At 42.4% G+C, this 217,955-nt stretch carries 188 protein-coding genes, 1 tRNA gene, 1 rRNA gene, 1 pseudogene and 1 riboswitch; of the genes and pseudogenes, 94 read left to right on the forward strand and 97 right to left on the reverse strand.

Going from position 1 to position 217,955, the window contains the following annotated elements; translation table 11 throughout:
• From AS141_RS18520 to AS141_RS18535, 4 genes and pseudogenes are all read right to left on the reverse strand, one after another.
• Positions 1 to 836: pseudogene (locus AS141_RS18520) on the reverse strand (hypothetical protein); the annotation flags it as partial.
• Positions 837 to 976: 140 nt separating this feature from the next.
• Complete coding sequence (locus AS141_RS18525; protein WP_057939195.1) at positions 977 to 2,560, reverse strand: T9SS type B sorting domain-containing protein; 1,584 nt, start codon at positions 2,558 to 2,560, stop codon at positions 977 to 979.
• Positions 2,557 to 4,671, reverse strand: coding sequence for an OmpA family protein (locus tag AS141_RS18530; RefSeq protein ID WP_057939196.1), 2,115 nt, complete (start codon positions 4,669 to 4,671; stop codon positions 2,557 to 2,559). The genes AS141_RS18525 and AS141_RS18530 overlap by 4 nt, the downstream gene beginning before the upstream one ends.
• Position 4,672: 1 nt before the next feature.
• Positions 4,673 to 5,647: a PorP/SprF family type IX secretion system membrane protein gene (locus AS141_RS18535; RefSeq protein ID WP_057939197.1), complete on the reverse strand. Its 975-nt coding sequence runs from the start codon at positions 5,645 to 5,647 to the stop codon at positions 4,673 to 4,675.
• Between the two features lie 1,576 nt (positions 5,648 to 7,223).
• Between AS141_RS18535 and AS141_RS18540 the strand changes: the two genes are divergently transcribed.
• Complete coding sequence (locus AS141_RS18540) at positions 7,224 to 7,850, forward strand: LuxR C-terminal-related transcriptional regulator (RefSeq protein ID WP_057939198.1); 627 nt, start codon at positions 7,224 to 7,226, stop codon at positions 7,848 to 7,850.
• 440 nt (positions 7,851 to 8,290) lie between these two features.
• A complete protein-coding gene (locus tag AS141_RS18545; RefSeq protein ID WP_157243530.1) occupies positions 8,291 to 8,446 on the forward strand; it encodes a hypothetical protein in 156 nt (51 codons plus the stop codon).
• Here AS141_RS18545 and AS141_RS18550 read toward each other — a convergent pair.
• Entirely contained in the window at positions 8,443 to 9,597 is a 1,155-nt protein-coding gene (locus AS141_RS18550) for a Fic family protein (protein WP_198293582.1), read from the reverse strand. The genes AS141_RS18545 and AS141_RS18550 overlap by 4 nt on opposite strands.
• A 388-nt stretch (positions 9,598 to 9,985) precedes the next feature.
• Between AS141_RS18550 and AS141_RS27440 the strand changes: the two genes are divergently transcribed.
• Positions 9,986 to 10,264: a DUF6922 domain-containing protein gene (locus AS141_RS27440; RefSeq protein WP_394331081.1), complete on the forward strand. Its 279-nt coding sequence runs from the start codon at positions 9,986 to 9,988 to the stop codon at positions 10,262 to 10,264.
• A gap of 167 nt (positions 10,265 to 10,431) precedes the next feature.
• On the opposite strand, the gene AS141_RS18560 is transcribed toward AS141_RS27440, so the two are convergent.
• The 3 genes from AS141_RS18560 to AS141_RS18570 form a co-directional block, all read right to left on the reverse strand.
• Positions 10,432 to 11,586 carry an aminotransferase class V-fold PLP-dependent enzyme gene (locus AS141_RS18560; protein ID WP_057939201.1) on the reverse strand — a complete coding sequence of 385 codons (1,155 nt, stop codon included), beginning with the start codon at positions 11,584 to 11,586 and terminating at the stop codon, positions 10,432 to 10,434.
• A 53-nt stretch (positions 11,587 to 11,639) separates the two neighbouring features.
• A complete protein-coding gene (locus AS141_RS18565; protein WP_057939202.1) occupies positions 11,640 to 12,356 on the reverse strand; it encodes an EcsC family protein in 717 nt (238 codons plus the stop codon).
• Between the two features lie 170 nt (positions 12,357 to 12,526).
• Complete coding sequence (locus tag AS141_RS18570) at positions 12,527 to 15,223, reverse strand: M14 family metallopeptidase (protein WP_057939369.1); 2,697 nt, start codon at positions 15,221 to 15,223, stop codon at positions 12,527 to 12,529.
• A 373-nt stretch (positions 15,224 to 15,596) separates the two neighbouring features.
• Between AS141_RS18570 and AS141_RS18580 the strand changes: the two genes are divergently transcribed.
• From AS141_RS18580 to AS141_RS18595, 4 genes are all read left to right on the forward strand, one after another.
• A complete protein-coding gene (locus AS141_RS18580) occupies positions 15,597 to 16,523 on the forward strand; it encodes a ribose-phosphate pyrophosphokinase (protein WP_057939204.1) in 927 nt (308 codons plus the stop codon).
• Positions 16,524 to 16,550: 27 nt separating this feature from the next.
• Positions 16,551 to 17,132 (forward strand): 50S ribosomal protein L25/general stress protein Ctc, encoded by a 582-nt coding sequence (locus tag AS141_RS18585; protein WP_057939205.1) that lies wholly within the window; start codon positions 16,551 to 16,553, stop codon positions 17,130 to 17,132.
• Between the two features lie 271 nt (positions 17,133 to 17,403).
• Complete coding sequence (gene pth, locus AS141_RS18590) at positions 17,404 to 17,964, forward strand: aminoacyl-tRNA hydrolase (RefSeq protein ID WP_057939206.1); 561 nt, start codon at positions 17,404 to 17,406, stop codon at positions 17,962 to 17,964.
• A 149-nt stretch (positions 17,965 to 18,113) separates the two neighbouring features.
• A riboswitch (SAM riboswitch) is annotated at positions 18,114 to 18,216 on the forward strand.
• Positions 18,217 to 18,319: 103 nt separating this feature from the next.
• Positions 18,320 to 19,492, forward strand: a complete 1,173-nt coding sequence (locus tag AS141_RS18595) for a trans-sulfuration enzyme family protein (protein WP_057939207.1) — start codon at positions 18,320 to 18,322, stop codon at positions 19,490 to 19,492.
• Between the two features lie 61 nt (positions 19,493 to 19,553).
• On the opposite strand, the gene AS141_RS18600 is transcribed toward AS141_RS18595, so the two are convergent.
• From AS141_RS18600 to AS141_RS18615, 4 genes are all read right to left on the reverse strand, one after another.
• On the reverse strand, positions 19,554 to 20,015 hold the full coding sequence (locus AS141_RS18600) for a CBS domain-containing protein (protein WP_057939208.1): 462 nt from the start codon (positions 20,013 to 20,015) through the stop codon (positions 19,554 to 19,556).
• A gap of 119 nt (positions 20,016 to 20,134) precedes the next feature.
• Positions 20,135 to 21,571, reverse strand: coding sequence for an FG-GAP repeat domain-containing protein (locus AS141_RS18605; protein ID WP_157243531.1), 1,437 nt, complete (start codon positions 21,569 to 21,571; stop codon positions 20,135 to 20,137).
• A 104-nt stretch (positions 21,572 to 21,675) separates the two neighbouring features.
• Positions 21,676 to 22,419, reverse strand: coding sequence for a copper homeostasis protein CutC (locus tag AS141_RS18610; RefSeq protein ID WP_057939210.1), 744 nt, complete (start codon positions 22,417 to 22,419; stop codon positions 21,676 to 21,678).
• Positions 22,416 to 23,399, reverse strand: coding sequence for an isoaspartyl peptidase/L-asparaginase family protein (locus tag AS141_RS18615; protein WP_057939211.1), 984 nt, complete (start codon positions 23,397 to 23,399; stop codon positions 22,416 to 22,418). The genes AS141_RS18610 and AS141_RS18615 overlap by 4 nt, the downstream gene beginning before the upstream one ends.
• A 265-nt stretch (positions 23,400 to 23,664) precedes the next feature.
• Here AS141_RS18615 and AS141_RS18620 point away from each other — a divergent pair, with 265 nt between their 5' ends.
• Positions 23,665 to 24,426, forward strand: coding sequence for a creatininase family protein (locus AS141_RS18620; RefSeq protein ID WP_057939212.1), 762 nt, complete (start codon positions 23,665 to 23,667; stop codon positions 24,424 to 24,426).
• A 156-nt stretch (positions 24,427 to 24,582) separates the two neighbouring features.
• Here AS141_RS18620 and AS141_RS18625 read toward each other — a convergent pair whose 3' ends face one another.
• From AS141_RS18625 to AS141_RS18640, 4 genes are all read right to left on the reverse strand, one after another.
• Entirely contained in the window at positions 24,583 to 28,107 is a 3,525-nt protein-coding gene (locus tag AS141_RS18625) for a VCBS repeat-containing protein (protein WP_057939213.1), read from the reverse strand.
• A gap of 146 nt (positions 28,108 to 28,253) precedes the next feature.
• Positions 28,254 to 29,981, reverse strand: coding sequence for a RagB/SusD family nutrient uptake outer membrane protein (locus AS141_RS18630; protein ID WP_057939214.1), 1,728 nt, complete (start codon positions 29,979 to 29,981; stop codon positions 28,254 to 28,256).
• 55 nt (positions 29,982 to 30,036) lie between these two features.
• Complete coding sequence (locus AS141_RS18635; protein ID WP_198293583.1) at positions 30,037 to 33,318, reverse strand: SusC/RagA family TonB-linked outer membrane protein; 3,282 nt, start codon at positions 33,316 to 33,318, stop codon at positions 30,037 to 30,039.
• Positions 33,319 to 33,806: 488 nt separating this feature from the next.
• Positions 33,807 to 35,609: a tetratricopeptide repeat protein gene (locus AS141_RS18640; protein ID WP_082632362.1), complete on the reverse strand. Its 1,803-nt coding sequence runs from the start codon at positions 35,607 to 35,609 to the stop codon at positions 33,807 to 33,809.
• Positions 35,610 to 35,670: 61 nt separating this feature from the next.
• Here AS141_RS18640 and AS141_RS18645 point away from each other — a divergent pair, with 61 nt between their 5' ends.
• A complete protein-coding gene (locus AS141_RS18645) occupies positions 35,671 to 35,889 on the forward strand; it encodes a PspC domain-containing protein (RefSeq protein WP_057939216.1) in 219 nt (72 codons plus the stop codon).
• On the opposite strand, the gene AS141_RS18650 is transcribed toward AS141_RS18645, so the two are convergent.
• The 3 genes from AS141_RS18650 to hisS form a co-directional block, all read right to left on the reverse strand.
• On the reverse strand, positions 35,886 to 36,893 hold the full coding sequence (locus AS141_RS18650) for a glycosyltransferase family 2 protein (protein WP_057939217.1): 1,008 nt from the start codon (positions 36,891 to 36,893) through the stop codon (positions 35,886 to 35,888). The genes AS141_RS18645 and AS141_RS18650 overlap by 4 nt on opposite strands.
• Positions 36,894 to 37,005: 112 nt before the next feature.
• Entirely contained in the window at positions 37,006 to 37,341 is a 336-nt protein-coding gene (locus AS141_RS18655; RefSeq protein WP_057939218.1) for a YbaB/EbfC family nucleoid-associated protein, read from the reverse strand.
• A gap of 42 nt (positions 37,342 to 37,383) precedes the next feature.
• On the reverse strand, positions 37,384 to 38,745 hold the full coding sequence (gene hisS / locus AS141_RS18660) for a histidine--tRNA ligase (protein WP_057939219.1): 1,362 nt from the start codon (positions 38,743 to 38,745) through the stop codon (positions 37,384 to 37,386).
• 166 nt (positions 38,746 to 38,911) lie between these two features.
• On the opposite strand from hisS, the gene AS141_RS26910 reads away from it, so the two are divergent.
• On the forward strand, positions 38,912 to 39,055 hold the full coding sequence (locus tag AS141_RS26910) for a hypothetical protein (protein WP_170857096.1): 144 nt from the start codon (positions 38,912 to 38,914) through the stop codon (positions 39,053 to 39,055).
• A gap of 262 nt (positions 39,056 to 39,317) precedes the next feature.
• Here AS141_RS26910 and AS141_RS18665 read toward each other — a convergent pair whose 3' ends face one another.
• Positions 39,318 to 39,827, reverse strand: a complete 510-nt coding sequence (locus AS141_RS18665; protein WP_057939220.1) for a metallophosphoesterase family protein — start codon at positions 39,825 to 39,827, stop codon at positions 39,318 to 39,320.
• Positions 39,828 to 39,896: 69 nt separating this feature from the next.
• Between AS141_RS18665 and AS141_RS18670 the strand changes: the two genes are divergently transcribed.
• The 3 genes from AS141_RS18670 (at position 39,897) to AS141_RS18680 (ending at position 42,726) form a co-directional block, all read left to right on the forward strand.
• Positions 39,897 to 40,301, forward strand: coding sequence for a rhodanese-like domain-containing protein (locus AS141_RS18670; protein ID WP_157243532.1), 405 nt, complete (start codon positions 39,897 to 39,899; stop codon positions 40,299 to 40,301).
• Positions 40,292 to 41,662, forward strand: a complete 1,371-nt coding sequence (locus tag AS141_RS18675) for an NAD-dependent succinate-semialdehyde dehydrogenase (protein ID WP_198293584.1) — start codon at positions 40,292 to 40,294, stop codon at positions 41,660 to 41,662. The genes AS141_RS18670 and AS141_RS18675 overlap by 10 nt, the downstream gene beginning before the upstream one ends.
• 83 nt (positions 41,663 to 41,745) lie before the next feature.
• The gene (locus tag AS141_RS18680) at positions 41,746 to 42,726 is read left to right on the forward strand and encodes a pyruvate dehydrogenase complex E1 component subunit beta (protein ID WP_057939222.1); all 981 of its coding nucleotides are present in this window, start codon (positions 41,746 to 41,748) and stop codon (positions 42,724 to 42,726) included.
• Between the two features lie 362 nt (positions 42,727 to 43,088).
• Here the strand turns inward: AS141_RS18680 and AS141_RS18685 are convergent, their stop codons facing one another.
• On the reverse strand, positions 43,089 to 45,605 hold the full coding sequence (locus AS141_RS18685) for a TonB-dependent receptor domain-containing protein (RefSeq protein ID WP_057939223.1): 2,517 nt from the start codon (positions 45,603 to 45,605) through the stop codon (positions 43,089 to 43,091).
• Between the two features lie 334 nt (positions 45,606 to 45,939).
• Here AS141_RS18685 and AS141_RS18690 point away from each other — a divergent pair, with 334 nt between their 5' ends.
• Positions 45,940 to 47,013, forward strand: a complete 1,074-nt coding sequence (locus AS141_RS18690) for a sensor histidine kinase (protein ID WP_057939224.1) — start codon at positions 45,940 to 45,942, stop codon at positions 47,011 to 47,013.
• A complete protein-coding gene (locus AS141_RS18695) occupies positions 47,010 to 47,753 on the forward strand; it encodes a LytR/AlgR family response regulator transcription factor (protein WP_057939225.1) in 744 nt (247 codons plus the stop codon). Before AS141_RS18690 ends, AS141_RS18695 begins: the two co-directional genes overlap by 4 nt.
• Positions 47,754 to 47,757: 4 nt before the next feature.
• On the opposite strand, the gene AS141_RS18700 is transcribed toward AS141_RS18695, so the two are convergent.
• The 4 genes from AS141_RS18700 to ffh all read right to left on the reverse strand — a co-directional run bounded on the left by AS141_RS18700 (position 47,758) and on the right by ffh (position 50,732).
• Positions 47,758 to 48,171: a type II toxin-antitoxin system VapC family toxin gene (locus AS141_RS18700; protein WP_057939226.1), complete on the reverse strand. Its 414-nt coding sequence runs from the start codon at positions 48,169 to 48,171 to the stop codon at positions 47,758 to 47,760.
• Positions 48,168 to 48,416, reverse strand: coding sequence for a DUF6364 family protein (locus AS141_RS18705; RefSeq protein ID WP_057939227.1), 249 nt, complete (start codon positions 48,414 to 48,416; stop codon positions 48,168 to 48,170). Before AS141_RS18705 ends, AS141_RS18700 begins: the two co-directional genes overlap by 4 nt.
• Positions 48,417 to 48,676: 260 nt before the next feature.
• Positions 48,677 to 49,156, reverse strand: coding sequence for a hypothetical protein (locus AS141_RS18710; protein WP_057939228.1), 480 nt, complete (start codon positions 49,154 to 49,156; stop codon positions 48,677 to 48,679).
• Between the two features lie 235 nt (positions 49,157 to 49,391).
• The gene (ffh, locus tag AS141_RS18715) at positions 49,392 to 50,732 is read right to left on the reverse strand and encodes a signal recognition particle protein (RefSeq protein ID WP_057939229.1); all 1,341 of its coding nucleotides are present in this window, start codon (positions 50,730 to 50,732) and stop codon (positions 49,392 to 49,394) included.
• A 249-nt stretch (positions 50,733 to 50,981) separates the two neighbouring features.
• Between ffh and AS141_RS18720 the strand changes: the two genes are divergently transcribed.
• The 4 genes from AS141_RS18720 (at position 50,982) to AS141_RS18735 (ending at position 55,209) form a co-directional block, all read left to right on the forward strand.
• Entirely contained in the window at positions 50,982 to 53,393 is a 2,412-nt protein-coding gene (locus AS141_RS18720; protein WP_057939230.1) for a YfhO family protein, read from the forward strand.
• Positions 53,380 to 54,099 carry a class I SAM-dependent methyltransferase gene (locus AS141_RS18725; protein ID WP_057939231.1) on the forward strand — a complete coding sequence of 240 codons (720 nt, stop codon included), beginning with the start codon at positions 53,380 to 53,382 and terminating at the stop codon, positions 54,097 to 54,099. Before AS141_RS18720 ends, AS141_RS18725 begins: the two co-directional genes overlap by 14 nt.
• Before the next feature lie 79 nt (positions 54,100 to 54,178).
• Complete coding sequence (locus AS141_RS18730) at positions 54,179 to 54,709, forward strand: FKBP-type peptidyl-prolyl cis-trans isomerase (protein WP_057939232.1); 531 nt, start codon at positions 54,179 to 54,181, stop codon at positions 54,707 to 54,709.
• Between the two features lie 89 nt (positions 54,710 to 54,798).
• Entirely contained in the window at positions 54,799 to 55,209 is a 411-nt protein-coding gene (locus AS141_RS18735; RefSeq protein ID WP_232424962.1) for a c-type cytochrome, read from the forward strand.
• On the opposite strand, the gene AS141_RS18740 is transcribed toward AS141_RS18735, so the two are convergent.
• The 3 genes from AS141_RS18740 to AS141_RS18750 are packed head-to-tail and all read right to left on the reverse strand — an operon-like array spanning position 55,206 to position 57,633.
• On the reverse strand, positions 55,206 to 56,330 hold the full coding sequence (locus AS141_RS18740; RefSeq protein ID WP_232424963.1) for an App1 family protein: 1,125 nt from the start codon (positions 56,328 to 56,330) through the stop codon (positions 55,206 to 55,208). The genes AS141_RS18735 and AS141_RS18740 overlap by 4 nt on opposite strands.
• Positions 56,331 to 56,332: 2 nt before the next feature.
• Positions 56,333 to 57,286 (reverse strand): ABC transporter ATP-binding protein, encoded by a 954-nt coding sequence (locus tag AS141_RS18745; protein WP_057939234.1) that lies wholly within the window; start codon positions 57,284 to 57,286, stop codon positions 56,333 to 56,335.
• Positions 57,283 to 57,633: an MmcQ/YjbR family DNA-binding protein gene (locus tag AS141_RS18750; RefSeq protein ID WP_057939235.1), complete on the reverse strand. Its 351-nt coding sequence runs from the start codon at positions 57,631 to 57,633 to the stop codon at positions 57,283 to 57,285. The genes AS141_RS18745 and AS141_RS18750 overlap by 4 nt, the downstream gene beginning before the upstream one ends.
• Before the next feature lie 115 nt (positions 57,634 to 57,748).
• On the opposite strand from AS141_RS18750, the gene AS141_RS18755 reads away from it, so the two are divergent.
• From AS141_RS18755 to AS141_RS18780, 6 genes are all read left to right on the forward strand, one after another.
• Positions 57,749 to 58,597, forward strand: coding sequence for a peptidylprolyl isomerase (locus tag AS141_RS18755; protein ID WP_057939236.1), 849 nt, complete (start codon positions 57,749 to 57,751; stop codon positions 58,595 to 58,597).
• A 156-nt stretch (positions 58,598 to 58,753) separates the two neighbouring features.
• On the forward strand, positions 58,754 to 58,969 hold the full coding sequence (locus AS141_RS18760) for a dodecin family protein (protein ID WP_057939237.1): 216 nt from the start codon (positions 58,754 to 58,756) through the stop codon (positions 58,967 to 58,969).
• A gap of 135 nt (positions 58,970 to 59,104) precedes the next feature.
• The gene (locus AS141_RS18765; RefSeq protein WP_057939238.1) at positions 59,105 to 59,503 is read left to right on the forward strand and encodes a hypothetical protein; all 399 of its coding nucleotides are present in this window, start codon (positions 59,105 to 59,107) and stop codon (positions 59,501 to 59,503) included.
• A gap of 2 nt (positions 59,504 to 59,505) precedes the next feature.
• On the forward strand, positions 59,506 to 59,928 hold the full coding sequence (locus tag AS141_RS18770) for a putative quinol monooxygenase (RefSeq protein ID WP_198293585.1): 423 nt from the start codon (positions 59,506 to 59,508) through the stop codon (positions 59,926 to 59,928).
• Positions 59,929 to 59,992: 64 nt separating this feature from the next.
• Entirely contained in the window at positions 59,993 to 60,883 is an 891-nt protein-coding gene (locus AS141_RS18775) for a sterol desaturase family protein (RefSeq protein ID WP_057939239.1), read from the forward strand.
• Positions 60,884 to 61,006: 123 nt separating this feature from the next.
• Positions 61,007 to 61,621: a MarC family protein gene (locus AS141_RS18780; protein ID WP_057939240.1), complete on the forward strand. Its 615-nt coding sequence runs from the start codon at positions 61,007 to 61,009 to the stop codon at positions 61,619 to 61,621.
• 25 nt (positions 61,622 to 61,646) lie between these two features.
• Here AS141_RS18780 and AS141_RS18785 read toward each other — a convergent pair whose 3' ends face one another.
• Positions 61,647 to 62,423 carry a class I SAM-dependent methyltransferase gene (locus AS141_RS18785; protein ID WP_057939241.1) on the reverse strand — a complete coding sequence of 259 codons (777 nt, stop codon included), beginning with the start codon at positions 62,421 to 62,423 and terminating at the stop codon, positions 61,647 to 61,649.
• A gap of 61 nt (positions 62,424 to 62,484) precedes the next feature.
• Between AS141_RS18785 and AS141_RS18790 the strand changes: the two genes are divergently transcribed.
• Complete coding sequence (locus tag AS141_RS18790) at positions 62,485 to 63,720, forward strand: GWxTD domain-containing protein (RefSeq protein ID WP_057939242.1); 1,236 nt, start codon at positions 62,485 to 62,487, stop codon at positions 63,718 to 63,720.
• Positions 63,693 to 64,466, forward strand: a complete 774-nt coding sequence (rlmB, locus tag AS141_RS18795) for a 23S rRNA (guanosine(2251)-2'-O)-methyltransferase RlmB (protein WP_057939243.1) — start codon at positions 63,693 to 63,695, stop codon at positions 64,464 to 64,466. The genes AS141_RS18790 and rlmB overlap by 28 nt, the downstream gene beginning before the upstream one ends.
• A gap of 61 nt (positions 64,467 to 64,527) precedes the next feature.
• Here rlmB and AS141_RS18800 read toward each other — a convergent pair whose 3' ends face one another.
• Positions 64,528 to 67,074: a TonB-dependent receptor gene (locus tag AS141_RS18800; RefSeq protein ID WP_057939244.1), complete on the reverse strand. Its 2,547-nt coding sequence runs from the start codon at positions 67,072 to 67,074 to the stop codon at positions 64,528 to 64,530.
• A gap of 207 nt (positions 67,075 to 67,281) precedes the next feature.
• Here AS141_RS18800 and AS141_RS18805 point away from each other — a divergent pair, with 207 nt between their 5' ends.
• Positions 67,282 to 67,695, forward strand: a complete 414-nt coding sequence (locus tag AS141_RS18805; protein ID WP_057939245.1) for an RrF2 family transcriptional regulator — start codon at positions 67,282 to 67,284, stop codon at positions 67,693 to 67,695.
• Positions 67,696 to 67,703: 8 nt separating this feature from the next.
• Here the strand turns inward: AS141_RS18805 and AS141_RS18810 are convergent, their stop codons facing one another.
• Complete coding sequence (locus AS141_RS18810) at positions 67,704 to 68,774, reverse strand: mannose-1-phosphate guanylyltransferase (RefSeq protein ID WP_057939246.1); 1,071 nt, start codon at positions 68,772 to 68,774, stop codon at positions 67,704 to 67,706.
• Positions 68,775 to 68,782: 8 nt separating this feature from the next.
• Positions 68,783 to 69,751 (reverse strand): KpsF/GutQ family sugar-phosphate isomerase, encoded by a 969-nt coding sequence (locus AS141_RS18815; RefSeq protein ID WP_057939247.1) that lies wholly within the window; start codon positions 69,749 to 69,751, stop codon positions 68,783 to 68,785.
• Between the two features lie 96 nt (positions 69,752 to 69,847).
• Between AS141_RS18815 and recQ the strand changes: the two genes are divergently transcribed.
• The 4 genes from recQ to AS141_RS18835 all read left to right on the forward strand — a co-directional run bounded on the left by recQ (position 69,848) and on the right by AS141_RS18835 (position 75,322).
• Complete coding sequence (gene recQ / locus AS141_RS18820) at positions 69,848 to 72,025, forward strand: DNA helicase RecQ (protein ID WP_057939248.1); 2,178 nt, start codon at positions 69,848 to 69,850, stop codon at positions 72,023 to 72,025.
• A gap of 14 nt (positions 72,026 to 72,039) precedes the next feature.
• On the forward strand, positions 72,040 to 73,326 hold the full coding sequence (gene purD, locus AS141_RS18825) for a phosphoribosylamine--glycine ligase (protein WP_057939249.1): 1,287 nt from the start codon (positions 72,040 to 72,042) through the stop codon (positions 73,324 to 73,326).
• Positions 73,327 to 73,458: 132 nt separating this feature from the next.
• Positions 73,459 to 74,874 (forward strand): PSP1 domain-containing protein, encoded by a 1,416-nt coding sequence (locus AS141_RS18830; RefSeq protein WP_082632363.1) that lies wholly within the window; start codon positions 73,459 to 73,461, stop codon positions 74,872 to 74,874.
• Positions 74,867 to 75,322, forward strand: coding sequence for a gliding motility lipoprotein GldH (locus AS141_RS18835; RefSeq protein ID WP_057939251.1), 456 nt, complete (start codon positions 74,867 to 74,869; stop codon positions 75,320 to 75,322). The genes AS141_RS18830 and AS141_RS18835 overlap by 8 nt, the downstream gene beginning before the upstream one ends.
• A 168-nt stretch (positions 75,323 to 75,490) precedes the next feature.
• Here the strand turns inward: AS141_RS18835 and AS141_RS18840 are convergent, their stop codons facing one another.
• From AS141_RS18840 to AS141_RS18850, 3 genes are all read right to left on the reverse strand, one after another.
• The gene (locus AS141_RS18840; protein WP_057939252.1) at positions 75,491 to 75,943 is read right to left on the reverse strand and encodes a GNAT family N-acetyltransferase; all 453 of its coding nucleotides are present in this window, start codon (positions 75,941 to 75,943) and stop codon (positions 75,491 to 75,493) included.
• Between the two features lie 113 nt (positions 75,944 to 76,056).
• Positions 76,057 to 76,908 (reverse strand): sugar phosphate isomerase/epimerase family protein, encoded by an 852-nt coding sequence (locus AS141_RS18845; protein ID WP_057939253.1) that lies wholly within the window; start codon positions 76,906 to 76,908, stop codon positions 76,057 to 76,059.
• Between the two features lie 85 nt (positions 76,909 to 76,993).
• Entirely contained in the window at positions 76,994 to 78,016 is a 1,023-nt protein-coding gene (locus tag AS141_RS18850) for a ThuA domain-containing protein (protein ID WP_057939254.1), read from the reverse strand.
• Positions 78,017 to 78,207: 191 nt separating this feature from the next.
• Here AS141_RS18850 and AS141_RS18855 point away from each other — a divergent pair, with 191 nt between their 5' ends.
• The gene (locus AS141_RS18855; protein WP_057939255.1) at positions 78,208 to 79,629 is read left to right on the forward strand and encodes a Gfo/Idh/MocA family oxidoreductase; all 1,422 of its coding nucleotides are present in this window, start codon (positions 78,208 to 78,210) and stop codon (positions 79,627 to 79,629) included.
• 215 nt (positions 79,630 to 79,844) lie between these two features.
• Here AS141_RS18855 and AS141_RS18860 read toward each other — a convergent pair whose 3' ends face one another.
• Entirely contained in the window at positions 79,845 to 80,891 is a 1,047-nt protein-coding gene (locus AS141_RS18860) for a PorP/SprF family type IX secretion system membrane protein (RefSeq protein WP_057939256.1), read from the reverse strand.
• Positions 80,892 to 80,973: 82 nt separating this feature from the next.
• Between AS141_RS18860 and AS141_RS18865 the strand changes: the two genes are divergently transcribed.
• From AS141_RS18865 to AS141_RS18885, 5 genes are all read left to right on the forward strand, one after another.
• Entirely contained in the window at positions 80,974 to 86,538 is a 5,565-nt protein-coding gene (locus tag AS141_RS18865; RefSeq protein WP_057939257.1) for a T9SS type B sorting domain-containing protein, read from the forward strand.
• Between the two features lies 1 nt (position 86,539).
• Complete coding sequence (gene yaaA / locus AS141_RS18870; protein WP_057939258.1) at positions 86,540 to 87,292, forward strand: peroxide stress protein YaaA; 753 nt, start codon at positions 86,540 to 86,542, stop codon at positions 87,290 to 87,292.
• 104 nt (positions 87,293 to 87,396) lie between these two features.
• Entirely contained in the window at positions 87,397 to 90,891 is a 3,495-nt protein-coding gene (locus AS141_RS18875) for a gliding motility-associated C-terminal domain-containing protein (protein WP_057939259.1), read from the forward strand.
• A gap of 179 nt (positions 90,892 to 91,070) precedes the next feature.
• Positions 91,071 to 93,761 carry a hypothetical protein gene (locus tag AS141_RS18880; protein ID WP_198293586.1) on the forward strand — a complete coding sequence of 897 codons (2,691 nt, stop codon included), beginning with the start codon at positions 91,071 to 91,073 and terminating at the stop codon, positions 93,759 to 93,761.
• Positions 93,762 to 93,876: 115 nt separating this feature from the next.
• On the forward strand, positions 93,877 to 95,121 hold the full coding sequence (locus tag AS141_RS18885) for an MFS transporter (protein ID WP_057939374.1): 1,245 nt from the start codon (positions 93,877 to 93,879) through the stop codon (positions 95,119 to 95,121).
• Positions 95,122 to 95,157: 36 nt separating this feature from the next.
• Here AS141_RS18885 and AS141_RS18890 read toward each other — a convergent pair whose 3' ends face one another.
• Positions 95,158 to 95,736 (reverse strand): class I SAM-dependent methyltransferase, encoded by a 579-nt coding sequence (locus tag AS141_RS18890; protein ID WP_057939261.1) that lies wholly within the window; start codon positions 95,734 to 95,736, stop codon positions 95,158 to 95,160.
• 38 nt (positions 95,737 to 95,774) lie between these two features.
• Positions 95,775 to 96,881: an SGNH/GDSL hydrolase family protein gene (locus AS141_RS18895; RefSeq protein ID WP_057939262.1), complete on the reverse strand. Its 1,107-nt coding sequence runs from the start codon at positions 96,879 to 96,881 to the stop codon at positions 95,775 to 95,777.
• 203 nt (positions 96,882 to 97,084) lie between these two features.
• Between AS141_RS18895 and AS141_RS18900 the strand changes: the two genes are divergently transcribed.
• Together AS141_RS18900 and bla are read left to right on the forward strand one after the other, a co-directional pair.
• Positions 97,085 to 100,093: a PVC-type heme-binding CxxCH protein gene (locus tag AS141_RS18900; RefSeq protein ID WP_232424964.1), complete on the forward strand. Its 3,009-nt coding sequence runs from the start codon at positions 97,085 to 97,087 to the stop codon at positions 100,091 to 100,093.
• Positions 100,094 to 100,204: 111 nt separating this feature from the next.
• A complete protein-coding gene (gene bla / locus AS141_RS18905) occupies positions 100,205 to 100,951 on the forward strand; it encodes a subclass B1 metallo-beta-lactamase (RefSeq protein WP_057939263.1) in 747 nt (248 codons plus the stop codon).
• A gap of 113 nt (positions 100,952 to 101,064) precedes the next feature.
• Here the strand turns inward: bla and AS141_RS18910 are convergent, their stop codons facing one another.
• The 5 genes from AS141_RS18910 to AS141_RS18930 form a co-directional block, all read right to left on the reverse strand.
• A complete protein-coding gene (locus AS141_RS18910; protein ID WP_057939376.1) occupies positions 101,065 to 102,645 on the reverse strand; it encodes a calcineurin-like phosphoesterase C-terminal domain-containing protein in 1,581 nt (526 codons plus the stop codon).
• A complete protein-coding gene (locus tag AS141_RS18915; protein ID WP_082632364.1) occupies positions 102,642 to 104,078 on the reverse strand; it encodes a SusD/RagB family nutrient-binding outer membrane lipoprotein in 1,437 nt (478 codons plus the stop codon). The genes AS141_RS18910 and AS141_RS18915 overlap by 4 nt, the downstream gene beginning before the upstream one ends.
• A gap of 12 nt (positions 104,079 to 104,090) precedes the next feature.
• Positions 104,091 to 107,576 carry a SusC/RagA family TonB-linked outer membrane protein gene (locus AS141_RS18920; RefSeq protein WP_057939265.1) on the reverse strand — a complete coding sequence of 1,162 codons (3,486 nt, stop codon included), beginning with the start codon at positions 107,574 to 107,576 and terminating at the stop codon, positions 104,091 to 104,093.
• A gap of 136 nt (positions 107,577 to 107,712) precedes the next feature.
• Positions 107,713 to 108,684 carry a FecR family protein gene (locus AS141_RS18925; protein ID WP_057939266.1) on the reverse strand — a complete coding sequence of 324 codons (972 nt, stop codon included), beginning with the start codon at positions 108,682 to 108,684 and terminating at the stop codon, positions 107,713 to 107,715.
• Positions 108,685 to 108,802: 118 nt separating this feature from the next.
• Positions 108,803 to 109,330, reverse strand: coding sequence for a sigma-70 family RNA polymerase sigma factor (locus AS141_RS18930; protein WP_057939267.1), 528 nt, complete (start codon positions 109,328 to 109,330; stop codon positions 108,803 to 108,805).
• A 213-nt stretch (positions 109,331 to 109,543) separates the two neighbouring features.
• Here AS141_RS18930 and AS141_RS18935 point away from each other — a divergent pair, with 213 nt between their 5' ends.
• From AS141_RS18935 to AS141_RS18950, 4 genes are all read left to right on the forward strand, one after another.
• A complete protein-coding gene (locus AS141_RS18935; protein ID WP_057939268.1) occupies positions 109,544 to 110,266 on the forward strand; it encodes a 3-ketoacyl-ACP reductase in 723 nt (240 codons plus the stop codon).
• 91 nt (positions 110,267 to 110,357) lie between these two features.
• Entirely contained in the window at positions 110,358 to 111,263 is a 906-nt protein-coding gene (locus AS141_RS18940) for an NAD(P)/FAD-dependent oxidoreductase (protein WP_057939377.1), read from the forward strand.
• A gap of 283 nt (positions 111,264 to 111,546) precedes the next feature.
• The gene (locus AS141_RS18945; protein ID WP_057939269.1) at positions 111,547 to 112,839 is read left to right on the forward strand and encodes a parallel beta-helix domain-containing protein; all 1,293 of its coding nucleotides are present in this window, start codon (positions 111,547 to 111,549) and stop codon (positions 112,837 to 112,839) included.
• A complete protein-coding gene (locus AS141_RS18950) occupies positions 112,839 to 113,933 on the forward strand; it encodes an SO2930 family diheme c-type cytochrome (RefSeq protein ID WP_057939270.1) in 1,095 nt (364 codons plus the stop codon). Before AS141_RS18945 ends, AS141_RS18950 begins: the two co-directional genes overlap by 1 nt.
• A 264-nt stretch (positions 113,934 to 114,197) precedes the next feature.
• Here AS141_RS18950 and AS141_RS18955 read toward each other — a convergent pair whose 3' ends face one another.
• From AS141_RS18955 to AS141_RS18985, 7 genes are all read right to left on the reverse strand, one after another.
• Complete coding sequence (locus AS141_RS18955; RefSeq protein WP_057939271.1) at positions 114,198 to 114,791, reverse strand: porin family protein; 594 nt, start codon at positions 114,789 to 114,791, stop codon at positions 114,198 to 114,200.
• A 55-nt stretch (positions 114,792 to 114,846) separates the two neighbouring features.
• A complete protein-coding gene (locus AS141_RS18960; protein WP_057939272.1) occupies positions 114,847 to 115,929 on the reverse strand; it encodes an alanine racemase in 1,083 nt (360 codons plus the stop codon).
• A 1-nt stretch (position 115,930) separates the two neighbouring features.
• Positions 115,931 to 116,371, reverse strand: a complete 441-nt coding sequence (locus tag AS141_RS18965) for a GNAT family N-acetyltransferase (protein WP_057939273.1) — start codon at positions 116,369 to 116,371, stop codon at positions 115,931 to 115,933.
• Positions 116,368 to 117,804 (reverse strand): sodium:solute symporter family protein, encoded by a 1,437-nt coding sequence (locus AS141_RS18970; protein WP_057939274.1) that lies wholly within the window; start codon positions 117,802 to 117,804, stop codon positions 116,368 to 116,370. The genes AS141_RS18965 and AS141_RS18970 overlap by 4 nt, the downstream gene beginning before the upstream one ends.
• A 419-nt stretch (positions 117,805 to 118,223) precedes the next feature.
• The gene (locus tag AS141_RS18975) at positions 118,224 to 118,973 is read right to left on the reverse strand and encodes a succinate dehydrogenase/fumarate reductase iron-sulfur subunit (RefSeq protein ID WP_057939275.1); all 750 of its coding nucleotides are present in this window, start codon (positions 118,971 to 118,973) and stop codon (positions 118,224 to 118,226) included.
• Between the two features lie 26 nt (positions 118,974 to 118,999).
• Positions 119,000 to 120,934 (reverse strand): fumarate reductase/succinate dehydrogenase flavoprotein subunit, encoded by a 1,935-nt coding sequence (locus AS141_RS18980; RefSeq protein WP_057939276.1) that lies wholly within the window; start codon positions 120,932 to 120,934, stop codon positions 119,000 to 119,002.
• A gap of 10 nt (positions 120,935 to 120,944) precedes the next feature.
• On the reverse strand, positions 120,945 to 121,625 hold the full coding sequence (locus tag AS141_RS18985; RefSeq protein WP_057939277.1) for a succinate dehydrogenase cytochrome b subunit: 681 nt from the start codon (positions 121,623 to 121,625) through the stop codon (positions 120,945 to 120,947).
• A 297-nt stretch (positions 121,626 to 121,922) separates the two neighbouring features.
• Here AS141_RS18985 and AS141_RS18990 point away from each other — a divergent pair, with 297 nt between their 5' ends.
• The 3 genes from AS141_RS18990 to fabD all read left to right on the forward strand — a co-directional run bounded on the left by AS141_RS18990 (position 121,923) and on the right by fabD (position 126,085).
• Positions 121,923 to 124,703, forward strand: a complete 2,781-nt coding sequence (locus tag AS141_RS18990) for a T9SS type B sorting domain-containing protein (RefSeq protein WP_057939378.1) — start codon at positions 121,923 to 121,925, stop codon at positions 124,701 to 124,703.
• Positions 124,700 to 125,143, forward strand: coding sequence for a thiol-disulfide oxidoreductase DCC family protein (locus AS141_RS18995; protein WP_057939278.1), 444 nt, complete (start codon positions 124,700 to 124,702; stop codon positions 125,141 to 125,143). Before AS141_RS18990 ends, AS141_RS18995 begins: the two co-directional genes overlap by 4 nt.
• Positions 125,144 to 125,209: 66 nt before the next feature.
• On the forward strand, positions 125,210 to 126,085 hold the full coding sequence (fabD, locus tag AS141_RS19000) for an ACP S-malonyltransferase (protein WP_057939279.1): 876 nt from the start codon (positions 125,210 to 125,212) through the stop codon (positions 126,083 to 126,085).
• A gap of 75 nt (positions 126,086 to 126,160) precedes the next feature.
• On the opposite strand, the gene folK is transcribed toward fabD, so the two are convergent.
• Positions 126,161 to 126,646, reverse strand: a complete 486-nt coding sequence (gene folK, locus AS141_RS19005) for a 2-amino-4-hydroxy-6-hydroxymethyldihydropteridine diphosphokinase (protein WP_057939280.1) — start codon at positions 126,644 to 126,646, stop codon at positions 126,161 to 126,163.
• Positions 126,647 to 126,717: 71 nt separating this feature from the next.
• Between folK and sppA the strand changes: the two genes are divergently transcribed.
• Positions 126,718 to 128,484, forward strand: coding sequence for a signal peptide peptidase SppA (gene sppA, locus AS141_RS19010; protein WP_057939281.1), 1,767 nt, complete (start codon positions 126,718 to 126,720; stop codon positions 128,482 to 128,484).
• 24 nt (positions 128,485 to 128,508) lie between these two features.
• Here the strand turns inward: sppA and AS141_RS19015 are convergent, their stop codons facing one another.
• Positions 128,509 to 129,402: a flavin reductase family protein gene (locus AS141_RS19015; protein WP_057939282.1), complete on the reverse strand. Its 894-nt coding sequence runs from the start codon at positions 129,400 to 129,402 to the stop codon at positions 128,509 to 128,511.
• Positions 129,403 to 129,465: 63 nt separating this feature from the next.
• Here AS141_RS19015 and AS141_RS19020 point away from each other — a divergent pair, with 63 nt between their 5' ends.
• A complete protein-coding gene (locus AS141_RS19020; protein WP_057939283.1) occupies positions 129,466 to 130,323 on the forward strand; it encodes an endonuclease/exonuclease/phosphatase family protein in 858 nt (285 codons plus the stop codon).
• A 188-nt stretch (positions 130,324 to 130,511) separates the two neighbouring features.
• Here the strand turns inward: AS141_RS19020 and AS141_RS19025 are convergent, their stop codons facing one another.
• Entirely contained in the window at positions 130,512 to 131,051 is a 540-nt protein-coding gene (locus AS141_RS19025; protein WP_157243534.1) for a hypothetical protein, read from the reverse strand.
• Between the two features lie 5 nt (positions 131,052 to 131,056).
• Complete coding sequence (locus AS141_RS19030; RefSeq protein ID WP_057939285.1) at positions 131,057 to 132,280, reverse strand: hypothetical protein; 1,224 nt, start codon at positions 132,278 to 132,280, stop codon at positions 131,057 to 131,059.
• 239 nt (positions 132,281 to 132,519) lie between these two features.
• Between AS141_RS19030 and AS141_RS19035 the strand changes: the two genes are divergently transcribed.
• The 4 genes from AS141_RS19035 (at position 132,520) to AS141_RS19050 (ending at position 136,693) form a co-directional block, all read left to right on the forward strand.
• Entirely contained in the window at positions 132,520 to 133,791 is a 1,272-nt protein-coding gene (locus AS141_RS19035) for a DUF4270 family protein (protein ID WP_157243535.1), read from the forward strand.
• A 4-nt stretch (positions 133,792 to 133,795) separates the two neighbouring features.
• Positions 133,796 to 134,785 carry a Kelch repeat-containing protein gene (locus AS141_RS19040; protein WP_057939287.1) on the forward strand — a complete coding sequence of 330 codons (990 nt, stop codon included), beginning with the start codon at positions 133,796 to 133,798 and terminating at the stop codon, positions 134,783 to 134,785.
• 94 nt (positions 134,786 to 134,879) lie between these two features.
• Complete coding sequence (locus AS141_RS19045; RefSeq protein ID WP_057939288.1) at positions 134,880 to 135,959, forward strand: sensor histidine kinase; 1,080 nt, start codon at positions 134,880 to 134,882, stop codon at positions 135,957 to 135,959.
• On the forward strand, positions 135,956 to 136,693 hold the full coding sequence (locus AS141_RS19050) for a LytR/AlgR family response regulator transcription factor (RefSeq protein ID WP_057939289.1): 738 nt from the start codon (positions 135,956 to 135,958) through the stop codon (positions 136,691 to 136,693). Before AS141_RS19045 ends, AS141_RS19050 begins: the two co-directional genes overlap by 4 nt.
• A gap of 81 nt (positions 136,694 to 136,774) precedes the next feature.
• On the opposite strand, the gene AS141_RS19055 is transcribed toward AS141_RS19050, so the two are convergent.
• The 11 genes from AS141_RS19055 to AS141_RS19105 form a co-directional block, all read right to left on the reverse strand.
• Complete coding sequence (locus AS141_RS19055) at positions 136,775 to 137,974, reverse strand: phosphoglycerate kinase (protein ID WP_057939290.1); 1,200 nt, start codon at positions 137,972 to 137,974, stop codon at positions 136,775 to 136,777.
• A 123-nt stretch (positions 137,975 to 138,097) separates the two neighbouring features.
• Entirely contained in the window at positions 138,098 to 139,063 is a 966-nt protein-coding gene (locus AS141_RS19060) for an L-threonylcarbamoyladenylate synthase (RefSeq protein ID WP_057939291.1), read from the reverse strand.
• Positions 139,064 to 139,735 carry a tetratricopeptide repeat protein gene (locus AS141_RS19065; protein WP_057939379.1) on the reverse strand — a complete coding sequence of 224 codons (672 nt, stop codon included), beginning with the start codon at positions 139,733 to 139,735 and terminating at the stop codon, positions 139,064 to 139,066.
• 83 nt (positions 139,736 to 139,818) lie between these two features.
• Positions 139,819 to 140,256, reverse strand: a complete 438-nt coding sequence (locus AS141_RS19070; RefSeq protein ID WP_057939292.1) for an acyl-CoA thioesterase — start codon at positions 140,254 to 140,256, stop codon at positions 139,819 to 139,821.
• Positions 140,256 to 140,807 (reverse strand): NUDIX hydrolase, encoded by a 552-nt coding sequence (locus tag AS141_RS19075; protein WP_057939293.1) that lies wholly within the window; start codon positions 140,805 to 140,807, stop codon positions 140,256 to 140,258. Before AS141_RS19075 ends, AS141_RS19070 begins: the two co-directional genes overlap by 1 nt.
• Positions 140,794 to 141,402 carry a hypothetical protein gene (locus AS141_RS19080; protein WP_057939294.1) on the reverse strand — a complete coding sequence of 203 codons (609 nt, stop codon included), beginning with the start codon at positions 141,400 to 141,402 and terminating at the stop codon, positions 140,794 to 140,796. The genes AS141_RS19075 and AS141_RS19080 overlap by 14 nt, the downstream gene beginning before the upstream one ends.
• Entirely contained in the window at positions 141,395 to 143,317 is a 1,923-nt protein-coding gene (locus tag AS141_RS19085) for a RecQ family ATP-dependent DNA helicase (protein WP_057939295.1), read from the reverse strand. Before AS141_RS19085 ends, AS141_RS19080 begins: the two co-directional genes overlap by 8 nt.
• On the reverse strand, positions 143,318 to 144,091 hold the full coding sequence (locus AS141_RS19090) for an enoyl-CoA hydratase/isomerase family protein (protein WP_057939296.1): 774 nt from the start codon (positions 144,089 to 144,091) through the stop codon (positions 143,318 to 143,320).
• Positions 144,092 to 144,578: 487 nt separating this feature from the next.
• Positions 144,579 to 145,154 (reverse strand): DUF3575 domain-containing protein, encoded by a 576-nt coding sequence (locus tag AS141_RS19095; protein WP_057939297.1) that lies wholly within the window; start codon positions 145,152 to 145,154, stop codon positions 144,579 to 144,581.
• 35 nt (positions 145,155 to 145,189) lie between these two features.
• The gene (locus AS141_RS19100; protein WP_057939298.1) at positions 145,190 to 145,624 is read right to left on the reverse strand and encodes a GNAT family N-acetyltransferase; all 435 of its coding nucleotides are present in this window, start codon (positions 145,622 to 145,624) and stop codon (positions 145,190 to 145,192) included.
• Positions 145,593 to 146,582, reverse strand: coding sequence for a PhoH family protein (locus AS141_RS19105; RefSeq protein WP_057939299.1), 990 nt, complete (start codon positions 146,580 to 146,582; stop codon positions 145,593 to 145,595). Before AS141_RS19105 ends, AS141_RS19100 begins: the two co-directional genes overlap by 32 nt.
• Before the next feature lie 107 nt (positions 146,583 to 146,689).
• On the opposite strand from AS141_RS19105, the gene AS141_RS19110 reads away from it, so the two are divergent.
• The 3 genes from AS141_RS19110 (at position 146,690) to AS141_RS19120 (ending at position 147,929) form a co-directional block, all read left to right on the forward strand.
• A complete protein-coding gene (locus AS141_RS19110) occupies positions 146,690 to 147,460 on the forward strand; it encodes an SAM hydrolase/SAM-dependent halogenase family protein (protein ID WP_057939300.1) in 771 nt (256 codons plus the stop codon).
• The gene (locus tag AS141_RS19115; protein WP_057939301.1) at positions 147,460 to 147,759 is read left to right on the forward strand and encodes a putative quinol monooxygenase; all 300 of its coding nucleotides are present in this window, start codon (positions 147,460 to 147,462) and stop codon (positions 147,757 to 147,759) included. The genes AS141_RS19110 and AS141_RS19115 overlap by 1 nt, the downstream gene beginning before the upstream one ends.
• A gap of 88 nt (positions 147,760 to 147,847) precedes the next feature.
• Positions 147,848 to 147,929 (forward strand) — tRNA-Leu (locus AS141_RS19120).
• A 69-nt stretch (positions 147,930 to 147,998) separates the two neighbouring features.
• On the opposite strand, the gene AS141_RS19125 is transcribed toward AS141_RS19120, so the two are convergent.
• Complete coding sequence (locus AS141_RS19125; RefSeq protein ID WP_157243536.1) at positions 147,999 to 148,271, reverse strand: hypothetical protein; 273 nt, start codon at positions 148,269 to 148,271, stop codon at positions 147,999 to 148,001.
• Between the two features lie 16 nt (positions 148,272 to 148,287).
• Positions 148,288 to 148,743, reverse strand: coding sequence for a hypothetical protein (locus AS141_RS19130; RefSeq protein ID WP_057939303.1), 456 nt, complete (start codon positions 148,741 to 148,743; stop codon positions 148,288 to 148,290).
• Between the two features lie 192 nt (positions 148,744 to 148,935).
• Between AS141_RS19130 and AS141_RS19135 the strand changes: the two genes are divergently transcribed.
• Positions 148,936 to 150,126: an ATP-binding protein gene (locus AS141_RS19135; RefSeq protein WP_057939304.1), complete on the forward strand. Its 1,191-nt coding sequence runs from the start codon at positions 148,936 to 148,938 to the stop codon at positions 150,124 to 150,126.
• A gap of 710 nt (positions 150,127 to 150,836) precedes the next feature.
• Positions 150,837 to 153,296 carry an ABC transporter permease gene (locus AS141_RS19150; RefSeq protein ID WP_082632366.1) on the forward strand — a complete coding sequence of 820 codons (2,460 nt, stop codon included), beginning with the start codon at positions 150,837 to 150,839 and terminating at the stop codon, positions 153,294 to 153,296.
• Positions 153,297 to 153,538: 242 nt separating this feature from the next.
• Here the strand turns inward: AS141_RS19150 and AS141_RS19155 are convergent, their stop codons facing one another.
• Both AS141_RS19155 and AS141_RS19160 read right to left on the reverse strand, forming a co-directional pair.
• Positions 153,539 to 156,061, reverse strand: coding sequence for an ABC transporter permease (locus tag AS141_RS19155; RefSeq protein ID WP_057939380.1), 2,523 nt, complete (start codon positions 156,059 to 156,061; stop codon positions 153,539 to 153,541).
• Positions 156,054 to 156,731 (reverse strand): ABC transporter ATP-binding protein, encoded by a 678-nt coding sequence (locus AS141_RS19160; protein ID WP_057939308.1) that lies wholly within the window; start codon positions 156,729 to 156,731, stop codon positions 156,054 to 156,056. Before AS141_RS19160 ends, AS141_RS19155 begins: the two co-directional genes overlap by 8 nt.
• A gap of 368 nt (positions 156,732 to 157,099) precedes the next feature.
• On the opposite strand from AS141_RS19160, the gene AS141_RS19165 reads away from it, so the two are divergent.
• From AS141_RS19165 to AS141_RS19195, 6 genes are all read left to right on the forward strand, one after another.
• Entirely contained in the window at positions 157,100 to 159,544 is a 2,445-nt protein-coding gene (locus AS141_RS19165; protein WP_057939309.1) for a TonB-dependent receptor, read from the forward strand.
• A 9-nt stretch (positions 159,545 to 159,553) separates the two neighbouring features.
• Complete coding sequence (locus tag AS141_RS19170; RefSeq protein WP_057939310.1) at positions 159,554 to 160,879, forward strand: PepSY-associated TM helix domain-containing protein; 1,326 nt, start codon at positions 159,554 to 159,556, stop codon at positions 160,877 to 160,879.
• A gap of 330 nt (positions 160,880 to 161,209) precedes the next feature.
• Positions 161,210 to 161,902 carry an arylesterase gene (locus tag AS141_RS19180; protein ID WP_057939312.1) on the forward strand — a complete coding sequence of 231 codons (693 nt, stop codon included), beginning with the start codon at positions 161,210 to 161,212 and terminating at the stop codon, positions 161,900 to 161,902.
• 97 nt (positions 161,903 to 161,999) lie between these two features.
• The gene (locus AS141_RS19185; protein ID WP_232424965.1) at positions 162,000 to 163,184 is read left to right on the forward strand and encodes a hypothetical protein; all 1,185 of its coding nucleotides are present in this window, start codon (positions 162,000 to 162,002) and stop codon (positions 163,182 to 163,184) included.
• Positions 163,181 to 164,326 (forward strand): hypothetical protein, encoded by a 1,146-nt coding sequence (locus AS141_RS19190; protein ID WP_057939314.1) that lies wholly within the window; start codon positions 163,181 to 163,183, stop codon positions 164,324 to 164,326. The genes AS141_RS19185 and AS141_RS19190 overlap by 4 nt, the downstream gene beginning before the upstream one ends.
• Positions 164,323 to 165,498, forward strand: a complete 1,176-nt coding sequence (locus AS141_RS19195; protein ID WP_057939315.1) for a hypothetical protein — start codon at positions 164,323 to 164,325, stop codon at positions 165,496 to 165,498. The genes AS141_RS19190 and AS141_RS19195 overlap by 4 nt, the downstream gene beginning before the upstream one ends.
• A 63-nt stretch (positions 165,499 to 165,561) precedes the next feature.
• On the opposite strand, the gene AS141_RS19200 is transcribed toward AS141_RS19195, so the two are convergent.
• The 10 genes from AS141_RS19200 to AS141_RS19245 all read right to left on the reverse strand — a co-directional run bounded on the left by AS141_RS19200 (position 165,562) and on the right by AS141_RS19245 (position 174,476).
• On the reverse strand, positions 165,562 to 166,152 hold the full coding sequence (locus tag AS141_RS19200; protein WP_057939316.1) for a porin family protein: 591 nt from the start codon (positions 166,150 to 166,152) through the stop codon (positions 165,562 to 165,564).
• Positions 166,153 to 166,307: 155 nt separating this feature from the next.
• Positions 166,308 to 167,693, reverse strand: a complete 1,386-nt coding sequence (locus AS141_RS19205; RefSeq protein ID WP_057939317.1) for a sodium-dependent transporter — start codon at positions 167,691 to 167,693, stop codon at positions 166,308 to 166,310.
• Between the two features lie 40 nt (positions 167,694 to 167,733).
• The gene (locus AS141_RS19210) at positions 167,734 to 168,651 is read right to left on the reverse strand and encodes an SDR family oxidoreductase (protein ID WP_057939318.1); all 918 of its coding nucleotides are present in this window, start codon (positions 168,649 to 168,651) and stop codon (positions 167,734 to 167,736) included.
• Positions 168,641 to 169,483 carry a peptidylprolyl isomerase gene (locus AS141_RS19215; RefSeq protein WP_057939319.1) on the reverse strand — a complete coding sequence of 281 codons (843 nt, stop codon included), beginning with the start codon at positions 169,481 to 169,483 and terminating at the stop codon, positions 168,641 to 168,643. The genes AS141_RS19210 and AS141_RS19215 overlap by 11 nt, the downstream gene beginning before the upstream one ends.
• Positions 169,480 to 170,409, reverse strand: a complete 930-nt coding sequence (gene hemC, locus AS141_RS19220; protein WP_057939320.1) for a hydroxymethylbilane synthase — start codon at positions 170,407 to 170,409, stop codon at positions 169,480 to 169,482. Before hemC ends, AS141_RS19215 begins: the two co-directional genes overlap by 4 nt.
• Complete coding sequence (gene rimK, locus AS141_RS19225; RefSeq protein ID WP_057939321.1) at positions 170,406 to 171,311, reverse strand: 30S ribosomal protein S6--L-glutamate ligase; 906 nt, start codon at positions 171,309 to 171,311, stop codon at positions 170,406 to 170,408. The genes hemC and rimK overlap by 4 nt, the downstream gene beginning before the upstream one ends.
• A gap of 63 nt (positions 171,312 to 171,374) precedes the next feature.
• A complete protein-coding gene (locus tag AS141_RS19230) occupies positions 171,375 to 171,812 on the reverse strand; it encodes an ATP-dependent zinc protease family protein (RefSeq protein ID WP_057939322.1) in 438 nt (145 codons plus the stop codon).
• A gap of 1 nt (position 171,813) precedes the next feature.
• A complete protein-coding gene (locus AS141_RS19235; RefSeq protein WP_057939323.1) occupies positions 171,814 to 172,950 on the reverse strand; it encodes a DNA polymerase III subunit in 1,137 nt (378 codons plus the stop codon).
• Between the two features lie 11 nt (positions 172,951 to 172,961).
• Positions 172,962 to 174,158 carry a GlmU family protein gene (locus AS141_RS19240; protein WP_057939324.1) on the reverse strand — a complete coding sequence of 399 codons (1,197 nt, stop codon included), beginning with the start codon at positions 174,156 to 174,158 and terminating at the stop codon, positions 172,962 to 172,964.
• 69 nt (positions 174,159 to 174,227) lie between these two features.
• A complete protein-coding gene (locus tag AS141_RS19245) occupies positions 174,228 to 174,476 on the reverse strand; it encodes a type B 50S ribosomal protein L31 (RefSeq protein WP_057939325.1) in 249 nt (82 codons plus the stop codon).
• Between the two features lie 285 nt (positions 174,477 to 174,761).
• Here AS141_RS19245 and AS141_RS19250 point away from each other — a divergent pair, with 285 nt between their 5' ends.
• The 7 genes from AS141_RS19250 to AS141_RS19280 all read left to right on the forward strand — a co-directional run bounded on the left by AS141_RS19250 (position 174,762) and on the right by AS141_RS19280 (position 184,007).
• Complete coding sequence (locus tag AS141_RS19250) at positions 174,762 to 176,462, forward strand: hypothetical protein (RefSeq protein WP_057939326.1); 1,701 nt, start codon at positions 174,762 to 174,764, stop codon at positions 176,460 to 176,462.
• Between the two features lie 60 nt (positions 176,463 to 176,522).
• Complete coding sequence (locus tag AS141_RS19255; protein ID WP_057939327.1) at positions 176,523 to 178,355, forward strand: ABC transporter ATP-binding protein; 1,833 nt, start codon at positions 176,523 to 176,525, stop codon at positions 178,353 to 178,355.
• Positions 178,356 to 178,384: 29 nt separating this feature from the next.
• The gene (locus AS141_RS19260; RefSeq protein WP_057939328.1) at positions 178,385 to 178,750 is read left to right on the forward strand and encodes a hypothetical protein; all 366 of its coding nucleotides are present in this window, start codon (positions 178,385 to 178,387) and stop codon (positions 178,748 to 178,750) included.
• A gap of 266 nt (positions 178,751 to 179,016) precedes the next feature.
• A complete protein-coding gene (locus tag AS141_RS19265; protein WP_232424966.1) occupies positions 179,017 to 180,717 on the forward strand; it encodes an arylsulfatase in 1,701 nt (566 codons plus the stop codon).
• Positions 180,718 to 180,833: 116 nt separating this feature from the next.
• Positions 180,834 to 182,372: a YifB family Mg chelatase-like AAA ATPase gene (locus AS141_RS19270; RefSeq protein WP_057939329.1), complete on the forward strand. Its 1,539-nt coding sequence runs from the start codon at positions 180,834 to 180,836 to the stop codon at positions 182,370 to 182,372.
• 270 nt (positions 182,373 to 182,642) lie between these two features.
• On the forward strand, positions 182,643 to 183,089 hold the full coding sequence (locus AS141_RS19275) for a DUF2214 family protein (protein ID WP_057939330.1): 447 nt from the start codon (positions 182,643 to 182,645) through the stop codon (positions 183,087 to 183,089).
• Positions 183,090 to 183,272: 183 nt separating this feature from the next.
• On the forward strand, positions 183,273 to 184,007 hold the full coding sequence (locus tag AS141_RS19280) for an MBL fold metallo-hydrolase (RefSeq protein ID WP_057939331.1): 735 nt from the start codon (positions 183,273 to 183,275) through the stop codon (positions 184,005 to 184,007).
• A gap of 24 nt (positions 184,008 to 184,031) precedes the next feature.
• On the opposite strand, the gene AS141_RS19285 is transcribed toward AS141_RS19280, so the two are convergent.
• Both AS141_RS19285 and AS141_RS19290 read right to left on the reverse strand, forming a co-directional pair.
• On the reverse strand, positions 184,032 to 184,352 hold the full coding sequence (locus AS141_RS19285) for a hypothetical protein (protein ID WP_157243537.1): 321 nt from the start codon (positions 184,350 to 184,352) through the stop codon (positions 184,032 to 184,034).
• A 22-nt stretch (positions 184,353 to 184,374) separates the two neighbouring features.
• Complete coding sequence (locus tag AS141_RS19290) at positions 184,375 to 185,475, reverse strand: trans-sulfuration enzyme family protein (protein WP_057939333.1); 1,101 nt, start codon at positions 185,473 to 185,475, stop codon at positions 184,375 to 184,377.
• A 170-nt stretch (positions 185,476 to 185,645) separates the two neighbouring features.
• Here AS141_RS19290 and AS141_RS19295 point away from each other — a divergent pair, with 170 nt between their 5' ends.
• The 5 genes from AS141_RS19295 to AS141_RS19315 all read left to right on the forward strand — a co-directional run bounded on the left by AS141_RS19295 (position 185,646) and on the right by AS141_RS19315 (position 190,400).
• Entirely contained in the window at positions 185,646 to 186,617 is a 972-nt protein-coding gene (locus AS141_RS19295; RefSeq protein ID WP_057939334.1) for a hypothetical protein, read from the forward strand.
• Positions 186,618 to 186,653: 36 nt separating this feature from the next.
• Complete coding sequence (locus tag AS141_RS19300) at positions 186,654 to 187,184, forward strand: RNA polymerase sigma factor (RefSeq protein ID WP_057939335.1); 531 nt, start codon at positions 186,654 to 186,656, stop codon at positions 187,182 to 187,184.
• The gene (locus AS141_RS19305; RefSeq protein WP_057939336.1) at positions 187,181 to 187,855 is read left to right on the forward strand and encodes a hypothetical protein; all 675 of its coding nucleotides are present in this window, start codon (positions 187,181 to 187,183) and stop codon (positions 187,853 to 187,855) included. Before AS141_RS19300 ends, AS141_RS19305 begins: the two co-directional genes overlap by 4 nt.
• Positions 187,856 to 187,878: 23 nt before the next feature.
• Complete coding sequence (locus tag AS141_RS19310; RefSeq protein ID WP_057939337.1) at positions 187,879 to 188,637, forward strand: hypothetical protein; 759 nt, start codon at positions 187,879 to 187,881, stop codon at positions 188,635 to 188,637.
• 107 nt (positions 188,638 to 188,744) lie between these two features.
• Positions 188,745 to 190,400 (forward strand): alpha/beta hydrolase-fold protein, encoded by a 1,656-nt coding sequence (locus AS141_RS19315; protein WP_057939338.1) that lies wholly within the window; start codon positions 188,745 to 188,747, stop codon positions 190,398 to 190,400.
• Positions 190,401 to 190,458: 58 nt separating this feature from the next.
• On the opposite strand, the gene AS141_RS19320 is transcribed toward AS141_RS19315, so the two are convergent.
• Complete coding sequence (locus AS141_RS19320; RefSeq protein ID WP_057939339.1) at positions 190,459 to 190,935, reverse strand: DUF4293 domain-containing protein; 477 nt, start codon at positions 190,933 to 190,935, stop codon at positions 190,459 to 190,461.
• 102 nt (positions 190,936 to 191,037) lie between these two features.
• Here AS141_RS19320 and truA point away from each other — a divergent pair, with 102 nt between their 5' ends.
• The 6 genes from truA to hemE all read left to right on the forward strand — a co-directional run bounded on the left by truA (position 191,038) and on the right by hemE (position 196,455).
• Positions 191,038 to 191,796, forward strand: coding sequence for a tRNA pseudouridine(38-40) synthase TruA (truA, locus tag AS141_RS19325; protein WP_057939340.1), 759 nt, complete (start codon positions 191,038 to 191,040; stop codon positions 191,794 to 191,796).
• A gap of 6 nt (positions 191,797 to 191,802) precedes the next feature.
• Positions 191,803 to 193,575 carry an ABC transporter ATP-binding protein gene (locus AS141_RS19330; RefSeq protein ID WP_057939341.1) on the forward strand — a complete coding sequence of 591 codons (1,773 nt, stop codon included), beginning with the start codon at positions 191,803 to 191,805 and terminating at the stop codon, positions 193,573 to 193,575.
• A gap of 38 nt (positions 193,576 to 193,613) precedes the next feature.
• Complete coding sequence (locus AS141_RS19335; protein WP_057939342.1) at positions 193,614 to 194,195, forward strand: hypothetical protein; 582 nt, start codon at positions 193,614 to 193,616, stop codon at positions 194,193 to 194,195.
• A 2-nt stretch (positions 194,196 to 194,197) separates the two neighbouring features.
• The gene (locus AS141_RS19340) at positions 194,198 to 194,713 is read left to right on the forward strand and encodes a hypothetical protein (protein WP_057939343.1); all 516 of its coding nucleotides are present in this window, start codon (positions 194,198 to 194,200) and stop codon (positions 194,711 to 194,713) included.
• 78 nt (positions 194,714 to 194,791) lie between these two features.
• Entirely contained in the window at positions 194,792 to 195,322 is a 531-nt protein-coding gene (locus AS141_RS19345) for a hypothetical protein (RefSeq protein WP_057939344.1), read from the forward strand.
• Positions 195,323 to 195,432: 110 nt separating this feature from the next.
• On the forward strand, positions 195,433 to 196,455 hold the full coding sequence (gene hemE / locus AS141_RS19350) for a uroporphyrinogen decarboxylase (RefSeq protein ID WP_057939345.1): 1,023 nt from the start codon (positions 195,433 to 195,435) through the stop codon (positions 196,453 to 196,455).
• A 26-nt stretch (positions 196,456 to 196,481) separates the two neighbouring features.
• Here hemE and AS141_RS19355 read toward each other — a convergent pair whose 3' ends face one another.
• Positions 196,482 to 197,294 carry an MOSC domain-containing protein gene (locus AS141_RS19355; RefSeq protein ID WP_232424967.1) on the reverse strand — a complete coding sequence of 271 codons (813 nt, stop codon included), beginning with the start codon at positions 197,292 to 197,294 and terminating at the stop codon, positions 196,482 to 196,484.
• Positions 197,295 to 197,331: 37 nt separating this feature from the next.
• The gene (locus tag AS141_RS26665) at positions 197,332 to 197,472 is read right to left on the reverse strand and encodes a hypothetical protein (RefSeq protein ID WP_157243538.1); all 141 of its coding nucleotides are present in this window, start codon (positions 197,470 to 197,472) and stop codon (positions 197,332 to 197,334) included.
• A gap of 262 nt (positions 197,473 to 197,734) precedes the next feature.
• Here AS141_RS26665 and dnaK point away from each other — a divergent pair, with 262 nt between their 5' ends.
• Both dnaK and AS141_RS19370 read left to right on the forward strand, forming a co-directional pair.
• Complete coding sequence (gene dnaK, locus AS141_RS19365) at positions 197,735 to 199,660, forward strand: molecular chaperone DnaK (RefSeq protein ID WP_057939347.1); 1,926 nt, start codon at positions 197,735 to 197,737, stop codon at positions 199,658 to 199,660.
• 132 nt (positions 199,661 to 199,792) lie between these two features.
• Positions 199,793 to 200,167 (forward strand): co-chaperone GroES, encoded by a 375-nt coding sequence (locus AS141_RS19370; protein WP_057939383.1) that lies wholly within the window; start codon positions 199,793 to 199,795, stop codon positions 200,165 to 200,167.
• Positions 200,168 to 200,238: 71 nt separating this feature from the next.
• Here AS141_RS19370 and AS141_RS19375 read toward each other — a convergent pair whose 3' ends face one another.
• The 6 genes from AS141_RS19375 to rocD form a co-directional block, all read right to left on the reverse strand.
• Positions 200,239 to 200,523, reverse strand: a complete 285-nt coding sequence (locus AS141_RS19375) for a hypothetical protein (protein ID WP_157243539.1) — start codon at positions 200,521 to 200,523, stop codon at positions 200,239 to 200,241.
• Between the two features lie 289 nt (positions 200,524 to 200,812).
• Positions 200,813 to 201,997, reverse strand: a complete 1,185-nt coding sequence (locus AS141_RS19380) for a porin (RefSeq protein WP_057939349.1) — start codon at positions 201,995 to 201,997, stop codon at positions 200,813 to 200,815.
• Between the two features lie 90 nt (positions 201,998 to 202,087).
• Positions 202,088 to 203,386, reverse strand: a complete 1,299-nt coding sequence (locus AS141_RS19385; RefSeq protein ID WP_057939350.1) for an ammonium transporter — start codon at positions 203,384 to 203,386, stop codon at positions 202,088 to 202,090.
• A gap of 517 nt (positions 203,387 to 203,903) precedes the next feature.
• Positions 203,904 to 204,872, reverse strand: coding sequence for a porphobilinogen synthase (gene hemB, locus AS141_RS19390; protein WP_057939351.1), 969 nt, complete (start codon positions 204,870 to 204,872; stop codon positions 203,904 to 203,906).
• Positions 204,873 to 204,875: 3 nt separating this feature from the next.
• Entirely contained in the window at positions 204,876 to 205,529 is a 654-nt protein-coding gene (locus AS141_RS19395; protein WP_057939352.1) for an HAD family hydrolase, read from the reverse strand.
• A gap of 138 nt (positions 205,530 to 205,667) precedes the next feature.
• Entirely contained in the window at positions 205,668 to 206,903 is a 1,236-nt protein-coding gene (rocD, locus tag AS141_RS19400) for an ornithine--oxo-acid transaminase (protein WP_057939353.1), read from the reverse strand.
• Between the two features lie 75 nt (positions 206,904 to 206,978).
• Here rocD and AS141_RS26915 point away from each other — a divergent pair, with 75 nt between their 5' ends.
• The 9 genes from AS141_RS26915 to AS141_RS19435 all read left to right on the forward strand — a co-directional run bounded on the left by AS141_RS26915 (position 206,979) and on the right by AS141_RS19435 (position 210,985).
• A complete protein-coding gene (locus AS141_RS26915; protein WP_198293587.1) occupies positions 206,979 to 207,137 on the forward strand; it encodes a DUF5522 domain-containing protein in 159 nt (52 codons plus the stop codon).
• Between the two features lie 102 nt (positions 207,138 to 207,239).
• The gene (rpmB, locus tag AS141_RS19405) at positions 207,240 to 207,482 is read left to right on the forward strand and encodes a 50S ribosomal protein L28 (protein WP_057939354.1); all 243 of its coding nucleotides are present in this window, start codon (positions 207,240 to 207,242) and stop codon (positions 207,480 to 207,482) included.
• Between the two features lie 31 nt (positions 207,483 to 207,513).
• Positions 207,514 to 207,696: a 50S ribosomal protein L33 gene (gene rpmG / locus AS141_RS19410; protein ID WP_057939355.1), complete on the forward strand. Its 183-nt coding sequence runs from the start codon at positions 207,514 to 207,516 to the stop codon at positions 207,694 to 207,696.
• 37 nt (positions 207,697 to 207,733) lie between these two features.
• Positions 207,734 to 207,886, forward strand: coding sequence for a DUF4295 domain-containing protein (locus AS141_RS26090; RefSeq protein ID WP_082632367.1), 153 nt, complete (start codon positions 207,734 to 207,736; stop codon positions 207,884 to 207,886).
• A 91-nt stretch (positions 207,887 to 207,977) separates the two neighbouring features.
• Positions 207,978 to 208,934 carry a signal recognition particle-docking protein FtsY gene (gene ftsY / locus AS141_RS19415; RefSeq protein WP_057939356.1) on the forward strand — a complete coding sequence of 319 codons (957 nt, stop codon included), beginning with the start codon at positions 207,978 to 207,980 and terminating at the stop codon, positions 208,932 to 208,934.
• A 117-nt stretch (positions 208,935 to 209,051) separates the two neighbouring features.
• Positions 209,052 to 209,903, forward strand: a complete 852-nt coding sequence (locus tag AS141_RS19420) for an SPFH domain-containing protein (RefSeq protein WP_057939357.1) — start codon at positions 209,052 to 209,054, stop codon at positions 209,901 to 209,903.
• 2 nt (positions 209,904 to 209,905) lie between these two features.
• Positions 209,906 to 210,394: a hypothetical protein gene (locus AS141_RS19425; RefSeq protein WP_057939358.1), complete on the forward strand. Its 489-nt coding sequence runs from the start codon at positions 209,906 to 209,908 to the stop codon at positions 210,392 to 210,394.
• A gap of 3 nt (positions 210,395 to 210,397) precedes the next feature.
• Entirely contained in the window at positions 210,398 to 210,577 is a 180-nt protein-coding gene (locus AS141_RS19430; protein WP_057939359.1) for an Arc family DNA-binding protein, read from the forward strand.
• A gap of 60 nt (positions 210,578 to 210,637) precedes the next feature.
• Positions 210,638 to 210,985 carry a coiled-coil domain-containing protein gene (locus tag AS141_RS19435; protein ID WP_057939360.1) on the forward strand — a complete coding sequence of 116 codons (348 nt, stop codon included), beginning with the start codon at positions 210,638 to 210,640 and terminating at the stop codon, positions 210,983 to 210,985.
• 11 nt (positions 210,986 to 210,996) lie between these two features.
• On the opposite strand, the gene AS141_RS19440 is transcribed toward AS141_RS19435, so the two are convergent.
• Positions 210,997 to 212,490, reverse strand: a complete 1,494-nt coding sequence (locus AS141_RS19440; protein ID WP_057939361.1) for a TolC family protein — start codon at positions 212,488 to 212,490, stop codon at positions 210,997 to 210,999.
• A 182-nt stretch (positions 212,491 to 212,672) separates the two neighbouring features.
• Between AS141_RS19440 and AS141_RS19445 the strand changes: the two genes are divergently transcribed.
• A complete protein-coding gene (locus AS141_RS19445; protein ID WP_057939362.1) occupies positions 212,673 to 213,437 on the forward strand; it encodes a class I SAM-dependent methyltransferase in 765 nt (254 codons plus the stop codon).
• On the opposite strand, the gene AS141_RS19450 is transcribed toward AS141_RS19445, so the two are convergent.
• The 6 genes from AS141_RS19450 to rrf form a co-directional block, all read right to left on the reverse strand.
• Complete coding sequence (locus tag AS141_RS19450) at positions 213,434 to 214,396, reverse strand: glycosyltransferase (protein WP_057939363.1); 963 nt, start codon at positions 214,394 to 214,396, stop codon at positions 213,434 to 213,436. The genes AS141_RS19445 and AS141_RS19450 overlap by 4 nt on opposite strands.
• A complete protein-coding gene (locus tag AS141_RS19455) occupies positions 214,396 to 215,358 on the reverse strand; it encodes a glycosyltransferase family 2 protein (RefSeq protein ID WP_057939364.1) in 963 nt (320 codons plus the stop codon). The genes AS141_RS19450 and AS141_RS19455 overlap by 1 nt, the downstream gene beginning before the upstream one ends.
• Before the next feature lie 3 nt (positions 215,359 to 215,361).
• Complete coding sequence (locus AS141_RS19460) at positions 215,362 to 215,910, reverse strand: DUF4199 domain-containing protein (protein WP_057939365.1); 549 nt, start codon at positions 215,908 to 215,910, stop codon at positions 215,362 to 215,364.
• Positions 215,911 to 215,917: 7 nt separating this feature from the next.
• Positions 215,918 to 216,430 carry a DUF4199 domain-containing protein gene (locus AS141_RS19465; RefSeq protein ID WP_057939366.1) on the reverse strand — a complete coding sequence of 171 codons (513 nt, stop codon included), beginning with the start codon at positions 216,428 to 216,430 and terminating at the stop codon, positions 215,918 to 215,920.
• Entirely contained in the window at positions 216,423 to 217,667 is a 1,245-nt protein-coding gene (locus tag AS141_RS19470; protein ID WP_057939367.1) for a dihydroorotase, read from the reverse strand. The genes AS141_RS19465 and AS141_RS19470 overlap by 8 nt, the downstream gene beginning before the upstream one ends.
• A 121-nt stretch (positions 217,668 to 217,788) precedes the next feature.
• A 5S ribosomal RNA gene (rrf, locus tag AS141_RS19475) occupies positions 217,789 to 217,900 on the reverse strand.
• Positions 217,901 to 217,955 lie beyond the last annotated feature (55 nt).

Genomic DNA, 217,955 nt, shown 5'->3' on the forward strand with positions numbered 1-217,955 from the left:
AAAAACTCCTGTTCTGTTCCGGTGTTACCTTCGTTAAGCCATACTTCGTATGCAGAAAGACCGTTCGCTCCATCAGCCCCGTCTGCTCCCGCCAAGCCGTCCAAAAAGTCTTTTTCGCTACCTACATTACCTTCAGCTAACCATATCTCGTAAGCGGATAAGCCATCAGTACCTGCTGGACCCACAGGACCAACCAAGCTATCCAAAAAGTCCTGCATAGTTCCCGTATTCCCTTCTGCAAGCCAGAGCTGATAGGCAGATAAACCATCTACCCCTAGAGCCTCAATCAAGTCACTGATCTGCTGGTACAACACTCCTCCATCAGCAATATTGTCGGAAACACTCTTTGGCACATCAATCACCCTCACATTACCTTCCTCGTCTGTATAAGTATATGTTCCGTCTCCATTGTCTACCAGGGTTGAAATAGTCTCATTCAAGATATCCCCTAAATCAACAAGAATCAGATCCCCATCTTCATTTGTGTAAAAGAACTGGTTGGTGGATGGGTCATAAACCACGGTATGGTTAGATGCGGAGCCTCCCCCTCCCCAAGCCAATCTTCTCCAGCGGTCTCTAAACCAATAAAAGTACCCTGGTGTGATCAGATCGTTATCCGTAGTGTTAAACACCAAGAGACTTTCCTCATTACCTGAGGTAATAGTTGTCTGGTCGATTACACTTTCCAATGCGACTCGAGGAATTAAAATACCTCTGTCACTGGAAACTATCTCCAATTGAGATGAGGGTGAAGGATCCTGTGTTCCTATCCCTACTTGCGCCATTGCCCCACCGGCACTTACGACAAATAAAATTAAAAGTAATAATTTCTTCATTGTATTGATTTTTATATAAAAACCTAGTTGATATAATGCGTCAGAATTTTCACCACAAAGGCATACTTCTGAATCCAAGCCTTTCCTAGGGTTGTCAGGAGGCTTTAATTGAGAGTCAGGAGCTTCGATAGCTCCTGTATTTAATCTTTCATCACCTGTATCCATCCTTTGAATTCTTTTTCCTGTCCATTATGATCTGTAACTTTTAGAATGTAGAAGTAAGTACCTGCAATCAGCCCTTCAGCATCCCAATCATTTTGGTAATCCTCCTTCTCAAAAACATGATCACCCCACCTGTTGAAAATCACAATACTGTTTTTGGAGAACCTGTTTAATCCCCGTATTTCAAACACATCATTATCACCATCACTATTGGGTGTAATCACATTTGGAATAAAGAATGACTTTACCTCATTTTCGTCTGTGGCAGAGTTGTCCGCAGGATCTTCTTCTTCCTCGAAAGCAGCTACTTCAGCATAATTGATGATCTTGCCCGGAGAACCTGCTTTCACTTTAAGCTTGATGATCATTTCGTCACCGGCTATGAAGAGAGGGATCCTCCATGTCAGCACCTGCCCCATAATCTCAGCATCCCACTCCATCAGACCAAAGGCAGATTCCACTTCCATGCTTTCGTAAACCAGCCCTGCCGGTAGGTTATCCACTACAACCACATCTGTGGCGTCCGTCTGGCTGTTGTTTTGAACCCTTATTTCATATTCAAAAACATCCCCCTCATAAACAGACACATCAAAGGAAGTCTTCTCAATAGCCATATTAGTGGCATTGCTGGTCAATACGGCAAGAGTAAAAACACCATAGTCTTCCAGCACAAGAGGTGTGGTAACAGTCTGCGCATCAGGATCCAAATCCCCTCCAAGGTTTGCCCATTGAGACTCCTGCTCATCCCATCCGGTGATTACAATCCTGTGTGCCTCCCCAAGGATAAATGCAGGAGTAGTCACATCTCTCCACGAAAGCGTCAAGTGTACATCCCCTTCCCCACCTGCTTTGGTCAACTCCCAATATTCTGCGTCATCGATCAGATTTATCCCGCCCTCCTTCTGGTCTCTGGGATACTGGCCGTCCGGATCTTCTAAAAAATACTTGGCCTTAAAATCAGCATCTGAGCTTGCCGGAGAAGAAATACCTGCAAAGCGGAAGTACCCCCCATCACCGATGGGATAGCTGAAAGCCCGGTTTCCAGCTTTTGAAACATACCCATCGACATGGCTTTGGTCTGAAGTGCTCTCATGGTTCCCCTCATCCTCAAAAATCATTAATCCACCGTTTCCATCGGCCAAGATAATCCCTTCCACAAATCTGGAAGTGCCTGAGACACTGAGGTCTCCAAACAGATGAAAAGCATTCTGATCCTGCGTATTGTTAAACAACACATGGTTGAGCCTGCTCAATTGACTGCCCATAATGTGCTGCACACCATATTTCCCTACAAAACGTGTATTTCCCTCTTCCCCTTCAGTAAAAGTCACTTCACCGTCATTGTTGTAATGGGCATATAGGTACAGATCCCCATCATTGAGCAATCGTCCGGACGCTTTGTTGTCAAGATCGAAATGCGTGGACATCACCGTCCCCGGCTTAATACTCATTTGCCCCATATTAACGGTCTGGGCAAAGAGGCAGGAATTCTGAACTATTGCAAAAAACCCCACCCAACAGAAAGTCCCAATCCCTACCAGCAGCTTTTTATGTCTCATCATTTCTCCTTAATTTGAGTTATTCCTTTATCTTGAGTAGCAGCTATTCCTGCCCAATCCATCAGAGGGTTACGCTTACCCAAATAGACTGTGGATTCATATACTTCCTCCAGTATCTTACTGATTACCTCTGTTTCACTGCACCAATTTTCGTCTAAGAATTCCTCAGGAATCACTGTCCCTTCCTTCAACTCTACAGAGAGCAATAACTCACTCCTCCTATTCAGCTGATGCATTTCCTCAGGACAATACACTCCATCCGGACAATCTGTAGCCAGACGCTCTTCCCCATACCATTCCAATGCTATTCTTTCTCCTGAGACACCTCTGCTTTGTAAATCAGAAAGCACTTCCTCAGCCCGACGGTGGCTTAGGGCCTTATTGTATTTGTCTGAAGCCCTAGAATCAGTATGTGCCGAGACCTTCAGCCCCAAAAATTCATATTTTTCCAACAATCCTAACACAGTGGAAAGTATCTCGTCAGCATCGGTCCTGATTCCACTTTTATCCAGATCGTAGTAAATAGTGTAGGTAAAAACGGTTAGATCCATGGGTATTTTCACCAGCTTATATTGACGCTCCTGCACGCCCGAGGGTGTTTCTTTGGTGGTAATCCCCTTATCCTCTACCATAAAAAATCCATCTTTGGTCAAGGATAAGTTGTAATCTGTATCCGCTGTCAAGTCTCCCAGAAATACGCCCGGTTCGGTTTGTATCATTTCCACATCATCCCCCACAGCATTAACCAGATTCAAGTCTGAACCTGTCACCAAATCGCCCCTACAATCAATTACCCTAACTAATAATTGTCTGAATTCCTGTTCCAGTCTATAGATATTATCCAGCCCTGAATCCCCCAATCTATTGGAACTCACATAAATTTCATTGACAGAAAATTGTCTGTATGCAAAGTCATCTTTGGCCGAGTTAACGGGGGAATCTAGATGAAGAAGATTTCCAAATCTCCCGTCATTCTCGGTTTCTGCACTAAAAATATCGAACCCTCCATATCCCTCAATTCCATCTGAAGCAAAGTACAATTTATCATCATGGAGAAAAGGATCTCTTTCATTTCCGAGGCTATTGACTTCATCTCCTACATTTACAGGAGATGAAAAATCAAGTTCTTGCGTGAATGATGAATAGTAGATGTCATATCCGCCAAATCCATCTTTCATGTCGGAAGCAAAGTATAACCGACCTGATGGTAGGTCTGCAAAAGGCGTGATTACACTATGCGAAAAAACATCATTATAAGGGAAAGAATTTATTTCGGTTACTGTCCCATCGTTTAATGTACCGTAGAATATTTCAGGATGAACAGTGAAACTCTTTTTCCCTTTGACCTTATCTATATCCCTGGTAGCCGAAAAGAATATAACATCCTTTTCTCCTATTTTGATTATAGAAGGGTCACTGATATGTAAAAAATCCTTCCTATCAAATTCAATTTCCTCTATAGTTCCCGTTTTATTCTTTCTGTAAATCTTGAGATATTCCCTCCCAGTCCAATTGTAATGCTTTTTGTCAAACAGTTTGTTCTTTACATCAAATCGAATTCCCGGAATGGGGCCTCCTTCAATGTTCGATCCTCTATCAGAAACAAAATAGAGATTTTCTTCTGCATCTTTCATCCCCATAAAATCTGTGGCAGACGCTGAATTAATATCATTGACGAACTCCATTTCCTGAGAGGTGGTCATGGAATGTGAAGCCAAAACCGTTTTCATATCAGAGTTGGCTAAATCTTCTATTTTAAACCCAAGTTTCTCAAGCACAGCCCGTGATTCATTTGGTCTGCCTACAGCATAAGAAGTCTTAAGGTAATCTTCAGCATCGTTTACTGTAAGTTCCTCAAATTCAGCAGCCTTTTCCCACCACTTCATTGCTTGGGAATAATCATTGAGCTTATCATAGCACTGCGCAGCTCCTTTCGCAGCACGGTAAGTTTCCTTTTTTCCGAAGGCTTTACCATAGACCTCAGCCGCATGGAGAATGTTACCCAACTCCAGCTGTTGGTCCGCATACCTAAGAATTGAATTCTGGGCCTTCCCTAAGTTGGGATAACCTGATATTAAAAAAAGAGCAAGTATAAGGGGTAAATAATTTTTCATATCAGAACCATCTTTGGTTTTTCATTTTTGCATTTCTGGGAGATAAATAATACCCCAATGAGAACTCATGTGAATTATTTCTCAAATCCGCCAAAACGTTCAGATTATGATCGTATGCATACCCTAGCCTCAAATTGTCCGTTGCAAAAATCTCCACGATCATAGCCACCGCATTTCTGTTGGTCAACTGCGGTTCTAGGTTATCCTTACCCCACTTCACATTAGATCTAAAAGATCCTCCAAACCATAACCTATCATACAATAGAAACATGGCATTCAGGTCATAATTGGTAGGAGCCCCTTTGACTTCCTTAACTAAAATAGAGGGCTTGACCTGAACATTATCAAACAAGGGCAATAAGACCCCGGCTGTCAAATAGTAGTGGAAATCATGGTAGGCAAGAGCTACATCTTCCTGTTTAAGCTTCCGCTTTCCTATCATGTTGAATGTGCTGAATCCTGCATAAAAGTTTGGGGTGTTGAAAAAGACTCCCGCATTCATATTAGGGGTATACAAGTTCACAATGCCTCCCATGAGTACCTCATCTTCCCATTCATTTGGATTGAGTTTTGAGCGGTCAATTGCGTATTCTGAGGCTCCTGCACTGATTCCAAGCCCCAAAAACGATTCTCTCCCAGTCTGTATCCTGTATGAATAGGTCAACAAGCCACCGGTTGTCCTGGCAGGTCCCAATTCATCATTCATAAAGGCCAGTCCAAACCCCATAGTGCCTTCATTGGCACTGAAGTCTGCCGTTACCGAGAGTGTCTTGGGGGCACCTGGAAATCCGGTCCATTGGGATCTATAAGTAGATTGTATATACCCTTCTTGCTTGTATCCTGCATACCCGGGATTGATATGCAATCCATTGAACATGTATTGACTAAATTGCGGAAGCTGTTGACCAGAGACGTTCCCTGTCACCAAGAGAACAGCCATAAAAATCAATACCACTAGCTTATTACTTACATTCATAATCAGGCTATATTATCCCTAGTTATTTGTAACTATCAATGAATACCTAAATTCTATTGATTTAACAATTATATTGTAATCCAAATTTCCAATAACTCAATTGATGGAATTTATCTTTCCAAGCAACACACTTATTCTCTATTTAAACACATGGCATATCAAAATTAAAACAGCCAAAAACAATCATTAGCATCATCACTTTAAAATTCGACTATACGCTTAATTCCCACTTAGTTAAAAATCAAATATTAACTACAACAATCAAAATAGAGAATGAAAACAAATCATCTTTTACTGCTTTATTCAGTAGCATTCCTCTATATGCTTGCTAAGATAAAATGAAAAAAATAAATTATTATATAATGAAATTGAGAATTATAACATTTAACAAATTGATGCTACAAATATTAATTAAATAACAAAAAGATGCTATTGTATTGAATCTGATACGCAAAAAACAACTACAAATTAGGCCATTATATTTACTTGATCAGCAAACACAAACTCAAAAATACAGGCAACTAATAACCAAATAGTTAAGGTTAAAACACATAAATATTAATAACAAAAAAACCACTTCGAACAATATTTAATGCATTTAAAAACATCGTCTTCACATATTACTGAATCAATGCAAGTCAGAAACACCAAAACACAATTCAATATTACTAATATGTATTTCATATAAAATATTTCGAATTATATAACTAATAAACTACTATACCAATCAAAACTTGATCATGCCAAATAAATACTATTTAAGCTTATTTGTTCAAATATGATCTCGTAAAATAGGGCAGGAAAGCATTGATTATGCTTTACCTGGACAGACGAAATTGCTAAAGCCCCACCTAATAAGCCCCCATTAGACTAGGAAAATCAAATCATGTCCAATCGAAAAAACTGATTTGAAAAATAATTAAGGGATACAGGTTTTTTTTCCGATTTTGGGCCACCTCTGATTCAACTATGCATAATACTTTTTCAATCTGAAATGTGAACCAGTCTATTCATAAGGAATTCTCTGAAACAAAAAGAAAAAAAATGACTCTGCTTTCCCATACCAGTCTTCTCCGCTACAGTCGCTAAGTTCTGCTAAAACCCGATCGGACTCATCCTACCCCTTTTCTACACTACCCTTAATTAGGCCCATGAAAATTTTTCTCCCACGAGTTTCGGAAGAGCAAAGAAACCTATCAATTAAAGTAAGGTTGTGAGATTTAAAAATAATTATGATGGACAGGTATATTCCTCCTGAACCATATTAGAAGTTTTTTAGGAGTGCCCAAATTGAGGAACTTAATTTCAATTCTGAAACAGATCCATAACTAATCCAAAAGTATCAATGGCGTCACCGATTAAATTTTAAATCATCAAGTTAATCTAAAAAAACCCAAGGATCCAAGTGCACTATTCGATCATCAACTTTTTTACATAGAAAGCCTATGGCAATTTTTTGCTAAAAACCCATAACACTATTACAATTTCATGCTATATATACACATTTCAAACATTTAAACATACCGCAAATCACTTAAACATCCTTAATATTAGGTATTAGGTATAACGTTAAACAATGAAACAACAAAAAGCGATCATATTTGATGATCACAGATTATTTAGCGATTCATTTTCATCAATACTAGAAAAAGCAGAAATATTTACCTCCGTTCATTCGTTTTTCGATGAAAAACTTTTAATCCGCTTCCTGATGTTAGAAAGCCCAAATCCAACTGTTCTGTTTTTGGATTTCTTACTCGTTGAACGGAATTCATTGCATCTGATAAATGAGACACGTAGACTGAATAGAAACCTGAAAATCATTATTGTTTCAGGTGTCACCTCGCCGGCACTTGTAAAATCAATACTAAACTATCGTCCACAGGGGTTTATTAGTAAATTCTCTGGGTTTGACATGGTGGTTGAATGCTTGAATAAGAATGCTGATGGTAGACAGTTCATCTGCCCTGAAATAAAAAAAATCTTAAGTACCGTAGACAGAGCAACACAAATACACTTTACCTCAAGAGAGCTTCAGTTATTGCAATATTTCGACCAAGGCAATTCTATCATGAAAACCGCAGAACTTGTTCACCTCAGCAAGCATACGGTTGTATCTCATCGCAGGACAATGATGAAAAAAGCAAATTGTAACTCTATTACTGAACTTCTGGCTTTTGCCAGGCAACATGGATTGATTTAACCAATTCGAAAACTTAGTGCAACTCCGATCCTTATCGGCTTCCGTGATCCGACTTTTAGGCAGCAGCTAATCTTGCTTAGAAAGTATCAGATTTCCAGAAGGTGTGTTGTACTAAAGGTATTTCGATGGCAGCTCGACTAGACTGCAGCAGCAAAAACTAGTTTTACTTCAATTACACTCCTAGTGGTAAATTATAAACTGATGATCAGGTATCCCAGGTCCCAATAACCATAAATCTTTTGTCAATTGGTTAAAAAGCTAAAGAAGAGCCTAGCATAATTCACAAAAAAGATATTATAGAGGAATCATGGAGTACTATAGAGCGGAATATCCAGTTCGAGAAGTAGTTTTAAAATACACAGTTTTTCAGGGGATATTGAACCAATTAGCCGCTGTTTTGAATGGTAATCTCCGCTTTTATACAGCTAACTTACCGAGCTTTGAGAATTGTTTTAGGGCCAACGTTTTTTGGGGGAAGGGCCGGGAAGAAATATTTGATCGGTATATTTGCAGTTATAGCTATTTTTGCAAATATAGGGTTTTATATTTGTGAGAGGAAGGAAAAAGGAAAGCTCCACTTAAATAGTGAAGCCTAAGAGTTAAAAAGCCTAATATATTCTCCAAAAGCATAGATACGGTTACGCTTGTATCCTGTAAGTTCTTCCAAAATCCCCATAGCCATCAGGTCCTTTATTAAGCGGTTTGCGGTAGAGGCGTGAACATGCAATATTTCTGCGACTTTGGCTCCATCAATGATCGGATTTTTGTAAAGCTCTCTCATTAGTATTTTCGCATCCTGCTGCCGCTTGCCTAACCGGATCAGCTGTGCGAGTTCGACCCGGTCACGTAACTTAACGATATTTTGGAAAGTTTCAATACTGGATTCCGTCGTTTCGATAACACCTACAAGGAAGTATTCGATCCAGATTTTCAGGTCATTTTTTTCCCTAACCCGCATCAGGTTGTCGTAATAGTCCCTTCGGTTCCTCTCAAAGAAATCGGACAGATAGAGAGTCGGTTTTCTTAATAGGCCCTTATCCAGAAGGTACAATGTGATCAATAACCTTCCTATTCGGCCGTTCCCGTCCAGAAAAGGATGGATAGTTTCAAACTGGTAGTGGATCAGAGCAATTTTGATAAGGTGTGGGACAAATATTGGTATGTCTGCGTTGTCGGCATGAATAAACTGTTCCAGGTCACTCATTAGTTCTGGTATTTCCTGATGAGTTGGTGGAACAAAGATGGCATGTTTGAGACTTGGACCTATCCAGTTTTGGCTTGTTCTGAATTCTCCAGGTAACTTTTCTTTTCCACGAACACCTTGAAGAAGGGTAGCGTGGGTTTGTTTGATTAATCGGGTAGAAATCGGTAATCTTTCCATCTCCCGAATGGCTTGATTCATAGCCTCAATATAGCAGTGTACTTCTTTCCAATCATCCCTTTTTTCTGGATCCAAATCTTTCTCTTTGATAAGTGCTTCCTGAAAAGAGGTCTGTGTTCCTTCTATTTTACTGGATACTGTCGCTTCCTTAGTGATATGCATCATGATGAAGAAGTCAATATCTGGTATCAAATCTGAAAAAGCATCCAGCTTGCCAAGGCTACGGTCAGCTTGGCTTAATAAAGTGGATAATTTAGGGTCTGTTGTTATCCACTGACGATTGATCAGTTCAGGACTGAAGCTTCTATATTCCATTCGCTTGATCCAGGTTCCGGACTGGAAGTTATTGACATCTCTTATTTCCATATGGAATGCGCAACTATGCTATTTTATATTTGCAAATATACCTATTACTGCAAATACAACAAACTACATCTGCATTTTATAATCTTAATGAAAATATAAAATTTTTATTTGCAGGAATTGACACTGAGGTGCCCTAACCGGGTTCTTACGTTTCAAAATCAATCAATACCACCTTTTCAGATTAATTTTTATATCTCTTTCATGAAAATCTCCTATCAGTTTGTGATCTGTTCCCAATGTTTCAAATTCTGAACATTTTTTTGAAGTTTGATCCTCTATTCAACTAATGTTCGCTATTCTTTCTATAATAATATTCGTTAATTACGTATCGAGTGCTTAAGTCAGAATAAATAAGAAATCTATAAAAACAAATAAAACACACCTAAATCTGCCTCAAAGATTATTCTGGGATTTTGATTTCGCTAAACTGGATTGGGATAGAAGCTATCGTACTGTCATTGAAAGGGTAATTGAGCGGGGGACAAAAATGGAATGGTTTGAAATGACGAGATATTATGGGAAAAACTTAATTAAGGCTACTTTGAAAAACGAGATCAATTATCTTCCTGAATACGCTATTGATTTGGTGGAAGAAAATTTAGGTCTAAACAGAACCCAACTTAAATGCTACAAAAAGATACAGTCTCAGCATCAACATTGGCTTTGATTAAGCTTTTAATGAAAGACGAGAAAATGTGCGCGGGGTAAACAAAACGGTCCAAAGTTGTTTTTCTCAACTTTAGACCGTTTTTCACTTTCTAATCAGCCTATTAATCTGATAGACAGCCCCCCGTAGGATTCATTCACTCGAGCCTTCCGATGTTGTTTTTACTATCATTTCAACCTACTGGATTCCAATACCTGAATCAGCTTTTCAATATCCTTCTCTGTATTAAACACATTCACCGATACCCTCAACTGCTCACCCCGGTTGGAAACAGAAATCCTATTGGCTTCCAAGTTCTTTTTCAAATGATCTGCATCAATGTCCCCAGGAAGTTTTAAGGCAAAAAGATGATGGGACAAATACTTTTCCTCTTCTACTTCCACCTCCCGCTTTCTAAGATACTCATATAGCGGAGCAGTCAGCTGCTGACAGTAGTTCTCTATGCCATGCACCGTCCATTCATTAATCTGCTTCAGCGCTTCGTTCAACATAGGCAGCAGGATGAAATTACTCATCTCCCCAACATTATACCGTCCAGAGTCTTCGGTGTATTCATGATCGTATTTGGTCAAGTTCCCAAAGTCCTGCGAATTGGTGCGGTTCAACCAAGATTCCTCCAGAGGCTCCCCACCATCAAACGCATGTCCGAAATAGGAAATCCCCAATCCATACGGGCCAAAAAGCCATTTGTAACCGGCACAGACCAAGGCATCAATCTTAAATCGCTTGACATCCATCTCCGCAGCGCCGGTAGATTGTGTTCCATCCACGATGAAAATAGCTCCAACGGTTTTACATTTTTGCCCTATACTCTCCAGATCGAATTTCAATCCATTCATCCAATGCACAGAAGACATCAGCACCACCGCTGTTTCTGAAGTAATGCTATCCAATATGTTCTTATTCCAACTTTCACCTTGAGTTGCCCCTCCTTTATCAGGGCCTACGATTTTTAATGCGGCGTGATTTTTATCACACCAGGTTTTCAACGAAAAATACCCGCTGGGAAATTCATCTTCCAACACGATGGCATGCTGCCCCGGATCACAGGAAATGTTACCTAAAGCAGTGGCAAAGCCATAAGAACTTGAGGGAATCAAAGCCACTTGCATGGGGTCACAATTTACGAGCTCAGCAAAACGTACTTTCACTTCCCTTGCCCCGGAAAAAAAATCCTCAGGAACTATACTCGCAGGATTTCTTTCCCGCACCAGTGCCCTGATAGCAGCCTGCTCAGCCGATTTCAATAGTGGCCCCTTATATCCGCAATTGAGGTAATGAATATCCGGATCAAGACTGAAGAGGTGTTTCTGATTATCCATCTACTTTGATTTTGTTCTATTTACTAATGTGTTATACAAGGCTGAACAGCATTTTATTCTAGCACCCGTAGTCTATAGGCGTTCATTGCATACTTACCCAGATGTTCTGTCAGGCGATAATTGGCAATTGCCCCCACTCCTGCCCCTACAATTGGAATCAGCTGCGCCAGTTTTGCCAAGTCAATATAGTCTCTGTAGTCTAGTTGGAAAGTCTTCCAATCAAACTCTTTGAGATCTTTGGGCAACGTCCCACGATATTCTTCCCAGTTTTCTATCAGCCCGATTAAATCGTTCCTTCTCTGCTGTGAAGAAAAACTAAGCTGGAACACGTACAATAGAAAAAGACGCTCATGGAAATCCTTGGTATCAAAACCATAGAGTGCTGCGATATCAAAAAGCATTTTCATCTTGATGGTAAGAAAGGCGGGAAAATCTGCAAACCCCATAAGAATTCCTCCTGCCCCGGTTACCGCCCCCTCCACGGAAGCTGTATTCCGATACCACTTAATCCTACTTCTCACTTTGAACTCACGTTGCTTAAATGAAAGGCTTTCATGTGGTCTTGGGACAATCCAACTCGATCCGGTAATCACGACCTTCACCATATTCTCTATAGCCATGGTAATTGCCTTATGTACCTTATCAGGAATCCAGCTATTGATTTTATTCTGGACTCCATGGGTCAACCGCCCACCAAGACCTGGCTTTTTTTTCATTCTATGCTGCCAAAGTGCAAGCTCTGCATGGGCATAGTGTAAATAGGTGTCCATTATTACAAGTTTAGGTCGGTGACTGCCAATTGAAATTATACTGGTTAATGCTTACGAAAATAAATGCTGAATGATTAACTTCTCTTTCACTTTATAATTTATACCAACGACAACAACGAAAAAACCGTCCCTTTCGAGACGGTTTTCCTAAGCTTGTCAGAGCAGAAGTTCTAGTTGTAAAGCCCATTAAAAAGCATTTTGAATGTGCCATGTGCCTGGGCTCTGAAGGTAATCTCCGGACCAAAAGCGTAGAATTTTCCTTCACCAATCCGAGCTTCGAAGGCAGTGACTCCATTTTTCAGGTATGCCTGCCCCCATGCCCATCCGCTTCTCAGGGGCTCCTCTTCCCCAAACCATGCGATAGGCCTTACCCCCATGTTCCCTGCACCCGGATTAAGCTTGAAAACCGGACTTCTATTAAACATGATATTGGCACTTTCACCCATCCCAAAGTTAATAGGCACTGAATTATCCACGTGCATTTCCAGCACCGACCCCGGCACATAGTATTTTTCGCCACTAAGGGCCTTGGCTTTTCCATCCGCCCCAACCTCTACCAGGGCATCTTCCACAGGCAGCCCAAAATGATATGCCAGCTCGGTGGCGGAACCTACTGAGATGATTTTCCCTCCATTTTCTACGAACTTCTTTAGCTGAGCAGCTGATTCATCTACCGAGAAACTTCCCAACATATGATGGTACTTTTCATCGATTTCTTCAGGCTTCGGTTGGGATCTAGCATAGCCCCGCGAATCAACTCCTGGGATTCCAGAACTAATAAACAGCATCACATCGAATTTCTCATTCAGATTTCCTTCATCAATTTCTTTCGGAAATACCAATTGGTATTCAAAATGGAATTGCTCGAGTATCCAGCGAACCCAGCCGGAAGGCATAGATCCTCCATAGTAATCATATAGCCCAATACGGGCGGGCTCTATTTGCGTGGCACCTTTAGGCATAGCTGCCGGCAGTGGATATACACCATATTCTTTCGACGCCAGTTCCAATTCTTTTTTGCCTCCGCTCACATAGAAAGAGCCGGCTGGTAATCCATCCACAGGAGCGCTGGTTCTGTAAACTTTCACTTTGGATTTAAGCAGATCATTTACCGCCATGAAACTGTTATTGTTTCTTACATCAAGTAAATAGCCTGAACCATTTGCCAGTGATTTAGCTGGTGGGCTTTGTATTTCTCCGTATGGAATCCGCTCAAATGGCCCTTCAAAGCCTTCGTATAAGCGATCAACTTCCACTCCCATTTGCAGGGCCAAGGTCCAGCCTGCTGCATCATATGGTCTGATCGGAGGCCCTCCTGGATAGAGGAAATCATTCGGGTGATCCTGCGGCTCAAACATATCGATCACGTGTGGACGAAATGCCTGTGCTGTCTTCACAATAAATGAGTTTGCAGGGTAAGTCTTACCGTTTACCATAAAGTCATCAGTCGCTTTTTCCACCAAAACCCCCGACTTGATCAGCGCATTCATGAACTTCACTGCCGTAGGGAAATCAGGCTGGTCCGCCGACAGGATATAACCGCGGGGATCTCTGTTCACAGGGGCTGTATAGACAGAGTCATAGAACTGCTTAGGGATTCCCGATCTCGAAGAAATTTCACTTTCCTTACTCTTTTGCGATCTCACATACCCATCCTGCACAGCCTGTGCATATTTTGGGTACATCGTCCAGTTGTCCCGGCTGCCCTTGTCTATGGACTTTCTGCCCATCAGGTAAATATTCAACAGCAACTCATCCCCATGCCGAACCGCATGGTTAAAGATTGCATAATTCAATGAAACCGAATAGTCAATAGATTGTCTGAAGTGCCACTCCTGAGGAGTTACAGGATAAGGGGTTCCATTATTTGGAATCAGCCGCTCGGGCACCAAGGGGACTTTGGCCGGCGTAGGGTTACCGATTATCTCTGTCAATATCCCAATGATATTATGATAGTAGGGGGTAGTTCTCAACCCACCATTCCACCAAGTAGAAAACACAGAGCCATCCAATCTCGTGTAGCCAGGCTTATCTTCCTGATGCATTCTATTGATCATTGCAGCTCCTACAGCATCCAAGCTTGTAATAATCAAGGGATCAAACACATGGTTAAACGGATCCCGATAAGGTGGCCCGGCCACCACTGTCCCCGCAGGTCCGGACTGATGATGATTGTAAATAATCTGAGGGATCCACTCTACGTATTGCTGGAGAGACATATTTGTCGCCTCGCTCATGTTATTCATGTAGAAGTCACGGTTGTTATCATGACCTACATATTTCTGATAGAGGATAGGGATATTCTGGTCTCTGTCTTCAGGGGTTTCCTTCCTCATGTACCAATCAGACATGATTTCCATCCCGTCAGGATTCGCATGCACAAGTAAAATAATGACTTTATCCAGAATTTTAAGCGTTTCCGCATCCTTCCTTGAAGCTAATTGATATAAGGTTTCTATCAACTGATGTGGGCCAACGACTTCATTGGCATGCAGCCCTCCGTCTATCCAAACCACAGGTTTTCCTTCCACAGAGAGTTTCTCAGCCTCTTCGCGGGTGATTTCAGCATGAGCAAGTTTCTGCGAAATCTCCTTGTACTCATCTAGCTTTTCAAAATTGGCAGGTGCAGTCACGATCATCATAGGCTGTGCCCTACCGTACTCGGTTTTACCAATTTCCACCATTCTCACCCGGTCACTCGCATCAGCAACTTTCTTGAAATAAGCTTCAGTTTCTGAGAAATTGGCAAGTTTGTAATCCTCGCCTATATCAAACCCAAAATGCTCGCTGGGACTTGGGACATCTTGGGCAAAAACCCGTAAAGAGCAGGATATTAACAGAATAATAAGTGTAGATCTTAATCTCATAAGCATGTGGGTTGGTCTATTTACTTTCTAAATTAGTATGAAAAAAAAGTCTACAGCTTTTATTAAGCTTCTTTTATAGAATTTTTACAGGACTGGAAGATTAAAGCAATAAGGGAGTGGAATAACGAACCCAGTCAATGCGAAGCACAGCAAATTATAGCCAAACAGGTCCTTATTCCTGACCGTCACTTTATGTTTGCTATTTAATCCAGCATAAAACAGTTTAGATTTTAACCAGACTGGCGCATACTTCCCATAACATATTTCGAAATTATCTACTGAATGAACCATGAACACTCTAGCCATCCATTCAAAAATCATTACTTTTGCCCATAAATCCATTCCCAATCTTTCCCGAAAAAAACAACTAACCATGTCCGAGGTTAAAATCTTTTCAGGCACCAACAGCCAGTCTCTAGCAGAAAAAATAGCGAAAAACTACGGTAAAAAACTTGGCGACCTCACCCTATCAAAGTTCAGTGACGGTGAATTATCCCCAAGTTTCAATGAATCTATAAGAGGTTGTACTGTCTTTTTAGTACAAAGTACTACTCCGCCCAGTGACAATCTTCTGGAACTTTGTCTGATGATAGATGCCGCCAAGAGAGCCAGTGCTTATAAAGTATGCGCCGTTATTCCCTACTTCGGATATGCCAGACAAGACAGGAAAGATCGGCCTAGAGTATCCATAGCAGCGAAGGCCATCGCCAATATGATCACCTCAGCAGGTGCGGACCGTATCATGACCTGTGACCTACATGCCGGACAAATTCAAGGTTTTTTTGATATACCTTTGGATCATTTGAATGGATCAGCTATTTTTGTGCCCTATTTGAATTCGCTGAGACTTCCTGATATGATTTTCGCATCTCCGGATGTGGGAGGAGTAGCAAGAGCCAGGGCTTATGCCAAGCATTTCGAAGTAGAGATGGTCGTCTGTGATAAGCATAGAAAAAGAGCCAATGAGATTGCTTCCATGCAAGTAATCGGGGATGTGGAAGGAAAAGATGTGATTTTGGTCGATGATTTGGTGGATACTGCAGGTACGCTCTGCAAAGCCGCCGAAATGGTCATGGAAAAAGGAGCCAATTCTGTAAGGGCTATTGCTACACATGGTGTACTTTCAGGAAAAGCCTACGAAAACATAGAAAACTCAGCTTTGGAAGAACTGGTAATTACTGATACCATTTTCCCAAAACAGCAATCCCCAAAAATCAAAGTATTGACAGTCGCTGACCTGTTCGCCAAGGCTATCCATGCCGTGACAGGAAACACCTCTATCAGTTCTTTGTTTATTTAAAGAACCAATTTTAATACAAATACAAATATGAAAACACTAGAGGTTATAGGGTTTAAAAGAGCAAATCTCGACAGTGCCAGTCTTTCTGAATTGAGAGAATCAGGTAATGTTCCCTGCGTGGTTTACGGACCTGGTATTAAAGAGCAGATTCATTTCTACTCTCCAATCATCCTTTTCAGAGACTTGATTTATACTCCTGAAGTTCATCTGGTAGACTTGAACATCGAAGGAACTATCATCAAAGCCGTTTTGAAGGACGCACAATTCCACCCGGTAAGCGAATTGCTTCTGCATGCTGACTTTGTGGCTTATGCAGATGACAAGCCTATCAAATTTGAGATCCCGGTGAAAGTAGTAGGAAACTCTCCAGGCATAGCAAAAGGCGGTAAACTGGAACTAAAGACAAGGGTATTGAAAGTTAAAGGCCTTGCAAAAGACTTCCCTGATTTCATTACTGTGGATATTTCTGATCTTGATTTAGGTAAATCATTCAAAGTAGAAGACGTAAAAGTCGAAGGCTTCGAAATCCTGACAAGCCCTAATGTATCTATCGTGACTATTGGTATCCCAAGAGCACTTAGAGGCAAAAAAGGCGGAGACGACGAATAGGTTCAGTCTCATATTCATTCAAATCCTGCCCAAAACCGGGCAGGATTTTTTATTTTTATGCCCTTTATAGCCCCTGACATGAAATCAAACATGACGAAGAACGAAACCGAGAGGGATGATTATACGCCTCGCCAGATTCCATGTGACCTTTAAAAGACAAATTATAAACACATGAAATCGACACGATTAAAATCATCATTAAAACACACAGGGCAATGATTATTTTGATCGTCAAAGATTCCATCTGACCATTTAAAACAATTATAAACAGATGAAATACCTGATCATAGGCCTTGGGAATATTGGTCCCGAATACGAACTCACAAGACACAATATCGGATTTTTGACAGTGGACAGACTTGCTGACGCCATGGGCTGTGTCTGGAAAAGTGATCGGCTTGCCTTCAAAACTGAGTTTAAACACAAAGGCAGGACTATCCATCTGATCAAGCCTACTACCTATATGAACCTAAGCGGTAAGGCGATGAACTACTGGATGAAAGAGCTTCAAGTATCCAAAGAAAATACCTTAGTGATCGTGGATGATGTGGCTATCCCTTTTGGCAAACTTCGCATGAAGCCGAAGGGAAGCGCTGCCGGACATAACGGACTGAGAAATATCGAGGAACTCACGGGAGGCCAAAACTACCCAAGACTAAGAATGGGAATAGGGGATGATTTTCCAAAAGGAAGACAAATTGACTATGTTTTAGGGAAATTCACACAGTCAGAATTTGCTGAATTACCTACAATAATGGACAAAGCAATAGAAATGAGTCTCAATTTTTGCACTATTGGAATAGACCGCACCATGAATCAATTTAACGATTGATCAATTCGAGCTTAACTCAAGCGTCAGACATTTTTATGGATATAATCCATGCGGGATTCCTTGTGTCCCTTTAAAAAAAACACAATCCCCTGAAATAAGATTTGGAAATTCCCGAAACCCGCTCTTTCTTTGTATCACTTCAGGCAACTGATTTATAAAGAAGAGGCGAGAGATTAGGCTCTAAGACCCTCTGGCAACCATCCCGAAACGGAGAACGGTGCCAAATCCTACCCGATGCGGGAACTATAGATTGGCTTACTTCACAAATAATCCCTTTTAGTTCGTTTACCGCCTCTTGGTTTGATTTTCTCAAATCTGCTTGATTAGTCGTGTCAAAATTTAAACTGATCAATACATGAGTAAGCACTTCGAAACGGATTCTGTACGGATTTCACCTTCAAAGTCCAGCCAAAGAGAGCACTCTGCTCCTATCTACCTTACATCCAGTTTTACTTTTGATTCAGCAGAAGAAGCAAGAGCTACTTTTGCTGATGAGATAGAAGGAAATATCTACTCCCGATATGCCAATCCCAATTCCAGTGACCTGATCGAAAAGGTCTGCGCTGCGGAGGGAACCGAAGATGGATTTGCGACAGCATCCGGGATGGCCGCCATGTTTGGCAGCATTGCCGCTTTGCTTCAGCAAGGAGATCATGTTCTTGCAGCCCGATCACTTTTCGGGTCAACTCATCAGTTGTTGACCCGAGTATTTCCCAAATGGGGAATAACCTCTACCTATGGTGATATTTCCGATTATTTGAATTGGGAAAAACTTGTACAGCCGAACACCAAAATGCTTTTTATCGAAACTCCATCCAATCCTGGCCTGGAAATCATCGATCTGGAATGGGCAGGTAAATTTGCAGCAGCCCATAATTTGATTTTGGTTGTAGACAACTGCTTTGCTTCCCCTTATCTTCAGCAGCCTGCCAAATGGGGCGCCCATATTGTGACGCACAGTGCGACCAAATACATTGATGGACAGGGAAGAGTTCTAGGAGGTTTGATTTTAGGTAAAGCTGACCTGATGCAAGAAGTGCAATTTTTCGTGAGACATACTGGCCCTGCCATATCACCCTTTAACGCATGGATTCTGGCGAAAAGCATGGAAACACTTGGCGTAAGAATGGATCGCCACTGTAGCAATGCGCTTAAGATAGCGGAGTATTTCGAAGGAAATCCCGAATTGCTGGCAGTAAAATACCCCTTCCTGAAATCTCACCCGCAATACGAAATCGCCAAAAAACAAATGAGTCAGGGCGGGGGGGTAATTACTTTGGACCTAAAAGGTGGAGTTCAACGTGCACAGCGGTTCATCGATCAGCTTCAGATGATTTCCATCACAGCCAATCTCGGAGATAGCCGCAGTATAGTTACCCATCCTGCATCCACTACACATAGTAAATTATCTGTGGAGGAAAGGGCCCAGGTAGGCATCTCAGATGGATTAGTAAGGTTGTCTGTGGGACTGGAACATTATGAAGATATTCTCCAAGATGTGGAAAGAGCGATTGACTTATCAAAATAAAAAATGCCTCCATCAAAGGTTTTCCTTTCTGGAGGCATTTACTTTTTCTGTTGTTTATAGTTCACCAAGTGGTCTGTCTTAAGGTAGGAAAAGCCCGGATTATATCACTTAAACTGATCTGACCTACCAATCTTCCATCTTTCATCACAGGGAATCTTCGGATCTTATGTATTAAAAATTCTGACGCAGCATCGAATATTGATAAATCAGGAGATAGTGTAAGTACATCTGTGGACATATGCTCACTTACTTTAGCGGGGAATTTAGGGGTATTGGTATATTTTCCTTTGATAATCTCTTTGAGGCAATCTACCTCGGAAATAATACCAACTAATGCTCCGGAAGCGTCAATCACAGGAGCACCGGAAATCTTCCGCTTCGTCAGCACCTCCATCACTTGATCAATGGTATCATCTGGCTTGAAGGAGATTAAACTGGTGCTCATGTACTCTTTGACAAGAATTTGCGGAATCGGGGCTTTTTTGGGTTCTGCCATTCTAACCCCTTGAAAACTTTTTACCATAGGTTAAAAATTAAGGATGAAAGAATAAATTACCGATATTACACCACAATTAAAAATTATAATTTAAATACAGCGACTAATCAATACTATATTTTTAAATATCACTTCTATTCAGAATTTCAGTTCAACCTGTTCTCCAAATAAATAAAAGGCTTCCAGGGTTTACTTGCTCCCCTGTATAAATCATTGAATTCGAATGCACCTACTATTACATCAATATCCCCATCCATATCAACATCTCCCGAGGTCATTGTGAGCCAATTTCCCTCCAATTGCTCCTGCATCACAAAAGGCTCAAATTCCCCTTTTTCATTTTGTCTGAAATAAACCAAATTCTGTTTTGGTGACTGGTATTCATCAGGAAAGAAGGAAAGCACAAAGAAATCCTGATCACCATCACCATCAAAATCCGCAATTTCAATCCCACTTGCCCCGTACATAGGATAGAACCAGGATTCTTCAAATTCATTTTTTCCATTATTAGTAAAGACACGGATCCCGTGATAGTTTTTGAGTACTGGTGACAAATCTGCATTGTCCCCATTCACTATAATGATATCCTGGCGCCCATCGTTATTCACATCCTCAAAACGAAAGTCACTGGCCCCAAAGGCAGGCTGAAAACGGAGTAAAGCCTGCTCTTTGTACTGACTTCCTCCTTCATTCAACCAAACGTACACTCCTTCTTTTGCCTGTGCCATCAGTCCAAGCACGTCTAAGTCTCCGTCTTTGTCAAAATCCACAGCAAGTACCCTTCTTGCCCCAGGTTCAGAGCTTAATATGACTTCTTCGGGCGTCTCTTGCCCTGAAAGGTAAATACTCATCTTGCCAACGTGATTCCCGAATTGTGAAACAACCCGATCAGGTTTGCCATCACCGTTCCAATCCTCAACTGCCAAATTTACTGGCCGGATCAATTCAGTCAATAGTTCTTTACTTTTCCAAGCTCCAGCTTCACTCCAAAATCGTGAAACCTTTCCTAAGGTGTCATTTGACGGATCCATCCGCCCCATCGTAACCAATTCAAATGTATCATCATCATTCCAACTGATATCCACAGGAGCAACATCTGTGGGAATAGAATCCTTGATCTGAAAACCACTTTCAGAATCTAATACATACATCATTTTTAAGCGATCACCAAGCCACAAGTCCCCGCTTTTCGGATGAATCCTTAGCATGGTGGACAGGTTCCCCTTTGTTCTTTTGAATTCAGGCTGTACAACCTGAAAACCAGGGATTCCTTTGGTAGGCACTGCTTTTTTGCCTTGGGGCACAAGAGAATCCGGAGCATTCTCCATATAATAGGCAAGGATTTTCTCCCAATCTTCCCTTTTGACCAGTTGGACTCTGGAATAAACCCCTAGGGGAACACCCAGATCTTCGGGTAGGGTCTGTCCCAAATCCTCCGGCAAAATAAGCCCCATACGCTTCCGCATATCCGGCAACACGTTTTCCCTCCACGTTTTCTTATCCAAAATCTCAGGGTCGGGCTTCAGATGGCAGCTCGCGCAATAGGCATTTGCGAGCTGCTCACCGTTCAGTTTCAAATCCATAGAAGCCAATTGCTCTAAAGACGGCGGCGGTTGCTTCCGCTCCGAAATGGGGCTGCAAGAATAATAGAGTACAGCCAGAAGTATTGCAATTAGTCTCCCCGGCCTCATCCGCCTGTTACCTCTAAAAACTGGCTAACTATGTTTTGATCTATTCTGAGGTGATGTGTAAAGGACTTTGGGTCATCCGAAAACGATACATCTGGATTCAAATAGTGATTTGAAGAGGGCTTCCACATCTTACAGGAAGCGTGGATTTCCTTTAAGAAACCTGTTGTTCCCAGTTCCAAAACATGCCTTGGCTTAGTCCCTCCACCAGGCATAACACTAATTCGATCTCCGGCTTTTTGCAATAATTCTTTTAAGGTTTCCAGACCTTCGGAAACTGAATTTTTGCCACCAGAAGTCAAAATACGATCAAAACCGCAAGAAATGATTTTCTCCAAAGAATCGAAATAATCCGCAGAAACATCAAAAGCCCGGTGAAATGTACAGGGTTTTCCAGATGCAGCCCGTAGCAGTGATTTACAGGAATCCGTATCCACAAAACCCTGCTTGTCTAAAACACCAAATACAAAACCATCTGCACCTTGCTCTCCCAGCAATTCTATATCGCGCTTCATCACCATAAGTTCCTTTTGAGAATAGGCAAAATCACCGCCCCTGGGACGAATCATGACAAAGACAGGGATATCAATTTCTGTTTTCAGAAACTTGAGCATTCCTGCACTTGGAGTCTCTCCTCCTTCAGGAAAATTAGCGCAGAGCTCCAACCTGTCAACGCCAAATTCCGCTGCGTCCATAGCTGCTTCTACATTGAAAACAGGGGACTCTAAGCATATTTTTTTCATGGGTTGAAATGTGATCTGGAGTCTATCAAATCATTACTCGTGAGTGTAGCTTTAGCATAGTTAAATCCTGGATGCACTGCATAAGCCCCGACTTCTCCCTCTTTATTTATGGCAAGGAACCCAGCTTGGATATCGCTGATATTCTTATTTTTTGAAATCAGGCGCTTTACTGCCTCTTCACATGCTTCCTGTGGGGTACGGCCCTGACGCATTAATTCCACAATCAAGAAACTTCCGCAAATCCGGATAATCGATTCCCCAAGACCGGTAGCTGTTGCCGCACCTACCTCATTGTCCACAAATAGTCCGGCCCCGATAATCGGGCTATCCCCTACCCTTCCATGCATTTTATACGCCAAACCACTTGTGGTACAGCTTCCGGCAAGATTGCCATTGGCATCCATTCCGATCATTCCAATTGTATCGTGGTTTTCTATATTAATGATAGGCTTGTATTTACTCGTCACCTTCCATTTCTCATACGCTTCCTTAGCTTTTGGGCTTAGTTCCTCTTTTTCCATCGGCATTCCCTGAGCTATCGCAAATTGACGGGCTCCCTCCCCGGCAAGCATCACGTGGGGAGTATTTTCCATTACCATTCGGGCAAGTGTGATGGGGTGCTTCACCTGCCTAACAAAAGCCACTGACCCACAAGAACCATCACCGGACATAATAGAGGCATCCAGCGTAGTAATCCCTTCACGGTCCGGCAATCCCTGCAGGCCTACGGACAAGTTGTTCATATCCAATTCTGTATCCCGCACACCTGTCTCAACGGCATCCACTATATTTCCTCCCGCTTTCAGTTTTTTCACTGCTGCAGCATTCGCGGGCAACCCATGGTTCCAGGTTGACAATATAAGTGGTTTCTCCCCTTTGAAAAGACCAGGTGTTTTTGCCTCAGCAATGGCGGTTATTCCTGGTATAAACAATGCAGAGCCCATGAGGGATTGCTTGATAAACTTTCTTCTTTGCGACATTAGACTTATTTTAGAATCAGCGCTCAAATTATTAAAATTGGAGCTAATTAGGCTAACCTTCCCTCATTTCCTTTTTGATCCATACTGAAATGGCGGAATTGAAAAACACCAGCAGGGGTTAAAAATCAGACTTGTCAATTCCAGAGTACCTTTAAGAAAACAAAAACAACTACATGAAATCGAGCATCACGCAGGCCACACACACCTGGATGATTATAATGCATGCGAGATTTCATCTGACCTATAAAAATCAAAACATAAACACATGAAACCCTACTTACTTGCAGAATCCAACTGGAAAACTCTTGAGAACCACCGTTTTGACCTTGCTGTGTTGCCATGGGGGGCCACTGAAGCCCATAATTACCATATGCCCTATGGTACAGATGTATATGAGGCAGATGCCGTGGCAGGTGAGGCAGGAAGAAAAGCTTGGGGACATGGAGCAAATGTCACAATTCTGCCAACGATCCCTTTTGGGGTAAATACAGGGCAGTCAGATATTTATCTAGACATCAATCTGAATCCAAGTACGCAGCTGATGATTCTTCAGGATATCATCACTGTACTGGATCGCCAGGGCACAAAGAAGTTGCTGATAGTTAATAGCCATGGTGGAAATGACTTCAAGACAATGCTCCGTGAGCTAGGCCTTAAGTTTCCCGAAATGATGCTCTTCACCTGTAACTGGTTTCAGGCATTGGATAAAACCAAGTATTTTGAGGAAGCAGGCGATCATGCAGACGAAATGGAAACTTCCATCATCATGCACCTACATCCTGAATTGGTTTTGCCTCTGGAACATGCCGGTGAGGGAACTGAAAGAAAATCTACGATCAAAGGAGTGCAAGAAAAATGGGCCTGGGCAGAGCGAAAATGGTCTGAAGTAACTGCGGACACCGGAATAGGCAATCCAAAAAAATCCTCCCCTGAAAAAGGGAGGAAATATTTTGAAGATGTGACTGATAAAGTAGCCCAACTGATGGTGGATATCTGCGAGGTAAAGGCGGGGGAACTCTACAGGTAGAATGGGAATAAAGCTGAAGATGAAATCTGATATCCGTATGAATGCAAGCACTAAAATTAGATGATTTTAGCCAGCTCCCTTATTGCCTGTTGGAAAGGGCGAATTGCCAAATTTGAAGTTGAAAGATAAATTGTTCCCCTGAACAATTCTACGTAATCAGTCCAAAGACCCCATATCAACATCCTTGATGTTCCCTTTATAATCCTGCAATTGTATTCCTTTCACTCCTTGTGGAAGGAATATTTCTCTTCCTGATTGTGACAAGAACCCGGATCCAAGACCGGTTTCAATCCGCTGCTTCTGACCGTTTTCCAATTCCAAAATCACCGCCATTACTTCCTGACCTGGCGTGACTGAACGGCCGGACTGCGCACTTTGGCGTTGGAACATCAGCAGCTTTCCCCGATTTTGGGAAGCTATGAAAAGCGGATCACCCTGAGCAGAGGAGATTTTAACCAGGGCCTTTCCATCTCCAGGCACCACAAACCCGCTTTCCTGAGGACTCATTGGCGTAAATCCCCCTTTCCCGTCTCCTAATAATACCAATCCTAAATGCGCATCTAATCTTCCAACAAAAATCTCATTTCCATAATCATTACCAATCATTACTACATCTGGGAATCCATCGCCATTCACATCCTCAGTCGCAAGTCCGTTCACAGGTGCGATCTGCGCTAAAGTAGGCAGTCTATGTACTTCAAACTTTCCTCCTCCAAGGTTCTCGATATAGACAGATTTATCATAATTTCCCGTGAGGATAAGCGCATTCTGTTTTTCCTGCTCAGTAAAAAGGGACTGTTCGGTACTTAGCGCATATAATTTATAGCGTTCAAATTTTCTCCTGAACATGGGGCTTTGCCCATATAGATCCCCCCAGAAATGACTTGGGAAAGAATTATAATTCCCCTCACGGTCTTTATAGTAGGCAAATGTGATGGGATCCACACTCCCGTTGTTATCAAAGTCCTTTGCGTAAATCTTAACCGGTCTTTCCACTGTGGGATGATGTGAGTTATTTTCCCCCAGGTTCCCCACTATAAAATCCGTGTCCCCATCTTGGTCAAAGTCACCGGAAGTAATAGAATTCCACCAGCCCAAGTAATTTTCCAAGCCGGTATTTTCAAGTTTTATAAGCCGGTCTCCCAAATTTTTGAAAACAGTAATTTCCATCAACTCCCCTACTACAACCAGGTCTACCAATTTATCAGCATCCACATCCGACCACACAGCATCGGTAACCATCCCCACATTGCGAAGGTCTGGAGCGATTTCATCTGTTACATCCTGAAGTTGGCCATTGATATTTTGAAGAAGATAGCTTTTATCTGGAAAAGGGTATTGAGCCACTGGTGTTCTGCCTCCCACAAATAAATCCATAAACCCATCTCCATCGAAATCCGCACCCCGCACGGTGGATCCGCTTGCTTTCACAGAGGAAAAATCCTTGTCAAGTGTAAAATTCCCGCCACCATCATTCAAAAACAACCGATCAGAATATTCTGTCGCATTGCTTGAAAACTCATTGCTCCCCCCCACCAGATACATATCCAAATCGGAATCATTATCAATATCGAAAAGTAAAATCCCCATTTCTTCAAAGAAGTTTCCTTCTTCGGGAATCAATTCTTTTTCAGTAAACTTCCCATCCACTTCCTGAATAAATAGCCGTGGGGCAAAGCCGGAAGCCGAGCCCACCACCAAATCCTCGATTCTGTCACTATTCACATCACCTACGGCTAAGCTCGGGCCATATTGACTCAGTTTATGCGGGATCACACGCTGGATATTGAAATCAATTTTATCCTCTTCTTCATGTGTATAGTCCAGCCCTTTTGTCAGAGAAACTTCTGAAAAAAGGGCATCGGGTGATTCTGAATCAATAATAGCCAGTTGATTTTTCCCTTGCTTTGCCTCTGAATAGTCAACTTCAATAAGTTGGTTAGGCTTTACATTGTCCAGAGAGTTTTCTTTACCATCAGGCCAGATCACTTGAATCGATGTGATTTCAGAAGCATCTCCCAAACCGAAATGAAGCACTTCATCGATTGAAGACATGTAGCCTCTTACTACTTGCTGCTCCTGATAAAGGTGACTCCCATCTGGAAGGGAAATCACAACTTTAGCTCCCAGACCTTGGGGGTTCAACTTCGTTCCCAGCAAGTTCAGTCTGATGAAATTATTTTTCTTTTCAGAATTTGTAAGGGTGTTCTCAAAGACAAATGCAGGATCATTGATGTTATTTACAACATAATCCAAATCCCCGTCACCATCTAAATCAACAAATGCGGCTCCATTGGAAAAAGAAGGTTTGTTTAGCCCCCAGGCACTACCCTGATCTGTAAACGTCAAATTGCCATTATTTCTGAATGCATAATTGGGGATTTTTACGATAGGAATCGAATCAAGCAGCTGACGTTTGGAAGCTATGTTCCCCACATCAGCGCGGTAATTCGCAAAATCCTTGTCTGTAATATCTCTGGGGAAACCATTTGTAACCAGCAGATCACGATAGCCATCATTGTCCACATCTCCAAACAATGGTGCCCAGCTCCAATCCGTCTGGTATATACCCGCCATCATCCCTACTTCACTAAAGGGCACATCTGCTCCATTATTCATATGCAGCATATTCCGGACATACTGGTATTCATAGTCCCATTGTTCGTTGCTTATGTATACCTGATAAGAGTTATTTCCAATCGTGGTTTTCTTACGATAATTGTCTTCGCCCAGCATGTCAAGGGTGATAATATCAGGTTTGGCATCATTGTTAAAATCTGAAATATCAGCCCCCATTGAAAACTGGCTCTGATGTCTCAAAATATCTTTTGATTGATTGGAAAAAGTACCATCCTGATTGTTGATATATAGAATATCATTGGTCACATAGTCATTACTGACATGTATATCTGGCCAGCCGTCGTTGTTCAGATCAGAAACCAACACTCCCAGACCATATCCCTCGATAGTTATCCCTGCTTCAAGGGTCACGTCTGTAAATGTCCCATCCCCATTATTTCTATAAAAAGCATCATTGTTGATTGCCGATCCGTCAGTTATTTTCAGACGGTAGTTACTTGGTACACTTCGGCTTTGCTCATTATTCAGAACGTACAAGTCCAGATCGCCATCCAGATCATAATCAATGAACGCAGACCACATAGCATTACCGGAATCAGCTATACCATATTCAGAAGCCATTTCCTTGAAGGATATGTTTCCATCGGCATCTTTCCCCTGATTCACAAAAAGCAAATTGTTCCGCTCACCGGGGCCAAGTTTCATAGCAGAAGCCACATACATATCCATCCAGCCGTCTCCATTGATATCAACTACTGCCACACCTGTGCACCATTGATCAGAAGCAGCTACCCCTGCCGATTCTGTCGCATCTTCAAAGTTGAAATCACCGAAATTCAGATACAGCTTGTTAGAAACCTGATTTCCGGTAAAATACAGATCGGGTAAGCCGTTATTATCAAAATCAGCTACTGCAATCCCACCTCCATTGAATATGTATTCATCCGTAAGAATATTGAAAGAGTCGGACTCTACAATTGTATTGTTAAAATCTATACCGGTCTTGCTGGCGGGAATAAGTTCAAATAACGTTGGATCTTTCTTGCAAGAAGAAAAGGTTAAAAGGAATAAAACCAAAAGGGCAGAGTAAGAAAACTTCATAGTAAATAGGTTGGGTACTTGGGTTGAGCTGAATTTAGCATTTTTGAATTATAAGCGAAATATCCTCCACGTTTTTTAGGACGATGCAATGGTACAAAAAAGAGGGAGGCAATTGCCTCCCTCATATAATTGTTTAAATCAACTTATTAAAACCCTGGATTTTGAACCAGAATATCTGGTCCTATCAAGTCAATTTGTCCTTGAGGGATTGGAAGCAATTTATGCTTGTCAGTGAAGCTTGCTCCACCCATTTGTGATTGAAGCAAGGTACCCTCAAGAGCAAAATACGCGTCCATTTCGGCTTGAACTGTATTCCAGCGTACAAGGTCATAAAATCTATGTCCTTCCATACCTAACTCAAGCTTGCGCTCGAACCGGACTGCTTTTCTAGCCATATCAGCACTAGCCCAAGGCGAAGTATAAAGACCAATTGTATATTTAGCAGCTGCAGAGCCATTTCCTCTCATCAACTTAGAATCGATTGCTCTTTGTCTCACTCTATTAACGTAGGTTCGTGCCTGCTCTAAGTTGCCTAGTTCAATTTCTGCCTCAGCAGCCATCAATAATACATCGGCAAAACGGATGATCATGATATTGATACCTGTATAGCCTGGCGTCCAAGAACTGTTATCTAAGAATCCTGATTTTTCTTCTTGAGTGTAAACATACTTCTTAGGAGAATAGGGTCCTGCCCAGTCTTGTTTTCTAATCCATGCTTTTCCTTTGTGATCACTCCAGTCAAGATACGGAATACCTCTCCGTCCCACAGTATGATCCAAACGTGGGTCTAAATTCCCAGTATCCGGAGTAAAAGCAGCAGCTGATTCAAGATTCATATCATTCTTTACCCGATTTGCAGCATCATTATAACTACCATCCAACAACGGGAGTCCATTTGCATCTGTTCTGAAAGAATTCACAAAGGTAAAGCTCGGTGCAAAGAACCCGCAACATCCACCCGGTACCCCATCAGAGGCATAAGGAAAGTTCAGATCAAATTCAGGGTTAGCATTGTTTACAGACCCGGTTCCTGCGGCAGATTGATATGCCCAGATAGACTCTTCATGGTTGTCATTAGCTCCTCTAAACGCATCGTCGTAATAAGGCACCAAGTCATACTTTTTGCCATTGCTTGTTTTGCCATTGGCAATTACGTCATCAAACAACGTCTTAGCTTCTGTCCACTTTTCTTGATATAAGTAAACTTTTGCCAGGTAAGACTTCGCTGCCCAAACATTTATCCTACCAACTTCAGTCTGTGTATCAGGAAGATTTGATATAGCAAACTCCAGGTCAGCCTCTATTAGGGGCCAGAGATCACGATCATTCTTCACCAACTCTATACCTGCATCATAATCCACGGTTTCATCCACATAGGGAGTATCTCCGAAGTTACGTTTTAGCTGGAAGTAAAAGTGGCCTCTCAAGAATCTGGCTTGTGCAGCTATTCTGGCCACATCTGCATCTGTCACATCTGGTCCTTTTTCAGCTAAAAGGGCCATCACGTTGTTTGCCCGTGCAATCCCCTCGTACAAACCTCTCCAATTTTCCGCAGGATTGACATTGGTGGCATCAGTTTCAAAACGTTGGATAGGATTTAATGTGTTAAAATCCCCCGGATCAGTCCCTTTATTAGCATCACCACCTCTTATGCTGCCCCAAACCCAGTTTGAAGGCGAAGCCATTCTTAGGTTTCGCCCATTGACCTGGGAATATACCGCGATTAAGGATGCATCTATTCCCGCCAAAGAAACGAGGTTAGGTTTAGCTAACTGCCCTGTGGGCGGCACATCTAAGTAATCGTCACAACTGACCGCAAACATCATAATGCATGAAGCCGCTATCACACCTATTTTTAATTTTATGCTTTTCATAATGTTATCTCTATTATAGTTCTATAATTAGAATACCTTTTTCAGGATTCTTTGATTAGAAGCTTAGGTTCAAACCGAAAGTATATCCTCTTGTAGTAGGGTAGTTACCCACGTCTACACCGAAAGTCAAATCAGCATTACCCCCTACTGCCGGATCCAATCCTGAATAGCCTGTAACGGTTAATAAGTTATTCGCAGAAGCAAATACTCTCAACCTCTCAAGTTTCCATCTTTCTAACAGAGATGCTGGCAGTGTATAGCCTAACGTCACATTTTGTAATCTCAAATAGGAACCGTTCTCTACATAAAATGAACTACCTACATTTGAAGTAGAAAAGTTGGCAGCTTTTTCCACAATTGGGATAGTTGCATTTAAGTTCTGAGGAGTCCACGCATCCTTCAAACGTTCTGAGATAGCAGCGCCTTCAAAGGTTGAATAGAAATCTGTAAACCATCTGGACTGATTCCATACCTCATTTCCAAGAGAGGTGTACCAGTACATAGAGAAGTCAAAATCCTTATACCCTAAGGTGAAGTTCACACCACCTGTGAAGTCCGGAACGGGAGACCCTAAATAGGTCCTATCTGCCGGGGTGATCGCTCCATCTCCATCTATATCCCTATATTTGAAACGGCCCGGGGCGGCTCCTTCTTGCGTTGCATGAGTGGACACATCTTCTGCAGAGCTAAATAATCCTTCCACTTGATAACCGAAGAAAGAAGAAAGAGATCTGTTCAGTTGGTTTCTTATCGGCTGGATCCCTCTGTAGCTTGGAGTAGCATCTCCTGAAGTAATGTACTCTACACCATCTGCCAAATACGTAATTTCATTCTTCAAGAATCCACCGGTCACATTTACTTCATACGTAAAAGCGCTAGACAGATTACCCCTGGTTACTACTTGAAAATCAATACCTTGATTAAGCATCTTACCAATATTCACAGATGGTGCCTGTCCATTATAACCTGCAGTCTCTGTAACCGGTAATTGGAACAATAAGTCTTTGGTATCCTTTTTCCAAATATCCAATATCACATCCAGACGCCCATTGAAGAAGGTACCGTCAAAACCAATGTTTTGGGTCACAGCAGTTTCCCACTGTGCATCTGCATTTCCGAGGCGTGATCTTCTGAAACCAACAATTGCTCCGCTGTTTGATCCCGTAATATCATAGGAAGACTCTCCTACACCACCTGCATATAAGAAATATTGATTATTTGGATCAACGTTATTGGAATTACCCATCTGTCCCCAACCACCACGGATTTTCAAATCATCAATCCAGGTAGCACTGGACATAAAACCTTCTGAAGAAATTCTCCAAGCCGCAGAAAACGCAGGGAAAGTACCGTATCGACTATTTGCTCCAAATCTTGAAGATCCATCACGTCGTACTACAGCACTCAATAAATACTTATCATTGTAAGCATAGTTCACTCTCGCGAAAAGAGACAAGAAGTTCACCCCTTTGTATAGGTTAGAATTCACCACCCTAGTTGCAACGGGAAGGTTAGAAATATTCACGTAGTTGATATCCGTAGTGAATGGATTCTGACCACTTGCACTAATGTTTCTTCCCTGACCAGTATTTAATGCCTCCTGACCTAATAATACATCAAATGAATGCTTATCAAAAGTCTTTTTCCAGTTCACTGTATTAGTGAAAGTATAGCCGAAGTTAAATCCGGAACCTTCGCTATAACCAAAGGCAGAATTGTTTTCAGAATTTTCATATTGCAATCTTGTATAGCTCCAGTTGTAATAGTTGCTATAATTTATACCAATAGACGATCTAAAGGTCAAATTTTCGATGGGCTCATACTCAATGTATATGTTACCAAAAGCACTGGTACCAAAACCTCTATTATCTGCTAGCCCTTCGCGCTCAGCTACCGGGTTACGTGGGTTATTAAATCCTCCGGAAGCTGTTCCGGCATACCCACCAAATTCATCATAAATAGGAATAATAGAAGGCATACGGAAAGCCGATAAGATCGCATTCTCATCCTGGGAGACACCCTGTCCGCCGCTTCCTCCTCCTTGACCTAATACCTGGCGATAGGTCCCCTGGAAGTTTTCACCTACCCGGATCTTTGGAGTAACGTCGAATTCGGAATTTGCACGGAAGGTGTAACGCTTAAAGCTATTGTTAAGCAATATACCGTCCTGATCCTGATAGCTAAACCCTACAAAGAATCTGCTAGTCTCCGATCCACCGTTAAAGCCTAATGAATGTCTCTGAATAGGCGCTACCCGTGTAATTGCATCATACCAGTCAGTACCTTCTCCTGTAGCGGCTCTAGTCAACTGAAGAACAGCCCCTTTGGTACGGTCAACATTGTACCACTCACGCTGCTGTTCTAATTCAGCTGCAGAAAGTGGGCCTGGCTGTCCAGTGCTATTTGATAAAGCACCATCACTTGCCTGGGAAATTTTGCTCAGATAATATGGCAATACAGGTGACGATCCTGTTCCAAATTGTGGGTGAGAATAGTCTGGGGTTTCACCATCCACCGCGGCTTGATTTGTCTCTGCTAACCAGGTATAAGTTGCGAAATCCTGAGGATTCATCATATCTAAACCTTTGCCTGGGTCAGTAGCTCCAAACATTCCATTATAATCTACTCTTAATTTCTTGTTCCCTCTTTTGCCACGCTTTGTAGTATAGATGATAACTCCGTTTGCTGCTCTTGCTCCATAAATTGAAGCTGCCGCCGCATCTTTCAACACCGTGGTTGATTCGATATCATCCGGATTAAGGAAATCAGTATTGTCCACAGGAACACCATCCACAATGTAAAGGGGTTGATTACCACCAAAGGCACCGAAACCACGTATACGAACGATAGATGAAGTACCAGGCTGTCCATTGGTAACTACAGTCACCCCTGAGACACGACCCTGAAGTGTCTGCTCAATGTTACCTGTAGGTATCACAGAAAGATCTTTTGGATCGACAGTGGCTATAGCCCCAGTCGTTTCTCTCCTGCTGTCAATGGTGTATCCGGTTACTACCATTTCAGTCAAAGTCTGCTCATCGGGAGCAAGTTTAACATCCACGATGCTTCTGTTTCCTACAGCTTGCTCCACTTTGCTGTAGCCGATAAATGAGAAAACCAGAATGGCATCATCATTTGGTACATTGAGGGAGAATTTCCCGTCAATATCAGTTGCCGTACCAGTAGTAGTCCCCTTCACCAGGACTGAAACCCCAGGAAGTCCAACATCATACTCATCCAGCACAGTTCCTGTCACGGTTTTTTGCGCAAAGGCAGCCGCACCAGTGAGAACTAAGAGCACAAAAAGCGCACTTAGATTTTTGTAAATATTTTTCATAAAGATAGATAGATTGGGTAACAAGATTAATTTCAAAAACTTGTCATTTTTATTGGTTGCCGCAATCGATTGCGGCCTCGCTCAAAATAATAGCAAAAGATAATCTCCCGATCTACGGGAAGCTTTTGCGACTATACCGTGGTTTTTATTTTAAACCAGCTTATAAGAAACCTTTAGGCTTGAGAGCATCTGTAGCTGATGCTATAGGGGTGAGCAAACTACTTCTAAGTAGAATAATAGGTCATAGGCAAATATTTTGGGTTACGTAAATTGTACTAAAGCATCAATGTTAAAAATTCCTAAACAAATTTCAAATCCAAAGGCAAAAATAAAATTTGGATTTTTATTAGGTCTACCGCACTAATCTACTTTTTTAACATTAAATACTACATAAATTTAACGTATTTAATGAGCTTACCAAAAATCAAAATAATACAATTTGGAATTTCCCACTTATGCCACTAGGTGATGTATTAAGTAATTGTTACTTATTTTTCATTATTACTAACAGAAGGCCTGAAAATTTGAAAAAATTCATCTGATGACCTGATTTCTTCAAAAATCGGATCTACCAATGCTTTCTGATAAATTAATTCACTTGCGTGAATTGCCTTATCCAATTGCAAGAGTGCTACCTCTTTTTGCCCGCTTTTTGCAGCTACCATAGCCAATCCATAAAAACCATATCCATAATTCCTTCCTGCCATCACTGATTCCTCAAAGGACAAGCTGGCATTGGCATAATCCCCAGCAAGAAAATAGGCTAAACCCTTATTGAAAAAATCCTTCGGTTCAGAATACGGGTACTCAAAGCGCAATGTAGCCAACTTATAATCCCCTCTCATAATGTCCAGCGCCCCTCTCAAGCTCTCGTTGAATTTGAGGAAATCCTGATTTCGGGTCAACACTGATGCATCAGAGAGTATTTTATATGCCTCCCATGTTTTTCCCTGCAACACTAATATTTGACCCTGGTTATGCAATACGTAAGGGTTTCTTTCAATTTTGGCTGCCTGGTAAAGCAGCTCATTTGCTTCCTTCCACAACCTGATTTTTGTCACCTGGTCCAATGTTCGCTGGGCTAAGCGCATCTTTACTACAGCCAGATTATTATATGGAATTACCGAACTGAACAACTCGGTCATCTTACTGTAAATTTTGGCCTTATCATCCAGCCTTGGCGCAGTCTCTCCGGCAATAGTCCAATCTGCCAGATCAAGCTCCGAATTGACAGAAGTTTCTTCCAGCGCTTTTTGAAGTAAGGCATTTTGCGATTGATTAAGCCCAGGGAGTGGCTTCGCCACAACTTCAACTTTGACCGCTCTCAGTCTGGGAAATAAGTCACTGGCAACCTGGTTGAACCCTGGAATCTTTTTTAACGCCTGTGATTGGCTCTGATAATCGGCCCCATTCAGCAAAACAGCATAATACTGATCCTTCCTGCGGGTAGAAAGATCCTCATATTCCCGAAGAAGCAATCTAAAATCAAACCAGTCATTCCATCGCGACTTTATTTCTACGATACTGTCCCTAAGGGCTATATTAGACGCTTCCAACATCCGCTTTACTGCTTCCGCTCTGTCCATCCCTAACTTGCTGCTCTTCCCCTCTGAACTTTCGGGTGATTGGGTTCCTGTAATCCTAAAGGATACTACTGATGAATTTTCGGTCAAAAACTCCTTCAGGTCGGTTATCGCCTGCTTATTGGCTGTATTCATCTTTAAAGAAGAAGAACCAGCCTCAAACTTGATAAGAAATTCCTTTGATCGGGAAAGATCGGTATCCATCACGCCAGTGGAAATGAAAAGCCCTACCTGAGGAATTGGTTCATCGGGGTTCACTTTCCCTATTTTTGCCAATAACGGCGTAGTAATCACCCCTCGGGCCAGTATTTTTTTCTGTTGAGCTTGTGTCTGGTTTTTTCTGCCCTGGAAAAACTGTATCTCTAAGAAAGCTCCTTCCATCCAAGGCTCATAAGCAAGGACAAAGGATTTCTTATACGAGTATGCAGCCACATTTTTGGTTAATTCAAATTCTTCGAAAAGCATAGAGTTCTCTGAAGATTTCAATAACAACTTGACCGTAGGGTTTCTTGGACTGAGAGCAGATTCTATAGGAATGCTGCCTGACACTTCAAATCGGACTGAATCCCTCTCAAACTCCAGCTTACCTGGAGTTACCTTGGAATCTTTCAAAAAATCGGTTTCGGGCATTATTATTGAACTGGCCACAAAAGGCATTAATACGATCAACAACAAAACATAAATCTTCTTAAACAATCGGTCTATCATTCTTATTTATTAATTCACAGGACTTTTGCCTAAATTTACCGTAACGAAATCCTTTATTATTATGGAAAAACTGAAAATTTTCTTCGAAGAAAGAGCATTTGGAGTTTGCTCCCGCTTGGGTGAAAAGCTCAACTTCCCTATTGACAGCATTCGTTTATTCTTTATTTATGCCTCCTTTGTTACCATGGGCTCACCCGTGATCCTTTACGTGAGTATGGCCATGACCATGAAAATCAGAAAGTTCTTCAGAAAAAAGAACAATCCTTTACTTTTTGATTAAAGCTGATCAAAGCTCTTTCTACCTAATATCTTCCAGTTCCAAAAGATCAGGTTAACATTCCCCCTTCTTTTTATCTCTTTTCTTTCGTCTAATCTGGGGCAAAATTTCTCAATGGAATTCTTTTTACGTTTAAAATCCCTGTAAGCATCTACTATAGCTTTCGAAAACTCCTTTTTTCCCTGAATCACAAAACTGATAGCTGCGAGATGCTCTAACAAAGATTTGACCAGAAAAACCCAGAAAAATTTCCAAGCACGCTCATTTTTATAAACCATGCTCAGACTATTCCGGATATTCAGGTACATTTTCCTTGGACTAGCCCTATCCAATGTGGCTCCTCCAAGATGATATACAGTCACAGTTCCATTATATCCTATCTTCCAGCCTGACTGGCGCATCCTCCAGCAAAGATCAATTTCTTCCATATGGGCAAAAAAATCTGAGTCAAAGCCGGACATTTCATGGAAAACTGATGCATCCACCACCATGCATGCACCTGAAGACCAATCTACATCAATGGTATCATTGTAAATCCCTCTGTCCTTTTCGATAGTATCCCAAATTCTCCCCCTGCAATACGGATACCCGTAAGCATCCAAAAAACCACCCCCAGCTCCTGCATAATCAAATGTATCCCGCTCTTTCCAAGAAAGGATCTTAGGCTGAAGTGCAGCGTATTCAGGATGGACTTCCATCCAACAGATAAGATTTACGTCCCAGGCTGCAGTAACCTCCACATCGGAATTCAACAGGATATAATAATCGTATTGGCCTCTTATGCGGGTAAGTCCCTGGTTGTATCCACCAGTATAGCCGAAATTTTCAGAAAGTTTGATTTGCTGAATCTGTGGATAATGCTCTGTCAAAAAATCAAGTGAAGCATCTGTACTTGAATTATCTACCACCCAAACGTCAAAAGTACTATGCATACAAACGGAAGGAAGAAATGTTTTCAGCATTTCTTCCCCGTTGTAATTCAGTATGACGATGGCGCAGGATTTCAACTGGTTGTTCTTGTTTTTGCAACGATTAGGCAGCCTGTCCTGAACTGGTTTCGGGAGAACCTCTCAATCCGGATAATCATCCTTCTGTGTGTTGCTTGCAACATGACCGATTTCATCCAAACATCCCGCCCAGATCCATTCCGGGGATATTTGGAATCATACCTTCAGTAGCTGCTTTCATTTCTGCCTTGATTTTGACTTCGATGGCTGTCATTGCAATATTAGTGGCAGCGACGATCAGGTCACTCAGCATTTCCTTGTCCTTGGGAGAAAGCAGAGAATCATCGAATTCTATGCTTACTACCTTCCTATCTCCATTCACAGTTACTTTCACCATTCCAGCTCCGGATTCCCCGGTTGCCGTTAGATGCACAAGCTTAGCCTGCGTTTCTTTGATTTTTGCCTGGGCTTCTTTCACTTTGCCCATCATACCCATGATATCAAACATATATTCGTCTTAAGCTATTGTCCTATGATTGTAAGTTCAAATTTACTTTAATCGCGCTATTACTTCTTCCAAACTTAATGATTCTTGCTCTCCTGTTTCCAGATTTTTCAAGGCAATTTTATTTGCTACGATTTCAGCATCCCCGCATATTCCTACAAATGGAATTACTTTCTTCGAAGCAAAATCAAGTTGCTTTTTCATTTTGGACAGCTCTGGATAAAGCTCTGCCTTGATTCCGGCTGCCCTGAATTCCTTTAATAAGCCCAGTGCATACACAAAAGCCTTTTGATCAAAGTGCGCTAAGAGAACTTTCGTGCTCTGCACACTATCTTGAGGAAACAAATTGAGTTCTTCCAACACATCATACAATCGGTCTACTCCAAACGAGAACCCAACTCCAGACATTCCCGAAAGCCCGAATACTCCGGTAAGATTATCGTATCGACCACCTCCACTGACGGATCCGATTGAGACATGGTTTACTTTTACTTCGAATATCGCTCCTGTATAATAAGAAAGTCCACGCGCCAACATGATATCCAACTCTACAAAATCCAGATTTTCCCCCATATCAGCCAAGATCCGAAACACCTCTTCCAATTCGTTTACTCCCTGAAGCCCAATTTCACTGTGAGCCAAAAAATCTTTAAGGAATGCCAACTTGCCGACTTGATCAGCTTCCAATTTCACTAGCGGAGCCAATTTCTCTATAGAACCAGCAGCGAAACCGCGCTCAACTAATTCTTCCTTGACCTTTTCCCAACCAATCTTATCCAGCTTATCTATCGCCACGCAAAGCGGACCTTCTTTGCCAGCTTCACCTATTGCCTCAGAAATCCCTGTCAGCACTTTCCGGTTGTTCAGTTTGATGCAGTAATCGTTTAGTTTCAACTGCTTGAAAACAGATCTAATCATCAGGATTATCTCTGCCTCGCAAAGCAAACTATCTGTCCCTACCACGTCTGCGTCACACTGATAAAATTCCCTATACCTTCCTTTCTGTGGCCTATCTGCACGCCACACAGGCTGTATCTGAAAGCGTTTGAATGGAAAAGTCAGCTCATTTCTATTCATCACTACAAAACGAGCAAAAGGAACTGTCAGATCATAACGTAAGCCTTTCTCGGAAACCTTCGTCAGTGTTTGTTTGTAGCCATGCTGTAAATCATTTTCAGTGACATTTTTTAAATAGTCTCCACTATTTAAAATCTTAAACAGCAGCTGATCTCCTTCATCACCGTATTTCCCGGTTAAAGTGCTGAGGTTCTCCATAGCCGGAGTCTCGATCTGATTATAGCCAAAAAGTTGAAAAGTTCCTTTTATTGTATTTAGGATATAATTTCTTCTGGCCATCTGGATAGTCCCAAAATCCCGGGTTCCTTTTGGCAGACTTGGCTTTTGCATAGCTTGTTTTTTGGTGATTAGCTGCCAAATTTATTCAAAAAAAAGGAAATGCTCCCTGATATCGGGAAAGTCCAGCAATTAAATCCCAAAATAATTTAGGCTTAAAAGAAATGTTTATTTACTTTTGCGACTCGTTTCGAAACAATACTATTAAAAATATACGACCATGGCAGTTACTACACTGAAGAGAAAACTTAAAAGAAAAAGACAATCTCAGACCACACGTGTGATTAAGATCAAGCAATTGTCTGCTCAGCCTGTAATCAGAAACGTGGACGTTGAAGAGCTGAAGAAGTCTTTCGCGAAATAATTTTTATTTCTGCAAAAACATTGAAGGCGGTCATATTGATCGCCTTTTTTCGTTTCAAGTCTCCTATGCACAGAGTTCGATAGGGTAATACAGCTTAAGACTTTCCCTATACTTTGATTTTCAATGAAATAGACAAAAAAAAAAAAAAAAAAAACACGGCAGAGGAGTCCGATACGAAGACTGCAGTTAAGGCTGCATCTATTAAACTTACTACTGAGGCCGCTAACTGAGACTACTTCTCACCTTTCCCCACTCACAATTTTCACAAAACCTTGCCTCTTTTCCCCAACTCCACCACGCTGAGATTTCTTAGTTGTCCGGCTTCCAATTCGAAAAGCAGCATAGTCCGTATCACATGAAACCCACTTTGTCCTATAGCTCCAGGATTCATGTAGAGACAATTCGCAGTCTTATCAAATTCCACTTTGCAAATATGGGAATGACCACAGATAAAAAGGTCAGGGGCTGACTCCTTGATTTTGGATTTGATCCCTTTGGCATAGCGGGGAGGTTTGCCCCCGATGTGTGTCATCAGTACCTTCACTCCTTCGAGCGTAAACTCCTGCCACTCCGGATAAGCCTGCTGCATCTGCATATCATCAATATTCCCATAAACTGCCCGGATGGGTTTGCCAATAGGCAAATCTTCCATTACCGCAAAACTCCCGATATCACCTGCATGCCAAATCTCATCAACTTCTTCCAAATAGGCGAGTGTTTTGTGATCTATATAACTATGGGAATCCGAAATGAGGGCGATCTTGGTAGGCATTTAAACTTAATCTTGCTAAATTTTCATTTCAATATGAACCATGTACCGTTCAGATCAAACTTCAAAACCATGAAACTTCAAAAAATTATATTTCTGATCATTGCTCTCTTTCTGGTTAAGATTGACTTTATCCAGGCCCAAACTTCTGAAGCAAAAACAATTAGTGTGACAGAATTTGAAGAATTAGCAAAAAACAAAGGTGCCGTTAGGATACTGGATGTCCGAACTCCAGAGGAAATGTCAGAGGGGTATGTGCCTAATGCCAAAAACATAGACTTCAAAAACGATAATTTCGAAAAGGAAATCTCTAAACTAGATAAAAACAGGACCTATCTTCTTTATTGCAAAACCGGAATTAGGGCCGCAAATGCAGCCGCAAAAATGAAAGCTGCCGGATTCATGTACATTTATTCCTTAGATGGCGGAATTGACGCTTGGAAAGAAGCTGGAAAACCCATAGAAAAATGGCAGTAATCAAATCAATCAATCCTTATTCGGGAGAATTACTTAAAGAATTCAACTCACTTTCTGAAGAAGATATTGAGAAAAAACTAAGCGTTGGCACAGTCGCATTTTCCAGTTGGAAAGAAATTGATTTTGCCAAAAGGGCAGAACTGATGAACAATGCTGCGACAGTATTGAAAGAAAACAGGGAAAAATACGCCAGGATCATTTCCCTTGAAATGGGAAAAATACGCAGAGAATCCCTAGCGGAGGTGGACAAGTGCGCTTTGGTGTGCCGGTATTATGCGGAAAAATCTGAAAAACTCCTCAAAGATGAGCCCGTCGACTTGCCGAATGGTAAAAAAGCCAAAGTTATCCATCAGCCACTTGGAATCATTTTGGCTGTTATGCCCTGGAATTTTCCCTTTTGGCAGGTATTTCGTTTTGCCGCTCCGACGTTGATGGCCGGAAATGTAGGCGTTTTAAAACACGCATCCAATGTGCCGCAATGTTCATTGGCCATTGAAGAGGTATTTATTGAAGCGGGATTTCCCGAAGGCATTTTTCAAAGTCTCCTGATTGATTCGGAAACCACAACCAAACTGATAGAAGATCAACGTATCAAAGCTGTCACTCTTACCGGAAGTGAAAAAGCCGGCTCATCTGTAGCTTCGGCAGCAGGAAAACATATCAAAAAATCACTGCTGGAACTGGGCGGAAGTGATCCATTCATCGTGTTGAAGGATGCAGATATTAAGAAAGCCGCGGAAACAGCCGTGAAAGCCAGAATGATAAATTTTGGTCAAAGCTGCATTGCTGCCAAGCGATTTATTGTCGTAGAAGAGATTTACGAGAAGTTCTTAACACTTTTTGCAGAGAATTTCAAAAGCCTAAAGCAAGGAGATCCTATGGAGGAAGGCTCTGATTTTGCCTGCATGGCAAGACCTGACTTGGCAGAGGATCTCTACAATCAGGTGAGCAAATCTCTAAAATCGGGAGCGACGCTTATCTGCGGGGGAGAGAAGCCCGAAAAGGATTCTGCTCTCTTTTCTCCTACTATTCTTGCAGACGTTCCGACTACCGCTCCAGCCTATTACGAAGAGCTATTTGGTCCTGTAGCTACTATCTTCAAGGTAAAAAATGAAGAAGATGCCATTGCACTCGCCAATGATTCGGAATTTGGACTAGGCGCCTCCATTTGGTGTGAGGACATAGAAAAAGCATCCGGACTTGCAGGTAAAATCGAAAGCGGCGCGGTATTTATCAATGCAATGGTAGCGTCCGATCCGCACCTGCCTTTTGGAGGGATAAAAAAATCCGGTTACGGGAGAGAATTGGGCAGATACGGGATTTTAGAGTTTGTTAATTCAAAAACAGTGTATTTGGGTTAATCAATTAGGCATTAAGCATTCTTAATTTTTGGTTTTGGTCAATTCCTTTCTATTTTTACGAGCCAAAATTTTGTCATAAACTAATGAGAGAAATACAGTTTCGAGAAGCCCTAAGAGAGGCAATGTCTGAAGAAATGAGACGTGATAAAGACGTTTTTCTGATGGGCGAGGAAGTTGCTGAATATAACGGAGCATACAAAGTATCCCAAGGAATGCTGGATGAATTCGGTCCAGAGCGGATTTATGACACACCGATTTCCGAGCTTGGATTTTCAGGATTAGCTGTAGGTGCGGCGATGAACGGCTTAAAGCCGATTATCGAGTTCATGACTTTCAACTTCTCACTGGTAGCAATAGATCAGATTATCAACTCCGCTGCAAAAATGCTAGCCATGTCCGGCGGGGCCTACAGCGTGCCGGCAGTATTCAGAGGACCTACAGGCAATGCAGGCCAATTGGGTGCTACCCACTCATCGAATTTCGAAAACTGGTTTGCAAATACCCCAGGCTTGAAAGTGATCGTCCCTTCGAATCCTTACGATGCAAAAGGTCTATTAAAAGCCGCCATCCGGGATCCCGATCCGGTGATCTTTATGGAATCTGAAGTAATGTATTCTGACAAGGGCGAAGTACCTGAGGGAGAATATCTTCTTCCTATAGGTGTAGCTGAAGTCAAGAGAAAAGGAAAAGATGTTACTGTCATTTCCTTTGGAAAAGTGATGAAAGTTGCATTGGAAGCTGCTGAAGAAATGGCAAAGGAAGGCATAGAAGCTGAAGTAATTGATCTTCGGACAGTGCGACCGATCGATTACGCTACCTGTCTGGATTCGATAAAGAAGACCAATCGTGTAGTGATCGTTGAGGAAGCCAACCCAATCGCAGGTATATCATCAGAATTGACTTATCACTTCCAGAGATATGCTTTTGACTACCTGGACTCTCCTGTGATACGGGTGAATTCCATGGATATTCCTTTGAGCTACTCTCCAACTTACATTGAGGCTACTTTGCCTAATGTGAAGCGAACCGTAGAAGCGATCAAAAAAGTGTGCTACAAAGAGTAGACGTACTGAAATCCTAAAAAAGCCCGACTTCATCAGAAAATGGAAGCCGGGCTTTTTTTTGTAGTAAGTATTTAGACACAGGATAGTATTGACTTCAAGACCTGAAAAAGAGCGAGATTCATGACATTAGGATCAAGAGCCAAATTTCAGGTTCACAAGTCACTAGGCTTGAGTCAAAATTGATATATTTTCTAAATTCAGACCGACTCCCTATGCACAGGCGTTATCAATGAATCAAAAGAAATACCTGCGTTCTCCTACCGAAAACGTTAGCGTCCCCTGCGGTAAAAACAAAAAAAGCCCGCCTTCATCTGAAAGCGGGTTTTTTCTCTTGTAACCCAATCTACTATTTACTTTCTTAATTACTTGTTCTGCTGCATTTCGACTCCACCACCTTCACTTCCGCCTTCTTTCAGGTCATCGTTATTTATTGATTTCTTCCTTCTAGGCTTCTGATCCATGCTTAGCTTGCCTATTCTGTAGCTGAAGTTGATTTTGAAGTTCATGTTTCTCATGATGTTCGTGCTATTCTGAACAATTGTAGGAGTGACGATCTCATTTTTCATCTTAAATTCCTTGGTCAGGAAGTTATCCGCTCCAAAACCAATGGTTCCTCTTTTCTCATCAAACTGTTTATTGATTCCCATCCCATACATGTAGAACCCTCCAGAAGTACCCTGTAACTGAACCTGACGTCCCCTGGCAAATGTAAATGCCTGTATCTGCCAATCTCTAGGGAGTGTGTAGTTACCGAAAAGTCGTCCGCTGACCACAAAACCTTCATTAGATGCTGCGAAAGCCGGGTCGGAAAGCCCATTATCAAGCAAAGCATAATAGGCATCCACACTAGCATTCAAAGAGAATTTATTGTTGATACTTATATTGGTAAAGATGTTTGTACCAAAAGCTCTTTCATGACCTATATTGTCGTATCCAGTGTAGATCACGCCATCATCTTCTACCGTTCTTACCGCCTGGATAGATCCTGTGGTGTTTCTAAAGAAACCGCTGAAACTAACCATAGTACTTTTGAAGAAGGTGCTGTAACCCAACTCATAGTTGTCAGTGAGTTCAGGATCCAGTTCTGGATTACCCTGAGAAATCTGAAGCGGGTTAGAAGCATCAATGTTTGGATTCAGGAATCGAAGTGAAGGACGTGAGATTCTTCTGTTATATGAACCTTTGATCATATTGCCGTTGGCAAGCTTTCTACTCAGATTCAAACTTGGGACAATAGTACCATAAGAGGGGATATCTACAGCAGAAGATTCAGTTCTAAAATCAGCATTGATCGTGGTGTATTCGTATCGGATACCTGGCTTGATCGTGTAATTTTTGAACAAAGTTGTGGTATAAGACACATACCCAGCTGTTACATTCTGATCGTAGTTAAAATCATTGCTCAAATCCGGATTTGGGTCTTCTACATATTCTCCATCAGCCCCCTCTGCTTGGAAATAGGCAAAATCAGAATACGCCTTTCTCAAAATATTTTTAGCACCATATTCTAGTATAGATTTCCCCTCTTTTCCTAGTGGCTCCACCAGGTCCAACTGAATGGTAAACTCTTCATTTCTACTTGGATTGTCATTTTTCAGCCTGGAATCAATGGTAGACAGATCCTCTTCGAAAAGTGTATTCACAAAGGAGTTCTCCCCATTGTTACGGCTATACAACGTCAGCAGAGAAATTTCTTTGCCTTTCTTCTCAAACGTTTTGGTATAGTTCAGGCTGATATCTACAGAATTAGAATTGTCCTTAGTATCCGTTTCTCGTAGAGCCACACGGGTCAAATCTCCATCGAGGTAATTTTCGGTTAAGAAATTCTCTTGGAAGTTATTCCTATTTCTGATCCCGAAATTCACAGCTGCATTCAAGAAATTGTACTCATCTATTTCATAGTCTACTCCAAAATTATATCTCCCAAAAAGATGTGTGCTTTTGGTATCTGCCATCTGAAGAACAGTAGAAGTAGTCCCATCCAGATTGGTAGTCACCTGCTTATTTTCGAAGCTCCCGTTGATATTATAACCAGCTCTACCAAATCCTCCCAAGGTAAACCCAAACTTGCCCTTTCTGGCACTCGCGTTCAATCCAAAATCCGATCCTCTAAGGCCTGCACCTGTACGGATATTCGCAGACATACCTTGCAGGTTATTCTTTTTGGTCACGATATTGATCACGCCTGAAGTACCTTCAGCATCGTATTTTGCAGAGGGAGAAGTAATTACTTCCACAGATTTAATTTCATCTGCAGGAATCTGCTTCAACGCATCGGTAATGCTGCTGGCAGCAATAGCGGAAGGTCTGTTATCAATCAACACCGTGATATTGCTGCTTCCTCTCATAGAGACGTTTCCGTCTAGGTCCACAGATAGCATCGGTACTCTTCTAAGCACATCCGTACCGTCACCGCCAGCCGTGGTCTTATCATTTTCCGCTTTGTAGATCGTACGGTCTACCCGTTCCTCGATCAAATCACGCTGTCCCTGAACCGTTACTTCTTCCAGCGCCAGACCTTCGTCAGTCATCTCTATTTCTCCAATATTCACATCCCCGGTCTTGGATGCTACTTGGATACCAGTGATTGTTTTGGTTTCAAAACCCAAAAAACTTAGCTTCAAATCATAGGTTCCAGGGTCCATACCCGTGATAAAAAACATACCATCTCCATCAGCAACTGCCCCTGCCACATTTGTCTCGCTTCCGGATACATACAAAGCTGCGGTAGCGTAGGCGACAGGCTCCCCGGTTTTAAGATCCTTTGCTATACCGACAATTTTAGCTGGAGTGGACTCCTTTCCAGAAGACTGCTGGGCTACCACGCCATTGGTAGTAAGTAGGAGAATAACTGCTAGGATGTTGAATAATTTTTTCATTTGTTGTAGATAGTTACTTTTTTGGGTCGGTGATTCGGTAGTGCCTTTTAGTTATTTAAGTCATTGCCAGTACACCCGGGAAGCCTGTCATGCAGGACTTGTGCTATTTGATACCCCAAAGCAACAGGGTTTGTTTCGCAGTTTTTCCGTAAATAGACGGTTGGGGCAGTTTCATCGACAAACACCCTATTTTATCGGATCAAAACCTCCATTTAAACTCTGAGTCATTTTATCAGCCAGTTTGTACTTTTGGTAGTCACAATCAACGGATTCGCAGATTTAATTTTATATAAAGGAGTGCTTTGCGTTAGTTTGGATACTGAAAATCAGATTTATGATCAATCTAAGTCCCAAAAGGAGAGTTTCTATTCTTGTACATATTCTGGGCTGGACTATGCTCAGCACAGTGCTTTTACTACTTTCACCTCTTTCCTGGCGGGTTGACATTCCTGTAGAATTCTGGGTGCGTCAAGTATTCATGGCCATACTTCTGCTCTGCATATTCTATATCAACATGCTATGGTTTGTGCCTAAGGTTTTGCTGGAAGGAAAGCATGCTATATACCTTTTGACCATAATTCTTGGGGGAGTGCTTTTTGTGGGCGTTCTTATTTATGCAGAAAGTTTCCTGAATTTGCCGGAACTGATGCATAGGGCTTTTAATCCAGACGAACCCTATGTTCCTAAGCCCCGAAGGTCTTCAGGTGATATATTCAATATTATGCTGTACCTATTGACCATAGGGATCAGTACATCTGTGGCGTCAGTGCAAAAATGGCAAAAAGATGAATCGCTCAGAAGAGAACTGGATCAGCAACGGATTAATACTGAGCTTTCTTACCTAAAGGCCCAAATCAATCCCCACTTCTTTTTTAATACGCTAAATAATATCTATGCCCTGACTAATCTAGATGTGAAAAAAGCCCAGGAAGCTCTTTTGAAACTCTCCCGAATGATGCGCTATGTATTGTATGAAAATCAGAAAAATGAAACTTTACTCAGCCGGGAAGTTAGTTTTATCAACGATTACATAGAACTGATGAAAATGAGGCTGACCGAAAAAGTCACGCTAAATATCTCCATCGACGAACCAAAAGATGATCTGGTGATTGCCCCCATGCTTTTGCTCCCATTTATGGAGAATACGTTCAAACATGGAGTAAGCAGCCAGCAGCAAAGCGAAATTATGATTAAATTGGAAATCATGGGCACAACACTCTTTTTCGAAACTCGTAACCATATTTTTCCGGTACATTCTGAAAGTCCAGAAGCAAAGGAAAATGGCATTGGACTAGTAAATACCCAGAGAAGACTGAGCCTTCTCTATCCAAACAAACACCGCCTGAAACTTGGCAAAGACGAATCCAAAGAAGAGTATTGGGTGAACCTTACGATAAATCTCGAATGAAACTCAACTGCGTAGCCATAGACGATGAACCTCTTGCACTGGAATTACTCAGTAAATTCATCGAGCAAACTTCTTTTTTGAATCTGATCGGCAAGTTTTCCAATGCAATTGAAGCTTTGGGATTCATCAATCAAAACGAAGTACAACTTGCTTTTATGGATATTCAGATGCCTGATTTGTCAGGGATGGAGCTGGCCCGGGTACTGGATGGGAAGAAAAACTCTGACAAAACAAGGATTATTTTTGCGACTGCCTACCATCAATTTGCCATTGAAGGATATAAGGTGGAAGCACTAGACTATCTCCTTAAACCGTACAGCTACGAGGAATTCTTGAATGCCGCTACGAAAGCATTTTCCTATTTCGAGAAACAACCCCAAGCTAAATATGAATCTTCAACTGTTGATTCCTCCACACCCGAGTACATTTTTCTCAAAGTGGAATACCAGCTCGTCAAAGTAATGCTGAAGGACGTTGCTTATGTAGAAGCTTACAAGGACTATGTAAAAGTTCATTTGTTATCGAAACCCAACCCATTGCTTTCTCTCACAAGTTTGAAAAGCATGGAGGAACTGCTCCCATCCGACAAGTTTATGCGGGTTCATCGCTCATATATTGTGGCTTTGGACCACATCGACTCGGTATCCAAAAATGTGATCCAACTAGGCAAAAACCATATTACAGTAAGCGATAACTACAAGGATGTATTCTTGGAGTTTATGAGCAGATGGATGAACTAAGTGATCAATAAACGCTGCTTAAATATTCTTCAGCTGTCATCACTGACAAAATCGATTTCTTATAATCTTTTCCATTTCGAGTAATAATGATGGAGCAATTCGCTTGCAAGGCTGTATAATATTGAACAGCATCTTCAAAATTCTTAAATCCAGAATTCAATCCTTTTTCAATTATCTCTTCATCCACAGCACATACCTCACATAGAATTTTAAACATTCTAAGTTTCTTTAAAACTGAATCTGAGGTTTCATACTTGCTTAAAACGTAATCTATTGTGGTAAATGAAAGCGGGGAAACAATTATTTTAATTCTCTTCTGATCTGCTAACGTCACAACCTTAGCAACTGCATCATAAAAAGGGACTCTTTCCCCCAGCAAATCCAAAATGACATTGGTATCCAAAAAAATTCTACTCATCTGTATTTCTGATCCAAATAGTCAGCACGATCCTTTTTATAGTCGTAATCAGCAGGAATTTTTACCCCTGAAGAAAGACTTTTTACAAAGGGAGATATTTCGAGTTCCTCAGCTGGTTGGGTTGAAGTCAATGAATTAAGGTAATTCTCAATCAGTCGAGACAAGCTCATCTTCTTCATAGATGCATAGCGTTTAGCTTTTTCAATTACCTCCTGATCAAGCTTTAAGGTGAGTTTAGTGTCCATACCATTTTATTTATACGTGCAAATATAATTGTTTTGTACGTAAACACCTTAAGCCAGGTTTCCAGTCTTTTTACAACGTCTTCTACTTATTATTGACCCCACATGATCCAGGTCAGCAAAACCAGGTCAGCGTCAGTGACCACAATAAGGAATCTATTCTTGGAATTTATGAGTAGATGGATGTATTAATCTGAACATCACAAAAGCAAAAGGCTGTTTCCCGGATTCGAAAACAACCTTTTCCCCTAATTACGATCTGATCAATCAACCCTCACATAAGGTAAGCTAACCATGCATGCCGCATTAAATGGACAAATGTAAATAAGCTCGGAATAATCTTCTGCAATGGCATATTCATTACTTAAACCAGTTCCCTGGCTAAGAGTCAACTCTTCTTTTGGCATATAGTTAATGTCAGCAATTCCCATATGAAACGACTCATTATAGGAGATAGTGACTTTCCCATCTGCAACAGAATAAGTACCGGAAAAATATTCCCTAAAACCTAAAATCTCTTCCGATCCAATTTCGGTGGTATAACTTTCACCACGCACAGTACCGTCAGATTTGAACTCCAATAGATCCACAAAATTAAACATGGCCTCGCCCCACCCCATATTTCCTTCAGAGGTACGCTCATAAGTTCCTTCTATCCTCAGATTCGGAGAGGGATCTGCCACGTCTTTGCAACTAAAAATCGTAATAGCTAATACGATAAATGGGAATAGTTTTTTTTTCATAGTTAAGGGACTGAAAGTGAACTTACCGTATGATTAGTTTTATAAAAACAGATTCTTAACCCTTACGTCTTGCTGCTATAAAACGCTACAAGCGAGGTTATTTCTCTAAAAAAACATGGAATCGACTCTGCTTAACCTAACCACAAAACCGGCATAGCTTTTATTTCCTCTGTATTAACTTCCGTGGCCACTGTGGTACAAAGAAAAACCCGATCACTCGACCGGGTTTTTCTTTTTATCTTCTTCCTTTTCCCTGTGGAAGCATCTTACTCATGGCTGCTTTAGCTCCGCCCATTTTGTTCATTTGCTTCATCATCTTACGCATATCAGCAAACTGCTTCATCAGATTATTTACCTCCACGATCGTTCTACCAGATCCGGCAGCAAGTCTCTTTCTTCTACTTCCATCGATCAGGTCTGGATGCTCCCGCTCTGCCGGAGTCATAGAACGGATGATAGCCTCGATCGGCTTGAAGGAATCATCATCTATATCCAAGCCTTTCATTGCCTTGCCCATCCCGGGGATCATTCCCAGCAAATCTTTGATATTGCCCATCTTCTTCACCTGCTCCAGCTGAGAGAGGAAATCATCAAAATTGAAATTATTGGAGCGGATTTTAGAATTTATACGCTTGGCTTCATCCTCATCAAAGGACTGCTGAGCTCTCTCCACCAAGGAAATCACATCACCCATTCCAAGGATCCGCTGTGCCATACGATCCGGGTGGAACACATCCAGATCCTCCATTTTCTCTCCGGTAGAAATAAACTTAATCGGTTTATTTACCACGTGTCGAATGGAAATCGCAGCACCACCCCGCGTGTCCCCGTCGAGTTTGGTCAGCACCACTCCGTCAAAATTCAATCGCTCATCAAAGGTCTTGGCCGTATTCACTGCATCCTGACCAGTCATGGAATCGACTACAAAAAGCGTCTCTGAAGGATTTAAGGCTTTTTTCAACGCCTCGATCTCATTCATCATCACATCATCAACAGCCAGACGGCCAGCTGTATCGACTATTACTGTTTTCTTGCCCGTTTTTTTCGCATAAGCAATCGCATTGCCGGCGATCTCTAAGGCATTTTTATTCTCAGGCTCAGCATATACTTCTACACCGATCTGCTCACCCAATACTTTCAGCTGATCAATCGCCGCAGGTCGATAAATATCACAGGCCACCAGCAATACTTGGCGTCCCTGCTTTTTCAGATGCGCCCCCAGCTTTCCTGTGAAAGTGGTTTTACCGGACCCCTGAAGGCCGGAGATCAAGACTATCGAAGGATCGCCTGAAATTTTGATATCCTCCTTTTTACCCCCCATAAGCTTGGTCAGCTCTTCTTGGGTGATTTTGATCAATAGCTGACCAGGCGAAACAGCAATCAGTACATCCCGGCCTAAGGCCTCAGTTTTGATCGTATCGGTGACTTCTTTGGCTACTTTATAGTTTACATCCGCATCGATCAACGCTCTTCTGATCTCTTTGACGGTCGTTGCGACGTTTATTTCGGTGATTGTTCCGGTTCCTTTCAGCGTTTTGAAAGCCCGGTCTAATTTTAAACTTAAATTATCAAACATTCCTTGTATGGCTATTTGCTGCAAAAGTAATGATTTTCATCAGTGATAGAAAGTAGTCTGTCAAGTGTTTATAATTGTTTTTCAGTGGTCACATGAAATCTTGCAAGGTAAATCATTCCACTGTGCGCCGTTCTTCGTCATGCTTGATTTGATCTAGTACAGCGACTCTCGTCCTATTTTTGTAGATGGGGTTTCCCCATAAATCCCTAATTTGCACCAGCATAAATTTTCCAAAGAAAACTTATTTTCATGCAGCTGAATTTCCAAAAAGACGTACTTCCCCATCTGGTGGGAATCGCAATTTTCTATGCTATTGTAGTGGTGTACTTCGCACCTGTGGTACTACAGGATCAGGTGATCATGCAAGGCGATATTCTAAAATGGGAAGGCTCCGCCAAAGAAGCAATAGATTATCGCGCAGCTACGGGCGAGGAAGCTTTATGGACCAACAGTGTTTTTGGAGGAATGCCTGCCTACTTTGTCAGTTTGGAGTTTGCCGGTGACATTACCACATTTTTATTGTCTCTCATCACATTAGGCCTTCCACATCCTGTGAACAGTCTTTTTCTCGGAATGGTCGCTATGTATGCCTTGATGCTGACCTTTGGAGTCAGGCCGGTATTTGCGATCATTTCCAGCATTGCATTTTCGATGAGCTCGTATAATCTTTTAAGTCTGGCAGCTGGACACAATGCCAAAATTTGGGCCGTTAGTCTGATACCGATGATTTTTCTCGGAATCCACTTGGCATTCCAAAAGAAAAAATTACTCGGTGCGGGAATACTTGCGCTTGGTCTTCTCCTACAATTGAAGTTTAACCACGTTCAGATCACCTATTATACCCTGATTATTTCGGTGATCTATGTCATAGTTCGGCTTGTTTTTGACTGGAAAAAAGAAGGATTCTCCGAACTGGCAAAAACGATTGCTTTCCTAGCCTTAGGGGCCACCCTAGCTGTGGGGGGAAATATAGGAAGAATAGCAACAGCCATGGAATACGCCCCTTATTCTACCCGTGGCAAAGCAACATTGGAATCTGCATCTGCAGGATTGGACAGGGATTATGCATTTTCCTGGTCCAATGGCAAACTGGAAACCCTGACATTTTTGGTTCCCAACTTCTACGGCGGCGGAAGTAGCACTCCACTCGGTGAAAACACCGAATCAGAAAAAGCACTCCGAAGCAATGGCCTGGACCCTGCTCAGATCAATGGATTCCTCCAGGGAGCTCCTACCTATTGGGGAGATCAGCCCTTCACCGGAGGCCCGATTTATGGAGGAGTAATTTTGGTTTTCCTTGCATTCATCGGAATCTGGGCTGCTCCAAAGGAAAGTCTTTATACGTTTGGGGTGATCATAATTCTTTCGTTAATGCTGTCGTGGGGAAAAAACCTGAGCTGGTTTAACTACCTTCTTTTCGATATTCTTCCAGGGTATAATAAATTCCGGGCAGTTTCCATGGCTTTGGGAATGACTCTCTTTGCGGTTCCTGCTTTGGCAGGTATTTCTTTAGAGAGGCTTTACAGGAGTAAAGATTTCAAACCACTCTACATCTCCGCTGCTTCAGTTGGGGGTATTTTGCTTTTATTAGCTATAGGGGCTGGAATATTCAGATTTGAAGGAGCAGCTGATTCGGGTTTGCCTGATTGGTTGGTAAATGCCCTTCGTCAAGACCGTGAATCCATGCTCTCGGCAAGTGCATGGAGAAGCCTGGCTCTTGTAGCGGCAGCTTTTGCATTAATATACTTTGCACTGAAAAACAAAATCTCGGACATGGTCTTGGGACTTGGCATTTTTGCTTTGGTCACAATAGATCTATGGACTGTAAATAAGCACTACCTCAATGACAGCTCCTTCCAAGGGAACCCGAGCAGAACCTATTTCGCTGAAACTCCTGCATATCAGGAAATCGCCAAAGACAGTGGTTATTTTAGGGTGTTGGATCTTACAGAAGGTCTTACATCTACCGGAAAGTCGCCCTACAGATTCCACAGCTTAGGTGGTTATCATGGCGCCAAAATGCGCAGATATCAGGATTTGTTGGACAATCGGTTAAGTTTTGAACTGAATGACTTTGTCACCAAAGCGAAGGAAGGAAATTTTGACTTTGCAGGTATACCGACGATTAACATGATGAATACCAAATACATCATCGCCGGAACTGCTGCAAACGCGGTGTTTGAAAATCCGGAGGCAAACGGACCTGCTTGGGTTCCTTCGCAGCTAGTGCCTGTAGGAACAAATCAAGAAGAAATGGATGAGCTGGGAAGAATTGACACCAAAAACCAAGCGACTTTAAACACAGCTGAATTCGGTGAGATAAGCGCCGGAAGCGGCCAGATCACCCATACTTCATACGCCCCAAATGAATTGAAATATCAAGCTCAGATGAACCAGGAAGGACTTGTTGTTTTTTCGGAAATCTATTATCCTCAGGGATGGACAGCAACAATCGACGGTAAGGAAACTGAAATATTAAGAACGAATTACCTACTTCGCGGCTTGATTGTTCCCGCAGGAACTCACGAGATTGTTTTCAAGTTTGAACCAAAAAGTTACACTGCCACCAAAACACCGATGATCATATTCCAATACCTAATTGTATTGTCTTTGATCGGCGGAATAGTTTTTACGATCAAGGACAAGAATGAAAGAGGATAAGGACAAAGTCGTCAGTTTTTACGACCAGTTTGCCGAGAAGCAGGAAAGGACCGGAATAAACTCCCTGCACTTAAATATCCTGGACAAGGTGAAGGGTGCGGGTTTGAATGCAAATAACAGCATTTTGGAAATAGGTTGCGGGATTGGGACAGTTAGCCATTTGCTCGCCAATCAAGTGAAACAAGGAGATGTTCTTGCTGTTGACATTTCTACTGAGAGTATAGAAAAAGCAAAAGTACTTTGGAAGGATCAGACCAATCTTAAATTCGAAGTTTCGGATATGTCTGACTTTGAAAAGCCCGGAAAAACCTTTGACTTCTTTGTGTTTCCTGATGTATTGGAGCACATTCCGGTGGATCAGCATCATCTTCTTTTCCGGAATATCTACAAGCATTCACATCAGGATTCAGTGATTTTCATCCACATCCCAGCTCCCAGATATTTGCAGTGGATGATAGAAAATGAGCCACAGAAACTACAGGTAATCGACCAGCCGTTAGACTCAGGAGATCTCATTAAAAGCATTACCTCTAATGGTTTTTATCTGGAAAAAATGGAAACCTACCCGGTCTTCTTCGAAGAAAAAGATTATCAATACTTCGTGTTCAGAGCTTCCAAACCCCTGTTCAAATCCACACAAAGAAGCAAATGGGAGGTTTTGAAGGAGCGAATTAGCATCCGATTAAGACACGGAATCATCTCATAAGCACATGGAATCAAACTGCCTAAAGAAAGCAGACAGGCATGAGATTCGTTATGGCTTCTGAAAGACAAATTATAAACATATGAAAATTGCAGAAAACACAGTCGTCGGACTCACATACGAACTAAAGGTAAGCAAAGAGGCAGATGAAATAGAATCAGCTCCATTCAGTGTGGAAATCCGTGACTCAGAAGATCCGTTTTATTTCCTTTTCGGAGCAAGTGACCTCCCGGAGAAATTCGAAGAATTACTACTCGGCAAAGAGCAAGGAGAGGAGTTCTCCTTTGTGATTCCAGTGGCGCAAGCATATGGAGAAATCGATGAAGATTTAATTGTGAATCTTCCAAAATCACAGTTTTCCGATGAAAATGGCTTCAATCCAGAAATGCTGCAAGAGGGGAATTTTCTCCCGCTTATGGACGAAGATGGTTATCCTATGCAGGCAAAAATACTAAAGGATCTAGGGGAAGAAATCCTGCTGGATTTTAACCATCCACTGGTAGGCTTTGACCTCCATTTTGATGGAAATATCCAAGAAGTACGGGAAGCTTCTGCCGATGAGTTGGCACATGGGCATGTTCATGGCGCACACGGAGCGCATGACGAGGAATAACAAGCTGTAACTAGCAGTAAGAGGTAAGAAGCCGTACTTCTTACCTCTTACCGGCTATAACCGAAATCTCCCCTTTTAATACTTCAGAATTGAGAAGGACGCTTATCTTCATTTTAAGCACTTTTGTAGCTTGCACACATAAAACTTCGGAGCAGCGTGTTGACTCTTCTCTGGAAAAGGAACAAGCCTACATACGGGCTATTGAAGGGGAGGATGAACACCTGGATAGTGAAACCATCAAAAGAGGTGAGGTTTTGATCTCTTACTCAGACTGTGCAGAATGCCACAAATCTGATAAAAAAGCAAAAGGACCGGCATTTCAAGACATCGCAAAAAGGTATCCCATCAAGCAAGTATACATAGATCTACTTGCTCAAAAGGTAAAATCCGGAAGCAGGGGATCTTGGGGAAGCCCGATCATGCCACCGCATCCCCGGATTACCGATGAAGATGCCAAGGCAATGGTGAGTTATATACTTTCTTTGGAAATTCAGCCTTAGGCCTGTTCATCTTCCACTTTTTCATGTGCAATATCCGCCAAATCCTCTTCCATTATCCATCCTTTGCCAATTGCATAGCGAGAAGCTTCCAGCGTAGTCTCCACCAAAAGCATTTTTACCCCCAGTTCATTTAATTCCTCACTTATCTGCTTCACTGACGCATGTCGCGAAGCATGTACATCACGTATAAAAACAATCAATATCCTTCCGGGAAACTCCTTCACAACCTGTAGATAAATTGCGGGATCTTCCTGTCCGCTATCTCCTATCAGTATAAAGGGAAGAAGGGAATAAGTGGAAAGAATCTGGCGGATTTGCGCCAGCTTATGCTCAGAATGACTCCCTGAGATCAACTCTGTCCGCGACAGACCAATATCCCGGAGCATCAATGGTCCTTTGGGAATATGGTGGATCTGAAGGAGTTCATTGAGAAAATCGTACAAATTCCAGGGACTGCTGGAAACGTAAAAAAAAGGGTTGCTTTCTACGCCATCCGTGCCTTTTTGCAATGCCTTATAGAAAGCTGCAACACCAGGAAATGGCACTCTTGTATGTGCATTTTTGGCAAAAGTGGTTTTCAGCATCTCGGTCATACGCATTGCTCCTGTAGGGATTATTGTGTCATCTATATCTGAGATGATACCATAATCTAAATTCCCTACGGGAAGAAAAACATATCCAATAGCGGTGACTTCCCCTTGGTTTCTGATCACCTGATCGATTAATGCCAACTTGATCTGTTGCCAGCGTGCCAGAATTTGGATGTCCTTCTTCGGGTGAATTTTAAATTCAAAATAACCTTCCTCGTCAGTTTTCACGACATATTCCTTGTCCAGGAATTGTGCCTTCACCTGAACGCCTGGAATCACCACACTCATAAATCTCCTACGCATTCTGCCTATATTTCTCCAGATGCTATCTTCAGGAGTTGATTCGCCAATCCTATTGTCCCGGATCACTCTTCCTACCAGTAGAATTTCCTTCTCATTACCAAATCCTTCAAATGGAACTATTAAAAGAGATTTTACCAAGCCCAATTTGATCCAGAGCCATAACGTCAACTTGTTAACAGCCAGTTTGAGCTCGTAGAGAATTGTTAGTGGTATATTTCTTTTTTCCACACTCAAAAGTCCATCACTTTGGAATCATCCCAACTCACATAAACCCGGTCTCCCACGTCGTATTTTCGCTGGGGATCGTCTATTTCCCAGATTATTCCGCTCTCCTTGAGCTGTACTTGAAGAGAATTGAAGTGTACCAAAAAACGCGAATCGGTGACGTGTGCCAGTAATCCGCCTTTGGTTCTCAGTTTTACATCAGCGGGCCGAATGTAGCCGTTCCTAGCATTTGGAAGTTTATTTATTGGACTAAAAAGCCTTGCTACATATTTGGTTTTTGGCTTCTCACAAAGCTGCCTGGAGCTACCTTTTTGTACGACCCTCCCTTTTTGTAAAATGATCAGGTTATCAGTCAATCTCAGTGCATCGTCTAAATCATGCGTCACAAAAACCACTGTCGTCCCCGTGGCACGAAATGTCTCTTTCAATTCAGAAATCAAATGGTGGGTCTGAATGGTATCCAGTGAAGAAAAGGGCTCATCGAGTAAAAGGATATCAGGCTCCACAGCCATTGCTTTGCCTATTGCCACTTTTTGCTTTTGCCCTCCGGAAAGCTGACGTGGATACCGCTCTCGGAAAGCACTCAAGCCAAGAAGCTGGAGCAAATATTCTACTCTGTTTTTGGAGTAGGTTTTCTCGTAGTGGAGCAATTGTCTGGAGATATTCTCTTCCACATTGGAATTGGGATACAGATGGAAGTTTTGATGAATCAGCCTGATTTCATCATAGCCTGAAACAATTTTCTGATTCGGATTTAAAATAGGCTCCCCTTCCAAGAAAACTTCTCCGGTATCCTGAGCCTCCAATCCAGCCATTATTTTGAGCAATGTGCTCTTCCCCGATCCGCTTTCACCTACAATGGCCAGAAAGGCGCCCTTCTCCAGCTCCAGGGAAAAAGGATACAGGGCAGGTTGCTCATCATAAGATTTGGATACATTGGTAATAGAGAAATAACTCATGGGCGGATTTCGGCTTGCAGTTTTTTGGTCAAGCTGCCAAAGATAAGTTCGTAAGAATGATCTGCCAATTCCAAGATCAAGCGATCAGGCACATTCCCCGTCGTGCTCACAGTATTCCAGTGCTTCTTATTCATGTGAAAACCCGGGACTATCCCGGGGTGCTCCTCGCGTAATTCCGCTGCTCGCTCGGGGTCACATTTGAGGTTAACGGATTGAAACATCTCAATAGAAGTAAGGGAAAAAATCTTTCCTCCTACCCGAAAGACCAAGGTATCTTCCCCAAATGGGGTATCTTCAGTAACACCCGGCATGGCTAGGCAGTAATCGCGGTAATATTCTAGGGTCATTAGGAAAACATAAAGTGGACGATCTAAAATCCAAGCTGGAATTTACCTAGAAAAAATGAAGTGACCTTTTACCCGAATCCATAATTCAGTAATTTCCACCAAACTCCACCTCCACATGAAGACAACTATATCACTGATTTCCCTGCTTCTCTTGCTGGGCAGCTGCGGCTCGCTTAATAAATCCAAACTGGCCAAAAGGGACCTGAAGAAAGACATAGAGTTTGTCACAAGCGAAGGTTCTATAGTAATAAGACTCTATGATGACACCCCCTTAAGTCGCAATAATTTCCTCACATTGAGCAAAGAAGGAATGTATGACAGCATCCTTTTTCATCGGGTGATAGATAAATTTATGATTCAGGCCGGCGAAGCATTTGATGAAGAAGCATTTATAAAAAAGAAGAATTCGCTGAATCAATCAGAGATGGTTGCACCTGAGATTTCCGGCACACATTTTCATAAAAGAGGTGCGATTGGCGCAGCGCGGGAGGGGGATGATGTGAATCCCGAACGAAAAGGCAGTTTCATTCAATTTTACATCGTGCAGGGAAGAACTTACACCGATAGTACGCTCAATATTGCAGAAAAGCTAATCAATAAAATGCTTGCTTACAACCATGTCATTAATGATCCTGCCAATACACCCACATTTGTCCGCTATCAGAAACTTCTGAAAACCAGCACCCCAAAAGACAAAGATGTTATCGGGAAGCTCAAAAGTGAATTGGATTCCTTAGCTGCTATTGAGCAGCAAAACATGGCTCCATTCAGTTACCCACAGGCACATCGGGAAACCTATAAAACTATAGGGGGAGCGGCACACTTAGATCAAAACTATACTGTATTTGGAGAGGTTGTTTCGGGTATGGAAATCGTAGATAAAATTGCCGCCTCCAAGACTAATGAACATGACAGACCATTGGAAGACGTCCTGATTTTATCAACACGTTTGATCAAAAGATAAAGCGAACCGTTGGACTTACGTTAAAGAGCTACAGAAATCAACAAATGCCCTGACCCCAAGATGGGCATTACTTCAATACACTTGATTATCTTCCTGTTAGCACGGTGATTGTACCGGATCAGCCGTACATCTAATTTTCACAAAACCAAAACAACCATGGGAATAGTAAAAGTATTGGAGGTAATTGCCTCATCAGAAAAAAGCATAGAAGACGCAATCCAAAATGCAGTGGATGAAATTTCCAAAACCGTCCACAACATCGATTCTGTCTATGTTAAAGATATTAAAGCCCACGTGAAAGAAGGAAAAGTCACTTCCTTCGGTTGCGTGTGTAAGGTTTCCTTCCGTGTCGATCACACTAAAAATGCTTAATAATTTAAAAGGGTGCGGCTCCTGCCGCATTCTTATTTTTTCGAGGATTCGCTGTTTTCTGAATTAACCCAGATGATCTTAGTGCAGGATTCAAATCTTTTTTAATTTCAGAGATAATTCACCAATTCTACATTAATGAATACCAAGTTAATAATGACTGTAAGTGCACTACTCATGTACTTATCCGGAATTGTACTCACGTTTGCACCAGACATGGTTCTGGGCTATTTTAATCTTGATTTTAATCCCATAACCCAATTCCTAATACAAATCTTAGGCGCATTATATTTTGGGTTTGGTATGCTTAATTGGATGAGCAAAGGCAGAGCGATAGGTGGTATTTACAACCGCCCGGTCTGTATCGCAAATCTTAGCCATTTCCTTATCGCAGGGCTTGCTTTGCTAAAAGGGCTTACTTCCAATCCTGAGTTGCCCAAAGCTATTTGGGTGATAGTGGCCATTTACACCACATTCGGAATAGCTTTCGGCGTTATTCTCTTCCGCGATCCAATCCCTGACAAGCCAAACTACTAGAAATGAAACAACTAAAACAGGATTACACAAAGCTCATTTTCAAAGGTGCTTTTATACTGGTTTTTTCACTCAGTATAATGATAATCTCACAGGAAAAGACTTTCGCCCAAGCACAAAGTCAGGTAATAAGAATGGCCAAATTAAAAATCGATCCCACTCAATTGGAAAGCTATAAGACCTTTTTGAAAGAAGAAATTGAAACGTCCATCCGTCTGGAACCTGGAGTTATTGCGTTAAATGCTGTATCTGATAGATCAGATCCAACGAAAATAACGATTTTAGAAGTCTACGCAAGTCAAGCGGCTTACTTATCCCATTTGGAAACACCCCACTTCTTAACCTATAAAAATGAAACAGCAGCAATGGTTGAATCCCTGGAACTAGCTGAGGTAGATGCTATAATCCTGGGTTCCAAAAAAGAGTAAAAGACAATTAATCCTATTCCCTTGTCCGCTCTGCGAAAACACAAAATTTCGCCATCTTTGCTTCATGGAAAAATACTTCAAAGCGATTTCAGACGGCTATTACGGCTATTGGAATTACTTTATTGGAGAAATCCTACACCCTAGCTGGCATAATTACTTCTATTGGCTAGTGGGTGCATCTTTGGTGGTTTATGGACTGGAAATTCTTTTTCCATGGAGAAAAAACCAACCAATTCTTCGTGAACATTTCTGGCTGGACATCTTCTATCTTTTTTGGAATTATTTCCTTTTTGCTTTAGTCGCCTATAACGCCCTTTCCATGGTGGCAGTGGAAGCTTTCAACGACTTTCTTGGCTTATTCGGCATCACAAACACAGTTGCAATTAAAGTAGATCAGCTCCCAGGGTGGGTTCAGCTGGTAATTATTTTCATAGTCAGGGACTTTATGCAGTGGGCGATCCATCGCATGTATCATCATGTGGACTGGATGTGGGAATTCCATAAAGTCCATCACAGCACCCGAGAAATGGGATTTGCTGCATTGCTTCGTTACCACTGGATGGAAAATATTCTCTATAGAACCCTGGAATATATTCCTTTGGCAATGATTGGTTTCGGAATCACAGACTTCTTTATCGTTCATATCTTCACCCTTGTGCTAGGTCAGCTAGGCCATGCCAATCTTAAAATCCCTCTTGGCCCTTTCAAATACATCGTCAACGGACCACAAATGCACCTTTGGCATCATGCCAGAGAGCTACCAGAAAGCCATCCGCATGGTTTCAATTACGGAATTTCGCTGAGCCTATGGGATTTCCTGTTTCAGACACATTACTGGCCTTCGGATGATGAAAATCTACCTGTTGGATTGCCTGATGAAGAAAAATTCCCTGAGGATTTTATAGGACAGACTACAGAACCTTTCAAGCGAATATTTAGAAGAAAGAGACAATAAACAGGATTCGGCTCTCCATACGGCAAACAGCATAGCATTTACAGGGCATTGTTGGCCCCTCCCTTTCATTCAGGAAGAAGATTTTGATACCTTCGCAGAACCCATAAGACGCAGCCAAATTCCATGGACAACATCCTTGCTTTCACCTTATCCGTCTTCACAGGTTTTTTTGCGATCATGAACCCGATAGCAAACGTACCTATTTTTGCCTCGCTTACGGATGATCTGGATAAGGCGACAAAGCGAAACATCAGTAAACGCGCTACGTTGACTGCCTTTGTAATTGTAGTGGTCTTTGTTGTATTGGGGAAATTCATTTTTGAAATTTTCGGTATTACTATTCCAGCCTTCAAAATCACCGGCGGCATTCTGATTTTCTTTGTGGGTTTTGAAATGCTTCAATCCAAAAAATCCAGTGTCAAACACATCAAGGAACCTGAGACTGACGAAAACATTGCGATCTCCCCCTTGGCAATTCCTATTCTTGCAGGCCCGGGTACAATTGTTACCGCAATGAACTTTGCCTCACAGGGCAGTTATATTAATATCCTCATAGTAATCGCCGTATTTGCCGTGCTATGCTTAATGACACACATTGCATTTGAATTAGGCGATCAGATTGTAAAGCGGTTAGGTAAAAATCTTATCGTCGTAATCGGAAAGATTATGGGACTGATCATTGCCATCATCGGCACCAATATGATTATCTCAGGGATTAAAACTGCTTTTTTTGAGTAGGGTAAGCCAAATGCCCTCCTTGCCACTACTTTTTACCCAACACATAAAACAAATCCAAGCCAACAGCCGGATCTTCCACAATCAGGTAGTCCTCATGCGTAATATCCACCACGCTTTCTCCCTGCTGTTGATGAAGCTTATTTCTGTTCATTCGATTGAGAATTTCATAGGGCATCCTTAGGATAGCCGCCGGCAGCTTGTACTGCAAATCAAAAATATCGAAACGCATAATTTTCTGTACGGACTTGCGATTGGCATCATGGTAAGCCCAGACCTTTTCATTTCCTCCCACGCCTTTTGCTTCCACCGAATCAAAAATAGAAGCACACAAACCAATCAATTGCTCAGGGGTATATTCACGCTCATGCCAGGGATTGCGCGAAAGCGTATGATTGATATTCGGTGTGGAAATCACAGCTCTTCCACCTGGCTTCAATACACGATAGATTTCCTCCAAAAACAAGCGGTCATTGGGAATATGCTCAATCACCTGAAAACTTACCACCGTATCAAATGAATTATCCGCTATCCCCTTAAATGGCGGAAATACAGCTTGCTGAAACCCAACTTTTGGAAACCTGATTTTCAGACCATCTATTACTTCCTGAATTTTGTCCAACCCCAAATAACTTTCTGCCAAAGGCAAGAGCGTCTCCACTCCACGTCCTTCCCCACAGCCTAGTTCCAGCAATTTGCCAGAAATCCATGGTTGAGCAGCAATGTATGCTTTCAATAAGCGTTGATGAATAGGATTGTCACTGACCAACTTGTCAGAAGCGATTTCCGTTGTATAGGTAGCCATACAAAAATTTACTATTTTGGCAAAAGTAAGGTTAATTTCCCAAACCCGAGACCAACACCCGATGAACTGTAAAACAAGCCGACTCCTGATTTTTTTGATCCTCTTGGCAGGTACTAGTTTACCAACCTTAGCACAGAAAACCTTAAGCAGTTTAAATCAGACACTTCGTTATTCCAGATACTCCAGGCTTTCCCTAAAGATCATCCCGATCAAGGAATCTGAGACGAGTTATAAACTTCAGCTTTTAGTAGAAAAAATAGAAGATAATCCGCAATTCAATGCATTTAGTTTTACCTATTCTATTTTGAATAGCTACGATGAAGAGATTTTATCAGACAATACTAACCTATTGACTTCAGACGATTTGAAGTATGATACAGATCGGCATTGGGTATTTGAAAAATCCATAGAAATCCCAGCTGGAACTGAGACTGCCATCGCACTATTTACAGCTTTAGATACGCGGCAAGCCGACGAGTATTACTATTCCACTGACATCAAAAGCAGTTTTGTATTTGATATTCCTGATTTCGGTGCCTATTACGCCAATAATGTTGGGTTCGACCAAAACTACCTGAATGCCGGGGAATCATTGCTTTTCAAATCCAACAACGACCCTACCCTGCACGGTTTTTACTACCCTATCAGCTTGGAAGTACCTTATCCACCTATGGAGACGAAGCCTGCAGCGGTTCCCAGAGAGCTACAAGTGATCGATGAAGGGGATTTCTTGGAAAATGTTCCCAAGGCCTTCGATCAAATCGGCTACTATTTCATCCAAAGTGATACCTCTGCCAGTGCCGGACTTGTATTGAAAACAACGCATGAAGCATTCCCAAAGGTGAAAGATTGGGATGAAATGGTCGATATGGTCACTTATATTTCCACGCGCAAGGAGCATGAAGCCCTACTGGCTGCAGAAGACAAAAAGAAAGCTTTGGACGCTTATTGGATAGGATTGACCAGAAATCCTGATACAGCGAAAGAGCTTATCCGAGAATATTTTCGCCAGATAGAATTTGCCAATATATTATTCACAGACTTCAAAGAAGGCTGGAAAACGGATAAAGGAATGGTCTATATCGTAATGGGTCCACCACAGGAAGTCAACTTTTATTTGGACAGGGAAGTGTGGAGTTATGGGGGAACTAATGAGAGTTCAAGAATTCGCTTTACCTTTGCGCGGGTTAAAAACATACTTAGCCCACACTATTATACCTTGAATCGCTCTCGTGCTTATCAGCCGGTTTGGTTCAAAAATATATCCATATGGAGAAGCGGAAAGATGGCTTTTTGATTGAAAAAGGCGAACATGAAAAAGATTTTATTTTTGGCACCAGAGCAGTCATGGAATCTATCCATGCCGGCAAGGACATTGACAAGGTGTTGGTACAAAAGGAAATCAACAATGACCTAATCAAGGAATTGCTAAAGCTTTGCAAAGCTGAAAAAATCCCGGTCGTCCGTGTCCCTGATGCGAAGCTCAACAGAATCACGCGTAAAAATCATCAGGGTGTAGTCGCCCAGATGTCGTCTATAGAATATGCGTCTTTGGATCATGTGATCGAAAGTTGCTTTAATGTAGGCAAAGCTCCTTTGATAGTGATTCTAGATAGAATTACTGACGTAAGGAATTTTGGAGCCATCGCCAGAACCGCAGAATGCGCAGGGGTGGATGCCATTGTGATTCCTGAAAAAGGCAGCGCGCAGATTAACTCTGACGCGATCAAGACCTCAGTAGGCGCATTGAATTTTCTTCCAGTGGTGCGATCCAGAAACCTTTTTTATACCTGCAGGGATCTTCAGAAATCGGGTTTGGTATTGGTGGCTATCACTGAGAAAACAGACAAAACTATGTACGAAACGGATTTCTCCGTCCCTGTAGCCTTGGTGATGGGCTCCGAAGAAGACGGCATCTCCACTGAACTGATGGGGATCGTGGATGAAAAAGTGAAAATCCCAATGGCAGGAAGAATAGAAAGTTTGAATGTCTCCGTATCGGCAGGAGTAGCTATTTACGAAGCTATCAGGCAACGGAAATAACTAAGCTTAAAGATAAAAAAAACAGCTCAAGGGCTGTTTTTTTATCTATTTTTCGGAAAGGTCAAAATCCGAGCTGCATGGTCAATCCATAGGTTACCGGATCTCCCAAAACCCCAGCATATTGTCCCGCACTTCCTGAAGCTAGTAATAGCTGCTCGAAATAATCCTGATTTAGGATATTTCTTGCCCATAACATCACAGAAAATCCCTCTTTTGCCCTCACTCCTATTCTTGCATTTACCAAAGCATAGCCGTCAACCACAAGGTATTTTGATGGAGTGGGACTGGAAGAAAAGGAAGATCTGAAGAATAGATCACCTGCAATAAAAAAATCAGACTCCTTGCCTACAAAGCTTCCTGGCCGGGTCAGCTCAGAGCCCAGGCTTCCAGACCACTTAGATACTCCAGGCAAAGTCTGCCCGGAAATATCCTTGAAGGTACGCTCTCCCCCGGTCTCTTCAATGGGAACCGGAGCATTCGGAAATGAAACATAAATCCCATCTGTATAAGAAACAGATGAATTCAGACTCCAGAACGGAGTAAATGGAATACTTCCTTCCAGCTCCACTCCCTGAACTCTGACCTTCTCTGCGTTTGCCAAATATCCTCGATTAGTACCCAGCTGAGTGTTTTGCACCAACGTTTGGTAATCTTTAATTTCTGTTAGATAAAGTGTCAAATTCAATGTAGCCCCTTTTATCGGTTGCGATTTGATACCAGTTTCGAGGTGTCTGACATACTCGGGTTTGATCTCTGCAAGAGATAAAATCGGCACTCCATTCTCTGTAGGTAAGCCTCCCAGATTTATTCCCACAGGTTTATAACTGTTGGAAAAAGTCAAAAAGCCCATTAAGTTTTCCAGTGGAAAAAATGAAAGGGTAGCCTGCCCCGATAAATTCTGATTACCTACGTTCACATCAAATTTCTGGGCAGTGTATACGGAGGCTTTTAATGCCAAAAGCTCAGTATCCTCAGTTTCCAATCCTCCGTAAGTCTGACGATCGAAGCTTACATCCTTATTGTCATAGTTATACCTCAGCCCGGTAAGCAAGTGCCATTTTTTAGTGATTTCCCAATCCAGCTGACCAAACACTGCCGTGCTCTGAGATTCCAAAGAAGATGTAGTCCTGATTCCATAGCCATCAAAAAGCCCCGGCGTTGCCCAGAGCCCACTCTGTGTTCGCTGAGAAAATCTCCATTGCGCATCCCCCGACTCCTCGGTATGATATGGATCAGTATCCAAAGTCTGCCCCAGAAAATATAGCCCGATAACTCCCGATAATTTCTTGGAGAGCTCTCCCGCATAACGGAATTCCTGTGACCATTGTCTATGTATTGAAGGGGCCTGAGAGAGGCTCAACACGGAAAGGCCTGTAAAATCCCTATCATTGGAGGGCCCCCATTTCCAATATCGCCAGGCAGAAGTAGCCGTTAAGGTACCAGAAGCCAATTGGTAATCAATGTCTAGAGAAACCCCTCCCAGATCATTTTTGGATCTCCAAGGGGTATCATGATCGATTTTCCGCTCAAATGCATCTTCAGAGGGAAGGCGGTAGTTCAAATCGGCGATGATGGAAGAGAACTTTCTAAAGTCAGGATATTGAGTATCCGCTACACCTGCTATCACCTGTGCATATCCGTCTGGCCTCTGGAAACTGGCATCTGCTGACAAAACTATCTCCCACTTACTCGTCGGAACAAACAACAATTTCCCCCGGAAGCCCAAATTGTTCATATCATTAATAAATTTTCCGGTACTAACGTTCTCCAGCGTCCCATTTCTCTGTGTACCTATCAATGAAACTCTTCCTGCTATTTTATCACTTAAAGGACCTGTCAACGTTGTTTTTGCCTGTATATAGCCCAGATTCCCGAATCCGACTTCCACTTTACCGGAAGGCGTAAATTCCGGCAATCCTGTGGTAATATTAAAAGCTCCAGAGGTGGTGTTCTTTCCAAAAAGAGTTCCTTGAGGACCTCTAAGCACCTCTATTCGCTCCAGATCAATGAAATTCAAAGTAGTCGCTGCAGGCCTGGCATAGTATACCCCATCCACGTAAAAGCCTACTCCAGGGTCGATGCCATCATTTGTTAAGCCAAAAGTGGATCCAAACCCTCGAATATTCAATGTGGTATTTCGTGGATTGGAAGAATAAAGCTGGACACTTGGAATGAGTTCTTTGATACGCTCCACATTGAATGCGCCGGCCTGCTCTGCTTTTATCCCACCAATCACCGTAAAAGGAATTGGAACTTTCTGAATTTCCTCAGACCTCCGGCGAGCTGTGATCAAAACCTCGGCGAGTTGTCCATCTTCTTCCAGCGTGATAGTTAAAGGCTGATCTGGAGGAGTCGTCAATGTGATCAATAACGACTTAAAGGTGACATAACTAACCGTCAGTTCAACCGGGAAATCAGAAGGAACCTCCAGCGTAAAGTTTCCTGTGGCATCGGCGATCGCAAAAAGCCCTGATTTGGACAACACTATACTGGCTCCGGGGAGAGGCTGGTTCATACGATCATTTACTGTGCCCTGGATTTTAATCTGTGCGAAAGCCGTCTGAGCACCCCAAACCATTAGAAGAAGAAAGATAAAAGCCTGTCTCATTGTTAGAAATCATTAAACATATTATTCATACCTGTTTGATATGATATATCAACAAAGGTATTTTTATTTTTTGATTTTCAACCCATAAAAGATAGTTCTATCAAATTTATTTTTCGCTAAATCGTCTTCCCCTGCTTTCATCAAGAATAGATATCCTCTCTGGGGCAGAATATTTTAGTAATTTGCGCCAAAGATTAAAAGTCTAGCATGCTATCCAAAAGAGCCAAATACGCCATTAAAACAATTCTTTTTTTGAAGGACCGACCGGAAGGAAAACCAATCTCTGCAAAGGTGATTTCGGAAAATGAAAATATTCCGTACAAATTTTTGGAAAACATTCTACGAGAGCTAAGAACCCACCGACTCATAAAAAGCATCAGAGGGTCAGAGGGAGGTTATGTTCTGGCCAAAGACCCGAGTGAAATTTCTATTGCTCAAATCATGCGGATCGTAGATGGTCCAATTGCCTTAATACCATGTATTTCAGAGAAATTCTATGAAGCCTGCGCGGAATGTGAAGACGAACAAACATGTAGGATACGAAAAATGTTTGCTGAAGTAAGAGCCGAAATGGTTCCTATATTGGAGCGGCCTATTACTGCAATGGACAAGGAAGCCTAAAAGCACGTTTAAATAAAGCCTTCGCCCTTCTTTTTTGCATTTGAAACAAACTCACGGAATTTCTTCTCGGCGTCTAACTTGCAGATTAAAAGCACATTGTCAGTCTCATTGACAAGATAGTTTTCGAGTCCCTGTACGACCACCAGTTTATCCCCATCTACTTTTATATAACTGTTTTTAGTGTCGTATAAAATCGCGTTTGCCTCCACCACATTGTTATTTTCCTCTTTGTCTCTTAGATCATATAGACTATGCCAAGACCCGAGATCTGACCAACCGAAATCACCTAGGATCACGTACACCTGGTTCGATTTTTCCATGACTCCATAATCAATCGATATATTTTTCACCTGAGTATAAGCGCTGGAAACAAATGCTGCTTCTCCATCCGTCCCATAGATGTTTTTCCCTTCCTCAAACACTTCTGCCATATCTGGCATGTGTTCTTCAAAAGCTTCAATAAGACTTTCCGATTTCCAGACAAACATGCCCGAATTCCAGACAAAATCCCCGCTTTCCAAAAATGTCTTTGCAAGTTTTGAATTCGGCTTTTCGATAAAAGTCTTAACACGAAAAGCGTGAGTTTCAGGTTTTTCGATGTATTGTATATAGCCATATCCTGTTTCTGGCCGATTTGGTTTAATGCCCAGCGTAACCAATTTACCCTCACCCGCAGCTTCCACAGCCTTCTTAAGTGTGCGCGTGAACTTTTTCTCCTGCAGGATCAGATGGTCTGCGGGAGTGACGATGATAGTTGCATCTGGGTTTATGGAATGAATCCTATATGTAGCATAAGCTATACATGGCGCGGTGTTTTTGCGCATCGGCTCAGAAAGGATCTGATGATCCTTCAACTCCGGCAATTGCTCTTTGACTAGTGCCAGGTATTTTCTATAGGTGATGACAACAAACTGATCAGGATCGGCAATTTCAGTAAACCGGTCAAAAGTCATCTGCAAGAGTGAGCGCCCAGTGCCCAGAATATCCAAAAATTGCTTCGGGCGCTTTCTACGACTATATGGCCAAAATCTGGAACCAATTCCGCCAGCCATTATTAAAATATAGGGTTTACTGTGCATGCTAATAGTTAAACAATTCCTTCCTTCATCAATTCATGAATATGCACAAAACCAGCGATTTTTTCTCCATTCATAGCCACAAGTTGAGTGATATTATGATTTTTCATCATATTCAGCGCACGAATGGCATATTCTTGTGTTGAAATGGATTTGGGGTTGACTGTCATGATATCTGAAGCCTTAAGCTTCTGAATATCAAGCGATTTTTGAAGCATTCTTCGCAAATCCCCATCTGTTATTATTCCTTTTAAATTTCCTTTGCTATCCACTACGGATGTAGCACCTAATCTTTTCCCTGATATTTCAAGAATAACCTCAGCCAATCCAGCATCTTCCGAAACAATCGGAATTTCATTTCCGCCCAAAACATCCCCTACTCTAAGGTATAACTGCTTGCCTAACGATCCTCCTGGGTGATATTTGGCAAAATCCTCAGAAGTAAAGCCTCTTGCTTCAAGCAAACAAACCGCCAATGCGTCGCCCAAAGCCAAATGCGCCGTGGTACTTGTAGTTGGTGCCAGATTGTTGGGACATGCTTCCTCTCCGATAGTTGCGTTTAAAACATAATCCGAATGCTCGGCCAGAAAGCTCTTGGTGTTGCTAACTAAGGCAACAAGCTTGGAGCCAAGCCTTTTGAGCAAGGGCACCAGCACTTTAATCTCCGGAGTATTGCCACTTTTGGAAATACATATGACAAGGTCATCCTCCAAAATCATCCCCAGATCGCCGTGGATGGCATCTGCGGCATGCATAAAAAGCGCTGGGGTTCCCGTGGAATTCAACGTTGCAACTATCTTAGTAGCGATGATTGCACTCTTTCCTACTCCAGTGACAACCACCCTGCCTTTTGAACCCAAAATGTGCGCTACACAGGCTTCAAAATCACCATCCAAAAAATCAACAAGATTTAACACAGCCTGAGCCTCGTTTTGCAATACTCTAGTGGCTGTTTTTCTAATATTTTTAGCTAAATTCAATTTTACCTGTGTTTATAACTAATTTTGAACCTGGGTATAAATGTAATAAATCATTCCTGTTTACAGGCTTTAGTCACCCTTTAAGCCCCTTAACAAGTGGAAGAAAAAGTAAAAGCAGATCTTAAAAAAATCTTTGGATTCAGCCAATTTCGCGGAAACCAGGAATTGATCGTTGACAATTTGCTAAATAAGCGAAATACATTCGTCATAATGCCTACGGGCGCTGGCAAATCCCTGTGCTATCAATTGCCGGCTGTTATAAAAGAGGGTACTGCGATAGTCATCTCCCCTTTGATAGCTTTGATGAAAAATCAGGTGGATCAATTACAGGCTTTGGGGATCAATGCCCACTTTCTGAACTCGACCTTGAATAAATCAGAAGCTACCCGGGTAAAAGGTGAAGTGCTCAAGAAGAAAACAAAACTTCTATACGTTGCACCGGAATCTTTGACCAAAGAAGAAAATGTCGCATTTCTTAAATCCGCTGAGCTTAGCTTTGTGGCAATTGATGAAGCGCACTGCATCTCCGAGTGGGGACATGATTTCCGGCCTGAATACCGAAGGATCAAATCAATAATTGCCCAGATTGCGCCTAACTTGCCGATTATCGCGCTTACTGCCACTGCTACACCAAAAGTGCAGCAGGATATTCAGCGCAATCTTCAGATGGAGGAAGCCGATTTATTCAAGTCTTCTTTTAACCGAACAAACCTTTTCTATGAGGTCCGTCCCAAAGTTAAGAACGATTCGAAGAAAGATCTGATCAAATTTATCAAAGGGCACAAGGGAAAATCCGGAATCATCTACTGTCTCAGCCGCAAAAAAGTTGAGGAAATCGCCCAACTACTCAAAGTAAATCAGGTTAATGCCGCTCCTTATCATGCAGGATTGGATTCTTCGGTGAGAATTAAAACCCAGGATGATTTCCTCAATGAAGAGCTGGATGTGATAGTAGCCACTATTGCATTCGGAATGGGGATAGATAAGCCTGATGTGCGCTATGTGATCCACTACGATGTCCCAAAATCTCTCGAAGGATATTATCAGGAAACAGGCAGAGCTGGCCGTGATGGTCTGGAGGGGCATTGCCTCATGTTTTACAGATACGAAGACATCATAAAACTCGACAAATTCAACAAGGACAAACCTGTCACAGAACGGGAAAACGCTAAAATCCTCCTGCAGGAAATGGCTGCTTATTCGGAGACCGGCGTATGCAGAAGGAAATTTATCCTCAATTACTTCGGGGAGACAATGGATGATGATTGTGGCTTTTGCGACAACTGTAAGCGAAACCGCCCGACTTTCGAGGGGATGGATATGGTAATTACCGTGCTGGAAGCAGCGCAGCAAACCAATGAACGTTTTGGTCTGGATCACTTGGTAAAGGTAATCGTGGGTGAATCTACTGATTATGTCCTTAGCTATTCCCATGACAAACTTCCGGTTTTTGGAAAAGGAAAAGAAACTTCTCAGAAAACCTGGATCGGAGTGATACGTCAGGTGATGATCCTGAATATGCTTGAAAAGGATATAGATAATTATGGCGTACTCAAATTAACACCTAAAGGCAGGGACTTTCTTGAAGCCCCTTTTGCACTTGAGCTGCATTATGATCACGACTTCGCCGCAGAAGTGGAAACCGGACAAGCGGAAATAGACATCAGTACCGGGATTTCCTATGACGAGAAGCTATTTGAGCTCCTGAAAGCAGAGCGGAAAAAAGTCGCCCGCTCTAAAGGACTCCCCCCGTATGTCATCTTTCAGGACCCTTCATTGGAAGAAATGGCAACCGTATATCCTACCACACGCGAAGAGCTCGCTCAAATCATTGGCGTTGGTATGGGAAAAGTCGTTAAATTCGGGTCTTCATTCTTGAAATTAATTGCTAACTACGTAGAAGAGAATGAGATTGAGACCGCTTCAGATGTAGTAGTCAAATCATCTGGAACTAGATCCAAAGTAAAAATTTCAATAATCCAGCAAATCGACCGCAAGGTAGGCTTGGATGAGGTAGCAGAAAACCTCAACATGAGTATGAGTGACCTGCTTCATGAAATAGAGCAGATCATTTATAGCGGAACTAAACTAAATATAGATTACTATATAGAAGCCATTATGGACGAAGATCGGGAGGATATGCTCCACGATTACTTCATGAATGCTTCTAGTGATCAGATCAAAGCAGCTTTAGATGAGCTTGAGGAGGAAGACTTTGCAGAAGATGAATTGCGGGTCTATCGGATCAAATTCATCTCTGAGCATGCGAATTAACTTGAATTGAGTCAATGAATATACTCTTATTAGGGAGCGGAGGCAGAGAACATGCTTTCGCCTGGAAGATCGTACAAAGCTCCGGCTGTACCCAATTATATGTAGCTCCCGGTAACGCCGGCACAGAAAGTATAGCTACCAATGTCGAAATCAGCATTACTGATTTTGATGCAATCAGGGATTTTATCACCTCAAAAAGTATCGACCTTGTAGTCATCGGACCTGAAGAGCCCTTGGTAAAGGGAATCGTAGATTACCTTCAAAACCAATCTGAAACTGCAGCTATCCCAGTCGTGGGGCCATCTCAACTTGGCGCTACGCTGGAAGGGAGTAAGGACTTTTCCAAACGTTTCATGCAGCGGAACAACGTTCCTACTGCAGCTTATGAGACCTTCACCGCAGATCAATTGGAAGCCGGTCTGGCTTATTTGGACACCCAAAAGCTACCTATTGTACTAAAAGCAGATGGACTTGCAGCTGGCAAAGGAGTGCTTATTTGCCTGACACTTGAAGAGGCAAAAGCTTCTTTGAAGGAGATGCTTTTGGATCAGAAATTTGGCGAAGCCTCCTCAAAAGTGGTCATTGAAGAGTTCCTGACCGGAATAGAACTTTCCGTTTTTGTAGCCACGGATGGAAAAAACTATAAAATTTTACCGGAGGCGAAAGATTATAAACGCATAGGCGAAGGAGATACAGGGCTCAATACCGGAGGTATGGGAGCTGTGAGTCCGGTTATTTTCGCAGACGAAGCTTTTATGAACAAAGTGGAAGAGCTTGTTGTCAAGCCCACAGTTGAAGGACTCGCAAAGGAAAACATTCCCTACAAGGGATTCTTATTTATAGGTCTCATGAACAAGGATGGGGAACCACATGTGATTGAATACAATGTACGCATGGGTGATCCTGAAACTGAGGCGGTTCTACCAAGAATTGAGAGTGATTTCCTGGCATTGCTTCATGGCATTGGCACGGGAACACTGGGTTCTTATGAACTGAAAATCTCTCCTGATTATGCTACTACAGTGGTCATGGTCAGTGGCGGATATCCCGGTTCCTACGAAAAAGGAAAAATCATCTCTCTCCCTGATTCCGTGGAAGGCGCGGAGATTTTCCATGCTGGAACAGGCAGAAATGAACACGGGGAATTGACCAATCAGGGTGGTCGGGTAATTGCGGTAACCGGCAAAGGTGAGTCATTGCAGGAAGCGCTGAGCAATGCATTTACAACGGTCAAGGGGATCAGTTGGGATCAGGCCTACTACCGCAAGGATATCGGAATGGATATTCTGAACTTAATGTAATTAAACCCAAAACTAACCAGGGCTTTGCCCTGTCTATATATTATGTCTGGATGTAGCACATGCTCAACTTCCTCAGGAGGAACCGGAGGCTGCCAAAGTAACGGCACTTGCGGTACGAGCGACTGTAATAAAATGAATGTATTCGATTGGCTATCTCACATGGGGATACCCGAGGTGGACAACTTTGATATCGTAGAAGTGAAATTCAAGGGGGGAAGAAAGGAATACTATCGTAATGTAGATTTTCTATCCTTAACTACTGGTGATCCAGTCGTCGTGGATGTCCCAAGTGGACATCATATTGGCTACGTATCGCTTCAAGGGGAGCTTGTCCGTCTTCAAATGCAAAAAAGAAAAATCAGGAATGATGATGAAATCCTGAGAATATACCGTGTTGCCAATCAAAAGGACATGGAGAAATGGGGAGAAGCTCAAAACAGGGAAATTCCTACGCTGTATAGATGCCGGCAAATCGTAGAAGAATTGGGGTTGAAGATGAAAATGTCTGACATTGAATATCAGGCCGATAATTCTAAGGCTACCTTCTACTACTCTGCAGATGACCGTGTCGATTTCCGAGAATTGATTAAAGTTCTCGCAGGGGAATTCAGAATCCGTGTGGAAATGCGTCAGATCAGCCTTCGTCAGGAAGCAGGAAGACTTGGTGGAATCGGAGTGTGTGGCAGAGAGCTTTGTTGTTCTACCTGGTTGGTTGATTTCAAAAATGTAAGCACCTCTGCAGCCAGGTATCAGAATCTCTCCCTGAATCCCGGGAAACTGAGCGGACAATGCGGCAGGCTGAAATGCTGCCTCAATTATGAGCTGGACACCTATATGGACGCAATCAAGGATATCCCCTCTATTGACCGTCCGTTGCAAACAGAATCCGGCCCTGCCAAACTTCAGAAAACGGATATCTTCCGTAAGCTCATGTGGTTTAGTTACAATAACGACAACGACTGGCATAGCATCACATGCGAGCGGGTGAAAGAAATCCAGGCAATTAACGAAAAAGGCAAAAAGGTCTTTACACTTCAGTACAATGAAGCTTCTGAAATAGAAGATTTAGCTGCCAAATCAACTCGTGAACTCGAGCTTTTAGATAAGAAATTTGCCAGCTCAAGTCCTAAACGCAAGAAAAAACCACGTCCCCAAAACAGAAATTCTGGAGGAAACAGAAACCAACAAGCTTCTAACAAACCCGATTCGAAACCAAACAAACCTGAAAGGCAACAGAATACTCCCCAGAGCGCTAACCAGGGGCCAAGACCAGTGGGAGATCAACCAAAAAAACGCAGAAATAACAAAAACAGAAACAAGCCTAAAAATCCCGAAGCGAATTCGGGACAGACAGCTTCTCCCCAATCTCAGCAGCCTAAAGCACAGAATGCCTCCCCAAAAAGACAAAATGTGCAAAAGCCAAAAGGTAATGATGGAAATGCAGCAAATATAAATTCAGGAGGTGCTAAGCCTAAACCACAAGGAAAAAAGAAATTTCCACCTAGAAAAAACCAGGGTCCAAATCCAACTAAACCAGAGAATGAATAAGGTAAAGCGCTACCTGTTTCTATTACTGTTTCCCGTGGCCGGTGCTTGCACAGACGGGCGGATCTACGAGGATTTCCAAAGTCTCCCTAATCAAAACTGGGGCATCAAAGATAGCCTTGTTTTCGAGTTGGGAGATACGAAACTGATTAATTCGCCTAATTTACTAGCGGTGAAATTTAACGAAGAATATGCCTTTTCGAACTGCTACCTGAGGATAATCAGTAAGGATTCATCAGACGTTATTTTGGACAATAAACTGGTTAACATCATGCTGTTTGATCAGAAATCCGGTGAGCCTTTGGGAGAAGGGTTTGGTAATTCTTACACGCGTTATGACACACTCCCCTTCTTCTTTGATCAGCATACTAAAAGCGTTACAATTTTGCAGTATATGCGTCAGGAACAATTGCCCGGAATAGAAGCGATCGGCATAAAGATATTGAAGTAGAGTCCAGATTGATTCAGAAATTCATATTCCCCACAGATTTGTGCAGATCATTTCAAGAAATCCATGAATCTAATTTGATAGGAAAAATCAAAATCTCTGGAAATCTCCGGGCTTTTTCTGTGTTTATCCGCAGGAAAAGAACCACTGTAATCAGTAAGATTTAAAGTCCTATTTCAGCTCTTTCTTAAAACATATACTATTCTCAATTCCTTTGTATTGTGCATAATTCGGGATGAGGGAGTAGCCTCTCTTTTTATAGAATGCTACCGCTTCCACTTGTCTCTTTCCCGTTTCGAGGACGCAACTTTTATACCCCAGTTGGGCAGTCCAATCCTCCAATTCTGCCAAAACCCTGGAAGCCAAGCCCTTATTCCTGACCTGAGGTAAAGTAAACATACGTTTCACTTCCATAGCTTCTGAATCAAATTCTTTGATAGCCCCACAAGCCACCGGAATCCCATCCTCAAAGCCAACGACTACATTCTTCAGCATGGCTATAGTATTGAATTGATTGTAAAAATCGTGCTCCCTGCCATCCTTTTCTGCAAGATATGCGTCCAGTAGCTTTACCAACGCTACAAAATCCGGATTGGAAGAGTCCGTGCGAGTGAGTGTGATCATAGGATGAAGATAATTGAAAATGGTCTTCCTGTGATAAAGACCATTTTTATAGTGAGTCTGATGGTTCTTTCTATGCTCTCCTTGTTTCCTGAACCTTTATTCCTTGTTCTAGTTCACAGCCCATACTTCTCTCCCATCCCTTTGATCAACTCATATCCTTTTTCGGCCATTTCCCAAGGTTCGGAGAAATTCCTCCACACCCCGATCGAATTGGCGAAAGCGGGATCGTTCCGGGTAAACCCCTCGATCGTTAACCATCCCTTATATTGGATGTCCGCTAGTGCTTCAAATGTCTCATCAAAGTTCACATGTCCAGAACCCGGGGTGCCGCGATCATTCTCGGAGATATGGAAATGCCCGAGTTGCGGGGCGATGAACTTAATCGCACCGCTCAAGCTCTTCTCCTCGATATTGGCATGGTGCGTATCAAACATCGCCAGTACATTCGGGTGATCCACTTTCTTGAGTAAATAAGAGAGCTGCTCCATGGTGTTGCAGAGGTAGCATTCAAAACGGTTCAGCGCCTCAGGAGTCAATAACACGCCGGATTTCTGAGCGTAATCCCCCATCGCATGCAGGTATTCCGCCGACCAATTGTATTCCTGTTCTAGCGGTTCGCGCGATGCAAACACGGTAAATCCCGAATGAAATGGTCCGCAAAGCACCGTGGCATTGAGGTCATTTGCCCGGTCAATTACCCATTTGAGTTGTTCTGAGGCAGCAGTCCTGATTTTGGCATCAGCGGAAATCGGGTTGTGGTCAGCCCCCATCACCGTCACTGCGGTAACTTCCAGTCCTATATCAGCGCAATGCCGTCCTACCAGTTTAAATGATTCTTCTGGTGAACCGCCGATAAAAAACTCGGCACCGTCGTATCCGATTTCTTTCAGTCGATCCAGAACCGGCAATAAATTCTCAGACATCTCCGCTGACCAGGCCAGCACATTAAATCCTATTTTGTTCATAGTTAATAGTTGTCAACAGACCACAGACCAGGGTTCACAGCCGCGTATCACTGGACTGTTGACCGTTGCCTGTAGACCGAAAATTTCATTTAAAATCTACTACTCTCATCCCTTTTCTGAAGCTATCAAAGCCAAACATTGTCGGCTCATAATCACCGACAATATCCACAGAAAGCTCCGGCGTAATCACTTCAGGCATCTCTAGGAGCCAAAAAGCAGAATTCAGAATCAGGCGGCGCATATCCTCTACTTTGAAGTCAAGCGAAGAGCCCAACGTACTGCCCATTACCTTTCCGGTTTTCCCGCCTTCCAGCGAATATCCTTTTGTCCAGGCAACCGGCATAATTGATTTATCCCACATCAGTGGCGCTTCAGGTGTCATCCCGGCGGTGGATTGACCGTATAAAAGCACATTGGCCGAGGACGGCAAATTCTTAACCGAATAAACGTCCGTCGGTGCCCAGATATCATCTACCCCCCTCAGAATGGGATGGTCTGCATCCCGATCCACTCCGTCTACCAAAACTCTTGTCCCTTCGGATTTATGGATTCCGTGGTGATTGATCCAAGTCTCACCAATTACCTGCTGACCAAAACCACCTTCCCAACCGGCAACTTTGCTATTCCAGTTCCATTTGGCATAAGGGGAGTCCTGGTCTTTGATGGCAAAAGGATGGGTGGACGTGCGAAGCGCAATAAACGGCTTGCCGGACTTGAAATAATCCTCCAGATGCTTCATCTGATCCAGAGGCAAATCCCTAAAACGGATCAGCATGATGACCAAATCGGCATTTTCCAAATGCTCCAGTCCCGGGATATTGTTCTGATAGCTGGGTACAATGTCGCCGGTTTCAGGTTCGATCGGGAACAACACCGTTGTATTGAATCCATAATGTGTGGAAAGGATTTTTGCCATCATCGGCATGGACTCCTCCGAGCGGTACTCATCATCTCCGGAGATGAGCACGACATTCCTGCCTTTGCCTGGTCCATCTTTCCCTTCAAACTGCAAGAAGGTTTTGCCATTTTGGGCTGAAGCACAGGAAATTGAGATCGCTGCAACCAAGATCAGTAAAATTGCAGGCTTATTAAAAGATTGATTAATCATGGTTATTTAGAGAATGAATTTCGGAAAATAGTAAAAGTTTTAAGGGTTTTCGTCCTGTATTCAAATTTCTCTTTCGGTATCGATTCCGTTAATTCTTTAGCCTTTCAACAGAAAAATGAAGATACTAGCAATAAAAAATCCCTACTTTCTCATCATAAATACAATTCGCATTCCCAAAAGACCCTTACAATATGAAAAAGGACAGAAGAAACTTTCTAAAAACCGGCTCTCTGGCCGCATTCGGATTAAGTGGAATTACATTGATTCCCTCCTCCGTACTAGGTAAGCAAACAGGGCATATAGCCCCAAGTGACAAAGTAAATCTCGCCTGCTGTGGAATAGGAAACAGGGGGGCACAGATCATCAATGATCTTTACAAGACAGGCCTATGCAATATAGTAGCACTATGTGATGTGGATCTGGGAGCTCCGCATACCACCGAGATATTAAATAAGTTTCCCAATGCGAAGAGATTCCAGGACTTTAGAAAAATGTTTGATGAGTTTGGAAATGGTTTCGACGCGATTACCGTAGGTACCCCCGACTTTTCCCATTTTCCCATCACCATGCTGGCGATGTCGGAAGGGAAGCACGTCTACACTGAAAAACCTATGGCCAGGACTTTCAATGAAATCACCCTAATGATGGACTGCGCCAAAAGGCATAATGTAGTCACACAAATGGGTAATCAGGGTCACTCTGAAGGTAACTATTTCCAGTTTAAGGCATGGAAAGAAGCAGGCATCATCAAGGATGTGACTGCAGTGACAGCCCATATGAATAGCCCAAGAAGGTGGCATGGATGGGATGTGAATATGCAAAGCTTCCCAAAAGCTGAAGCTGTTCCTTCCACCCTTGACTGGAATACCTGGCTGATGGCCAGATCCTCTCATGATTACAATAAGGACTTTATCAACGGCCAATGGAGATGCTGGTATGACTTTGGAATGGGGGCATTAGGGGATTGGGGAGCTCATACGATGGATACTGTACATGAGTTTCTTGACCTTGGGTTACCATATGAAGTTGACCCAGTGATGCTTAAAGGCCACAACCCGTTTTTCTTCCCCATGTCATCTACCCTGGCGTTCAAGTTCCCAGAGCGCGGAGATATGCCGGCTTTGACGATGACTTGGTATGATGGTGTGGACAACATCCCCCCTGTACCGCAGGATTACGGTGTATCAGAACTGAATGCGGATATCCCGGCAGCCAGTACAGGGAAGATCCAGCCTGCCAAACTAAACCCCGGTAAAATCATTTATGGCAAAGACCTTACGTTCAAAGGAGGATCTCATGGAAGCACGCTTTCGATTGTAGGTGAGGAAAAAGCCAAAGCGATGGCCGATAAACTTCCTGAAGTTCCTGAAAGCCCTTCAAATCACTTTGCTAATTTCCTTAAGGCCTGTAAAGGTGAAGAAGAGACTCGTTCCCGCTTTGAGGTTGCCGGTCCGCTAAGTCAGGTCTTCTGCTTAGGAGTATTGGCCCAACAATTAAATACTACCTTGAAATTTGATAGAGAGACCCAGCGAATCACGAATAACCCACTGGCAAATCAGCTTCTCGGTGGTGAAGTGCCCAGAAAAGGATGGGAGGAGTTTTACACCCTGTAAACACAAAGAAGCAGTTAAAACAAAAGCTGAAATGAGAAATCGTTTCAGCTTTTTTATGACCGTAGCGATTCAGGGATTCCGTCTAAGGCATGTAATCTTTATTTCTCCTAAAGCTGCTCCACTTAAACCCTACCTTTTCCACTCATTTTATAGAGCAGGTTTGGAACAGATCACATATGATTTTTCACCTCGTCGGTTAACTTCAAATTCGCGAATTAGAATTTAGGGCAAGGCAGAATTGTATCCCGCCTTCTTGGTTCTCCCTGGCTATTGTTGGGCAAAGTCCATGACAAACTCAGCTCATGGGCCCCACCAGACTGAATACCTAATTGTGAAACAGTATAATCAAAGCTGTAACCTACATTTAAACCAGATAGCAGATTAAGTCCTACCATCATCACAATCGCATCTCTGTTGCTTTGCTCTTCCACAGGCTTATAGGGAAGTCCACGGTACCAAACTCCGAAAACAATCGGTTCCACATAAAAATACGCACCAACATCTAACTGTTCAAATGGCCCTTGCCTTTTGTAATTAACTGTAGGAGTCAAATACCGCTGCCTTCTCATATGCGTAAAATCCCCTCTCATGGAGCCTTCACCCAAAGGAATTCTGTATCCTGCATGGGCAGAAAACTTAACAGGTAAGGGACTGTCTCCATCTATGAACGATTGGTTCGGCTGATTTACATGATGCGCTGATCCACCAACCCAAAAGTTATTTGTGAAAAACAGCCCGCCAAATGAAAGTGAAAGCATGCTGACAGGATCGCCTAAACCCGGTATATCTGTCCCTGGGAAAATCGGACCAAATGGGTCGTTGGGATTGATTTGGTTGGCAAAAATCAGATTTTCATAAAAGCCAATTTCCCTGCGGATGTAACTCGCCTGAAATCCGGGACGGAAATAGGCATTAGCCCCTAATTTTAACTCGTAGGAATATAATGCTGAAATGGTCGTAGAGCGAAGTTTGGAAGCTCCTTCAGTGTCCTGCATCACCATAATCCCGATTCCCGAGTTGTAATCATTCAGGTAGGTGTCATAATAGGCAGAAAAAGTCGTGAACTGCGCGTCTATACTGGGCCATTGATTTCTGTAATTGACCCCCACTCTTCCTGTCAACTCAGATCCTGCAAAAGCAGGATTTAGATAAAGAGGAGCCGCATAATATTGGCTATATTGCGGATCCTGTGCATAGGCATTGGATCCAATAAATAGCCCAACCACACAGAGAAAAACAACGTAAACCAGAGACCGTAACAAGTATTTGTTCGTTAATTTGAATATTCAGTTGGCTTCTTCAACGATACAGATCGTATGTTGTTTTAGAAGCATTTCGAAAATTATGAAAAGCAGCCCTAATTCCATAAGGTTAATCTACATTTTTACAATTACTCTCCTATATACAACTTTTGTATTTAATACTTCCGTCTATTCGCAGGGATTTAATGATAACGAATGGATTTTCGGCTATTGCGGGGCTGGGACTGAAAACAAATATTTATCATTTGGAAAGGGAAATACTGCCACGGTCCAGTCGATCCCAGGATCTATTGTTTTTACAAAGCACAATTCAGCCCTTGCAATTGACCCGATTACCGGGCAACCTCTTTTTCTTACTAATGGAGAGCTGGTCTATGATTTCAGTCAGAATCCTATCCAGGGTGTAGGTTCAGGATTGAATGGAAATATAGACGGAATTCAGGAAGTTGCTACTGGATTTTTAGAATATGATCCTGATGGCAATAAGCTCTTCTATATCTTTTATCTGTCCTTGGGCGGGGACTTGCAATATGCAGTGGTGGACATGAATGCCCCGGGGCAAGCTTCCGGTAATGAGAGACCGCTAGGTGAAATAACCTCCAAAGACAATTCCATTGGAAGTGGAACTGGCGCACTCCTAGTGGTAAAAAGCCCAGCATCCCCCTCCTACTTGATTAGTTTCGATTCAGGTGATTTAATCTCAAGAAGTCTGGACGCAGGTGAAGGCAATTTTACCACCACCGACAATCAGGCAATTTCCTCTACGCCAAAAAAGATTATCTTCAATGAAGAAACCAGCCAATTAATCATACTTCCTGAGTCGGGCAGTGCCCCGATTTTGGTCTTGGACTTTGATACAAGCACAGGTACATTCGGATCGCCAGCTTCTATTGCCCAATCTTCCGGTGCAGGAAACTACGGAGGAGCAGAATTCTCGCCAGATGGGAATTTCATCTATTATTCACGGGAAAATCAGCTATACCGGATTCCTTCAACCGATCTGTCTGCCACTCCGGAGGCAATGCCTCTAGCCGGTTCTAGCACTCCGCCAGTTGATCTGTATGCTGTCCATGATATCAAAGCAGGACCAGATGGAAGTATCTATTACCTCTATGAAGAAGTAGATGGCGGACCACAGATGATGGGAAAAGTCTCCAACCCAAATGAGGTTGATTTGACGTTGGTTGAAGTAGCCGGAGACCCCTTTTCAGGCACTGACTTCTGTGGAACGGTATTCCCGACGTTCGCCCCAAATGCAGACATAACACCCACAGTAGATTTTACTTGGTCCCCCGAGATGCCATGCGCAAATAACCCGGTCCAACTTACTTCTGAGCTGACACCGGAAAATTATAGACCTATTAGCTTTGCCTGGGAATTTGACCCTCCGCTTCTTGATTCTGCAGGAAATGAGCTTCCCGCCGATTACTCCCAGGAGCACTTTTTAATTCCTGCTGACGCGGCACAGGGAACCAGCGTAAACGTTACGCTGACAGTTACTTTTGCGGACAGCACAACCCAGGTAGTCAATCACACCATTCCGCTCACTGAAAACAACCTGGAAGCAAATTTTTCTCCCGGAGACACCACTTTATGTGAAACTTGTTTGGACATAGCCCCCTTACTCACTGCCCAAAATCAAGGTGGCGACGGTGAAGGCGGAGCTCCGGGAGGAGGAGGTGGTGGAGCCGGAGGCGGACAGGGAGGAGAAGATAATTACGAATATTTCTGGTCAAATAAGCGGGATGAAGGCTGGGGCCCTAAAGGTACAAACCAGGTCTGCAGCCCGGGGCTATACTGGGCTTTGGTCCGTGAACCAGGCTCATCTTGCTATGCATACGCTGAGATCCGCGTGAAAATGTGGGACGTAGAGGATCAGACCAATAACATCTGGTACTTTGGAGAAGGAGCGGGACTGGATTTTAATCCAGACCCTGACGACCCCGATGCTCCTACCCCAAGGCCTATAGCTTCCCCGCATCCGCAGAATATTCCGGCTGGGACCACTACTATTTCCGATCAGGCAGGGCAGGTGCTTTTCTATACAGATGGCCAATCTGTATGGGATCTCAATGGGGATTTAATGGAAAACGGTGATAATATCGGGGGAGACAATTCGAGCAGCCAAAGTGTGATTGCCGTACCGGTGCCGGGAGAAGAGACACTCTTTTACCTGTTTACTTCCCAGCTATCCGCTAATGGAAACAATGAAGCAAAATACTCTCTGGTGGACATTAAATCTGAAAATCCAACGGGGGTAGGAAATGTAGTCACCAAGGACAATTTCCTTTTCAGTCCATCTACTGAGCATACCGCTGCACTTGATGCTGGGGATACGACCTGGGTCATGTACCACGAACTTGGAAATAATACTTTCCGGGCATATCCGGTTTCAGCTCAGGGAATTGGGCAGCCGGTACTCAGTTCAGTAGGAAGCAATCATGGGTTTAATTCCGGGGTTGGGGCTATGAAATTCAATTCAGATGGCGATAAAGTGGCAGTAACTATCACGGAAGGGGGATGTAATAAAGTAGAGATTTTTGACTTTGACAGTGACACTGGTGAAATGAGTGAATACGCCCGTCTTGACCTTGGCTGCGATGGAGAGGTGTACGGTTTGGAATTTTCAGAAGACGGGGAGCGGGTGCTGGTATCTTATAGAAATGGGGGCCCGGGAATAGAAGAATTCACCATCAAAGCCGCTGAAAATGATGATCCTGATGCAGCTGTCTGCCCTGCCTGTTTTGAGGGAGCGAGTACCAGGTCAGAAATAGAGGCATGTATCTTGAGTACCAAAAACCAAATCAGTGAAACTGCCGGAAAAAACCTGGGAGCTCTCCAAATAGGACCCAACGGTCAGATCTATGTGGCAGTAGTGGGAGATAATAGAATAGGTCAAATCAATGTAGGATCTGGCTGCAATTCCCAAAGTACTTTCACCCAAGATGGCGTGGAAGCCATGCCTGGCCCGGCCAATTTAGGCCTTCCTTCTTTTGTGCAGAACTCAGGAAGTTCTATACCGGAGCCCAGTTTGGCGGCACCTGCGAGACTTTGTCTGGATCCTGAAGAAGGTGCTGGAGCGCTTTTGGAAGGCGGAGGGGAGCCTGATATTGATAGTTATTTCTGGACTATTACCAACCAAGATGATGGTACAATCTTAAGAGACAATTATGGAGGCCCAGGGGATCAGTTCCAGAACCTGGATCAGATTTTCACCAATCCCGGCACCTACACAATAGATCTTCGGGTAGATCGATGTGGTGATCCTGAGTATTTCCGGGCAAGTACTGAGCTATTGGTAGAGGCACCGCCCGAGTTGACTTTAGCAGATGATGCCACGCTTTGTGCCGGCAATCCAGTCACCCTAACAGCCATTGACGGGTACGATCCTGCTGAAGGCCTTTATGACTTCGAATGGACAAATGCTGCCGGGCAGGTTTTTGGAGATGAGAACTCCAATGAAATCACTGTGGATGAAGAAAGCATTTACACTGTAAATGTAAGCTACAGATTACCTGAAGGACTTTCAGACGATGAAGCATTACTTTATGAAACCTGCCCAGCCACGGCAGAAATCTTTGTGGGCCCGGCCTTTGAATTTGAGATGGACCAGGATGCCCAGGAAGTATGCTATGAAGAGGTAGCTGTGAACTTTGCACCGAACACCCCAGTTGCCGGAGAATGGTTTTACGAACTCAATGAAGACGGCAACCGTGTTGCTCTGGGTGAATTTTTCGAATTGGAACTCTGGGTCAACACACTTCCGGGGCCGGGAGATTATGAGATAATTTTTGTCACGCAAGATCCGATTTTGGAAGGCTGTGTAGTTGAGAAAAAACTGGATTTGTCAGTCAATGAATTACCGCTGTTCACAGCCGTGCAGACAACTCCGGCTACAGACTGCGCTACAGCAGATGGAGCATTTGAAATCACTGTGCAGGCTGATGCAGAAACGATAACCATACCTGAAATTGACAATATTTTCACTAATGTAAGTGCTGGAGACCTTCTGATTGTTCAAGGGGTACTTCCCGGTGTTTACAACATAGAGGCAATTAACAGTACAGGATGCACATACATCAGTACGGTGACAATAGAAAACAGCAACCCTCCTGCAGGATTTGGATATACAGTCACCCCTACAGATGAAACCTGTGGTCTCTCGGGGGTTGAAAACGGGATGCTGACGATCAGCTTCACTGATTCTCCCCAATCAGGTATCTATACTGCAACCAGACAGGGAGACGGACAAGTTTTCCAAGATTCTTTCCCAAGTACATCCCAGTTTGACATTGTGGTACCACATGGAGATTACGCTATTGAAATCCAGGATCCAAGTGGCTGTGCTGTTCCTGATCCAACCATTTATACCATAGCCCAGAAAATGGAAGTAGTCTTCTCAGTTCCTTCTGAATTGACTTCCTGTGGAAGCTTCACCTTCACCCCCACTTCCCCGGATGAGCTGGATTACACGTTAACCAATTCTGCCGGGACGGTCATATTCCCTGATACAGCCGGGGAATTTACTATCACACAAGCTGACACCTACACGGTAAGAGGAGAAGATCCAGCTGGCGTAGCCTGCCCCCGGGAAGAGACAATTGTGGCAGACATCACTACAGGTATTGATTTCGAGGTTTCAGCTCCTATAGTAGATTGCCAGGTAGGCGTTCAATATGAAGCTATTTTAACTAATGTTGACCCTGCCGATGTACTTTTCCTCTGGAAAAATGATCAGGGAATAATCGTAGGCAGAAGGCAGACCTTCGTCCCTAGCAGAGCCGGAGATTATACGTTGGAAGTTCAGCCTTTGACCGGCGGATTATGTCCGACGGACAAGAGATCATTCACAGCTGAAGGTATTTTCCAAAGAGTAGAAGTAAACTTAGACATAGTTCCTTATTGCATAGAGCAGACCAGCACAACCATTACCGTGGATGCTGACTTAACCAATGTAGCGGATATAGAATGGTATTCGGTGTCAAACGGCACCCGAACTAGAATTGCAGCATTTGATGGATTACCTATTATCGAATTGACGCAAGAGGGGACTTACGAAGTGTTATTGAGAAGTAGTGTTGGCTGTGAGCTTGGTCGTGCCAATGGTGTGGTAGCCAAATCCACTATCGTGCCTCCTATAGTGCCTGCAGGATTTACGATCTGTGCAATAGAAGGGATCACGCAATCAATTGCTCCTGGCTCCTATGACAATTACTCTTGGAAATTAAACGGTGTGGAAGTTTCCCAGGACTCGGTGTTCACCCCAACTGAAGGAGGAGTTTATGAACTTACCGTTTCGGATAATTTAGGCTGTAAATACATTACCAGCATTGATGTAGTAGAGGATTGCTCGTTAAAAATAGTCTTCCCTAACGGAGTGGTTTTGAATGATCCGAATAGGAATTTCATACTCTATGCAAACGAATACATAGACGATGTGGAAGTCTATATCTATAACCGTTGGGGTGAATTGATCTTCTATTGTACGCATGAAAATATTGAGCCAAACCAACCTTTCTGCCCTTGGGATGGGCAGGTACGAGGAGAATTGGTGCCAAATGGAACATTTGCCGTAGTCGTGAAGTTTACCAGTGAAAATCAAAATAAAACAGAAAAATTAACCAAAGCCATTACAGTAATTCAATAGTATGCTTATCCTTATTTCCCCAGCCAAAACACTGGACTACAGCACCTCCGTTTTCAAAGATTCAACACAACCTGATTTCCAAACTGATACCCACTCGCTGGTACGAATCATGAAAAAGAAGTCCGCCAAAGAAATAAGCGAGCTCATGCATATATCTGATAATTTGGGGGAATTAAATGATGAGCGATTTAAGAGATTTCAAAAGGAATTTACAGCGGAAAATTCTAAGCAAGCCATCTTAGCTTTTAAAGGAGACGTGTACACAAAAATCGATGTAGATGAATATTCAAAAGCTGATTTTGATTTTGCCCAAAAACATCTCAGAATTCTTTCCGGATTATATGGTTTACTGAAACCTTTGGATTTGATTCAGCCTTATCGCTTAGAAATGGGGATAAAACTGGAAAACAGAAAAGGAAAAAACCTCTATGAATTCTGGGGCAAGAAAATAGCTAAGGCCATAAACGAAGTTGCAAATGGGCAAACTGTTGTAAACCTTGCTTCTCAGGAATACTTCAAAGCCGTTCACCGGAAAACGTTAAAAAGTCCTCTAATAACTATTGAATTCAAGGAATTCAAAGATGGTGACTATAAAATCATCGGATTTTTTGCGAAGCAAGCCAGAGGAATGATGAGCAACTTTGCCATCAAAAACAGGATCACTGACGCTGAACAATTAAAGATTTTCAATGAAGGCGGATATGAGTTTTCTGAGCAAATGAGTAGCCAAACTAACTGGGTTTTTACAAGATAATAACATATATCGTTAGTTAACTGACACTTAGAGCAAACAACTCTTTTTTCACCTATATAAAATTGTAACTTAGGGTCAATAAATAAAAGTTTATCCCCCCTAGTTTGGCCCAGGTATCTCTAAAAGCTGTAGCAGTAGCCATATGCTCATTAATGGTGATTTTTGTTGCTGATGCATCGTTGGAGCATATTCACCAAGACAACTTTAAAACAGTTAGCCTGCAGTCATCGTTGGATGACGCCGAGTTGATAGGTCCAGATAGGTTATGTAATATTTTCGGAAGTGTCATTGGTAATTTTTCCGGAGGAGGGGATGCTGCTACCGATGTATATAGATGGACAATAGTAGCACCTGACGGAGAAGTGTTATTTACCAGACCCCCGGGGGCTTTTCAAACCATTGAATATACATTCGAATTATTGGGCTCTCACAAAGTGAAACTCGAGGTAAGCCGTGGCGGAAAGCTGATTGCCAACCTCGAAAAGATGGTAGAGGTCATAAAAGGGCCACTTTTATCACTCGCGGCTAATTATAAAATCTGCGCGGGCCAACCGATAGACCTACAAGCTATCTCACCATCAAGTGCTAATTTCTCAAGCTACCTATTTGAATGGACTAATGAAATGGGGGAAATAGTGGGAACCTCAAACACGTTAAGCGTAACTATTCCCGGTGATTACGCAGTGACTTTTTATACCCCAGATGAAAATTCAAATCCTATCTGCCAAAATAAATTAAATACGACTGTGGAAGTTCTTGACTCCATAGAGATACTACAGAGCGCCAACTCAGTTTGCAGAGATGGGACCATTACTTTTCAAACTGATCCTAATACTATGGGCCAATGGTATCTTACCTCTCCCGGCGAGACGGAGGCCAAATTGGTAAGCATTTCAAATGAACTGACCTTAACTCCTATTGAGGAATTAGTAGCCTTTGGAGAATATAAGCTTGAGGTTATAATCGAAAATATTGAAAACCCGTTATGCAGTCCCAAAGCCACCACTAGCTTCACATACAACCAAGAACCTCTTATTTCACTTGTATCAACCTTGGCTGCAAGTGGATGCTTTAATACAGATGGAGGGTTGGAACTAAAAGCCGAAACCAATCTAGATCAGCTAATCGTAAGTGGAGTAGACACTTCTTATGGTCCTTTTCTAGCTGGGGAAACCATATCAATCACTAATCTAGAATCAGGAGGATACACCTTGTTTTCATATCTGGATGGCTGCCAAAATAGGTTTGGCGCCGTAGTGCCACTAGATATCGCTCCGACGATTCTGGATTTTGCGATCGAAAATATTACCTCAGAAACCTGTACCAGCAACGGCAAAATCAATGGCTCGTTCGATGTCAATTTACAAAATGGTCCAACAGATGGCTCTTTTAGGGTGTTGACTGAAAAAGGGGATGTGGTAGTAAAAGAAGCTTTACCTACAGTGAATCCTTTTAAGATAGAACTGGGTGGGGGGAAATATTTTTTCGAAATATTAGACCCGGACAGCTGTAAACTTCCAACTAGGGAATTTATTGAAATCCCCGCCAAACCCCAAACACTCTTTAGCATACCAAAAGAACTAACTATTTGTGAGTCTTACGACCTGATTCCTGAGACAACTGAAAACCTCCTGCTCACTTTAACAGATCCTTCAGGCAATAACATCACCAAAAATTCCGGGGAACCTTTCACCATAACCCAAGAAGGGGAATATAGTTTACTCGGTATAATACCCAATCAAAGTGAAGTTTGTCCGTCAGAACTTAAGCTGATCGTACACACCACGGATCCAATTCCATTTGATCCAATTCTTACGAGTGAAGACTGCGTGATTGGCAATCGGGTATTTAAGGCTGAGATCTATGGGTTTGATCCTAACTTAGCGGATTTTTATTGGAGGAATGCAGCTGGAGATACAATAGGAACTGGACAAAGTCTTTTCCTCTCTCCTACTTCAATAGGTACTTTTTCTTTGGAAGTACAGCCAAAAGACAGTGAAAGCTGCCCTATTTCCCCAAAGGAATTTACAGTTGAGAAGCCTGTATTATTTGTAGATGCTTCCATAACTTCCACTAAACTGTGTGAGTTTGGCCCTGAAGCTATTGTAGAGCTAACCACCACTTCCCCTGAAGCGGTGACAGACATCAGATGGAGAAGATTCGATGAAGAAGGGACAATTGAGGAACTTGCAGAATTCAACAATCAACTTACGATCAGGACTCGAATCGGTGGGACATACGAAGCTTCCGCCTACAGCATTATCCCGGCAATAGATAAAAATTGTGAACTTGGAAGGATCACTTTTCAGCTGGACTTGACACCTGACAAAGTAGCATTTGAAATCCCAGAAGAACTGACCATCTGTGATTTCCATGAACTTATCCCTGAGACTAGCCAAGCTCTGGAATTCTTCCTTACAACTCCGTCTGGCGAAGTCATTGAAAAACCTTCTGGTCAACCTTTCACATTAGACGAGGAAGGCGTTTATACATTCTTGGCCTTTGACAGCAATAATCCTACTCCCTTTTGTCCAGAGCAGAAGGAAATCAGAGTCAACTTAGCCGATGCAGTCGATTTTCAACCAGTTTTGTTTGAGGAATTTTGTGATGGAACTAAAGTTTACCAGGCAGTCCTTATCAATTACACAATTGAGCAGGTGAACATAATTTGGAGGGATAAAGACGGTAATGAAGTAGGGAACGGTGAATTCTTAACAATAAACAGCCCCGGGGTTTATACCTTAGAGGTACAGCCTTCGGGTGTTATCCCCTGCCATATTCTCCCCATATCCTTTGAAGTTTTACCACCGGTACTAGCTATCGATGTGATTCTAAAGGCAGATCCCTTATGTCCCGAGTCGCCGTCAGCTTCCATACGGGCGGAAGCTGACTTTAGCTCAGTCACCTCAATAGAGTGGTGGTACACATCTCCGGGAGGTGAGCAAGCTGAGCTGACCGGAGAACGCAACAAAGAAGAAATCTTAGCAATCAATGAAGGGATATATGAAGTCAGGGTTTTCAATCAAGTACCTTGTCTATTAGGATTTGACAAAGCCTTAATCCTAAGGAGTACGGATACCGTCCGGCCTGAAGTGGAAGAAAGTTACCAGATTTGCCCAAAGTATGAAATAGCCCCAACAATCAACCCGGGAAGCTTCGCCAACTATGAGTGGTACTTTGCAGGAGAATTAGTTTCCACAAGTGCTATTTACAAACCTCTTTTTGTAGGTGAGTATAACCTCATTGTCTATAGCCAAGAAGGTTGCGCCTATCAAACAGGTTTCACTACAGAAGAAGAATGTGAACTAAAAGTCATATACCCTAATGCAGTGCAACCTGGAAATCCAGATAAAGAATTTCTGCTGTACACAAATTATCTTATTGATGAGCTGGACTTGGTTATAGTAAACAAATGGGGACAAGTGATCTTCCAATGCGCACAAACTAATCTTATCTCAGAAGAACATACCTGTACATGGGATGGCACTTTTAATGGGAAAGTTATTCCGAACGGAACTTATGCTGTGCGGATCAATTATAAAAACTATGAAAAGAACATCTCCAAATCTGAATTTGGCTCCATTGTAATTATAGAATGACAAGTGTTGTGAAAAAACTATAACGGATTGGAACATTTTTTGATTCATGGGGGTAATCCTAACATATTGCTGACAAGTATTTCTATCTTTGCATACACCCTAATCTGATTCCATTGAAGCCCAAAGACCAATTTTCTATACGGAAGATTGGGATGATTTTGGTTTGGCTTTTACTAATTTTGCCTCCGCTAATTTTGCTGGGAAAAGAAGTAAAAAAGCCAAATAAGCCCGAAATCCCCTATTTGACAAATGTAGCCCTGGGTATAACTGGCCCTACTGAGCTATGCCTCGTGTTAGGGGTAGCCACAGGAGATTACAGCATCGCAGATGCTTCTTCCGGTGAATATACATGGCGTTTAGAAGATCCTGATGGGAATACTTCCACTATTGCCAAAGGCGGAGCCAGCAGCGTGGGTACTGTTCAGATCAGATATACGGTCACCGGCACTTATCAACTGATTTTAGAGGAGCGTTCCACTCCGAGTGCCAGTCCCAATACTACCAGCATTACCATAGAGGTAAATCCAGGCCCGGCTATAGTGCTCAGGCCCGATTACCTTCTATGTGGGGAAGATATTCCAACTCTTCAGGTTATGGACCCTTCGGATCCAGATCTTGGCAAGTATGAAATTACCTGGGCCAGAGACGAGGAATTTTTAACCATTGTGCATCAAGGTGTGGGTGCGGCAGGAAATGAGCTTACCCCGACTGAAGAAGGATATTATTTTGTCAAACTCAGCCCAACGGTCTCAAGTTCAGCCTGTGTGTCCACCTCTGCCACCTATGTTGGTCCTCCGGTAGATTTTCAATTTGTGCAGGACAAGGATGAAGTCTGTGAAGGGGAATCGGTGAAAATAGGACTGGATACGCCCATCAACGGAGAATGGTGGTATAGAAAGCAGGGAGATTCCGACAAAATCAGCCTGGGCAGCAGCTATGCGATTACTTTAGGCAGCAGCCAGTTTACAGAGCCAGGGATGTTTGAAATAGGTTTTATAGCCAATGATCAAAATTCTTCCTGCCCTTCAGAAAGAATCACCACTGTAAGACAAAAAGAAGGGCCTAAACTAGAAACAGTTGATCTTGTGCAGCCTTCAGTCTGTGGAGCAAATGATGGTTCCTTTAAAATTACTGTAGTAAAAGACCTGATATCGTTAAGAGTTGCAGAATTAAATCTGGACCTAGGCCCTCAATCCGCAGGTGCACAAATAACCATCCCTGACCTTGAGGCAGGAGTATATACAATTGAGGCGGCAAACATTGAATGCGGCGGGAATTTTTTCCATGCGCTCAATCTATCGGCCGCTCCTGACGAAACCGAAATTGAGGCGTTCAAAGAAGAATGCGTTCTGAACGGTATCAATTTGGGAAGAGTAGAAATCACTTTTCCCAACGGCAATGTGACCGGAGACTACCGTATTCTGTCTGGCAACAGCGGAATTTCTACGTATGGCACCTTGACAAATGGGAATTTCATAACAGAAGATCTTCCTGGGGGAATTTACTTTTTTGACTTTGAGTACGAAAACGATGAGTGCCATCCTCTTATAGAGACGTTTAGGATAGACAGGAGAAGGGATGTTCCTTTCTCTTTACCTGAAGTAATCGAAATATGTGACACTTATGAACTTTCCTTGCAAACTGGTCTAAGTCTGAATTTTGAATTGACACAGCCCGACGGGACAAAGGTCACGGCCAGCACAGGAGAATCATTTTTATTGGAAGAAGAAGGCCAATATAGCTTATATATTGCACCTGTAGATCCTGATGGGGACTACTGTCCCGTAATTCGGGAATTCACCGTGGACAAGCTAGATTATGAAGTCGCGTTTGACTATGAAATCATAGCAGAGAACTGCTTAGGAGATCAAATATGGGGAGCGGTAATGCAAAACCTTGCTGTTGAAGATGCGATATTCCGATGGTATAACGGTTCTGGGGAAATCGTTGGACGGTCCCAGGAATTTCGCCCAACGGCGTTTGGGGAAGTTTATCAGCTCACTGTGCAGCCTAAAGCAACAGCATCCTGCCTCATCGCGCCCTTAGAAATCCCTTATAATCTACCGGTTCTAAGCGTTCCTGCTGAGCTCAGTTACGAAGAGGAGTGTGAGTTATTTATCATAAATCTAGAGGTTTCGCAAAATGCGGATCAAGTAACCTGGGTCGAGTGGATCCTCTTTATGGAAGATGGTAGTGCAGTAGAACTGGGGGAAGGAGCAGATCTATATGAAATTTCGGATGAACGGATAGGGATTTACGAAGCTATACTCTATCGCGACAAACAGTCTGGTGACCGCTGTGAAATCGCACGGGTCAATCGTCAAATTGAAGAGCGTACACTTACCCCCAGGCCAGATCTTGACGATTCCTATCCGTTTTGTTCAAAGGGGGACGGACTACCATCCATTGATCCAGGCGAATACGAGACGTATACCTGGCGTTATCTTACCGGAGATGTAGTGGTAGGTACCGACTCCACCTTTCGCCCCACCCAGACTGGCAACTATGAATTAACAGTTCTCACCGTAGAAGGCTGTATATATGAAGAAGAGTTCCGAGTCTATGACGTTTGCGATATAGATTATGTATTCCCTAATGCTATGATATTAGGTGACCCAGAGCGGGATTTTAGGATAACAGTCAGTGAAGGCATCTCAGAAGCCGAATTGTATATAATCAACTCCAATGGAGAATTAATTCACCAAGATGTGGAAACTGAAATAAGCTTCCATACCCCGATACTTAACTGGGACGGGACCGTTGATGGAAAACGAGTCCCACAGGGAACCTATGCCATAGTTCTGATTTTAAAGAATCCTGCCTACGGCCTAGAAGAAAAGGTCACAGGATCCTTCTTGGTATTGGAATAAACGGATATTTGGGAAGAACATTTTTTACTAGCGGGAAAGTGGAATGCGATATTTTTCCTATTTTTCCACCTTTACAATCATTCATTCACAACCCAAAATTCAAAAACCTATCCATATGACTCAAACCATCAACAAATCGGCACTCTTCAACGCAAGTTGTTTTGCCCTCATTACCACTGCATTTTCCTTTAGTATAAGTGCCGGAACCTTAAAACAACTCGGCGATGACCTAGGCTACACCGCTGAAAAACTAGGATATCTAAATTCCCTATGGTTCTTTGGCTTCCCGATCGCCATGATAATTGGGGGACTAATCTATCATTCGATTGGACCTAAGAAAATCATGCAAATAGCATTCTTGGCTCACTTTCTAGGTGCCGCAATGACCTTATTTGCAATTTACTTTGTATCTGATTCAAGTTATATTATTCTTCTTGCCTCCAATCTACTTATGGGCATTGGATGCGGATGTACTGAGGCGGCTTGCAACCCAATGATCGCTGACATGTATACTGGAGAGAAAATGAATAAGATGCTCAACAGATTCCACATGTGGTTTCCCGGTGGGATTTTTGTCGGAGCCCTTCTTTCAGAATTAATGTCAAGTCTTGGTTTTTCTTGGCAGAGCCAATTTTGGCTGATTCCAATTCCTGCCCTAGTTTATGTTTATTTGTTTAAAGGAAAAACTTTCCCTAAAGCTAGTGTAGAACAAGCAAGCTCCCTATCTGCTAACTTTAAAGCAATGTTTTCTTTATTATTCTTCTTTATTTTTTGTTGTATGGCCCTTACCGCCATCACAGAATTTGGCCCTCAGAAATGGACCGGATTGGTCTTGGAAAGCTCAGGGGCTAAACCTATGTTAATCCTTGCGCTCACTACGGGATTAATGGCTTTCTTGAGGTTTTTTGGTGGCCCAGTCACCAAAGCACTCGGTCAAACAGGGGTTCTGCTTGCAGGTGCTATAATTTCAGCCATAGGCATATATTTATTCAGTACCCAGACCGGGGCAATGGTTTATGTTGCGGCCATCTTCTTTGCCATGGGAGTGGCTTATTTCTGGCCAACTATGCTTGGTTTTGTGGCAGCTAAAATACCAAAAAGTGGCGCATTAGGCATGTCAATTATTGGTGGTGTAGGAATGTTTTCAACGTCAATTTTCCAACCTTTTATTGGGAGCTGGATCGATAGCGATATTGCAGAACAAAAAGCCCTCGGTCTTACCGGTGCGGAGTTAGATTTGGCCGCTGGCCAAGCCACACTATCCACAATGATGACTTTCCCTATTATTCTGATTGTTGCATTTCTTGTCCTTTTCTTCTGGCAAAGAGGTAAAGCTCCTGCGGCAGTCGCAGCTCACTAAAATTTAAAAGCAGCCTTCGGGCTGCTTTTTTTTGCTTTAATCCTTTTTCTCCCAAAACTTCAGCTTTCCCTTATTGCTGGATTTTACCAACAGGTAATTTTCTGGAATCTCCGCAGCATCACCGCAATAAGTCACTATTCTGGTGCCAGACTTGACCCCCGTCAATTTCTCCCGAAGAAGCTTGATATAGGTATGATATTGTTCGAAATCGATGCTATTATCTTTGTCCAACTTATCCCTGAGGTCAATATTCTCCTCAAAAGCATTAAAAAAATAAAAGGCATCAAAGGCAGTGAAATCAAGGTTTTTCAGATCCCCATGAATAAAGTCCACTTGATGAAGTTGGTATTTAACTGCCAACTTTCTGGAGACTTGGACTAGGTTCTCCCGTTGCTCCACACCTGTGATTATGGCTTTAGAATTTACCGCGGCCACCAGACAGAATTTTCCTGCTCCAGACCCTAGATCTAATACTGCACTTCCCCCTTCCCGGTCTAAAAACGCTATCGCTTTCTTTGCAATATCCACGGGGGTCCAATGAGTGCCGGACAGCATCCTGATTTTCATGGGATAAAGTGCATCAAACTCCTCATCCTTCATGTTCTCCAATGTCATGGAACAAAATCTCATGGTAAACTAGAAAATCAATCGTTTTATCGTCTTGGGTTTTCTAAAACTTCCTTCAGCTTGTTCGCATAGGCGTCAGCATATTTTTCCATACCCAAATCACTAGGATGGGTACCGTCTACAAAATCATCTGTACCCAACCCGATTTCATCCTTGGTCAATGTATAAACCCCATTAACGCCATCCTCTTTTAGCTTAGCAAAACTCTCTTGGAGCCAAGCATTCAAATCCTGATAAATTTCTGCTCTGGGTTCATATACCAATCCGTCGGAATACCCTGCATGCTCGGTCAACAAAATCGGAGTATCAGGATACTTGTTACGAATAGTTTTCACGGCAAAAATAAGCTTATCCTTTATCTGATCAGCGCTAAATCCAGCCCCAGGCCCTAGATTTGGAAGGCAATCCAACACAAAAACCGCCGGATCAATCTGAGAAATCAAGTCAATCATTTCCGGCTCCATTCTCCCATTTCCGGAAAAACCCAGATTAATCATTGGCATGTTCATTTCTCTTGCCAGAATATTCGTCCATGCCATACCCGCACGCGATGCACAGGCACCTTGTGCGATCGAAGTTCCATAAACCAAGATCGGTTTTTCAGGCCTTTTTGCTGTAAATGCAAAGCTCTTGTTTTCAGGCACTCCAATTTCAAGACTGTCTACCCCATTATAAAGTGGTAAAAACAGATAGAACTCTTTTTGCTCAGCAGAGGTATTATCCAACTGAAATTTATAGCTCACTTTCTCCCCAAACTTATAACTCCCTCTAATCCAAAGCCAATTTCCTACACTGTCCCTGGTATACAAATCAACACCAGAAACCCCTGTAGCTGGCATATGAGGCATCTCCAGGTTTCCAGTAGGAGAATACGATACGTGAACTTCCGGACTGTCTGAAGCAAATCTTAGCATCAATCCCGCTGTTCGTCGTGATAAATTCCAGACTGGTGTTCTTACTACAGCTTCAGCAGCTGGAGGTAGACGATTAAATCCTATATCATCCCATCCCCTTCCTTCCAGAGCTTGCATCATTTCCGGACTTTCTTTATACCATCTGATTTCCTGCCCCCATGAAAAACCGGCATAAAGGAAGAAAAATAAGGTAACTATGCTTTTTTGTGAATTAGTCATCCGATAAAAATAAGATTCTAGGAAGAAAGAATACGTATGGTCTTAGAAAAAATATATGCCAGGACTCTTAGAAACCTTATATTCTAATTTTAGGCCCCACAACTAATCCCTCAAAATATAATCAGACCTTAATTCCTCTCACAATTCGTTACTTTTCCTTAATTTGAATTCCAAATTTTCAAACCCTATTAACCTTTCCTCCTATGATTAAGAAATTTACAATTCTCAGCCTTCTGGGATTTTTATTTTTTTCCTGTGAAAAAAAACCTGTTCAACTTTCAGACGAAGAATATTCCAAACTCAGCGATGAGCAGAAAAGAAGCCCTGAGCATGCTGTGAACGGCATCATTGTGGCCGATGACCGATTAGAACTTACGCTGTTTGCCTCGGAACCCATGATGTCAAACCCAACAAATATGGACATCGATGATCGGGGCCGTGTGTGGATCGCTGAGGCATATAATTATAGAACCGCGCTAAACCCACGCAATTCGACCAGGGCAGAAGGTGACAGAATCCTGATTTTGGAAGATACTGATGGAGATGGTGTAGCCGATGAATCCAAGGTCTTTTATCAGGGAACTGACATTAATGCAGCATTGGGTATTGCGGTTTTTGGAGACAAAGTGTATGTGTCTGTCAGCCCTTACGTGTATGTTTTCACCGATGCGGATGGGGATGATATTCCTGAAAAAAAGGAGATCCTATTTGAAGGAGTAGGCGGCGAGCAGCATGACCATGGGATGCACGCCTTTACTTTTGGCCCCGACGGGAAGCTTTATTTCAACTATGGAAATGAAGGAAAAGGAATTCATCATGCTGATGGTTCTCCGATTTTAGACCCCCTAGGCAGACCTGTTAACAACCAAACTCCTCCTTATCGGGAAGGAATGGTATTCCGAATGAATCCTGACGGATCGGATGTGGAAGTTCTTGGCTGGAACTTTAGAAACAATTATGAATTAGCGACTGACAGCTATGGTAGAATGTGGCAATCTGACAATGACGACGACGGCAATCGAAGCACCAGAATCAACTACGTGATGGATTACGGTAACTATGGCTTCAAGGACGAATTCACAGGCGCAGACTGGCGGGCAAGAAGAATCAATATGGAAGATTCTGTTTATCATCAACACTGGCATTTGAATGATCCGGGAGTAGTACCGAATCTCCTTCAAACTTATGCTGGCTCTCCTACCGGGATTTTGGTTTATGAAGGCAAATTACTTCCTGAGGAATATCATAATCAGCTGATTCACGCCGATGCTGGGCCCAATATCGTCAGAGCATATCCAACAACGCCAAAGGGGGCTGGTTTTGAAGCTAAAATCATCAATATTCTGGACGGAAATCCACGGGACAATTGGTTTAGGCCATCCGATGTAACAGTAGCTCCTGATGGATCACTGTTCGTATCTGATTGGTACGATCCAGGGGTTGGCGGGCATGCGATGGGAGATCTGGAAAAAGGAAGAATTTATCGTGTTGCACCAACCGGAGTCGATTATAATGTCACAAAACCAGATTACAGTTCCATTTCTTCATTGATCACTCTGCTTCAAAACCCAAACAGGGCAACGCACTTTAAGGCTTTCATGGCTTTGGTAGAAAAAGGCGGGGAGGCTAAAGATGCTTTGGAAAAACTCTTTACTGAAGGAGAAAGCAGAATGCGGGCACGGGCTTTTTGGGTGCTCTCCAAATTGCCAAACGGAAATGACTACATAAAAACTGCAGCGACAGATTCGGATGAAAACATCCGTGTGGCTGCAATCCGTGCTTATAGAAGCAACAAAATGAGCGATGTATCATTCCTGTTGGAAATGGCAGGGGATGAATCGGTTCAGGTAAGAAGGGAAGTGGCACTGGCGATCAGATATACTTCTAATCCAGAGGTGTGGCTGAAACTGGTAGAAGGATATCAGAGTGGTGACCGTTGGTATTTAGAGGCATTGGGCATTGCTGCGGAAGGGTTCTGGGATGATTATTTACCAAAATACCTAGAGGCTAGTGGGTCAGGATGGCTGGAAAACCAGGAAGCCAAAGATATAGTCTGGAGATCCCGCGCCTCCAATTCTGCGGAATTGCTTGGCAAAATCATCCTCACACAACCAGGCAGAGATAACCAGGCCTATTACCGGGCATTGGACTTCCAATCTCCCGAAGCCAAAAATGCAACATTAAAATCGCTTTTGGCCAACGCTCCTGAAGAAGACCAACTCATTATTTTGAGACAGATAAACTTTGAGCAGGCATCCCCAGACCGTGAGATTCTTGCGCTTGCAAAAGAGACTGCAGGAAGCATTGCAGATGATAGAGACTTTATGGACATCGTCAGCAAATATAAATTGACAGATCAAAAAGCCAGATTGGAAAAATTGGTTTACCAATCAGAAAGCGGACAGCATTCGCAGATGGCGGCCAATATTTATGCGTCCCTTTATGGCATGTCAGACATAAAAAATTCTTTTGCTGACTCTGATCAGGGTAGTGCAATCAACTCTATTGAGAAATTTGGCACCATTGACAATGAAGAAATGGCTAAAGCACTTTCAGAAATTTATTTGGATGAAACGAAGCCCTCGGAGCTAAGAACTGCGGCAGCGGAAGCAGCAAAGGGATACAATTCAGAGCCTTATCTTTGGGAACTAGCCAAAGCAGATAAAATTCCTGCTGATGTACTGCCAATTGTGCAGAAAATTCTTCTTTCTTCCTGGAATGGAAATATCCGTGCACAGGCAAATGAAAAATTCGGCAGCGATGCTTCTAATTCGGAAATAGACCTTCCAAAACTTCTCGCTCAGAAGGGCGATGTGGAAAAAGGGATTCTTATAGCCGATAACTATTGTCTGGCCTGCCATAGAATAGAAGACAAAGGCATTGATTTTGGCCCTGCGCTTACTGAAATCGGAGACAAACTCTCCAAAGAAGGGCTGTTCAATTCCATCATTAATCCATCCGAAGGAATGGGTTTTGGATATGAAACCCAGTTGGTCAAATTAAAAGATGGCTCCGAATTCACCTGCATTGTAAACTCTAAAACTGAAAATGACCTGGTAGTGAAGCAGGTGGGCAGCAGTGAACAGAAAATATATAAGTTGGTGGACGTAGAAAGTGTCACACAATTGGAAGAATCACTTATGCCTAGATTCCCACTCTCGGAAACGGAGTTGGTGGATCTGGTGAGTTATTTGGAAACACTAAGGAAGTAAATCACAAAAGCTTCCTAAGTTAGTTTATAAATCCCCGTTTTATGAAAATAGGCGGGGATTTTGTGTAAGAAAAATCCTGATTCATCACCACAAACCCCACAATAATTTTCTATGAAAGCCATCGCATACTTCGCATTCCTACTTGCTTTATTTCAGGTCAATATCGTTTTAGGTCAGCAAAAGGAATTTATTTATCAGTCCGAAACTCTTCAAATCAAGCAAATAAGTCCCAATACACTTCTTCATATCAGCTACATTAATACCAATGACTTCGGGAAAGTGGCATGCAATGGAATGATCGTTATCAATGAAGGAGAAGCATTGGTCTTTGACACACCTACAAATGATGAAGCAAGCCTAGAATTAATCAATTGGCTAGAAAATGTTCAAAAAGCCAAGGTCAAAGGAGTCGTTGCCACACACTTTCACCTGGATTGTCTGGGCGGATTAAATGAATTTCATGCCAAGGGAATACCATCGTATGCATCCTCCAAAACCAATGAGTTGGCAAAAGCCGCTGGTTTTCCAGTTCCTGAAAATGGATTTAAAAAGAAATTGACCCTTAAAGCTGGTGATCTTAAAGTCACCAACCAATTCTTCGGTGAAGGGCATACTGATGACAATTTTGTGGCCTATGTCCCTTCCGACAAAGTCATCTTTGGTGGATGTATGATCAAGGCGCTGGGCGCTGGTAATGGAAACCTCGAAGATGCCAATGTAGCTGAATGGTCTACTTCAGTCTTAAAAGTAAAATCAGCATTCTCCGAAGCGCAAATCGTGATCCCTGGTCATGGTAATATTGGAGGGACAGAACTGCTGGATTATACTGTAGAGCTGTTTGACAAGAAGGGTAAATGAATTAAAAATTCCGGCTTCTGGATAAGTAGCAACCATTCAGGAATATTTAGAGCAAGCCTCATAAAAAAAGCCCTTGCAGATATCCGCAAGGGCTTTCCAATTTCAAACCATAATTAATTTACTTTTTCAACTATTCTTAAGGTAGTTTTACCTGAATGTATTTGCCCAAATCTATCTGTTGCCTGGATGTGTATCACATGTTCACCAGCTGCTAAACCCGCAGGGATACCTCCACGCCAGAGATGCTTACTTGCTGCAGGATTGGATGGCCTACGGCCGTCAATTAATTCCTCTGTTACATCCCACTGATACAAATCAACCAAATATGCAGGATCGTAATCCTCCACCTTGCTTGCTTTTTTCCACTCACCCTCATCAACTTTGATCAGTACCTCATCGCCTTCGCTTCCCATAAAGAAGTTCACAAAAATCCCAGCAGTAGTCCGCTTATCTTTTTCTAGAACTTTCGGGGCAAAAATCTCCATCTGATAGTCACTTGACTTACCGGCTACCTGATACCGGATTTTATACTGATTTCCTTCGAAATGAATCAGTGCATAGCCTTTTGGTGTGCCATCCCGCATGGTGGACACAGGAATTCCTTTTTCATCCAAGGTACCTTTATACCAGTCACCGGAGGTCGTTCCCACATTGTAGTGATGGTGCGGTTTATCCTGTCTCCAACCATCTTTTTTGTAAAACAAATCCTGCTTCTGCAAATGGGTGTGGGCAGATAGAGAAAGTGTAAAAGGAAAATCAGCTAATAAATCGAATATCTCCTGCCGGTCTTCGTCGCGGAAAGAATCTCCCTGCTCAGACAGTGGTATGTGCATAGAAAGCACTACCAGATGATCTTTCGGGACGAACTTCAGGTCATTTCTCAAGAAGTCCAATTGATCCGGACGCAAACCACCCCAGTAGCCTTTCTTATCCCTAGGGTCTGGCCATAAAATATCATCAAGGACAATAAAGTGAACCTTGCCCACATTGTACGCATAGGCACTCGGTCCAAAATGAGCTTCGAAGGCTTCGTCTGCATACTCATCATTTTCCACATCATAATTCTGATCGTGGTTACCCATGACGTTATACCATGGAAGGCCGACTTTTGCCACAGCTTTGGCATAAGGGGTAAATAAATCCAGGTCATCCCCTACCAGATCGCCAAGAGAAAGGCCGAAAGCTACGTTCTGAATTCCTTCCACCTCACTCACAATTCCCCGGTCGAAGAAGTCAACTTCTTCCAATGAATAGGGCTGTGGATCTCCGAAAATCAATGCAGTAAAATCATCTGGTTCTTCCACCGCAGTCATTGCAAAGTTGATTTCCTTTGGAAGCATTCCTGTAGGAGATGAACCTGCATACTTTAACTCTGGAGAACCAGTAGGTTTATGGATATAGTAAAACTGTGGCTTGTTCAATGAATCCAGGGCGACTGTATAACCTGTGGGTTTGATTACAAAAAGCAATTGCCCATCTTTCAAACCAATCTCGTAATAGCCTTTTTGGTCTGTCTGGACTACTTCCTGACCGTTCGAAATACTAACTCCAAAAAGCCCTGCTTCCTTACGTTGCTTTTTACCGTTTCCGTTAACATCGTGATAGACATACCCTTTTGCCAGTTCTTGCGAATAAGCTGTTAGGCTTGTTAATCCCAAGGCTAGGATTAAGCCTGTTTGCATTAATTTTTTCATTTTTCCCACCATACTTTTGTATTGATATCATCGGCCCCCATTCTGGCTACGGCCGCACTATAATTGTCTGGATTATTAATCTGTACACTCACAGGATAACGGAACCGAACAGGAGCCTGCTGATTGTTAAGCATTCCTTCGTTTTTTGGAAGTGAAGGAAAACCCGTCCTGCGGTATTCAAACCACTGCTGGTAATCATTGAAATACAAACCTAAATATTTCTGGAGCATTATTCTTTCCAGTGAGCCATCATAAGCCGCTTCAGGATTTTCAAAATACCCTTCAGTGATCTCAATTCCCCACTGCTCCATAGCTGCTTTTACCCCGTTTTCATAATGAGCTGCCGCCTCTGTATCTATCACACCTCGTTGAGCCAATTCTGCCTTGATGAATTCCACTTCGGCATACGTAAGAAGCAAAGAGATCATCGGTGCTTCCACCAAGGCTCTGTTGTGGTTACTCGGAAGAAACTGGAATTGATTGTCATTCCCATCGTATCCACTTGGTATTCCTTTATAACCGATGTAAGTGGTACCATCTACATCCCGCGCTTGGGTCATAAATTTGGTTCGGCGGGGATCTTCCAGGGCATTCAACTGATCGGCAAAAAACTCAGAAATTGAACGGAAAGTGGTAAAATCAATCGCTCTACCCCAAGGTGAAAGATTTGGTGTCACCCCTGTAACCTGAAGAATTGCAGATTCGGCGGTATTCTCAAACACCGGATATTGTTCGGCATTGGTGACCATTGCCGCAAGCTTTGCAAATGAATTCATCTCAGCCCTACCCGAAACTCTTAGCAATAATCTCAAATGCAGGGAATTGGTGAACTTTCTCCACTTCGTGACATCATTGTGAAAAAGAATATCATCTCCGTAGATCATGGCTTTCGAGTCATCATAAAGGGAATTTGCACGTTCTAAATCCTGAAAAATCTGTGCGTAAACAGCCTCTTGGGTGTCGAATTGTGGTTGGAAAATCCCATCTTCTGCCCGGCTCGCTTCCACCATCGGGATATCACCAAAGCTATCAGTCAATTGACTAAGGGTGTATGCTCTCAGCGTAAGTGCTATGGCTTCATAATTCACATCAGAATTAGTTATCGCGGAGGTCTCCATTTCCTTGATATTTATGAGCCATTTGTAATAGGTATTCCAGGTGGAATTTCCTGCGCCTTCTGAGATGTCATAGCGATGAATACCTCCATTCGCACTGGGAAACGGTAATGCCACCTGCATCACCTGAAAGGTGAAGGCATCCGCCCTATCCGTACCAAAGCTGGATAATCCATAAATAATAGGATTGAGCAAGGTACCTGGACTGATCTGATCGATCCTGTTAGGATCTGAGTTGATTTCTTCAAAATCACCCGTACAGGAAGTCGACGCCCAGACCAATGATCCTACTAATAGTGTTGCAATATATTTTTTCATACTAGTCATTAATTAAAACTTAAGGGTAAGGTTAACTCCCATATTCCTTGTACTTGGCAACTGCCCCATTTCCACACCCGGAAGCAATGTTCCACCATTCAGGGCGGCAGTTTCCGGGTCAAACATCGGGAACTTGGTCCACATTGCCAGATCCCGTCCATAGAGTGCAATGGAAGCCTGACGAATGCTCGTCTTCTGCAGGAATTTGACAGGAACTCCATATTCCAATCTCATTTCCCGAAGTTTGATAAATGAAGCATCAAAGGAATTGGATTCAACATTGGCACGGCGATAAGCTTCTTTGTAATAATCCGCGATATTGACTTCTGTAGTATTCGGGGAGAAAGTCCCATCTCCGTTATCCACCACTCCATCACCCACGATCATCCCTGTCTCTCTGCCTTCCAAGGTGTGGGCAAGTTTGCCCTGCTCAGTCATTTTGTGGTGGGTCTGAGAATAAACAATCCCTCCATATTGACCATCAAACAAAACGCTCATCCGTAGATTTTTATAGACAAACTCATTTCTGAACCCACCCTTCCAATCTGCATATGCATTTCCTTGGTATTCGATCTCGGCAGGCCTGGCGGGAAGTCCGTTGCTTCCATATACTATTTCCCCTTCAGGAGATCTCACAAAACCAAACCCGTAAATATCACCTGTAGTACCTCCAACTTTGGCTATGATTGTCGCATTCCCGCCATATCCAATTACCTGACTCCCATCCACTTCATCTGGAAGAGAGAGCACTTCATTTTCATTTTTCGCCCAGGTTATAAATGAGTTCCATTGGAAATTATTCGTTTTGATAGGACTGCCATTTAGTACCAGTTCAATCCCACGGTTCTGTACTTTTCCGGCATTAAGAATGGCACTAGAATATCCTGTGGTGATATCGACAGGAACCTGAAGAATCTGGTTCTTAGTCTCAGAGATGTAATAATTAATATCAAAACCCAGTCTTCTGTTGAAGAAAATCATTTCCAATCCTGTCTCGAAACTGGTTGTGATCTCTGGTTTGAAATCTGTATTATAAAGTGTAGAAGGCACAGAGGCAGAACCGGGGAATTCACTTTGACCGTAGTATTTTGACGTACGATAAGGATCTGTGTCATTTCCCACCTGAGCACCGGATACCCTGAGTTTTGCAAAAGAAATCTGACTTGGTAACGCAAAAATATCCGATAACACAAAACTTGTACTCACTGAGGGATAGAAGAAGCTATTATTTTGGGCAGGGAGCGTACTGGACCAATCATTTCTTCCGGTGATGTCCACAAAGATTTTTTCATCAAAATCAACGCTCATCAATCCATAAAGTGAATTGATCACGCGGTTGTTATTGTTAGTAGAAAGCACCGGATTATTGATGCCATTGGCAAGTTTGTAAACACCCGGAATCACTAATCCGTCCACATAAGCAGACATCATTCGGTATTTTCTAGCCATGTGATTTGCTCCCACGCTTGCTCTCAAGGAGATTTTCTCAGCCAGATTCCCCTTGTAAGTAAATAGGAAATCGGAGTTCTGCTCATAGTTGGTGATGTTTTGCTCTTTAAAGTAGCCTCTTTGGAAATTGGCCGTACTATAAGGTCTCTGCTGGGCTCGTTCCTCCTGGCTCATGGCCAAACTTGTGCGCATCATCAATTCAAAATGATCATTGAAAGTGTAATTGGCAGAAAGATTTCCAAATACTGAATTGTTATTCACCGAGTTAGTCATCTCGTACGCGATCAAATAAGGATTGTCTATGAAAGAGCTAAAAGGGTGAACCTGCTCCACATTTTCCTGACCTTCTTTCCATATTGGTCTGTACCATTCCAGATCAATGCTTGGATTCTGGAAGATCATGAAGTATGCGATAGATTGGTTATTATAGCCAGTGGCGGGAAGATTGTCCGAACTCTTATTCGTGTAATTCACTTTTGCGTTCAGCTTCAACCGCTTACTGATCTGCTGAGAAGCGGATAGTGCCGCTACCAAACGATCAAATCCCGTATTCGGCATGATCCACTCATTCTTAGTCTGCGTGATAGATGCTCTCAAAGCACCGCCTTCGTTTGCTCCCTCCAGTGATATACTGTTGACCATATTGAAGCCAGTTTTCCAGAATCCCGATACGTTATCCTCATAGGGTCTCCAAAGCTGGCGCTCAGCGGATTGTCCCTCCAATGTAGGATCATACTGGAAATAATATTGTCCGTTAAACTTCGGCCCAAAGGCACTACTTGTGCCGCCCGTACTGGAACCATCTTCAGATGCACCATAAGAATAGTAAGGTTCTCCATCTTCATTGAAAGACTTGCCAGTTCCCTGACCGTATTCGTATTGTCTATCTGGCCACTTCAGAACATTTTGAAAGCTGAAATTGGAATTGATTGTAACACCAAGTCCTTTACTCTTTTTAGAACCACTTTTAGTGGTCACTATCAATGCACCATTTGCAGCACGGCTACCATAAAGTGCAGTAGCGCTTGCCCCTTTCAGTACGTTGATCGTCTCAATATCATCCGGATTCAAATCTGCAATCCCGTTACCAAAATCTACTGGAACATCATTTCCGGACCCCGCTCCATAGGCATTGCTTACCCCGGAAGAAGTCAGCCCCGAATTCATCGGAACCCCATCTACTACAATCAGCGCAAAGTTCCCATTTGGATTAAGGGAATTGTCACCTCTAAGACTGATCTGAGATGAATTCATTGGCCCAGAGCCCGCGGAAAGCACATTCAACCCTGCTACTTTTCCTCGCAGTGCATCAGACCAATTGTTTGATCTGGCATCCAAAAGCTGTTCAGAATCTACTTTTTGCGTAGCATACCCCAGTGCTTTTTCTTCCCTTTTGATCCCCAACGCTGTCACCACAACTTCTCCAAGTACATCGCTGTCCAATCTCAGACGTATAGTGAGATCTGTCTGATTGTGCGCCTGAACTTCCTGTTTGTCATAGCCCACATAGGAGAAAACCAAAACTTCTCCTTCATCAACAGTGATTGTAAACCTACCATCAAGATCTGTGGTGGTTCCTTTTGTAGTTCCTTTGATGATGATATTGACACCAGGCAGTGTTTCACTTGTCTCTTCATCCACTACAATTCCTGAAAGTCTGACTTTCTCTACCGTAACTGGCGGCAGGGTTGATTTCTTTTTGTTGCTTACCGCTATGGTATTGTTGATCTGTTTGAATTTCAGATTGGATTGGCCAGATATTTCCTCTAGGATAGTCTGCAGGTCTGTTCTGGTTTTTGAATACGTCACTTTGGTCTTTAGTACCAATCCAGTTTCATAAGAAAATTTAAATCCTGTCTGTCTTTCTATCTGGGAAAATGATTCAGACAGAGCCAATTCGCTGGAACTGAACGAGACAAAAGTCTCCTCTAATTTCTGTGCATGAAGGCCGCCGGCAAACACCATCGTGTGCATCCAGCAACTCAGTAAGCAAGCCGTAAATAATCTCATAACCAAGGTTTTTAAGGCAGGTGGTAATTTTTTTTTCATGTGTTTATAATTTGTCTTTGAAAGGCCATATGGAATCTTTGACGATTTCATATTTTTAACGTGTTCATGTGATTAATTGTCTCAAGCACTTATTTACTGGAATAGAATGGATCCGTTGGCCTGATCCATTCCTCTTTTAAGGGCAATCTTTGAAGGTTAGGGATACATTTTTAGCATCTATTTTGTAGGTCAGCGGTATGGAATATTGGATCAGTTGGAGCAGGTTTTCCAAACTTTGATTCTTATAGGTACCAGAAATCTGACAAGAATTCGTTGCGTTGATATCTGATGTGATTTTCACACCATACCAATCTTCCAGCGTCTTGATCATGTCCGCCATAGACGTATTATCGAATACCAGTACATCTTCAGTCCAGGAGAAAACGGGGTCATTTTCGGCGATAGTAGACACAGATCCAGTTTGTTCAGCATAGTCAAGCCGCAGATTTGGAGTCAGCATAAAAACAGAATCGATTTGGTCAAAGACTTTCACAAGACCAGTTTTCACTGCCACTACTTCTTCCTGATCCGGTTGATTTCTGATTAAGAATGAAGTTCCGAGCACTTCGGTGGTCAGGTGGGCGGACTCCACCCTGAACGCATGAAGTGTATCTCTTTTTACTTCGAAAAATGCTTCCCCGGAGAGCCTCACAAATCTATTTTCCGAGAAGTTTTCAGCCACTTGGATGCGGGTATTATGAAATAAACTCACTGTGGAACCGTCTGGCAGGCGGACTTTTTTGATCATGCCTTTCAAATTTTCAAAAGTCAGAAACTTTGCAACTATAGGTTCCGAGGGAGTAGAATACTGAGTCTTCACTGCCAAAACTCCAATTCCGACTACTAAGAGAATACTTGCAGCTACCTTCCAGCTAATAAAACTATACTTCGTTTTTGATTTAGGTATTTGGGTTCGGGTTGCCTTATGAATATTGAGTAGAATTTCAGATTCCACCTGCGCCTTGTCCCGCTTCTTATAATCCTGAATGTGCCACTCAGAGCCAATCCCTTTGTCATACCAGGAATTGAATTGTTGTAATTCTTCCTTAGAAGCTTTTCCCCGTAGGATTCTGGAAACGATGCCCGAAAGGACAGATGGTAATCTCATGAGTAGTTATCTTTCACTTATTAAGTGTCAAATCAACCATCTGACTACCGTCCGATTTGATTATGTAATCATGAAATATGATAGGAGAAAAATTAATCTCTGCGTAACAAAGGGAAGTTTAGGCAAGGATATAAACGGCGATTGCAGGAGCCAGATGCTTCAGTTCACCGCGCATGATTTTGAGAGATTTGCTCAGCTGATTGTGAACAGTCTGAGGAGAAACCTTGAGTTTATCTGCGATTTCATCTGCAGAATAACCTTCCAGTCTACTCATCCGGAAGACCAGCTGAGCTCGGGGTGGAAGCATCTCCACTGCGATTTCTATCTCATTGTAGAGCTCTTCGAATCCAAAAATATTCTCTTCGTAAAAGGATTCAGGCAAGGTATTACTGCTGTTTGCCCTTACTTTGGCCAGCTCATCAAAGTGCTTCATCACCTGATATTTCACAGCTGTAAGCAGGTAAGCTTTTATTCCTGATTTAATCTCCAGCGAATCTCTCCTCTGCCAGATATCTATAAAAATCTCCTGTAAAATATCCTCCACGATGGACTGATCACCAATTTTGCTGTAGGCACTTTGGTACATCAATTCCCAGTTATCCTTGAAAACCTGTTCGAAATGTGCTGAATTTTGAAAAGTGGACATAATCCAGAGTTGGGGTATGTCTCAAAATTAACCGGGATCAGCGTCAAAGTGGAATCGAAGAGATTAAGATATTATTAATAGAATTTCTTACCCGGATGCAATCTGTCTGTCTTAAAAAGAAAAAACTACAGATCTACTAAAAGTTGCCTATATCAGAAATGAACTCTGAACTCTTATTTTGAATTAGATCTATAGCTTTTAAAAGATCAATTTATGCAATCACTACAAGGAAAAACCGCGCTGATCACCGGTGCAGGAAAAGGATTGGGCAAGGCAATAGCCGTGACATTGGCCAAAGAAGGAGTTCATCTGGCACTTCTATCGAGGACAGAGTCCGACCTGCTTGCCGTCAAAGATACCATCGCAGGAATCGACTCTACGCTAAAAGTCGCGATAGCAGTGGCAGATCAGTCTGATTTCCCGAGCATCAAAACCGCTATCGCTTCATTGACCACTGAGGTTGGAGTCCCTGATATTTTGGTCAACAACGCAGGAATCGGCAAATTTGGCAAATTTCTGGATCTGGAAGTAAGTGAATGGGAGAACATCATCAAAGTCAACTTACTAGGCGTGTACTATGTAATCCACGAGGTACTTCCAGGTATGCTCGCCCGCAAGTCCGGAGATATAATAAATGTATCCTCCACTGCCGGCCAAAAAGGAAATGCAGTGACCAGTGCCTACAGTGCTTCTAAGTTTGGACTGAATGGCCTGACCGAATCTCTGATGCAGGAAGTCCGGAAATCGGATATCCGTGTCTTCAGTATGACTCCGAGCACTATTGCTACTGACTTGGCTATAGGAAACAACCTGACAGATGGCAACCCTGACAAAGTGTTACAGCCTGAAGATTTTGCAGAGTTGCTGGTCTCTCACCTAAAACTCCCGAAAAGAGCTTTGGTGAAAAATGTGGAGTTCTGGTCAACGAATCCGTAAGAATTTCGGTCAATTTCAAAGCAATCATTAATGCAACAGTATTGCATTAATGATTGCTTTTTTTACCTTTGCATTCAAACCTACTTTAATTATGAAAGCAAGCAAATTTGACGTGATCATACTAGGCGGAAGCTACGCAGGACTATCAGCGGCTATGGCACTGGGAAGATCTTTGAGGAAAGTTCTGGTGATAGATGCAGGAAAACCCTGCAACCGACAAACTCCCCACTCTCATAATTTTTTGACACAAGACGGAAAAACCCCTGCGGAAATCTCTTCGATAGCCAGAAAACAAGTGGAACAGTACGACACCGTCACTTTCCTTTCCGGGTTTGCTATGGGGGCAAAAAAGACCAATTCAGGCTTCGAAATCAAATCCGAAGATGACGAAACCTTTGAAGGGAAGAAGTTGATTCTCGCCACAGGAGTCAAAGATATCATGCCAGAGATTCCTGGCTTTTCCGAATGCTGGGGAATTTCGGTGATCCATTGTCCTTATTGCCACGGATATGAGGTTCGTAATGAAAAAACAGGGATTTTAGCCAACGGTGATTTTGGATATGAATTTTCAAAGATGATAACCAACTGGACTAAAGACCTGACACTTTTCACCAATGGCAAATCAACACTGACAGTCGAACAGTCGGAAAAACTGACATCTAAAGGCGTCAACATCCTTGAAACTGAGATTGAAAGTATTGAGCACAAAGCGGGCGAGCTTGAATATTTGAACCTCAAGGGCGGCGATATTTTCCCACTAAAAGCCATGTATGCGAAGGTGACCTTTGTGCAAAGTTCGCAAATCCCGTCTCAGCTTGGCTTGGAGCTGACTGAGCAAGGGCTAATTCAAGTAGATCAATTCCAAAAAAGTACCCTTCCAGGTGTTTACGCATGCGGGGATTCTACTACCATGTTTCGGTCAGTGTCACAGGCAGTGGCTTTAGGGACAATGGCAGGGGCCGTATGCAATAAGGAATTGATAGATGAGGGATTTTAAAAAAATCCGTCTTGCTCTGGAAGTGAGCCACTAAAGTGAAACCGATCGACATCGTCTGGATACATGTAGCAATTACGCTCTTTAGAATTTCAAGTGTTTTCCCTCTTAGGCTTCGCAGAAATTCCTTTGGGATTTTTGACATCGTTGTGTATTCAAACCCGGGCGGTTAAAGCTATCATGCAATACAGCTCAACAGGACCGCAAGTGATTTATTGACAAAAGTCAAGGACATCTTTTTCTTATATTAGGTAGATTTGAGAAACCCAAAATATTCTCCTGCCTTATGAAAAATTTACACTTCTTCCTATTCACTGTATTTTCTATTGGCATATTTGGATGCAGTACCTCTTCCAATGAGAGAACCTTTGACAGCTCCCAGTTACCTAGGATGAGTCAGGAACAAACCGAGAAAATTGTCGAAGACTTCATTATGGCCGAAGATGGATCGATCATCGAAATCCCTGCTGGATTCTATGAACTGAATACCCAGCTTATCCTGGACAATAAGTCAAATATTACCATCAAAGGCTCGGGACTTAGGGAAACAGTGCTCTCCTTCAAGAACCTCAAGTCAGGGGGAGAAGGAATCAAACTAGTAGGAAATAACATCACTATAGAGGATCTTACGGTAGAAGATGCACCCGGAGATGGAGTGAAGGCCCAACATACAGACGGAATTACTTTTCGTAGGATCAATGTAACCTGGACAAATGGCGACAAGTCTAAAAATGGAACTTATGCGATTTATCCTGTTCAATGCAAAAATGTAATGATAGACGAGGTGATCGCTTCCCATTCCCGTGACGCTGGAATCTATGTTGGTCAATCTGAAAATATCATTGTCAAAAATTCCCTGGCCTTTGGAAATGTGGCAGGAATCGAAATCGAAAATTGTGACAATGCAGAAGTTTTCGGAAATGTAGCCCGTGACAATGCAGGTGGGATTTTAGTTTTCAATCTACCTGGCTTGCCAAAAGCAGATGGAAAAGGCACTAAAATCTATGACAACGATATTATTGAAAACAATCACGAGAACTTTGCCACAGCAATCGGGGAAGGGCCGAATGGCAATACGGTAACCATGATCCCTCCAGGTTCAGGCGTGATTTTACTTGCCGCAAAAGAAGTGGAAATCTACAATAACCGTATCCTGCGTAATAAAACCACAGGAGTAGCCATCGCCAGTTATCAGATTACAGGATTCCCGAGTGAAGCACCGAACTGGTCTCCATTCACTACAGCTATTTATGTGCATGATAATGAGTATGACCGCACGAAAGGTTTCCCGGACCTGAGCAGGGAGCTGGGACAATTGATCAGCATTTACAATGCTCATGGCAAAGCCAAAACACAGGATATCATTTATGATGGAATCTGGGATGAAGCGATCAGCAAGGACATTACCACAAATCCAATGCGTATTTGTTTGTCAGAAAAAGGTTTGGAAGATCTATTTTTCACGCGGTTCGATTTTACGGAAGGCGAGGACAATATCAAAGCTTTTGCTGATGCCACCCCATTCCAAAACTGCACCATAAGCGTAAATACAAACGTCAGCGCAATTGCCGAAATGTAATGGGAACGGGTAGAATTTTCCTTGGTTTCAATCTATTGCTTCTACTGGTGATTTTCATCTTTGCCTGCAAAAATAGTCCTGAAAATAGTGTGATCGCAGAAGATGAGTTAACAGAAGAGCTTGCCGATGGGGATTTCCCCTACAAAAGACTTTCTACGTATGGGTTCTTTTCAGGGAAATTAAATGAGTTAATCCCGGTAGAAGCAGTAATTCCATACACGCCAGCGTCATCTCTTTTCACTGATTACGCACGGAAAAGCAGATTTATTTTCTTTCCGGAAGGAGAAAAAGCAGTATTGGCTTCCAATGAACTAAGCTTTCCCACTGGGACGGTATTGATCAAGAATTTCTACTATCCCGCTGATTTAAGACGGCCAGAAAGCGCTAAGAGAATCATCGAAACAAGGCTCTTAATCAAGAACGAAAAAGGATGGGAAGCTTTTCCGTACATCTGGAATGACGGTCAGACTGAAGCAATCTTAAAAGTAGTAGGCGGAGAAATAGAAGTGTCATTTACCGACTATGACGGGAAAGAGCAAGTGATCAACTACCTAGTTCCTAATAAAAACCAGTGCAAAACCTGTCATAACCAGAATGAAACTCTAGTACCTATAGGGGTGAAAGTGCAGCATCTCAATAACGAGCAGGAATTCAAATCCGGAAAGGCCAATCAACTGGCTCACTGGACAGAATTGGGAAAACTGGAAGGATTTGAAGGCGAAAAGGCCCATCCTGCGATGATTAATTATGAAGACATAAAACTTCCATTGGATGAAAGGGCTATGGCCTACCTAGACATCAATTGCTCGCATTGCCACAGCGAAGAGGGCCCTGCAAGTACTTCTGGGCTTTTTTTAACGTATGATCAAGTGGACCCAAGGAAGCTCGGAGTGAATAAAATCCCTGTGGCAGCGGGAAATGGAGCCGGAAATTTCGATTTTGATATCGTTCCGGGGAAAGCTGATGAATCTATCCTCACACATCGAATGAATTCCACAGAAATTGGAATTGCCATGCCGGAACTCGGAAGAACCACAGTTCACAAAGAAGGTGTGCAGTTGATTAAGGATTGGATTAATAGTATGGAGAAGTAAACTACCCACCCACCGCAGAGCCGATGGGTTGGATTTTGGTAGCCCAGGATTATCGCTTTTTATCCAGTATTTTAATTGAATTAAAATAACTGAGTTCTTTGTGAAATCTTGATTGGCTTAGTGGATTCTCCTGACATGCGCCAAAGCTGAATCCCTTACGAAATCTTAGCGGCAAAGAAAACATGCGCATTCGTTTAACTCTCGATGGTTAAAAAAAACGCCTCCGAATTTCAACGGAGGCGTTTTAGCTTAGTTTCTCTTCACTTAGAATGTATAGCCGGCAGACAGTTTAAACCCTCTGTTGAATACATCCGCGTCACTGTCTTTGAATATCGGGGTGAATCCATAATCATAAGAGGCCTGCACGTTGAAACCTTTCGGAAGATTGTATCCCACGCCAAGCACTAGTCCAAAGTCTGTTTCTTTAATAGCATCTGAATCATACGAAATTGTGTTGCCGAAGAAATCCCCTTCGAATTTGGAACTGGCAAGGAATGAAATCTGTGGTCCTGCGAAGACATTAATCCCATCTGTCGGGTACATTCTCAAAAGCACCGGAACATCTACATACCCCAAAATCGCTCTACTATTAGCAAAATCATCATTTTGAGTTCCTTTGACAGCATAATAAACCCCAGGCTCCAAGGCTAGTCTATCGGTCATAAACAACATGGTGTACCCACCTACATGGAAACCTACCCGGTTTGTATAATTATTTTCTGAGACATCATCGCCGCCAAAGTTGAAAAGACTGGCTCCGCCCCGGACACCAAATCCTCCCGGTTTATCAGACGATTGCGCTTGAGACAACAGGACTGCTCCGAGTCCGAGAGCAAGAATTAACACTACTTTTTTCATAGTCTACTACTAGTTGGTTTTGCAACTATACTCCCACGACCATGCCAAAAACTAATCAATCTAAACTCTCAATTACTTTTTTATCGATGTAGCCCGAATTCAGTAGACTCAAAGCCCCCATGTATTTCATATCAAAATTCAATGTATCACCCACCTTATAGTTGTTGGGATTTTCGCCCAGATTAATAATCAACATATCAGAACTGGCTCCAAGGATTTCATATTTATCATCGCTTGGAATCAGGTACTTCGGATCCACATCCAGCAACCCTATGTCAATAATGGCTCTGAAGGAACTTTGCCCATAAAGTGATTCGTCTATTTCGGCAGTTTCTCCCTGTGGATTAGCAGCCAGATTCCCAACAGGCAAAAGAGGTTTTTCCTGCATTTCTATGATCTCCGCATGGAGCTCAAATACATCTCCATTCATACCCTGTATCACTTTTTCCTCAAATAAGTCAAGCCCAAAATATAGGGTTTCCCCCACTCGGAAATGGTTGATCCCTTTAGGAAGCTGATGGGTCAGCATCAATGGAATGGTTACCGAAGTCCCTGCAGATACCCACGGAATTTTCTTGTTGAATTTCAGTTCGATGATTTGCTTGTAAAGAGAGAGCTGAATGAGTTTGTCCGTAGAGGGCATTACACCATTGAGACAATTGAGATTGGTACCTAGACCAATTACCTCAATGTTTGGAAGCTGGAAGATTTGGGAATAAAATTCCACCAATTGCTCTCCCATCACTCCTTCCCGAAGATCTCCGGTCTCAACCATAATAATAATCTTATGCTTTTTGCCTTGCTCCACCGCCTCCTGGCTTATCCATCGGATCGTTTCCAGTTCACTATTCAAACTGACATCAGCAAACTGCACCATTTTCCCTACGTTCCTTTTCGAAACCGGCTTGATGTAAACAGTCTGAATATCTGATTGAAGAGACTTCACCATAGCAAGATTGCTTATTCTGCTATCATGTATTTCATCCACTCCCAGATTGATGAGCTCTTGAAGAAAGAGTTTATTGCCACAGAGTAATTTTGACACTACTCCCCAAGAAACTTCATTTGCTTTAAAAGTCTTCTTGAGAAACTCGAAATTCTCCTTAAGCTTAGCTTTATTTAATGTCAGGAAAGCCATTTTACTTGGTCAACCTCATTTCGAGGTATTTGTTTGTAAAGCCGATTCGTTCATAAAGCTTCTTGGCAGGATTGTCCGGCTCCACATGCAGAGCAATAGAACCATTGGCCATCTTAATAGCCATATCCATGAGTTTTCCGCCGATACCTTTGCCTCTTTGCTCGGCATCTACAGCTATATATACCAGGATATTTTCTGGTATATAGCCAGACATTCCTGTTTTGTTCATAACAAGTACGCCGAGAAGCTTGCCGTTTTCCCGCGCCATCACGACAAAGCCTCCGGCATGTAAACTTTGATCCAAGGCATAATCCAGGCATTTCATAATGTCTTCCTTTGGATCACCGTATTGTCCCAGATGAACAAAAAGGAAATCTGCGATCTCATTTTTCTGTAAATAAGTTGCAGAATCAATAGTGGTTAGAGTTTCTAGTTTGATCATATAGATTTTAACTTTGAACTGTGATTTTTTTCATAATAGATCACTGACAAAAATGTCAGCAAAGAGAGCGTGAGCCCGAATAAGTTGGCATCCAAACCAAATGGTAGTGAGACTTCAGAAATAATCAACCCTGCGGTCAGACTTCCCCCGCTAATCATGGATGAAGTAGCTGCTTTGGCATTGTTCTGCCCAAAGAACAACCCCGCCACCACAGGGACCAACAGCCCAGAAACCATAAATGCATAGGAATATAGCATCAAACTTAAAACTTCTGTCATTTGCCAGGCAATTATAATTGCCACTATCCCTATTCCCAGGGTCAATAGCTGCGATATCCTCATCTCTTCTTTAAGAGATTTTTTAGTGAAGAATTTTCCAAGAATATCGGTAGTCAGATTTCCTGAAGCTGCCATCAGGCAAGAGTCTGCAGTAGAGAGCACCGCCGAGAAATAGGCGGACATCATCAGCCCTAAGATACCAGCAGGCAAGATCTGACTTAGCAAAACCGGAAGTCCCATCTCCGGATCCATTGCGGTGGTAAATCCCTCAAGCGCACCCTGCTCCACGGCCACTCTGGAAAGTAAACCCAAAGAAACCCCTAAAAGTGCCATAATCGGCCATTCAAATAGCCCGGCAATAAACCATGCCTTCTTTGCCGACTTCACATCTCTGGCCGCAAAAATTCGCTGATAGAGCGTCATGCCAACAAACCAGATCGGAATGATTGTAATCCCCCAGTTGGCAAGATCCTGCCAGGTAAGATTGGAAAAAGAAAAGAATTCTCGGGGCAATACACTTTGAATACCTTCCCAACCTCCAACATAAGTATAGGAAATTGGTATGCCGATAAACATTAAGCCTGCCATTAAGATAATCCATTGTATGGTGTCGGTATAGATTACAGCTTTCAAACCGCCCATCACGGTATATATCACTGCCACAGCTCCCATTATTAACAGGGCATACGAAAGGTCAAGTTCTGCGAAAGTCCCAGAGGCGAGTTTGGCCCCAGCCAAAAGTTGCGACGAAGTAAAACCCAGATATCCGAGGAAACAGATTACGGCAGCAACTTTGGCAGTGGTAGAATTATAAAGATGGCCGATGATCTGAGGAAAGGTAAAAAACTTGGCAAAAGCAGGATCAGATTTCACACGGGGAATCAATACTACCGCAGCGAGCCAAGCACCCAAAAGCCCTGTAAAAAGCATCCATGAGCCGGATAATCCCATCACAAAACCCAGGCCACCCAAGCCTATTGAAAATCCTCCTCCTACGTCAGTGGCTACTACCGAAAGACCAATATGCCAATGGCCTATATTCCGACCTCCTACATAGTAATCCTCCTGACCTGAGTTCTTGTTCATGTAAAAAAATCCCACACCCAGCATCGCCAGCATGTAGGCCACAAAGATCCCCAGATCTATATAACTCATATCTATTCTCTATTTGTAACAAAATCTTCTTGAAATATAATTTTTCAAAGTTAATCAATAAGCCTCGCATTCAAAATTTTAATTGGTATTATGGCTGATTTTGGTCATTCAGTGCAATTTAGCATTGGAATAATTCTAAAAATAGAATAGACAGGAAGTCCGAGGACAACCGACATAGCAGAGAAATACGTTAGCAAGGGACAAAGTCTAGCTATTAAGAAGGAAGGACAGATAAGGGTAAATTATCTGGATAAAAAAACAAGCTGACTTATGAATGAAGTGATTTTTATTAAGCTAATTATATGTAGTTTTTGTTAGCCTTTATCACTAAATAAGTCAATATACTCTTTGAAAAAGTAGACCCCAAAACCAAAAAAAGCCGACTCTCGCCGGCTTTTCCTATAAAATCTAGGTTTCAATTAAACATTCTCGCTCTTCACTGAAGCTGAGAAATATTCTCTGTTCATACGGGCAATATTGGTCAGGCTGATGCCTTTTGGACACTCAGCTTCGCAGGCACCAGTATTGGTGCAAGCGCCGAAACCTTCTGCATCCATCTGAGCAACCATCTTCTCTGCTCTGGTCATTCTTTCGACTTGCCCCTGTGGGAGCATGGCCAGCTGGGAGATTTTCGCAGAAGTAAATAACATGGCAGAGGCATTTTTACAAGCTGCCACACAAGCTCCACAGCCTATGCATGTAGCCGAATCAAAGGCTTCATCAGCGATTCTCTTTGGAATAGGGATCTCATTCGCATCCGGCACGCCACCTGTATTCACCGAAACGTAGCCACCAGCCTGGATAATTCTATCGAAGGAAGCACGGTCAACCACCAAATCCTTCACCACTGGGAATGCCGCAGCTCTCCAAGGTTCAATCGTAATGGTGTCTCCATCAGAAAATGAACGCATGTGAAGTTGGCAGGTGGTAGTCTGCTTAGGACCATGCGGATGGCCATTGATATAAAGAGAGCACATGCCACAGATACCTTCGCGGCAATCGTGGTCAAAATGCACAGGATCTTCATCCTTTGCTGAAAGTTCCTCATTCAAGACATCCATCATCTCAAGGAATGACATGTCAGTGGAAATTCCATCTATCGGATAGGTTACAAATCCGCCTTTATCGCTGGCGTTCTTTTGTCTCCATATTTTTAATGTCAGTTTCATACTAGTTATGAATTAATGTCTTGAATTTATTTGTAAGATCTCTGGGTCAGCTTCACGTTTTCGAAGACCAGCGGCTCTTTGTGCAAAGTTTCCGGAGCATTTTCAGCCATAAACTCCCAAGCTGCCACATACGCAAAGTTCTCGTCATCTCTCAATGCTTCACCTTCTGGAGTTTGGGATTCCAACCTAAAGTGTCCCCCACAGGACTCACTTCTGTTCAGCGCATCGTCCACCATCAGCTCACCAAGCTCTAAGAAATCAGCCACTCGGCTGGCTTTTTCCAAGGTCTGGTTCAATTCTTCATTCGCTCCCAGCACTTTCACATCTTTCCAGAATTCCGCTCTCAGCTCCTGAATCATGCCTTTTGCTTTGGTCAAGCCCTCTGCATTTCTGGCCATACCACAGTATTCCCACATGATATGTCCTAGCTTCTTATGGAAGTAATCCACTGTTTTGCTGCCCTTGATACTCAATAATTGCTGGATGGCATCCTTCACTCCTTTTTCAGCTTTCGCAAATTCCGGATGATTGGCATCTACCGGGCTTGGTCCGATTTGCGCCAAATAATCACCGATAGTGTAAGGAATCACAAAGTATCCATCTGCCAGACCTTGCATCAAAGCAGAAGCTCCCAAACGGTTTGCTCCGTGATCTGAGAAGTTTGCTTCCCCAAGTGAATACAGCCCAGGAACTGTGGTCGACAAGTTGTAATCCACCCAAAGGCCACCCATCGTATAGTGAACTGCAGGATAGATTTTCATCGGAGTCTGGTAAGGATTCTCCCCGGTAATCTGCTGGTACATGTCAAACAAGTTGCCGTATCTCGCGCGGATCGCCTCTTCGCTGTCACGATTGATGGCATCGCGGAAATCCAGGAATACTGCCTGCCCGGTTTCATTTACCCCGCGACCTTCGTCACAGACGTCTTTGGCATTTCTGGAAGCCACATCACGGGGCACAAGGTTACCGAAGGAAGGATATTTTCTTTCCAAATAGTAATCTCTGTCCTCATCCTTGATATCTCTAGGCTTGATTTCTCCTTTACGAAGCTTTTGCGCCAACTCAACCGTCTTTGGCACCCAAACTCTACCGTCATTTCTCAGGGATTCAGACATCAATGTCAGCTTAGACTGATGATCTCCAGAAACCGGGATGCAAGTAGGGTGGATTTGTGTGTAGCAAGGATTGGCGAAGTATGCACCTTTCTTATGTGCTCTCCAGGCTGCGGTCACATTCGACCCCATGGCATTTGTAGATAGGAAAAACACGTTTCCGTAACCACCGGTACAAAGCAAAACTGCGTGGGCAGCGTGAGTTTCAATGGCCCCGGTAATCAAATTTCTGGTCACAATACCTCTTGCATGGCCATCGATAGTCACGACATCCATCATTTCCGTACGGGGATAAAGCTTCACCTTACCGTTGGCAACCTGACGGCTCAAAGCCGAATAAGCCCCTAAAAGCAATTGTTGTCCGGTTTGTCCCCTGGCGTAGAAAGTCCTGGAAACCTGTGCGCCACCGAAAGAACGGTTCGCAAGCAATCCACCATATTCTCTGGCAAAGGGAACACCTTGCGCCACACACTGGTCAATGATATTTACAGAAACTTCTGCGAGGCGGTACACATTGGATTCACGGGAACGATAATCCCCACCTTTGATGGTATCATAGAAAAGCCTGAAAACCGAATCGCCGTCATTCTGGTAATTTTTGGCAGCATTGATTCCGCCCTGGGCAGCAATAGAGTGTGCCCGCCGTGGGCTATCCTGAAAGCAAAATGCCTTCACTTTATAACCCAATTCTGCCAATGAAGCGGCAGCAGAAGCTCCGGCAAGCCCGGTACCGACTACAATAACCTCGTATTTTCTCTTATTTGCCGGGTTTACCAGCTTACTGTTAAACTTATGTTTAGTCCACTTTTCGGCTAATGGGCCTATTGGGGATTTTGAATCTAGTATCATGAGGGACTGATTAGCTCTGTGTGAAATAGATATAAACTGGCATGCTGGCAAAAAGAACCGGGACTAGTATGCTGAAGAGTATACCAATTGTATGGATTGCCGGAGAATATTTTCTATGGTTCAAACCTAAGGTTTGAAATGCGCTGGAAAAACCGTGGGAAAGATGGAATGCGAGGAATGCCATCGCGATTACATACCCTATTACCATAAATTCATTCTGAAATGCGAACAGCACTACCGTGTACAGATCTTTGAATTCTCCTCCTGCGTAATTTACAAATGGAATTCCTCCCCAGTGCATCTCGTACCAAAAGGTCTTCATATGCACCACCAAGAAAATAAGAACTATAGTACCTAGTATCCCCATATTGCGGGAAGCCACTGAGGTAGATGGAGGAGTAGACTGCCCATATCCAATCGGACGGGCTGCCTTGTTGGTTTTTGTAAGCCATATAGACCAAATCACATGGCCGATGATTGAAATATAGGTCAAATAGGAAAGAATCTTCACTGCAGGATTGGTAGTCATAAAATGCGCATAAATATTAAATGCCTCACCTCCATCATCTTTGAACAATAACATGTTCCCTGACACATGGCCTATTAGGAAGAGGATCAGGAAAAGCCCGGTCAGTGACATGATCAGTTTCCTGCCTATTGTGCTACTCAAGGTTTTTGTAACCCAGCTCATACAATTTTTGCGATTAGATTAAAACGAAATCTTTGATTATTAGTGCCAAATTTACATGCGGAACAACTAGCAAACAATCCATTCAAAAACACTTGTCTTATTTTAATCGGTTCTAAATAAAACCCCGCACCGGATACTTCTACTGTCTATTTATCAAGACCGGTAGATTTAATGTTTGATTTTGCGGAGATTTTCTACTTACTTCTATTTATTTCGTATAGAAAGAGATTGTAGGCTAAAACCTTAAAATAAGATAAATTCGTACATTCTACTTCTTCTCAAATGAACTTGACCAATATGAAGCTGAAAATTACCCTTGGACTTTTTCTAATATTTCTGCTTGCCGGGTTTTCTGAAGCTTGGGCTACACACATCAGAGCCGGTGAAATTGTTGCTGAGCGGGTTTCTGTTCAAAACTTAACGTATAGAATCACGGTAGTGGGCTACACTGACACACGCTCCAGTGTGATTTTTGGGCCGGGAACCATCAACTTTGGAGATGGCCGGGAAGTAGCTGATTTGAATACAGAGAAGCTATTTAGTCTGGTTGAAGATCTGGGAAACCAAATAGAAAAAAACACTTTCGTAATTGAACACACTTTTCAGGGGCCCGGCACATACACGATCCGCTTCCAGGAATTCAATAGAAATGACAGAACATTGAATATGGATAACTCAGTGGATACTCCTTTCTATGTGGAGACTACCATTACCATTGATCCTTTTATTGGAGTAAACAACTCACCGGTCCTGACCATCCCCCCCGTTGATAATGGCGCTATAAACGTAAGATACATCCATAATCCTGGTGCATATGATCCAGATGGCGATAGTTTGGCATATGAAATGGACGTGCCTAAGCAGCAGTTTCAGCGCCCTGTTAATAACTACAGAAGTCCTGCTTCTGCTGAATTCAGTTTCAGCCAAGAGGATGGCACCACTCCTGCCTTTCTGACTTTAGACCCACTCACAGGAGATCTGGTATGGGATGCCCCAGGCACAGCGGGGCAATTTAATGTGGCATTTCGCATCAATGAATATCGAAAACTGAATGGGAAGTGGGAACTTATCGGCAGTGTGGTCCGGGATATGCAGATTATTATCGAAAACTCCAATAACAGAAGACCGGAGTTGATATTGCCACCTGATCTCTGCGTAGAAGCGGGGACCAAAATAGAAGAAATCATCCAGGGAGAAGACCCCGATGGTGACCCAATCAAAATCGAAGTCTTCGGCGAACCGATCGAGATCACGACTTCTCCAGCTACTTATTCCCCGGAGAATGATTTTCAATCAAGCCCCGGAATAGTAAATTTCGACTGGCAAACCGTATGTAATCATGTGCGGGCCAGGGAATATGAAGTTCGGGTAAGAATCACTGATGATCCTAGCTCAGGACCAGCTCTGGTGGACATTAAGACCTGGAGAATTAAAATCGTAGGCCCTTCGCCTGTCTTTGATGAAATAGAACAGATGTCCGGAAGATCTGTAGAACTGAACTGGGATCCTTATGTGTGCGCCAATTCCGCAAGTGAAATGCAAATCTGGAGAAGAATCAATTCTGATCCATACGAACCGGACAGCTGTGAGACTGGAATCCGGGCTGGCTATGAATTGATAGGAACTACCAACATGCAAACACTGGATTTCCTCGATACAAATGGGGGAGATGGCTTAGCTCCTGGAAACACCTATTGCTACAGGTTGGTCGCTGCATACCCTGAACCGCGACTTGGTGAAAGTATAGTTTCCGATGAAATCTGTGTCACTATAGATGTGGATGTGCCAATTATCACCAACGTAAGCGTAGAAGAAACTGACCCAACAGCCGGGGAGATTTTCGTAAAATGGACTCCTCCTTATGATATTGACAAAGTGCAGTACCCTGGCCCCTACAGCTATGAATTACTTAGAAGCACCGGCTTTACGGGTAATTCAGAGCGTGTTTCTCTTGGAATCACTTCAGATACGCTTTTCACCGATACTGGTCTGAACACCCAAAACGTCGTATACAACTATGAAGTAGTCTTGCTGGACAGGAACACTAAAATTGACACTTCCTCCAAAGCTTCCTCAGTCTGGACAGATCCTACTATTATCAATGAAGCCATTGAGTTGAATTGGCAATTTACCGTTCCATGGAATAATTCTGTCAGCCAATACAAGCATGAAGTCTACAGAAACAGAACTGATGCCGAAGCTGCTGACGAAGACAGTTTTGTGAAAATAGCGGAAGTCGATGTGACTACTGAGGGCTTTAAGTACCTCGACGATGGAAGCTTCAATGGAGTGCCACTGAAGAAAGAGATAGAGTACTGCTACTATGTGATCACCAAAGGCTCCTACAATGTAGCAGGATTGGTGTATCCACTGGAAAACAAGTCCCAAATTATATGTGCCAAGCCTGATGATAATCGATTACCATGCCCACCGGTGTTGACTTTCGAAGGCCCGGAATGTGCTGCTTATCTTGCTGAAGTCCCGTGTAACAATACTGTTTATGAGCATGAGTTAAGTTGGGTTCCTGATGTATCCGGAGAATGCGACGATGAGCTTGCAGGATATAGATTATACTATACCGCTGATGGTGAAGAAAGCCAGTTTGAAATGATTGCAGAACTATCTTCTCTTGAAATCTCTACTACTATAAACGATCTCACCACCTATCGCGGCTGCTATTACATTACTGCTGTGGACAGATCGGGCAACGAATCCGAACCAAGTAATATAGTATGTGTAGAGAACTGCCCTAGCTACAATTTGCCCAATGCATTTACTCCAAATGGTGATGGGGTGAATGAAACCTTCATGGCTTTTGACAATCCATTTGCGCAGTGTCCGCGATTTGTACTGGGAGTCGAGATCTTTATTGTCAATCGCTGGGGCGTAGAAGTCTTCTCTTACAATAGCCTCGAATCTTCTGAAAATGACATCTTTATCAGATGGAATGGAACAGATAAAAACGGCAATGAACTCCCTGCAGGAACTTACTATTACTCCGGAACCGCTGTATTTGATGTACTTGATCCTGCGCTTAAAGAACAAAGTTTGAAAGGCACAATTCAACTGCTTAGATGACCCAACCCAAATCCATCATTTTCTTTGATGGGGTTTGTAACCTTTGCAATGCTTCCATTGATTTTGTGATCCAAAGAGATAAAAAAGATCGCTTTTTGGTGGGAGCATTACAGGAAGGCTTCAGTAGAAAAATCCTCTCCCGATTTGATGTAAGGGAAGATTACCTAGACTCCCTTGTCCTTTTGGAAGAAGGAAAGATCTACTACAAAAGCACTGCTGCACTGAAAATAGCCAAGAACTTAGCTGGACTTTGGCCAGCTTTGTATCCGCTTATTCTTTTGCCAAAATACCTTAGAGACTCTATTTACAATTGGATTGGAACCAACCGATACAGATGGTTTGGAAAGAAAAGCTCTTGCAGACTTCCCTCCCCTGAGGAGAAAGCTAAGTTTCTTTCAGAGGACAACGTCTCTCAAACTGGAATCCAGCCACACGCTTGAATTCTCCGGTGCAGTCTGGCTTTAGGAAAAGAGGTATATTTGCGCCGAACAAAAAAACACTAGTTAATGAAGGCATTTGTTTTTCCGGGTCAAGGCGCCCAATTCCCAGGAATGGGAAAAGCCCTTTATGAAGGTAATCCCAAAGCAAAAGAATTATTTGAGCAGGCAAATGAGATCTTAGGTTTCCGTATTACGGACATCATGTTTGAGGGAACTGCAGAAGAACTACAGCAAACCAATGTGACCCAACCGGCGGTATTTCTTCATTCCGTAATTTTGGCTAAAACAACTCCTGATTTCGCTCCGGACATGGTAGCAGGTCACTCACTGGGTGAGCTCTCAGCGTTGGTTGCTAACGGTACTCTGGCATTCGAAGATGGTCTTAAGCTAGTTTATCAGCGGGCGCTTGCCATGCAAGAAGCATGCGAAATCAATCCATCCACCATGGCTGCAATCTTAGGATTGGCAGATGAAAAAGTCGAGGAAATCTGTGCCAGCATCACCGATGAAGTGGTGGTACCCGCAAATTATAACTGCCCTGGTCAGCTGGTGATCTCCGGGTCTAACAAAGGCATCGAAATCGCCTGCATAAAAATGAAAGAAGCCGGAGCCAAGCGTGCATTACCCCTTCCAGTGGGAGGAGCATTTCATTCTCCGCTGATGGAACCTGCCCGTGAGAAATTGCAGAAAGCCATAGAAGCAACTGAATTCCATGCTCCCAGCTGCCCGATCTACCAGAATGTAAGTACCACTGCTGTAACAGAAGTGTCAGAAATCAAGGCAAACCTCATTGCCCAGCTGACTGCTCCTGTGAAGTGGACACAATCCGTTCAGAATATGGTTGCTGACGGAGCTTCCGCATTCGTAGAATGTGGCCCGGGAAAAGTCCTACAAGGCCTAGTCAAAAAAATCCATCCTGAAGCTGAGGTTTCAGGTCTATAAAACACAAAACCCGCCTTTTGAGCGGGTTTCGTGTTTTATGATTTTCACCTACTCCACGCTATAATTTCTAAACCTTCAGCTGCCCAACTTTTTTACCTCGCTCCTATCCTCACAGTCCTTAAGCATTTCCAAACTGCTTTTTCCTAAAACTGGATGAATGAACTCCGGAAGAATCTCAGCTAAAGGAGCGAGTACAAATTTCCGCTCTGCCAAAAAAGGGTGCGGGATCCTGAGCGTCGGCGTATCAATTATTCTATCTCCAAAATAAATAATATCAATATCCATCGTGCGGTCGCCCCAGTGCTCTTCTCTGGTCCTACCCAAATCCATTTCAATTCCCTGAGTAAACGCTAAAAGTTCGGCAGCAGAATAAGCTGTTTTGATCTGGACCACCTGATTCAAAAAAGCCCCTTTCGCCACCCCTCCCCATGCCTCAGTCTCATATATTTTCGATGCAAGTGTCAGTTCCCCTAATTTTGAAACTGCTTCCACTGCTGACCGGAGCAGTACTTCCCTAAGCCCTTTATTACCTCCTAAAATCAAAACTGCTTTTTCAAACATTTTCGGCTTATAATTGCTTTTGTAAACGTGCCTCAAATTAAGTTATTTTGGAACTTCAAATAATGTAACTTATGAAATTCTTAGGAAATGTACTGGCTGTGATCGTCGGTCTTTTTGTTTTCAGCATATTGAGTGTGCTTCTTATGTTTGGCTTGATCGGCATAGTAGCTGCAAGTGGGGACAAGGAAGTAACTGTAAGCGAAAACACAGTTCTGCATCTGGACCTCAACGGCAGAACCCTCGTCGAGCGCACTTCTGAGGAAGATCTGGATCTTTCCATGTTTGGAAACCCATTTGGCCAGGAATTCAATGCGGGGCTTATTAATCTTAAAAAAGCCATCGCAGAAGCAAAAACCAACGATAACATCAAAGGAATTTACCTTAATACCGGTTTAGTATTTGCCGGACAAGCAAGCTTGCTTGAACTACGGGAAGCTTTAATTGACTTCAAAACTTCCGGGAAATTCATCATAGCGTACGACGAAGCCTATACCGAAGGAGGATATTTCATTGCTTCGGTGGCAGATGAAATTTATCTAAACCCATTGGGTGGGATTGATTTTAATGGCTTCTCATCTGAAGGGATTTTCTTTAAAGGACTTTTCGAAAAAATCGGAGTGAAACCAGAAATCTTCCGTGTCGGAGAGTTCAAATCGGCAGTTGAGCCTTTCATTTTAGAAAAAAGCAGCCCTGAGGCAAGATTGCAGACGCAGTCATTTTTGGACGACATGAATCAATTTGCGCTCCATAGTGTATCAGAATCAAGAGGAATAGCTTACGATACCCTGAAGAAAACCAATGACCTGATGCTGGTTCGCAAGCCTCAGGATGCTGTCACCTATGGATTGGCTACAGATCTTCTATATCTGGACCAAGTGCTTTCCAAACTAAAAGACAAACTCGGAATAGATGAGGATGATGACATCAAGACCATCAATGTGACGGATCTAAATAAAGCAGTCAAATCCAAAAACATCACATCCAAGAATAGAATCGCTGTGATCATCGCAGAAGGCGAGATTGTCGGAGGAAAGGCTGACGGTGTGATCAGTTCAGAAAAATTCGCTAAAGAAATCCGAAAAGCCCGTAAAGACGACAACATTAAAGCAATTGTACTACGGGTAAACTCCCCAGGAGGATCTGTTGTAGCTTCTGAGGTGATCTGGAGGGAAATGTCGGAAGCTAAAAAGGCTAAACCTGTGTACGTGTCCATGGGTGAAGTTGCCGCTTCAGGTGGATACTACATTTCTGCTCCAGCGGATACTATCGTAGCGCAGCCAAACACCATCACTGGATCCATCGGTATATTCGGCATGATGTTCAATGCTCAGGAACTGTTGAATGACAAGCTTGGAATCACCACCGATGTGGTGAAAACCGGTGAATTATCTGACTTCATGAACCCTACCAGACCAATGACTGATGTGGAGCGGTCCATCATTCAAAACATTATTGAAGAGGGTTATGAAACATTTGTATCAAGGGTCTCGGAAGGCAGAGGAATGTCGCCGGAAGCTGTGAAGGAAGTAGCATCGGGAAGAGTCTGGACAGGAAATCAAGCAAAAGAAAGAGGATTGGTAGATGTTTTGGGAGGATTGAACACCACAATTGAACTCGCCGCTGCCAGGATTGGCGCGGGCGATGATTATCGTGTAGTTTATTATCCTGCTAAAAAACCTTGGTTTGAAACTATCATGGAAGATTTAAGCGAGAACGTCCAGATAAAAATCCTCCAAAGTAAATTAGGATCAAACTATTCGCTCTATCAGCAGGTGGAAAAACTAAAATCTTACGAAGGCATACAAGTGAGAATGCCTCAGGATATCATCATAAAGTAGGGAAAGCGGCCAAGGCCGCTTTTTTCATGTTCTTTGTAGTAATATCAGCCAAGCCCTATCTACATCATCCTCATCCAAAGCTTCTTTGGCCAGCAAATGCAAATGGTCAATCAGTGAATCCGGATCATTCTGAAAGCGTATTCTCATTTCCTGAATCTCTGCACTTCGCCCGAATTCAGCAATCTGTGCATCAGTTGGAAATGCAGCTACATTTCCCAATCGGCCTAGGTTATTTCCGTTTAAAATAATACTGTTTCTGACATCCTCTGGCAGCTGATCTATTCCAATCCCCAGGTTACGTAAAGGTTTTGGGATCTGAAACAAAGAAGCTCCACTTGCCCTACAGTACCAATCCCCTCCCAGCCTAGCGACTGCATCCAGTTTTCTTGGATCAATCTTCCCGCTTTCGTCAAAGACTTCCTCATTCACATGAGCCACCAGCACCTCACAGATCACCAGATTCCCTGCTCCACCATTTTCTCCCAGAGGTTTCACCTCATTTACCCGGCACTCGAAAGCCACCTGGGCTTCCTTGATTCTTGGTGGTCTCACCTGCTCTGACTTTATTTGGGTAAACCCCGCCTTGTCAAATTCATTCACCCCCTTTTCATACTCTGTACTCGCCAGAGACATCTGCTCCACCATCCCGAAATGAACAATATGAATAACTACTTCAGGGACTTCCAACACATTCTCCAGTGTATGCTTTGTAGTATTGTCACGCATGCGCCGCAATGGTGAAAAAATCAAAACCGGGGGCTGGGAACTGAATAAATTGAAAAAACTAAAGGGACTTAGGTTAACATTACCATCTGAATCAACAGAACTTACAAAAGCTATTGGTCTGGGAGCTACTGCCCCTTGCAGTAATCCATAAAATTCCAGTGTTGAGAGGTCTTTGGGATAAAAGGTTTTCATTTGATGAAATTATGATTCAATTTTAAAAACTTAAACCATTTTTCAAGAATAAGTTCTGAAATCATGACTGGAATAGTTAGAAGTATCTTTAAAGCAAGTGTCCTCCTTGTTGCCATCAACTTAGGGATAAACATCCTTTCTCTGGCGCAAACGCACAATTTCTCCACATTTAATATTCGATATGCAAATCAAAATGATATCGGAAACCTATGGGAAGACCGCCTACCACATGTGGCTAGCCTCATTCAGTTTCACCAAATTGAATTAGTAGGAGTACAGGAAGCCTTACACAATCAACTCATTGACTTAAGTACCGAACTTGGATATAAATACATAGGCGTGGGACGTGACGAAGGAACCGAAAAAGGGGAATATGCTGCGATTCTTTACGACCCGAAGAAATTTGACATCCTTGACGAAGGGACTTTCTGGCTTTCTCCTACACCGGAAAAACCCAGTAAAGGCTGGGATGCTGCACTGAACAGGATCTGCACCTGGGGAAAATTCAAGGATGGAAAAGGAATAATATTCTATGTATTCAACATCCATTACGACCATAAAGGCCAACAAGCACGTGAAGAAAGCAGTAAGTTGGTAATGGCTCAAGTGTCAAAAATCAACAAAGAAAATGCACCTGCTCTTCTTATGGGGGACTTTAATGTCACTCCTGACAATGTGGCTTACAGTACGATTACTTCTAATCCTGACTGGCAGGATGCACGATTGATCTCAACAGTCCCTTCCTACGGACCGCGGGGATCTTTCACAGGTTTTGACTGGGAAAAAATGCCTGACGGCATCATAGATCATGTCTTTGTAAAAGGAGACCTAAAAGTGATCCGACATGGGATTCTCACGGACAACTACGGTAAAAAATATCCTTCCGATCATTTTCCTGTGTTGGTAGAAGTTTCTTTTTAACTTCTCTTCCACTTCGGGATTCAATATTTGCAGTCCCTCATTCTTCATTTTCCCCTAAGGTTTCACTAAATACAAATAGGATTCTTTTGGAAATGAAAACGCTGTGATGGTGATTCAGGATTGCAATTCCTTAATCATGCAAAACCAACAAAGTCTAAAAAAAAGCAGGTTTCATGCCTTTGTTGGTTTTATAAGAACCCGCGAGGTGGTCCGCTCATAAGCATAGGCATTTTGGGCTTATTTTTCCTATGTTGTTTTGCGAGATAGGATTCCCATCTTGAAAACTGCCTTTCATTCAAAAATCCTGCAAGCCAATCGCCTAGCTGCTCTTCTATAGACTGAATAGGCAGGCTATACAGCTTCACTTCCTCTGTATAGTTTTTTACTACCCCCATCACTTCATCAAAGTCGTTTATATCCTTAATTGTGGCTACATTTTTATGATACGCATATTCTATATGCTCTAATTCTTCTCGGTTGATCTCAAATACGCTATCCGTTTTTTCTTTATACCATGAGATCATCCGGTTTAGCTTCCTGTATTCCGAAGACTGGCTTTTGAGATGAATCCGTTTTGCGAGCACTTCGAGATCGAAAGCTATAATTCCCAATACATTTTCCACAGGCAAGTCAAAGAAGCTGGACTCTTTCCGCTCGTTTACCTTAGGTTTTTGGGCATAAGAGAGACTCGCTGCTAGCAGAAACAGTATTACTAAGTTTATTTTCATAATTATCATTCAAATTTTCTGCGGAAAAACCAGGTATCACCCAAGGAGAAATTGAGCGTAATTGTATTGAGGGATTCTTTGGAAATAATATTGATATCCCCCATGGTTCTGTATTTATAGCCTATGGCCAATCTGCTGGATCCATTGAGGGGAATGCCTACAGCAGAACTCACTTCGTAGGCAGAAACTTTAGCTCCTTCAATCCGAATGGAGCCCGTGTCGTAATTGGCTCCAAGAGAGAGACTCATCCGTTTGATGAATTCTGAGCCGAAATAATTGGGGATAAATTCAGCTCCCACACTATAGATCTGGTTAGTTATGCTATAAGCCTGGTCAGCTGTAGGAAATCCATAGAGGACGTCTGCTCCAATCGTCCACGACTTATTCTGGAAAGAAAGTCCAGCGCGAACAGTACTGCCAAGCTGGTAATCCAATTCAACCTCTTCAGCATCATAAAGTACTTCCTGACCTAGGTAACTTTCCACGCGGGAAGTTCCGCTTCCTTTAAGCTTATAATACCACTGACCGGAAGTCCCGAAGGTGAGCATGTGCTTTTCATTCTGTAGTAAATTGATCTGAATGCCTGCTTCCGTCCCTAACCCGGTATATGATTTATTCCTAGCATATAAAAACCCAGCTTCATATTGATCTAGATAAGTGGTTTCTTTTTGGAAGTTTCCAAAAAGAAACGAAGGCCTAATACCCACCGAAATCCGCGAGCTGAGACTAGTTGCAAAGTTGAGATAGGCTTTATTGATATTTCCCCAGCCCTTAAATATTCGTATGTATCTGTCGGCCATTCCTTCAAAATAATAGGTATCAGAATAGCTGTAGTCTTGTATAGTAACCGGACTTAACCCCAATGAAACTGTGATCTTCGGAGAAAACCGAAACCACATACTGAAATAATTTAGGTTAGAAAAGTTGTTTGTGATAGTCTCATTTCCTGTAGTGATTCTTTGCTGGTTGTAGGACACATCAACGTCTAGGATAAAGGTATGAGATAGTCCAATACTCGTTTGCGAGGCAGGATTGATGGTATTTAAGAAATAAGGAGACCTCACTCCTGCCCCGACACCGCCCAACCTCTTGGCCAAACTATAACTGTCGTATGTCGGCAATCCTAATCCAATAGTTGAATACAATGAACCATGGCCTCGCTGGGCCATACCTGAGATCGAGGACATAAGCCAAAAACAAAACACCAAGCCCGGAAGGTATTTAATCATCTCTGCTTTTTTGTATGCAAGCTATGTACAACAAATGGGGTCAGATATGAATCTAGAGGAACAGCCAATTTTTGTAGGTCAAGAAGAAAATTCTCCTGACGAACAAGCTTACTGTACCAAAGCCAGCCCCCCTTTCATTTGATAGACAGGATATAGTCTTTCCTCTAGACATTATGCCCGTTGTTCTACTTTCTCAATATGTGAACAGCAGGGGCGATAGCTTTGGAACAAAAAGTAAAATGAAGTCCAGAATTGCCCTCAGCTTATTGGTTTTAATCCTAAGCTCCTGTTATGAAAATAGCTTTCTGGAGGAAATACCGGAAGTAGATATCGAAGAAGATTTCTCCATCCGCAAAATTGAATTTGCTGACATATCCTATTCCAGTTATTTTCAAGATAGTATGGTCACCAGTGCACAGGAGACTTTTTTGTTGGGAAACAATACTGATCCTTTCAGAGGTACGGTAAAAGCAAGTCCATACTTCGAGTTTGAATTGAGCAGCACAGCCCCCGGATTTGATGATGACGCGATGTTGGATTCTATTGTATTTGTTTTAAAAATAGATGCCTCACACTTCGACACCATACCTGAGTTTGACCTTAACATCTACCAGCTCTCGCAACGATTGGAATATCAAAACGAGGATGATGTATTTTATGATTTTGAGACCTTCGCCACAATTAGCACCCCACTGGTCTCGACCAAAGTCCAATATCTTCCTTCTCGCGATTCAATCAGAATTACATTGCCCATGGAATTTGGATTGGAGCTATTCGAAAAAGCAAAAGGCTCTGATAAAATCTTTAATAACAACGAGGATTTTCTCGATTATTTCCCGGGATTCATGCTGGAAGTCACAGGCCAAAGTCCTCTTATGCTAGTATCTAAGGAATCTTACATTTCACTCTACCACAAAGTTCCTTTACAACTTCGTGAAGACAATGAAGAGTACAAAATACCCGTTGGCGTATATGCTCTAGGTTATAGCCATTTGCAGGTAGATCGATCAAAAACCCCCTTTTCTCTAGCGCAAAATTATACCCTACTTCCTTCGGAAGATAGTCAAGATCTTGTCCTTGCAGATGAGCTAGGATCTGGCGGAATACGGATTGACTTGGGTGATCTTACCTATATAGGAGATGTACCTTATGACTATTACATCTCAGAAGCTTATCTCTACCTGCCAGTTAAGAAAGGCACCTATGATGGTAAACTCAATCAGCCTTTGCAGGAATTAGAAGTTTATGTGATGGATAAAAACAATACCATCCAATCCTACCTTACTCAAGCTACCTTGACATCCATTGATGAAATTTTCCAGGAAGCCACCTACTTCAAAATCCCCATCAAAGACTTTGTGGACAGTCAAATCTCAGGCAGTCGGCAGACTGACGGACTCTGGCTCAATGTTCCTTCCTCCGCTTCATTCAATATGGGCTATTTAGTGGTAGGTGAAAACAATACCCAATACAAATCAAAAATAGAAATTACAATTATCCCTTTAAACTAAGATTATGAAACAAGTAAACCGGCTTTTATCAACTCTGGCGACATTGATTATGCTAGTACCACTCTTTTCCTGTCAGGATTCAGAAGATACTACCACAGAAGGAAACTGGGAGCGAAGATCCTATTTCGAAGGCAGTAGTCGATCTAATTCCTCATCATTTACTGTTGAAGGCCGGTATTTTATAGTTGGCGGCTATTCCGGCGATGAATATACACGTGACCTCTGGGAGTATGATGCCACACTGGACGCATGGTCTAGGAGAGCGGATTTTCCAGGTGTTCCCCGATCAAATGCGGTAGCATTCGCCATAGGATCCAAGGGATACTTTGGGACTGGCTATGATGGAAGAAATCGACTTGAAGACTTCTGGTCATACGATCCGAGTACAGACACCTGGACTCAGGTGAGTTCTTTCCCCGGTACACCTAGATACGGTGCAGTGGGATTTGAATTGGCAGGAAAAGGTTACATAGGTACTGGATTTGACGGAAGCGAACAGAAGGATTTTTGGCAGTACGTACCGGAGACAGATACCTGGAGTTCATTTATCAGTATGGGCGGAGCAAAACGATCTGGAGCATTTGTCTTTGTGATAAATGATGTAGCCTACATCGGCGGTGGTGTCAATAATGGGCTGTATGAATATGATTTCTGGGCCTTGGATGGATCGTCTGAAACATGGACACAAAAGCAAGACTTAGATGAAGATGATGATTACACCATAAGCAGAAGCGAAGGGGTTGGATTCAGCATAGGGTCACTAGGCTACGTAGCAACCGGAACCCAAGGGTCTTTGCTTTCGGAAACTTGGGAATACGATCCTATAATGGATGACTGGGTAGACAAAACGGCCTTTGAAGGAACAGCCAGAACCGGGGCTTCTGTCCTTTCTGACGGCAACAGAGCTTTCGTCTTGCTTGGAAGTAGTTCCTCTTTACGATTTGATGACATCTGGGAATTCCTACCGTTTGAAGCATCAGACGAGGAGGATTGAGCCCGGCCTTTAATATATCTTAAAACAATTCGTCATGTTGTTATGGAAATAACTGACTCAGTTTCATTTGTAACTTAATTCAACTCCAAGACGAATGAAGCAAAGGAAACTATTGATAGGGATCGTGCACCTGCTGATCATCGGGGTGCTATTATCCCAATCAATCCCTTCTTTCACCAGACCAAATCCCGGAGGAAATGTAATAAATATCAGTCTGACCAACATCAACCTGGTACTTTTTTACATTCTTAACATTGCTATATTAATACCCAGATTTGTTGAAAAACGTTCCTATAGCAAGTACTTTGTAAGTGTTCTAATTCTATTGCTAGCCTCGCTTAGTATTCACCACTTGATCGATTATTACCTTTGGGATCCTGATCAGATGATCCCAATAAAGCATAGGTTCGATGAAAAAGGGGGCTTCCCAAAGCCGCAGGGCTTCCAATTTCCGCTCAACCCTTTTTTCTTCCGGACCATATCATTCACGTTCCGGTACTTTCTGCTAATGGGATTGGGCACAGCATTCGAAGTACTTCTGCTTTTCGACAAGGAGCGCACAAGAAATGACGAAATGGAGAAGGAAAAGGCTATTGGTGAGCTCAATTTCCTAAAAACGCAGCTAAACCCACATTTTCTCCTGAATGCTTTGAACAACATTTATGCGCTGGCACGAAAAAAATCTGAAGACACCACCAATGCTATTTTACTCCTTTCGGATATTCTGAGGCATGTACTCTATGAAGCGGGAAAAAACAAAATCTCTATCAAACAGGAAGTAGACTTCATCCGCAATTACATTAAAATGGAGAAGTTAAAATTCAATGAAGAAAATGCCCCGAATATAAACTTTAATGTCAGCGTGCGTAACGGGGACTTGCTTATCGAGCCGCTTATCCTGATGACTTTGGTTGAGAATGCATTCAAGCATGGAGTTAGTTACCTAACTCCTTCTTTCATCCTTATTTCACTGGAGGAAAATGAGCTTGAATTAAAATTCTCAGTAATCAATAGCACGTCGAAGAAATTTGAAAACCAAGAGAAAAAAGAACATGTTGGACTGGGAATCAAAAATCTGGAAAACCAGATGGAACTAATCTATCCGGGTAAATACTCCTTCAGGCAAAAACGAGAAAACAATCTGTTCAAAAGCTTTCTCACCATCAAAAAATGAATTATAAATGTATAGTGATCGATGATGAAACACTCGCCATCGATGTAGTAGAAGATTACATTACCAAATTCCCTAATTTGGAGTTGGTAGGTACATTCGACTCTCCATTAAAAGCGATGAATACAATTTTGACGCAGGCGGTGGATTTGATATTCTTGGACATCAACATGCCAGATATCAATGGAATCTCATTTTATGAAAATTTACCTGTCAAACCGAAGGTGATTTTCACCACTGCCTATAGTGATTTTGCTGTGAAGGGATTTGAAATCAACGCTGTTGACTACTTAGTGAAGCCGTTCAGTTTTGAAAGGTTTTTCATGGCTGTAAATAAGCTTATGGCAGCAGGAGTAAATATGCCTATGCCCCTGGCTTCTTCGTCAAATTTCACATTAAATGATTCTCAGGACTACATTTTTGTGAAATCTGAATATTCCTCAATCAAAATCAACCTAAAAGATATTGTAGTCTTGGAAAGCTACAAAGATTACGTCAAAATCCACTTACTGAACGAGCCGAAGCCGATTTTAACCTTAAGCAGTATTAAGCATTACGAAACTTCCCTCTTCTCAAAAGGCTTTGTAAGAGTACATAAGCGTCACATTATCTCTATTGACAAAATCGAAAACATCAGTAGAAACCGGGTTAAGATGAAGACCAAGGAAGAGTTTATTCTAATCGGCGCCAGCTATAAGGAGTTTTTCTACGAACTGGTTGTGAATAAAAACCTGTAAGGTTACCGAATAACCTTCAATCAAAAAAGGGTGGCAAATACAATATCCGCCACCCTTTTTTCCAGCACTATTTCCTAATCATTAAGGTTCCAACGCAGCCACACCCGGAAGTACTTTGCCTTCCATATGCTCAAGCAATGCTCCTCCGCCTGTGGACACGAAGGACACATCATCGGCAAAGCCAAACTTATTGACAGCTGCAGCAGAGTCACCACCACCGATAAGAGAGAATGCTCCAGCTTTTGTCGCAGCAACTACGGCCTCGGCAATCGCTTTTGTCCCTTTGTCGAAAGAGGACATTTCAAAAACACCCATTGGGCCATTCCATAGAATTGTCTTTGATTTCATAATTTCTGCTGCGAAAAGCTCACAGGTTTTTGGCCCGATATCCAAGCCCATCCAGCCGTCAGGAATTTCACCCTTATTAGCCATGCCCTGCTCTGCATCGTTTGCAAAAGCTTTGGAGATGACTGTATCCACAGGAAGAATTAGGTTAACGCCTTTTGCTTTGGCCGTTTCCATCAGCTCAAGTACAAAATCCATTTTATCTTCTTCTAGCAATGAATCTCCTATAGTTCCTCCCTGCGCTTTGGCAAAAGTATAAGACATACCGCCACCGATGATCAGTGTATCTACTTTGTTTAGCAATTGCTCGATTATCAAAATCTTATCTGCAATTTTAGCGCCTCCCATGATAGCTGTATAAGGACGTTCTGCATTGCCCAGAACTTTATCAGCATTTTTTAGTTCTGAAAGCATCAAATAACCGCAGACTTTATCATTGAAAAACTGTGCTATCACAGCTGTAGAGGCATGAGCCCTGTGTGCTGTACCGAAAGCATCATTGACATAGACATCACCAAGCCTGGAAAGCTTTTCAGCAAAATCCTTATCTCCTTTTTCTTCTTCTTTATGGAAGCGAAGGTTTTCAAGCAATAATACTTCTCCTGGCTTCAAACCTTCTGCGATCATTTCCGGTTCACGTCCGATGCAGTCTGGCGCAAATTTCACTGGTCTCTCCAGTGCTTTTTCCAGTGCTACTACGATGTTTTTTAGAGAAAACTTATCCTCCGGACCAGATTTAGGTCTACCCAAGTGAGACATCAAAATTACAGATCCGCCGTCATTCAATATCTTATTGATGGTCGGCAATGCAGCCTGTATTCTCGTATCGTCAGTGACATTCAATTGATCATCCAATGGAACATTGAAATCAACTCGGACCAGTGCCTTTTTTCCCTCAAAACTGAGGTTATCTACATTTTTGATTCTAGGATTCATAAGAAAGGTTAATAGCTATTGATAAAATTGATTGGTAAAAATCTGGGTGAATTTATCAAAGATTACGGCAAAAATCGACTTTCAGGCTGGATCAATTTGCTAAAAATGTAATTGAAATTTGTTTTACCTCTTGGTTGCAGCCCGCCTCAAGCGGTCATTTATAGCTTTACCCAGCCCTTTATCAGGCATAAGCTCCGCCAAAATCACTGTGGCATTGGACTCATCCAAACTTCTCATAGCGGAAAAAAGATGCGTCGCCGCTTCCTTCAAATCGGCACGGGGGCTTAGTAAAAGTTGATTATTCATTGGGATTTCCGGAAACGTTTGTGCCAAAGAAAGTACAGCAAAGTCAATTCCCTGTCTCTGATGTTCGGCTATCAATGTTTCCAGATCACCTAACAAAAAAGTTTTGGATGGAGCATAATGGCTTTCCAGCAGACCCGGAGCTTGAGGATTGGATGAGCTATGGCTTTGTAGTTTTACTTGTCCTACAATACGCTCGACTTCGGAAATTTCCAAACCTCCAAGCCGATAAACTACAATTTCATCACCTTCCATTCCCACAATTGTACTTTCTAAGCCCACTTTGCATTTTCCGCCATCCAGAATGTAAGAGATCTTCTCCCCAAGCTGTGCATCAACGTGCTGAGGAGATGTCGGACTGATGTAGCCAAATGGGTTTGCACTGGGCGCTGCCAAAGGGAAGTCTACTTGAGCGAGCAATTCCAATGTCAAGGGATGATCAGGAACACGTACTGCCACACGATCCAAGCCAGAAGTCACGATATCCGGAATGTTATTTTTTCTCGGAAGCAGTAAGGTAAGTGGACCAGGCCAAAACTGTTCGGCAAGTCTGCTGAGTGCTGTGGGAATATCAACAACATAGTTTTCGACTTCCAAAAAAGAGGCAACGTGAATGATCAGCGGATCAAAACTAGGGCGGTTTTTTGTCTCAAAGATTGACGCTACTGCCACAGGATTCAGGGCATTCCCCGCCAAACCATATACTGTTTCGGTAGGAATAGCAACTAACTTCCCTGCATCAAGGACTTTTTTTGCCCGCCATATGTCCTTTCCTATTGCTGCCATTTACTTGCAAAAGTCGTCTATCCAAGTTTTGGCTTCGGTATAACCAAGCTGTAGCGCCATCTTCAGATCAGCGCATCCTTCTTCTTTCTCAGCTTCTCCCAACGCAGACATTCTTGTCACCCCTAGCAAGTAATACGCAGCCCCGTTATTCCCATCTAAATTAATTGCATCGTTCAACGCTTTCATTGCATTCCCCGGATCATTATTTCCCAAAAGTGCTTTTCCGCGGTTGAAATGAACGAGTGCCTGGTTTGGTTCTACTTGCAGTGCCTTGTCAAAATCCAACAATGCATCTTCGTATTCTTCCATACCTAGCAATGCCAAGCCACGATTGTAATAAATATCAGTTTGAGATGGATCCAGCGTTGTGGCCATGTTGTAATCAGAGACCGCATTTTTGAAATTTTCCAGTTTCAGATTGGCATTTCCACGGTTGAACCAAGCTTTGTAGCTGGAAGAGTCAGCGTCAATAGCAGCAGTAAAGACAGGAACAGCCTCTTCAAACTTCTCCTCCTGAAAAAGCGCAGCACCTTTAGCATTCAGTGCTTGCCCATTTTCCGGGTTGATCTCAAGTACCCGATCAAAAAGCACTATTGCCTCCTTCCAGTTCTGAGCATCCATTTTCTGAATTCCCGCCTGAACCAATTCCTCTTCGCTAGGGCTACAACCCATCATTCCTGCCATCAGCAGGGTAATTATCCAAAGTCTTTTCACAGCTTAAATTTTGCGCAAAGATAAGGAATACGTCCTTGTTTTTAGGATTTAGGATGAAGTTTTACCCTGTAGTTTTCCGGAAGTGCCACAGGCTTCATTGTTTTTATATCGACAGCTACAAGTATGCATTTGCTTTTTGCAAAAGTGTAAGGCTTTCCTTCTTTTGTTTCCCCCACCAAATATTGTTCAAGGTCAAAGGAAGTAGTCCCTATTCTAGTACATTCCACCAAAGCATTGACAATATCGTCAATATGGATTGGCCTGAAATAATCCATTTCTAACCTACCGACCACTACTCCTATTTCCATCACATTCCAATTGCATACTTGCTGAATGAATACCGCCCGTGCATGTTCAAAATAATTAAAATACACGCCATTATTGACATGCAGGTAGGCGTCAATATCTGAAAATCGAATCTGGATAGCTAAGGAAAAATCAATCTCTCGCACCAATTGCGAGGGGTCAGGGATGATCATCAAAGGAGAATTTCTGATTTACTGGTCTTCTCAAGCATACGCAGAATAGAGGGATTGTAGCCAATAACATCCTGCACAGAATCAAAAGCCACCCAAGCCAATGAAATACTTTCATCGCTTTTGGTCAAGGGCTCGTAAAGATCTGCTTCCAAAATGTAGCGCACATCGTAATGAAAATGCTCTGGCACATGCGGCCGCTCCGGAATAATGTGTTTATCCAGGTCAAAAATAGTTTTATCCACAAATGCCAAACTCTTCAACCCACTCTCTTCATTCGCTTCCATCATAGCTACCTCCAGTAGATCCTCATTCCCATCGGCATGACCGCCTAGCTGTAACCATCTGCCTAGTTTGCGATGAAGTGTAAGCAAGGTGTGCGTACGCTTACGGTTTACAACCCAAGCAGAAGCTGTAAAATGCCCTTCCAGCCGCTCTCTGCCATAGGCCAGAGGATCCTCGGTCAAATCCAAAAAGTCCTGAATAAAGCCAGCCTCCTCTTCGTATGGTGTCCGATATCTTCCTAACTGACCTCTTAAGTTAATTCTGTCCATTATGGGTTGCTTCAAATAAATAATCAAGAAATTGATCGAAAGGTTCTGGATCCCGGTACAGCCTATCTGAATAAAATGAAGCTAATACCTTGAGGTAGTTGGGCTGGTTATTTACGCTGATTTTCTCAATAGAAATATTGCCATATAACTGAGAAATCAATTCATCATTTGCAAGTTTCTTTAGCGGAGGCTTGAAGTAAAACTTATCAGTGACCTTCACCTGCTCGTTTACTTCTTCCATTTTTCTATCCAAACTCACCTGTCTATACCCCAAAGCTAAAACTCGCTGCGCAAAAGCCAAGAAAAGAAGAGAAAATGTTTCATCATCTAAAGGATCGTCATAAGTGATCGCAAAACCTCTGGCATACTTCGAATCCAATATATGAATCTGAGGACGTTCCTCAATCTGTATACTTTTGAAATAGTATGACTTGGAAACCTTAGAAATCAGCTCTTTGCCTTCTGCTGAATTCATCCATTGTTTTGCCTTGGCAATTTCCTGATTCTTCAACTCAATATTCTCTTTATGAATCATCGGACTTTTCTCCGATGACTTGAAAACCTTGTTAAATAAATCGTCAAGAAAATTACTCATGAGTTACAATTGCATAGCTGCCGGAAGTGAGAAGTGTAATATATCCCTGATCTTGCAAAATGCGTAATACCCTGAGGTTTTTTTCAGCTAAAGGCAGACGAATCCTTTCGAATAGCTGCTTCTCTGTCAACTCACCGTTACTTTTTAATGCGTCAAGAATCTTGTCCCTAAGCTCATTTTCTGCCTTTTCAGTATTTGTTGACTTTCTATTTACAATGCAAACATCACACACCCCACATTCCTGCTCTGTATTTTCACCGAAATATTCTTGGATAAACTGTGTGCGACAAAGATCATTTTGCTGCCCATACGCGACCATGCTCTTAGCCTTTTCCAAAGTCAAGGCCCGTCGAAGCTCTATTCTTCTAAAATTAAGAGGCAATTTCCCGGCATCATACCGCGGCGTCAAAAAGGTAATCTGGGGCTTATCCTTACGCTGATCATATACCATCACTTCGAGTTGCTCAAGTAGTTTGAGTGATTTGACCAGCTCATTTTCATTGATATTCAGTGATTTGGCAAGCTTTACTTCTTGAATTTTTATGTATTCTGAGAAAACATTTCCTCCGTAGGTTCTCATAATAATTTTTACCACAGGATCCAACTTTGCATAAGCGATCTGAATCTCATACAACTTTGATGGATCCACTGTAAAATGAATCTTGGAAGGGGAATAATAGCTCTCGCTCAACGCGATAAAACCTTCTTCTTCCAATAATTTCAACGCATAAAAAGTCTCTAAAACCTCCAATTCATAGGTGTTTGCAAATTCATTCCACTCAAAGTCAAAACTGCTCAGCATATTGCTGCCAACTGCGATTCGATAATAATTGGCCAGGCATTGATAAACACGCTTTACAAAGACTATAGGTGGATAAACTAATTCTGCACGCTTTAAAACTGTTTCAAAATCCTGCTGATTTGCAAGCAGAACTCCATAAGCTTTCTCTCCATCACGCCCTGCCCTTCCTGCTTCCTGATAGTAGTTTTCTACATTTTCAGGCAAATCACTGTGAATCACTACCCGCACGTCCGGCTTATCTATCCCCATTCCAAAGGCATTTGTACTCACCATCACGCGTACTTCATTCCTCATCCAGGCATCTTGGCGTTTGGCCCTTTCTTGCATGGACAACCCTGCGTGGTACGCTGAAGCAGAAATCCCCAACTGCCCTAAAGCCTTAGCAATCTGATGGGTACTCTGTCGATTTCTCACATACCAGATCGCTGTGCCATCGATCCGACTGAGTATTTCCAATCCTTTCTCAAGTTTATTTTCTATAATCCTCACACTGTAGCTGAGGTTTTTTCTGGCAAAGCTCTGATGGAATTCGGAGGGCTTTTTCATCTCAAGCTTATCCACGATATCCGCGCATACCTGCGGAGTGGCTGAAGCTGTCAATGCCAATACTGGAACTTTTGGATGATATGGACGAATCAGAGCTATTTCCAGATACGGCGGACGGAAATCATATCCCCATTGGGAAATACAATGAGCTTCATCCACAGCGATCAGATTGATTTTCATCTGGCGAAACCGCTCTACAAAAAGCTCCGCCCTCAGGCGTTCAGGAGAGACGTACAAAAATTTGTAGCTCCCATAAATACAATTATCCAGCGTCCGGTCAATCTCACGATAGCTCATGCCAGAGTAAATCGCAGCGGCTTTTATCCCCTTTGCCTTTAGCGCATCAACCTGATCTTTCATCAACGCAATTAGCGGGCTCACCACCAGGCAAATCCCTTCATGGGTCAGGGCTGGTATCTGATAGCAAAGTGACTTTCCCCCGCCTGTTGGCAAAAGCGCAAGTGTATCCTTCCCAGCCAATACTGACTCGATGATTTCTCTCTGGACAGGCCGAAAATCTGCATGTCCAAATACTTGATGAAGGATTTCAGTAGCTCGGCTTAGCATTTACCAATCTGGCGTAGTTTTATTTAGAAAAGCAGCAATTCCCTTTTTGCAATCCTCATGAGACCTCGCAGCAGCATTCATCTGCGCTGCAAGCTCAAGCGATTTATTTCTATTTTCCTGATTTAGCTCTCGCAAAAGCATCTTAGTTTTCCCCATAGAAAATGTGGAATTTTGAGTGGTAAGTTTGGCGGCAAATTCATGCACGGATTTTTGCAAAAACTCTTCAGGTTCCACTCCAGTGATCAATCCTAATTCGGCGGCTTTGGTAGCAGAAATAAACTCCCCGGAAAGTAACAATTCCTGGGTCTTTGCTGCTCCGATCTGCTCTTGCAAAAAAACAGAAACCAAAGCTGGAACAAATCCTATTCTCACTTCTGTATAGCCAAAAAGTGCATCTGGCACCGAAAAAGCGAAATCACAGACTGTTGCCAATCCACACCCTCCCGCCAAAGCATGTCCCTGAATCTGAGCAATCACTACCTTTGGAAGACAATAAATCAAATTGAACAGCGCCATTAACCTGTGGCTATCCTCAAGATTCTCCTCATAAGAAAAGTCCTGAAGCTGCTGTAAATAAGCCAAATCCGCACCTGCACAGAACGCTTTTCCTGTTGATCGAAGCACGATGACTTTTACTCCTTCATGAGCATTCATCCTCTCAAAAGCCTGATGAAGTCCCGCTATCACCTCCGGACTAAGCGCATTGCGCTTTTCTGGCCTATTCAGTGTGATGAATCCTATTCTTTCATTAATCTCTGTGAGTACTGCGCTCATTTTCTTAGCGGGTTGGGTTAGGGATCAAGTTAGTTTCAATAGCAGGCTTTGCAAAATCAAAGTCAGAAAACTATTCCATCAGCTAATGAATCAACAGCCAAAGAACCAGAAATAGGCACATCAAACCAGTTTCCTCCAAACCAAAATTGTATTGATTTGGGAGAAACTAGCAATTTTAGAATTTTGTCTTTCGAAAAAACTTAAGATCGGGACCGATAAACCCTTCAAATCAGATAAAAAAAGAGCCCAATCAGGCTCTTTAATAACTTTCATCTGTTTATTATTGTTTTAAATGGTCAGATGGAATCTTTGACGATTAAAATAATCATTGCCCTGTGTGTTTTAGTGATGATTTTAATCGTGTCGATTTCATAAGACTATATTTTGTCTTTTATAGGTCACATGGAATCTCGCATGGTTGATAATTGTATAATCATCCCGGTGTGTGTCGTTTTCGACATGCTCGATTTCATAGGTGATGATTCGCTTAGAATCGATAGCCTAGGCTAAAACCACCGTTTAATTCTACATCACTAAATCTATCCGAAACTTCTGAACTAAAGTTTCTAGCAATACTAAGATAGGGGCCAAAGGCGAAATTATCAGAGATTTCCCACTTATACCCTACACCGGCACCAAATATAAAGGCTGTCATATCTGTAGTATCAATGCCTGTAGATGTAAGGTTGTCAGATGGTTCTTCAAAGTCTCCAAACCTTATTTTAGCAAAAGGGTAAATATAGATTCTTCCGTTTTCACCGTTACCAAAGTAAAAGTTCATTGCTGTCTGGATAGAATTGGTTTTATATTTTTTACCATTTTTCTGGTTGTTGAACCCAAACCTGTCATTGATCATTAACTGGAAATCCAAGGAGTGATCCTGGCTCAGGTATCGTTCATATCCTATTTCTACAGAACCTAACCAGATCAAGTTTAGAAAATTCAGCTTCACTTCATTAGTGAAGTCACCTGTTCTTTGACTACTAGATGAGACCACTTCTTGAGCCATGCTAGCAGAGATCAATCCGCAAAGCATTGCAAGAGTAAAAATTGTTTTTTTCATATTTGTATAATTAGTTGAGGAATATCTCGCAATTCTTAAGCCAATTGCATTTTATAATGCCAGATATTACACTCTTCAAATGACTCTCCTATTTTTTCAAAACCAAATTTTGAATAGAGCGGGACAGCTGTAAGCTGCGCATGCAGGTATTTTATCTTCCCCTTAGTATCTGGATTTCCTCCTATATCCTCCAACACAGCCGCTACCAGTGCTTGCCCCACCCCTTTTCCACGAGCCTCTTTCAATACGGCAAATCGCTCCAGCTTTATTCCATTTGAAGTAACTCTCCATCTTGCTGTGCCGACCGGCTTATCATCAAGGCAAGCGAGAAAGTGCTTGGAAATGCTTTCAAACTCATCGTACTCCTCTTTTGGATCTACTTCTTGCTCTAGTACGAACACCTGTTCTCTGATCCAAAAAGCAGACTTTAGCTGATTGTCACGGGTTATTTTTTCTACTTGCAGACTCATTTTTTTCTTGTTCTCTTTGATAATGGTCTTTCTCATAAGCTTCAATTATGGATTTTACCAGTCTGTGTCTGATCACATCTTTTCCACTGAGATTTACAATACCGATTCCTTTTACGTCTTTTAGGATTTTTAGTGCCTCGGATAAACCGCTTTTTTGTCTCACAGGCAAATCGACCTGCGTCTGATCGCCAGTGATCATCACCTTTGAATTTGGCCCCATCCGGGTCAGGAACATTTTAATCTGCTCACTGGTAGTATTCTGTGCTTCATCCAGCAAAACAAACGCATCATGGAGTGTTCGACCACGCATGTATGCCAATGGAGCAATTTCTATGACACGGGTTTCCTGATAATACTTAAGTTTTTCAGGCGGCACCATATCCTGAAGTGCATCATAAATTGGGCGTAAATAGGGATCCAGTTTTTCCTGGAGATCACCCGGCAAAAAGCCAAGATTTTCTCCGGCTTCTACCGCAGGTCTGGTGATAATAATGCGTTTGACTTCTCTGTTTTTCAAAGCTCTGACTGCCAAAGCAACTGCTATGTAAGTTTTGCCGGTTCCCGCAGGCCCCAAGGCAAACACCAGATCATTTTTCATCGAAGATTCCACAAGCTTCCTTTGATTGGCTGACTTAGGCTTGATGACTAATCCCTTATTACCAAAGACAATTACCTGATCACGATGGGCTTCCTCGAAAGGAACTCCCTCTACATCCAGGTAATCTTTTACATTCTCCGGAGTGATGTGACCAAATCGATCTATATGTTCAAGTAAAAGATTGAGAACATCGTTAATCCTCAGGATTTCAGGTGCTCCACCTTGGATTCTGATCTCATTACCTCTGGAAATAATCTTACTTTGAGGAAAGGCAGCGGCAATTTGCCGGATATTCTCATTGGCTTCCCCTAAAAATTCTGTCAAGGGGACATTTTCTAATGTGATTACTTTTTCGACCAAACTATTTCTATTGATTAGATTTTCATTGAAGGTAGAAGAATAAAATCTTTATTTTTGTTCCCATCCCTCCTAAACAAAAGTACATAAATTTTAATTGACTTGCTTCTATGGCATTGGTGACATTCCTCTCAGATTTTGGGGACAAAGATTACTACGTACCGGCGGTAAAAGCTAAAATGCTTGCCGTAAATCCACAATTGAACATCATTGATATTTCTCATAATATCGATGCATTTGATATTGCCCACGCTGCATTTGTGCTACGCTCTACTTTTAGGGATTTCCCGAAAGGAACAGTACATTTAGTTTCTTTAAACACAACAGGGAGCATTACGCATGGATACATCGGTGTGAAACTGGAAGAACATATTTTTATCGGCCCAAACAATGGAATCCTAAGCTTGCTGGCCGATCATGAACCCGGCATTATGGTCCAGTTTGCAGATATTCACCTGAAGGATTCAACCTTTCCTACCAAAGACATTCTAGCGCCTATAGCTGCGAAAGTAGCCAGTGGGGCTGCTATCCATGATTTCGGAGGGCCGCTGAAAAATTTTCGAAAGCTCATGTCCCGCCATCCAAAGGCCACCCGGGAAAATATTATCGGCCACGTACTTCGCGTGGATCGTTATGGTAATCTGATCACAAATGTCAACAAAGCCATTTTCGACAAGTTGAACCCAGGCAAATTTTCGATTGAGTTCGGAAGAGAATCTGTATCCAGACTACACAAGGGCTACGATCAGGTGGAGCCTGGGGATTGTTTCGCATTCTTCAATAGCCTGGACTTATTGGAAATCGGAATCAACCATGGTCATGGAGCAAATCTACTTGGTTTGAAATACGATAGTGTGGTGTATATAAACTTTGAAGCCTGATGCTGATCAGGGTGGTACGGATGACTTTCAGGCCGGAGGGAGTCGAAGGCTTTCTTGAAAATTTCCATGCAAACAAGAAATCCATCAGAAATTTTCCGGGATGCCATCACTTGGAACTATGGCAGGATGAAAATGATAAAAATATTTTCATGACCCATAGTCATTGGAAAAGTGAGGAGGTACTAAATCAATACCGTGATTCTAAGCTTTTTAAATCCATTTGGAGTTTTACTAAAGCCCTTTTCTCAGAGAAGCCACAGGCCTTCAGCTCAAAAAAACTGGAAGAAGTAGAAAAATGAGTTTGTAGAAAAAATTTCTTTCCCCATCTTTGCATCCCGTTATGCAAGTGACGGAGCCAAGTCAGGTGTAAGGCCAGACTTACCGAAAGCCCAGATGGCGGAATCGGTAGACGCGTTGGTCTCAAACACCAATGCCGCAAGGCGTGCCGGTTCGACTCCGGCTCTGGGTACAAAAAACCTCTTCAGATGTAAATTTGAAGAGGTTTTTGCATTTTTTCAGCAAACTATTGGCAAACATTTCAAAAAATTAGGTTTCTGTGATCAGGTGAAATCAAGTTGCCATCAGGAATATTTTTGCAAAATCCTTGCTTATATAAATTAATTGCAGATTCGTTTTTGTCAATTAAAATTGCAGAATAAATCAATACAGCTTTTCCTCCTTTGCTTAATGTTCCTTCTAAATATTTAAGCTTATTCTCAAGGCCATGCTTCCCTGAAATTTTTATCAGTGGATAGATCATCCTTAAGAAGTCATCATACTGACCATCAGAATTAAATTTACTCGTTTGCAAATGGTGAATTAGTGAATCAACAAAGTTGTCTTCTTAATTCAAATTCTAAAAGTGATTTTTTTCCATTTGCATCACCTCTAACAGCTTTTCTTACATTTAGCCAATAGGAATCGAAAGCCTGAGACCCAGTTTTACCATTCCATGAATATTTGACATTCGATCTAAACTCATTCCAAGTATTAAAATAGTCTGTGAATTCTTTCAGTGCATCATCACGGTCAAGCCTCTTTCTCTGCTCATCCAATTGCCTCTGTTGACCTAAAAAAGTCAGATAAACGTAAATAAACCCAACCAGAGCTGCCAACGGTCCTGCGAGACCACCAACATAAATAGCATAATCGATTGATGCAAAACAATATTGGTTTGGTAAAAATATTGGGGTAAGAAAAATCACCAGAATTAAACCTAACAAAAACCAAGAAGCTGATTTTAACAAACTTTCCTGACTAGTTAATTGGTTTTCTTTTTCCACAGTTCAAATTAGTCATTCCATATTAAGTATATATAAGTTGTAGATAGTATAATTTCTGCCGTATCCTTTCTTATCTAGTTCTTCCCATATGCATTTAAAACAAGTGAAATCATGCAATTTGAAATTTAAATTTTCAAATTGCATGATTTTTATTAAGTATTTATGTAATTTGAAAGTTAAATATAGAAGGACATGATTCCAAGAACACTTGAAGGTAAACTCATCGAAAGCCTAAGAAATATGCCGGTCGTGGTTATTCTTGGCTCTAGACAAGTAGGCAAAACTACTCTGGCGTTAGATCTGGCAAAGACGGCGTTGGACAAACCTATCCATTATTTGGATTTGGAGCTAAATTCTGATTTGGCAAAACTCGATGATGCCGAAAGCTATTTAAGACGCTTTGAAAATCAGCTTTTGGTAATCGACGAGGTGCAAAGAAAGCCAGAGCTTTTCCCTGTGATTAGGGCTTTGGTGGATTTACGAAAACGTAATGGGGAGCGTGCCGGGCATTTTTTGCTGTTAGGCTCTGCCTCCAGAGATCTTTTGCAGCAATCTTCTGAATCTCTAGCAGGAAGAATCCGGTACTTGGAGCTGAACCCATTTTCCGTCAATGAACTTACCCTTAATGATCCTCTAGGCTTTAACTTGGATAAACTATGGTTTCGAGGCGGTTTTCCGGACAGCTATCTAGCAGAATCAGAAGCCCAGAGCCAAAACTGGCGTCGGGACTTTATCTCTACTTATGTGGAAAAGGATATCCCGCTCTTTGGCCCCAAAGTTCCAGCTACAAGAATGAAGCGTTTCTGGTCCATGTTGGCTCATTATCACGGGCAGCAGACTGTGCTGACGGAGATAGCAAAAAGTCTGGAAGTAAGCCATACTACTGCCCGAAATTACCTTGATATTCTTCAGGATTTCTTCATGGTAAGGCAAGTACAACCTTGGTCCGGCAACACCAAAAAAAGACTTATCAAAACGCCAAAAGTATATGTCCGGGATACAGGCTTATTGCATAGCTTGTTAAACATCTCCTCTTTCGATCAGTTATTGGGACATCCTGCAGTTGGAGCAAGCTGGGAAGGATTTGTAATGGAAAACATCCTGAACCAATTACCTGCTGACTGGAAAGCAAGCTACTATCGCTCCAGTATCCAGGCAGAGATTGATTTAGTGCTTGAGTTTGGATCTACCGAAATCTGGGGAATAGAAATCAAAAAATCCAGTGCACCGACAATCAACTCAGGATTTCACAGAGCTTGTGAAGATATCGGCGCGACTAAAAAATATGTGGTTTATTCTGGCGCTGACAGATTTCCGATGAGAGGAGGTATTGAGGCTGTGGGGCTGACCGAGTTTTTAGGATTGATAGCTCAGACGGAATAATACTATCTCCAATTAGAGAATGTGATAAGTAAAACATTATTCGATTTTTTCTTAAAATTTGCTCTTGCATACTTGGGCTATCAATTACAACTAAACTCAACTATGCTTCAAACAAGGGCAATATTCTCCTAGATGACAACCGTCTGGACTTCTGTACAAAAATCCTGGAAATAGACACCATGTTGAAAGAAAAATGCAGGCTCATCTATCTAGCCTACCAAACGCGCGTACCTTCTACTTATCGGCAGATCACCTAGAAATACCGCCTCTAAATTCCAGGATTTCATTATGTTATGAAATGCTTTTATAAGAATAACTAGCTGAGTAGCGTTGAGCTTTTCCGCAGGAGGAAAATCTATAGACTTCAACCCACAATGATTGGAAAACGCAAACTCGTTCCCTCCTTGGATATAATGATCAATTTCTTTGAAATGAGGTTCCAAATCTTCTTCAGATTAAATCTTTGATTTTTCAACATAATTATCAGACTGATGTGCTGAATAAAGATCCTGTAGGAGGTCAGTGACGTAAGCATGCATATGATCAAAATCTAGTCTTAATTCTATTTGTCTTTCGTCCGTAAACGAGCATTTTTGTTCGAAAAGCCATTCGATTAAAGAAAAATATTTGTTTACCAACCCTTCCACCCTTCTTTTTTCTGGCATGATAACAGCGATTACATTGGCACTTTCAACCAAGCTCCAAATAAAATGTGGAAAAACCACCTACGCATAGCTTATCGAAATATCTTAAAGCATAAGATCTTTAGCGCCATTAACTTATTAGGTCTTGCTTTGGGAATGACTGCCTGTCTTATCATTCTCCAGTACGTTCGGTTTGAATTCAGCTACGATCGTTTTCACAAAAAGTCAGATCGAATTTATCGCGTCCAACATGACAGATATATCGATGGGGAACTCCAATACCAAAAAGCCCAGGCATTTATACCCACAGGTGAAGCAATGATGAATGAATATCCTGAGGTGGAAGATTACACCACCATGTTCAGAATCAGTGCGGAATCAGATATAGTCATGACCCATTTGGCAGATGATGGTGAAATGCTAAGGTTCCCCGAAAAGGAAGTATATCATGTAAAAGGCAATTTCTTTGAGGTGTTTTCCTTTCCTATCATAGAAGGAAATTCAGAAATCAAACATTTGGAGCCAAAGACGGCCTTGATTTCCCGATCTACTGCATCTAAATATTTTGGAAACGAATCGGCTATCGGAAAGATCATCAGTCACAACTACGCTGAAAATTATAAGGTGGTAGGGGTTTTTGAGGATGTTCCCGAGAATGCCCATATGAAATTTGACTTCCTCTTTGCTTGGCAGGAAGTATCAAGTCAAGGAGATGGAGGTGACAATGAAAACTGGAGATGGGACGGGTTTTACACATATCTTTTATTAACTCCTGATGCTGATATTCCAGTATTGGAGGCGAAATTTCCATCATTTGTTGAAAAGCACATATCCGGCAACACAAATAATCATCTCATTTCAGCCTTCTCCCTTCAGCCGCTGACATCTATTCATCTAAATTCCAACTTGCTTGCTGAGGCTGAAGCCAATAATGAATCAACAATCGTTTACGCCCTATTGGCTATAGCTGTTTTTGTGATGATAATTGCCTGGATCAACTTTATCAACCTGTCAATCTCCAGATCACTGGAAAGATCGAAGGAAGTCGGGGTCCGAAAAGTCATTGGATCCAGCAGATTGCAGCTTATAAAGCAGTTCCTAACTGAATCGCTTGTAATGAACCTGCTGGCAATTTTCCTTTCATGCCTTTTCTTGTATTTGCTTGACCCATACATTTCATCTTTCATCGGCGGAGGATCAGCTCTTTCACTTTTTTCCAGTGCTGATTTTCTAATCGGAGTCATACTACTTATAATCATAGGCAGTGCGTTGGCTGGAATGTACCCTGCATTTATCACCTCTTCCTTTAAGCCTGTACTTGCGCTGAAAGGTGGCTACACAAATCATCACAAGGGATCACTTTTCAGTCTGAAACATAGTCTGATTGTATTTCAGTTTGTGATTTCCATTGGGTTGATTGCCGCTTCCACTGTTGCCTATCGACAACTCAGCTTAATGAAAAACAGCAGCTTGGGCATCGACATCGAAAGCACGATAGTCGTCAATACCCAAAAGACTTTTGGCCCTCCAGGATCAGATTCTGTCTTTACCAGAAGACTGGCCACTTTTAGAGATAAACTGAATGCAAATGAGCAGGTGAAAGGAATAACGGCTTCATACGATATTCCAGGAAAAGAACACTTGAGCATGATGCCAAATTTTAGACATTTTAAAAATACGGATGAACTTGTAACTCTTTACTTCACCCGTATGGACTATGATTTTATCCCAACATTTGATGTCGATTTAATTGCCGGAAGGAATTTTATTGAGGGTGTAGACAATCGGTCCTCGATAATATTAAACAAGGAAGCTGTTCAGGTTTTAGGCTTTGAAAATCCTGAAGAAGCCATAGGCCATGGAGTCAATTGGGGAAATGAAAACCTGTCGAAAGCTGAAATTGTAGGAGTCGTAGATTTCAGGGCTGTTTCCTATAAAGAATCTAACTATCCAGTGGCTTACACCTCTACTTTCTTTCCTTACAAATACGTCTCTGTCAAATTTGATGAGATCAATGGAGCAAACGCAGCAGAGCATGTAGCGATGATCCAGAATACCTGGAATTCGGTATTTCCTGATCAGCCATTCGAGTTTTTCTTTCTGGATGATTTTTTCAACAGTCAATATCAAGCCGATCAGAAATTTGGGCAGCTGCTTAGTGCCTTTACTTTTCTGGCACTTACAGTGGCTGGCTTGGGTCTTTACGGAATTACCCTCCTTACTGTATCTCAGCGGATTAAAGAAGTGGGGTTAAGAAAAATCATGGGTGCCTCCGTTCCTCAGATAGTCTCTTTACTTTCAAAGCAATTCATGGTATTAGTTCTAGTGGCAGGGGTGCTTTCCGTTCCGATCATTAAGTTTACGATGGAAAAGTGGCTGGCAAACTATCCCTATCGTATTGAAATTACCTGGTGGATTTACCTGCTTCCCATTGCCATGATTTTAGCCATTACCTGCTTCACCATAGGCTTCCAGATTATTAAAGCCTCCATGATTAATCCCGCCAAATTGCTTAGGTATGAATAGCCCAAAAAATCCTGAGCTACTAACAAGCGAATTATCAGGTTAGCAGTCCCGAAGAATTGGCAGAGCACATTGACTGGTGTGCAGGGTCAAAAGCGGAGGACTGGAAACCGCTCAGTGCAGTGCTCATTATTAATGAAAAAAACTCACGTTCCTGCGAGCCTTTTCAGATTAAAATAATCATTGCCCTGTGTGTTTTAAAGATGATTTTAATCCTGTCGATTTCATATATCTAACTTCATCCTTCAATTCCCCCTTAATATTTCCATCGGCGGCTGGTTGATGATTTTTCTACCATTGAGCCAACCCAATACGATCGTCAAACCGGTGATTGCCAGATAAAGTACCAAAGCTCCCATCCAGGCGCCACGGAAAGGGATATTGAACACAAACTCACTCAACAACCACGTCGCTCCAAAAGATAAAATAATCCCAGAAAGTGAAGCAAGACTCCCCAAGAAGAAGTATTCCAGTGTGTTGATCTTGCTCACGATTGATGAGCTTGCCCCTAGCGTTCGAAGAAGAATACTTTCCCGCATCCGTTGATACTTACTGATGATCAAAGAGCTGATCAGTACCAATATACCTGTAGCAATACTGAAAAACGCCATAAACTGTATCACAAAGCTGATTTTCCCCAGAATCTCTTCCAGCGTCTCCACTATAGTACCCAGATTGATAATCGAGATATTCGGAAATTCCCTCACGATCTCTGCTTGCACATCTGCTGCTTCCCGGTCATTTTTGGTTTTGGTGATCAGCACATGGAATTTCGGTGCCTGATCCAACACACCATCTGGGAACAGCACCAGGAAATTGGTGGAGACTTGGGTGAATTTTACATCTCTGAGGCTTCCAATGTAGGTTTTGATCGGACGGCCCTGCACATTGAATTCTACTTCATCTCCTATTTTCATCCCATTGCCTTCTGCAAAACCTTTTTCAAAAGAGATAAAAATACTATCTCCTCTGGCCCCCAAAGGGATCAAGCCCCCAGAAGCTAACGTTTCTGAAGAAATCAGCGTGTCCCGGTAGGTCACCCGAAACTCCCTATTGTACAACCATCGGGAATAGTTTTCTTCATCCGGCAGCTCCTCATTTTCCTTTTTATCTACCCCGTTGATCTCATTGAGCTGCATAGTTACTATCGGGACTTCCTGCATAATCGGGAGATCCCGGGATTCTATTTTGGCTTTTACATCTTGTAGTTGGGCAGTTTGAATATCAAAAAGCAACATATTCGGCTGATCTTCTTTGTCCGCAAACCTAGCTTCTTCCAGCAACTGATTTTGCAGAAAAAAGAGTGTAGAAATCATCGCTGTTCCCAAACCGATTGTTGCAATCAGCGAAACGGTCTGGTTGTTTGGTCTATACAAATTTGCCAGGGATTGGCGCAATGTATATTCGAAAGAAATAGGCAAATATCTCCTGACTGCCCAAATAATCAATTGGGCTACTCCCCATAGAAGCCCGAATGCAAATACCACAAATCCGGTAAATCCAAAAGCAAAATCAACACGGTCTAACAAGTAAAAACTAAAGCCCCAGATAAATGCAAGAATTCCCACAATCACCAACCAGCGCAATGGGTCTTTCAGCAAAGTAGAATCGCCGGTTTCTGGTCTCAGCGTAGCCATTGGTGACACATTCCGCACTTTAAGCAAAGGCAATAACGCAAAAAGCACAGAAACAAATAAGCCCGTAATAACCCCAAAACCTATTGAAAGCCAGGAAATCCCAAAAGAAACTTCCACTGGAAGAAAATCTGCAAAAACAGCAGGCAAAATAAACTGAAGTAACGTCCCGAGAAAAGCCCCGAGTATCGCTCCGACTAACCCCATAATCATGATCTCAGTCAGATAAATCAACAACACATCTCTCGAAGAAACCCCCAAGCAACGTAATACGGCCACGGAAGACAACTTTTCTTTCACAAAGACATTCACTGCACTGGCCACACCCACACAGCCAAGCAATAAAGCGATGAAAGCTACCAAGCTTAGAAAATTGGAAAGGTTGGCGAATGAACGGCCCGTGGAACGCTTTCTGTCTTCTACTGTATCTGCATCCACCCGTTCCTCTTCCCACTGGTCTTCGTAGGGCTTGATCAACGCTTCCACGTCTGTCCCTGATGTAAACTGGTAATAGTTGCTATACTCCACCCGGCTACCATACTGCACTAAGCCCGTTTCTTCTAAATACGCTTTCGGAATATAGACCGCAGGAGCCACAGATGCCGTGATTCCTGTTTGACCTGGTACTTTTTGCAATTCTCCGACTACTTCGAAAAGTACCTCACCCACTTTGATCTGGTCTCCAACTTCCGCATTGAACTGAGCCATTAAAGTCTTTTCCACCAACGCCTTTTTCCCTCCGGAACGAAAATCCGCATCTCCTGAAGCTGGGATTGTCTCCAAAAAACCGTAAAACGGAAAAGCGCCTTCAAGCGCACGAACCTGAGTGAGGCGACTTGCGCCAGTCTCTGGAAAAGCCACCATACTCGCAAAATTGACCTCGGAGGCCATCTGGGTAGCAGCACTATCAATCGGTTGATCTCCAACCGGTTTATTATTTTCCAAAACCAAATCTGCGCCCAGTAGCTCTTTGGCCTGATTGTCTATGTCAGCTGTGAGATTTTCTCCAAAAGAACTGATCGCTACCAACGCAGCTATACCCACCACAATGGAGGAAACGAAGAGCAAAAGTCTAGAGATATTTTTCCGGAAATCCCGAAAAGCCATCTTCATAATCCATCCGAAATCAGGCATCTGCATCCTCCTGTATTTTCCCTCCCTTAATATGAATGATACGCTGGGTTTTAGCCGCCAATTCCAAATCGTGTGTAACCAAAACCAACGTAGTCCCTTCTTCCTTATTCAGGTCAAATATCAATTTCTCGATCATCTCCCCTGTTTCAGTATCCAGATTTCCAGTTGGCTCATCTGCGAAAAGAATTTTAGGCTCATTGGCAAAAGCACGTGCTATAGAAACGCGCTGTTGCTCCCCGCCGGAAAGCTGCGTCGGGTAATGTGTTCCCCTGTCACCCAGACCAACTTTATTGAGAAGTTCCTGAGCTTTTTGACGTGCGTCTTTTCTCTTTTTCAGCTCAAGCGGCACCATCACATTTTCTAGAGCTGTCAGCGTAGGCAATAATTGGAAATTCTGGAAAATAAAGCCTACACTTTGGTTTCTCACTGCTGCACGCTGATCTTCCGAAAGCTTCTCCAATGACTTGCCATCCAAGACTACACTTCCTGTGGAGCCTGAATCCAGGCCTGCGCAAAGACCAAGCAAAGTGGTCTTCCCACTACCTGAAGGGCCTACAATTGAAATGATTTCTCCGGATTTGATAGTAAAGGTTACCTCATCTAAGACAGTCAGTTTTCTGCTGCCGCTTATGTAAACCTTACTCAGGTTTGCTACTGATAAAATATTCATGTGTTGTGATGGGGGTCGATAAAAGGGTATGAAAGGGCTTAACGAAAAACAGACGCTATGGTTGATTTGAAGATAGCATTCCCTCCACAAACCAGCAAATCACAGTACATCGAATCTAAATACAACTGAATTCGAAGCAATTAGACATGCATTTCTTCAATAGCCGTTGATCTAAATACGTCGTTGTTAAATTTATTTAAAATAAATCTAGATAAAGCGATCCATTTTCAAATTCCTGATATACTTTTGCGCTATCGATAATCAATCTAAATAAAAACGTGGAGTCGAGCATGCGCAGTACATCACACCAGAATGATTATTTGCAGTGCGAGATTCTATATAGCCTCCTAAAAACAAACCCTAAACATATGAAAGTATTTTTTTTCCTTTTTACCCTATACTTCGTCAGCCTTACATGTGCCTATAGCCAATCAAACTACGAGCTGAAGGGATCTATAAAAGCCATTGGCGGTGAGCCCTTAATTGGCGCAAGCATTCAGGTTGCAGGCACTTCCTTTGGCACAGTGACAGATCTTGAGGGGAATTATTCCCTTGTTTTTGACAAGGCAGGAGAATACCAATTGAAGCTTTCATTTATTGGATACATTTCGATCAATGAAAAAATCACCATTAGCAAGTCGAGTTTTACAAGAAATTTCCAGTTAGAAGAGGAGACTTCCAGCTTGCAGGAAGTAGAGATTGTAGGCAGGAAAGAAGAAGGCTATAAAAACACCGCAACTTTTCTTGGAAGCAAAACCCAGACAACTATTAAAGATCTTCCACAGTCGGTTTCTTACGTGACCAAAGAATTGATTTTGGATCAGGGTCTGATGAGAGTGGGAGAAACTGTCAAAAACTTCTCCGGAGTAAGTCAGTTCACTTTCTACGATGACATCACTATCCGAGGCTTCCGTATCAACGGTGGAAGCAATACCCAACTGGTAAACGGAATGCGCTCAACTTCGGGTTTCTGGAAGCAGCCATTGATCAATTATCTGGAAAGAGTGGAAGTTTTGAAAGGCCCTTCTTCGGCACTTTTCGGGAATGCTAGTCCAGGCGGCGTAGTAAACCGTGTGACTAAAAAACCATTGGACATCAATAGAAATAGTCTGAGTTTCTCTGTGGGCAGCTTCAATAATTTCAGAGGATTAGCTGATTTCACGGGCCCAGTCAATAAGTCAAAGACGTTGCTTTATAGGCTAAACCTGGGTTATGAAGATTCGCAGAACTTCAGAGATCTGCAGTTTGACAAGAACATCGTGGTGGCACCTTCATTTTCTTTCATCGCCTCTGAAAAAACAAGGGTGAATCTGGATTTGGTATTCAATAACTCCAACAGCCGTTTGGACAGAGGGCAATCAACTTTTGAAGACAATCTATACTCTACTCCTATTTCAAGATCTCTCAATACAGCAAACGATTTTTTGAAGGAGCAGACTTATACGATTACTACCTCATTGAACCATCAAATCAGCAAAGACATCAGTTTCAATGCGTCTTACATGAAAACCGGATATAACGAGGACCTTACAGAGCACAGATCTTCAAACAGCTATGCCTTGGACGGTGATGGAAATACGATCGGAACCATGGTGGGGAGACAGGTTTTTATCAGAAAAAGAAACAGATTTGTAGATAATCTTTCCGCTTATTTCAACATACAGAAAAACACCGGAAAGCTATCCCACAAACTTGTCGTCGGTTACGATTATGCTCAGGAGACTCTGCCTCCCGGCGGCTCTCAATTGACTGCAAACGGCTATAGAAACGCCGCCAACACAGGTTTCATTTCAAGTTACAATCCGGCAAATAAAGATTCCTATTTATTGGACAGCAATGGAAATCCTGTTCCAAACGTCTCTCATTTTGACTTGGAGAATCCTATTGCTTCCCAGACCATGCAGGATATGTCAAAATATTTCTATGCGCAAAGAAGCTACGACCCCACACGATACCAATTGAATGGTTTTTATGTCCAGGATCAAATCAGCTTCGGGAAATTGGAAGCGATGATTGGCCTGAGATATGAAGTATATACAGACTTCGAAAACTATAAAAAAGTGGATGAAGAAAAAGTAAATCAGAACGTCTTGCTTCCGCGGTTTGGTTTGGTATTCAAAGCCAACGAGCACATGAATTTCTACGGTACTTATGTGGAAGGCTATAACCCTCAAACGGCATCCACTATTTCCAATCCAAATGCCGGAGGGCCATTTGATCCTTTGATCAGTGCTATGGTTGAATTTGGCATGAAATCAGATTGGTTCAATAAAAGACTTGAGCTGACTACAGGAGTCTACCAAATCGATCAACGGAACACTTTATATCCCGTGCCTGGAGAAATTGATCTGCTCCAACAAATCGGTAAGGAATCAGCTAAAGGAGTTGAACTGGACGTGACTGGAAGAATTTTAATGAACTGGAGCGTGATGGCTTCTTACGCATACAATGTGGCAGAAATCACAGAAAGCCCGAATGAACAAGATCTAGACAGGCAAAAACCAAATGCGCCAAAACATCAGGGGAATCTATGGACTAAATATGAGTTTGACCAAGGATCTTTGACAGGATTGGGCGTAGGATTCGGTGCGAATTTCGTGACAGAAAGAAATCTTTCACTCAGTGCTACCCAAACCATCCCGGGCTATTCGCTCTTGAACGCAGCGCTGTTTTATACTACCGGAAATGTACGCCTTCAGCTAAATGTCAACAACCTCTCGGATAAAACCCACTGGGTAGGCGGTTATGATTACCTGAGGCTTTTCCCAGGTGCACCAAGAAATGTATTGGGAACGATCACCTTTTCATTCTAAACCCGAAAAGTGGCGGCTAAAAAATCTAAAAACCTCCTTTGGAAGGTCCATCAGTGGATAGGTCTCTATGTGGGAATCGTCATTGCAGCGCTCAGTTTAACTGGCGCTGTTGCCGTTTTCATCCCTGAGATAGATTCATTGTTGGAGCGCGGGTATGAACTTAAAGAAACCGGGGATTCATATGTACCGATGAATGGGATCATATCACAGGTCCAACTGGAAAATCCAGGATTTAGGGTCTTAGGAGCAATGCCGCCTGCAAAATCCAGTGATCCGCTTATAATGGACATCTTCTATGAGGCTGGAGCAAAGGACTCCCAAAGAATCCAGGTTTTCATCAATCCATACACAGGGGAGATCTTAGGTCAAAAATCCCATACTAACAGCCTCTCCAATTATTTGAGGCAAATCCATGTGCGGCTTATGGATGCCTGGTGGGGAAGACAAATCGTCGGCCTGGCCGGAATAGGGTTATTTATACTCTGCATTACCGGGCTGCTTATCTATGGGCAATTCATGAAGAATCAACTCTTCGGTGCAATCAGAAAAAAGAATCTCCGGATTTTGATGGCAGATTGGCATAAGATGGTAGGAATGGCTGCATTGCTTTTCAATCTGATGATTGCCGGAACCGGTGCATGGCTGGGACTACAGCCGATTTTAATCAAAGCCTTTAACATCAAAGCTCCTAATACTTTTGTAAGAACAGAGAAAATCTCAAGTCCAGAGATTGACATTGACCAAGAATATGATTTTTGGAAGGCTGTAGAAGTTGCAAAAGCCCAAATTCCGGAATTCACCCCGACGCAGTTCATTCCCTCAAAAAATGGCTCAAACACAATTGAGGTAAAAGGAGATGCTGGTCATCTGCCCTTTGAGCCGCATATCTCCAAAGTGGTACTGGATAAGACTTCACTGAAAATCCTGGATGTTTATGATATCAGAGAGCAGGCATTCACAGACAAATTCTATTATGTGCAGGAAGGCTTGCACTTCGGTAGATTCGGAGGGATTTTCCTGAAAATCGCCTATGCCCTGCTTGCCATCACTTCTGGAGTCCTTTCCATCACCGGCTTTTTCATTTACTTGATCCGCAAAAGAAAGACTGCAGCGGAAAAAGATCGTGTCAAAAAGACCATCTTTATTTATTCCATCTCCACAATAGCTCTTATTGTCATTTTGGGTTTGATCTCCGTATTTATAGGATACGCGTACGCAACCATATTGATGACTCCGGCAGTTTATATTTTCTTGTTCTGCTTTATTTCCTATAAGCTTTTTCGCTATTGGAAGAAGGGAAACTTATCAAAAGAACCAATTCATGAAAAAGGATAAACCGCTGACAGAACATTATCTATTACCCTTGAATCTCTGTTTACTTTCATTCTTTGGGCTATTTATGCTTTATGAATTAGATAGGTGGCTTACCCTTGATGCATCACCATCAGCTTCGATTTTCACCCTTTCCATCTGTGGGCTGGCAACAACCCTTTTGGCTAGCTCAATCAAATTCCGAAGTCCTAATTTCCAAGGGATCTGTATCTTATTTTCTGCAATCGCTTTGGCACTATTATTCTGGCCGAAGTAAAACGCTACTTTTTCTTGAACCTTTTACCTTAAAATCCTTTTGGGTATATAGTTTTACATTTCACAATCCAGATTTCTATGCGATTTAATCTTCACCGCTCATTCTTCTTATCTGCCGTACTTTTTCTAGGGGCCACAGTGGTTTCTTGTTCTGAGAAAAAAGCTGAAACCACACAGACTGAAGTTATATCTGAAAGTACCGCAGAGACGAAGTCAGATCAAAAAATCATCTTGTTTTTTGGCAATAGTTTAACTGCAGCCTACGGCATCGATCCAGAAGATGGCTTTGCCGGTTTAACACAGCAGCGAATTGACAGCCTAGGGTTAGACTACAAAGTGATCAATGGTGGTCTTTCGGGTGAAACTACCGCCGGAGGACTGAGTAGATTGGATTGGTTTCTGGAAGAAAAACCGGAAGTATTCATTCTTGAACTTGGGGGGAATGATGGGCTCCGTGGAATCAAACTTACCGAAACCAAAAGCAATCTGCTGAAAATCATCGACAAAGTCAGATCAAAATTCCCAGAGACAAAAATTATATTGGCAGGCATGCAGATTCCTCCGAATATGGGTCAGGAATATGCCAGTGAATTTACGGCCATGTATCCTGCTGTGGCGGAAGAAAAAAACGTGACACTTATTCCTTTTCTTTTGGAAAATGTAGGAGGAATTCCTGAGCTAAATCTACCAGATGGGATTCATCCAACTGAAGAAGGACATCAGATTGTATTTGAGACAATCTGGCCGTACATAGAGCGTGAGATTGATTAGGAATCTAAGACATAACTCGGTCAAACATGCCGAGTTTTTTTGTGCCTGTTTTTTAAACTACTATCTTATTAAGCAAAAGACTTTTAACATGCTTGCTATGAAACAAACTCTTTTAATTCTGTGCTCAATTCTCCTGATCATTTCATGCACGGAAAATAATACGGAAGAAGCCCTCCAAGAAAAAGTTTACGAATGGGAGACCGTAGATTCCCTAGACCTGGAATTCCTTGGCAATCCCATGCTTACGGCTGTCAGTTCAGAGGGGAACAAACTGGTTTTCTTTGATAGCCCAAGTAAAAAAATAATTACTGCTGATGCTAAAGGAAAGATAATCCACACTTTTTCCAAACTTGAAGATACGCCTGATGCCTATGGTTTTATGCTGGAATCCCCGGGGTTTTACGGCGAAAATCAAGTCGCCGTTTATGGAATGAATGGCTTATTTATTTTTGATTTCGACGGAACTATGCAAAAAAAAATACCTCACCCAGAGTCACTAAGTGGTGCAGGCACCATGAATTTCATAGGAAAGTCGATTGAAACTGTAATGCTCAATGGTCAGGACTATCTGATTCCCACCTCAGTTCGTCCTCGGAGTTCATTCCCAGGGCAACAGGAGTTTTATGACACTTACCGCGCACTGGAGCTGGTGGATGTGAAAGCAAAATCTATGACGGAAATGATTCCCTTCGAAGAAGGAAGCCACTTCAAGAATGGCAAAGGCTACATCCAAAGCGACTATTCCCCTGCGTACGAGGCAAAAGACGGAAGGCTTTATTTTGTACACGGGGGAGATCCTCAGCTCTATGTATATAGCCTTAGTCCTGAGGGAGCAATCCTAGACACTACTATTCAACTTGACATACCGGAATTTCTTTTACCAGAAGGTAAAGATCGTGCGGAATTCCAAGAAGGTCACGTAGAAATCCGCGGAGGTTCTGCTTCGGTCAGAAACATACATATCTTGGACAGCCTGCTGTTGCTGAACTATTATTCCGGCACGGATCCACTAAAGTCGCAAGAGGCAAGTGCGCTGTGGCAAGCAGGAAAGGAAGAGGAAGCCCGGGAGATGTTCCAAAAAATTGAAGAAGAAACTGCTAAAGGCACCTTAATCTATGGGCTATCTGACCTTAGTTTTCTTGGAAATATAGGCCCTCCTGACAAAACCGGAGGAGGTACCTACGCCAGCGGAGGGGGGTATGCGTGGTTTCAAAAGATCCCAGATCCGGATATAGAAGAAGATTTTTTACGTGTTTATAAAATGAAATTGACTGAAAGATGAAAAACATTTACCTCTTAGCCGTGGTAGCCACCACCTGCTTTTTCGCCTGCTCTTCTTCACACAAAACCGAATCTAACCAGAACTCGCCACATGCTTCAAATGAATGGGAACTGCAGGTAGTGGATTCTATTCAGGTGGATTATCTCGGAACGGTGGGTGGAGCAGATTACAAAAATGGAATTGGAGTTATATTTAACTTTAAGGAAAACAAGCTGCTCAAATTTGATAGCACAGGCAAAATCCTACATGAGCAATCTTATCCTACTGAAGGCCCTGGAAAAATTCAATATCCATCCCAAATCAAAATTTTAGACGAAGGTGAGGTCTTGGCCGCAAGCTTCATGGGTTGGCTTTATGAGCTAAACCCTGACCTGTCTTTTAAAAGAGAAATTAAACTTGAATTCCCTACTGAAGCCAAAGACGGAGGAGGGTTATTGAAAAACCTAGACATTTGGAATGGGAAAATCATTTCATATTACCCGGGAAGGGACGGAGCTAATCCCTATGATCCTTTTTTCTTCCGTGATCATTTTCTCCTTGAGAAAATCAATCCAACAACTGGAGAATCTGAACCTATCATAAGAATTCCAAAAACTTCGAGGTATTCCACAGATAAGTATTTTGAGCGCCCTTTTCTACAATTCGTTGTTTTGAAAAACCACCTTTACTTAACCCTGGAAAATGAGCCGCTGATACATGTATACGACTTGGCCAAAAACAATGAGTATCAGCATACTTTTAATTTCAAACCTTCAAAATTTTTAGAAAATGGAGAGCATTCAAAACCCTACGAATACATTTCTTTTAATAAAATGAGGGATGCAGGTATCCTGCAATTCTATCCAACCGAACAAGGGATTTTTGTGCTTTACACAGAAGGAATCCCCGAGGACATCTATCAGCAAAATGAATTAAAAAAACCTGAAAACTTTCCCCTGCATAAGAAATACCAACGGCAGGTAATTAAAATAATCAATCCTGACTCCACACTTTCTAATGAAATAAATCTCTCCTATAGAATAGGAAGGATCTTAAATATCGAATCCCTCTCCAAACCCTTCTACGCTCTCCGAAATGACGAATACTTAGGCGAAGAGCAGGACTATCTGACTTTTTATAAACTGCAACTTGTAAAGAAATGAAAAAACCACACTACTTATATCTTCTCTCATTTGTTTTTACCATACTAGCCTGCACTGCAGAAAAAGAGGAAAGCAAAACCTCCACCCCTCTTTCAGAACAATCATTAGAATTCGAGATCTACGATTCTCTGGTGGTGGATCATCTCGGGAATTTAGAGATGATGGATATCAGTCCGGATAGCCAGACTTTTCTCCTGAGAGATCAAAACACAGATTCTATACTAGTTGTAAGTGCTACCGGGGAGTTACTTTTTCAGTACAAACTGAGCGGTGAAGGCCCGAACCAATATCGGAAAAACCTCTATGGAAAAAGTAAGTTTTTGAACAATGAAGAATTTTTGATCCCCACCACCGGCGGTGTATATCGATATGACATTCAAGGCTCATTACAGAAACATTATGAACCGGATTTTACTCCAATGGCTCAAATCATAATAGGCGGTGCAGAGAACCTGATGATTCACGGAGGGCAACTCTATCTCAATCTTCCTGGAAGAAGCGCCGAGGAATTTGGAAGCCAGGGAATCGAATACCAGCAGAATTCTACCCACATAGAAATTCTCGATCTGCAAACGGAGACCTATTCACCTGCGGTCACCTTTCCTGAAAGCTCAAAATTTAGCAGCAGCGAAAAAGCATATAAGTTTTATTCTACCTATCCAACGTATGCTATCGATAGCGACAGCTTATACATTTCCTACAGACACGAGGCAAAGATCTTTGCGTATCCGCTAACCGATCTGTCCACTTTGGGATCGACAAGAACTATTCCTTTTGAGGTATTTGTGGAAAATGAGCCTAAAAGTGATCAGGTAGAAAATAACATCAATATCAGTGAGCTGTATGCCGGCACGATAAATAAAATAATTGCACTAGAAAATCAGCAGTTCATAATAGACTTTCTTTCAGGCTTGACCAGCGAGGAATACGATGAAGCTGTTGCGAGAGCCGGAGGTGATATGAACAAGCAATGGGAGGAACTGGGAAAAGTGAATCAGGGTGGATTGGTTATTTTTGACGGCAAATCCCTCAGTCAGCCCATCACCAAACCAGAGATTCTTGGGCAACTGAACAAATTTGTTTCCAAGGATGAAATCTGGTTTTCTTTAAATTTCTCAGAGGCTGAAAACGACTACTCTGTCATCTACAAAACCAGATTAGTTGAGAACTAACGCCAAAAGAAATACCCGGTTGAAATTCATCAACCGGGTATTTCTTTTTGATTGTAAAGGAAATTAGAAAAGTTTGAACCCAACCGATAGAATCCACTGATTCACCCGTTGGTCTGTACTGAAATTCCCCACATTTCCAGTGACTTTATCAAGAGAACTTTCATATTTGGCATCTATTATCAGGTTCCCTATATCCACACCTAGACCCGCTTGGTATCCTATGGTAGCGTCTTTATAATCTACGTCCCGCACTGTTTCTCCGGCTTCTTTCAGCTCCGAGTTCACATTTATGCTCGCTATAGGACCAGCCTGTACTCTCAGCAGGTTAAACATCTTAAAACCCAGCATCACAGGAATATCTACCCGGTTAAAATCCGCTTCATATTCCTTGTTAGCTCCGACCCCTTCATCAAATGAAAATTGCCCTTGGGTCTGCGTATAAAGCACTTCAGGCTGTAAGTACAAACCTCCAAGCCCTATTCTTGCAAAGACCCCCACGTGGTAGCCAAATTTGGAATCACCGCTTTTAAAATCGTCACTTTTCAGATCGAGTTTCGTCTGGCTCAATCCTATTTTCGGACCGAAAGAAAAGCCCTGAGAATAGCCCGTCAGCGCCATTGCCAGCAGAGCTAGGGAGAGGATTAGTTTTTTCATGGTTTTATAGTTATTGGTTTAGTAAGCTTACTAACGACAGAATTTAAGAAAAATTAGCAATTCCCTTGCCAATACATAATTTAGATCAGAAATAAGAAAAGGAAGCCCGAAGACTTCCTTTTCCTATAGTATGATTCTGAAGGATTTAATCCAGCTTATGCAGCCTGTTCAAAACCCATTACCCCCAACATATTCAAAATCAAAAGAATGATAACAATAGGACAGATGTATTTAATGAAGAACATCCAGCCAGCTCGAAAAGGTCCTTTAAAACCAGGTGCGCCTGAAGCTAATTCGTCTGCAAAATCCGAAATTTTCGATGCCCAACCCGTGTACAAAGCCAGCATCAAACAGATAACAATCACAGCAAAGGTACCAAAGACAAAATCCATTATCCCGAAAAACCCTTCTAATCTGTTGCCAAAGAAATTGATATGAAGATCCGCAAAGAAAGTACCCGGAATCTGTGAAAGCGCAGAAGGTACGGAAAGTGCCATCGCCGCAATCCCTACAGACCAAGTTGCTTTCCTCCTATTCCATTTTCTATCATCGATCAAGTAAGCCACGGGTACCTCCAGCATGGAGATAGTAGAAGTCAAAGCCGCTACCATCAGCAGGATAAAGAAAAGCCCTCCGACGATATTGCCACCGGGCATGGCATCAAATACTTTTGGGAGCACATCGAAAACCAACGCCGGGCCAGCAGCAGGATCCTTGCCTGGAAGTAAGGCAAACAGGGCGGGGAAAATCATCAAACCACCCAAAAGTGCTACTGAAGTATCCATTCCTGCTATCCAACCCGCTGATTGGACAATATTTGATTTTTTAGGTAGATAAGAACCAAAGGTGATCATCAAGCCCCACCCAACAGACATAGAGAAGAAAGCCTGACCTAGCGCCTGAAGAACTACAGCACCGTTTATTTTAGAAAAATCAGGTTTCAGATAATATTCTATACCTGCAGATGCACCTTCCAATGTGACAGACCTACCTGCTATAAATATGATAATGATAAACAAAACAGGCATCAAAAACTTTGATGCCTTTTCTATTCCTCCTGACACACCTCCCAATACAATAAGGATAGTCATTAGTATAAATACAAAAGTCAATGGAATGACATACATAGGTGTCTTAACGAACACTGCAAAATCAATCGGAATGTTGATAATCTCGGTAAAAATATATCCAACTGTCCAACCTGCTATTACTGAATAGTAACTAAACACAAAAAAACAAACCATCACGCAAAGTACTCCCGCGCTCTGCCAGAAGCGATTTCCCCCCGTATCACGAATAGCTCCTATAGGGTTCTTTCCTGATTTTCTACCTAAGGCTATTTCATTAAATAACAATGGTAAGGCAATCAACAACACACATAATATATATACAAATACGAAGGCTCCTCCTCCGTATTCACCGACCAGATATGGGAACCTCCAGATATTACCCAAGCCCACAGCGGAGCCCGCCGCGGCCATGATAAAACCAACACTGGATCCCCATTGACCTCTTTGTTCGGTATCGTTGCTAACTGCCATAAATTATTCTAAAGTTAAATAAGGGTGTATAAACTGCTTTTTAAGAGCTGGCTAAGATAATTTGTTTTGCCAAAATACCAATTGCCGCCTGGAAAGTTTTCGGCTCAAAACCAAGCTGTTCCCGCGCTTTATCGATAATAAAACCTGTTTTCAACGGCCTTTTGGCAGGCTGGGAAAAGGTACTGGAATCCGCCCGTTTGATTAATTCTTTGTTAAGTCCAAAATAATCCGCTGTGATAATCGCCATTTCATAGGCAGACAAAAAGTCTGACCCAGAAATATTAAATACGCCTTCAGCCCCTTTCTCTGCTATCAAAACACAACCTGCAGCGAGGTCTTCCGCGAGTGTGGGAGTACGGAATTGATCATCTACTACTTGGATTTCTTTACCAGCTTCCAATGAGGATTTCACCCATAACACAATATTCGTACGGCTCATGTCATGAGCAATACCAAATACCAACACTGTTCTGGCAATTGACCATTTTGTCTTACTACTCATTACCATCCGCTCGCCCTCGAGCTTCGTCTCTCCATAATAATTGACAGGTGAAGGCACGGCATTTTCATCCAGAGGACCTTCCTCCCCAGAGAAAATAAAGTCTGTGGACACGAATATAAAATGTGCGCCACAAGCTTCTGCCGCCTTCACCAAATAGGATGTCGCGTTTACATTTGCATCATAGCAAGCTTCCTGATTCAACTCGCATTGATCTACATGGGTCATTGCAGCACCGTGGATAATGATATCAGGCTGGATTTCTGCTAACACATTTTCCACTTCCTTCTCATTGGAAATATCCAAAGAAACATATTCAAAGCCTTTTCCGGGAAGCCTGCATGCTCCTCTCCCGCTGGCAATGACCAAAAACTCATCCTTCTCCAATAACTGAGAAACCAGCTTTTGCCCGAGCAATCCATTTGCTCCTGTGATAAAAATCTTCTTTCTATTCGACATTTGGGTAGCTATAGTTATATTCCTTTTCAATTTTCTTCCTGGGCATTTTTTCCACAGTCACTTTCATATAAACCGGCTCAATAGGTCTATCCCGTTGAGTAGGTAGGTTTGAGATCACCTCGGCAACTTCCAAGCCTTGGATTACCTCTCCGAAAACCGTGTATTCCTTATCCAAGTGCGGTGTTCCTCCTACTGTGGTATAAGCTTCTAACTGCTCAGCGGTAAAATCCTTAGTCAGATTTATATTCAATGATTTTTCCAATTCCTCTCTTTTGGAAAGAAGCATAGTAGTAAGACTATCGTATTTCTGCTCATTATATAGTCTGATGTACTGATTTTTCAACTCTTCCTGACTTCCCAACTCGATATACTTCATAAAAGCCTTTTGAAGCTGCTCCATATCCGTAGTCAACTCTAATTCATTGTACACTTTGCCCAGGACAATATAAAACTGGGAACCATTCGATCTTCTCTCCGGGTTGATGCTATCTCCCTGTCTGGCCGCGGCAATCATTCCCTTTTTATGGTAATGAGTAGGTCTGATTTCAGCAGGCAAGGTAGGCCATTCCTGGGCAGGTAACTTCTCCTTAGTGAACACATCCCCTCCCTGGACCATAAAATCTTTGATCACCCGCTGAAATTCGGTGGAATCAAATCTTCCCTCTTCTGCCAATTTAATGAAATTTGATTTGTGGGCCGGAGTATCGTCAAATAACACTGCCACGATATTTCCATGACTTGTCTCTATGGTAATCAGGTAATCTTTCTCTGCTGCACAGGCAAATGAGCTTGCGCAAAGAAAAATAAAAAGTAGACTTCTAAGACTTCTCATTTATTCAAGGTTGTTTTGATTTGATCCAATATTACTTTTCCGCCTGCAGCAAAAACCTTATCAGCAAGCGCTAGTCCCAGTTTTTCGGGCTGATCTGTATTTCCTTCCACCACAATTGAGATGCGTTCCTTTCCATCCAAACTCACTATTCCACCTTTCAGGCTAAGCTGATTCCCCGTGAAATAGGCCAACGCAAAAACCGGAATACTACATCCTCCCTCAAGTACCCTAAGGTATGCGCGCTCGGCACGTAGCCTCAACGAAGTTTCATGATGATTACAGGCTGCCGTGATTTTAGATTTCAGATCCGGGTCTAGATTTTTCGATACTTCTATTGCCACTGATCCCTGCCCCACTGCGGGAGTGAATTCATCCAAATCCAGTTCTGAAACAATCATATGGTCATATTCCATCCGGTGTGTTCCCGCGTAGGCAAGCAATAATCCGTCGCAAAGCCCTTCTTCCATCTTGCGGATCCGGGTTTGCAGATTTCCACGAACTTCTACTGTTTTCACATGTGGGTAAAAATGCTTTAACGTCGAAACCCTACGGGTAGAGGAGGTGCCTAGAACGATGTTATTTTTCAGTGAAATGGATTTATCATGCGAGACAATCACATCATTTTCTTTTTCACGCTCGGTAAATGCAATGATTTCAAAGCCTTCCGGCAAATTGGACTGCATGTCTTTAGCACTGTGAACAGCGATATCTATCCTTCCATCCAACAATTGATCTTCCAATTCTTGGGTAAAAACCCCTTTGCTACCAATTTTGGCTATGGAGACATCCAGGATTTGATCGCCTTTGGTATCAATGGTAATGACCTCCGTTTCAAGGCCTGCTTTTTTCAAAAGATCCTCCACATGAAGCGCCTGCCAAAGCGCTAATTTACTTCCCCTTGTACCTATTTTTACTGCTTGACTCATTGACTCGATATTTTCATAGGGCGTTTATTCACTCCTTCTTCTATAAATTTCACAATTGCGGCTGCAATATCTATTCCTGTGGCTTTCTCTATACCCTCCAGGCCTGGCGAGCTGTTTACTTCCAAAATCAATGGTCCTCTTGCGGATTGAAGCATATCCACACCAGCGACATCCAATCCAAGTGCTTTTGCAGCACCAAGGGCAGCCTGTTTTTCTGCCCTGCTTAGCTTGATGATAGTTGCTTTCCCTCCACGATGAAGATTAGAGCGGAATTCTCCCTCCGCTCCTTGACGTTTCATCGCTCCAACTACTTTCCCATTCACGATGAACGCACGGATATCTGCCCCTTTCGCCTCTTTGATGAATTCCTGAACAATAATTCTTGCTTTCAGACCGTGAAAAGCCTCAATCACCGATTGGCTGGCTTTCTTAGTTTCAGCCAAAACCACCCCCAGACCTTGGGTCCCTTCGAGCAATTTGATGATCAGCGGTGCACCGCCTACATGCTCAATGATTTGCTTTTCCCCGCCTTTGGAAAAATTGGTAAATGCGGTTTTTGGCATTCCCAGTCCGGCGCTGGAAAGGATTTGTAAACTTCTAAGCTTGTCTCTACTCCTCACAATCGCCTGAGAATGTACCGCCGAAAAAGCACCCATCAGCTCAAACTGACGCACTACTGCGGTGCCATAAAAGGTTACCGAGGCACCGATTCTGGGTATAATCGCATCTACATCTGTAAGCTTTTCACCCTTGTAAATAATAGAAGGCCCATCCTGCTCAATGATAAGGTCGCAGATACTGTGATTCACAATTAGCGCTTCATGTCCCGCCTTTAGAATCGCTTCAAAAAGCCTTTTGGTAGAATACAAATTTGGGTTCCTCGAAAGGATTGCAATTTTCATAAGAAAATTTTTAGAGGGTTTGAGCCAATTATATGACTCCAAGGTGAATAATCAGTAGTTAGCTTATTTCTTTCTGTATTGCCTGGCTAAATTGACTTTGCATACGTCTACAAGAAAACGATTTCTAAGGATTTTCCGACCGAGGAGAATAGCATTTCTCATGCTCGACCTATCCGAGAGCGTAAACTCTGCTAAATAGCTTTCACCGGCAAGCTCAAAGGTAGTCTCGATCAAGTAGCGAACCTCAGTATGACCGAATGAATTTTTCACTTTTTTCTCTCTGAATTGCCTAAAGGTAACCACTTCACCTGTGAATGATTTATGTCCGGAAAGTAGGGGCTGGAATTTTAAAACACGCTTTCCTTCCTCTTCTATTACTTCCAGGTTCTCGGCATGAATGCTACTTGTATAGGCTCCAGTGTCCACTTTGGCCCACACTAAATTCAATCCTAATTCGGGGAGTGATATTTTCTCTTTCCTCCCGATTATTTTTTGTTCCATATCAGCTGATTTTCGCCATCAACCTGGTCACATTCATAGACAGATCGGTGAAGATGAACTTCGCATTCCCGTTTCTTTCCAGATGATAATGCGCCCTATTGAAATCTCCGTAAAGTTTGCCCACATGCTCTTCCTTCAGGATTTTTCCGCTTATATTATTTACGAAGGTGCGATCTTCGTTGTGCGTACGCAGCAGCTGATCCAAGTCCGCATTCTTTAACAATATCTCCCGCAGCACATTCAAACCTGTCAATACAAGTGATTTTTGGGCTTCTTTATCAGCTTTGTGAAAATCATCTGCCAGTCCAAAAATACTTTTAAAGTCTGCTTTGTAACAGGACAAAAACCACTCCCTTATTTTCTTCACCTGCAGATCTTCCACCTGATCCACGAGTCTATAAGCTTCGCGGAGATTCCCGTCTGCCAGCATGGCTATCTGATCGGCTGACACCTCCTCACAGAGCCCTTTTGCGACAAGATGGTTTTTCACTTCTTCATCCGTAAAACCACGAATGGTTACTTTCTGCGTCCTTGAAAGTATCGTAGTCAGCAACTGATCAGCATGTCCTGTGACCAATATAAAAAGCGTCTTGGGCTGTGGTTCTTCGAGGATCTTCAGCAGCGCATTTGCCGCCGAGGAGTGCAAAAATTCCGGCGCCCAGATCATCATTATCTTGTAGCCCCCTTCGAAAGACATCAGAGAAAGCGCCTGAATTATTTTGCGGGCTGCCCCTTTGGATATATTGAGTTGTTTCTTCTCAAAATTATTGAAGTAAATAAAATCGTGCACATTCCCGTAAGGTTGCTGGGTAGCAAACTTGCGCCAGTTGGTCAGCAGATCAACTTTTTCATCATCATCCTTATCGTCCTCCTTGGTGGTGGCGATGGTAGGAAAGGCAAAATTCAGATCCGGCAAAACCAATCTGCTCATACGCTGACACGAGGCACAGGTACCACAGGAATCCGTAGCACCAGGATTTTCGCAGTACAGATAAGTGCACAGCGCCAAAGCCATGGTCAGATTAGCCGAACCTTCTGGTCCATGAAATAATAGTGCGTGCGCCAAATGATTGTTTTTGACGGCATTGATCAGGTTTTCTTTGGTCTCGGGAAGCCCCGGAATATCTGCGAATTGCATGGCTCAATAAATCAGGATGTGGTTTCCCAAATTCTATAGTTTTTGGAAATTTCGAAAACCATATGATAGATTTCTAGATCTTCGGAACTCAATTCAATCCCTCTTCTTCCCAATACAGCCTTAGCTGTCTCTAGAAATTTTGGAAACAAAAAGGTAGATAATCCTTCCCCTCCACCCCAGGAAAAGGAAGGAATAAATTTGCGTGGAAATCCGGATCCAAAGACATTTGCCCCTACTCCTGCCACTGTTCCTGTGTTGAACATCGTGTTTATTGCACATTTGGAGTGGTCCCCCATCATTAACCCACAGAACTGTAAACCTGTATTGGTATAATTGCCTGCAGTGTAGTCCCAAAGTTTAACTGAAGAATAATTGTTTTTCAGATTACTGGTATTTGTATCAGCCCCCATGTTACACCATTCGCCGATCACAGAATTACCCAAAAAACCATCATGCCCTTTGTTGCTATAGCCAAATATCACTGAGTTGGACACTTCACCACCAACTTTGGAATGCGGGCCGATGGTAGTGTCCCCTTTTATTTTTGCACCCATGTTTACCGTAGCACTTTCACATAGCGCAAATGGACCACGTATCAACGCTCCTTCTTGGATTTCCGTATTTTTACCTATGTAAATCGGGCCATTATCCGCATTCAAAACTGATGCTCTGATTATAGCACCTTCTTCGATAAAAATTTTATCGGGAGAGTAAAGCGCAGTATGGGCATCTTTAATTCTGACTGATTTTCTACCTTGGGTAATTAAATCAAAATCCTTTCTGATTTCAATCCCATTGAATTGGAAGATATTCCACGTCTTCAAGAGAAGTAGCGGTTCAGAATCCATTTGGATAATTTCTTTGTCTTTCACCGAAGCTAGATTTTTTTCCGTCTCACCGATATAAGAGGCTATTAAAATCTTTCCAAAATACAATGCTTGGTCAGCGGAAAGAGACTTCAACAAGCTTAAGCTATTGCTATCCGGAAGCCAGGCTCCATTTATTGCCAGTGCGTTACCGGCTTTGCGGGGAAATTTTTTCTGAAGGTAATCTTGTGTAAGAAATGACACAGAGCCCCCTGAGATCTTTTCCCATTTTTCAGAGATTTTCAGAATCCCCACACGGATGTCCGCCACTGGTCTGGTAAAAGTAAAAGGAAGTAATGATCCGCGGATGGCGGGATCATCAAATAACAAAATTGAGTCCATGAGGCAAAAATAAAAAAGTCTCCCGGAATCCATGCTCCGGGAGACTCTTTAGCCTGAGATAAGAGAGAATTACTTCTTCTGAGCGTATCTTCTGTTGAATTTCTCAACACGACCCGCAGTATCAAGCATCATTTTCTTACCAGTGTAGAACGGGTGAGATTGAGAGCTCACTTCCACCTTGAATAAAGGATATTCGTTACCATCTTCCCAAGTGATAGTTTCGCTTGTTTCGATAGTTGATTTAGTAAGAAATTTAAACTCGCTAGAAGTGTCGTAGAAAACGACGTCTCTGTAGTTTGGATGGATATCAGCTTTCATATTATTGCTAGTTATAGAGTACCTCTTTCAAATGAGGCACAAAGTTACCCTTTTTCAGAAAATCCACCAAATCTTTGTCAAGTATTTCTGAGTCAATTGATCAAAAGGATATAAAAAGTGGTTTTAGAATCACAAATGAAGAGTTTTTGATCTTAAAATAAAAGACTACTCAAGTCCATTTCTAATGTATATAGAAAGACTCTCATCTTCCAATGGACAAATAGCCCTAGCCTCAAACATCTAAAACAGTATTTCAATCTCATGAATGTTTTTTAGATTTAGCCGATGCAAAAACTCTACATCCTTCCAGCTTCAGCAAAACTGCTTCTTCCCGTAATTGTTTTTCTGGTTCCTTTTTTATCCCAAGCCCAGGGGAGTTACATTCCTTACAATAGAGACTATTACCACATTCTGGACCGCTATGATATACTCCGAGGACAAAACAATCCTGTTTATAGATCAGCGACCAAGCCTTACCGCAGAGATGATGTGGCGGCATTTCTGGATAGCCTGGCCGATGATCCAGTGATCCGGTCCAGATCTGATAAATTCAATCTGGCTTATCTCAGTCAGGACAACTGGGAATTTGTCAGTCGTGAAACTCCGGAATCAAAAAAACCTTTCCTAAAAGGCCTTTACAGGAGACCCGGAGATTTTGCCCATTATTATAGCGACGAATTTGACATTCACGTAAGCCCAGTCGTCTACCTCAATGGGGGGATAGAACCTGACAATGAACAAAACCCAAATCGTCTTTCCCGTGGAGTGGTTTTAAGGGGTTCTATTGATAAAAAAGTAGGCTTTTACACATACTTCACTTCTTCAGAGGCTTTTTTTCCCAGTTGGGTAAAAGGCTATGCAGAATATAACGGTGCGGTGCCTGGAGAAGGGTTCTGGAAAGAATACAATGGGACAGGCTATAGCTATTTTTCAGCGCTTGGTCATGTAAGCTACAATATTACCAAACACATTGAGGTGGAAGTAGGTCATGATCGTAATTTCATAGGCGAAGGGTATCGCTCCTTTTTACTTTCCGATTTCTCCAATCCCTACATGTTTGTCAAGTTCAACACAAGAATCTGGAAATTCCAGCTGACGAATATCTGGACACAGATGACAGCAGATGTAAAGTACGACCGGGGAAGGCCTACAGATGGAAGATATCCTCAAAAATGGTTTTCCTTTCACCGTCTGGGATTCAACATCGGCAAAAACCTGAATCTTGGATTCTTCGAGTCTGTGATGACCGACAAGGCAGATTTTAATTATTTCAACCCGATCGTTTTCTATCGCTGGGTGGAGCAATCCCTTGGCACGCCAGATAAGGTCATGCTTGGAATAGACGGGAAGTGGAATTTCTATCCGGGCATGCAGGTGTATGGCCAATTTGCACTGGATGAATTCGTGTTCTCTGAGTTCTTCGGTCAAGACGGAGAGGGTTCAAAACGAAACAAGTTCGGAATTCAAGCCGGTTACAAGTACATGGATCTTTTTAAAATTTCCAATCTGGATCTTCAGCTGGAATTCAACTCCGCCAGGCCTTATACTTTTCAGGAAAAGATCAACTATCAATCGTACAGTAATTGGCGTACCCCACTCACTCATCCCAGGGGAGCAAATTTCCGGGAAATGCTGGGCATCATCCGTTATCAACCTATCCCAAAACTAAATTTGACTTTATTGGGAATGTACCAGTTTTACGGAGCGGACCCAGATGCAGAAACCAACTGGGGAGGCGATGTGTTGAAGAATCGACTTGAAGGAAGCCCTACGGGATTGTTTGGGAATGAAATCGGACAGGGCATAGAAAACCGGGTAGTCCAAACGAATCTGAATGCCAGCTATATGCTGAAGCATAACTTCTTCATTGATGCTTCACATACCTTCCGGAAAAGAACGGCCCAAGATCTGGACAAACCAGAGACCACGAATTACCTGCAGGTGGCATTCCGCTGGAACTTCATTCGCCCGGATTACAATTACTAATCGGAAACCCGCACTGGCATTTTTGCGTAACTTGCGGAATTATTCCATGACTATTAGTTTATGAAAACCTATTTACGGATTCTCTCCTATGCCAAGCCGTATGGGAAGTTCGTGCCTGTTTATATTTTCTACGCGTTCTTTTCCATTGTTTTTGGCTTGCTGAATTTCACCTTGCTGAAGCCCCTTTTTGATGTGATTTTTGAGCAAGTAGACCCTGAGTCCATTGCGGTGTATGCCAGCAGGCCTGAATTCAGCTTTTCTGTAGAATACTTCACCCATTTATTCAACTACAAATTTCTCGAGATAGCCGAAGAATACGGCAAAATGGGCACCTTATACTATGTGTGCATAATCATTGTGATTTCGGTATTTTTATCAAATCTCTTTACTTATTTGGCGGGAGTGGTATTGGCAAAAGTCCGGGCGACAGTGATCAAACGGATGAGAATGGACATTTTTGAACAGGTAAGCAGCCTGCACATCGGTTATTTTTCAAATGAAAGAAAAGGCGACCTCATGTCAAAAATGACCAATGACGTGCAAGAAGTTGAAAACACAATAGTTCAGTCGCTTCGAGTCGTATTCCGCGAACCGGCTACCATCATCCTTTATTTTTCGGTACTGTTTTTCATGTCTGCGAAATTGACACTTTTCACCATTTTAATCATTCCCATCTCCGGGGCAATCATCGGAGGCATTACCAGAAGATTAAAGAAAAAAGCGGTACAGAGTCAGCAATCCCTTGGAAGAATTGTCAATATACTCGATGAGACACTAGGGGGAATGCGCGTAATCAAAGCCTTCAATGCGGAGGGATTCATGAAATCAACGTTCGATAAGGAAACCGATTACTATGCCGGAGTAAATGTCAACATGGCCCGTAAAAATGAATTGGCTTCTCCTATTTCCCAATTTTTGGGTGTATTTGTTGTCGCTGGAATTCTAGTATATGGAGGTGGTCTGGTGCTAAGTGGCAACTCAGATTTGGGTGCGTCTGATTTCATTACTTATATTATTATTTTCACCCAAGTATTGAACCCTGCAAAGGAAATTTCCCGCGCAGTGAGCAGCATTCAGCGGGGTATCGCTTCAGCCGAGCGAATATTCACCGTAGTTGACACCCCGACGGATATCTCTTCCCCAAAGAATCCGGCAGTTTTATCCGAATTTAAAGATTCGGTAGAACTTAAGCATGTGGATTTTGCTTATCAGGACACCTTGGTTTTGCAGGATATCAGTTTCACGTTGAAACGTGGCAAAACTATCGCACTTGTTGGGCCGTCTGGTGGAGGAAAATCCACCTTGGCAGACTTAGTACCACGTTTCTATGATCCTACCGCAGGAGAAATTTTATTGGACGGCAAAAACCTGAAATCCTTTGATCTGAAAGATTTGCGAAGTCTAATGGGAATCGTGACGCAGGAATCCATTTTATTTAATGATACCGTGTACAACAACATAGCTTTCGGTCTAGACAATGCCACAGAAGATCAGGTGGTCGAAGCTGCAAAAGTCGCAAATGCCCATGAATTCATCGAAAAAATGGAACACGGCTACCAAACATCTATAGGAGAAAGAGGTTCTAAATTATCCGGTGGGCAGCGTCAACGGTTGAGTATAGCACGGGCCGTGCTGAAAAACCCGCCAATTTTGATCCTGGATGAAGCCACGTCTGCCTTGGATTCGGAATCTGAATACCTGGTACAAGAAGCACTTACCAAATTGATGAGCAATAGAACCACTTTGGTGATTGCCCACAGACTGAGTACGATCCAATATGCAGATGAGATCCTGGTGATTGAACAAGGAAAAATTGTTCAGCGTGGAACGCACACCGAACTTATGCAGACGGAAGGCTTGTATCAGAAGCTTTCTAGTATTCAGTCCGTTTAGTATATTCGTTAAAACTAATTTTAAAACCCATGAAAAAACTTCACCAGATCCTTCAAATAGTCCTTCTGGTCTATTTTGGTGCTTTTCTAATTTTCTTCATAGCCTTCGACACCATTGGTGGACTCTTTGGAATAGAAGAAATCACCTCAGACTCCATGGTTACCATAATCCTGATTGGCTTAATTTTATTTCTTGCCGCTTGGGGTAGTAGCTACGCTGCATACAATAGTTTGTCAAGTACTATTAAGAAAATGGAAAACGACATGAATGGTCTTAAAGCGAAAATCTATGATTTTGAGCATCCTAGAACCCCAGCCACTCCGAAGCCATCCATTCCTACAAAGCCCACAGATTCGGACCCAAGCAATCTGCCTCCGAGACAAAACATTACGTGAGACTGATTTGATATGTTTATACTAGTTTTTCAATGGTCATATGGACTCTCGCATGCATTATAATCATCCCAGTGTGTGACGTATTCGTCATGCCCGATTTCATCAGGGTAAACCACAGTAAAGGAAACAGAACTTGTTTCCTTTTTTTATGAGAAAAAAGTGGGTTTGAAGATTCATTTTTAGAATTTGACTGAAAAATCGCATCCTTTTAAAAGTGATTGTATCAACTTTACCCCAGATCACAACTACCCAAGAACCTCAAAAGCATGAACGGTTTTCCATCTTTTAAAATGAATCTTTTACGTTTTCTCATATTAATCATCGCTGGGATTTTTGGGTTTTCCTGCAATACAAAACCTGCCAAAAAAGAAAATAAGAATCCAAATATCATTCTGATTTTGGCAGATGATCTGGGATTTTCTGATTTGGGCTCCTTTGGCGGAGAAATAGAGACTCCCAATCTAGACTGGCTGGCAAGTCAAGGTATACGTTTTACCCAGTTTTATAATACATCCCGCTGCTGCCCCACTAGAGCTTCTTTGCTCACAGGACTATATAATCATCAGGCAGGAATCGGGCAAATGACCACAGATACGGGTCAGGAAGCTTACCGAGGACATATTTCCAACTCAGCAGTAACTATCGCTGAAGTACTGAAAAGTTCAGGATATCGCACCGGCATGGTGGGAAAATGGCACGTTTCCAATACCGTAGTCCAGGATAGTCCTGAGAAGCAACTGGCCTGGCTGAATCATCAGGAACAGCACCCGCTTTTTTCACCAATTGAGCAATACCCCACAAATCGGGGGTTTGAAAAATACTTTGGGAATATTTGGGGTGTGGTAGATTTCTTCGATCCTTTCAGTTTGGTCAACGGCACAGAACCTGTCACACAGGTGCCTGAAAACTATTACCATACTGATGCTATCAATGATACCGCTTCGGTTTACATTCGGGAATTTGCACAGCAGGATAAGCCTTTTTTCCTCTATGTAGCTCATACAGCTCCGCATTGGCCACTTCATGCACTCCCTGAGGACATTGATAAATACAAAGACAGGTATAAAGTGGGTTGGGATGTGATCAGGGAAAACCGGTATAAAAAGTTGATTGAATTGGGAATTATCGATGAGTCGACTTACCCACTTTCCCAAAGATGGGAAAATGAACTGAGCTGGGAAGACAATCCCGACAAGGAGTTTGATGCAAGGGCTATGGCGGTTCACGCAGCCATGATCGACAGGATGGACCAGGGAATAGGAAGGATTATAGAAACCCTGGAGGAAACCGGAGAACTGGAAAACACCTTGATAGTCTTCCTGAGTGACAATGGCGCAAGCTCAGAAAGTAGCATGCGCTATGGCCCAGGCTTTGATCGGCCTAGTCTAACCAGAAAAGGCGAACCAATTGCTTATCCCGTCAAAAAAGAAGTGATGCCTGGACCGCAGACAACATTCACCTCCATCGGACAGCGCTGGGCAAATGTATCGAACACGCCGTTTCGCTATTGGAAAATGGAATCCTTCGAAGGTGGAGTTCATACCCCGATGATCGCTTTTTGGCCTGCTGGAATCAGCGCAGAAAAAGGAAGTATTTCCAATCAGGTTGGACATGTGATGGATTTCATGGCAACTTTTATCGATGCCGCCGAAGCTGAGTATCCGAGTGATTTTGCTGGAAATAAAATCAAACCGATTGCTGGCAAAAGTCTACTTCCGGTGTTTCAAGGCAAAGAGCGGAAAGGTCACCCGGTACTCTTTAATGAGCATGAGGGTGGAAGATCTGTACGGACTCAGGATTGGAAGCTTGTGACCTTGGATGCCAGAGAGCCTTGGCAGCTTTTCGCGATCAGCAAAGACCATACAGAGACTGAAAATGTAGCGCACGAGAATCCTGCAGTCGTCGAAGAACTGGATAGTCTTTGGCAAAACTGGGCAAAAGCGAACAAAGTGATCCCAAAACCTTAACTTTATATTTTCTTGAGAATTGGGAATAAGGACAGATTTTCAGAAGATATTAAGACTTTAATTTGCTTAAAACCATATATTGAGCGAACCATTTAGACTTCCTATTTTCGTACACTATGGCAGCTAAAACTTTTGGAGGTGCCGTCTCCGGCATTGACGCGAATATCATCACCATAGAGGTGAATGTAGGACAGGGTACCAGCTTCCTTATGACGGGGCTTCCTGACTCTGCCGGCAAAGAATCCCAACAGCGGGTGGAAAGTGCCCTGGAATACTTTGGGTATAGAATACCCCGGCAGCAAGTAGCCATCCACCTCCCTCCCACTGATATCAGGAAGGAAGGGTCTGCTTATGATTTGCCGATTGCTATGGGAATCTTGCAGGCTTCAGGGCAAGTGAAGTTTCCCGAATTAGGAGACTATGTAATTATGGGAGAGCTTTCTCTAGACGGAAATCTCAGGCCAATTAAAGGTGTTTTGCCGATAGCAATAGAAGCGAGAAAGAATGGATTCAAAGGTTTTATCCTTCCTGTAGAAAATGCCAAGGAAGCTTCAATCGTCAATAGTCTGGATATAATCGGTGTGGAAACATTGCAGCAAGCTACTGATTTCTTGTTGGGCAAACTGCAAATAGAACCACTGGCAACGGATACACGGTCGGTTTTTTACCATTCACTGGATGATATAGAATTTGACTTTGCAGATGTGCAAGGTCAGGAAAATATCAAACGGGCGATGGAAATTGCTGCCACCGGTGGACACAATGTGATCATGATTGGTCCACCAGAAGCTGGCAAAACAATCCTCGCAAAGTGTTTTCCGTACATTCTTCCTCCACTGACTTTGGTAGAGGCATTGGAGACAACAAAGATCCATTCAGTGGCGGGAAAACTGGGAAGGAATGGTTCTCTTTTAGCCAATCGTCCTTTTCGCTCGCCTCATCATACGATTTCTGATACGGCATTAGTCGGGGGTGCTGGAAATCCTCGGCCAGGAGAGATTTCTCTGGCTCATAATGGGGTGTTGTTTCTCGACGAACTGCCAGAATTTAAGGGAACTGGACTGGAAGTTATGTGCCAAGTACTGAAAGAACCTAGCTTGACGATTTCCAGAGCAAAAGCTCCGGCGCATTTCCCTGCTAACTTTATGCTGATTGCAAGTATGAACCCTTGCCCATGTGGCTACTACACCCATCCGGAGAAGGAATGTGTCTGCGGGCCAGGAATTGTACAGCAGTACTTGAACGAAGTTTCAGTACCGCTATTGGATCGAATCGATCTGCATGTAGAAGTCACTCCTGTGAAGTTTGAGGAAATGACCTCCACGAGGAAAACCGAATCCAGTAAGGAAATCCGTGAACGGGTGATCCAAGGACGAGAGCGCCAAAAAGAGCGATTCAAGGATAACCCTGAGGTATTCTACAATGCCCTGATGCCCTCGCACATGGTAAAGCAAATCTGTCACATCAATGAAGCCGGCAAAGTTCTTTTGAAAACAGCCATGAAACGATTGGGATTATCTGCAAGAGCTTATGATCGAATCCTGAAGGTGGCAAGAACCATCGCAGACATTTCCGGAAGTGAAAAGATCAAAATAGAGCACCTGGCGGAGGCGATACAGTACCGGAGTTTGGATCGAGATAGCTGGGCGGGATGAAGCGAAATTTAAAACCAGAAATTTAAAATAAGACTAGCGCTGTACCTCAAGGCACAGCAAAATCATTTTAAACTTGATTTATAGTTCCTTCCAAAATGGGGCTATTCAAAATCAAAAAACAACGCTATTTGACCGAGCCATTTCAAGCCCAATTCCATCTTTACAACCTTTACTTTAATCTATCCTAAATCATTCTCCCACAATAGGCGAATCACAACCGAATGCTAATCAGCCATGCCTTTAGGCAGGACGCTAAAAATCTATAATTATATGACCATCGAAATCCTCCTCCGGTACCTTCATTTTATCAGCATATTTGCGATCGTTGGATCCTTGGTATCTGAGCATTTATTGCTGAAGAAATCAATGAGCCGCAAAGAAATCAAGAAAATAGCAACAATTGACGGAATTTATGGAATAGCGGCAATGACCCTCTTAGCTGCTGGGCTTACCCTGTGGCTCGGCGGATATGGAAAGCCTTCAGAGTTTTATACACACAATTTTATCTTCCACATCAAAATCACACTTTTTGTCACTATTGGAATCCTATCCATTTATCCGACCGTTTTTTTCAGCAAAAACAGAAAAGGCAATCCTGATGATGTCGTATCTATCCCAAAAATAATCTTTATGCTACTAAGGATTGAACTTCTGCTCCTGTTCATTATTCCGCTTTTGGCAGGGTTGATGGCTAAGGGGATTGGTTACTTTGGCTAGCCAATCCATTTTCTTTTCATTCAGTTATTCAGTAAATTCAATCAACTCATCAAAACATGAAATTTGTTTTTTGAAAATGTAAATGTGAACACATGAAATCGAGCATGTCGCGGGCGACACACACAGAGATGATTATCTACCATGTGAGATTCCATGTGGCCTTTGAAAAACTATTATAAACATATGAAATATTTTGCTCTACTCTTCTTTCTCATCTCCTTTGAGGTATTTTCCCAAGATGTCATTTCTGCTAAAAAAGGAGATATTACCATCTCTCCCATCACCCACGGGACATTGGTTTTGGAAAGGAATGATCAGGTGATCTATGTAGACCCATACGGCGGAGCCGCACTCTTTGAAGGACATAAAAAACCAACACTGGTATTGATCACTGATATTCATGGGGATCATCTGAATCAGGAAACTTTGGATGGGCTGGATCTATCTGAAGCTACGTTGATAGTCCCACAGGCGGTCGCGGATAAATTGCCGGAAGGAACAGGGGAATCCATTGAGATCATTGCGAACAATCAGGCTAAAACTATCAATGGTGTGAAAATAGAAGCCATCCCCATGTACAATCTCCCTGAAAGCGCAGAAGCACCTCATACAAAGGGCCGCGGAAACGGATATATTGTGCACTTGGGAGGAAAGCAATTTTACATCTCAGGGGACACAGAAGACATTCCTGAGATGCGAACACTGAAAAATATTGATGTGGCTTTTGTCTGCATGAATCTACCCTACACGATGGATGTAGATCAAGCCGCAAGTGCCGTTTCGGAATTCAAACCTAAGATCGTTTATCCCTACCACTACCGAGGCAGTAATGGATTTTCTGATTTCGAGAAATTCAAATCTTTGGTTAATGACGCTGCTCCGGAAGTGGAAGTCCGACTTAGAAACTGGTATCAATAAGGCCGCAATGAAAGGCGGAGTGAATTACCCTCCCACTGCAGAGCCGGTGGGTTGGGCTTCGGGGGTCATAGACTCGCCCAATGGCAACGCCTCATCCCGTTTTTTTTTGTGTCCGACTGCATCCCAAAACCAGGCAAGACCTTTATACCCTGTGTTAAGATGTTCTTTGCCGCATTGGGGACCAGAGGTAACCCCTATCCATTTTCTTATCCGGTACATTTCCCGCATAGCTGTACTGTAAATGGCCCGTAGGTTAAAATAAGGATCTACTTTGGTCGGATGGAAATTTCGTTTGCTCAATTGGTGAAGCATCACCGGAAACGATCCGTCAGTACATTCTTTCACCAGGTTAGTGTCAACCTTTTATCTATTGCAGACCATTTTCCATGTCTTCCAGCAAATCATACAAATGCTCTAATCCTACAGATACCCGGATTAAATTCTGAGGAGTCAATGTATCCGGCCCTTCACTTGCAGCCCTGCGCTCAATCAGACTTTCCACTCCTCCCAGGCTTGTTGCATTGGTGAAATACCTGAGTTTGGAAATCACCCGATCTGCATCACTTGCATCACCCTTTACCTGAAAAGAGACAACACCACCAAACCCTGTCATCTGATTGACGGCAATTACATGTCCTGGATGGGTTTTCAGCCCAGGATAATATACCTGTTCAACAGCCTTGTGAGTTGAAAGAAAATTAGCCAAGGCCATCGCATGCTCGGCATGACCTTTCATTCGGTACGGCAATGTTTTGATACTTCTGCACAGATAATAACAATCCATCGGTGAGGGCACAGCGCCTCCACTGATCTGAACATTTTTCACTTTCCCCCAGAACTCATCTGCTTCTTTGGTAATCAATGCACCACCTAAAATATCCGAATGCCCTCCAAAATATTTTGTACTGGAATGCATCACGATATCCGCCCCAAAATCAATTGGATTTTGAAAGACCGGCGTAGCAAACGTATTATCGCAGGCAAGGAGTGCTCCCTTTTCCTTAGCCAGCTTAGCTACTGCCGAAATATCAGTGATCTTTAAAAGAGGATTCGAAGGAGTCTCCACCCAAACTAATTTTGTGTTTGATCTGAAGGCACTTTCTACCTTTTCCAAATCGGTCATATCTACGAAAGTAACTTCCAATACACCTTTGAAAATGGACAGAATTGCGTTTTTCAGACCATGGTACATATCATCTGGAGCAATCAAATGAGATTCTGGCTCCAGAGCTTGGAAAACAGCTACCCCTGCAGCATTACCGGAGGAAAAGGCCGCAGCATCTGCCCCTTTCTCCAGACCGGCCAAAAGTTTCTCCAATGAATGACGGTTTGGGTTATTTGCCCTCGCATAGATCATCGACTCGGGTTGGTGAATAAAGGTTGTGCTCAGTGTGATTGGCTGTACAACTGGCTTTTCAGAATCCGTGACAATATTTCCACCATGAATAGCGAATGTTTCGAGTTTCATATGCTGATTGTTAATACTTGTAAAAGGTATCGCCTGAAATTACCAATATTTCCTTGTGCAGGAAAAGAATTTGTAAAATGCTCTCCAGTCTCAAAAAATTTACAGACCGTTCCAACCTTTTTATCGGAATCGCTCTCATTAGTATATAACACCTAGCAACTTCACAAATTATGAAATCCAATCTTTTCCCTATCCTACTTTATGCTACCGTTATGACTCTGTCTGCGATGCAGGAAGGAAAAGGGCAGGATTACAGAAAATACAATAAGCAAACCATTGAAGCAGAGAAATTAATAAGTGAAGAGAAATTTCTCCAAGCTTTGGCCACGTATGATCAGCTCTTTCAAAATTATGATTTTATTTTCTTAAGGGATTTCAAAATCGCTGCCCAGTTATCCCTTTACCTTACTAAAAAGGACAAGTGCCTGGATCTTATTAAAAGAGGAATAAATGCAGGCTGGGAATTAAAAAACATAAAGAAGAATGATTATTTGAAAAATCACTTGAAGAAAACTGATTGGAAAATAATTAAGCAGTCTTACCCTGGTCTTCATAGCACTTATCTAGCAGGTCTTGAATACACTCTTAGAGAAAAAGTCCAACGGATGTTTAAAGAAGATCAAAAGAAAGCACTCGGTGCTCTAGTTAAAGTAGGCAATAAAGCACAGGAAAAATATGCGGTAAACAAATTTGCTCCCCATAGTGAAATTCAGATTTCCAAACTAATTGAAATCCTTGAAGAATATGGTTATCCAGGAGAAATGCTCATTGGCAATAACTTTTGGATGTCGACAATACTCAGTCACCACAATTCTATATCCAAAGATTATAACTCTTATGACACTGCTTTCAATTTTATCAAACCAAAATTAATCCATGCTATAGATCTAGGCCGGATGTCCCCCTATGAATACGCGTTGATTGATGATTGGCAGAAAGCAGTGTCCTCTGGTGGGACAGTGGCAGGTTATGGTTTTCTAACATCAGTTCATCAATCAACACTCGTAGAGACAGACCAATTAAGGAGACTAATTGGATTAAGATCGATTGAGCTTCGCAATAAATTAGTTGATATAGAGATGAAAACCGGAATGGATTTCTATTTGCCAGGTTGGATTGAAGGAAAAATTAATGTCAATTAATAAAAACAAAGAAATGGAATACCGAGCTTATCTAAAATGGATTTCCTAAAGCTAGACACAACCTTGATATCCAACGTCCTCAGAGGTGACAGGTCCGCGCAATTCCAGCTTTTTGAGTTGACCAAAGGAATGCTTTATTCTGCCTGCTATAGAATAGTCCATGACGAGGATGAGGCTAACGACGTGCTACAGGATTCTTATGTGGAGATTTTCCAGAAAATCCATTCGTTGAAACATCCGGAAGCCCTGTTGTCTTGGATGAAAACGATCACGATTCGTAAGGCAATTTTGCAAACCAGGAAAAAAATCCATTTTGAACCAATAGAGGATGTAAAAATGGAGTCTAGTGAAGAATCAGACGCATGGTTCGATGCAGAGATGCTTGATCAGGCTATCGAAAGCTTGCCTACCGGAGCAAGAGCAGTCTTTCTTTTATTGTCCGTGGAAGGCTATTCTCACCGGGAAGCATCCAAAATGCTGGGGATCTCAGAGAATACTTCGAAGTCCCAGCTGAATTATGCGAAAACGCTCCTGAAAAAGCGGATCACTAAACTACTGCAAGCATGAAGGAATATAACCCAAAACCGGATTTATGGAGTAAAATTCAGCAACGGAAGAATTTCGATGTGCAAGTAAGAGAGCATCTTCCAAATCTGCCGAAAAAAATGCCAAAAGCTGATCTTTGGACCGCTATCGAAAGAGAGCTGGATCAAAAAAAGCCAGTTATTCCCCTTTGGAAATATGGAATGGTGGCAGCATCCATTGGTTTGATTCTGATGTGTGTTGGAATTGCTTACCTAGAATTTGGAGAAACGGATGTAAAACCTCAAATGATCACCGGGGAGAACACGCCTCCAGCAGAGCATATTATGCCAGAGGAAAAGCCCTTTACTAAAACAGGATCGGCTTTAAATGCAACTGAGGAAACACAGACTGAAAACCCTGATACAAATGCATCCATAAAGAAACCCGAAAGCAGGGAAACAATTCCCCTTATCAAGCTTCCGAGGAGAGATCTGGCAGATTTGAGTATTGAAAACACATATGCATCGAAACTGATTATTCCGCCAACAACTGAGCATGAAACTCCAAAAACCTTGCATCAAGTCAGTATTTCCTGGAGCAAAATCAAACCAGGACTCCAACTAAAAACTCCATTTGGGCGTCAGGAATCAGAATTGGGACAAAAGGCTTCAATCGATCAAGTCGGCCAAGCCACTTTAGAAATCAATAACTAATCTTTATACAAAACTTCACTACAATGAAAAGACTTACACTTCTCACTGGCTTTGCTATGCTCTTTTGTCAACTGGCAATAGCTCAGGAAATCGAAAACAAGCCCTTTGGCAGCTATTTGGAAAAACTGAACGAGGATTTTCCTGTAACGGACACCCTGGTTTTTGACTTCCCGAATGAAGGAAAGCTGCTCCTGCTTTTTAACAACACAGAGTATGAACTCAGCAATTTGAAAGAAAAATTTGGCACGGTATTGAAAAAAACCACCAAGTTCCCGGAATTTAAAAGCTTAGTATATCGTCTGAGTGAGGAATATCCACAGACGAAAATAGATGCCGTCATTCTAGATCTGGAAAGAGACTACCTTCCTTACGTGGATCAACTGGAACTGGGCGCAGTGATTGGAATGGATTATACCGGAGGTGAATTCACACCAGTAGTCGGCGGAAGAATGATGTTCAATTTCCGTAAATTTGATATCGGGGCATCATTCACAAGTAAAGTTTTCTTTCCTGAAAGAACCGGAGGAAATATCAAAGTAAACAGCAATTGGTTTGCAAACCTGGAATATCGCTGGGACCGAAGTGATCCGAAATCCAATAGTGCGAACATGATCGGTGTGGGATTTTTAGTAAATGAGAGTAAAAGTCAACTTTTCACAGGAACGACGATGCAAGCGTTCTATAAGCGCGGAATAAACAAGAATATCTCGATCCAGGTAGGAGTGATCAGCACGGAGAACTTCAGAACCTTCTATCCTACCGTGGGTATTAGATTCTGGTAATTAAATACCATTACTACACCATATTTGAAATGTGGTGTGCCACGGCAGCTCAGAGAGTTGGGCTAAACTCCCGGATCCAGTAATTCACCATTATAGAAATCGAATCCATGACTATTTTAAAATCTGTTTCCCTGTGGATAATTGCTATACTAAGCCTGACTATTAGCAACTATGGCTTCTCGCAGACCCAAATTATAGGAAAAACAATAAGTACAAAAAACAATACGCCTTTGCCCTATGTCAATATTGGAATAAAAGAAAAAAACGTCGGTACTATTTCAAAAGAAGACGGCTCCTTTATTATTGATATTCCAATTGTTAATCAAGATGATACCTTAACCTTTTCTATTGCGGGATATCGAGAAGCCTACCTTTCAGTCAAGGATTTAGTGACGGAAAAAAATGCAATTATAAAATTGGCGGAAAAAACCACCCAACTTGATGAAGTTATAATTACGGGGAGAAAGATGGTTGAAAAAAAGTACGGTATTAAGAGAAGGGGGGCTATTCATTTTACAGATGGAATGTTTAAAAAGGACGACATCTTTGAGATTGGACAGGTAATCAATCTTGGAAATACGGTTGCAAAAATAAATTCTCTTAATCTCCATATTAACTCATTTAGATCTGACAGTGCGGATTTCAGGATTAACTTCTACAGGTTTGATGTTGATGAAAATGTCCCCAAAGAGCGAATAATTGAAAAAAGTATCTTACAAAGACATCCTGTAAAAGAAGGGTGGTTAACCTTCGACTTATCAGATCATAACATTCTTATCAAAGGGGATGTGCTTGTATCCTTAGAATTTATACCTGAAACAGAAAAAGAGGTCAACCAGATAGTTTATGAAGTAAAGCTTGGCGGTTCATCAAAGAGTTTTTTTAGAAAAACAAGCTTGGGCCAATGGATGCGTCCGCCTCATCATTACTGTCTTTATGTGACTGCACTAACAGATAAGAATGCTCCTGATGAACCTGATGATGAAGAAACAACTCCCACTTTTACCTTAAAACCGGAGTTTTCAGAGGAACCTATCAGTTTGTTTGTAAGACTTCCCAAGAATTATTCAAGGAATACTAATCAAACTTATCCAGTGGTCTATCTTCTTGATGGCAATGTTTACTTTGATCAGATTGCCAATTCTGTGGATAACTTCACTAAAAAGAAAAAGATTTCCAACACTCCAATAATTGTCGGAATTGGGTATGAAAACGCTTATATCATGGACTCATTGCGTAACCGTGACTACACCTACCCCGATGCTATTCCCGCAGACAGTTTTAAGGTCAGCGGGGGAGGTGATAAATTCTATCGTTTTATTCGAACAGGGGTTATAAAGCAAATTGATTCAGTGTATAGAACCGACAGAACGAACCGGACCATTATGGGACATTCATTAGGTGGTTACTTTGTATTATATGCTTTAACCCGCCAGGTGACTGGCCCACCGGTTTTTAAGAACTTCGTTGCAGCAAGTCCTTCACTATATTACCATAACAACTATTTGACCAAAGAACTAGGGAATTTCCCATTCTCTAAAAACAATAGTGAGAACATACAATTGTATATGACAATTGGTGAACTTGAAGTATCAGAAAATCAATCTAATAACTTCAAAGATTTATCCCAAAAATTGACTGACAAAACAGCCAATATTCAGACAGAAGTGTATAGCAATCTAGAGCATATGGGGACCGCTATTCCGACATTCGAAAACGGGATATTGTTATTTATGAATAAAAAGAATTTAATCCACAAATAGAATCAGCGAAGCATGTAGCAGTCACAACATACTCCCTGAAGCCCTGGTAACTTTAATCTTATCTAATCCTATCCACTGATTTGATCAGTGCTTCGTCTTTTCTGATAAAGCGATTGGCGAGCATATTACAGACCATGGCTGCCAAAATTGCCCAAAAGCCAATTTGATACTGTCCATTATCTGCTGCAGCCAATTCTTTATTTACACTGTTCGTTGTCAAAAAAACAATGGCCACAAGTCCAACCATAAGCAGGCTATTGACCATGTTGATCATCATTTGCCTACCACGGCTTCTGTATTGAAAGATGGATATAATAGCCAAAAGACCTACAAATGCTGCCAATGCGGCAACATACCAGTTAGAAGAAGATTGAAGGATTTCACCCGAAGAGCTACTTTGCTCTAAAAACAAAGCATTGAGTTTCCAGGTTGCTCCGGAATCTGCTACTTCTTGTACCCAAAGGTCTAAGCCCAAAGTCAATCCCATGGCCACGGCCACCAGGAAAAGAAAAATTGATTGTACGCGCTGGATCATTTCTATCTGATTTTTTGGCAAAGAAAAGGCCTTATGACTTCATTAACAAGGAAAGCAGGTTTCTCTCCATGATTTGATTGGGAATAGTATCTTTGCAGCCGTATGAGTGAGCGTAAAAGATATTTCTTGGACATTAGTTACAAAGGCACCCGATTTCATGGCTGGCAAATCCAGGAAAATGCATTTACTGTCCAAGAGGCCTTGGAAGCCGGACTTTCTACTTACTTCAGACATCCGGTTTCCGTGATGGGAAGTGGGCGTACTGATACAGGAGTCCACGCGAGTATGCAGGTATGCCATTTTGAGTCAAACCAAGAAATAGAAAGAATAAAATTCATCCGGGCCATCAATGGGATTTTGCCAAAGGACATTTCGATTAATTCTATCCGGGAAGTAAAAGCGGATGCACATGCACGCTTTAGCGCTATAAGCAGATCCTACATCTATCGGATAATTTTGCAAAAAAGCCCTTTTCTGGAGGACTATGTCTGGAGACATTACTTCAATCCTGATATAGACCGAATGAATGAGGCCGCCAAAATCCTGTTGGAACACCAGGATTTTGAGTGCTTCAGTAAAGTGCATACGGAGGTGAAACATTTCAGATGTGAAATAAAATCGGCCCATTGGGAACAAAAAGACGGTGAATTGCAATTTCATATAACTGCAAACCGATTTTTGCGTGGAATGGTAAGAGCAATCGTGGGAACGCTCGTCTCTATTGGTTTAGGTAAAATAGAACCTGAAGAGATGCATCAAATCATAGAATCACGAAATCGAATGAAGGCGGGAAAATCAGCCCCTGCATGTGGGCTATTTTTAAGCCATATTGAATATTCAGAAGACATTTATATAGACTAGTTTACCTTGAGCCTAGAACAAGAAAAATCCTCCTCCGGCGAAATCGTCGACTCCAAAGTACTCAGGCAGCTATACGGCTTTGTAAAACCTTACAAAGCACAGTTCTATTTTCTGATCTTTCTTACCGTCGCCCTGGCTGTTTTGGCTCCCACTCGCCCCTATTATATACAGGTGGCTATCGATGATTATGTAGCTGTGGGTGACGCTGCGGGACTTGTAAAAATCATCTATCTCTTAATCGGCCTGATGATTTTGCAGGCTTTCGTTCAGTGGGCCCACACTTTTTATTCAGGCTGGATCGGCCAGGTGATTATCCGGGACATCAGGGTAAAACTCTACAAGCATTTACTAAAGCTTCGCCTGAAATTCTTTGACAACACCCCTATTGGTAGATTGGTCACAAGGAATGTCTCTGATATAGAAACCTTAGCTGACGTATTCTCGGAAGGATTAGCGGCAATCGTTGGAGATTTACTTCAGCTGGTCACTATCCTTGGTGTGATGTTTTACATCGACTGGAAGCTCACGCTGGTGAGTTTGTCCACCTTACCGCTGATGATTATTTCCACTTATGTATTTAAGGAAAAGATCAAGGTGACTTTCAACGACGTAAGGAATGCTGTTTCCAACCTTAACTCCTTTTTGCAGGAGCATATTACGGGAATGAACATTGTAAAGATATTCAATCGGGAAGATCGGGAGTTCGAAAAATTCAAAGAAATAAACAAAGAGCATAGAAGAGCACATATACGCTCGGTGCTTTACTATTCAATTTATTTCCCTGTTGCTGAGATTATACAGGCGATAGGCATTGGTTTGGTCGTTTGGTATGGTGCCGTCGGAGTTTTGGGAATGGATATCGAGATTGGTGTTTTGATCTCCTTCATTATGTATCTACAGCTTTTCTTCAGACCGATTCGTATGATAGCGGATCGATTCAATACACTCCAGATGGGCGTGGTCAGCTCTTCCCGCATCTTCAAACTGCTGGAAAGCGACGAGCATATTGCCAATGAGGGGAATTACAGCCCCGCCAAAGTCAATGGAAATATTAAACTGGAGAATGTCTGGTTTGCTTATGTGGATGAAGATTATGTACTAAAAGACATCAGCTTCGAAGTAGAGTCCGGCCAGACAGTGGCATTAGTAGGTGCTACAGGAGCAGGAAAATCTTCAATAATCAATCTGATTTCAAGATTCTATGAAATCAACAAGGGAAATATTTCTATCGATGGGCATGACATCCGGGAATTTGAACTGGACTCGTTGCGGAAGCACATCGGGGTAGTTCTTCAGGATGTTTTCCTTTTTTCCAATACGATATTTTACAATATCACGTTAGGAAATCCAAGTATCACGCGCGAGCAAGTGATGTACGCGGCAGAACTAGCCGGTGCAAAAAGATTTATAGAAAGGCTTCCTGGAGGATTGGATTACAATGTGATGGAGCGAGGAGCGACACTCTCTGTAGGGCAGCGACAATTGATCTCTTTTGTAAGAGCTATGGTTTACAATCCTGAAATCATAATTCTTGACGAAGCTACTTCATCTGTAGATACTGAGACAGAAGAGCTGATCCAGGAATCTATTGAAACCATGATGATGGGAAGAACATCCATTGTAATTGCCCATAGACTCTCTACTATCCAAAAAGCAGATAAAATCATTGTTCTTCATAAAGGAGAAATTGTAGAAACAGGCACACATGATTCGTTATTGGACCTAGGAGGCTATTACACTCAACTGCATCAAATGCAACTCAAAACTATGGCGATCTAGCCAGCTAGCTGACTTCTATTAAAAAACCCATATATCAAGTGAAATACAGATTAATCACCCTATTGGTATTGTTACCATTCATCAGTTTTGCACAAGAAAGAGGAGCTGGTATCCGGCTTGGCGAACCCCTTTCGATTACCTATAAAGACTTTCTTACAGAATACATTTCCATTGAAGGGATGATCGGAAGTGCAGGTATAAACGGGGCTAGTTACTACCAAAAAGATTTTGAGAGCAATCTGCCTGAACCAAATGCATTTTATATATCCCACAGCGCCAAAAAAGGAATTTCCTTCAATGTGCGTTCTGCATATCATGAGGATATCACCGATATATTTAGCATCACTGAAGGGTACCTGTTGGCATACGGCGGAGCAGGAGTCCAACTGAGGACAACGAAAGTCACTTATGCTTATGCCGATGGACAAAACTCATCGCAGGTGAGGAATGATAGCCGTACCAATGTCGATTTTGGGCCTGAGGCTTTTATCGGTGCCGAGTATTATTTTGACGATGTGCCGATTTCTGTTTTTGGAGAAGCTGGATTTTTTCTCGAATTGATTGACCGAATTGGCCACATCAAAGGGCAGGGCGGAATTGGCGTCCGTTACCTTTTCTAAGAATGAAAAAGATACTGCTAGTAGCTATCGCCGTGTTATCCGTCCTCACTATTGTAGGATATTGGGGTTTTGGGAAATTAGGCGGAAATACTCCTCTTGAAATACAGCTTATCGAAAACAAGCCTGAAAATCTTGTAGGGATAACCTATAGAGGAACTCCTGGAAATAAGGAACTGGCGGAGGTTTTCCAAAAAATGGAAACTCACAAAGGCCTACACCCCGGAAGCCATCTCCATACCATCTATGAAGTGGAGCCTGCCGGAAAACATGATACGCTAGTCGTTTTTGTTGGCATCAATCAAAATCTTCCAATTTCAGACTTGGAGTTTCGCACCTTTGAGAACGAGAACTATTTACTTGCTAAAATAAAAAGCAATAAATGGGTAATGCCAAATCCGGAAACAGTGAAGGAAAAACTGAAGGATTATGCCAAGGAGAATAAACTTGTACTAACGGGCGTTTATATCGATAAAATTATCAACGATAACGAAGTTCAGGTCATTGCACCTATCAAGTGAAAAGTTGTTAAGGATTTTTATCCAACCATTTAATGGCACAATTCGTGAAAACCTCATACTGATCTTAAAAACTACGCTATGAAAAATATCAACTTATTAATTTTGGCTCTATTTGGGATGTTCGTATTCCAGGCATGTGAAGGACCTCAAGGGCCACAAGGCGTACCCGGGGAACCAGGAACCAACATAGTAGGCACGACTTACGAAGTGGAAGTTGACTTTACTGCCGAAGATGATTACGGCGCGTTCTTTGATTTTACTGAACCTTTAGTCGATGGAGATGTAGTATTGGTCTATATGCTAGAGGAGAATCCCATAGAACTAGAAACTTATGGCTGGAGGCTTTTGCCCCAGACTTTCTATATTGGCAATGAGATTTTAGTGTACAATTTTGATTATACATTAGATGACTTTAGCATCTTCATGGACAATTCGCCGATAGATTTCTCCACCTTAGATCCCTATTATACCACTGGCGTCACATTTAGAGTGGTTGTGCTTCCATCAGATCTAGCCAATGCCCGAGTGGATTTCACGGATTATGAAGGAACTATGGATCTTCTGAATATTTCAGAGGAAGACTTCGTAAAACTGGAGCCAAAGAAATAAATTCCCCTAAACCAACTGATTACCACAGGCTGGATCATTGATTCTTCATTGATCCAGTTTTTTTATGTGCTTATTTTACCTGCCAAAAATAATTTGGAGCTTATCTTTGCATCATGTTGAAAAACGACCTCCTACTTCGTGCCGCCAAAGGCGAACCAATAGAAAGAACTCCAGTTTGGCTGATGCGCCAAGCCGGGAGAATTTTACCTGAATACAGAAAAGTAAGAGAAAGTGTCAGCGGATTCATTGAGCTTGCGCAGACTCCCGAACTTGCTGCTGAGGTGACTATACAGCCGGTCGATCTATTGGGAGTAGATGCCGCTATTATTTTTTCAGACATTTTGGTAATCCCCGAAGCGATGGGATTACCTTATGAAATGGTAGAAAAAAGAGGCCCGTTTTTCCCCAATACCGTACGATCAGAAGCCGATCTAAAGAAATTGCATCTCTCTGACGGGACAGAACTCCGGTATGTGACCGATGCTATTAGTATCACCAAAATAGCTTTGAATGGCCGGGTACCACTGATTGGATTTGCGGGTGCGCCCTGGACTATTTTTTCCTACATGGTGGAAGGACATGGCAGCAAGACATTCTCTACTGCCAGAGAAATGCTTTATACGCAACCGGCATTTTCCCATAAGTTGCTCCAGCTGATCACTGATAGCACCATCAATTACCTAAAGGCTCAGATCGAAGCAGGAGCACAATTGGTTCAACTATTTGACAGTTGGGCGGGAATTTTGGGGCCTAAGCAATACTTGGAATTTTCTTTACCCTATATATCACAGATCTGTGATGCCATAACCACAGTTCCAAAAACCGTATTTGCCAAAGGGGCATTCTTTGCAAGAGAGGAAATGGGGAAATTGAACTGCGAGACGATCGGTCTGGATTGGAATATGGGAATTGCAGAATCAAGAACATTGATTGGTTTGGATAAAACATTACAGGGAAATCTTGATCCTGCTGCCCTGTACGGTACTGCCGATCAGGTGCGGGAAGCGACTATCGAGATGATGGAACAATTCCGGGGTACCAGACACATTGCCAATCTTGGTCATGGAGTATATCCGGATATTAACCCTGAAATGGTCAAAGTCTTTATCGAGACAGTGAAAGCGTTTAAATAATTTAAGGAGCTGCTGTGCTCCTTAAATTATTTAAATACTGGCTTAATTTCATCTCCGACTTTTATAACCCCGTCTGATACTGCGACCATATTTTGTCCAAAAAGTATTTTGTTCCCCATTTTCCTGTAGGTAGCCAAAGTTTTCAGAGGCTCAGCAGTCTTAATGCCAGTACCTTGGTCAACAGTAGTCATTATACAGCGGGCACAGGGTTTTATTATCTGAAAGTCCACCCCGCCGATTTGTATTTTCCTCCAAGAATCCTCTACAAAAGATTCTCCACCCGAAAAGACAATATTTGGCCGAAAACGGTCCATAGGTACAGGAACTTCTAATCGGGAGTTAAGATCTGTCAGGGAACTTTGACCGATGAGCAAATAGGGCATTCCATCTGCAAAGCTCACTGATTCTCCATTCACAGCATACCTTGGATCTACTTTCCTCTCCATAGAATCAGGCATTTTTACCAAACGAACAGTCACTCCAAGCTTTTTGCTAAACCATCGATCAATTTGGGGACTGACCAATTGAGCCGGCATCTCATCATCCCAGACTGTCACCGAAGGTATTTCATTACCTTCTGCATTAAAAGGAATATGGATCAAATCGTCAGGCTCCGATAGATGATAAACAGAAAGTGAGTCTGTGCCTATCTCCACATGCAGCATCGCCATAAGCGGAAAGGTGCGCTGTGAGATAAATCTACCTGACTCATCAATGAGCATCCATCTACGGTCAAGCTCAAAACCCCTTTCCTCCACTTCAGCTTCAGCAACACGTATTCCTGCAAGCGACTTGATCGGATAAATGTACAAGTCTTGAACAATCAGAGAATCTAGCATGTACCAAAAATAAGTCTCTGTCCCGGAAATTCTTATTTCACAGAAAAAAATTTCCGACCTCAGGAATCAGCTCTTTCAGAAATCCCCACACAGAATGCACTAATTCCAATTCCCTGTTGGCAGTAAGAATCCCCATTCCCAGCAAAATCGCCAGACTCCATCGGCATCTTTCTTTCATATTTTCCTTTAAAAAAAGTTTCATTCTACTAGATAGATGCAGTAGCCGGACAAATGGTTGCAACGAAGTACATGTTTTTCTATAAACTGTCAGTTTGGAGATTTCATCCGAACGGAAAAATGACACTTCAGTATTTTTCTTATGCTTTTCATGTCAACTTTTCTGCCAATGTGACACAAATCTCTCTAAAATCCCGGATGGCACATCCATTGAAGAAAGGGAGAAAGAGCATCAATTTGAAATAACTTAAAAACATATAATCATGGGAAAAATCATAGGCATTGACTTAGGAACAACCAACTCCTGCGTGGCAGTGATGGAAGGTAACGAACCTGTAGTCATTCAAAACAGTGAGGGAAGAAGAACCACACCTTCTATTGTGGCTTTCCTTGACAACGGAAATGGCGAGCGCAAAGTAGGTGATCCTGCCAAACGTCAGGCGATTACCAACCCCGCCAACACCGTTTCTTCAGTCAAAAGATTTATGGGTAAAAAATTCTCTGAAGTTTCGGAAGAGAAAAAACACGCCTCATACAAAGTAGAAAAAGGATCCAATGACACGATCGCAGTGAAGATTGGTGACAGATCATATACTCCGCAAGAACTTTCTGCAATGATCCTTCAGAAAATGAAGACTACTGCGGAGGATTTCTTGGGGCAGACAGTCACTGAAGCAGTGATCACTGTGCCTGCTTACTTCAACGATTCAGAGCGCCAGGCGACCAAAGAAGCCGGCCAAATTGCTGGTCTTGAAGTGAAGCGTATCATCAACGAGCCGACTGCAGCAGCTTTGGCATATGGGATGGATAAAAAGCATCAGGACATGAAAATCGCTGTGTATGACCTTGGTGGTGGTACATTTGATATTTCAGTACTGGAGCTTGGCGACGGGGTTTTCGAAGTAAAATCCACTAACGGTGATGTACACCTAGGTGGTGATGACTTTGACCAAGTGATCATGAACTGGTTGGCTGAAGAGTTCAAATCTGAGGAGCAAATTGATCTTAGACAAGATCCAATGGCACTTCAGCGGTTGAAAGAAGCTTCTGAAAAAGCAAAAATCGAGCTTTCCAGCTCTGCTTCTACTGAGATCAACCTGCCTTATATTACTGCTACCCAAACCGGACCAAAGCACTTGGTAAGAACATTGAGCAGAGCAAAATTTGAGCAACTTTCTGAAGATCTGGTAAGAAGATCCATGGAGCCTTGTAAGAAAGCTTTGGCAGACGCTGGCTTGAGTCCTTCAGATATAGATGAAGTGATTTTGGTAGGTGGTTCTACAAGAATCCCTAAAATCCAGGAAGAAGTTGAGAAATTCTTCGGCAAGAAACCTTCTAAAGGCGTAAACCCTGACGAAGTAGTAGCTATTGGAGCCGCCATTCAAGGTGGTGTATTGACCGGTGAAGTGAAAGATGTTCTTCTATTGGACGTTACTCCGCTTTCTCTAGGTATCGAAACAATGGGTGGGGTATTGACCAAATTGATCGAGGCAAATACTACTATCCCTACCAAGAAATCTGAAACATTCTCTACTGCTGCGGACAACCAGCCAGCTGTGGATATTCATGTTCTTCAAGGTGAAAGACCAATGGCTAAGGACAACAGAAGCATCGGTAGATTCCAGCTTTCTGATATCCCGCCTGCACAAAGAGGCGTGCCTCAAATCGAAGTAACTTTCGACATCGATGCCAACGGTATCCTAAACGTATCTGCAAAAGACAAAGGAACCGGCAAAGAGCAGAAGATCAAAATAGAGGCCTCTTCAGGACTTTCTCAGGAAGAAATCGACAGAATGAAGTCTGAAGCGGAAGCAAATGCAGCTTCTGATAAAGCTGAAAAAGAGAAAATCGATAAGATGAATCAAGCAGATAGCTTGGTGTTCCAGACTGAAAAGCAATTGAAAGAATACGGAGATAAACTTTCCGAAGGAAACAAAACTGCAATCAGCTCGGCTTTAGAAACCTTGAAAACTGCTCATCAGTCCCAAAACCTTGAAGGGATAGATTCAGCAATGGAAGGATTGAATAAAGCTTGGGAAGCTGCTTCTACAGAAATGTACAATGCTGCCGGAGCAGAAGGAGCAGGCGCCCAAGGTGCTGATCCAAATGCTGGCGCAGCTTCTTCTGAAGCTGGTGACGGAGTCTCTGATGTCGACTACGAAGAAGTAAGTGAAGAAGAAAAAAAATAATAGCTAAAAGCTGAACCAATTCAAAATGGCATCTGTGTAAAAGCAGATGCCATTTTAGTTTCAGAGCCGGGTACAAAGATTTTGGAATTGTTGTTCTTCGCTCTTACATCCCAATCTCAAAACATCATGTCCATACAATTGACTTCTGACAATAAATTAAAGAAACTCATCATAGTTGGTGACCGGGTTTTAATACGCCTGAAAAAGCCCAATGAAAAAACCGGATCAGGATTATACCTGCCTCCTGGTGTCCAGGAAAAAGAAAAGGTACAACAGGGCTATATAATCAAAGCTGGACCCGGATACCCAATCCCGGTAGCTTCCGAAGATCACGAACCTTGGATGGATACTGAAGAGAAGGTGAAATACGTTCCGCTTCAGGCCAAAGAAGGAGATCTCGCAATATTCCTGCTTTCCGGAGCTCATGAGGTGATTTACGAAGGCGATAAGTACTTCATCGTGTCCCAAGGAGCTATACTAATGCTCGAAAGAGAACAGGATCTTTAAATGAGAAAAGCCCGGAATTGCTTCCGGGCTTTTCTCATTTAAGCTTATTAATTATCCGCAGGAAAGAAAAATCAATCCTTCCATACTTTTTTGTTTTTGGCTTTAGGACCTTTCAGCGGCTGCTCTTTTCTCACAAACACAGTTTTGGTTGTTACATCTTCTCCTTGCCACACCTTCTTATTTTTGGCAGCCGGACCTTTCGCCTCAGCTGGCTCGGAATAAAACTGCAAAGCAGAGGCATGGGCGACCCTTTCTGCCGGCGTGGCATTTTTAGCTTTGGGACCTTTCAAGGTAGACTGAGAGAACGCTACCGATGCGGACAACATAATCGCAAATACTAAGACTGTCTTTTTCATAACAAGTATATTTTACACTTACTATTCTATACTTGCGAAACAGAAAAATGTTACACTAAATCAGTACTTAATGTATATTTTTTGACAAATGATAAAATTATATTTTCCAAATTATAAATAAACTTATTTTTTACTGTTTATTTTAGAACCTAAAATTCAGCTCTAAACAGAGTTTCACATAAGTTACGGTCCCTGTAGACCCTACTTTATAACAATAATATAGGCAAAATAAAAAACCGGGATGAAAATCATCCCGGCTTTAGATTAACAATAGACCCTGTTTATATTTTTAGAAAGCAAATACTGCTGCCAGCATAAATGACGCTAGGCTCTTTGAATCGTTCAAATCATTATCCTTAAAGAAGTCCTCACTCATAGAGTCCAATCTCAACTCAGGAATAATCGTCAGATTTTTATTTATTCTCAGGTTACCAGAAAGTGTCGTAGCAAAGACATTGCCATCACCAGCTCCATTTAACCCTACAACTTCATCCAGCCCTCCATTGAATACACTGAAGTATTCTCCCCGAAGACCGATGGAAAACATTTCAGAAGTAGTAGCCTGCAAATATCCTGCAACCCCAAAAAACCCAGCTCCATCACCATCGGCATCCTGAACAGCCGAACCTGTGTAGAACTCACCCGCTGAAGTCGTATTATATGTCGTGTTTAGACCTAAATAGATTGTCTCTGATAAATCAACACCAGCCGTCAAATCAACTTGGAATGTATTTCCCATGGACGCCTGATCTACATCCAGAGATCCATCGTCTTCTAGTTTACCGTCCTGATCGCCATATACGAAGTTCAGATATGCACTACCTGCGTCAGCAGAGTAGCCTAATTGGGCACCTAGAGTATACGTTCCCGCTATATTGAATTCCGTCATATCGGTAGGATTCATCACAGCGGCCATCAATGACCAGTTGTCCGAAAGTGCAAAATCTGCTTTTAACCCTGTATGGGAGAATGGCCCATAGGAGAACATATAGGAAGTGGAATAATTAAAATTACCTGTTGGGGAAATCACCTCATAACCCAGAAATGTATTGAAGTTACCCATGGTCAAAGTCACCACATCATTCACATTCCAGTACACATAAAGTTGATTCACAATCTGCGAACTGCCCGCCATTCCTCCAGCGTACATTGGGGATCCAAAAACAGCATCTTCCCCTCTAGGGCCAAATACCAAGTCAGCTACCGCTCCCACTTTCTCACCTTGGTAAGTGGCAATAATATTTGCCATACCCAATGAAAAGCCCGGAAGGTTGCCAAAGGAACTGGCAGGGGCCTGAAAATCTTCTCCCTTATTCGGGCCATTGAAGTTTGTTCTGAAATAGGCATCTACAGAACCTGAGAAGGTTAATTTAGAAGGTTCACTTTCTTCTTCGACAATGATGACTTCCTGCGCAAGACTCATGAAAGATACTGATAACAGTAGCGCAAGTATGGATAGTTTAATTTTTTTCATGTTAGAATAAATAATGGTTTATAATAGGATTGATCAAATAAAACCTGCCAGGGAAAGAGCCTTCCCCGGACAGGGAAATGTTTTTATAGACTATTCGTCGTACACAATGGTATAGCCTCGGATTCCATGCTCATGTGAATCCAATCCACTACGCTCATGCTCCTCAGAGACCCGAATGCCCATTGTCTTTTTAAGGATAAAGAAAATCAGGAATGCCGCAGCGAATGCCGTAACCCCACATATTGCCACCCCTGTAAGCTGCGTTAAGAACGTGTGGTCAGGATTGGTAGAAAAAATACCTACTGCCAATGTCCCCCATATTCCACAAGAAAGGTGAACCGACACCGCACCGACTACATCATCAAGCTTCAGCCAATCAAGCAAGACAGCAGAATACACTACCAGTATTCCCGCCACAAAGCCCACAAACACAGCAGCCAGCGGATTGATCACGTCAGCACCTGCTGTAATGCCTACAAGACCGGCAAGCACACCGTTCAGAACCATACCAAGATCCAAACGCTTGAAGACCAAGTTCCCTGCAAGAAAACCTCCGATCCCCCCTGCACATGCGGCAAGACAGGTAGTAACCAAGACAAACGATACTAATGCAGGGTCTGCAGACAGGACCGAGCCACCGTTAAACCCAAACCATCCTAACCAGAGCAAAAACACACCAATTACCGCCAGTGGAACACTTGCCCCTGGCTTATCGACAGTCTTTCCGTTCACATATTTACCGATTCTAGGCCCAACTAAAATTACTCCTGCAAGCGCTCCCCATCCACCTACTGAGTGAACTAAGGTACTTCCGGCAAAATCATAGAAGCCCATCGCATCCAATGCACCTCCACCCCATTTCCAACTTCCGATCAGTGGATACACAATGCCTACATAAATCAGGGTAAACACGAGATAAGCCCACAATTTTACACGCTCGGCGATAGCTCCGGAAACAATTGTAGCGGCTGTAGCTGCAAACATTGCCTGAAATAAGAAATCAGTCCAATAGGTGTATCCTCCATCAGCGTAACCAGAAGTCACATCTGCATCCCCAGGGGAGAACCAGAACATATTCCATCCCGAGGCATCAAAACCAAACCAGCCAGGAACCTCAAACCCAGGATACATAAGGTAAAACCCTACAAACGCATAGGATAAAATGCCTATGATTGGAGTGATCGTATTTTTAAACAGGATGTTTACCGTGTTTTTGGCTTGGCCAAACCCTGCTTCTACACCAGCAAACCCCAGGTGCATAATAAAGACCAGGGCGGTGGAGAGCATCATCCAAACATTGTTTGTCGTGAGGATATTTTGCGAGATCTCAGCAGACAAATCCATTGTGGCGGCCACATCTTGGGCCAGCAGCGTTGCGAAATACTTCATAGGTTAGATATAGTTAAAGAACAATTTTCAGAATTTACGATAGGTTTCAGAGACTTTGCTTGAATCGAATGTAATTATATTATTCCTAAAAAAACAAATCAGTTTTTACAATTATTGTATTGAAAACCAATTTTTAATATAAAAATTAATCCAAATTTTACATTTTTTGCAAAAAAATGAACAAATCAAGTAGATTTATAAACTAGTTGTATTGAAAAATATTATTTGGTCAATAGGTATAATATTTGTTCCACATGATACTCATAAGGACAATTCAAAACTTTCCTGGAAATCAGACGGCCTATTTGAAATAATATTCTATAAATTCAGAAAAAACAGATTTATAAGTAAACCCTTTCTTTTTACGAAAAATATAAATTTTTAAAAATTGGCACTTTTTTACGCCAATGAACCAAAAAAATATAAAATTTTGATGCCAACGGGTAAAAATAAAACCCTTCGACGCAAAAAAAAGACCAGACGAGTCTGGTCTTACATTAAAAAAGATCTGTATTCACTATTTACTCAAATTTGCATATTCTTTGGCAAAATACGTAAGAATAACCTTCGCCCCTGCACGCTTTATACTCAGCAATATTTCAAGTATGGCTCTATCGTTGTCAATCCATCCTCTTTCTGCTGAAGCCTTCACCATACTATACTCACCCGACACATTATAAGCAGCAATTGGCAACGGGAAATTCTCCTTTAGAAGCCTGATAATATCCAAATAAGAGAGCGCCGGCTTTACCATAAGAAAATCCGCCCCCTCTTCTGTATCCAAATCGCCTTCGACTAGTGCCTCCTGAGAGTTTGCCGGATTCATCTGATAGGTCTTTTTATCACCAAACTTAGGAGCGGAATCCAATGCATCCCGAAAAGGCCCATAAAATGCGCTTGCGTATTTGGCAGTGTATGACATAATAGACGTATCCGTATATCCATTTTCATCCAATATTTCACGGATATACCCAACTCGCCCATCCATCATATCCGAGGGGCCGATGATATCGACTCCTGCATCTGCTTGGGCAAGTGACATCCGGGCCAAAATTTCCAACGTCTCATCGTTTAAGATCTTCCCGTCCTTCACAAGTCCATCATGGCCATCACTACTGTATGGATCCATTGCCACATCAGACATGAGGCAAACCTCAGGAAATTGCTTCTTGATTTCACGAAGTGCCTTTAGGTAAAAAGTCTCGGGGTTATAACTTTCTGAGGCAATTGTATCTTTCAAGCTGTCAGGATAGGCCGGAAACACATCGAAAGCCTGAATCCCCAATTTTAAACAGCTTTCTATTTCGCTGAGCATGGTATCAATGGAGTACCTATATATATTAGGCATGGAATCAATTGCTACTTTCTTCTTTACACCATCCACCAGAAACATGGGGAAGATGAGATCTTTGACAGAAAGACTAGTCTCCTCCACTAGATTTCTCACCGCTTCGGATTTTCGATTTCTTCTAGGTCTTCTTAGCATGATTTAATTGAAAAGTTGTTGAATATGGACAAGATCAAGGTTTTTATAATCCTCTATATATAAGTCACAGCTTGGCAACTCCTCTTTAGTGTGACTCGAAAGCACACCTACCACTCGCATCCCTGCGTTTAAACCTGCAGTAGCACCAGAAAAGGAATCTTCAAACACCAGGCAATTTTCAGGCTTCACCCCTAGTTTTGCAGCGCTTTTCAGGTAAACTTCCGGATCAGGTTTATGCTTAGCGACATCTTCAGAAGCAAGTTGCGACTGCATTTGATATCCAATTCCCAAAGTACCGATAATCAAATCAAGATTTGCCTTAGGGGCAGAAGTTGCCACGGCCGTAAGCAAGTCTGCTGATTTTAGCTTTTCAAAAAACTCCATAAAGCCGGAAATCGGATCAACTTCAGCTTTATATATTTCCCTAAACAACCCTTCTTTCTCATCTTCAAGCAATGCCAGTTCCTCCCCTTCTATTTTCCTTCCAAGGAAATGGCTCAGGATATAACCATTGTTCTTCCCATACATATGTTCTGCATACTCAGCTTCAGTGGGATTAAGGTTTCGCTTTGCGAAAAAGTGCTGAAATGCAATGGAATGAAATGGATTGGTATGACAAATCACACCGTCCATATCAAAAATGACCGCTTTTAACATGTCTTGGTTTAGTTTTATTAATGATGCAAAACTAAGCATAAGACAACAAAAAAGCCTCCCTGGTTCCAGAAACACGGGAGGCCAATAGAAGATAATATCCTTACTTAATCCTTAGACCCTTAGAATCCTCCCTACGCCTCACTGTTCAAAATCCATTAGGGTTGATTCTATTATATCGCAACACTCGTGGAGCTGCTCTTCAGTCATTACCAAAGGCGGCGCAAATCGGATGATGTTGCCATGAGTAGGTTTTGCCAGCAATCCATTGCCTTTCAAAGCAACGCAAATATCCCATGCCGTGCTGCTTTCTTCAGTATCATCGATCACTACAGCATTGAGTAGGCCTTTGCCCCTGACCAACTCCAGGAGATCTGATTTCTCCACCAGTTTTTGCATCCTCATTCTAAATAGATTTCCAAGTTTCTCCGCATTTTCCGCAAGCTTCTCATCCTTCACTACTTCCAGCGCTGTCATTGCAACACGAGCCCCCAGGGGATTGCCCCCGAAAGTAGACCCATGCTGGCCCGGCTTGATCACATTCATCACCGCATCATCTGCCAAAACCAAGGACACCGGATAAAATCCACCGGAAACTGCTTTTCCCAGAATCAGAATATCAGGTCTGACATTTTCGTGGTCTACTGCCAGCATTTTTCCCGTGCGGGCTATCCCTGTCTGTATTTCATCTGCGATAAATAAAACATTCTTTGCCTCACAGGCAGCTTTTGCTTCTTTCAAATAACCTGGCGTAGGCACATACACACCAGCTTCACCCTGAATAGGCTCTACTAAAAACGCCACTACATCAGGATCTTCCAGAATTGTCTTTAAGGCATAACTATCATCAAATGGGATCTTGACAAATCCTGCTGTATAAGGACCGAAGTTTTTACGCGCATTCTCATCGTTGGAGAACGAGATGATTGTCGTTGTCCTTCCATGAAAGTTATTCTCTGCCACGACTATCTTGGCACGGTTCTCCTCCACTCCCTTTTTTTCATATCCCCATTTTCTCGCGATTTTAATAGCTGTCTCCACACCTTCAGCCCCGGTGTTCATGGGAAGGACTTTGTCAAAACCGAAATAATCTGAAATATACTTTTCAAAGGGCCCAAGCACATCATTGTGAAAGGCTCTGGAAGTCAAGGTCAAGGTGCCGGCCTGCTCAATTAAAGCCTCCTTAATACGGGGATGACAGTGCCCCTGATTAACTGCCGAGTAAGCAGACAAAAAATCATAATAACGCTTTCCTTCTACATCCCAAAGAAAGACTCCCTCTCCCCTTGCCAGAACTACTGGTAGTGGGTGATAATTATGCGCACCATAGTTATCTTCTAATTCTATTGCTTGCTTACTGGAAGTGATAGTCTGCATGTTTTTTGTAATTTTGTATACTATATAATAAGGAGTCGTCCAAGACCAAATATAGCAATTGCCTTTGCCCTAACCATGAAAGATCCCAAGAAGCCTCTTCCTATTCCAACATTGATCGAGGAAGACTTTTATTTCAATGAGCAAGGATTGATGGTCTTCACCGAAAAATACCACTTAAAACGTGGGTATTGCTGCGGGAGCGGATGCAAACACTGCCCCTATCCAAAAGCCTGAGATAAAAGGGAATATTTTTGAAATGCTTTGTTGCAAATCCCCGAAAAGTTCCGATATTTGCAGACTCATTACAGAAACGGATACAATTTACTATACATTACCATGGCAAAAGTTTGTGACATTACCGGAAAAAGACCTCGAGTAGGTAACAACGTCTCCCATGCAAACAACAAAACTAAGCGTAGGTTCTACCCAAATCTTCATAAGAAGACGTTCTACGTTCCAGAAGAAGATGCATGGATCACTTTGAAAGTTTGTACTAAGGCATTGAAGACTATCAATAAGAAAGGTATCACTGCGGTTTTGAAAGAAGCACAGGATAACGGGATGATTGTAATCAGATAATCAAGGTCACGACCCTAAAATCAATACAAAGATGGCTAAGAAAGGCAACAGAGTACAAGTGATTATGGAATGCACAGAGCATAAAGCTTCTGGCCTGCCAGGTACTTCAAGATATATCACTACTAAGAATAGAAAAAATACGACCGAAAGATTGGAATTGAAAAAATTCAACCCAATCATGAAGAAAGTAACTGTTCATAAAGAAATTAAGTAATCTAGCTCGGAAGCAATTCCGTTAAAACGACAAGACCATGGCTAAGAAAGTAGTAGCAACCCTTAAAAAAGAAGGTGGCGTGTCTTACGCCAAAGTTATCAAAGCGGTAAGATCTGAGAAGACAGGCGCTTATACCTTCAGAGAAGAGATGGTTCCTTCCCCTTTGGTACAGGAAACCTTGAAAAAATAAGTTGTACCTCACAACATAAGGCATTCTAGTCCCTCTGTCCATCGGTCAGCAGGGACTTTTTCGTTATATTCCACTTTTAAAACGCACAAGCATGGGAATCTTTGGTTTCTTTTCAAAAGATAAGAAAGAAAGCCTCGATCAAGGCCTTCAGAAATCAAGCGAAAACATTTTCACTAAACTCAGTAAAGCCGTAGTCGGAAAGTCTAAAGTGGACGATGAGGTTTTGGATGAATTGGAAGAAATTCTAATCACCTCAGATGTGGGAGTAGACACCACGATCAAAGTAATCCGTAGAATCGAAGAACGGGTAGCCAGAGACAAATATGTCAATACTGCCGAGCTGGATGTTATTCTGAAAGAAGAGATTGAAAACCTGCTCAAAGAGAACAATTCGCAAGACCTACTGGACTTTGATTTACCTGAAGGCAAAAAACCATATGTAATTATGGTAGTAGGCGTAAACGGGGTGGGAAAAACTACCACCATCGGAAAACTTGCCAATCTCTTCCATACGGCAGGAAAGTCTGTAATTTTAGGCGCAGCCGATACTTTTAGAGCTGCTGCGGTAGACCAGTTGATCCTTTGGGGTGAGCGCGTGGGCGTGCCGGTGGTTTCCCATGGCATGAATACCGATCCAGCTTCCGTAGCATTTGATGCGGTAAAGCAGGGAGTGGATTCTAATGCTGATGTGGTAATCATCGATACTGCAGGACGGCTTCACACCAAGGTAAACCTGATGAATGAGCTGGGAAAAATTAAACGCGTTATGCAGAAATTTATTCCTGATGCCCCCCACGAGATCCTGCTGGTGTTGGATGGCTCCACAGGACAAAATGCCTTTATCCAGGCAAAAGAATTTACCAAAGTAACTGAAATAACCTCCCTTGCCATCACCAAACTTGATGGAACTGCCAAAGGTGGGGTAGTAATAGGTATATCAGACCAATTTAAAATCCCAGTAAAATACATTGGTGTTGGAGAAAAAATGACTGACCTACAGATATTTAACCGTAAGGAATTTGTTGATTCACTCTTCAAGAAAAAGTAAATTGAAAATTCATTAACAAATACCCCGACACCCTCGGGGTATTTTTTTTACCAAAACTTGAACTTATTCCAAATTTTTCCGTAATTCATTATGATATCATTTTAACATCATAATAACATGGAAAAGGTAACAAAACCAATGTCGGGATATTTCATGATCCTGGTCGCTCTTGGGCTTATCATTTTTGCGATAGTACTTTTTATCAAGCAAATCATGATAGTAGTCGGTATTTTATCAGTAGTGGCAGCACTAATCTGTCTTGGAGGATTCTTTATCGTAGAACCGAATAAATCTATGGTTTTATTGCTCTTTGGTGATTACAAAGGAAGTGTAAAAACCAATGGATTTTATTGGGTTAATCCTTTCATGACAAAAAAGAAAATATCACTCCGGGTGAGAAACTTTGAAAACAAGCCTGTAAAAGTCAACGACAAAATCGGTAACCCGGTAATGATCGGAACTATTGTGGTATGGCAGGTCCAAGACACATTCAAGGCGACTTTTGACGTAGATGATTATGAGAACTTTGTCCATTTACAATCTGATGCGGCTATTCGAAAGATGGCCGGCCTTTATCCCTACGATAACTTTGAGGCAGAGGAAGCAGAAATCACCTTAAGATCCGGGGTAGAGGATGTAAACCATTCCCTAGAGCAAGAAATCAGTGAGCGTCTCCATCATGCGGGAATAAAAGTAATCGAAGCGAGAATATCCCATTTGGCATACTCTTCAGAAATCGCATCTGCTATGCTCCAAAGACAACAGGCCACTGCAATTGTGGCAGCCCGGCAAAAGATCGTAGAAGGCGCAGTCGGAATGGTAGAAATGGCTTTAGCAGATCTTAAGCTTAAAGAAATCATAGAATTTGACGATGAGAAAAAAGCGGTAATGGTTTCCAATTTAATGGTAGTCCTTTGCTCAGACAAGAGCGCCAGCCCAGTCCTAAATGTCGGGACATTGAATCAATAGCTATGGCAAACCGGGTTTTCAAAGAAAGTCAATCATACGCTGGCACCTGGGTAATGTATTTTTTAATCCTGGTGGAAGCCCCTACCCTAATTTTGCTTATTGTACTTTATTTCACCAGTGAGGACAAGCTGGAGATGGCTATCGCGCTTGGGGTAGTATCCAGCACAATGGCTCTACTTTTGATTTTGCTCTTCACTATCAGATTGGAGACACGAATTGATGATAAAGAAATTTCAATCCGCTACCTGCCATTTATCCGAAAATGGAAGAAATACGCTAAACCCCAGGTTAAATTCTGGGAAGTATCAAATTACCAGCCTGTGATGGATTATGGTGGATGGGGAATCAAAGGTAATAAGACCACCAGAGCCTATACCGTTCTGGGAAGCGAAGGGCTTCTTTTGGATGTAGGAGAAAAGAAAAAAATCAGAATTGGAACCATGAAAGCCAAAGAATTACAAGCTTTCATGGAAAGTTGGATGGAGGAATAAGTTATGTCAAAAAAGAAAGCATTTGCACTGAGATTGGATGAAAACATGATGAAAGCCATCGAGAAATGGGCTGCAGATGAATTTCGTAGTACCAATGGGCAACTTGAGTGGATCATCAGAGAAGCGCTAAAGAAATCAAATCGACTTCCGAGAGAAGATAAGTCTAAGACAGACACAGAATAAACTTTCTAAACGAAAGAGCGTTTACTCTTTAAACAGTAACAGAATAAATCACCAAAAAATATGAGAAAATTACTAGTAACAATTTTTCTTCTGGGCGGACTGACTTACCTCTCTTCTGCTGAAGCCTTAGCACAAGAAGTAAGCACTACTGTGGTAGACGCCAAGGTTCAGGAAAAAGTCGAAAAAGCCAAGGCTCAGTTGGAAAAATACCAGGAAGACCAAGAAAAAGTTTTAGAGAAACGTCAGGATTTACAAGAAGATTTCGATAAGAAAAAAGCCGCCGGAAAACTATCTCCAAATGACATCGAAAAAATGACCAAGAAAATTGACAAACAGACTAAGTCACTGGAGAAGCTGGAGAAAAAGATGGGCAAGCTGAATGAATACATCAGCGAGAATTCTTTTTGATATTTTAAATTTTAATTTGACTCGGGAACATAGAGCAATACTTCCTTCTCAAAGTCATATAGCGTGAGCGATCTCAGTTCATAATAGGCCATCCAAAAATCCCGCAGTGAAGTGTAAAAAGCTCGCTTATTGGCATCTTTTTCATTTTGGGCTATATTGAGATTGGTGATGGTCACATTGCCCGTCTGGTATCTCTTAAGCGCAATATCGTATCGTCGCTGGGCTACATCGTCAGCAACTTTTGTGACATTTAACCGTTGCTTGATCATCTGGAAGTTTTTTGCCATCGTAAAAATTTCTTGCTCAAAATTGATCAGCTCCTGCGCTACGGTATAATTAACCAATTCCTGATTTGCCCTCGCCATTGACATTCTGGCTTTATTTCTCCCCCAGTCCAAGATAGGGACCGAGAATCCCAGGCTTACCAATGCCTGAGTATTGGGATTCTGATACAAATCGGTAAAATTAAATGCAGCATTATTGTACCCATACCTGGCGTTCAGTTGAACCTGGAATCGCTGTCCTCTTGCTTCGGCAACCTGTGATTCTGCTTCTAGTTTTTGTCTATCATACATAATCGCTTCTGCTCTATTCTGAAATGCCAGGTCAATGGCCTGCTCTACGTTCACTTCAAACTCTGGGATGTTAATTGGGGAAACAAGATTGAGTTTAGAAGTCTGATTTAAGCCTATGAAAGAATTCATAGCAAATGCCGCACTTTCTAAGGAAAGCTGGGCCTCTGCCATAGCCTGCTGCGCATTTAGTACCGTTAATTCAACCTGCAAAAGATCATCTTCGGGTGTGATTCCCCGCTCATTTCTTTGCTTTTCAATCTGAAAAATATCTTCGGTATTCTTCAGATTTGTGGTTGCAATCTCAAAATCAACCTGCGCGGTTAAATATTCAAAATACAACTGGGTTACGTATCTGGAAACCTCCTCCATCTCCTGCACATATTCACGCTTACTCTCTTCATACAACAGCGGTTCAATCATTTTAGCCCATTTATATTGGTTGTATGCGAAAATTGGCTGCTGCAAGGCCACATTAATCGGCACTCCCGAATATCTAGTCTGCTGCTCACCTGGGCCAGAAAGAAAATCATCAAATCTGTTTGTTGATGTATTGACCGAAACTGTTCCCCCGGTCAGTCCTATCACCTGCTCCAAACCCAGATTTAAATCCATCAAATTTTGCTTCACAGGAAGAAAAGCAATCGAACCGTCTGGCTGAGTGATATTATTATACGCCTGGGAATATTGGGGAATTGTACCTGAAATTCTCAGCTGGGGATTATAATTTGATTTGAACAGTCTGTATTGCCAGTACAGATTATCCCTCTTGGTTTTTGCCCTAAGGGCGGCTGGTGAATTATCCTTGGCCTGTTGTACCAATTCTTCCAAAGTGAAAGTCAGCGTTTCTTGAGCATCCACATATCCTACAGTCGCACCTGAAATAAGTAGTATAAAAAGGACTTTACTAAAAAGTATTCTTCTGAAGTTCATATGGACAATTTTTTGAATTGAAAAAGATACTTTATTCTTATCAACTAAAATACTGATTGATTCCGCACAAACAAGAAACTTATTGCACTTCAATTCCTAAAAAATCTAAAAAAGTAAAAGATTCACATTCATTACGCTCCTTTTACCCCTTTGCTTAACTTGCGGACAGATTAAAACCAGGCATGAAAACAATTATCAGTTTTGTAATTCGCTACGTTCCCAGACCACTGTTACAGCGCGTCAGTCCATTAGTAATGAAAGTCTTTGGCCAGATGAACTCTGGCAATGATGTCACCTGCCCGGTTTGCGGCCATAGTTACAAGAAATTCCTGCCCTATGGAAGAATCGCCAGAGCAAATGCACTTTGCCCAAATTGCCTCTCATTGGAACGTCATCGGTTGATGTGGCTCTTCCTTAAGCAGAAGACAGACTTTTTCTCAGCTCCACTCCGAGTGTTGCATGTAGCACCAGAGCATTGTTTCATTGGGCGTTTTGAGGGACTCAAAAACCTCGACTACATCACTGCAGATCTAGAGTCCCCTTTGGCGAAGGTGAAAATGGATGTTCACGATATCCCATTCCCGGAAAACAGCTTTGATGTAGTCTTCTGTAACCATGTATTGGAGCATGTAGAAGATGACTTGAGAGCCTGTGCGGAGTTCAACCGGGTTTTGAAGCCCGATGGATGGGGAATACTTCAGTCGCCCGTCTATCCTATCGAAAAAACCTTAGAGGACAAGAATATCAAAGACCCTGCGGAACGGGAACGTCTTTTTGGGCAGAGGGATCACGTGCGTAAGTTTGGAAAAGACTATGCTGAACGTCTCAGGAAATCCGGGTTACTAATCGAAGAAAATTTATTTGTAAAAGAGCTCTCCCTTGATAAACTCAAGCAACATGGCCTTCCGCCAGAGGAAGTTGTTTTTGTGTGCAGGAAAGGTGATTAACCTCTTATTGCTTTCCTCAACAGTTCCAGAGGCAATCCAAGTCCATAAGACCAAAGCTGTGAAACAGAAGTAAACCAGCTCAACACTCCGACTTTAAACGAGCTGTTTTGAATTGCCGAGGAAAAAACCACACCTATACTCCAGCTTAAAAATATAGCTGCACTGAGTTGAAAAAGCAGTTTGTTCACAAAATAGAAAAAAGGGATAGCGAGACTAAACAGTAAAAAAGCCGTTGGCAACCAATGAACCACCTTGATAGCTCCGGGATGGAATCTGGATACATTCACCCTGTTTCTGCCAAATGAAAATGCCTGTTTTGCAAATGATACCAGTGTATTTTTTCGCTTGTGGTACACAAAAGCCCCCTCTATTAATTCCAGCTTAAACCCTGCTTTTTTAATACGGATACTCCATTCTATATCTTCCCCTTGGTTCGGATCGGCAAATCCTCCCGTTGCTTCAAAGACCTTTCTGGCTACACCCATATTAAATCCTCGGGCCTGATAGTTTGATGGATCTTTCATTTTACCCCGGATGCCACCTGTTGTCCAGAAAGATGTCATGGCAAAGTCCATGGCCTTTTGTAAAGCTGAAAAATCATCTGCTGCAGCATCAGGACCTCCAAATGCATCAAGACCCCGGTTTACAATCGCGTGTGATAGCTTTTGAAAATAACCCGGGGGTAATAGCACATCAGAATCCAGGATAACAAAAAAATCACCAACAGCGGCTTTCATCCCATTATTTCGTGCAAATCCCTGGCCTGAGTTTTCCTGAACCACATACTGAATTGGTAGCCTGTCACTAAATCCTTCCACAATATCACTGGAATCACGTTTGGAGCCATCCTCAATGACCACTACCTCTAAGTCAGCAACCCTTTGACTTGTGATGCTTTCCAATAATTCGCGTAACTCTTCTGGCCTATTATAAACCGGTATGATTACCGAGAACTTCATCAAAAATCGAAGTTAATCTCTTCGTCAATTTTATACTCGGTATCTTTTGATTGATTGGAAGTCATCAGCTCAGCGATAAATCCAGTCACGAATAACTGAACTCCAATAATTAAGGCTACCAACGCTAAAAAGAACAAGGGCTGGTCTGTTATTTCCCTAACTTTATATCCTTTACTTAACCCGTAGATTTTTTCAAAGATCAACCAACAGGTGATCACAAAACCGGCCAAAAAAGAAAAACTTCCCAAGAACCCAAAAAAATGCATAGGCTTCTTTTTATAACGATGCACAAAAGACACGGAGATCAGATCCAGAAATCCATTCAAGAAACGTTCGATCCCAAATTTGGAATAGCCATATTTTCTAGCTTGGTGCTGCACTACTTTTTCTCCTATTCTTCCAAATCCATTCCACTTGGCAAGTAAAGGTATATACCGATGCATCTCCCCATAGATCTGTATATTCTTCACCACTTTAAGACGGTAAGCCTTCAATCCACAATTGAAATCATGAAGCTTGATCCCAGAAATCCATCGGGTCACTCCATTAAAAAATCTAGAAGGGATTGTTTTCCCTAGGGGATCATGTCGCTCTTTCTTCCAGCCAGAGACCACGTCAAACTTTCCTTCAGTAATCATTACAAATAGGCCAGGGATCTCATCAGGACTGTCCTGAAGATCTGCGTCCATGGTGATTACCACATCTCCAGAAGCCTTCTTAAACCCAGCGTCCAATGCAGCCGATTTCCCATAGTTTCTGGTAAAATTAATCCCTTTTATTTCATCTCCCGCCAGCGCCAAGGTGTTGATAATTCCCCAGGAATTGTCCGAACTACCGTCATTAATAAAAATCAACTCATAAGAAAAGCCGTGATCAAGCATGACCCGGCTAATCCATTGAGTTAATTCAGGCAGCGACTCCTCCTCGTTAAATACGGGAACTACAACTGAAATCTGAGGCATAATTTAATAATCGAGAGACTTATCTCTTTTCTTTAGGATTGCTCCCAAAATTAAAGCAATAATTGCATAAACTATAAGGCCAAAACCAAAGTTCTTCAACTGTCCTGTTAAAGTAAAGCTATTGGCATTACCTGCTCTCATTTCCTCAAGAACCGCAGGATCCATAGCATCTGGGTCTTGACCGAATTTTTCCATCATTGACATTTGCGTTTCAAATGCTTGGTCTGCCAATACTCCGGCTAATGAAGGGTCAATCACCTGAAACAAAATAATCTGGCCAGCCAATCCCACCAGACCTGATATTACTATGGCGATAAAGCTAAAATTGAACGCTGTTCCAAAACTCATAAAACCACCCAATTCATCTCTATACTGTTTACCAAAATATATCATCAAAACAAAGAATAAGACGATGGCTACCAGACCAAACCACGCTGAACCAAGCAGCGTAGAATTAATAAAATACGCTATAAACGTAAGCGCCAAAGACACTAAGCCGATTGTTAAGCCAGGCTTTATAGCTGCCTGAAAAGGAGATTGTTTCTCTTCCATGAGTTCGTTAGTTAGGATTTTTCCTTAAAATAATAGATATAATAATAGTAAAAAACAGGCCAGGGATGATTTTCCATAATGCATCATTCAATGCTATGTCCAATGTGACCATATTCTTGATGCTTTCTAAGGTCAAATCAAATGAACTTTCACCTACCTGGGCTACTATTGAATCCCTACTTTTTCCTAATACATCAAGTTTAGATAGTTTAATTTGATCAAATAGATCAGGGTGTATAATTAAAAATAACCAAATACCAACAAGGGAAATTACCGCTTCTAACAAATAGGTGACAAATCCTACCGACATACCCTCTGCAAAAGATAAATAGCCATTATTGCTATACTCTTTGAAAAATTTGATGGCTAAAAAAATAGCAATCGGGGTTATAACATACCCGAATATCAGATTTAAATTAGTTGGATCTGTATATAAGAATGAAAGTACGATAAAAGCTACAATACTTAAAGCACCCGCAATGCTTCCAAATTTGTAGGCCGAACTAAAGTATCTATACATTTACTTCTAGTAATTGCCCTTTTTGAATCACATATTTCACCTGGCCTTTTAGATCCTTTCCATACCAAGGAGAATTAGAAGAAAGGGATTTATTGGACTTTTCATTGTAAGTCCATTGGGCTTCTGGATCAAAAATTGTCCAAGACTGAGCTAGCTCATGAGGTAGTATACTTTGAGGTCCAGTTGTAACTTTTTCTAGTAAAAGAGCCCAGCCAAGCTCTTTCTCGAGCAAGACCATTGCAGGAAGGAATGTTTGTAACCCTACCATTCCAAAATTAGCCAGATCAAATTCCATGAATTTAGAATCTCGATCTTCCGGCTGATGGTTACTTACAAGTGCGTCAATTGTTCCGTCTTTTAAGCCTTCAATAAGTGCATCTCTGTCCTTGTCTCCTCGGAAAGGCGGCATAACTTTAAGGTTTGGATCAAAATCCATCAAATCAGCATCCGAGAATAACAATTGATAAATAGATACATCCGCAGTAACATTCAATCCTTCAGCCTTTGCTTCTCTTATAAGGCCTACCCCCTTTTCAGTATTGATAGTTTGAAAATGGACCCGTCCCCCTGTATAGCGAATGATCTCAAGATTTCTCTGAATAGCTACATCTTCAGCAAGATTTGGAATTCCCTTTACGCCTAACATAGTTGAGTTTTCGCCTTCATGCATATGTCCAAAAATAGCCAATAAGGGGTCATAGGCATGGTCAAAAAGAACACCACTAAACTTCTGAAGATACTGGAGGGTTTTCAGGTATCTGTCTCCATTGGCTAAAGACTTCAATCCTTCTCCAAAAACAGTAACCCCTGACTGATGGTGCATATCAAGAATTTCTGTAAAATTTTCCCCATCCGTATTCTTGGTAACCGCTCCTTGAATCAAGAATTCAGGAGTATATCTTTTGGCTCGGTTCAGTACAAAATCAACATCACCTTTAGATTGTATTACAGGTTCTGTATTGGGCAGGATAACAGCTGCTGAAAAACCACTTGCTACTAAGGATTCTGCAAGACTTTCAATAGACTCCTTATATTCAAGTCCAGGCTCTCCCATTCCGCATCTAAGATCAATCCAACCTGTTGATACTATCCATTTGGAAGCGTTGATTTCTTGGTCGAAGTTTGATGTATTGCTTTCAGAAGCTGGTGAAAACGCTCCTTTTTCAAAAACATAATCCTTTGATTCTTCTAAACCAGCAGGATCAATAGTACGGAGGCCTTTAAATAAAATAGACATTAAAATTTACTTTGATGCAAAGCTGCAATAATATTCCAAAAATGAAAAATAGTATTTCAAAATAAGATTTCCATAAACCCAAAAAAAAGCCCTAAGGAATAAACCAAAGGGCTTTGAATAAATGAGGCGGCGGCCTACTCTCCCGGGTGTAACCCCAGTACCATCGGCGCTGCAGGGCTTAACTTCTCTGTTCGGGATGGGAAGAGGTGGGACCCCTGCGCCAGGCCGCCTAAATCTTTGTGGTATAACCACTTAATAATTTAAGTTCTGCTCCGGTCTTCCGACTTT

The organism is Algoriphagus resistens, from assembly GCF_001442615.1.
Classification (GTDB): Bacteria; Bacteroidota; Bacteroidia; order Cytophagales; family Cyclobacteriaceae; genus Algoriphagus; species Algoriphagus resistens.

Bases quoted from the DNA above. Each gene is read 5' to 3' on its own strand.
- AS141_RS18525 (WP_057939195.1), bottom strand. From the start codon at position 2,560: ATGATGAGACATAAAAAGCTGCTGGTAGGGATTGGGACTTTCTGTTGG.
- AS141_RS18530 (WP_057939196.1), bottom strand. From the start codon at position 4,671: ATGAAAAATTATTTACCCCTTATACTTGCTCTTTTTTTAATATCAGGT.
- AS141_RS18535 (WP_057939197.1), bottom strand. From the start codon at position 5,647: ATGAATGTAAGTAATAAGCTAGTGGTATTGATTTTTATGGCTGTTCTC.
- AS141_RS18540 (WP_057939198.1), top strand. From the start codon at position 7,224: ATGAAACAACAAAAAGCGATCATATTTGATGATCACAGATTATTTAGC.
- AS141_RS18550 (WP_198293582.1), bottom strand. From the start codon at position 9,597: ATGGAAATAAGAGATGTCAATAACTTCCAGTCCGGAACCTGGATCAAG.
- AS141_RS18560 (WP_057939201.1), bottom strand. From the start codon at position 11,586: ATGGATAATCAGAAACACCTCTTCAGTCTTGATCCGGATATTCATTAC.
- AS141_RS18565 (WP_057939202.1), bottom strand. From the start codon at position 12,356: ATGGACACCTATTTACACTATGCCCATGCAGAGCTTGCACTTTGGCAG.
- AS141_RS18570 (WP_057939369.1), bottom strand. From the start codon at position 15,223: ATGAGATTAAGATCTACACTTATTATTCTGTTAATATCCTGCTCTTTA.
- AS141_RS18580 (WP_057939204.1), top strand. From the start codon at position 15,597: ATGTCCGAGGTTAAAATCTTTTCAGGCACCAACAGCCAGTCTCTAGCA.
- AS141_RS18585 (WP_057939205.1), top strand. From the start codon at position 16,551: ATGAAAACACTAGAGGTTATAGGGTTTAAAAGAGCAAATCTCGACAGT.
- pth (WP_057939206.1), top strand. From the start codon at position 17,404: ATGAAATACCTGATCATAGGCCTTGGGAATATTGGTCCCGAATACGAA.
- AS141_RS18595 (WP_057939207.1), top strand. From the start codon at position 18,320: ATGAGTAAGCACTTCGAAACGGATTCTGTACGGATTTCACCTTCAAAG.
- AS141_RS18600 (WP_057939208.1), bottom strand. From the start codon at position 20,015: ATGGTAAAAAGTTTTCAAGGGGTTAGAATGGCAGAACCCAAAAAAGCC.
- AS141_RS18605 (WP_157243531.1), bottom strand. From the start codon at position 21,571: ATGGATTTGAAACTGAACGGTGAGCAGCTCGCAAATGCCTATTGCGCG.
- AS141_RS18610 (WP_057939210.1), bottom strand. From the start codon at position 22,419: ATGAAAAAAATATGCTTAGAGTCCCCTGTTTTCAATGTAGAAGCAGCT.
- AS141_RS18615 (WP_057939211.1), bottom strand. From the start codon at position 23,399: ATGTCGCAAAGAAGAAAGTTTATCAAGCAATCCCTCATGGGCTCTGCA.
- AS141_RS18620 (WP_057939212.1), top strand. From the start codon at position 23,665: ATGAAACCCTACTTACTTGCAGAATCCAACTGGAAAACTCTTGAGAAC.
- AS141_RS18625 (WP_057939213.1), bottom strand. From the start codon at position 28,107: ATGAAGTTTTCTTACTCTGCCCTTTTGGTTTTATTCCTTTTAACCTTT.
- AS141_RS18630 (WP_057939214.1), bottom strand. From the start codon at position 29,981: ATGAAAAGCATAAAATTAAAAATAGGTGTGATAGCGGCTTCATGCATT.
- AS141_RS18635 (WP_198293583.1), bottom strand. From the start codon at position 33,318: ATGAAAAATATTTACAAAAATCTAAGTGCGCTTTTTGTGCTCTTAGTT.
- AS141_RS18640 (WP_082632362.1), bottom strand. From the start codon at position 35,609: ATGATAGACCGATTGTTTAAGAAGATTTATGTTTTGTTGTTGATCGTA.
- AS141_RS18645 (WP_057939216.1), top strand. From the start codon at position 35,671: ATGGAAAAACTGAAAATTTTCTTCGAAGAAAGAGCATTTGGAGTTTGC.
- AS141_RS18655 (WP_057939218.1), bottom strand. From the start codon at position 37,341: ATGTTTGATATCATGGGTATGATGGGCAAAGTGAAAGAAGCCCAGGCA.
- hisS (WP_057939219.1), bottom strand. From the start codon at position 38,745: ATGCAAAAGCCAAGTCTGCCAAAAGGAACCCGGGATTTTGGGACTATC.
- AS141_RS26910 (WP_170857096.1), top strand. From the start codon at position 38,912: ATGGCAGTTACTACACTGAAGAGAAAACTTAAAAGAAAAAGACAATCT.
- AS141_RS18665 (WP_057939220.1), bottom strand. From the start codon at position 39,827: ATGCCTACCAAGATCGCCCTCATTTCGGATTCCCATAGTTATATAGAT.
- AS141_RS18670 (WP_157243532.1), top strand. From the start codon at position 39,897: ATGAAACTTCAAAAAATTATATTTCTGATCATTGCTCTCTTTCTGGTT.
- AS141_RS18675 (WP_198293584.1), top strand. From the start codon at position 40,292: ATGGCAGTAATCAAATCAATCAATCCTTATTCGGGAGAATTACTTAAA.
- AS141_RS18680 (WP_057939222.1), top strand. From the start codon at position 41,746: ATGAGAGAAATACAGTTTCGAGAAGCCCTAAGAGAGGCAATGTCTGAA.
- AS141_RS18685 (WP_057939223.1), bottom strand. From the start codon at position 45,605: ATGAAAAAATTATTCAACATCCTAGCAGTTATTCTCCTACTTACTACC.
- AS141_RS18690 (WP_057939224.1), top strand. From the start codon at position 45,940: ATGATCAATCTAAGTCCCAAAAGGAGAGTTTCTATTCTTGTACATATT.
- AS141_RS18695 (WP_057939225.1), top strand. From the start codon at position 47,010: ATGAAACTCAACTGCGTAGCCATAGACGATGAACCTCTTGCACTGGAA.
- AS141_RS18700 (WP_057939226.1), bottom strand. From the start codon at position 48,171: ATGAGTAGAATTTTTTTGGATACCAATGTCATTTTGGATTTGCTGGGG.
- AS141_RS18705 (WP_057939227.1), bottom strand. From the start codon at position 48,416: ATGGACACTAAACTCACCTTAAAGCTTGATCAGGAGGTAATTGAAAAA.
- AS141_RS18710 (WP_057939228.1), bottom strand. From the start codon at position 49,156: ATGAAAAAAAAACTATTCCCATTTATCGTATTAGCTATTACGATTTTT.
- ffh (WP_057939229.1), bottom strand. From the start codon at position 50,732: ATGTTTGATAATTTAAGTTTAAAATTAGACCGGGCTTTCAAAACGCTG.
- AS141_RS18720 (WP_057939230.1), top strand. From the start codon at position 50,982: ATGCAGCTGAATTTCCAAAAAGACGTACTTCCCCATCTGGTGGGAATC.
- AS141_RS18725 (WP_057939231.1), top strand. From the start codon at position 53,380: ATGAAAGAGGATAAGGACAAAGTCGTCAGTTTTTACGACCAGTTTGCC.
- AS141_RS18730 (WP_057939232.1), top strand. From the start codon at position 54,179: ATGAAAATTGCAGAAAACACAGTCGTCGGACTCACATACGAACTAAAG.
- AS141_RS18745 (WP_057939234.1), bottom strand. From the start codon at position 57,286: ATGAGTTATTTCTCTATTACCAATGTATCCAAATCTTATGATGAGCAA.
- AS141_RS18750 (WP_057939235.1), bottom strand. From the start codon at position 57,633: ATGACCCTAGAATATTACCGCGATTACTGCCTAGCCATGCCGGGTGTT.
- AS141_RS18755 (WP_057939236.1), top strand. From the start codon at position 57,749: ATGAAGACAACTATATCACTGATTTCCCTGCTTCTCTTGCTGGGCAGC.
- AS141_RS18760 (WP_057939237.1), top strand. From the start codon at position 58,754: ATGGGAATAGTAAAAGTATTGGAGGTAATTGCCTCATCAGAAAAAAGC.
- AS141_RS18765 (WP_057939238.1), top strand. From the start codon at position 59,105: ATGAATACCAAGTTAATAATGACTGTAAGTGCACTACTCATGTACTTA.
- AS141_RS18770 (WP_198293585.1), top strand. From the start codon at position 59,506: ATGAAACAACTAAAACAGGATTACACAAAGCTCATTTTCAAAGGTGCT.
- AS141_RS18775 (WP_057939239.1), top strand. From the start codon at position 59,993: ATGGAAAAATACTTCAAAGCGATTTCAGACGGCTATTACGGCTATTGG.
- AS141_RS18780 (WP_057939240.1), top strand. From the start codon at position 61,007: ATGGACAACATCCTTGCTTTCACCTTATCCGTCTTCACAGGTTTTTTT.
- AS141_RS18785 (WP_057939241.1), bottom strand. From the start codon at position 62,423: ATGGCTACCTATACAACGGAAATCGCTTCTGACAAGTTGGTCAGTGAC.
- AS141_RS18790 (WP_057939242.1), top strand. From the start codon at position 62,485: ATGAACTGTAAAACAAGCCGACTCCTGATTTTTTTGATCCTCTTGGCA.
- rlmB (WP_057939243.1), top strand. From the start codon at position 63,693: ATGGAGAAGCGGAAAGATGGCTTTTTGATTGAAAAAGGCGAACATGAA.
- AS141_RS18800 (WP_057939244.1), bottom strand. From the start codon at position 67,074: ATGAGACAGGCTTTTATCTTTCTTCTTCTAATGGTTTGGGGTGCTCAG.
- AS141_RS18805 (WP_057939245.1), top strand. From the start codon at position 67,282: ATGCTATCCAAAAGAGCCAAATACGCCATTAAAACAATTCTTTTTTTG.
- AS141_RS18810 (WP_057939246.1), bottom strand. From the start codon at position 68,774: ATGCACAGTAAACCCTATATTTTAATAATGGCTGGCGGAATTGGTTCC.
- purD (WP_057939249.1), top strand. From the start codon at position 72,040: ATGAATATACTCTTATTAGGGAGCGGAGGCAGAGAACATGCTTTCGCC.
- AS141_RS18830 (WP_082632363.1), top strand. From the start codon at position 73,459: ATGAATGTATTCGATTGGCTATCTCACATGGGGATACCCGAGGTGGAC.
- AS141_RS18835 (WP_057939251.1), top strand. From the start codon at position 74,867: ATGAATAAGGTAAAGCGCTACCTGTTTCTATTACTGTTTCCCGTGGCC.
- AS141_RS18840 (WP_057939252.1), bottom strand. From the start codon at position 75,943: ATGATCACACTCACTCGCACGGACTCTTCCAATCCGGATTTTGTAGCG.
- AS141_RS18845 (WP_057939253.1), bottom strand. From the start codon at position 76,908: ATGAACAAAATAGGATTTAATGTGCTGGCCTGGTCAGCGGAGATGTCT.
- AS141_RS18850 (WP_057939254.1), bottom strand. From the start codon at position 78,016: ATGATTAATCAATCTTTTAATAAGCCTGCAATTTTACTGATCTTGGTT.
- AS141_RS18855 (WP_057939255.1), top strand. From the start codon at position 78,208: ATGAAAAAGGACAGAAGAAACTTTCTAAAAACCGGCTCTCTGGCCGCA.
- AS141_RS18865 (WP_057939257.1), top strand. From the start codon at position 80,974: ATGAAAAGCAGCCCTAATTCCATAAGGTTAATCTACATTTTTACAATT.
- yaaA (WP_057939258.1), top strand. From the start codon at position 86,540: ATGCTTATCCTTATTTCCCCAGCCAAAACACTGGACTACAGCACCTCC.
- AS141_RS18885 (WP_057939374.1), top strand. From the start codon at position 93,877: ATGACTCAAACCATCAACAAATCGGCACTCTTCAACGCAAGTTGTTTT.
- AS141_RS18890 (WP_057939261.1), bottom strand. From the start codon at position 95,736: ATGACATTGGAGAACATGAAGGATGAGGAGTTTGATGCACTTTATCCC.
- AS141_RS18895 (WP_057939262.1), bottom strand. From the start codon at position 96,881: ATGACTAATTCACAAAAAAGCATAGTTACCTTATTTTTCTTCCTTTAT.
- AS141_RS18900 (WP_232424964.1), top strand. From the start codon at position 97,085: ATGATTAAGAAATTTACAATTCTCAGCCTTCTGGGATTTTTATTTTTT.
- bla (WP_057939263.1), top strand. From the start codon at position 100,205: ATGAAAGCCATCGCATACTTCGCATTCCTACTTGCTTTATTTCAGGTC.
- AS141_RS18910 (WP_057939376.1), bottom strand. From the start codon at position 102,645: ATGAAAAAATTAATGCAAACAGGCTTAATCCTAGCCTTGGGATTAACA.
- AS141_RS18915 (WP_082632364.1), bottom strand. From the start codon at position 104,078: ATGAAAAAATATATTGCAACACTATTAGTAGGATCATTGGTCTGGGCG.
- AS141_RS18920 (WP_057939265.1), bottom strand. From the start codon at position 107,576: ATGAAAAAAAAATTACCACCTGCCTTAAAAACCTTGGTTATGAGATTA.
- AS141_RS18925 (WP_057939266.1), bottom strand. From the start codon at position 108,684: ATGAGATTACCATCTGTCCTTTCGGGCATCGTTTCCAGAATCCTACGG.
- AS141_RS18930 (WP_057939267.1), bottom strand. From the start codon at position 109,330: ATGTCCACTTTTCAAAATTCAGCACATTTCGAACAGGTTTTCAAGGAT.
- AS141_RS18935 (WP_057939268.1), top strand. From the start codon at position 109,544: ATGCAATCACTACAAGGAAAAACCGCGCTGATCACCGGTGCAGGAAAA.
- AS141_RS18940 (WP_057939377.1), top strand. From the start codon at position 110,358: ATGAAAGCAAGCAAATTTGACGTGATCATACTAGGCGGAAGCTACGCA.
- AS141_RS18945 (WP_057939269.1), top strand. From the start codon at position 111,547: ATGAAAAATTTACACTTCTTCCTATTCACTGTATTTTCTATTGGCATA.
- AS141_RS18950 (WP_057939270.1), top strand. From the start codon at position 112,839: ATGGGAACGGGTAGAATTTTCCTTGGTTTCAATCTATTGCTTCTACTG.
- AS141_RS18955 (WP_057939271.1), bottom strand. From the start codon at position 114,791: ATGAAAAAAGTAGTGTTAATTCTTGCTCTCGGACTCGGAGCAGTCCTG.
- AS141_RS18960 (WP_057939272.1), bottom strand. From the start codon at position 115,929: ATGGCTTTCCTGACATTAAATAAAGCTAAGCTTAAGGAGAATTTCGAG.
- AS141_RS18965 (WP_057939273.1), bottom strand. From the start codon at position 116,371: ATGATCAAACTAGAAACTCTAACCACTATTGATTCTGCAACTTATTTA.
- AS141_RS18970 (WP_057939274.1), bottom strand. From the start codon at position 117,804: ATGAGTTATATAGATCTGGGGATCTTTGTGGCCTACATGCTGGCGATG.
- AS141_RS18975 (WP_057939275.1), bottom strand. From the start codon at position 118,973: ATGAAACTGACATTAAAAATATGGAGACAAAAGAACGCCAGCGATAAA.
- AS141_RS18980 (WP_057939276.1), bottom strand. From the start codon at position 120,934: ATGATACTAGATTCAAAATCCCCAATAGGCCCATTAGCCGAAAAGTGG.
- AS141_RS18985 (WP_057939277.1), bottom strand. From the start codon at position 121,625: ATGAGCTGGGTTACAAAAACCTTGAGTAGCACAATAGGCAGGAAACTG.
- AS141_RS18990 (WP_057939378.1), top strand. From the start codon at position 121,923: ATGAAGCTGAAAATTACCCTTGGACTTTTTCTAATATTTCTGCTTGCC.
- AS141_RS18995 (WP_057939278.1), top strand. From the start codon at position 124,700: ATGACCCAACCCAAATCCATCATTTTCTTTGATGGGGTTTGTAACCTT.
- fabD (WP_057939279.1), top strand. From the start codon at position 125,210: ATGAAGGCATTTGTTTTTCCGGGTCAAGGCGCCCAATTCCCAGGAATG.
- folK (WP_057939280.1), bottom strand. From the start codon at position 126,646: ATGTTTGAAAAAGCAGTTTTGATTTTAGGAGGTAATAAAGGGCTTAGG.
- sppA (WP_057939281.1), top strand. From the start codon at position 126,718: ATGAAATTCTTAGGAAATGTACTGGCTGTGATCGTCGGTCTTTTTGTT.
- AS141_RS19015 (WP_057939282.1), bottom strand. From the start codon at position 129,402: ATGAAAACCTTTTATCCCAAAGACCTCTCAACACTGGAATTTTATGGA.
- AS141_RS19020 (WP_057939283.1), top strand. From the start codon at position 129,466: ATGACTGGAATAGTTAGAAGTATCTTTAAAGCAAGTGTCCTCCTTGTT.
- AS141_RS19025 (WP_157243534.1), bottom strand. From the start codon at position 131,051: ATGAAAATAAACTTAGTAATACTGTTTCTGCTAGCAGCGAGTCTCTCT.
- AS141_RS19030 (WP_057939285.1), bottom strand. From the start codon at position 132,280: ATGATTAAATACCTTCCGGGCTTGGTGTTTTGTTTTTGGCTTATGTCC.
- AS141_RS19035 (WP_157243535.1), top strand. From the start codon at position 132,520: ATGAAGTCCAGAATTGCCCTCAGCTTATTGGTTTTAATCCTAAGCTCC.
- AS141_RS19040 (WP_057939287.1), top strand. From the start codon at position 133,796: ATGAAACAAGTAAACCGGCTTTTATCAACTCTGGCGACATTGATTATG.
- AS141_RS19045 (WP_057939288.1), top strand. From the start codon at position 134,880: ATGAAGCAAAGGAAACTATTGATAGGGATCGTGCACCTGCTGATCATC.
- AS141_RS19050 (WP_057939289.1), top strand. From the start codon at position 135,956: ATGAATTATAAATGTATAGTGATCGATGATGAAACACTCGCCATCGAT.
- AS141_RS19055 (WP_057939290.1), bottom strand. From the start codon at position 137,974: ATGAATCCTAGAATCAAAAATGTAGATAACCTCAGTTTTGAGGGAAAA.
- AS141_RS19060 (WP_057939291.1), bottom strand. From the start codon at position 139,063: ATGGCAGCAATAGGAAAGGACATATGGCGGGCAAAAAAAGTCCTTGAT.
- AS141_RS19065 (WP_057939379.1), bottom strand. From the start codon at position 139,735: ATGGGTTGTAGCCCTAGCGAAGAGGAATTGGTTCAGGCGGGAATTCAG.
- AS141_RS19070 (WP_057939292.1), bottom strand. From the start codon at position 140,256: ATGATCATCCCTGACCCCTCGCAATTGGTGCGAGAGATTGATTTTTCC.
- AS141_RS19075 (WP_057939293.1), bottom strand. From the start codon at position 140,807: ATGGACAGAATTAACTTAAGAGGTCAGTTAGGAAGATATCGGACACCA.
- AS141_RS19080 (WP_057939294.1), bottom strand. From the start codon at position 141,402: ATGAGTAATTTTCTTGACGATTTATTTAACAAGGTTTTCAAGTCATCG.
- AS141_RS19085 (WP_057939295.1), bottom strand. From the start codon at position 143,317: ATGCTAAGCCGAGCTACTGAAATCCTTCATCAAGTATTTGGACATGCA.
- AS141_RS19090 (WP_057939296.1), bottom strand. From the start codon at position 144,091: ATGAGCGCAGTACTCACAGAGATTAATGAAAGAATAGGATTCATCACA.
- AS141_RS19095 (WP_057939297.1), bottom strand. From the start codon at position 145,154: ATGAAAAAAACAATTTTTACTCTTGCAATGCTTTGCGGATTGATCTCT.
- AS141_RS19100 (WP_057939298.1), bottom strand. From the start codon at position 145,624: ATGAGTCTGCAAGTAGAAAAAATAACCCGTGACAATCAGCTAAAGTCT.
- AS141_RS19110 (WP_057939300.1), top strand. From the start codon at position 146,690: ATGGCATTGGTGACATTCCTCTCAGATTTTGGGGACAAAGATTACTAC.
- AS141_RS19115 (WP_057939301.1), top strand. From the start codon at position 147,460: ATGCTGATCAGGGTGGTACGGATGACTTTCAGGCCGGAGGGAGTCGAA.
- AS141_RS19135 (WP_057939304.1), top strand. From the start codon at position 148,936: ATGATTCCAAGAACACTTGAAGGTAAACTCATCGAAAGCCTAAGAAAT.
- AS141_RS19150 (WP_082632366.1), top strand. From the start codon at position 150,837: ATGTGGAAAAACCACCTACGCATAGCTTATCGAAATATCTTAAAGCAT.
- AS141_RS19155 (WP_057939380.1), bottom strand. From the start codon at position 156,061: ATGCCTGATTTCGGATGGATTATGAAGATGGCTTTTCGGGATTTCCGG.
- AS141_RS19160 (WP_057939308.1), bottom strand. From the start codon at position 156,731: ATGAATATTTTATCAGTAGCAAACCTGAGTAAGGTTTACATAAGCGGC.
- AS141_RS19165 (WP_057939309.1), top strand. From the start codon at position 157,100: ATGAAAGTATTTTTTTTCCTTTTTACCCTATACTTCGTCAGCCTTACA.
- AS141_RS19180 (WP_057939312.1), top strand. From the start codon at position 161,210: ATGCGATTTAATCTTCACCGCTCATTCTTCTTATCTGCCGTACTTTTT.
- AS141_RS19185 (WP_232424965.1), top strand. From the start codon at position 162,000: ATGAAACAAACTCTTTTAATTCTGTGCTCAATTCTCCTGATCATTTCA.
- AS141_RS19190 (WP_057939314.1), top strand. From the start codon at position 163,181: ATGAAAAACATTTACCTCTTAGCCGTGGTAGCCACCACCTGCTTTTTC.
- AS141_RS19195 (WP_057939315.1), top strand. From the start codon at position 164,323: ATGAAAAAACCACACTACTTATATCTTCTCTCATTTGTTTTTACCATA.
- AS141_RS19200 (WP_057939316.1), bottom strand. From the start codon at position 166,152: ATGAAAAAACTAATCCTCTCCCTAGCTCTGCTGGCAATGGCGCTGACG.
- AS141_RS19205 (WP_057939317.1), bottom strand. From the start codon at position 167,693: ATGGCAGTTAGCAACGATACCGAACAAAGAGGTCAATGGGGATCCAGT.
- AS141_RS19210 (WP_057939318.1), bottom strand. From the start codon at position 168,651: ATGTCGAATAGAAAGAAGATTTTTATCACAGGAGCAAATGGATTGCTC.
- AS141_RS19215 (WP_057939319.1), bottom strand. From the start codon at position 169,483: ATGAGAAGTCTTAGAAGTCTACTTTTTATTTTTCTTTGCGCAAGCTCA.
- hemC (WP_057939320.1), bottom strand. From the start codon at position 170,409: ATGAGTCAAGCAGTAAAAATAGGTACAAGGGGAAGTAAATTAGCGCTT.
- rimK (WP_057939321.1), bottom strand. From the start codon at position 171,311: ATGAAAATTGCAATCCTTTCGAGGAACCCAAATTTGTATTCTACCAAA.
- AS141_RS19230 (WP_057939322.1), bottom strand. From the start codon at position 171,812: ATGGAACAAAAAATAATCGGGAGGAAAGAGAAAATATCACTCCCCGAA.
- AS141_RS19235 (WP_057939323.1), bottom strand. From the start codon at position 172,950: ATGCAATTCGCAGATATTCCGGGGCTTCCCGAGACCAAAGAAAACCTG.
- AS141_RS19240 (WP_057939324.1), bottom strand. From the start codon at position 174,158: ATGGACTCAATTTTGTTATTTGATGATCCCGCCATCCGCGGATCATTA.
- AS141_RS19245 (WP_057939325.1), bottom strand. From the start codon at position 174,476: ATGAAAGCTGATATCCATCCAAACTACAGAGACGTCGTTTTCTACGAC.
- AS141_RS19250 (WP_057939326.1), top strand. From the start codon at position 174,762: ATGCAAAAACTCTACATCCTTCCAGCTTCAGCAAAACTGCTTCTTCCC.
- AS141_RS19255 (WP_057939327.1), top strand. From the start codon at position 176,523: ATGAAAACCTATTTACGGATTCTCTCCTATGCCAAGCCGTATGGGAAG.
- AS141_RS19260 (WP_057939328.1), top strand. From the start codon at position 178,385: ATGAAAAAACTTCACCAGATCCTTCAAATAGTCCTTCTGGTCTATTTT.
- AS141_RS19265 (WP_232424966.1), top strand. From the start codon at position 179,017: ATGAACGGTTTTCCATCTTTTAAAATGAATCTTTTACGTTTTCTCATA.
- AS141_RS19270 (WP_057939329.1), top strand. From the start codon at position 180,834: ATGGCAGCTAAAACTTTTGGAGGTGCCGTCTCCGGCATTGACGCGAAT.
- AS141_RS19275 (WP_057939330.1), top strand. From the start codon at position 182,643: ATGACCATCGAAATCCTCCTCCGGTACCTTCATTTTATCAGCATATTT.
- AS141_RS19280 (WP_057939331.1), top strand. From the start codon at position 183,273: ATGAAATATTTTGCTCTACTCTTCTTTCTCATCTCCTTTGAGGTATTT.
- AS141_RS19290 (WP_057939333.1), bottom strand. From the start codon at position 185,475: ATGAAACTCGAAACATTCGCTATTCATGGTGGAAATATTGTCACGGAT.
- AS141_RS19295 (WP_057939334.1), top strand. From the start codon at position 185,646: ATGAAATCCAATCTTTTCCCTATCCTACTTTATGCTACCGTTATGACT.
- AS141_RS19300 (WP_057939335.1), top strand. From the start codon at position 186,654: ATGGATTTCCTAAAGCTAGACACAACCTTGATATCCAACGTCCTCAGA.
- AS141_RS19305 (WP_057939336.1), top strand. From the start codon at position 187,181: ATGAAGGAATATAACCCAAAACCGGATTTATGGAGTAAAATTCAGCAA.
- AS141_RS19310 (WP_057939337.1), top strand. From the start codon at position 187,879: ATGAAAAGACTTACACTTCTCACTGGCTTTGCTATGCTCTTTTGTCAA.
- AS141_RS19315 (WP_057939338.1), top strand. From the start codon at position 188,745: ATGACTATTTTAAAATCTGTTTCCCTGTGGATAATTGCTATACTAAGC.
- AS141_RS19320 (WP_057939339.1), bottom strand. From the start codon at position 190,935: ATGATCCAGCGCGTACAATCAATTTTTCTTTTCCTGGTGGCCGTGGCC.
- truA (WP_057939340.1), top strand. From the start codon at position 191,038: ATGAGTGAGCGTAAAAGATATTTCTTGGACATTAGTTACAAAGGCACC.
- AS141_RS19340 (WP_057939343.1), top strand. From the start codon at position 194,198: ATGAAAAAGATACTGCTAGTAGCTATCGCCGTGTTATCCGTCCTCACT.
- AS141_RS19345 (WP_057939344.1), top strand. From the start codon at position 194,792: ATGAAAAATATCAACTTATTAATTTTGGCTCTATTTGGGATGTTCGTA.
- AS141_RS19355 (WP_232424967.1), bottom strand. From the start codon at position 197,294: ATGCTAGATTCTCTGATTGTTCAAGACTTGTACATTTATCCGATCAAG.
- AS141_RS26665 (WP_157243538.1), bottom strand. From the start codon at position 197,472: ATGAAAGAAAGATGCCGATGGAGTCTGGCGATTTTGCTGGGAATGGGG.
- dnaK (WP_057939347.1), top strand. From the start codon at position 197,735: ATGGGAAAAATCATAGGCATTGACTTAGGAACAACCAACTCCTGCGTG.
- AS141_RS19375 (WP_157243539.1), bottom strand. From the start codon at position 200,523: ATGAAAAAGACAGTCTTAGTATTTGCGATTATGTTGTCCGCATCGGTA.
- AS141_RS19380 (WP_057939349.1), bottom strand. From the start codon at position 201,997: ATGAAAAAAATTAAACTATCCATACTTGCGCTACTGTTATCAGTATCT.
- AS141_RS19385 (WP_057939350.1), bottom strand. From the start codon at position 203,386: ATGAAGTATTTCGCAACGCTGCTGGCCCAAGATGTGGCCGCCACAATG.
- hemB (WP_057939351.1), bottom strand. From the start codon at position 204,872: ATGCTAAGAAGACCTAGAAGAAATCGAAAATCCGAAGCGGTGAGAAAT.
- AS141_RS19395 (WP_057939352.1), bottom strand. From the start codon at position 205,529: ATGTTAAAAGCGGTCATTTTTGATATGGACGGTGTGATTTGTCATACC.
- rocD (WP_057939353.1), bottom strand. From the start codon at position 206,903: ATGCAGACTATCACTTCCAGTAAGCAAGCAATAGAATTAGAAGATAAC.
- AS141_RS26915 (WP_198293587.1), top strand. From the start codon at position 206,979: ATGAAAGATCCCAAGAAGCCTCTTCCTATTCCAACATTGATCGAGGAA.
- rpmB (WP_057939354.1), top strand. From the start codon at position 207,240: ATGGCAAAAGTTTGTGACATTACCGGAAAAAGACCTCGAGTAGGTAAC.
- rpmG (WP_057939355.1), top strand. From the start codon at position 207,514: ATGGCTAAGAAAGGCAACAGAGTACAAGTGATTATGGAATGCACAGAG.
- AS141_RS26090 (WP_082632367.1), top strand. From the start codon at position 207,734: ATGGCTAAGAAAGTAGTAGCAACCCTTAAAAAAGAAGGTGGCGTGTCT.
- ftsY (WP_057939356.1), top strand. From the start codon at position 207,978: ATGGGAATCTTTGGTTTCTTTTCAAAAGATAAGAAAGAAAGCCTCGAT.
- AS141_RS19420 (WP_057939357.1), top strand. From the start codon at position 209,052: ATGGAAAAGGTAACAAAACCAATGTCGGGATATTTCATGATCCTGGTC.
- AS141_RS19425 (WP_057939358.1), top strand. From the start codon at position 209,906: ATGGCAAACCGGGTTTTCAAAGAAAGTCAATCATACGCTGGCACCTGG.
- AS141_RS19430 (WP_057939359.1), top strand. From the start codon at position 210,398: ATGTCAAAAAAGAAAGCATTTGCACTGAGATTGGATGAAAACATGATG.
- AS141_RS19435 (WP_057939360.1), top strand. From the start codon at position 210,638: ATGAGAAAATTACTAGTAACAATTTTTCTTCTGGGCGGACTGACTTAC.
- AS141_RS19440 (WP_057939361.1), bottom strand. From the start codon at position 212,490: ATGAACTTCAGAAGAATACTTTTTAGTAAAGTCCTTTTTATACTACTT.
- AS141_RS19445 (WP_057939362.1), top strand. From the start codon at position 212,673: ATGAAAACAATTATCAGTTTTGTAATTCGCTACGTTCCCAGACCACTG.
- AS141_RS19450 (WP_057939363.1), bottom strand. From the start codon at position 214,396: ATGAAGTTCTCGGTAATCATACCGGTTTATAATAGGCCAGAAGAGTTA.
- AS141_RS19455 (WP_057939364.1), bottom strand. From the start codon at position 215,358: ATGCCTCAGATTTCAGTTGTAGTTCCCGTATTTAACGAGGAGGAGTCG.
- AS141_RS19460 (WP_057939365.1), bottom strand. From the start codon at position 215,910: ATGGAAGAGAAACAATCTCCTTTTCAGGCAGCTATAAAGCCTGGCTTA.
- AS141_RS19465 (WP_057939366.1), bottom strand. From the start codon at position 216,430: ATGTATAGATACTTTAGTTCGGCCTACAAATTTGGAAGCATTGCGGGT.
- AS141_RS19470 (WP_057939367.1), bottom strand. From the start codon at position 217,667: ATGTCTATTTTATTTAAAGGCCTCCGTACTATTGATCCTGCTGGTTTA.